The sequence below is a fragment of the Halorubrum sp. T3 genome, assembly GCF_000296615.1.
Classification (GTDB): Archaea; Halobacteriota; Halobacteria; order Halobacteriales; family Haloferacaceae; genus Halorubrum; species Halorubrum ruber.
Genome location: NZ_JH815330.1, coordinates 360,161 through 578,205, shown reverse-complemented (window position 1 = coordinate 578,205; position 218,045 = coordinate 360,161). Strand labels below are relative to the sequence as shown.

The 218,045-nt window shown below is 69.1% G+C and carries 232 protein-coding genes, 1 tRNA gene and 2 pseudogenes (1 of these 235 cut by a window edge); 90 read left to right on the top strand and 145 right to left on the bottom strand.

Annotation, left to right across the window (positions count from 1 at the left end; all coding sequences use genetic code 11):
* The 3 genes from B378_RS0111945 to B378_RS0111935 all read right to left on the bottom strand — a co-directional run.
* Nucleotides 1–155, bottom strand: partial view of an APC family permease gene (locus B378_RS0111945; protein WP_017344015.1) — the 5' end (the start) only. It extends 1,270 nt beyond the left edge of the window; the window shows 155 of its 1,425 coding nt (coding positions 1–155); it begins with the start codon at nt 153–155; its stop codon lies beyond the left edge, outside the window.
* 137 nt (nt 156–292) lie between these two features.
* Nucleotides 293–367: transfer RNA gene (locus tag B378_RS0111940), tRNA-Glu, on the bottom strand.
* Nucleotides 368–461: 94 nt separating this feature from the next.
* On the bottom strand, nt 462–1,538 hold the full coding sequence (locus B378_RS0111935) for a M20/M25/M40 family metallo-hydrolase (RefSeq protein WP_017344014.1): 1,077 nt from the start codon (nt 1,536–1,538) through the stop codon (nt 462–464).
* Between the two features lie 145 nt (nt 1,539–1,683).
* Here B378_RS0111935 and B378_RS0111930 point away from each other — a divergent pair, with 145 nt between their 5' ends.
* Nucleotides 1,684–2,775, top strand: a complete 1,092-nt coding sequence (locus tag B378_RS0111930) for a zinc-dependent metalloprotease (protein WP_017344013.1) — start codon at nt 1,684–1,686, stop codon at nt 2,773–2,775.
* Between the two features lie 22 nt (nt 2,776–2,797).
* Here the strand turns inward: B378_RS0111930 and B378_RS0111925 are convergent, their stop codons facing one another.
* A complete protein-coding gene (locus B378_RS0111925) occupies nt 2,798–3,211 on the bottom strand; it encodes an SHOCT domain-containing protein (RefSeq protein WP_017344012.1) in 414 nt (137 codons plus the stop codon).
* 108 nt (nt 3,212–3,319) lie between these two features.
* Between B378_RS0111925 and B378_RS0111920 the strand changes: the two genes are divergently transcribed.
* Nucleotides 3,320–3,970: a non-canonical purine NTP pyrophosphatase gene (locus B378_RS0111920; protein ID WP_017344011.1), complete on the top strand. Its 651-nt coding sequence runs from the start codon at nt 3,320–3,322 to the stop codon at nt 3,968–3,970.
* An 18-nt stretch (nt 3,971–3,988) separates the two neighbouring features.
* Here B378_RS0111920 and B378_RS0111915 read toward each other — a convergent pair whose 3' ends face one another.
* A complete protein-coding gene (locus B378_RS0111915; RefSeq protein ID WP_017344010.1) occupies nt 3,989–5,329 on the bottom strand; it encodes an aminotransferase class III-fold pyridoxal phosphate-dependent enzyme in 1,341 nt (446 codons plus the stop codon).
* A gap of 238 nt (nt 5,330–5,567) precedes the next feature.
* On the opposite strand from B378_RS0111915, the gene B378_RS0111910 reads away from it, so the two are divergent.
* The 4 genes from B378_RS0111910 to B378_RS0111895 all read left to right on the top strand — a co-directional run bounded on the left by B378_RS0111910 (nt 5,568) and on the right by B378_RS0111895 (nt 7,361).
* A complete protein-coding gene (locus B378_RS0111910; RefSeq protein WP_026046275.1) occupies nt 5,568–5,930 on the top strand; it encodes an Hsp20/alpha crystallin family protein in 363 nt (120 codons plus the stop codon).
* Between the two features lie 182 nt (nt 5,931–6,112).
* Nucleotides 6,113–6,751: a deoxyribose-phosphate aldolase gene (gene deoC, locus B378_RS0111905; RefSeq protein ID WP_017344008.1), complete on the top strand. Its 639-nt coding sequence runs from the start codon at nt 6,113–6,115 to the stop codon at nt 6,749–6,751.
* 128 nt (nt 6,752–6,879) lie between these two features.
* Complete coding sequence (locus tag B378_RS0111900; protein WP_017344007.1) at nt 6,880–7,107, top strand: hypothetical protein; 228 nt, start codon at nt 6,880–6,882, stop codon at nt 7,105–7,107.
* 71 nt (nt 7,108–7,178) lie between these two features.
* Nucleotides 7,179–7,361, top strand: a complete 183-nt coding sequence (locus tag B378_RS0111895; RefSeq protein WP_017344006.1) for a hypothetical protein — start codon at nt 7,179–7,181, stop codon at nt 7,359–7,361.
* Between the two features lie 9 nt (nt 7,362–7,370).
* Here B378_RS0111895 and B378_RS0111890 read toward each other — a convergent pair whose 3' ends face one another.
* The 4 genes from B378_RS0111890 to B378_RS0111875 all read right to left on the bottom strand — a co-directional run bounded on the left by B378_RS0111890 (nt 7,371) and on the right by B378_RS0111875 (nt 10,470).
* Nucleotides 7,371–8,165 (bottom strand): ABC transporter ATP-binding protein, encoded by a 795-nt coding sequence (locus B378_RS0111890; RefSeq protein ID WP_017344005.1) that lies wholly within the window; start codon nt 8,163–8,165, stop codon nt 7,371–7,373.
* Nucleotides 8,153–8,956 (bottom strand): ABC transporter permease, encoded by an 804-nt coding sequence (locus B378_RS0111885; RefSeq protein ID WP_017344004.1) that lies wholly within the window; start codon nt 8,954–8,956, stop codon nt 8,153–8,155. The genes B378_RS0111890 and B378_RS0111885 overlap by 13 nt, the downstream gene beginning before the upstream one ends.
* Nucleotides 8,956–9,984, bottom strand: a complete 1,029-nt coding sequence (locus B378_RS0111880) for an ABC transporter substrate-binding protein (RefSeq protein WP_017344003.1) — start codon at nt 9,982–9,984, stop codon at nt 8,956–8,958. Before B378_RS0111880 ends, B378_RS0111885 begins: the two co-directional genes overlap by 1 nt.
* A 264-nt stretch (nt 9,985–10,248) precedes the next feature.
* A complete protein-coding gene (locus B378_RS0111875; RefSeq protein WP_017344002.1) occupies nt 10,249–10,470 on the bottom strand; it encodes a hypothetical protein in 222 nt (73 codons plus the stop codon).
* 115 nt (nt 10,471–10,585) lie between these two features.
* On the opposite strand from B378_RS0111875, the gene B378_RS0111870 reads away from it, so the two are divergent.
* Nucleotides 10,586–11,434: an SDR family oxidoreductase gene (locus tag B378_RS0111870; RefSeq protein ID WP_017344001.1), complete on the top strand. Its 849-nt coding sequence runs from the start codon at nt 10,586–10,588 to the stop codon at nt 11,432–11,434.
* A gap of 34 nt (nt 11,435–11,468) precedes the next feature.
* On the opposite strand, the gene B378_RS0111865 is transcribed toward B378_RS0111870, so the two are convergent.
* The 3 genes from B378_RS0111865 to B378_RS0111855 form a co-directional block, all read right to left on the bottom strand.
* On the bottom strand, nt 11,469–12,125 hold the full coding sequence (locus tag B378_RS0111865) for a PadR family transcriptional regulator (RefSeq protein WP_017344000.1): 657 nt from the start codon (nt 12,123–12,125) through the stop codon (nt 11,469–11,471).
* A 105-nt stretch (nt 12,126–12,230) separates the two neighbouring features.
* Nucleotides 12,231–13,070 carry an ABC transporter permease subunit gene (locus tag B378_RS0111860; protein ID WP_017343999.1) on the bottom strand — a complete coding sequence of 280 codons (840 nt, stop codon included), beginning with the start codon at nt 13,068–13,070 and terminating at the stop codon, nt 12,231–12,233.
* The gene (locus B378_RS0111855) at nt 13,067–14,092 is read right to left on the bottom strand and encodes an ABC transporter ATP-binding protein (protein WP_017343998.1); all 1,026 of its coding nucleotides are present in this window, start codon (nt 14,090–14,092) and stop codon (nt 13,067–13,069) included. The genes B378_RS0111860 and B378_RS0111855 overlap by 4 nt, the downstream gene beginning before the upstream one ends.
* Before the next feature lie 160 nt (nt 14,093–14,252).
* On the opposite strand from B378_RS0111855, the gene B378_RS0111850 reads away from it, so the two are divergent.
* The 3 genes from B378_RS0111850 (at nt 14,253) to B378_RS0111840 (ending at nt 18,334) form a co-directional block, all read left to right on the top strand.
* Nucleotides 14,253–15,890: a heme-binding protein gene (locus B378_RS0111850; protein WP_017343997.1), complete on the top strand. Its 1,638-nt coding sequence runs from the start codon at nt 14,253–14,255 to the stop codon at nt 15,888–15,890.
* Nucleotides 15,891–16,488: 598 nt separating this feature from the next.
* On the top strand, nt 16,489–16,953 hold the full coding sequence (locus B378_RS0111845) for a universal stress protein (RefSeq protein ID WP_017343996.1): 465 nt from the start codon (nt 16,489–16,491) through the stop codon (nt 16,951–16,953).
* 91 nt (nt 16,954–17,044) lie between these two features.
* On the top strand, nt 17,045–18,334 hold the full coding sequence (locus B378_RS0111840; RefSeq protein WP_017343995.1) for a DHH family phosphoesterase: 1,290 nt from the start codon (nt 17,045–17,047) through the stop codon (nt 18,332–18,334).
* Nucleotides 18,335–18,368: 34 nt separating this feature from the next.
* Here the strand turns inward: B378_RS0111840 and B378_RS0111835 are convergent, their stop codons facing one another.
* The 4 genes from B378_RS0111835 to B378_RS0111820 form a co-directional block, all read right to left on the bottom strand.
* Nucleotides 18,369–19,277, bottom strand: a complete 909-nt coding sequence (locus tag B378_RS0111835; protein ID WP_017343994.1) for a DUF106 domain-containing protein — start codon at nt 19,275–19,277, stop codon at nt 18,369–18,371.
* A 101-nt stretch (nt 19,278–19,378) separates the two neighbouring features.
* Complete coding sequence (locus B378_RS0111830) at nt 19,379–20,002, bottom strand: adenylate kinase (RefSeq protein ID WP_017343993.1); 624 nt, start codon at nt 20,000–20,002, stop codon at nt 19,379–19,381.
* Between the two features lie 50 nt (nt 20,003–20,052).
* Nucleotides 20,053–20,631 (bottom strand): GNAT family N-acetyltransferase, encoded by a 579-nt coding sequence (locus B378_RS0111825; RefSeq protein ID WP_017343992.1) that lies wholly within the window; start codon nt 20,629–20,631, stop codon nt 20,053–20,055.
* The gene (locus B378_RS0111820; RefSeq protein ID WP_017343991.1) at nt 20,628–20,996 is read right to left on the bottom strand and encodes a universal stress protein; all 369 of its coding nucleotides are present in this window, start codon (nt 20,994–20,996) and stop codon (nt 20,628–20,630) included. The genes B378_RS0111825 and B378_RS0111820 overlap by 4 nt, the downstream gene beginning before the upstream one ends.
* A 106-nt stretch (nt 20,997–21,102) precedes the next feature.
* Between B378_RS0111820 and B378_RS0111815 the strand changes: the two genes are divergently transcribed.
* Both B378_RS0111815 and B378_RS0111810 read left to right on the top strand, forming a co-directional pair.
* Nucleotides 21,103–21,876, top strand: coding sequence for a DUF5806 family protein (locus B378_RS0111815; RefSeq protein ID WP_017343990.1), 774 nt, complete (start codon nt 21,103–21,105; stop codon nt 21,874–21,876).
* Between the two features lie 2 nt (nt 21,877–21,878).
* A complete protein-coding gene (locus B378_RS0111810; protein ID WP_017343989.1) occupies nt 21,879–23,525 on the top strand; it encodes an ATP-binding protein in 1,647 nt (548 codons plus the stop codon).
* Nucleotides 23,526–23,549: 24 nt separating this feature from the next.
* Here B378_RS0111810 and B378_RS0111805 read toward each other — a convergent pair whose 3' ends face one another.
* The 8 genes from B378_RS0111805 to glyA form a co-directional block, all read right to left on the bottom strand.
* The gene (locus tag B378_RS0111805; protein ID WP_017343988.1) at nt 23,550–25,271 is read right to left on the bottom strand and encodes an aldehyde ferredoxin oxidoreductase family protein; all 1,722 of its coding nucleotides are present in this window, start codon (nt 25,269–25,271) and stop codon (nt 23,550–23,552) included.
* A 511-nt stretch (nt 25,272–25,782) separates the two neighbouring features.
* The gene (locus tag B378_RS0111800; protein ID WP_017343987.1) at nt 25,783–26,211 is read right to left on the bottom strand and encodes a type II toxin-antitoxin system VapC family toxin; all 429 of its coding nucleotides are present in this window, start codon (nt 26,209–26,211) and stop codon (nt 25,783–25,785) included.
* Nucleotides 26,211–26,456 (bottom strand): AbrB/MazE/SpoVT family DNA-binding domain-containing protein, encoded by a 246-nt coding sequence (locus B378_RS0111795; protein WP_017343986.1) that lies wholly within the window; start codon nt 26,454–26,456, stop codon nt 26,211–26,213. The genes B378_RS0111800 and B378_RS0111795 overlap by 1 nt, the downstream gene beginning before the upstream one ends.
* A 92-nt stretch (nt 26,457–26,548) precedes the next feature.
* Nucleotides 26,549–27,076 carry a metallophosphoesterase gene (locus B378_RS0111790; RefSeq protein WP_017343985.1) on the bottom strand — a complete coding sequence of 176 codons (528 nt, stop codon included), beginning with the start codon at nt 27,074–27,076 and terminating at the stop codon, nt 26,549–26,551.
* A 36-nt stretch (nt 27,077–27,112) separates the two neighbouring features.
* Entirely contained in the window at nt 27,113–28,114 is a 1,002-nt protein-coding gene (locus B378_RS0111785; RefSeq protein WP_017343984.1) for an ornithine cyclodeaminase family protein, read from the bottom strand.
* Nucleotides 28,115–28,172: 58 nt separating this feature from the next.
* Nucleotides 28,173–28,412, bottom strand: coding sequence for a hypothetical protein (locus B378_RS0111780; RefSeq protein ID WP_017343983.1), 240 nt, complete (start codon nt 28,410–28,412; stop codon nt 28,173–28,175).
* Between the two features lie 183 nt (nt 28,413–28,595).
* The gene (locus B378_RS0111775) at nt 28,596–29,006 is read right to left on the bottom strand and encodes a DUF3054 domain-containing protein (protein ID WP_017343982.1); all 411 of its coding nucleotides are present in this window, start codon (nt 29,004–29,006) and stop codon (nt 28,596–28,598) included.
* A gap of 92 nt (nt 29,007–29,098) precedes the next feature.
* Entirely contained in the window at nt 29,099–30,346 is a 1,248-nt protein-coding gene (gene glyA / locus B378_RS0111770; protein ID WP_017343981.1) for a serine hydroxymethyltransferase, read from the bottom strand.
* Between the two features lie 290 nt (nt 30,347–30,636).
* Here glyA and tbsP point away from each other — a divergent pair, with 290 nt between their 5' ends.
* The 5 genes from tbsP (at nt 30,637) to B378_RS0111745 (ending at nt 35,958) form a co-directional block, all read left to right on the top strand.
* Entirely contained in the window at nt 30,637–31,458 is an 822-nt protein-coding gene (tbsP, locus tag B378_RS0111765) for a transcriptional regulator TbsP (protein ID WP_017343980.1), read from the top strand.
* A gap of 148 nt (nt 31,459–31,606) precedes the next feature.
* Nucleotides 31,607–33,298, top strand: coding sequence for a YcaO-like family protein (locus B378_RS0111760; protein ID WP_017343979.1), 1,692 nt, complete (start codon nt 31,607–31,609; stop codon nt 33,296–33,298).
* Between the two features lie 77 nt (nt 33,299–33,375).
* Nucleotides 33,376–33,714, top strand: coding sequence for a cupin domain-containing protein (locus B378_RS0111755; protein ID WP_017343978.1), 339 nt, complete (start codon nt 33,376–33,378; stop codon nt 33,712–33,714).
* A gap of 142 nt (nt 33,715–33,856) precedes the next feature.
* Nucleotides 33,857–35,134: an aminotransferase class V-fold PLP-dependent enzyme gene (locus B378_RS0111750; protein WP_017343977.1), complete on the top strand. Its 1,278-nt coding sequence runs from the start codon at nt 33,857–33,859 to the stop codon at nt 35,132–35,134.
* A gap of 233 nt (nt 35,135–35,367) precedes the next feature.
* A complete protein-coding gene (locus B378_RS0111745; RefSeq protein WP_017343976.1) occupies nt 35,368–35,958 on the top strand; it encodes a response regulator in 591 nt (196 codons plus the stop codon).
* A 58-nt stretch (nt 35,959–36,016) separates the two neighbouring features.
* On the opposite strand, the gene B378_RS17130 is transcribed toward B378_RS0111745, so the two are convergent.
* Nucleotides 36,017–36,184, bottom strand: coding sequence for a hypothetical protein (locus B378_RS17130; RefSeq protein ID WP_017343975.1), 168 nt, complete (start codon nt 36,182–36,184; stop codon nt 36,017–36,019).
* A gap of 113 nt (nt 36,185–36,297) precedes the next feature.
* Here B378_RS17130 and B378_RS0111735 point away from each other — a divergent pair, with 113 nt between their 5' ends.
* The 3 genes from B378_RS0111735 (at nt 36,298) to B378_RS0111725 (ending at nt 39,720) form a co-directional block, all read left to right on the top strand.
* Entirely contained in the window at nt 36,298–37,398 is a 1,101-nt protein-coding gene (locus tag B378_RS0111735; RefSeq protein ID WP_017343974.1) for an NADH:flavin oxidoreductase/NADH oxidase, read from the top strand.
* A gap of 89 nt (nt 37,399–37,487) precedes the next feature.
* Nucleotides 37,488–38,759: an enhanced intracellular survival protein Eis gene (eis, locus tag B378_RS0111730; RefSeq protein ID WP_017343973.1), complete on the top strand. Its 1,272-nt coding sequence runs from the start codon at nt 37,488–37,490 to the stop codon at nt 38,757–38,759.
* Nucleotides 38,760–38,808: 49 nt separating this feature from the next.
* Complete coding sequence (locus B378_RS0111725) at nt 38,809–39,720, top strand: hypothetical protein (RefSeq protein ID WP_017343972.1); 912 nt, start codon at nt 38,809–38,811, stop codon at nt 39,718–39,720.
* Between the two features lie 9 nt (nt 39,721–39,729).
* On the opposite strand, the gene B378_RS0111720 is transcribed toward B378_RS0111725, so the two are convergent.
* The 7 genes from B378_RS0111720 to B378_RS0111690 all read right to left on the bottom strand — a co-directional run bounded on the left by B378_RS0111720 (nt 39,730) and on the right by B378_RS0111690 (nt 46,739).
* Complete coding sequence (locus B378_RS0111720) at nt 39,730–40,479, bottom strand: sugar phosphate isomerase/epimerase (RefSeq protein WP_017343971.1); 750 nt, start codon at nt 40,477–40,479, stop codon at nt 39,730–39,732.
* 643 nt (nt 40,480–41,122) lie between these two features.
* Nucleotides 41,123–42,193, bottom strand: coding sequence for a methionine synthase (locus tag B378_RS0111715; RefSeq protein WP_017343970.1), 1,071 nt, complete (start codon nt 42,191–42,193; stop codon nt 41,123–41,125).
* Nucleotides 42,193–43,209 carry a 5-methyltetrahydropteroyltriglutamate--homocysteine S-methyltransferase gene (locus tag B378_RS0111710; RefSeq protein ID WP_017343969.1) on the bottom strand — a complete coding sequence of 339 codons (1,017 nt, stop codon included), beginning with the start codon at nt 43,207–43,209 and terminating at the stop codon, nt 42,193–42,195. The genes B378_RS0111715 and B378_RS0111710 overlap by 1 nt, the downstream gene beginning before the upstream one ends.
* A 78-nt stretch (nt 43,210–43,287) precedes the next feature.
* Nucleotides 43,288–43,908: a HemK2/MTQ2 family protein methyltransferase gene (locus B378_RS0111705; protein ID WP_017343968.1), complete on the bottom strand. Its 621-nt coding sequence runs from the start codon at nt 43,906–43,908 to the stop codon at nt 43,288–43,290.
* Nucleotides 43,905–45,116 carry a mechanosensitive ion channel domain-containing protein gene (locus B378_RS0111700; RefSeq protein ID WP_017343967.1) on the bottom strand — a complete coding sequence of 404 codons (1,212 nt, stop codon included), beginning with the start codon at nt 45,114–45,116 and terminating at the stop codon, nt 43,905–43,907. The genes B378_RS0111705 and B378_RS0111700 overlap by 4 nt, the downstream gene beginning before the upstream one ends.
* Entirely contained in the window at nt 45,113–46,039 is a 927-nt protein-coding gene (locus B378_RS0111695; protein ID WP_017343966.1) for a 16S ribosomal RNA methyltransferase A, read from the bottom strand. Before B378_RS0111695 ends, B378_RS0111700 begins: the two co-directional genes overlap by 4 nt.
* Nucleotides 46,040–46,115: 76 nt before the next feature.
* Complete coding sequence (locus tag B378_RS0111690; protein WP_017343965.1) at nt 46,116–46,739, bottom strand: DUF655 domain-containing protein; 624 nt, start codon at nt 46,737–46,739, stop codon at nt 46,116–46,118.
* A gap of 102 nt (nt 46,740–46,841) precedes the next feature.
* Between B378_RS0111690 and B378_RS0111685 the strand changes: the two genes are divergently transcribed.
* Nucleotides 46,842–47,645, top strand: a complete 804-nt coding sequence (locus tag B378_RS0111685) for a hypothetical protein (RefSeq protein WP_017343964.1) — start codon at nt 46,842–46,844, stop codon at nt 47,643–47,645.
* On the top strand, nt 47,603–48,346 hold the full coding sequence (locus B378_RS0111680; RefSeq protein WP_026046272.1) for a class I SAM-dependent methyltransferase: 744 nt from the start codon (nt 47,603–47,605) through the stop codon (nt 48,344–48,346). Before B378_RS0111685 ends, B378_RS0111680 begins: the two co-directional genes overlap by 43 nt.
* A 103-nt stretch (nt 48,347–48,449) precedes the next feature.
* Here B378_RS0111680 and B378_RS0111675 read toward each other — a convergent pair whose 3' ends face one another.
* Both B378_RS0111675 and B378_RS0111670 read right to left on the bottom strand, forming a co-directional pair.
* Nucleotides 48,450–48,806, bottom strand: coding sequence for an RNA polymerase Rpb4 family protein (locus B378_RS0111675; protein ID WP_017343962.1), 357 nt, complete (start codon nt 48,804–48,806; stop codon nt 48,450–48,452).
* Between the two features lies 1 nt (nt 48,807).
* Nucleotides 48,808–49,101: a 50S ribosomal protein L21e gene (locus B378_RS0111670; protein WP_017343961.1), complete on the bottom strand. Its 294-nt coding sequence runs from the start codon at nt 49,099–49,101 to the stop codon at nt 48,808–48,810.
* Nucleotides 49,102–49,295: 194 nt separating this feature from the next.
* Between B378_RS0111670 and mptA the strand changes: the two genes are divergently transcribed.
* Entirely contained in the window at nt 49,296–50,222 is a 927-nt protein-coding gene (mptA, locus tag B378_RS0111665; RefSeq protein ID WP_004597169.1) for a GTP cyclohydrolase MptA, read from the top strand.
* A 29-nt stretch (nt 50,223–50,251) separates the two neighbouring features.
* On the opposite strand, the gene B378_RS17125 is transcribed toward mptA, so the two are convergent.
* The 4 genes from B378_RS17125 to B378_RS0111650 form a co-directional block, all read right to left on the bottom strand.
* On the bottom strand, nt 50,252–50,428 hold the full coding sequence (locus B378_RS17125; protein WP_192812442.1) for a hypothetical protein: 177 nt from the start codon (nt 50,426–50,428) through the stop codon (nt 50,252–50,254).
* A gap of 232 nt (nt 50,429–50,660) precedes the next feature.
* A complete protein-coding gene (locus B378_RS0111660) occupies nt 50,661–51,467 on the bottom strand; it encodes a TrmB family transcriptional regulator (protein ID WP_017343960.1) in 807 nt (268 codons plus the stop codon).
* Nucleotides 51,468–51,611: 144 nt separating this feature from the next.
* Nucleotides 51,612–53,270: a DUF255 domain-containing protein gene (locus B378_RS0111655; RefSeq protein ID WP_017343959.1), complete on the bottom strand. Its 1,659-nt coding sequence runs from the start codon at nt 53,268–53,270 to the stop codon at nt 51,612–51,614.
* A gap of 267 nt (nt 53,271–53,537) precedes the next feature.
* Nucleotides 53,538–53,759 carry a hypothetical protein gene (locus tag B378_RS0111650; RefSeq protein ID WP_017343958.1) on the bottom strand — a complete coding sequence of 74 codons (222 nt, stop codon included), beginning with the start codon at nt 53,757–53,759 and terminating at the stop codon, nt 53,538–53,540.
* 313 nt (nt 53,760–54,072) lie between these two features.
* Between B378_RS0111650 and B378_RS0111645 the strand changes: the two genes are divergently transcribed.
* Together B378_RS0111645 and B378_RS0111640 are read left to right on the top strand one after the other, a co-directional pair.
* Complete coding sequence (locus tag B378_RS0111645; protein ID WP_017343957.1) at nt 54,073–55,134, top strand: asparaginase; 1,062 nt, start codon at nt 54,073–54,075, stop codon at nt 55,132–55,134.
* A gap of 99 nt (nt 55,135–55,233) precedes the next feature.
* Complete coding sequence (locus tag B378_RS0111640; protein WP_017343956.1) at nt 55,234–56,469, top strand: hypothetical protein; 1,236 nt, start codon at nt 55,234–55,236, stop codon at nt 56,467–56,469.
* Between the two features lie 27 nt (nt 56,470–56,496).
* On the opposite strand, the gene B378_RS0111635 is transcribed toward B378_RS0111640, so the two are convergent.
* From B378_RS0111635 to cheB, 9 genes are all read right to left on the bottom strand, one after another.
* Nucleotides 56,497–57,720 (bottom strand): carbohydrate kinase family protein, encoded by a 1,224-nt coding sequence (locus tag B378_RS0111635; RefSeq protein ID WP_017343955.1) that lies wholly within the window; start codon nt 57,718–57,720, stop codon nt 56,497–56,499.
* The gene (locus B378_RS0111630; RefSeq protein ID WP_017343954.1) at nt 57,717–58,688 is read right to left on the bottom strand and encodes a ribose 1,5-bisphosphate isomerase; all 972 of its coding nucleotides are present in this window, start codon (nt 58,686–58,688) and stop codon (nt 57,717–57,719) included. Before B378_RS0111630 ends, B378_RS0111635 begins: the two co-directional genes overlap by 4 nt.
* 60 nt (nt 58,689–58,748) lie before the next feature.
* Nucleotides 58,749–59,444, bottom strand: coding sequence for a class II aldolase/adducin family protein (locus B378_RS0111625; RefSeq protein ID WP_017343953.1), 696 nt, complete (start codon nt 59,442–59,444; stop codon nt 58,749–58,751).
* Nucleotides 59,441–60,154: an HAD family hydrolase gene (locus B378_RS0111620; RefSeq protein WP_017343952.1), complete on the bottom strand. Its 714-nt coding sequence runs from the start codon at nt 60,152–60,154 to the stop codon at nt 59,441–59,443. The genes B378_RS0111625 and B378_RS0111620 overlap by 4 nt, the downstream gene beginning before the upstream one ends.
* 84 nt (nt 60,155–60,238) lie before the next feature.
* A complete protein-coding gene (locus B378_RS0111615) occupies nt 60,239–61,111 on the bottom strand; it encodes a CheF family chemotaxis protein (RefSeq protein ID WP_017343951.1) in 873 nt (290 codons plus the stop codon).
* A complete protein-coding gene (locus tag B378_RS0111610; protein WP_017343950.1) occupies nt 61,112–62,326 on the bottom strand; it encodes a HEAT repeat domain-containing protein in 1,215 nt (404 codons plus the stop codon).
* Nucleotides 62,326–63,144 (bottom strand): protein-glutamate O-methyltransferase CheR, encoded by an 819-nt coding sequence (locus B378_RS0111605; protein WP_017343949.1) that lies wholly within the window; start codon nt 63,142–63,144, stop codon nt 62,326–62,328. The genes B378_RS0111610 and B378_RS0111605 overlap by 1 nt, the downstream gene beginning before the upstream one ends.
* Entirely contained in the window at nt 63,141–65,468 is a 2,328-nt protein-coding gene (locus B378_RS0111600; RefSeq protein WP_017343948.1) for a chemotaxis protein CheA, read from the bottom strand. The genes B378_RS0111605 and B378_RS0111600 overlap by 4 nt, the downstream gene beginning before the upstream one ends.
* Nucleotides 65,468–66,568, bottom strand: coding sequence for a chemotaxis-specific protein-glutamate methyltransferase CheB (gene cheB, locus B378_RS0111595; RefSeq protein ID WP_017343947.1), 1,101 nt, complete (start codon nt 66,566–66,568; stop codon nt 65,468–65,470). The genes B378_RS0111600 and cheB overlap by 1 nt, the downstream gene beginning before the upstream one ends.
* A 102-nt stretch (nt 66,569–66,670) precedes the next feature.
* On the opposite strand from cheB, the gene B378_RS0111590 reads away from it, so the two are divergent.
* The 4 genes from B378_RS0111590 (at nt 66,671) to B378_RS0111575 (ending at nt 68,997) form a co-directional block, all read left to right on the top strand.
* The gene (locus B378_RS0111590) at nt 66,671–67,144 is read left to right on the top strand and encodes a chemotaxis protein CheW (protein ID WP_017343946.1); all 474 of its coding nucleotides are present in this window, start codon (nt 66,671–66,673) and stop codon (nt 67,142–67,144) included.
* Nucleotides 67,145–67,257: 113 nt separating this feature from the next.
* Nucleotides 67,258–67,953: an RAD55 family ATPase gene (locus tag B378_RS0111585; RefSeq protein WP_017343945.1), complete on the top strand. Its 696-nt coding sequence runs from the start codon at nt 67,258–67,260 to the stop codon at nt 67,951–67,953.
* Nucleotides 67,953–68,345, top strand: a complete 393-nt coding sequence (locus B378_RS0111580) for a hypothetical protein (RefSeq protein WP_017343944.1) — start codon at nt 67,953–67,955, stop codon at nt 68,343–68,345. The genes B378_RS0111585 and B378_RS0111580 overlap by 1 nt, the downstream gene beginning before the upstream one ends.
* Before the next feature lie 43 nt (nt 68,346–68,388).
* Nucleotides 68,389–68,997: a hypothetical protein gene (locus tag B378_RS0111575; protein WP_017343943.1), complete on the top strand. Its 609-nt coding sequence runs from the start codon at nt 68,389–68,391 to the stop codon at nt 68,995–68,997.
* 34 nt (nt 68,998–69,031) lie between these two features.
* Here B378_RS0111575 and B378_RS0111570 read toward each other — a convergent pair whose 3' ends face one another.
* Nucleotides 69,032–69,622, bottom strand: coding sequence for a DUF6517 family protein (locus B378_RS0111570; protein WP_017343942.1), 591 nt, complete (start codon nt 69,620–69,622; stop codon nt 69,032–69,034).
* A 129-nt stretch (nt 69,623–69,751) separates the two neighbouring features.
* On the opposite strand from B378_RS0111570, the gene glmM reads away from it, so the two are divergent.
* Together glmM and B378_RS0111560 are read left to right on the top strand one after the other, a co-directional pair.
* A complete protein-coding gene (gene glmM, locus B378_RS0111565) occupies nt 69,752–71,116 on the top strand; it encodes a phosphoglucosamine mutase (protein ID WP_017343941.1) in 1,365 nt (454 codons plus the stop codon).
* Nucleotides 71,117–71,628: 512 nt separating this feature from the next.
* The gene (locus B378_RS0111560) at nt 71,629–71,916 is read left to right on the top strand and encodes a hypothetical protein (RefSeq protein WP_017343940.1); all 288 of its coding nucleotides are present in this window, start codon (nt 71,629–71,631) and stop codon (nt 71,914–71,916) included.
* 151 nt (nt 71,917–72,067) lie between these two features.
* Here the strand turns inward: B378_RS0111560 and B378_RS0111555 are convergent, their stop codons facing one another.
* From B378_RS0111555 to B378_RS17120, 10 genes are all read right to left on the bottom strand, one after another.
* Entirely contained in the window at nt 72,068–72,784 is a 717-nt protein-coding gene (locus B378_RS0111555) for an Sjogren's syndrome/scleroderma autoantigen 1 family protein (protein ID WP_017343939.1), read from the bottom strand.
* Nucleotides 72,785–72,894: 110 nt separating this feature from the next.
* Nucleotides 72,895–73,320 carry a Fe-S cluster assembly sulfur transfer protein SufU gene (sufU, locus tag B378_RS0111550; protein ID WP_017343938.1) on the bottom strand — a complete coding sequence of 142 codons (426 nt, stop codon included), beginning with the start codon at nt 73,318–73,320 and terminating at the stop codon, nt 72,895–72,897.
* Nucleotides 73,321–73,988: 668 nt separating this feature from the next.
* On the bottom strand, nt 73,989–74,603 hold the full coding sequence (locus tag B378_RS15915) for a hypothetical protein (protein ID WP_044965846.1): 615 nt from the start codon (nt 74,601–74,603) through the stop codon (nt 73,989–73,991).
* Nucleotides 74,593–74,919 (bottom strand): hypothetical protein, encoded by a 327-nt coding sequence (locus B378_RS0111540; protein WP_017343936.1) that lies wholly within the window; start codon nt 74,917–74,919, stop codon nt 74,593–74,595. Before B378_RS0111540 ends, B378_RS15915 begins: the two co-directional genes overlap by 11 nt.
* Nucleotides 74,920–75,132: 213 nt before the next feature.
* Nucleotides 75,133–75,546 carry a hypothetical protein gene (locus B378_RS0111535; RefSeq protein WP_017343935.1) on the bottom strand — a complete coding sequence of 138 codons (414 nt, stop codon included), beginning with the start codon at nt 75,544–75,546 and terminating at the stop codon, nt 75,133–75,135.
* A gap of 250 nt (nt 75,547–75,796) precedes the next feature.
* Nucleotides 75,797–76,183: a co-chaperone YbbN gene (locus tag B378_RS0111530; RefSeq protein WP_017343934.1), complete on the bottom strand. Its 387-nt coding sequence runs from the start codon at nt 76,181–76,183 to the stop codon at nt 75,797–75,799.
* 97 nt (nt 76,184–76,280) lie between these two features.
* Nucleotides 76,281–76,496 (bottom strand): hypothetical protein, encoded by a 216-nt coding sequence (locus tag B378_RS0111525; protein ID WP_017343933.1) that lies wholly within the window; start codon nt 76,494–76,496, stop codon nt 76,281–76,283.
* Nucleotides 76,493–78,283 carry a b(o/a)3-type cytochrome-c oxidase subunit 1 gene (locus B378_RS0111520; protein ID WP_017343932.1) on the bottom strand — a complete coding sequence of 597 codons (1,791 nt, stop codon included), beginning with the start codon at nt 78,281–78,283 and terminating at the stop codon, nt 76,493–76,495. Before B378_RS0111520 ends, B378_RS0111525 begins: the two co-directional genes overlap by 4 nt.
* Nucleotides 78,280–78,789, bottom strand: a complete 510-nt coding sequence (locus B378_RS0111515) for a cytochrome c oxidase subunit II (RefSeq protein ID WP_017343931.1) — start codon at nt 78,787–78,789, stop codon at nt 78,280–78,282. The genes B378_RS0111520 and B378_RS0111515 overlap by 4 nt, the downstream gene beginning before the upstream one ends.
* Nucleotides 78,790–78,795: 6 nt before the next feature.
* A complete protein-coding gene (locus B378_RS17120) occupies nt 78,796–78,972 on the bottom strand; it encodes a hypothetical protein (RefSeq protein WP_017343930.1) in 177 nt (58 codons plus the stop codon).
* Nucleotides 78,973–79,069: 97 nt separating this feature from the next.
* On the opposite strand from B378_RS17120, the gene B378_RS0111505 reads away from it, so the two are divergent.
* Both B378_RS0111505 and B378_RS0111500 read left to right on the top strand, forming a co-directional pair.
* Entirely contained in the window at nt 79,070–79,270 is a 201-nt protein-coding gene (locus tag B378_RS0111505) for a hypothetical protein (protein ID WP_017343929.1), read from the top strand.
* A 121-nt stretch (nt 79,271–79,391) separates the two neighbouring features.
* Nucleotides 79,392–81,824 (top strand): cation-translocating P-type ATPase, encoded by a 2,433-nt coding sequence (locus tag B378_RS0111500; RefSeq protein ID WP_017343928.1) that lies wholly within the window; start codon nt 79,392–79,394, stop codon nt 81,822–81,824.
* 72 nt (nt 81,825–81,896) lie between these two features.
* On the opposite strand, the gene B378_RS0111495 is transcribed toward B378_RS0111500, so the two are convergent.
* The 5 genes from B378_RS0111495 to B378_RS0111475 all read right to left on the bottom strand — a co-directional run bounded on the left by B378_RS0111495 (nt 81,897) and on the right by B378_RS0111475 (nt 85,425).
* Nucleotides 81,897–82,484 (bottom strand): hypothetical protein, encoded by a 588-nt coding sequence (locus B378_RS0111495; RefSeq protein ID WP_017343927.1) that lies wholly within the window; start codon nt 82,482–82,484, stop codon nt 81,897–81,899.
* 106 nt (nt 82,485–82,590) lie between these two features.
* Nucleotides 82,591–82,833, bottom strand: a complete 243-nt coding sequence (locus B378_RS0111490; RefSeq protein WP_017343926.1) for a SelT/SelW/SelH family protein — start codon at nt 82,831–82,833, stop codon at nt 82,591–82,593.
* 78 nt (nt 82,834–82,911) lie between these two features.
* The gene (locus tag B378_RS0111485) at nt 82,912–84,333 is read right to left on the bottom strand and encodes a heme o synthase (protein ID WP_017343925.1); all 1,422 of its coding nucleotides are present in this window, start codon (nt 84,331–84,333) and stop codon (nt 82,912–82,914) included.
* A 118-nt stretch (nt 84,334–84,451) separates the two neighbouring features.
* Nucleotides 84,452–84,913 (bottom strand): adenylyltransferase/cytidyltransferase family protein, encoded by a 462-nt coding sequence (locus B378_RS0111480; RefSeq protein ID WP_017343924.1) that lies wholly within the window; start codon nt 84,911–84,913, stop codon nt 84,452–84,454.
* Nucleotides 84,910–85,425 carry a Mov34/MPN/PAD-1 family protein gene (locus B378_RS0111475; RefSeq protein ID WP_017343923.1) on the bottom strand — a complete coding sequence of 172 codons (516 nt, stop codon included), beginning with the start codon at nt 85,423–85,425 and terminating at the stop codon, nt 84,910–84,912. The genes B378_RS0111480 and B378_RS0111475 overlap by 4 nt, the downstream gene beginning before the upstream one ends.
* Nucleotides 85,426–85,566: 141 nt before the next feature.
* Between B378_RS0111475 and B378_RS0111470 the strand changes: the two genes are divergently transcribed.
* The gene (locus tag B378_RS0111470; protein WP_017343922.1) at nt 85,567–87,561 is read left to right on the top strand and encodes a DHH family phosphoesterase; all 1,995 of its coding nucleotides are present in this window, start codon (nt 85,567–85,569) and stop codon (nt 87,559–87,561) included.
* Between the two features lie 70 nt (nt 87,562–87,631).
* Here B378_RS0111470 and B378_RS0111465 read toward each other — a convergent pair whose 3' ends face one another.
* Nucleotides 87,632–89,371 carry a phospholipase D-like domain-containing protein gene (locus B378_RS0111465; RefSeq protein WP_017343921.1) on the bottom strand — a complete coding sequence of 580 codons (1,740 nt, stop codon included), beginning with the start codon at nt 89,369–89,371 and terminating at the stop codon, nt 87,632–87,634.
* A 66-nt stretch (nt 89,372–89,437) separates the two neighbouring features.
* On the bottom strand, nt 89,438–90,886 hold the full coding sequence (locus B378_RS0111460) for a HEAT repeat domain-containing protein (RefSeq protein WP_017343920.1): 1,449 nt from the start codon (nt 90,884–90,886) through the stop codon (nt 89,438–89,440).
* 250 nt (nt 90,887–91,136) lie between these two features.
* Between B378_RS0111460 and B378_RS0111455 the strand changes: the two genes are divergently transcribed.
* Nucleotides 91,137–92,603, top strand: a complete 1,467-nt coding sequence (locus B378_RS0111455) for an MATE family efflux transporter (protein WP_017343919.1) — start codon at nt 91,137–91,139, stop codon at nt 92,601–92,603.
* A 25-nt stretch (nt 92,604–92,628) separates the two neighbouring features.
* On the opposite strand, the gene B378_RS0111450 is transcribed toward B378_RS0111455, so the two are convergent.
* The 4 genes from B378_RS0111450 to B378_RS0111435 all read right to left on the bottom strand — a co-directional run bounded on the left by B378_RS0111450 (nt 92,629) and on the right by B378_RS0111435 (nt 96,414).
* The gene (locus B378_RS0111450; protein ID WP_017343918.1) at nt 92,629–93,222 is read right to left on the bottom strand and encodes a cysteine hydrolase family protein; all 594 of its coding nucleotides are present in this window, start codon (nt 93,220–93,222) and stop codon (nt 92,629–92,631) included.
* Nucleotides 93,215–94,087 carry a YqcI/YcgG family protein gene (locus tag B378_RS0111445; protein ID WP_017343917.1) on the bottom strand — a complete coding sequence of 291 codons (873 nt, stop codon included), beginning with the start codon at nt 94,085–94,087 and terminating at the stop codon, nt 93,215–93,217. The genes B378_RS0111450 and B378_RS0111445 overlap by 8 nt, the downstream gene beginning before the upstream one ends.
* Before the next feature lie 579 nt (nt 94,088–94,666).
* Complete coding sequence (locus tag B378_RS0111440; RefSeq protein WP_017343916.1) at nt 94,667–96,151, bottom strand: sodium:solute symporter; 1,485 nt, start codon at nt 96,149–96,151, stop codon at nt 94,667–94,669.
* On the bottom strand, nt 96,148–96,414 hold the full coding sequence (locus B378_RS0111435) for a DUF3311 domain-containing protein (RefSeq protein WP_017343915.1): 267 nt from the start codon (nt 96,412–96,414) through the stop codon (nt 96,148–96,150). The genes B378_RS0111440 and B378_RS0111435 overlap by 4 nt, the downstream gene beginning before the upstream one ends.
* A gap of 177 nt (nt 96,415–96,591) precedes the next feature.
* Between B378_RS0111435 and dnaG the strand changes: the two genes are divergently transcribed.
* Nucleotides 96,592–98,190, top strand: coding sequence for a DNA primase DnaG (dnaG, locus tag B378_RS0111430; RefSeq protein ID WP_017343914.1), 1,599 nt, complete (start codon nt 96,592–96,594; stop codon nt 98,188–98,190).
* 408 nt (nt 98,191–98,598) lie between these two features.
* On the opposite strand, the gene B378_RS0111425 is transcribed toward dnaG, so the two are convergent.
* Nucleotides 98,599–99,618: an A24 family peptidase gene (locus B378_RS0111425; RefSeq protein ID WP_017343913.1), complete on the bottom strand. Its 1,020-nt coding sequence runs from the start codon at nt 99,616–99,618 to the stop codon at nt 98,599–98,601.
* A 151-nt stretch (nt 99,619–99,769) separates the two neighbouring features.
* On the opposite strand from B378_RS0111425, the gene B378_RS0111420 reads away from it, so the two are divergent.
* The gene (locus B378_RS0111420; protein ID WP_017343912.1) at nt 99,770–100,297 is read left to right on the top strand and encodes an HPP family protein; all 528 of its coding nucleotides are present in this window, start codon (nt 99,770–99,772) and stop codon (nt 100,295–100,297) included.
* Between the two features lie 11 nt (nt 100,298–100,308).
* Here the strand turns inward: B378_RS0111420 and B378_RS0111415 are convergent, their stop codons facing one another.
* From B378_RS0111415 to B378_RS0111385, 7 genes are all read right to left on the bottom strand, one after another.
* Nucleotides 100,309–101,580 (bottom strand): DUF6498-containing protein, encoded by a 1,272-nt coding sequence (locus B378_RS0111415; RefSeq protein WP_017343911.1) that lies wholly within the window; start codon nt 101,578–101,580, stop codon nt 100,309–100,311.
* A gap of 95 nt (nt 101,581–101,675) precedes the next feature.
* The gene (locus tag B378_RS0111410; RefSeq protein WP_017343910.1) at nt 101,676–101,888 is read right to left on the bottom strand and encodes a hypothetical protein; all 213 of its coding nucleotides are present in this window, start codon (nt 101,886–101,888) and stop codon (nt 101,676–101,678) included.
* On the bottom strand, nt 101,885–102,949 hold the full coding sequence (locus B378_RS0111405) for a GNAT family N-acetyltransferase (protein WP_017343909.1): 1,065 nt from the start codon (nt 102,947–102,949) through the stop codon (nt 101,885–101,887). Before B378_RS0111405 ends, B378_RS0111410 begins: the two co-directional genes overlap by 4 nt.
* Nucleotides 102,946–104,241: a Glu-tRNA(Gln) amidotransferase subunit GatD gene (gatD, locus tag B378_RS0111400; RefSeq protein WP_017343908.1), complete on the bottom strand. Its 1,296-nt coding sequence runs from the start codon at nt 104,239–104,241 to the stop codon at nt 102,946–102,948. The genes B378_RS0111405 and gatD overlap by 4 nt, the downstream gene beginning before the upstream one ends.
* A gap of 140 nt (nt 104,242–104,381) precedes the next feature.
* The gene (locus tag B378_RS0111395; protein WP_004597247.1) at nt 104,382–104,657 is read right to left on the bottom strand and encodes a PadR family transcriptional regulator; all 276 of its coding nucleotides are present in this window, start codon (nt 104,655–104,657) and stop codon (nt 104,382–104,384) included.
* Nucleotides 104,658–105,083: 426 nt separating this feature from the next.
* Complete coding sequence (locus B378_RS17115; protein ID WP_007345373.1) at nt 105,084–105,230, bottom strand: hypothetical protein; 147 nt, start codon at nt 105,228–105,230, stop codon at nt 105,084–105,086.
* Between the two features lie 62 nt (nt 105,231–105,292).
* Nucleotides 105,293–105,517 (bottom strand): hypothetical protein, encoded by a 225-nt coding sequence (locus tag B378_RS0111385; protein ID WP_017343907.1) that lies wholly within the window; start codon nt 105,515–105,517, stop codon nt 105,293–105,295.
* A 653-nt stretch (nt 105,518–106,170) separates the two neighbouring features.
* Here B378_RS0111385 and priS point away from each other — a divergent pair.
* The 4 genes from priS to B378_RS0111365 all read left to right on the top strand — a co-directional run bounded on the left by priS (nt 106,171) and on the right by B378_RS0111365 (nt 110,330).
* Complete coding sequence (gene priS, locus B378_RS0111380) at nt 106,171–107,334, top strand: DNA primase small subunit PriS (RefSeq protein ID WP_017343906.1); 1,164 nt, start codon at nt 106,171–106,173, stop codon at nt 107,332–107,334.
* Nucleotides 107,335–107,344: 10 nt separating this feature from the next.
* The gene (locus B378_RS0111375; protein WP_017343905.1) at nt 107,345–108,460 is read left to right on the top strand and encodes a hypothetical protein; all 1,116 of its coding nucleotides are present in this window, start codon (nt 107,345–107,347) and stop codon (nt 108,458–108,460) included.
* Between the two features lie 9 nt (nt 108,461–108,469).
* Entirely contained in the window at nt 108,470–109,129 is a 660-nt protein-coding gene (locus B378_RS0111370; protein WP_017343904.1) for a DUF998 domain-containing protein, read from the top strand.
* A 100-nt stretch (nt 109,130–109,229) separates the two neighbouring features.
* A complete protein-coding gene (locus tag B378_RS0111365; RefSeq protein WP_237738336.1) occupies nt 109,230–110,330 on the top strand; it encodes a LamG domain-containing protein in 1,101 nt (366 codons plus the stop codon).
* A 96-nt stretch (nt 110,331–110,426) separates the two neighbouring features.
* On the opposite strand, the gene B378_RS0111360 is transcribed toward B378_RS0111365, so the two are convergent.
* Nucleotides 110,427–110,684 (bottom strand): hypothetical protein, encoded by a 258-nt coding sequence (locus B378_RS0111360; protein WP_017343902.1) that lies wholly within the window; start codon nt 110,682–110,684, stop codon nt 110,427–110,429.
* A 117-nt stretch (nt 110,685–110,801) separates the two neighbouring features.
* On the opposite strand from B378_RS0111360, the gene B378_RS0111355 reads away from it, so the two are divergent.
* From B378_RS0111355 to B378_RS0111340, 4 genes are all read left to right on the top strand, one after another.
* Nucleotides 110,802–111,674: an inositol monophosphatase gene (locus B378_RS0111355; protein ID WP_017343901.1), complete on the top strand. Its 873-nt coding sequence runs from the start codon at nt 110,802–110,804 to the stop codon at nt 111,672–111,674.
* Between the two features lie 418 nt (nt 111,675–112,092).
* On the top strand, nt 112,093–112,623 hold the full coding sequence (locus tag B378_RS0111350; RefSeq protein ID WP_017343900.1) for a DUF5817 domain-containing protein: 531 nt from the start codon (nt 112,093–112,095) through the stop codon (nt 112,621–112,623).
* Nucleotides 112,624–112,692: 69 nt separating this feature from the next.
* Nucleotides 112,693–113,706, top strand: coding sequence for a PGF-CTERM sorting domain-containing protein (locus tag B378_RS0111345; protein WP_017343899.1), 1,014 nt, complete (start codon nt 112,693–112,695; stop codon nt 113,704–113,706).
* Complete coding sequence (locus B378_RS0111340; protein ID WP_017343898.1) at nt 113,703–114,137, top strand: hypothetical protein; 435 nt, start codon at nt 113,703–113,705, stop codon at nt 114,135–114,137. Before B378_RS0111345 ends, B378_RS0111340 begins: the two co-directional genes overlap by 4 nt.
* A 70-nt stretch (nt 114,138–114,207) precedes the next feature.
* Here the strand turns inward: B378_RS0111340 and B378_RS0111335 are convergent, their stop codons facing one another.
* Both B378_RS0111335 and B378_RS0111330 read right to left on the bottom strand, forming a co-directional pair.
* On the bottom strand, nt 114,208–114,600 hold the full coding sequence (locus B378_RS0111335) for a hypothetical protein (protein WP_017343897.1): 393 nt from the start codon (nt 114,598–114,600) through the stop codon (nt 114,208–114,210).
* A 91-nt stretch (nt 114,601–114,691) separates the two neighbouring features.
* Nucleotides 114,692–115,531: a cytochrome b gene (locus B378_RS0111330; RefSeq protein ID WP_017343896.1), complete on the bottom strand. Its 840-nt coding sequence runs from the start codon at nt 115,529–115,531 to the stop codon at nt 114,692–114,694.
* Nucleotides 115,532–115,755: 224 nt separating this feature from the next.
* Here B378_RS0111330 and ppc point away from each other — a divergent pair, with 224 nt between their 5' ends.
* Nucleotides 115,756–118,458 (top strand): phosphoenolpyruvate carboxylase, encoded by a 2,703-nt coding sequence (gene ppc / locus B378_RS0111325; RefSeq protein ID WP_017343895.1) that lies wholly within the window; start codon nt 115,756–115,758, stop codon nt 118,456–118,458.
* 29 nt (nt 118,459–118,487) lie between these two features.
* On the opposite strand, the gene B378_RS0111320 is transcribed toward ppc, so the two are convergent.
* The 5 genes from B378_RS0111320 to B378_RS0111305 form a co-directional block, all read right to left on the bottom strand.
* The gene (locus B378_RS0111320) at nt 118,488–119,012 is read right to left on the bottom strand and encodes an MOSC domain-containing protein (protein ID WP_017343894.1); all 525 of its coding nucleotides are present in this window, start codon (nt 119,010–119,012) and stop codon (nt 118,488–118,490) included.
* A gap of 305 nt (nt 119,013–119,317) precedes the next feature.
* Nucleotides 119,318–119,773, bottom strand: a complete 456-nt coding sequence (locus B378_RS0111315) for a 30S ribosomal protein S19e (RefSeq protein WP_017343893.1) — start codon at nt 119,771–119,773, stop codon at nt 119,318–119,320.
* Nucleotides 119,774–119,907: 134 nt separating this feature from the next.
* Nucleotides 119,908–121,251, bottom strand: a complete 1,344-nt coding sequence (gene hmgB / locus B378_RS0111310; protein WP_017343892.1) for a hydroxymethylglutaryl-CoA synthase — start codon at nt 121,249–121,251, stop codon at nt 119,908–119,910.
* Between the two features lie 184 nt (nt 121,252–121,435).
* Nucleotides 121,436–122,854: a hypothetical protein gene (locus B378_RS16820; RefSeq protein WP_155118213.1), complete on the bottom strand. Its 1,419-nt coding sequence runs from the start codon at nt 122,852–122,854 to the stop codon at nt 121,436–121,438.
* Between the two features lie 96 nt (nt 122,855–122,950).
* Nucleotides 122,951–123,145, bottom strand: coding sequence for a hypothetical protein (locus B378_RS0111305; RefSeq protein ID WP_017343891.1), 195 nt, complete (start codon nt 123,143–123,145; stop codon nt 122,951–122,953).
* A gap of 180 nt (nt 123,146–123,325) precedes the next feature.
* On the opposite strand from B378_RS0111305, the gene B378_RS0111300 reads away from it, so the two are divergent.
* Nucleotides 123,326–124,051: a nucleoside phosphorylase gene (locus B378_RS0111300; protein ID WP_017343890.1), complete on the top strand. Its 726-nt coding sequence runs from the start codon at nt 123,326–123,328 to the stop codon at nt 124,049–124,051.
* Nucleotides 124,052–124,075: 24 nt separating this feature from the next.
* Here B378_RS0111300 and B378_RS0111295 read toward each other — a convergent pair whose 3' ends face one another.
* Entirely contained in the window at nt 124,076–124,522 is a 447-nt protein-coding gene (locus B378_RS0111295) for a UPF0179 family protein (protein ID WP_017343889.1), read from the bottom strand.
* 131 nt (nt 124,523–124,653) lie between these two features.
* Between B378_RS0111295 and tmcA the strand changes: the two genes are divergently transcribed.
* Nucleotides 124,654–126,933 carry a tRNA(Met) cytidine acetyltransferase TmcA gene (tmcA, locus tag B378_RS0111290; protein WP_017343888.1) on the top strand — a complete coding sequence of 760 codons (2,280 nt, stop codon included), beginning with the start codon at nt 124,654–124,656 and terminating at the stop codon, nt 126,931–126,933.
* 583 nt (nt 126,934–127,516) lie between these two features.
* On the opposite strand, the gene B378_RS0111285 is transcribed toward tmcA, so the two are convergent.
* Both B378_RS0111285 and B378_RS0111280 read right to left on the bottom strand, forming a co-directional pair.
* Entirely contained in the window at nt 127,517–127,846 is a 330-nt protein-coding gene (locus tag B378_RS0111285) for a ferredoxin family protein (RefSeq protein ID WP_017343887.1), read from the bottom strand.
* A gap of 96 nt (nt 127,847–127,942) precedes the next feature.
* On the bottom strand, nt 127,943–129,715 hold the full coding sequence (locus B378_RS0111280) for a glutamate--tRNA ligase (protein ID WP_017343886.1): 1,773 nt from the start codon (nt 129,713–129,715) through the stop codon (nt 127,943–127,945).
* Nucleotides 129,716–130,216: 501 nt separating this feature from the next.
* On the opposite strand from B378_RS0111280, the gene B378_RS0111275 reads away from it, so the two are divergent.
* Nucleotides 130,217–130,456 carry a hypothetical protein gene (locus tag B378_RS0111275; RefSeq protein WP_017343885.1) on the top strand — a complete coding sequence of 80 codons (240 nt, stop codon included), beginning with the start codon at nt 130,217–130,219 and terminating at the stop codon, nt 130,454–130,456.
* A gap of 2 nt (nt 130,457–130,458) precedes the next feature.
* Here B378_RS0111275 and surE read toward each other — a convergent pair whose 3' ends face one another.
* Nucleotides 130,459–131,355 carry a 5'/3'-nucleotidase SurE gene (gene surE / locus B378_RS0111270; protein ID WP_017343884.1) on the bottom strand — a complete coding sequence of 299 codons (897 nt, stop codon included), beginning with the start codon at nt 131,353–131,355 and terminating at the stop codon, nt 130,459–130,461.
* A 180-nt stretch (nt 131,356–131,535) separates the two neighbouring features.
* Nucleotides 131,536–132,603 carry a glutamine-hydrolyzing carbamoyl-phosphate synthase small subunit gene (carA, locus tag B378_RS0111265; RefSeq protein ID WP_017343883.1) on the bottom strand — a complete coding sequence of 356 codons (1,068 nt, stop codon included), beginning with the start codon at nt 132,601–132,603 and terminating at the stop codon, nt 131,536–131,538.
* A gap of 97 nt (nt 132,604–132,700) precedes the next feature.
* Here carA and B378_RS0111260 point away from each other — a divergent pair, with 97 nt between their 5' ends.
* Entirely contained in the window at nt 132,701–133,114 is a 414-nt protein-coding gene (locus tag B378_RS0111260; RefSeq protein WP_017343882.1) for an Lrp/AsnC family transcriptional regulator, read from the top strand.
* Nucleotides 133,115–133,225: 111 nt separating this feature from the next.
* Here B378_RS0111260 and B378_RS0111255 read toward each other — a convergent pair whose 3' ends face one another.
* The 5 genes from B378_RS0111255 to B378_RS0111235 all read right to left on the bottom strand — a co-directional run bounded on the left by B378_RS0111255 (nt 133,226) and on the right by B378_RS0111235 (nt 140,260).
* On the bottom strand, nt 133,226–135,970 hold the full coding sequence (locus tag B378_RS0111255; RefSeq protein WP_017343881.1) for a TRAP transporter permease: 2,745 nt from the start codon (nt 135,968–135,970) through the stop codon (nt 133,226–133,228).
* A complete protein-coding gene (locus tag B378_RS0111250) occupies nt 135,967–136,431 on the bottom strand; it encodes a DUF1850 domain-containing protein (RefSeq protein WP_017343880.1) in 465 nt (154 codons plus the stop codon). Before B378_RS0111250 ends, B378_RS0111255 begins: the two co-directional genes overlap by 4 nt.
* Before the next feature lie 168 nt (nt 136,432–136,599).
* Nucleotides 136,600–137,595, bottom strand: coding sequence for a TAXI family TRAP transporter solute-binding subunit (locus tag B378_RS0111245; protein WP_026046266.1), 996 nt, complete (start codon nt 137,593–137,595; stop codon nt 136,600–136,602).
* 277 nt (nt 137,596–137,872) lie between these two features.
* The gene (gene icd / locus B378_RS0111240) at nt 137,873–139,135 is read right to left on the bottom strand and encodes an isocitrate dehydrogenase (NADP(+)) (protein ID WP_017343878.1); all 1,263 of its coding nucleotides are present in this window, start codon (nt 139,133–139,135) and stop codon (nt 137,873–137,875) included.
* A gap of 96 nt (nt 139,136–139,231) precedes the next feature.
* Nucleotides 139,232–140,260, bottom strand: a complete 1,029-nt coding sequence (locus B378_RS0111235; protein WP_017343877.1) for a glycosyltransferase family 2 protein — start codon at nt 140,258–140,260, stop codon at nt 139,232–139,234.
* Nucleotides 140,261–140,409: 149 nt separating this feature from the next.
* Between B378_RS0111235 and B378_RS0111230 the strand changes: the two genes are divergently transcribed.
* The 9 genes from B378_RS0111230 to B378_RS0111190 all read left to right on the top strand — a co-directional run bounded on the left by B378_RS0111230 (nt 140,410) and on the right by B378_RS0111190 (nt 147,154).
* Entirely contained in the window at nt 140,410–141,336 is a 927-nt protein-coding gene (locus B378_RS0111230; protein ID WP_017343876.1) for an isoaspartyl peptidase/L-asparaginase, read from the top strand.
* 79 nt (nt 141,337–141,415) lie between these two features.
* Nucleotides 141,416–142,453: a 2-phospho-L-lactate transferase gene (gene cofD / locus B378_RS0111225; protein ID WP_017343875.1), complete on the top strand. Its 1,038-nt coding sequence runs from the start codon at nt 141,416–141,418 to the stop codon at nt 142,451–142,453.
* Nucleotides 142,450–143,319, top strand: coding sequence for a tRNA-dihydrouridine synthase (locus B378_RS0111220; RefSeq protein ID WP_017343874.1), 870 nt, complete (start codon nt 142,450–142,452; stop codon nt 143,317–143,319). The genes cofD and B378_RS0111220 overlap by 4 nt, the downstream gene beginning before the upstream one ends.
* Nucleotides 143,316–144,323, top strand: a complete 1,008-nt coding sequence (locus B378_RS0111215; protein ID WP_017343873.1) for a triphosphoribosyl-dephospho-CoA synthase — start codon at nt 143,316–143,318, stop codon at nt 144,321–144,323. Before B378_RS0111220 ends, B378_RS0111215 begins: the two co-directional genes overlap by 4 nt.
* On the top strand, nt 144,320–144,967 hold the full coding sequence (locus B378_RS0111210; protein ID WP_017343872.1) for a DUF447 domain-containing protein: 648 nt from the start codon (nt 144,320–144,322) through the stop codon (nt 144,965–144,967). Before B378_RS0111215 ends, B378_RS0111210 begins: the two co-directional genes overlap by 4 nt.
* A gap of 91 nt (nt 144,968–145,058) precedes the next feature.
* Nucleotides 145,059–145,253: a 30S ribosomal protein S17e gene (locus B378_RS0111205; protein ID WP_007345406.1), complete on the top strand. Its 195-nt coding sequence runs from the start codon at nt 145,059–145,061 to the stop codon at nt 145,251–145,253.
* Nucleotides 145,254–145,337: 84 nt separating this feature from the next.
* The gene (locus B378_RS0111200; RefSeq protein ID WP_017343871.1) at nt 145,338–146,573 is read left to right on the top strand and encodes a tripartite tricarboxylate transporter permease; all 1,236 of its coding nucleotides are present in this window, start codon (nt 145,338–145,340) and stop codon (nt 146,571–146,573) included.
* A 133-nt stretch (nt 146,574–146,706) separates the two neighbouring features.
* Nucleotides 146,707–146,886: an HVO_2753 family zinc finger protein gene (locus B378_RS0111195; protein ID WP_017343870.1), complete on the top strand. Its 180-nt coding sequence runs from the start codon at nt 146,707–146,709 to the stop codon at nt 146,884–146,886.
* A 1-nt stretch (nt 146,887) separates the two neighbouring features.
* Nucleotides 146,888–147,154, top strand: a complete 267-nt coding sequence (locus B378_RS0111190) for an elongation factor 1-beta (protein WP_004597304.1) — start codon at nt 146,888–146,890, stop codon at nt 147,152–147,154.
* Nucleotides 147,155–147,224: 70 nt separating this feature from the next.
* On the opposite strand, the gene B378_RS0111185 is transcribed toward B378_RS0111190, so the two are convergent.
* On the bottom strand, nt 147,225–147,662 hold the full coding sequence (locus B378_RS0111185; RefSeq protein ID WP_017343869.1) for a DUF5809 family protein: 438 nt from the start codon (nt 147,660–147,662) through the stop codon (nt 147,225–147,227).
* A gap of 36 nt (nt 147,663–147,698) precedes the next feature.
* Nucleotides 147,699–148,190, bottom strand: a complete 492-nt coding sequence (locus B378_RS0111180; protein WP_017343868.1) for a DUF5810 domain-containing protein — start codon at nt 148,188–148,190, stop codon at nt 147,699–147,701.
* A gap of 704 nt (nt 148,191–148,894) precedes the next feature.
* On the opposite strand from B378_RS0111180, the gene B378_RS0111175 reads away from it, so the two are divergent.
* The 5 genes from B378_RS0111175 to B378_RS0111155 are packed head-to-tail and all read left to right on the top strand — an operon-like array spanning nt 148,895 to nt 152,069.
* Nucleotides 148,895–150,139 carry a translation initiation factor IF-2 subunit gamma gene (locus tag B378_RS0111175; RefSeq protein ID WP_026046265.1) on the top strand — a complete coding sequence of 415 codons (1,245 nt, stop codon included), beginning with the start codon at nt 148,895–148,897 and terminating at the stop codon, nt 150,137–150,139.
* Between the two features lies 1 nt (nt 150,140).
* A complete protein-coding gene (locus tag B378_RS0111170) occupies nt 150,141–150,611 on the top strand; it encodes a PIN domain-containing protein (protein ID WP_017343866.1) in 471 nt (156 codons plus the stop codon).
* 21 nt (nt 150,612–150,632) lie between these two features.
* Nucleotides 150,633–151,208 carry a DNA-directed RNA polymerase gene (locus B378_RS0111165; protein ID WP_017343865.1) on the top strand — a complete coding sequence of 192 codons (576 nt, stop codon included), beginning with the start codon at nt 150,633–150,635 and terminating at the stop codon, nt 151,206–151,208.
* On the top strand, nt 151,208–151,405 hold the full coding sequence (gene spt4, locus B378_RS0111160; protein WP_017343864.1) for a transcription elongation factor subunit Spt4: 198 nt from the start codon (nt 151,208–151,210) through the stop codon (nt 151,403–151,405). The genes B378_RS0111165 and spt4 overlap by 1 nt, the downstream gene beginning before the upstream one ends.
* A 28-nt stretch (nt 151,406–151,433) precedes the next feature.
* The gene (locus tag B378_RS0111155; protein ID WP_017343863.1) at nt 151,434–152,069 is read left to right on the top strand and encodes a GTP-dependent dephospho-CoA kinase family protein; all 636 of its coding nucleotides are present in this window, start codon (nt 151,434–151,436) and stop codon (nt 152,067–152,069) included.
* Nucleotides 152,070–152,090: 21 nt separating this feature from the next.
* Here B378_RS0111155 and B378_RS0111150 read toward each other — a convergent pair whose 3' ends face one another.
* Nucleotides 152,091–152,675, bottom strand: a complete 585-nt coding sequence (locus B378_RS0111150; RefSeq protein ID WP_017343862.1) for a hypothetical protein — start codon at nt 152,673–152,675, stop codon at nt 152,091–152,093.
* 149 nt (nt 152,676–152,824) lie between these two features.
* On the opposite strand from B378_RS0111150, the gene B378_RS0111145 reads away from it, so the two are divergent.
* From B378_RS0111145 to B378_RS17430, 4 genes are all read left to right on the top strand, one after another.
* Nucleotides 152,825–153,130, top strand: coding sequence for a 30S ribosomal protein S24e (locus tag B378_RS0111145; protein WP_017343861.1), 306 nt, complete (start codon nt 152,825–152,827; stop codon nt 153,128–153,130).
* A 9-nt stretch (nt 153,131–153,139) separates the two neighbouring features.
* Complete coding sequence (locus B378_RS0111140; protein WP_017343860.1) at nt 153,140–154,873, top strand: bifunctional N(6)-L-threonylcarbamoyladenine synthase/serine/threonine protein kinase; 1,734 nt, start codon at nt 153,140–153,142, stop codon at nt 154,871–154,873.
* A 106-nt stretch (nt 154,874–154,979) separates the two neighbouring features.
* Nucleotides 154,980–155,282 (top strand): DUF5808 domain-containing protein, encoded by a 303-nt coding sequence (locus B378_RS0111135; RefSeq protein ID WP_017343859.1) that lies wholly within the window; start codon nt 154,980–154,982, stop codon nt 155,280–155,282.
* Nucleotides 155,283–155,399: 117 nt separating this feature from the next.
* Entirely contained in the window at nt 155,400–155,534 is a 135-nt protein-coding gene (locus B378_RS17430; RefSeq protein WP_017343858.1) for a hypothetical protein, read from the top strand.
* Here the strand turns inward: B378_RS17430 and B378_RS0111125 are convergent.
* The 4 genes from B378_RS0111125 to pyrH all read right to left on the bottom strand — a co-directional run bounded on the left by B378_RS0111125 (nt 155,518) and on the right by pyrH (nt 159,253).
* Complete coding sequence (locus B378_RS0111125; protein ID WP_026046264.1) at nt 155,518–156,429, bottom strand: sensor histidine kinase KdpD; 912 nt, start codon at nt 156,427–156,429, stop codon at nt 155,518–155,520. The genes B378_RS17430 and B378_RS0111125 overlap by 17 nt on opposite strands.
* A 98-nt stretch (nt 156,430–156,527) precedes the next feature.
* Nucleotides 156,528–156,803 carry a hypothetical protein gene (locus tag B378_RS0111120; protein WP_017343857.1) on the bottom strand — a complete coding sequence of 92 codons (276 nt, stop codon included), beginning with the start codon at nt 156,801–156,803 and terminating at the stop codon, nt 156,528–156,530.
* Nucleotides 156,804–158,537, bottom strand: a complete 1,734-nt coding sequence (lysS, locus tag B378_RS0111115; protein ID WP_017343856.1) for a lysine--tRNA ligase — start codon at nt 158,535–158,537, stop codon at nt 156,804–156,806. It lies immediately after the preceding gene.
* Complete coding sequence (gene pyrH / locus B378_RS0111110) at nt 158,534–159,253, bottom strand: UMP kinase (protein WP_017343855.1); 720 nt, start codon at nt 159,251–159,253, stop codon at nt 158,534–158,536. Before pyrH ends, lysS begins: the two co-directional genes overlap by 4 nt.
* 132 nt (nt 159,254–159,385) lie before the next feature.
* On the opposite strand from pyrH, the gene B378_RS0111105 reads away from it, so the two are divergent.
* The 3 genes from B378_RS0111105 to B378_RS0111095 all read left to right on the top strand — a co-directional run bounded on the left by B378_RS0111105 (nt 159,386) and on the right by B378_RS0111095 (nt 162,226).
* Nucleotides 159,386–160,267, top strand: a complete 882-nt coding sequence (locus B378_RS0111105; protein WP_017343854.1) for a molybdopterin synthase — start codon at nt 159,386–159,388, stop codon at nt 160,265–160,267.
* A gap of 346 nt (nt 160,268–160,613) precedes the next feature.
* Nucleotides 160,614–160,874, top strand: a complete 261-nt coding sequence (locus B378_RS0111100) for a hypothetical protein (protein ID WP_004597322.1) — start codon at nt 160,614–160,616, stop codon at nt 160,872–160,874.
* 203 nt (nt 160,875–161,077) lie between these two features.
* The gene (locus B378_RS0111095; protein WP_017343853.1) at nt 161,078–162,226 is read left to right on the top strand and encodes a site-2 protease family protein; all 1,149 of its coding nucleotides are present in this window, start codon (nt 161,078–161,080) and stop codon (nt 162,224–162,226) included.
* A gap of 9 nt (nt 162,227–162,235) precedes the next feature.
* On the opposite strand, the gene B378_RS0111090 is transcribed toward B378_RS0111095, so the two are convergent.
* The 4 genes from B378_RS0111090 to B378_RS0111075 all read right to left on the bottom strand — a co-directional run bounded on the left by B378_RS0111090 (nt 162,236) and on the right by B378_RS0111075 (nt 165,975).
* A complete protein-coding gene (locus B378_RS0111090) occupies nt 162,236–163,909 on the bottom strand; it encodes an AarF/ABC1/UbiB kinase family protein (RefSeq protein WP_017343852.1) in 1,674 nt (557 codons plus the stop codon).
* Nucleotides 163,910–163,912: 3 nt separating this feature from the next.
* Nucleotides 163,913–164,287 (bottom strand): Hsp20/alpha crystallin family protein, encoded by a 375-nt coding sequence (locus B378_RS0111085; protein WP_004597325.1) that lies wholly within the window; start codon nt 164,285–164,287, stop codon nt 163,913–163,915.
* Between the two features lie 130 nt (nt 164,288–164,417).
* A complete protein-coding gene (locus tag B378_RS0111080; RefSeq protein WP_017343851.1) occupies nt 164,418–165,113 on the bottom strand; it encodes a DUF2391 family protein in 696 nt (231 codons plus the stop codon).
* Between the two features lie 91 nt (nt 165,114–165,204).
* Entirely contained in the window at nt 165,205–165,975 is a 771-nt protein-coding gene (locus tag B378_RS0111075; protein ID WP_017343850.1) for an alpha/beta fold hydrolase, read from the bottom strand.
* A 249-nt stretch (nt 165,976–166,224) separates the two neighbouring features.
* Here B378_RS0111075 and B378_RS0111070 point away from each other — a divergent pair, with 249 nt between their 5' ends.
* Both B378_RS0111070 and B378_RS0111065 read left to right on the top strand, forming a co-directional pair.
* Nucleotides 166,225–166,476, top strand: coding sequence for an Hsp20/alpha crystallin family protein (locus tag B378_RS0111070; RefSeq protein ID WP_017343849.1), 252 nt, complete (start codon nt 166,225–166,227; stop codon nt 166,474–166,476).
* On the top strand, nt 166,473–168,740 hold the full coding sequence (locus tag B378_RS0111065) for a CDC48 family AAA ATPase (protein ID WP_017343848.1): 2,268 nt from the start codon (nt 166,473–166,475) through the stop codon (nt 168,738–168,740). The genes B378_RS0111070 and B378_RS0111065 overlap by 4 nt, the downstream gene beginning before the upstream one ends.
* Nucleotides 168,741–168,782: 42 nt before the next feature.
* Here B378_RS0111065 and B378_RS0111060 read toward each other — a convergent pair whose 3' ends face one another.
* The gene (locus B378_RS0111060) at nt 168,783–169,025 is read right to left on the bottom strand and encodes a hypothetical protein (protein WP_017343847.1); all 243 of its coding nucleotides are present in this window, start codon (nt 169,023–169,025) and stop codon (nt 168,783–168,785) included.
* A 424-nt stretch (nt 169,026–169,449) separates the two neighbouring features.
* On the opposite strand from B378_RS0111060, the gene B378_RS0111055 reads away from it, so the two are divergent.
* Nucleotides 169,450–172,611, top strand: coding sequence for an adenosylcobalamin-dependent ribonucleoside-diphosphate reductase (locus B378_RS0111055; RefSeq protein WP_017343846.1), 3,162 nt, complete (start codon nt 169,450–169,452; stop codon nt 172,609–172,611).
* Nucleotides 172,612–173,299: 688 nt separating this feature from the next.
* Here the strand turns inward: B378_RS0111055 and glnA are convergent.
* Nucleotides 173,300–174,667 carry a type I glutamate--ammonia ligase gene (gene glnA, locus B378_RS0111050; RefSeq protein WP_017343845.1) on the bottom strand — a complete coding sequence of 456 codons (1,368 nt, stop codon included), beginning with the start codon at nt 174,665–174,667 and terminating at the stop codon, nt 173,300–173,302.
* A gap of 126 nt (nt 174,668–174,793) precedes the next feature.
* On the opposite strand from glnA, the gene lrp reads away from it, so the two are divergent.
* Nucleotides 174,794–175,252, top strand: a complete 459-nt coding sequence (lrp, locus tag B378_RS0111045) for an HTH-type transcriptional regulator Lrp (RefSeq protein ID WP_017343844.1) — start codon at nt 174,794–174,796, stop codon at nt 175,250–175,252.
* A gap of 66 nt (nt 175,253–175,318) precedes the next feature.
* On the opposite strand, the gene B378_RS0111040 is transcribed toward lrp, so the two are convergent.
* The 3 genes from B378_RS0111040 to gap all read right to left on the bottom strand — a co-directional run bounded on the left by B378_RS0111040 (nt 175,319) and on the right by gap (nt 179,177).
* Nucleotides 175,319–176,599, bottom strand: coding sequence for an RNA-guided endonuclease TnpB family protein (locus tag B378_RS0111040; RefSeq protein ID WP_017343843.1), 1,281 nt, complete (start codon nt 176,597–176,599; stop codon nt 175,319–175,321).
* A 205-nt stretch (nt 176,600–176,804) separates the two neighbouring features.
* Nucleotides 176,805–178,028, bottom strand: a complete 1,224-nt coding sequence (locus B378_RS0111035) for a phosphoglycerate kinase (protein WP_017343842.1) — start codon at nt 178,026–178,028, stop codon at nt 176,805–176,807.
* Between the two features lie 96 nt (nt 178,029–178,124).
* Nucleotides 178,125–179,177, bottom strand: coding sequence for a type I glyceraldehyde-3-phosphate dehydrogenase (gap, locus tag B378_RS0111030; RefSeq protein WP_017343841.1), 1,053 nt, complete (start codon nt 179,175–179,177; stop codon nt 178,125–178,127).
* Between the two features lie 248 nt (nt 179,178–179,425).
* On the opposite strand from gap, the gene B378_RS0111025 reads away from it, so the two are divergent.
* Nucleotides 179,426–179,806, top strand: a complete 381-nt coding sequence (locus B378_RS0111025) for an Hsp20/alpha crystallin family protein (RefSeq protein WP_004597365.1) — start codon at nt 179,426–179,428, stop codon at nt 179,804–179,806.
* 15 nt (nt 179,807–179,821) lie between these two features.
* Here the strand turns inward: B378_RS0111025 and B378_RS0111020 are convergent, their stop codons facing one another.
* Nucleotides 179,822–180,733 carry a RimK family alpha-L-glutamate ligase gene (locus tag B378_RS0111020; RefSeq protein ID WP_017343840.1) on the bottom strand — a complete coding sequence of 304 codons (912 nt, stop codon included), beginning with the start codon at nt 180,731–180,733 and terminating at the stop codon, nt 179,822–179,824.
* A gap of 281 nt (nt 180,734–181,014) precedes the next feature.
* Between B378_RS0111020 and B378_RS17335 the strand changes: the two genes are divergently transcribed.
* Complete coding sequence (locus tag B378_RS17335) at nt 181,015–181,452, top strand: hypothetical protein (protein WP_237738335.1); 438 nt, start codon at nt 181,015–181,017, stop codon at nt 181,450–181,452.
* Nucleotides 181,453–181,499: 47 nt separating this feature from the next.
* Here the strand turns inward: B378_RS17335 and eif1A are convergent, their stop codons facing one another.
* Entirely contained in the window at nt 181,500–181,790 is a 291-nt protein-coding gene (gene eif1A / locus B378_RS0111015) for a translation initiation factor eIF-1A (protein ID WP_017343839.1), read from the bottom strand.
* A 94-nt stretch (nt 181,791–181,884) separates the two neighbouring features.
* Here eif1A and B378_RS0111010 point away from each other — a divergent pair, with 94 nt between their 5' ends.
* Together B378_RS0111010 and B378_RS0111005 are read left to right on the top strand one after the other, a co-directional pair.
* Entirely contained in the window at nt 181,885–182,064 is a 180-nt protein-coding gene (locus tag B378_RS0111010; RefSeq protein WP_017343838.1) for a hypothetical protein, read from the top strand.
* 96 nt (nt 182,065–182,160) lie between these two features.
* On the top strand, nt 182,161–182,406 hold the full coding sequence (locus tag B378_RS0111005) for a hypothetical protein (protein WP_017343837.1): 246 nt from the start codon (nt 182,161–182,163) through the stop codon (nt 182,404–182,406).
* A 4-nt stretch (nt 182,407–182,410) separates the two neighbouring features.
* On the opposite strand, the gene B378_RS0111000 is transcribed toward B378_RS0111005, so the two are convergent.
* Nucleotides 182,411–184,123 (bottom strand): cryptochrome/photolyase family protein, encoded by a 1,713-nt coding sequence (locus B378_RS0111000; protein ID WP_026046263.1) that lies wholly within the window; start codon nt 184,121–184,123, stop codon nt 182,411–182,413.
* Between the two features lie 120 nt (nt 184,124–184,243).
* Here B378_RS0111000 and B378_RS0110995 point away from each other — a divergent pair, with 120 nt between their 5' ends.
* The 4 genes from B378_RS0110995 to B378_RS0110980 all read left to right on the top strand — a co-directional run bounded on the left by B378_RS0110995 (nt 184,244) and on the right by B378_RS0110980 (nt 186,378).
* Nucleotides 184,244–184,438 (top strand): hypothetical protein, encoded by a 195-nt coding sequence (locus B378_RS0110995; protein ID WP_004597383.1) that lies wholly within the window; start codon nt 184,244–184,246, stop codon nt 184,436–184,438.
* Between the two features lie 129 nt (nt 184,439–184,567).
* On the top strand, nt 184,568–185,545 hold the full coding sequence (locus B378_RS0110990; RefSeq protein ID WP_017343835.1) for an aldo/keto reductase: 978 nt from the start codon (nt 184,568–184,570) through the stop codon (nt 185,543–185,545).
* A 95-nt stretch (nt 185,546–185,640) separates the two neighbouring features.
* The gene (locus B378_RS17110; RefSeq protein ID WP_017343834.1) at nt 185,641–185,796 is read left to right on the top strand and encodes a hypothetical protein; all 156 of its coding nucleotides are present in this window, start codon (nt 185,641–185,643) and stop codon (nt 185,794–185,796) included.
* A 135-nt stretch (nt 185,797–185,931) separates the two neighbouring features.
* Entirely contained in the window at nt 185,932–186,378 is a 447-nt protein-coding gene (locus B378_RS0110980; protein ID WP_007345428.1) for a hypothetical protein, read from the top strand.
* A gap of 118 nt (nt 186,379–186,496) precedes the next feature.
* Here the strand turns inward: B378_RS0110980 and B378_RS0110975 are convergent, their stop codons facing one another.
* The 3 genes from B378_RS0110975 to B378_RS0110965 are packed head-to-tail and all read right to left on the bottom strand — an operon-like array spanning nt 186,497 to nt 190,028.
* A complete protein-coding gene (locus tag B378_RS0110975) occupies nt 186,497–187,483 on the bottom strand; it encodes a phosphatase PAP2 family protein (protein ID WP_017343833.1) in 987 nt (328 codons plus the stop codon).
* 45 nt (nt 187,484–187,528) lie between these two features.
* A complete protein-coding gene (locus B378_RS0110970; protein WP_017343832.1) occupies nt 187,529–188,839 on the bottom strand; it encodes a YihY/virulence factor BrkB family protein in 1,311 nt (436 codons plus the stop codon).
* Between the two features lie 58 nt (nt 188,840–188,897).
* Nucleotides 188,898–190,028, bottom strand: coding sequence for a tRNA (guanine(26)-N(2))-dimethyltransferase (locus B378_RS0110965; RefSeq protein WP_017343831.1), 1,131 nt, complete (start codon nt 190,026–190,028; stop codon nt 188,898–188,900).
* Between the two features lie 191 nt (nt 190,029–190,219).
* On the opposite strand from B378_RS0110965, the gene B378_RS0110960 reads away from it, so the two are divergent.
* Nucleotides 190,220–191,071: a hypothetical protein gene (locus B378_RS0110960; RefSeq protein WP_017343830.1), complete on the top strand. Its 852-nt coding sequence runs from the start codon at nt 190,220–190,222 to the stop codon at nt 191,069–191,071.
* A gap of 129 nt (nt 191,072–191,200) precedes the next feature.
* On the top strand, nt 191,201–192,583 hold the full coding sequence (locus tag B378_RS0110955; RefSeq protein ID WP_017343829.1) for an APC family permease: 1,383 nt from the start codon (nt 191,201–191,203) through the stop codon (nt 192,581–192,583).
* Between the two features lie 36 nt (nt 192,584–192,619).
* On the opposite strand, the gene B378_RS0110950 is transcribed toward B378_RS0110955, so the two are convergent.
* Nucleotides 192,620–193,327 carry a universal stress protein gene (locus B378_RS0110950; RefSeq protein WP_017343828.1) on the bottom strand — a complete coding sequence of 236 codons (708 nt, stop codon included), beginning with the start codon at nt 193,325–193,327 and terminating at the stop codon, nt 192,620–192,622.
* 266 nt (nt 193,328–193,593) lie between these two features.
* On the opposite strand from B378_RS0110950, the gene B378_RS0110945 reads away from it, so the two are divergent.
* Complete coding sequence (locus B378_RS0110945) at nt 193,594–197,199, top strand: Eco57I restriction-modification methylase domain-containing protein (RefSeq protein ID WP_017343827.1); 3,606 nt, start codon at nt 193,594–193,596, stop codon at nt 197,197–197,199.
* Nucleotides 197,200–197,209: 10 nt separating this feature from the next.
* Here B378_RS0110945 and B378_RS0110940 read toward each other — a convergent pair whose 3' ends face one another.
* Nucleotides 197,210–201,022: a helicase-related protein gene (locus tag B378_RS0110940; protein WP_026046262.1), complete on the bottom strand. Its 3,813-nt coding sequence runs from the start codon at nt 201,020–201,022 to the stop codon at nt 197,210–197,212.
* 89 nt (nt 201,023–201,111) lie between these two features.
* Between B378_RS0110940 and B378_RS17330 the strand changes: the two genes are divergently transcribed.
* A complete protein-coding gene (locus B378_RS17330; RefSeq protein WP_017343825.1) occupies nt 201,112–201,390 on the top strand; it encodes a hypothetical protein in 279 nt (92 codons plus the stop codon).
* A 556-nt stretch (nt 201,391–201,946) separates the two neighbouring features.
* Here B378_RS17330 and B378_RS16475 read toward each other — a convergent pair.
* Nucleotides 201,947–202,099 (bottom strand): annotated as a pseudogene (locus tag B378_RS16475) (ATP-binding protein); the annotation flags it as partial.
* Nucleotides 202,100–202,346: 247 nt separating this feature from the next.
* Here B378_RS16475 and B378_RS17535 point away from each other — a divergent pair.
* The 3 genes and pseudogenes from B378_RS17535 to B378_RS16465 all read left to right on the top strand — a co-directional run bounded on the left by B378_RS17535 (nt 202,347) and on the right by B378_RS16465 (nt 203,318).
* Nucleotides 202,347–202,636, top strand: a pseudogene (locus tag B378_RS17535) (DUF6516 family protein).
* A 66-nt stretch (nt 202,637–202,702) separates the two neighbouring features.
* The gene (locus B378_RS0110925) at nt 202,703–203,098 is read left to right on the top strand and encodes a transcriptional regulator (RefSeq protein ID WP_017343823.1); all 396 of its coding nucleotides are present in this window, start codon (nt 202,703–202,705) and stop codon (nt 203,096–203,098) included.
* Nucleotides 203,099–203,117: 19 nt separating this feature from the next.
* The gene (locus tag B378_RS16465) at nt 203,118–203,318 is read left to right on the top strand and encodes a hypothetical protein (protein WP_082224270.1); all 201 of its coding nucleotides are present in this window, start codon (nt 203,118–203,120) and stop codon (nt 203,316–203,318) included.
* A gap of 322 nt (nt 203,319–203,640) precedes the next feature.
* On the opposite strand, the gene secY is transcribed toward B378_RS16465, so the two are convergent.
* Genes secY through B378_RS0110800 form a run of 25 tightly spaced genes read right to left on the bottom strand, consistent with a single transcriptional unit; the run spans nt 203,641 to nt 217,998 of the window.
* The gene (secY, locus tag B378_RS0110920) at nt 203,641–205,122 is read right to left on the bottom strand and encodes a preprotein translocase subunit SecY (protein WP_017343822.1); all 1,482 of its coding nucleotides are present in this window, start codon (nt 205,120–205,122) and stop codon (nt 203,641–203,643) included.
* 1 nt (nt 205,123) lies between these two features.
* Complete coding sequence (locus tag B378_RS0110915; RefSeq protein ID WP_017343821.1) at nt 205,124–205,621, bottom strand: uL15m family ribosomal protein; 498 nt, start codon at nt 205,619–205,621, stop codon at nt 205,124–205,126.
* On the bottom strand, nt 205,618–206,082 hold the full coding sequence (locus B378_RS0110910) for a 50S ribosomal protein L30 (RefSeq protein ID WP_017343820.1): 465 nt from the start codon (nt 206,080–206,082) through the stop codon (nt 205,618–205,620). The genes B378_RS0110915 and B378_RS0110910 overlap by 4 nt, the downstream gene beginning before the upstream one ends.
* On the bottom strand, nt 206,082–206,729 hold the full coding sequence (locus B378_RS0110905) for a 30S ribosomal protein S5 (protein ID WP_004597408.1): 648 nt from the start codon (nt 206,727–206,729) through the stop codon (nt 206,082–206,084). Before B378_RS0110905 ends, B378_RS0110910 begins: the two co-directional genes overlap by 1 nt.
* Nucleotides 206,722–207,279 carry a 50S ribosomal protein L18 gene (locus B378_RS0110900; protein WP_017343819.1) on the bottom strand — a complete coding sequence of 186 codons (558 nt, stop codon included), beginning with the start codon at nt 207,277–207,279 and terminating at the stop codon, nt 206,722–206,724. The genes B378_RS0110905 and B378_RS0110900 overlap by 8 nt, the downstream gene beginning before the upstream one ends.
* Nucleotides 207,279–207,740, bottom strand: coding sequence for a 50S ribosomal protein L19e (locus B378_RS0110895; RefSeq protein WP_017343818.1), 462 nt, complete (start codon nt 207,738–207,740; stop codon nt 207,279–207,281). Before B378_RS0110895 ends, B378_RS0110900 begins: the two co-directional genes overlap by 1 nt.
* Nucleotides 207,733–208,440, bottom strand: a complete 708-nt coding sequence (locus tag B378_RS0110890; RefSeq protein ID WP_017343817.1) for a 50S ribosomal protein L32e — start codon at nt 208,438–208,440, stop codon at nt 207,733–207,735. Before B378_RS0110890 ends, B378_RS0110895 begins: the two co-directional genes overlap by 8 nt.
* Before the next feature lie 3 nt (nt 208,441–208,443).
* Nucleotides 208,444–208,977: a 50S ribosomal protein L6 gene (locus tag B378_RS0110885; RefSeq protein WP_017343816.1), complete on the bottom strand. Its 534-nt coding sequence runs from the start codon at nt 208,975–208,977 to the stop codon at nt 208,444–208,446.
* A 2-nt stretch (nt 208,978–208,979) separates the two neighbouring features.
* A complete protein-coding gene (locus B378_RS0110880; protein ID WP_004047215.1) occupies nt 208,980–209,372 on the bottom strand; it encodes a 30S ribosomal protein S8 in 393 nt (130 codons plus the stop codon).
* A gap of 2 nt (nt 209,373–209,374) precedes the next feature.
* Nucleotides 209,375–209,548 (bottom strand): 30S ribosomal protein S14, encoded by a 174-nt coding sequence (locus B378_RS0110875; protein ID WP_004597423.1) that lies wholly within the window; start codon nt 209,546–209,548, stop codon nt 209,375–209,377.
* Nucleotides 209,545–210,069 (bottom strand): 50S ribosomal protein L5, encoded by a 525-nt coding sequence (locus B378_RS0110870; protein WP_017343815.1) that lies wholly within the window; start codon nt 210,067–210,069, stop codon nt 209,545–209,547. Before B378_RS0110870 ends, B378_RS0110875 begins: the two co-directional genes overlap by 4 nt.
* Entirely contained in the window at nt 210,062–210,787 is a 726-nt protein-coding gene (locus B378_RS0110865; protein ID WP_017343814.1) for a 30S ribosomal protein S4e, read from the bottom strand. Before B378_RS0110865 ends, B378_RS0110870 begins: the two co-directional genes overlap by 8 nt.
* Entirely contained in the window at nt 210,784–211,140 is a 357-nt protein-coding gene (gene rplX / locus B378_RS0110860; RefSeq protein WP_004597427.1) for a 50S ribosomal protein L24, read from the bottom strand. The genes B378_RS0110865 and rplX overlap by 4 nt, the downstream gene beginning before the upstream one ends.
* Before the next feature lie 2 nt (nt 211,141–211,142).
* Nucleotides 211,143–211,541, bottom strand: a complete 399-nt coding sequence (locus B378_RS0110855) for a 50S ribosomal protein L14 (protein ID WP_004597429.1) — start codon at nt 211,539–211,541, stop codon at nt 211,143–211,145.
* Nucleotides 211,541–211,882: a 30S ribosomal protein S17 gene (locus B378_RS0110850; RefSeq protein ID WP_017343813.1), complete on the bottom strand. Its 342-nt coding sequence runs from the start codon at nt 211,880–211,882 to the stop codon at nt 211,541–211,543. The genes B378_RS0110855 and B378_RS0110850 overlap by 1 nt, the downstream gene beginning before the upstream one ends.
* Nucleotides 211,873–212,331 (bottom strand): ribonuclease P protein component 1, encoded by a 459-nt coding sequence (locus B378_RS0110845; protein ID WP_017343812.1) that lies wholly within the window; start codon nt 212,329–212,331, stop codon nt 211,873–211,875. Before B378_RS0110845 ends, B378_RS0110850 begins: the two co-directional genes overlap by 10 nt.
* A 1-nt stretch (nt 212,332) precedes the next feature.
* Nucleotides 212,333–212,548, bottom strand: a complete 216-nt coding sequence (rpmC, locus tag B378_RS0110840; RefSeq protein ID WP_004597441.1) for a 50S ribosomal protein L29 — start codon at nt 212,546–212,548, stop codon at nt 212,333–212,335.
* A complete protein-coding gene (locus B378_RS0110835; RefSeq protein ID WP_017343811.1) occupies nt 212,549–213,496 on the bottom strand; it encodes a 30S ribosomal protein S3 in 948 nt (315 codons plus the stop codon).
* Complete coding sequence (locus tag B378_RS0110830; RefSeq protein WP_017343810.1) at nt 213,496–213,960, bottom strand: 50S ribosomal protein L22; 465 nt, start codon at nt 213,958–213,960, stop codon at nt 213,496–213,498. The genes B378_RS0110835 and B378_RS0110830 overlap by 1 nt, the downstream gene beginning before the upstream one ends.
* Before the next feature lie 3 nt (nt 213,961–213,963).
* Entirely contained in the window at nt 213,964–214,389 is a 426-nt protein-coding gene (locus B378_RS0110825) for a 30S ribosomal protein S19 (protein WP_004599532.1), read from the bottom strand.
* The gene (locus B378_RS0110820) at nt 214,386–215,108 is read right to left on the bottom strand and encodes a 50S ribosomal protein L2 (RefSeq protein ID WP_026046261.1); all 723 of its coding nucleotides are present in this window, start codon (nt 215,106–215,108) and stop codon (nt 214,386–214,388) included. The genes B378_RS0110825 and B378_RS0110820 overlap by 4 nt, the downstream gene beginning before the upstream one ends.
* Before the next feature lies 1 nt (nt 215,109).
* Nucleotides 215,110–215,364 carry a 50S ribosomal protein L23 gene (locus B378_RS0110815; protein WP_004597450.1) on the bottom strand — a complete coding sequence of 85 codons (255 nt, stop codon included), beginning with the start codon at nt 215,362–215,364 and terminating at the stop codon, nt 215,110–215,112.
* Nucleotides 215,361–216,107, bottom strand: coding sequence for a 50S ribosomal protein L4 (gene rpl4p, locus B378_RS0110810; RefSeq protein ID WP_017343808.1), 747 nt, complete (start codon nt 216,105–216,107; stop codon nt 215,361–215,363). The genes B378_RS0110815 and rpl4p overlap by 4 nt, the downstream gene beginning before the upstream one ends.
* A 3-nt stretch (nt 216,108–216,110) precedes the next feature.
* Nucleotides 216,111–217,127, bottom strand: a complete 1,017-nt coding sequence (locus B378_RS0110805) for a 50S ribosomal protein L3 (RefSeq protein ID WP_026046260.1) — start codon at nt 217,125–217,127, stop codon at nt 216,111–216,113.
* A gap of 4 nt (nt 217,128–217,131) precedes the next feature.
* Complete coding sequence (locus tag B378_RS0110800) at nt 217,132–217,998, bottom strand: putative RNA uridine N3 methyltransferase (protein ID WP_026046259.1); 867 nt, start codon at nt 217,996–217,998, stop codon at nt 217,132–217,134.
* Between the last annotated feature and the right edge of the window lie 47 nt (nt 217,999–218,045).

The window sequence follows — 218,045 nt, the reverse complement described above, 5'->3', positions numbered from 1 at the left end:
ATCATCGTCCCGATCCCGATCGCGAGGCCGCCGGTCAGCCCGATGGTGCGTTCGAGCTCGGCGTCGCCGGTGATCGTCGCCGACTCGGTCTCGACGACCGACTCCGCGACCGGAGCGTCGCCGTCGAGGTTGCGGCCGCTCGGCTCGTCGGGCATGTGTGCCCGAAGAGGACGGGGCGCCCGATAAGTGTGGGGAGCCGTACCGACCCGACCGAAGCCGTGCGACGCGGTTCGGCGGGCGCGACCGGAAAGACGGAGCCGGCTCTCGTCGGTTGGTCGCGTCGTGAGAGAAATGCTCCGGCTGGGATTTGAACCCAGGTCATCACCGTGAGAGGGTGATATGATTGGCCGGACTACACCACCAGAGCACGTCCGTTCGTCGCAATCTACGGTAGGAAAGACGATAGTAAAACAGTTCCGTTTCGACGCCGCCGTGCCCCGGTTTGTCGTGGCGAGCCGCGCTCAGACGTCGACCCCGAACGGCGATTCCGCCGCGTCGAGATCGCCCGCCGCCGCGCCGATCGCGGCGAGGAGGTCGGCGACGGCGTCGAGGTCCCCGGTGTCGATCACCTCGACCGGCGTGTGCATGTACCGGTTCGGGATCGAGACGTTGAGCGCCGGCACGCCGCCCCGGGCGGTGTAGAACGCGTCCGCGTCGGTGCCGGTGCGAATGCCCGCCGCCTGGAGTTGGACCTCGAGGCCGGCGTCGTCCGCCGCGTCGCGCGCGAGGTCGACGAGGACCGGGTGGTTCGCGCTGCCGCGACCGATCACCGGACCGGCGCCGAGCTCGACCGGGCCGCGCCGCTCGCGGTCGACGTCCGGGTTGTCGGTGGCGTGGGTGACGTCGACCGCGACGAACGCGTCGACGTCGTCGAGGTCGACGCCGACCATCCGGGCGCCCTGGAGCCCGACCTCCTCCTGGACGGTCGAGACCGCGTAGACGGTGGCGTCGACGTCGGCCGCTGCGGCGCGGCGGAGCCCCTCAGCGGCCGCCCACGCGCCGGCCCGGTTGTCGATCCCGCGGGCGGCGATCCGGTCGCCGACGAGGTCGCGGCGGCCCGTCGAGAACGTGACGGGGTCGCCGACCTCGACGTGGTCGCGCGCCTCGTCGGCGTCCTCGGCGCCGATGTCGACGAACTGGGCCGCCACGTCCTCGTACTCGTCGTCGCCCTCGTCCCGCAGGTGGATCGCCGTCTGGCCGACGACGCCCTGGACCGGCTCGTCGGCGTGGACCGTGACGTGCTGGCCCTTCGAGACGGTGCGGTCGGAGCCGCCGATCCGCCCGATCCGGAGGAAGCCGTCGTCGAGCACGTCGCGGACGATGAACCCGATCTCGTCGGCGTGGCCGGTGACGGCGATCGCCGGCGCGTCGGGGTCGCCCTCGTGAACCGCGACGGCGTTGCCGTACGCGTCGGTGTCGACCCGGTCCGCGAACTCGCGGACGTAGTCGGTCCAGACCCGCTGGGCGGCCGTCTCGAACCCTGAGGGGCTCGGCGTCGCGAGGAGGTCGTCGAGGAACGCGCTGCGCTCGTCGTCCATGCTCCGAGGCTGTGGGGCGGCCGGCAAGAAAACGTCGGTGTCGGCGCTCGGCGCCGGGACCCTCGACGCCGGGACTCTCGGCGAGCCCGCAGGCTTGGAGAGCGGTCGACGCAAGCGCTTTGGGGCGGCCGCCCGTCGGATCCGTATGGACATCCTCCGAAGCGTCCGGACCGTCGCCGAGGCCGAGGGGCCGGGCGTCGTCGACTGGGACCGGGCCGCGGCGGCCGCGAAGGACGCCACGGCCCCCGGATCGATCGCGCTCTCCGACGCGGAGCGCGCGGGGTACGCCGCCGACGTCCGCGACGCGCGCTCGCGGCTGGCCGAGGTGGCCGGGATCGAGTTCGACGTTCCCGACACCGTCGAGGTGCAGAACCGCCACCACTGGATCGACGCGAGCGTGGGGACCTTCCGGCGCGTGATGGACCCGATCGAGGCGGCCGCGGCCGGCGACGGCGAGGAGGCCGGAGCGGTCGGGGATCCCGGAACCGACTCGCTCGACGTGATGCCGGACAGCGCGCCCGGACCGGTCGGACCCGCACCCGGCGCAGCCTTCGCGCAGGACCTCTCGCGGGTCGCCAACACGGGGTCGATGGCGTTCGCGCTGGGCTTCCTCGCGCGCAACGTCCTCGGCCAGTACGACCCGCTGCTCCTCGCCGACGAGCCGGACGCCGAGCACGGGCTCTACTTCGTCCACCCGAACATCGTCGCGGTCGCGGCCGCGCTCGACGTCGACTACCCCCGGTTCCGCCGGTGGATCGCGTTCCACGAGGTGACCCACGCCGCGGAGTTCGGCGCGGCGCCGTGGCTGCCGGAGTACCTCGAATCGCGCGTCGAGCGCGGCGTCGAGGGGATGGTCGGCGGCGCGGGCGGCGTCGAGGGGATGACCGGGCGCGGGCTCGATCCCGACGCATTCGCAGAGCTCCAGGCTGCGATGACCGCGGTGGAGGGGTACGCCGAGGTGCTGATGGACCGCGCGTTCGACGGCGAGTACGCGGACCTCCGACGGAAGCTCGACGAGCGCCGCGGCGGGGGCGGCCCCGTGCGCCGGCTCGCGCAGCGCCTGCTCGGCCTCGGGCTCAAGCGGCGGCAGTACGAGCGCGGCGCCGCCTTCTTCCGGCACGTCGCCGACGCGCGCGGCATCGAGGCCGCGGGCGCCGTCTGGGAGCGCGCCGAGAACCTCCCGACCGCCGGAGAGATCGACGACCCCGAGGCATGGCTCGTCCGCGTCGACCCCTGAGGCGGAACCGACGCGCGCCGATTCACTCCAGTTCGAGGTCGCGCTCCCGACTTCTCCCGCCGCGGTCGGCGTCGATCCGGTCGAACCGCTCGTCGAGGTCCTCGGTCGCCAGCAGGCGGTCGAGCCGCTGCTCGAACTCCGCCTCGTCTATTTCGCCGCTCGCGTAGCGCTCGCGCAGTTCCGCGACCGGTCGTTCGGCGGTCGTCGCGCTCTCAGTCGACGCGTCGGCGTCGGGATCGTCTGCCGCGACGAGCGGGAAGTCCTCGCCGAGCACCGCCACGAGCGGAATCAGGAGGAAGAATCCGGCGATGAACGTCGCCGGGATCAGCGCCTCCAGCGGGCCCGGGACGATGACCGCGAAGAGGGAGGTGAGGCCGAACGAAAGAACAGCGATGAGCCCGATGAGTCGCTTCTTCTCGAACGTGGGGAGGGACATACGCCACGGATTCCGTCGCGTCGACAAAAGCGTACTGCCGGGTCGGGCGGATTTTCACCGTCGCCCGCGACCGACGCCTATTCGTCGGGCGCGCGCCCACGGCGATCCGTGCTCAGGTACGTGACGACAAACCCGGGGAAGGTGCGCGAGGCGGAGCGGTACCTCCCGGACGGCTCGGTGGAGCGGCTCGACTTCGACTACGCGGAGGTCCAGGCCGACGAGCTCGGCCCGATCGCGGCTCGCGGGGCCCGCGAGGCGTACCGCCACGCGGACGGTCCGGTCCTCGTCGACGACGCGGGGCTGTTCGTCGAGGGGCTTGACGGCTTCCCGGGACCCTACTCCTCGTACGTCGAAGACACCCTCGGGGTCGAGCGCGTCCACGAGATCGCCGCCGACCTCGACGACCGCCGCGCAGCCTTCCGGTGCGTGCTCGGCTACTGCGACGGCGAGGGGTTCGCCGCGAGCCCCGATCCGGTCGACCGGGGCGACCGCGACGCGGCCGCGGCGGCGGGTCCGGACGAGGGCGAAGGTGACGGCGGTAGCGGCGACGCCGGCGCCGACCCGCTCCCGGTCAAGCTGTTCGAGGGGTACGTCCCGGGCCGGATCGTCGCGCCGCGGGGCGACGGCGGGTTCGGCTACGACCCGATCTTCGAACACGACGGCGAGACGTTCGCGGAGATGGACACCGACCGGAAGAACGCGGTGTCACACCGCGGCCGCGCCTTAGAGAAGTTCGCGGAGTGGTACGCGGACCGGTAGCGAGCGACGATAGCGGGCCTACGCCGCCGCTTCGATCGCGTCCGTGAGTAGGTCGGCGCCGAGGTCGATTTCGCGTTCGGTGACGTCGAGCGGCGGGAGAATTCGGAGGACCTTGTGACCGCACGCGAGCGTGAGGAGGCCGCGCGAGAACGCCTCGTCGACGACCGCGTCCCGGCGCTCCTTCGTGTCGAACTCGACGGCGAGCAACAGGCCCTTTCCGCGGACGTCCTCGACGGGGTCGAGGTCGGCGTCGCGCATCGTCTCTTTGAACTGTCGGCCGCGGACGACGGCGTTGTCGGTGAGGTCCGCCTCCTCGATGGCGTCGAGCGTGAGCGCGCCCTGCGCCGAGGCGATCAGGTCGCCGGCGCCCCACGTCGAGGAGAGCCGGCCGGTCTCCTCGGGGAACACGTCGCTCCGCGAGACGGTCGCGCCCACGCGGAGCCCCTTCCCGCTCGCGATCACGTCGGGGTCGTACGCGTAGTGGTCGGAGCCCCACATCTCGCCGGTGCGCCCGACGCCGGTCTGGATCTCGTCGGCGATCACCGTAATGTCGTGTTCCTCGGCGAGCGCCGCGATCTCGTCGGTGAACGCCTCCGAGGGGAACCGGTAGCCCCCCTCGCCCTGGATCGGTTCCATGATGAGGTAGGCCACGTCGTCGGGGTGGACGTTCCCGCGCTCCGGATCGAGCTTCTTCCGGAGCCGCGAGACGCCGTCCGCGAAGAAACCGCACGAGCAGGTCTCGGGCGAGCAGGTGCGGTCCTCGCAGAACGGCACCTCAGTCACGCCGCTGATCTCCGGAAAGTCGCGACGGTAGACGGACTTCGAGCGGTTGAGCGAGAGCGCGCCCAGCGTCCGGCCGTGGAACGCCCCGTCGAAGGTGATCGCGTACTTCGCGCCGTCGGAGGCGTCGTAGGCGATCTTGATGGCGTTCTCGACCGCCTCCGCCCCGGAGTTCGAGAGGAAGACGGTGTCCATGTCGTAGTGGCTCGTCAGGTCCGTCAGGCGGTCCATAAGCCCCGACGAGCCGGGGAGTCCGTCCCCGGGAGAGGGGCCGCCAGCGGCGTAGAAGTCCTGCCCGGCGATCTTCAGCGGGTCGACGAGGTCGAACTCTTCGAGTCGGTCCATTATGAGGGGGTTGTTGTACCCGAGCGGCGCGGCGGCGACGTGGCTGGTGAAGTCCATGAGGACGTTGCCGTCGACGTCGGTGCAGAACGGGCCCTCTGCGGGCGCGGTGCGGTCCCAGACGAACTCGTAAACGTAGGTGCTCGGCGCGGCCGACTCGTGGTGGTAGTCGACCCACTCGCGAGCGCGCTCGCCGGGGAGGTCGGCGACGGCGGGCGTTGCGGTGTCGCGATCCATGGGTGCTACTGGCACGCAGGTGAAATAAATCCGGGGCGGCAGCGCGAACGTTGGAGAAATCTCCAACCGGAATCGCCGCGCTGATTCACCGCGTTCACCGTGGGAGATTCGTCGAGACCGCTTCGTCGCGAACGGTCCGCGGCTCGCAGTGTGCCTGTTAATTCCTCCCAGAATTCGTTGGATTTTTATAGAACCGCCGCCATACTACCGACCGAGTTCGAGGTGGTCAGCAATGCCCATGCTCGAACCGGCGAACACGTGGACGCAGGGACTCGACTTCCCGAGCCGACTGCTCGAATCCGGTAGCAACGACTACGAACTGTACGAGGAGGACGGCGAGTTCGTCCTCTCGGTCGAGCTCCCCGGGTTCGATCCCGAGGAGATCACCGCCTCGTGGAACGACGGCGTGCTCAACGTGGCCGGGGAACACGAGGACGAGAACCGCGGGACTCGTCGGACGTACCACCGGCGGTTCCGCTTCCCAAAGGCGATCGACGAGGACGGCATCACGGCCGAATACCAGAACGGCATCCTGACGGTCCGGCTCCCCGTGACCGTCGAGAACGCCGTCAGCGGCACGGAGATCGAGATCGAGAGCTGACCGCGGCGCCGTCCGCCGCGACCGACCGGCCGCGCGCCGGTCGACCCCCGCTCTCACCCCGCGTTTTTCGGCCGTACGCTTCCGCTTTCGACCGCGAGAGCCCGTCTTTTCGACGTCGATCCGGTCGGATCCGCGCGCCACGACCCCGCACGCCTTTTGTACTCCGCCGCCACGAACGGAGCATGAACCGCGAGGAGTTCGCCGCCAGCATCGACCACACCGTTCTCGGCCCTGAGACGACCCCGGCCGACGTGCGGGCCGTTCTCGACGAGGCCGCCGCTCACGGGATGAACGCCTGTATCCCGCCCTGTTACCTCCCCGAGGCGGTCGCGTACGAGGCCGAGCCCGAGGCGATCGCGACCGTGGTCGGGTTCCCGCACGGCCAGCACGCCCCCGATGTCAAGCGCGACGAGGCGGTCGCGGCGTGGGAGGCTGGCGCCGACGAGATCGACCTCGTGATCAACGTCGGCCGGCTGAAGGCGGGGGACGACGGCGCGGTCGCCGACGAGATCGCGGACGTCGTCGCGGCCGTGCCGGTCCCGGTGAAGGTGATCATCGAGACCGCCCTGCTCGACGACGCCGAGAAGCGGCGCGCCTGCGAGGCCGCCGTCGCCGCCGACGCCGACATGGTGAAGACCTCGACCGGCTTCGCCGACGGCGGCGCGACGGTCTCGGACGTCGAACTGATGAGCGAGTACCTCCCCGTGAAGGCTTCCGGCGGCGTGGGGTCCTACGAGGAGGCGACGGAGATGCTCGACGCGGGCGCGGTCCGGATCGGCGCCTCCTCCGGCGTCGAGATCGTCGAGGGATTCCCGGAGTGAGTGCGCCGGTCGCCGTTCTCTCGGAACGAGTCCCCGCCGCCGTTCCCGGGGAGTTCCCGCGCCCTGCCGTTCCACGGCTCTGAGAATTCCGTCGGGTGGATTTATACGCGGAACGCCTATCGAGGAGTATGAGCCACCAATCCGGATCGCCCGGCTTCGACCTCGACGCGGCGTTCAAGGCGTTCGGCGCGGTCGGCATCGCCATCTCGCTCGCGCTCGTCGTGGGCGTGTTCGCGCTGACCGACCCGTTCGGCGACTACGTCACCGCATCGCCCGCGGTCTTCGGCACCCTCCTCTCCGCCGCGCTCGTCGTCGCCGTCGGCTACACGGCGTACGCGCTCCGCCGGCGACAGTAGCCGGGCACGCGTCGCCGGCGTTCGACCGCGCCGCCGGGAGACATAAACCGCTCGCGGGCGGACGGTTTCGCATGACCGACGAGCCGACCGACGAGGCGGTGGAACGGTTCCTGGACCGAGCGGCGGCCGCGCTCGACGACTACGACGAGGGGTACGCCGACGCGGACGCGACGCTGGCGACGCTCCGCACCCACGTCGACGAGCTGTCAGAGAGCGTCGAGGACAGCGGGGACGGCGGAGACCACGAAGCGTAACCCGATCGACTACGGCCCGGCCCCGATCAGCTCCCGGACGCGACCCACGTACTCCGCGAACGCGGCGTCGCCGCGCTCGCGCGGGCGCTCGACGTCGACGTCGACTATCTCGCGGACGCGTCCCGGGTCGGCGGCCATCACGACGATCCGGTCCGCGAGCGTCACCGCCTCCGCGACGTCGTGCGTGACGAAGAGGACGGTTTTCCCCGTCGAGGCCCACACGTCGAGCAGCTCCCGCTGGAGCATCTCGCGGGTCTGAGCGTCGACCGCGCCGAACGGCTCGTCCAGCAGCAGGAGGCTCGGATCGACGGCGAGCGACCGCGCGATGGCGACGCGCTGTTTCATCCCGCCGGACAGCGACTTCGGGTAGGCGTCGCGGAACTCCGTCAGCCCGACGAGATCGAGCATCTCGTCGACGCGCGCCTCCTGCTCGGCGGGCGAGCGGTCGCTCCGTTCGAGGCCGAACCCGACGTTCCCCGCGACGGTCAGCCACGGGAACAGGTGGTACTCCTGAAACACCACGCCCATGTCGGTCGTGGGGCCGGTGACCTCGGTGCCGTCGAGCAAGACGCGGCCGTCCGTCGCGTCGGTGAGCCCGGCCGCGATCCGGAACAGCGTCGTCTTGCCGCAGCCCGACGGCCCGACGAGACAGACGAACTCCCCGTCCGCGACCGAGAAGGAAACGTCGTCGAGCGCGCGCACCGAGCCGCCGTCGCCGTCGCCGGGGTACGTCTTGCCGACCCCGTCGAGCGCGACGCTGGCCTCCGCGGGAGTGAGGGAGGAGCCGCCGTTCACGCCCGCCACGCTAACGCCCTCCGTTCGACCGCGCGGAACGCCACGTCGACGAGCAGGTACATCAGGCTCAACACGAGGATGTACGCGATCGCCCGGTCGACGCGGAGGTTGTTGCTGGCGCGGATGATCTCGCGGCCGACCCCGGGGACGCCGAAGATCTCCGAGGCGACGACGAGCATCCAACACCGTCCCAGTCCCGTCCGGATCCCGGTGAGAATCCCCGGCATCGACGCCGGCAGCACGATCGACCGGACCGCGTCGAGGTCGCCGCGGACGCCGAGCGTCCGGCCCACGTCGAGGAGGTCCTCGCTCACGCCCTCGACGGCGCCGTACGCCGCGTAGAAGTTGATCCAGAACGCGCCGACCGCGATGATGAAGGCGGCGCCCCAGTCGTTGATCCCGAACCACGCGATCGCGAAGCCGATGAGCGCGAGCGGCGGCACCGGGCGCAGCGTTCTGACGAGCGGCGCCGTCAGGTCGTCGAGCAGTCGGCTCCAGCCGAACGCGACGCCGGCGGCCACGCCGAGCCCCGTTCCGGCGAGCGTGCCCGGAATCCAGTGCTGGACGCTCTGGAACAACGCCGCCGTCATGTCGCCCGAGGCGAGTTCGCTCGCGAACGCCCCCGCGACCGCGACCGGCGAGGGAAGGACGAACGGATCCTGCGTCAGCGAGACGGCGTGCCAGACGAGGAGGAACGCCGCGATCCCGACGGCCCCGCGAAGCAGCCGGCGGCCGTCGCCGAGCTCGACGCCCGCGAACGCGTCGCCCTCCCCGACGGGCGATGCGGTTTCGGTCGCCATCAGAGGGTGTCGTACACCTCCAGATCGAATATCTGGTCGTTCGACAGCTGCTCGTCGATCTGGCCGTTCCCGGCCGCGAACTCCGAGAACACCTGCGTCGCCTCGGTGATCTCGTTGGGGTCGGTGATGAAGTTCGACAGCGGCGAGTCGAGCGCATCCCGTGCGCGGTCGGTCGGCATCCCGATCCCCTCGTTGACGTGCGCGGCGGTCGCGTCCGGGTTCTCGCCGATGAACTCGGTCGCGCGGACGTGCTCTTCGAGGAACTGCGCCGCGAGCGGCGAGTCGCGCACCGCGTCGCTCATCAGGGTGACCGCGGCGGGCTGGCCGGGGAGGACCTCGGCCGCAGTCCGGAGCATCGTCACCGACGAGCCCTCCGCCTGCGCGATCGTCGGTACCGGCTCCATGATCGAGGTGCCGTCGATCTCGTCGTTGGCGATCGCCTGCCAGACCGAGCTCGCGCCGCTGATCTCGATGATCTCCACCGCGTCGTTCTCGGCGGGGTCGACGCCGACGTCGCGGAGCCAGTAGCGCAGGAGAACGTCGGGGACGCTCCCCTGCGGGAACGTGCCGAAGGTGAACGGCTCACCCTGCTCTTCCTCCCACGTCGCGAACGCGTCGGCGCCCTCGGCCTCGAACGTCTCGTGGAACGACTCCTCGGCCATGATACCCATCGGCTCCTCGATGTTCGCGGCGGTCACCTGCGCCGAGATGCCGCGGTCGATGGCGATCATCGCGGGAACGATCCCGAACATCGCAATGTCGATGTCGCCGCCGCCGAGCGCCTGAACGATGTCCGGGCCGTTGCCGAACTCCTGTCCGGTGACCTCGGCGTCTATCTCCGAGAAGTACCCCTCGCCCTCCATCACGTACCACTGAAGGTCCGGGTAGATCGGCATGTGCGCGACCGTTAGCTCGTCGAGTCCGCCGCCACCGCCGCCGCCGAGACAGCCGGCGAGGCCGACCGTCGCGGTTCCGCCCGCGGCCGCGAGGAACGACCGCCGCGACGCTGTCCGCGTTGGTTCGTACATACGCACGAAAGCGGCTCCGCGGGCAACACCCTCGCGTCACCAGCAACGGAAGCGCGTTCCGGTGACGCCGACGAATTCGAAATTCGGAGCCGCTCGGGATTGAAAACGGGTTTCAAGCGATATTCCGGAGCAGAGCTCGTCATCGAACGACGCAAATGTTGCTGGTGTGGTCCCCCGTCGGGAGCGCTCGTTCGCGGTCTCGCGGGGCGCACGCGGGAGTCTGTCGGCGGCGACCCGCTCGCGCGAATCAGACGGCGTACGGTCTCACGGCCGCTCGGTCGCATCCTCGTCGAACAGTCCGAGATCCTCGGCGACGAGGTCGGCGAGCCGGTCTTTGATCGCCGGGTCGACCTCGGCGACGGACTCGCCGTCGTGCTTCTGGGCGTTGTGTTTCTCGAGCGCGTCCGCGAGGTCGTCGAGCGGCACGCGGGTCTCCGTCTCGCACTCGTCGCACACGATCGGGACGGACGGCTCGTCGGTGGACATTACGCCGACAATCGCCCGTGGCGGGTATATGCCTTCGGGCGCGTCGTCAGTCGTCGGTATCGCGCCGACCCGCCGAACCGCCACCGTCTATTGACTCCGTCGCGAACGCCCGGCCATGTACGTTCTCGTGACGGGGGCGGCGGGCGGGATCGGTGGGGGCGTCGCGGGCTCGCTCGCGGCCGCCGGTCACGACGTCCTCGGGGTCGACCGCGACGCGGCGGGGCTCGCCGATCTGCCCGACGCGGTCGAGACCGCCGCGATCGACCTCCGCGACGAGGCGGCCGTCCGCGACCTGCTCGCGGACCGCCCCCTCGACGCGGTCGTCTCCTGTATCGGGGGCTACGAGATCGGGGCGGTCGAGGACACCTCGGCGGAGGCGTTCCGGCGACAGGTGGAGACGAACCTGACCGCGGTCCACGTGACGGTCTCCGCGGCACTCCCGGCGCTGCGCGAGCGCGGCGGCCGGGTCGTCGTCGTCGGGTCGATGGTCGGGTCGGTCGCGCTACCGTACCACGGCGCGTACAGCGCCGCGAAGGCGGGTCTCGACGGCTACGTCGACGCGCTCCGTCGCGAGGTCGCCCCCCGCGGGGTCGACGTCGCGCTGGTCGAGCCCGGACCGGTCCCGACCGGGTTCAACGAGCGGGCCGCGGCGGCGGTCGTGAGTGCGGACGGCGAGGACGCGAGCGGCGCGGGGGAGGGCGGCGAGGACGCGAGCGACGAGAGCCCCTACGCCGACGCCTACCGTGAGTTCGAGGGGTACTCGCCGGCCGCCACCGACGTCGAAACGGTCGTCGAGCGCGTGGTGACCGCGGTGACGGCGGAGCGGCCAGAAACGCGTTACCGGGTGAGCCGTCGGGCGCGGTGGCTGCCGCGACTCGCGCGCGTCCTCCCCGACCGGCTGTACGACCGACTCGTGCGCGCCGGACTCCCCGGCGGGCTCCTGTGGCGGCTGCTCCGCCGGTGACGAGCCCGTTCCGGCGCGGGGACCGCGTCGCGCGTCAGTCGTCGGCGGCGCCAGACGAGGACCCCTCGGCACCGGGCGCTCCCTCGGACCCCTCCGCGTCGGCGGCTTCCGAGCCGTCCGCGTCGGCGGCCTCCGAGCCGTCCGCGTCGGCAGCCTCCGAGTCGTCCGCGTCGGCAGCCTCCGAGCCGTCCGCCTCCGCGTAGAACTCCTCGGGCGAGGCGTCGATGCGCTCGAACTCGCCGAAGTCGCGCTCGTGGTGGCGGATCATCTGCTCGACGATCCACGCGCTGTACCGCTCCGAGAACCCCCAGTCGGCGTCCGCGTCGTCGACCTCGAAGCGGCCGTCGGTCGCGAGCGCGGCGTACAGGTGATAGAAGCCGAGGACGACGTCGCCGAACTCCCTCGCCTCGCCGCCGATCTCGCGGCGCTTCTCGGCCAGCTCCTCGCGGCCCGCGTCGGTGAGCGCGAAGTACTTGCGGTCGGGCTCGTCGTCGCGCTCGACGCGCTCGGCGACGCCCTCCTCCTCGAACTTGTAGAGGATCGGGTAGACGGAGCCGTAGGAGGGCTCCCAGTGCCCGCCGCTGATTTCGGTTATCTCGCCGAGCAGCTCGTACCCGTACCGGGGACGCTCGTCGAGCAGCTCCAACACGAGGTACGAGATCAGTCCTTTCGGCGGGCCGCTTTTCCGCATTGTCCCGACTTTTCGGGGTCGCGTCGAAAGGGTTTCGGTCACGGCGATCACGGCCGAACAACCGGTCTGAGAGCGCTTGACAGCCGATATCGACGGTTGCCCGGATCAGCTCAGGTCGGCGCGCCGGAAGCCGAGGTACCCGACGGCGAGCGGAACCGCGGCCCACGCGACCATGACCGCGAGGAACACGACGGGGCTGAGGAACGCCGGCGCGGGGGCGCCGGTCGCCGCCGCCACGCCGGCGTCGCCGAGCAGCGTCCGCTGGACGAGCGCGTTGTACGCGCCGGTCGGGCTGAGCCCGCGAACGAGCAGGAACCACGCGGGCACGCCGGCGCCGGGGAGTCGGCCGGTGACCAGCAGGTGGACGCCGTTCGGAGCGAGGTCCCAGAGGAGCGTCAGGCCGAGGTACGCCGTGATCGCGAGCGTCATCGCCCGGGCCCGCGTCGCCGTGACGGCCGAGATCCCGACCGCGATCCCGAGGAACGAGACCGCGAGCAGCACCGTCAGCGCCGTCGTCGCGAGGAACGCGGCGACCGGGAGTGTACCGTAGAGGGCGGCCGTGACCGCGCCCGAGATCGCGAAGCCCGCGGCGATCCCGCCGGCGACCGCGACGCCACGCCCGAGGAACTTGCCGGCGATCACCTCGCCGCGCGACGGCGGGAGCCCGAGCAACACCTTCAGGCTCCCCGACTCGCGCTCGCCCGCGACCGAGAGATACGCCGCGATCAGCGCCATGATCGGGACGAGCAGCCCGGCGAACTGCGACGCGCCGCCGATAGCCGCCTCGGGACCGGCGCCCACGTCCGCCTCGGGGACGAGCAGCGGGAGCGCCGCCGACAGCGACGACACCGCGGCGATGACCGCGACGATGGCCCAGACCACCCGCGAGCGGAGGGCGTCGCCGAACTCCTTGCGGGCGATCGTCAGCCGGACGCGCCGGGTCATCGCTCACCCTCCGCAGCGTCGGCGTCGGAAGCGGCGATGTCGGAAGCGTCACGGGTCGGCGCCGATCCACCGGTGTACGCGCTGAACAGGTCCTCCAGCGACGACTCGGCGATCGCCACGTCGAGGATCGCGGCCCCGTCCTCGCGGGCGCGGTCGATGACGTCGACCTTCGCGGCGGCCTCGCCGACGCGGACCCGGATCGTCCTGTCGTCGATCGCGACGTCGTCAACCCCGGCGAGCTCACCGAGGGTCAGTCGGTCCGGGACGGCGTCGACCGTGAGCGTCACCGTCGAGCCCGTGTCGAGCGCGTCGCGGAGCCCCTCGATGGTGTCGACGGCGACGAGTCGCCCCCGGTCGAGGATCGCGACGCGGTCGCAGACGGCCTCAACCTGACTGAGGATGTGGCTGGAGAAGAACACCGTCTTCCCTCGGTCGGCGTGGTCGCGGGCGATCTCCCGGACGAGGCGGACGCCGTTCGGGTCGAGCCCCGACGAGGGCTCGTCGAGGATCAGCACGTCGGGATCGCCGACGAGCGCGATCGCGAGCGCCAGCCGCTGGGTCATTCCCTTCGAGTAGCCGCCGACGGCGCGGTCGGCGGCCGCGCGATCGAGGCCGACGCGGTCGAGCAGGTCGTCGACGTCGTCGTCGGCGTCCTTCAACGCCACCGCGTACTCCAAGTTCTTGCGGCCGGTGAGGCGCTCGTAGAGCCCGTACCCGTCCGGGAGGATGCCGACCCGCTCGTGGACCGCGCGCGTCTCGGCCTGCGCGTCGCGGCCGAGGACGGTCGCGCTCCCCGCGGACGGGCGGACGTAGTCCATGATCACGTCGATCGTCGTCGACTTCCCGGCGCCGTTCGGCCCGAGGAAGCCGAATATCTCGCCGGCGTACACGGTCAGGTCGAGGTCGTCGACGGCGAGCACGTCGTCGCCGTAGCGTTTCGTCAGGCCGGTCGTTTGAACGGCGACCGGTCTGTCGTCGATCGACGCGGTCGGGTCGTCGGAGGGGTGCGTTTCAGCGGGCATACGACCCGCAACGTCAGTCTGACATAAAACGCTATGCGGGCGCCGCCGGCGTCTCGGTCGTGGTTCCGTTTCCGGTGCGCGGGACCCCGCGACCGTGGTTCCGTTTCCGGCCCGCGGGACGACCCGCAAACCCCTAAGTCGCGCGGCCCGAACCCGAAGTATGGTCGAGGCTCCACAGACCGCCGAAGGGTGGTTCTCGCTGCACGACTTCCGCTCGATCGACTGGGACGCGTGGCGCGAGGCGCCCGAGTCAGAGCGACGACGAGCGATCGAGGAGGGCGAGGCCTTCCTGAAACACCGCGAGCTGGTCGCCGACGCCGACGACGGCGAGTCCGCGCTGTTCTCCGTGCTCGGGCACAAGGCCGACCTCATGTTCCTCCACTTCCGGCCGTCGCTCGACGACCTGTCTTCGATCGAGCGCCGGTTCGAGGACACCGCGCTCGCGAAGTTCACCGAGCGTGAGACCTCCTACGTCTCCGTCACCGAGGTGTCCGGGTACGTCTCCGACGACTACTTCGAGGAGGGCGCCGACGCCGTCGACGAGGGGCTCCGCCGCTACATCGAGGGGAAGCTGAAGCCCGACATCCCCGACGAGGAGTACGTCAGCTTCTACCCGATGAGCAAGCGCCGCGGCGAGGAGCACAACTGGTACGACCTCGAGTTCGAGGAGCGCGCCGAGCTGATGGCCGGCCACGGCGAGGTCGGCAAGGAGTACGCCGGCAAGATCAAGCAGGTGATCGCCTCCTCGGTCGGCTTCGACGAGCACGAGTGGGGGGTCACGCTGTTCGGCGCGGACCCGACGGACATCAAGGACATCGTCTACGAGATGCGGTTCGACCCCGCCTCCTCGCGGTACGGCGAGTTCGGCGACTTCTACGTCGGCCGCCGGTTCCCGCCGAGCGACCTCGACGCCTTCCTCGCGGGCGAGACGGTCCCGACCGGACGCGCCCCCGAAGACGAGGGCGCCGGCCACCCGCACGGTGAGGGCGGCCACGGCGACGAGGGCGGTCATCACGGCGAGGGCGGCGGCCACGGCGACGACGCGCACGGTCGCGGCGAGGGCCACGACCACTCGGGCGCTGGCGGCGGCTCCGCGCACGGCGACCACCCGCACGGCGAGGACGGGGGCGGCGGCGAGGGCGACCATCCCCACGGCGAGGGCGATGGGCACGGCGACGAGAGCGGCCACGGCGGCGGAGACGACGAGACCACAGACGAGGACATCCGCGGCGAGCTCGCCGACCTCGACATCTACGCCGGGAAGCCCCACGGCGAGGACGTGTACGCCACGGTGCTGTACAGCGAGGCCGACGTCGACGAGCTGTTCGACGAGGTCGATGGGCTCCGCGGCAACTTCGACCACTACGGCACCCACGTGAAGACCGCGGTGTACGAGGGGCGCCACACCGACCGCGCCGCGGTCGTCTCCATCTGGGACACCGCGTCGGCGGCCGAGACCGCGGCCGGCTTCCTCTCGGAGCTGCCCGACATCGTCGCCCGCGCCGGCGAGGAGTCCGGCTTCGGCACGATGGGGATGTTCTACACCGTCAAGCCCGACTACCAGACGGAGTTCGTCGAGACGTTCGACGACGTCGGCGAGCTGCTGGGGGAGATGGACGGCCACGTCGAGACCGACCTGATGGTGAACGTCGAAGACGAGAACGACATGTTCATCGCCAGCCAGTGGAACGCGAAGGAGGACGCGATGGCGTTCTTCCGCTCCGACGAGTTCTCCGAGACCGTCCAGTGGGGCCGCGACGTGCTCGCCGACCGCCCGCGACACGTCTTCTTAGCGTAACGGGACTGGACGCGCGCAGTCTTTTATAAATACGGCGGGTCGGCAGAGAATTCCTCCAAATCCCCAGCCGCTTGCTTATAAATAATCGATAATAGATCGGCGGCGAACGCCTCCAAATCCCCAGCCGCTCGTTTATAAATAGTCGACTATGGATCAACGGTGGACACCGCCAAATCACCGACTGCTCGCTTATAAATCGCTGCCGCCGCAGCGGACACAGCCAAAGCCCCAGCCGGCGAGGCGGGCGCACGCTCGCTGCGCGCTTCAGTCGCTCGCGTTGCTCGCTCCTTTCAGTGCTTACGTCGCCTGCGCCCGCCTCGCCGGCTGCCCCTTTGAGTCCCGCCCCGCACCGCCCACCACCGCAACCGCACAGCGCCTCACACCTCCCCAGCCTCGTCAGTCGCCCTCGCTCCGCTTCGGGCGACTGACTCCCTCGCGCGTGCTCCTCGCGGCCGCCTTCGGCGGCCACTCGCAGGCACGCGCCACCGCCCTGTCCAGTCATTTATAAATAGAAACCTCGTCGCACTCGCGCCGCTTCGCACCGTCTCCCCTCCCCCGACCGCCGGGTTTTAGGTGCCGTTGCGGCGAACGGACGGCCATGTTCGACACCATCGTGGTCGCGACCGACGGCTCCGACAGCGTGCGGCGGGCCGTCTCGGTCGCGGTCGACGTGGCGGCGCGGTTCGACGCCGAGGTCCACGCGGTGTACGTCGTCGACGCCGGCGAGGTCGAGTCGTCGCCGGACCGGGTCCGCGAGGACCTCCGCGACGCGCTCGACGACGAGGGACGCGACGCGCTCGACCGCGTCGCGGACGCCGCGCACGACCGCGACGGCGACCTCGACGTGACGATCGAGGTCCGCGAGGGCCGCCCGGCCTCGGAGATCGACACGTACGCCCGGTCGGTCGACGCCGACCTCGTCGCGATGGGCACCCGCGGCCGGCACGGCGAGAACCGCTTCCTCATCGGCTCCGTCGCCGAGCGCGTCGTGCGTACCTGCCCGGTCCCCGTGTTGACCGTGCGACAGCTGACCGACGAGGACCCGCGGCGGACGACGATCTGAGCGGTCGCGGAGGTCGGCGGCCGCCGAACGCGACGCCGCGCGACCGCCCCGAGAGCGGCGGAGTTTTCCGGCTGCCGCCCGCCTCGACGGTATGGACGACGACCTCATCGAGACGGGGGACGCCCCCCGCTCGCGGTACACGAAGCTGCCGGGGAAGGGCTTTTTCTACCCCGACTCGCTGGATGACGAGCGCGCGGAGCGGCGAGCGAAGGAGACGATCGAGGGGAGCGAGGCGGTCGTGATCGCCGACGGCGACGCCGACGGCCTCGCCTGCGCGGCGATGATCCGGGAGGCGTACGACGCCGCGCTCGACGTCGAACCCTTCGAGGACGCCATCGCGGCGCGGCTGGCGGACGACGACGAGGAGTCGGGCGGCGCGGAGACCGACGACGCAGAGAGCGAGGAGTCCGACGACGACCCCCTCGCCGACGCCCACGCCGAGTCGCCGGTCGGGCTGCTCTCGGCGGGCCCGTACTCGATCGACACCGCGCTCGAACGCGTCGAGGCGTACGCCGACGACGACATCGACCTGTTCGTCTGCGACCTCTGCCCCGACGACTACGAGTGGATCGCGGAGCCGCTGGAATCGCTCGCGACGTCGACCGACTCGATCCGCTGGTTCGACCACCACCAGTGGGACGACGCGACCGCCGCCGCGGTCCGCGAGGCGGGCGTCGACCTCGTCGTCGGCGACTCCGACGAGGAGTGCACCGCCGACGTGACGCTCCGGTCGCTGGAGTACGCGTTCGACGACCGCTGGACCGAGCTCGCGGAAGTCACGCGCGACCACGACCTCTGGCTCAAGGAGGACCCGCGCTCCGACGACCTCGCCGACTACTCCTACTGGGCCGGCGCCGAGGAGTACGCGGCCGCGATCGGCGCGTACGGCGTCGACCTCCCCGAGACGGTGCGGTCGTTCGTCGAGGATCGCCGCGTCGAGAAGGAGGCCAGGATCGACCTCGCCGTCGACCGCGCGGTCACCCACGAGGTCGGCGACTGGCGCGTCGCGGTCACCTACGGCCGCTGCTCGCAGAACGAGGTCGCAGAGCGGCTCCGCGAGGCGGGCGCCGACGCCGCCGTGATCGTCAAGCCCGCGGGGTCCGCCTCCATCCGCGGCTCGGACGACTTCCGCCACGCCCACGAGGTCGCCGGACGGGTGAACGGCGGCGGCCACCCGCAGGCGGCGGGCTGCAAGCCCGACATCTACGACGACATGCTCGACTACGCCCACCACTGGAGCACCGAGGGGCAGGCGTGCAAGCGCGTCATCCTCGCGGCGTTCGAAGCGGTCGCCGAGGAGGTCTCGGCCGAGGAGAGCGCGGCCGAGGAGAGCGCGGCCGAGGAGAGCGACGGCGACGACGCGGGCGACGCCGACGAGTAGGGACCGCGAGGAACCGAGAGGGTTCGCTCGTCGCCTACGACGAAGACGGCGACATCTCGATGTTGAGGCTCTTCTGGACCAGCTGCGTGAACGCCATCGAGCAGAGGAAGTACCAGAGGATCCACATCTGGATCGGGCCGACGATCCCCGTGTCCCAGGTGACGGTGCCGGCGAGCGGCACGACGAGCTCTTGGGCGGCGACGGCCGGATACGCGGCGTCCGACCCGCGGTAGCCGATCACCCAGAACATCCAGAGGAACGCGGGGATGGTGAGGAACATGATCCACACCATCGGGCGGAACTGCTCTTTGAACATGCCGAGCTGGTCGCCCATCGCCTCCATCTGCTCTTCTTGGATCTCGTCGAGCGCCTCGTCGTCGTCGCGCTTCTCCGCCTCCTTCCGACGCTCCTGAATGTCTTTCATCCGGTCCTGGTACGCGCCCATCTTCTCCATGTCCATGAGCCCGGCGCGCAGCAGCGTCGAGTACAGCCCCGTGCCGAGCGCGATGACCATGATCACGACGTAGAACGGGACCACGTTCAGGAGGGGGCCGAGAACGACGTCGATGGCGCCGGCGATCGCGTTCCGGACCGGGGGGACCGCGTACCCGACGAACGCGCCGAGCGTCGCCACCCCGGCGAGCTTGTCCCACTTCGACCAGGTGGTCGTCTCGGGCGTCTCGACGTCGCTCCCGCCGGAGTCGTCGTCATCTTCCAAGCCGGCCTCGATCCCCTCGCGGTCGGCTAAGGCGAACCCCTCCTCGCCGTCGATGAGGATCTCCTTCTCGATGAGCCGGCCCCACTGCCCGCTCGAGATTTCGTCGCGAACGTCGACCCAACGCACCTCGCCGCCGCTGGCGTTGTCGAGGACGACTTGAATGGCGTCCCGCATCTCGCCGTCCTCGCGGACCAGCGAGCGGACTCGCCGTTCGACTTTGCTCATTAGCGGTCGGTTAGCAGTCGACGGTTAAGAACCTTGTAGGATCGTCGGCCGCGCGTCCGGCCCGTCACCGCGCGACGGACGGGGGCCGGCTCTCGATCGCGTCAGTTCTCGACGACGTCGCGGATCCGGGCGAAGACCTCGTCCGGGGTCGCCTCGCCGTCGACCTCGACGAGGACGCCCTCGTCGCGGAAGTGGTCGATCACGGGCTCGGTGTTCTCGTAGAAGACCTCGAGGCGCTCGCGGGCGGTCTCCTCGGTGTCGTCCTCGCGCTGGATCAGCTCGCCGCCGCACTCGTCGCAGACGCCCGGCTCCTCGGGCGGCTGGAAGTCGACGTGGTAGTTCGCACCGCAGTCGTCGCAGACGCGGCGGCCGGTGAGCCGGTCGACGAGCACCTCCTCGTCGACGTCGAGCAGGATGACGGCGTCGAGATCCGTAATCTCCGAGAGGTACTCCGCCTGCTCGACGTTGCGCGGGTAGCCGTCGAGGACGAACCCGTCGGCGTCGTCGAGCGCGGCCTCGACGATCTCGTTGACGACCGGGTCGGGAACGAGCTCGCCCGCGTCCATGAACGACTTGGGCGTGCCGTACTCCGTCTCCATCTCCTTGTTCGCGCGGAGCGCGTCGCCGGTCGTGACGTGCTCGACGCCGTACTCGTCGGCCAGCTTCGCGCTCTGCGTCCCCTTTCCGGCGCCGGGCGCCCCCAACAGCAGGATTCGATGGCTCATACCGGAGCGGTCGCGGGCCGCCCCTAAAGGCTTGAAGATTCCGGCCAACGCTACTCGTCGCCGTCGTCCGGATCGGGATCGGCGTCCTCGTCGTCGCCCGCGTGAAGCCGCAGCCCCATCTCCAGCTCGAAGCTCTCGGCGTCGGAGGTCTCGAAGCCGATCTTCTTGTACAGCGAGACCGCGGCGCGGTTCCACCGCTCGACGGTGAGCCACACCTTCTCGACGCCGTTCGCCTGCCCGTGCCCGAGCAGCCCGCGGATGAGGTGGGTGCCGATCCCGGCGCGCTGGTACTCCTGGTGGACGAAGATCGCCAGCTCGTAGGCGTCGCCGTCGGGGACGAGCGTCGCGTGGCCGGCCGCGTCGTCACCGCACCAGGCGATCACGTTGTAGCAGTCGTCACAGAGGATGGCGTCGAGCCACTCGCGGATGCGCTCCTCGCCGCCCGGCGGGATCCCCTGCGCGCGGTCGGCCGGGTCGAAGGCGTCGTACATCTCGACGAGCGCCTCGCGGACCGCCTCCTCGCCCTCGTACGGCCGGATCTCGATCTCGCGGTCCTCGCGGTCCGTGAACGCGGTCGGCGGCGGCGGGAACTCGTCCGCCACCGCGTTCGGGTAGCCTCGGTCGCTCATCTGACCAGCGTGACCGACGTCTTCGCGTTCAGCAGGACGAACTCCGCGATCGACCCGATCGTGATCTTCCCCATCGGACTCGTGTGGCCGCCGCCCAAGACGATCTCCTCGAACCCCTCGGTCTCGGCGATCTCCACCAGCCGGCTCCCCGGGTCGCCCTCGACCCGTCGGACCTCGGCGTCGATTTCGGCCTCGTCCGCCGCCGCCTCGGCACGTTCGACGACCTCGTCGGGCGACACAGAGGAGTCCTCGTTGTCGACCACGGCGATCGTCAGGTCGTCGTTCGCGACCGCCGCCCGTTCGACCGTCCGGTCGAGCGCGCGGAACGAGTCGTCGCTGCCGCCGATCCCGCAGAGCACCTTCATGCCCCATTCCTCCACGCGGCGGTACAAAAGTGGATCTCCGCAAAAGTGGATCCCCGAGCGGGCGACCACCGACAAGGCTTTTGCCCGCCCGCGGAGTTTCGGATGTATGACCGATCACACCGGTTCGGCGGCCGACTCGGCCGGCGAGACCGGCGACTCCGCCGCGGACCGGTCACCCTCCGAGGACCGGTCCCCCGCCGAGGGCGACGACGGGGAGCCCGACTCCCGAGCGGGTGACGGAACGGACGAAGAGACACCGGCCGCGGGGCCGGACGCGGCCGACGCTGACGAGCAGGATTCGACCGGTGGCGATCAGGATACGACCGCGACCGACGACGAGTCCGACGACGTGCCGCGGGATGTCCAGAAGTACGAGCGGTTCAAGAAGATGGACGGCGCGCGCTACGAGCGCGTCAACGAGTTCCTCCGCGACCGGACGTACATCACGGCCCGCGAGTGGGCGATAGCGCGGCTCTGCGCGGACTTCCGCACCGAGACGGGGGTCGAGATGACGAAGATCGGCGAGAACCTCCCCGAGCTCGTCCCCTTCATGACCGACACGTACACGCCGCAGGCGGTCAACCAGGCCCGTTACTCCTTCGAGGAGAAGGTGACGAAGGCGGGCGCAACGTTCCTCTACGGCGCGATGTCCGGCTTCTTCACCGCCGAGGACTTAGACGAGATGATGTACGAGGTGACGGAGGTCGCGAAGTTCCTCCTCGAAGTGGAGGGCGTCGACCTCGCGGTCGCCGACGAGTTAGAGGCCGAAGATAGGATTAGCGAGGTGATGCGCGAGGTGCGCGCCTCCTCGGCGGACCTCCGCGGCGAAGAGGTTCGCTGCCCCGAGTGCGGTCACGTTCACACGCCGGCGGACGAGTGACCATGGACCGCTTCCCCGAGGCGATCGACGCCACGCCGGACCCGACGCTGGTCGTCGACGGCGACGGCGTCGTCCACGCCGGGACGCCGAGCGTCGAAGCGGTGTTCGGGCTCGACCCGAATGACCTCTCGGGGCGGTCGATCGGCGACGTGTTCGAGGATCCGACCGAGCTGGACTGGGGCGGCGGCGGGTCGGCGCCGCCCTCCGGCGTCGACGACGACAGCACCGGAGCCAGTGGTTTCGGGAGCAACGAGCCGAGCGAGAGGGAGGCAGCGGACTCTCGCCACGACGTGCGGGCGCTCATCGAGACGACGCGCGCCGGCGAGGCGCGGTCGCTCGCCGACGGGTTCGAGCTGGCCGTCCGCCGCGGCGACGGCGTCCTCGTCCCGGTCCGGGTCAGCGTCGGCCCGTTCGAGATCGACGGCGACCCGTACGCGGTCGTCACCGCGATCGACGTCTCGAACGAGCGGACGCGGCGGCTGGCGCTCCAGCGCCGCACGGAGACGCTCGAATCCCTCCACGAAGCGACCCGAGAGCTGCTGAAGACGACCGACAGGGGGGCGGCCGCCGAGGCGGCGGTGTCGTACGTCGACGACGTGTTGGGTCATCCGATCGCCGCGATCTGGCTGTACGACGAGGGGGAAGAGGCCCTCGAACCGATCGCCTGGACCGACACGGCGGACGCCGTCGTCGGCGACCACCCGACGTTCGCGGCCGGCGAGCGGAGCATTACGTGGGACGTGTTCGAGAGCGGGGAGCCGACCTACGTGGCGGATGTCGGCGACGACCCGGACCGCTACGACGACGACGCGACGATCCGCAGCGAACTCGTCGTCCCGCTCGGTCGGTACGGCGTGTTGAACGTCGGCGCGACCGCTCCCGACGCCTTCGACGACTCCGATCTCGCGGTCGCGCGCATCTGGGCGGCGACGGTGACGATGGTGCTCGTCCGCATCGAACGGGAGCGGCAGCTCCGGCGCCGCGAGGAGGAGGTGGCGCGCGAGCGCGACCGCTTGGAGGAGTTCGCCAGCCTCGTCTCACACGACCTGCGGAGCCCGCTCAACGTCGCGGCCGGGAACCTCGAGATCGTCAGCGACCGGCTCGCGGACGAGTCGATCGACGTCGGGGAGCTCGGGGCGGTGAAGCGCTCGCTGGACCGGATGGACGCCCTCATCGAGGACCTGCTCGCGCTGGCGAGACAGGGGTCTGGGATCGACGAGACCGAGCCCGTCCCGCTGGCGGACCTCGCCGCCGAGTGCTGGGAGACCGCGGACACCGAGTCGGCGACGCTCGCGGTCGAGACGGACGCGGTCGTCGAGGCGGACCGCAGCCGCCTGCGGCAGGCCTTAGAGAACCTCTTCGGCAACGCGGTCGAACACGTCGGCGAGACGGTCACCGTCACGGTCGGCGCGCTCCCGGACGGCGACGGGTTCTACGTCGAGGACGACGGCCCCGGGATCGACCCGGCCGACCGCGAGGAGGTGTTCGAGGCGGGCGTGACGACCGACCCCGACGGCACCGGGTTCGGGCTGAAGATCGTCGCCGAGGTCGCGGACGCCCACGGCTGGACGGTCGAACTGGTCGACGGCGAACGCGGCGGCGCCCGGTTCGAGTTCCGCGGCGTCGACGTCGAGTCGGGCGGCGAGTAGGCGAGCAGCGGGAAAGACTCCGGCTCAGTCGTCGGCCGTCGCTCGGCTCCCGGCGTCGAGGCCGTCGCCGTGGCCCGGGACGGTGCCGTCGTCGTTCCAGCCGCGGAGCGCGTAGTACTCCGAGAGGGCGTCGTCGAACCCCTCGATCGCGTCGGCGTACGGGAGCGTGTCGTCGGCGCGGTCAAAGCCGCGGGCGTTGTTGAACGCGCGCTCCAACTCGACGATCCGCGCGCCCAGCGATTGGAGGGCGTCGTAGTCGGCGTCGAGCAGCGCGGCAAGCCGGTCGTCGGTGACGGTGCCCCGCGAGAACTTACAGATCACGGCGGAGTCTAGCACCGCGTTGCGGTTCTCCTTCGCGACGAGCTTGGGAGGTTTCCCGTCGAGTCCCTGCGGGTCGAGCGCGTCGTCGGGGTCGACGAGCGGGTACTCGTACGGGTAGAACTCCCCGTACATGTGGTCGGCGCCGCGGTTCGCGGTCGCGAACGCGAGCCCCTGCCCGTTGAGCGCGCGGCCGTCGTGGCCGGAGAACGCCATCCCCTTCACCGTCCAGTCCTCGGCGCCGAACTCCTCGCTGGCGCGGTGGACGCCCTCCGCGAGCTTGTCGCCGACCCCCTCGCGGTAAGCGATCTGCTCGACGAGCGAGCGGACGAGCTCCGCGTTGCCGAACTCGTCTTCGCTCTGCAGGAACATCGAGACGACGTCGCCACAGGAGATGGTGTCCATCCCGAGCTCGTCGCACAGCTCGTTCGCGGCCATCACGTCGACGACGTCGTCGACGCCCGCGTTCGAGCCGAACGCCATCACGGTCTCGAACTCGGGGCCCTCGGTCTCGACGCCGGTCTCCTCGTCACGCGTCGGGAGCTTACAGGCGAACGCGCACTGCGAGCAGGTCCCCTTCTTGTACTTCTTCTCCTCGACGCGGTCGCCGGAAATGTCCTCGACGCCCTCGAAGGAGGTCTCGGCGAAGTAGTAGGAGGGGAGCGCGTCCACCTCGTTGGCGAGCTCCGTCACGCTCGTCGTCCCCTGCCGCTTCATGATCGAGTCGGAGGTGGCCGCCTCGCGGTGGACTTCCCCCGCCTCGTCGGGCCAGTCGAGGTCGATCTCGGCCTCGCTATCCCCGTCGAACGTGAGCGCCTTCACGCCCTTCGAGCCGAGGACGGCCCCCAGCCCGCCGCGCCCGAACGCCCGCGTGTCCGAGGTCATCACCGACGCGAACCGCACCTCGTTCTCCCCTGCGGGGCCGACGCAGGCAACGTGTTCGGGCTCCAGGTCGCGCGTCTCCGCGAACCGGTCGGAGACCGCCGACACCTCCGCCTGCTCTAAGTCCGGGACCTCCTCGAACGTCACGTCCGGCTCGCCGTCCGGGCCGACCTCGCGGACGTGGACCGCGAGCAGGTCGTCGCTCGCGCCGACGATCTCGACGGCCGCGTACCCCGCGCCGGTGAAGTTCCGCGAGAGGAACCCGCCCGCGTTCGACGACAGCAGCCCGTTCGTGAGCGGCGAGAGGCCCGTGGCGGCCATCCGGCCGGTGTAGGAGGTCGTCGAGTACTGCATCGGACCGGTCGAAAAATACAGCCGGTTCTCCGGGCCGAGCGGGTCGGCGTCGAACGGGATCCGGTCGTACGCGAGCGACGTGTTGAGCCCGCGGCCGCCGACGAACGACGCGAGCCGATCGTCGATCGGCTCCGTCGACGCGGTCCGCTCGGTTAGGTCGATCGTGAGGAGCGGCCCCTGTGCGTGTCTCATGGACGAACAGAGCGAACGAGCGGCGATAAAACTCGGGGTGGGGATGCGGTTTAAATACTGGATCGCGGCAGTGCGATGGCTTATAAAAAGCGGTGCGGTGGCGTGCCTCCGAGCGGCCGCCAGCGGCGGCCGCGAGGAGCCCGCGAGGGAGTCAGCCGCCCTTCGCTTCGCTCCGGGCGGCTGACGAGGCTGGGGAGGCGTGAGGTGCTGTGCGGTGCGGGGCGGGATTCAAAGGGGCAGTCGCGAGGACGGCGCAGACGACGTAAGCACCGCAGGAACGAGCGTAGCGAGTGACGAGGAGCGCAACGAGTGTGCGCCGTCCTCGCGGCTGGGGCTTTGGTGGTGTTCGCCGTCGATCCGCGATCAGTCGTTTATAAGCGAGCGGCTGGGGCTTTGGAGGTGTTTGCCGTCTATCCGCTATCGGCGATAAATAGCCAGAGGACCGGGGATTTGGCGGTCCTACCCCAGAGATATTGAAGAGTTCGTGACAAAGTCACTCACTCCGAACCAGCTAACTGAAAGGGTTGTCAGCGGTCTCCAAGCGTGTGAAACCCTCGACCACGTCGAAGTCGTCGTCAAAGGAATAGAGATACTCAACTCCTTCCCGATTCAGGTACGCGGCGATGGTCGCGTCCACGAACGAGAGTTCGTTGTGTTGGCGGAAAAGCGGCTGTGCGGCGTTGAAATCCACCTGCGGGGAGTGAACAATCTCGAAATGTGCGCCCTCGATAAGCCGATCCAGCAGTCGGTTCGCGGCATCTGGGCCGAGTTTCTCGCGAGAGAGGTTCAGTAGCTCCGCGACGACGTAGTCCGTTATGACGGCGTTCGGTAGTTCCCCGTGGTCGATCCCACGGACGATCTCCAGAGCGCGGTCGTGGTATTCGTCGCGGGCACTAGCACTGGCGAAGAGGACGTTCGTGTCCAAGAGGGCGACTGCCATCACTCGCCTCCGAACTCGGCCTCCGCTTCGACGGCGTTCGTCTCGCCGGCGTCCACGGGTTCGAAGTCGTCGAACACGCCCTCTCGTTGATGGACGATTTCGACCGAGAGCGCACCGTCTTCGTCTGTGGTCCACCGGAGCTTGTCACCCGGCTCGATGTCAAGTCGCTGGCGGAGGTCTGCCGGGATCGTGACCATCCCCCGATCGCTGACCGTCGTTTCTTCGGACCTCTCCTCAGTCGCCATACCGGGATATTCCGGTTCGACTCTCATACATGTTTCTCCACATGTGGAAGAAGTAGGCAGTCGATGATGCGTCTTCACCGTCGCTTCCGGAGTTATCCGTCGAGGACGTGGTGCGTCACGGCGTCCGCCCCGGACTCCGCCGTGTCGAGCGTCGCGACCCGGAACGCGTCGTCCGCACCCTCGACCGGGATGGGAAGCCCGCCCGGGTTCACGCGGACGGTCCCGTCCCGCGCCTCGACGCCGTGCGCGTGGGTGTGCCCGTGGAACAGGTAGTCGTAGTCGCCGCAGTCGACGAGCGCGTCGACGACGAGGTCGCTGGTCCCGTGAGTGACCGCGACATCGACGCCGTCGGTTCCGCTCGCACCATCAAAGGAGAGCGCGGCGGCCTCACCGTGGTACGCGCCGAACGCCTCGACCGTCGACGCGACCGCCCACTCGCCGTCGTTGTTCCCGCGGACGGCGTGGAAGTCGAAATCCGCGTCGAACGGCGTCACTGAGAAGGGCGCGACGAAGTCACCGCAGTGGACGACCGCGTCGACCCCCTCGCGCTCGAACAGCGAGACGGCCGCCTCGACCGCGGTCAGGTCGTCGTGCGTGTCGGAGACGATGCCGATCAGCATACCGACCGGACGCCGCCGCGCTACTTCAACCTGCGCCTACTCCCCAGTCAGCGCCTCGCTCGCGGGCGCGAAGTCGATGGTCTGCCCGCGCCCCTTCTCGCTCGCCCGTTTATAAAGCATGTACGCGGCCGCGACCGTCTCGACCCCGCTCCCGCCGGAGTCGAAGACGGTCACCTCCTCGTCGCTCGTCCGGCCGGGGTGGTCGCCCGCGACGACCTCGCCGAGGTCGGCCGCGATCCCCTCGCCCTCCGCGATCAGGCCGGCCTCGACCGCGGCGAGGTACGAGCCGGCGTCCTGCGTCGCGCGCGCTCGGAGGTCGGGGACGTACGTCGCCCGCGCGACGAGCTCCGGCGGCAGCTCGTTCTTCTCCGGGTGGTACTGGCCCATCGCGGTGACGTGCGTCCCCGGCTCCACGTCGGCGTCGTCGATCACGGAGTCGCTCGCGGTCGTCGCGGTAACCACCACGTCGGCGCCCGCCAGCGCGTCGCTCGCGCTCCCGACCGCCGACACGTCGGCGTCGAGCCGGTCGTCGAAGTCGGCGGCGAACGCCTCCCGATGCTCCGGGGTCGGCGAGAAGACGCGCACCGCCTCGAACTCGCGGACCGTCGCGGTCGTCGCGACCTGCCCGCGCGCCTGTGCGCCGCTGCCGATCACGGCGAGCTCGGTCGCATCCTCGCGAGCGAGCGCGTCGACCGCGACCGCCCCGGCGGCGCCGGTCTTGAACGGGTTCATCGACGCGCCGTCGAGCAGCGCGAGCGGCGCGCCCGACTCGGCGTCGAACAGCGGGGTCATGAACCACGCGTCCTCCGCGCCGAAGCCGGCGGAGTACGTGTACCCGCCCATCGCGCCCGTCTCGGGGAGGAGGGCGGCGTAGGTGGTCAACATCCCCGGCGGCTCGCGGTTGAACAGCTTCGTCCGCGGCTCCGCGGGCGCTCCCTCGCCCACCTGTCGGTAGGCGTCGCGCACGGCGGCGACGTAGTCGGCCGGCTCGGCGAGGTCGTCTACCTCGGCGCTCGTGAGGAACAGGGCGTCCGTCATGCTCGCCCGGTCGGGGCGAGGGAACTAAACGGTACAGGACGCGGCGAACGGCGAGAGCTCACGCGGACGACCGCCCGCCCGAGCCGGCCCCTCCCCGACCGGAGCGCGACGCGTCCGCCGACGCGTCGGTGGCGACTGGAGCCCTGACGAAGATCGCGTGGGCCATGACGGTGGCGGCGGCCACCGCGCCCGCGGGCAGCGCCGAGATCAACGACAACCCGACCAGATTGAGGAGGGCGGTCACGCCGATCAGTGCTGCCGGAATAAGCCCGAGGACGTAGTCGTAGTATCCAGTCATGCTGTCGTTGAATACTAGTGGAAAATCCATATTAAATCTTTCCCGGTGTTCGGTGAGAGTTCGTTCGTGAACACGCAGATGTAACTCATAACTTATGAGCCGGAAGGAGGTGTCGTCGACGCGGGTCGAGATCGCCAAAAGGTGGAAGAAACAACTTTCGAGCCCAGAAATCGGCCGAGAACGCTACCGGAGCTTGAAGTACACCGCGCGCCAGCCGCCGAGTGCGACCGAGCCGAGCACCAGCATGACGACGACGAACGCGGGCGCGGCGCCGCCCCGGAAGACGAACGCGCGGAGCGCCAGCCCGACGACGGCGGCCGGGATCCACGACCGGATCACGAGCGGGACCGACGACTTCGCGGTCTCGACGGCGCCGGCGGAATAGGCCCCCACGAGCGGCGCGATCAGGGCCCACGCGATCAGGAACGGCGCGAACACTTCGAGCAGGTAGAGCGGGTTCGACGACAGGAACTCGACGCTGCTGTGGTTGATCGCACCGATCGTCAACAGGACGATCAGCGCGATCAGGTCGCCGACCGCGAGGGGGACGGCGGCGCGGTCGAGGCGTGTTGCGAGGAACGACGAGTCGGCCATACCGACCCGTCGGGCTCCCCCCTACTTTGTACGCACGGATTCGGTCGGGCAGTCGAGCACCGGCGACTGCGACGTCGCCAGCCGGTGTGCCGCTACTCGTACAGCGGGTGCGCCTCGCAGAGCTCGACGACGCGCTCGCCGACCTCGTAGATGACGTCCTCGCTGTCGACGTTGTCGACGACGCGGTAGATCAGGTCGCCGACCTCCTCGATCGCATCGGCGTCGAAGCCGCGCGTCGTCAGCCCGGCGGTGCCCGCGCGGATCCCCGAGGGGTCGAACGGCGAGCGCGTCTCGCCGGGGACCGTGTTCCCGTTGAGGACGATGTTCGCGGCCGCGAGCGCGTCCTCCGCGTCGCCGCCCGAGAGGTCGGGGTGCGAGTCGCGTAAGTCGGCGAGCACGAGGTGGTTGTCCGTCCCGCCGGAGACCAGCGAGAGGCCGTGCTCCTGAAGCGTCTCCGCGAGCACCTCGGCGTTGTCGACCACGTTTTGCGCGTACTCCTCGAACTCGGGCTCGAGGGCCTCCTTGAAGCCGACCGCCTTGCCGGCGACGTTGTGCATCAGCGGGCCGCCCTGCCCGCCGGGGAACACCGCCGAGTCGACGTCGTCCGCGAACTCCGCGTCGCACATCACGATCCCGCCGCGGCCGGCGCGGATCGTCTTGTGGGTCGAGCCCGTGACGAAGTCGGCGACGCCGACCGGCGAGGGGTGGACGCCGGCGGCGACGAGCCCGGTGATGTGCGCGATGTCCGCGAGGTGGTAGGCGTCGGCCGCGTCCGCGGCCGCCTGGATCTCCTCCCAGTCGACGGTGCGGGGGTACGCCGAGTAGCCCGAGACGATGATGTCCGGCTCGAACGACTCGGCCGCGGCGCGGAGCCCCTCGTAGTCGATGTACCCCGTCTCGGGGTCGACCTCGTACTGCTCGACGTCGTACAGCTGCCCCGTGAAGTTCGCTGGATGGCCGTGCGAGAGGTGGCCGCCGTGGTTGAGGTCCAAAGAGAGGATCTTGTCGCCCGGCTCGAGGACGGAGTAGTACACCGCCTGGTTCGCCTGCGTCCCGGAGTGGGGCTGGACGTTGACGTGGTCGGCGCCCCACAGCTCCTTCGCGCGCTCGATCGCCAGCTCCTCGACATCGTCGGCATACTCGCAGCCGGCGTAGTAGCGCGACCCGGGGTAGCCCTCGGCGTACTTGTTCGTGAGGACGCTCCCCTGCGCCTCCAGTACCGCCTCGCTCACGTGGTTCTCGCTCGCGATCATCGCGAGCGTCTGCTCCTGTCTGTCGCGCTCGCCCGCCAGCGCGTCGGCGACCGCCGGGTCGACCTCCCGGACGTGCTCGTGGTCCATGTGCGAACGCGGGCGCGACCGCGCATTAATCCTTCCGTCGCCGGCGGAACTGCCGGCGCGCCGCCCGCGGACGCGGCCCCGAACCGACGGCCGGCCCGAGAGCGACCTCCCGAGAGAAACCGCCGGCCCGAGAGAAGACTGTCGGCCCGGAAGCGCCCCCCGAGACGGGGCCCAATTTTCGACCGGGCGTATCGGCCGTTTTCGGTGGTTTGAGGCCTGCTGCGTGCGTTGTTCGTTACATAAACCCCGTTAATATTAAATACGCAACCGGCTTTTATACGAAGAGATAAATGGTGTCGAATTTACTGGCGGCCGACGTCGAGGCGGCGCTCGAAGCGGCGTTCGCCGGGGGCGACGACGAGCTGCTCGTCGTGGACCCCTCCGCAGAGACGATCGTATCGCTGGTCGAGACCGCGGTCGGGCGGGACGACCTCCCGGAGCTGTCGATGCTCGCCGACGAGCGCACGCTCAAGGACGTCATGGACGACTTCGTCGTCGCGTCCCGGGCGGCCGACCTCGTCGCCGACGGCGCCTTAGAGATCCGGGTGCTCGACGGGGAGGTCGACAACGCGCTGTTCGTCTCCCCGTCCCGGGTCGTCGCCCTGGTCACCGCGGGAGACGGCGTCGCCGCGCTCTCGACCGACGACGAGGAGTTCGTCGACGAGGTGTACGACTCCCACCGCGGCGCGTTCGACGATGCGGAGCCGTACACGCTCCGCACGCCGGCGATCAGCCGGGTCCGCGAGACGATGGAATCGGAGATCGGCGAGGCGGCCCGCGCCGACTTCGACGCCGTCCTCGACGCGACCGAGCGCGACGGCGGCGCCGACCTCGACGAGGTGACCGTCTCGCTGCTCGTCGCGGCGAAGAACGACGTGCTGCTCTACGACATCTCGAAGTGGGGCGAGGACGTCGGCATCGCCTCGAAGGCGACGTTCTCCCGGACGAAGACGCGCCTCGAGGACCTCGGCATCATCGACACCGAGAAGGTCCCGATCGACGTCGGCCGCCCCCGGCTCCGCCTGAAGCTCGGCGACGAGCGCCTCGAGGGCGTCGACGCCGCGGAGCTGGCCGACGAGGCCGCAGAGATGATGGCCGCGACGCCCGCCTGAAGGCCGTTCCTCGTTCCCGCCGCAGCAACACCCTTTCTCGTTCCCGCCGCAGCAACGCCGTTTCCCGTTCCCGCCGCAGTCTCGTCACGCGTCCGGGCGCCCGCCGCGGACCCCGCGCCTTTTTTTCGCCGCCTCGCGTCGACCGGGTATGGATATCGGACTTGTCGGCGACGGGCCCGCGGTCGAGGCGACCGAGGCCGCGCTCGGCGACGTCGACGTGAACGCGATGCCCGTCGAGGCCGACCTGCTCGACGGGTTCGACCTCGCGGTCGTCGTCGACACCGCCGGCTCGTCGGCGTTCGCGACCGCGAACGAGCTGCTCGACCGGTGGGTCGCCGTCGAGGTGGGCGGGCTCGGCGGCGTCCCCCTCGACGACCTCGACGCCGCGGTGACCGTCTTCGACGACGCCTGCTACGACTGCCTGCGCGTCCGCGTCGAGAGCGGCGGCCCGGAGCCGGCGGACGCGCCGGCCGGCCGTCGGTCCGCGGTGCGCTACGCCGGCGCGGTGGCCGGGCGACGGGCGATTCGACTCCTCGCCGGCGACCCGGTGGCCGACACCGTCGTCGAGGTGCCGGGCGCCGAGCGGACGCTGCTGCCCGCGCCGGGCTGCGGCTGCGGCGCGGACCCAGGCGACGCGCTCCCGCGCGACCACGCGGACCGGAGGCTCGACGACGCGATCGACCGCGCGGAGCGGGCCGTCGACCCCCGGATCGGCGCGCTGCGCGAGGTCGGCGAGCAGGAGTCGTTCCCGCTGCCGTACTACGTCGCGCGGGTGGCGGACACGACCCCCTTCTCCGACGCCGACGCGGCCGACTTCGGCGGCGGCGCGGCCGCCGACTGGGACGCCGCGTTCATGAAGGCGCTCGGCGAGGGGTTAGAGCGGTACGCGGCCGGCGTCTACCGCGAGGCCGAGTTCACGCGCGCGCCGGCCGCGAACGTCCCGAACCCGGTCACCCCGGACGCGTTCGTCCGCCCCGACGGCGCCGAGGCGTACGACCGCGACGACCGGCTCCCGTGGGTCCGCGGCGAGCGCCTCGGGACGGGTGACCCCGCGAGCCTCCCGGCGGAGTTCGTCGGCTTCCCGCCGCCGGAGAACCGGTATCGCCCGGCGATCACGACGGGGCTCGGGCTCGGTAGCTCCGGGCCCGACGCGGCGCTCTCCGGGCTGTACGAGGCGATCGAGCGCGACGCGACGATGACCAGCTGGTACTCCACGACGGAGCCGCTCGGGCTCGACCTCGACGACCCCGGCTTCGCCGAGCTGGAGAAGCGGGCCCGCGCGGAGTCGCTGTCGGTGACCCCGCTGCTCGTCACGACCGACGTCGACGTGCCGGTCGTCGCGGTCGGCGTGAGTCGAACGGGCGACTGGCCGCGGTTCGCCGCGGGGTCGGGCGCCGACCTCGACCCGGCCGCGGCGGCGCGGAGCGCGCTCGCGGAGGCGCTCCAGAACTGGACCGAGCTCCGCTCGATGGGGCGGGAGGCGGCCGACGAGCAGGGCGCCGCGATCGGTCACCACGCCGACCGCCCCGCGGAGACGGCCGCGTTCTTCGACCCGGACGCGACCGTCTCGGCCGAGGGGCTCGGCGAGCCGGAGCTGTCGGGGACCGAGGAGCTCGACGCCGCGATCGACCGCGTCGAGAGCGTCGGGCTCGACCCGTACGTCGCGCGGGTGACGACCCGCGACCTCGAAGCGCTGGGGTTCGAGGCCGTCCGCGTCCTAGTTCCCGGCGCGCAGCCGCTGTTCACCGGCGAGCCGTTCTTCGGCGACCGCGCGAGCGAGGTGCCGCGGTCGATGGGGTTCGAGCCCGCGCTCGACCGACCGTACCACCCGTTCCCGTGACGGGCGTCCCGTTCTCGTGACGAGGGGGAGCCTCTCGTTCCCGCGGATTTAGGTGCCTCCGGGTCGCGGGAGGTCGTATGGACGTCGTACCCGACGCGGACGTCGAGGCGGTCGAGGCGGTCGACGACGTGTTCCTCACGCAGGGCGCCGTCGGCGATGGAATGAGCATCCAGCGGTTCAAGATCGAACCGGGCGCGACGGTGCCCGAACACGACCACCCGCACGAGCAGATCGGCGTGATCACGGCCGGGCGGCTGACGTTCGTCGTCGACGGCGAGGAGCGCGTCGTCGGCCCCGACGACACCTACGTGATCCCCGGCGGCGAGCCGCACGCGGCCGAGAACCGTACCGACGAGCCGGTCGTGGGGTTCGACATCTTCTCGCCGCCGCGCGCGAACCCCGATTGGCAGGAGTAGGTGGGGGGCGGTCCGGGCCGGGTCGAGTGCGGGGCGAGTTCGGGCGCGAACCGCCGCGAAACGCGCGATTCCGCGCGTCAGCGATACCTGCAAGACGTACCGGACCGAAGGTGTGTTAGTCCTCGGGCCCCGATTAGGGGTAATGGGAGTTCAAGAACAGTACCCGTTCGACGTGGAGGCGCTCCGCGCCGATTTCCCGATCCTCGATCGGAAAGTCGGCGGGGACCCGGAGACGGCCGGGGAAGGCGAGGGCGACAACACTCCCCTCGTCTACCTCGACAACGCGGCGACCTCGCACACGCCCGACCCGGTCGTCGACGCCATCTCCGACTACTACCGGAGCTACAACGCCAACGTCCACCGCGGGATCCACCAGCTGAGCCAAGAGGCGTCGGTCGCCTACGAGGAGGCTCACGACGCTGTCGCCGACTTCATCGGCGCCGAAGGCCGCGAGGAGATCGTCTTCACGAAGAACACGACGGAGGCGATGAACCTCGTCGCCTACGCGTGGGGCCTCGAAGAGCTCGGTCCCGGGGACAACGTCGTCCTCTCCGAGATGGAGCACCACGCCTCGCTCGTCACCTGGCAGCAGATCGGTAAGCGGACCGGCGCCGACGTGCGCTTCATCGACGTCACCGACGAGGGGCGACTGGACATGGACCACGCGGCGGAACTCATCGACGACGACACCGAGATGGTGTCCGTCGTCCACGTGTCGAACACGCTCGGCACGGTGAACCCGATCCGCGAGCTGGCCGACATGGCCCACGATCACGACGCCTACATCTTCGCCGACGCCGCGCAGTCGGTGCCGACGCGCCCCGTCGACGTCGCGGAGTTAGACGTCGACTTCCTCGCCTTCTCCGGCCACAAGATGTGCGGCCCGACCGGGATCGGCGCCCTCTACGGCCGCGAGGAGATCTTAGAGGGGATGCAACCCTATCTCTACGGCGGCGACATGATCCGCCGCGTCTCCTTCGAGGACTCCACCTGGGAGGACCTCCCGTGGAAGTTCGAGGCCGGGACGCCCTCGATCGCGCAGGGGATCGGTCTCGCGGCCGCGATCGAGTACCTCGAAGAGGTCGGGATGGACCGGATCGAGGCCCACGAGGACCTGCTGGCCGAGTACGCCTACGACGAGCTGGAGGCGCTCGGCGGCGTCGAGATCTACGGCCCGCCCGGCGACGACCGCGGCGGCCTCGTCGCGTTCAACGTCGAGGGCGTCCACGCCCACGACCTCTCCAGCATCCTCAACGACTACGGCGTCGCGATCCGCGCCGGCGACCACTGCACCCAGCCGCTCCACGACGAGATGGGCGTCGCCGCCTCCGCGCGCGCCTCCTTCTACTTCTACAACACCGTCGAGGAGGTCGACGCCCTCGTCGACGCGGTCCGCGAGGCGCGCGACCTGTTCGCCTGAGCGGCCGTTCCCGCGGCTCGTCCCCGCGATCGGAGGGGCGGGCGCGCGATCGAGTACCCGTCCCGTTCTCGTCCGGTGTTTTCGTAGTAATACCACCGAATAGTCGGCGCTAAGCGGTGTGACAACGGTGATCGCGGTATTATTATTACGACCCCGCGGCGATTACGTACGAAGAAAGTAACTACCGACGTAGTAAGTCGCCCTCCGACGAGACGTCGCCCGCCACACAACGCATGACCGACCACACCACACCGCCGTCCGACACGTCCGCAGCCGCGAACGCAGCCGCCGATCGAACCGAGCCGCCCGAGGCCGACGCGGAAGACCGCGGAGCGCCGATCACCGTCCTCCAAGTCGAGCCCGACGCGCGCTCCGCCGAGCTGCTGGAGGTGTTCGCGGCGCGGCTCACCGACCGCGTGCGAGTTCGTTCCGTGGAGCGCCTCGCGGACGCGCTCGACGCTCTCGACGCCGGAGTCGAAATCGACGGGGAGCGGGTCGCGGTCGACTGCGTCGTGACCGAGCAGCTGCTGCCCGACGGCGACGGGATCGAGCTCACGGAGCGGCTCCGCGGGGCGGGCAGCGGACTGCCGGTCGTCTTCAACACCACGTGTCCGAGCGAGGAGCGCGAGGCCGCGGCGTTCGGCGCCGGTGCGGACGCCTACTTCGAGAAGGGGGCCGACCGCGGCCGGTTCGACGCAGTGTTGGACCGGGTCCGAGCGCTCGTCGACGAGCGTGGCGGCCGCGCGGGAGGCGCCGAGCCGCCGGTCGCGCAGACGCCGCGGACGCCCGGCTCGCCCGGGGAACGGCTCCGCTCCGAGGAGTGAGGGCGGCGGCGCCGCACGGCGCGGACGCTGCCGTCCGCGAGAGGCGCCGTGAAGCTCCCTATCGCTCGCGGTCGAGGTCGACCGTGAGGTCGGTCGCGATCCACGCGTCGGTGTTGCCCTGTTCGGCGAAGACGGTCCGCTCCTGAGAACAGCGGGTCGCGGCGACGGTCGGCCGCTCGTCGGCCGCCGCGTCGGCGTCCCGCTCGATCCGGTCTCCCGTTGTCATTACCGTCCGCTCAGGGACCGGTGGTGTTATAGATTTCGGTCGGCCTAAACCGGCGGCGGCGATCCGCGCGGGGGATCGGAGGGACTTACCTCGGGGCGGTCGTTCGTCCGTCCGTGACCGACACGCTGTTCACGCCGCTTACGCTTCGCGACACCGAGTTCCGAAACCGCGTGATGCTATCGCCGATGTGCCAGTACTCCGCCGACGAGGGGCTGGCGAACGACTGGCACCGGGTCCACCTCGGCGCCCGCGCCGCCGGCGGCGCGGGGGTTGTGATGACGGAGGCGACCGCCGTTGAGGACCGCGGCCGCATCACACCGAACTGCCTCGGGATCTGGTCCGACGAGCACGCCGAGGCGATCGAACCGATCGTCGAGTTCGTCCGCTCACAGGGCGCGACGCCGGGGATCCAGCTGGCTCACGCCGGCCGGAAGGCGTCGCACCGCCCGCCGGCCGAGGGGAGCGGTCCCATCTCCGTCGACGAGGCCGACGGCTGGGAGACCGTCTCCGCGACCGACGAGCCGTACCCGCACCCGGACGTCGACGAGGACGAACTGGCCGACACCCACGGGCTCGACGGGGAGGGGATCGACGAGGTGATCGACTCGTTCGCGGCCGCCGCGGAGCGCGCGCACGAGATCGGCTTCGAGGTCGCGGAGGTCCACGCCGCCCACGGCTACCTGCTCCACCAGTTCCTGTCGCCGGTCACCAACGACCGCGACGACGAGTACGGCGGGAGCTTCGAGGACCGGACCCGGCTCGTGCGCGAGGTCGTCGAGGCCGTGCGCGAGGTCTGGCCCGACGGGAAGCCCGTCTTCGTCCGCATCTCCGCGACGGACTGGCTCCCCGACCGCGACTCGTGGGACGTGGACGACTCGGTTCGGCTGGCGCCCCTCCTCGCCGAGGCCGGCGCCGACCTGATCGACGTCTCTGGCGGCGGGATCCACCCCGACCAGGAGATTCCGAGCGCGGGCCCGGGCTACCAGGTCCCGTACGCCGAGGCGATCCACGAGGGGACCGACGTGCCCGTCGCCGCGGTCGGCGGGATCACGGAGCCGACCCACGCCGACGCGCTCGTGCGGAACGAGCGGGCCGACCTCGTGGCGCTCGGCCGCGAGATGCTCCGGCACCCCTACTGGCCGCTGGAGGCCGCTCACGAGCTCGGCGAGGAGGCCGACTGGCCGGTCCAGTACCGCCGCGGGCGCTTCGACTGAGCGGGCCGACTGGTCCCCCTCGCAGCGAGGGGTGAGAACCACACGCAGGCGCCGGGAAGGCTTATGCGGCTCCCGGGCGCCGACGGCGTATGGGCGAGCTCGACTACCGGCCCTTCCCCGAGGAGCGCGACGACGAGTTCCGCGCGTTCATGCGCTACGCCTTCTCCCCCGAGGAGGGACCGTACGACCCCGAGGAAGACGACGACGACCGCGAGCACCTCGCCGACTACCGAGGACTGTTCGACGGCGATGAGCCGGTCGCGGTGTGCGGCCACCACGACTTCTCGCTCCGGATCCGGGGGCGCGACCGCGACGTTGCCGGGCTTTCCGCGGTCGCCTCGCCGCCCGAACACCGGCGACAGGGGCACATCGAGCGGCTCCTCCGCGAGTCGCTGACGGAGTACCGCGGCGACGGCGTCCGCTTCTCCGTGCTGTGGCCCTTCGAGCACCCGTTCTACCGCCGGTACGGCTGGGCGACGGTGAACCGCTACCGCTGGGTGAAAACCCCGCCGGAACAGTTAGCGTTCGCGGCCGAGAGGAGCGCCGACCCGGCGGGAGACGACGGCGATGGCGACGAGGCGGGCGAGTTCCGCCGGCTCGACGAGGACGACCACGACGCGGCCGCCGACCTCCTCGCCGCGACCGCGGAGCGCTACGACTTCACGATGGCGCGGACCGAGGCGTGGTGGCGCGAGCGCACCCTCCGCGGGTGGAAGACGGACCCCTACGTCTACGGCTTCGAGCGCGATAGCGACCTCCGCGCGCTGCTGTCGTACACGTTCGAGGAGCGCGACGACGGCGACGGGCGCGCGATGGTCGTCTCCGACGCCGCGGTCGCCGACCCCGCTGACTGGGACCGCGTCTTCCGGTTCTGCCGGGACCACGACTCGCAGGTCGAGCGCGTCCGGCTGCGGCTCCCGGTCGACGTGAGCGTCCTCGACCGCGTCGACGACCCCCGCGCGGTGACCGAGGAGGTCCGCGCCGGGCCGATGTTCCGCCTCGTCGACGTTCCCGACGCGCTGACCGCGCTCGCGCCCGACCCCGGCGTCGAGACCGCGTTCACGCTGGCGGTCGACGATCCCCTCGTCGACTGGCACAATCGGCCGCTCCGAGTCGCCGTCGCGGACGGCGAAGTCGACGCCGAGCGGGTCGACTCCGGGGAGGATAGTTCCGCTGCCGCTGCCCCCGACGTGACCGCCGGCATCGGCGCTCTCTCGCAGCTGTACGCCGGCTACCGCGACGTCGACGACCTCCGGGCGCACGCCGCGCTCGAAGTCGCCGACGGCGCGCCCGACGGGCTCGCGGCCGACCTCGCCGCCCTGTTCCCGCCGCGGCGGACCTTCCTGCGCGAGGGGTTCTGAATCGCCTGCGCTGCCGGGCTTTTTATTCGCGGACCGCCTACGACGCGGCATGAGTTCCCGCGACCCACGCGACGACGACCTCGAGGAGCGGCTCGACGAGCTCGAGGACGTGCTGGGCGAGCTCCGCGCCGACCTCCGGGAGACCGAGCGCGACCGCCGCGGGCCCCCGCGGCCGCCGCGGCTCTCGGAGCTCGTGCGGTTCACCGAACAGTACACCATCCCGACGCTCATCGCCCTGCTGGAGACGACGATCAAGTCCCTCGAACTGCTTCAGGGCACCCTCCGGCTCGCGGACCCCGGCCGGAGCGTCGCCGAGGGCGCGGAGGGGGCGGGCGACCGCCTCGCGGACGTCCGCGACGGCGCGACCGCCGGGCTCTCGCGGTCGCTCTCCGAGCTCCGGACCGCGCTCTCGGAGGCCGACCTCCCCGAGGACGCCGCCTCGCGCTCGATCATCGCCGACGCGCGCGACCTCACGGCGGAGATCGAGTCCCGGATCGACGAGGGGCGCCGCGAGGCGGACGCGGCGCGAGACCGGCGACTCGGGCGGGACCGCGACCGGCGCCGAGACGACGAGACGCGGGATCGAGACGACGGGCACCGGGACCGAGACCGGAGCGATCGGAGCCGAGATCGAGACGAGACGCGGTCCGACCGGGGCGACGACGCGAGCCCGGTTCAGATCGACGTGACCGATCCCGACGAAGGGGGAGAGGACGGCGCCGAGGGCGACGCGGCCGGCGACGACGACGACGACCCGCCGGAGGTCGACGTCGAGTCCGAGCTGGAGTCGATAAAGCGCCAGATCGACGGCGACGAGGTCGATTCGGACGCGGGCGAGAACGGTCTCGACGATGGCGACGACGCGGAGAGCGGTCCAGACGAAGAGAGCGGTGCGGACGCCAGCGCGGACGGCGCGGACGACGACGGGGGCGACGAAAACGCGGACAACCGGGCGAACTGAGTCACACTTTTAAAAGGAGACGCCGAGCCGGTCGGCGACGCGCGCGGCCGAATCGAGGAGGAGCGTCTCGTCGTCGGTGAACACCTCCAGCGCGACCGTCCCGTCGAAGCCCGCGAGCTCGGACTCGACGAGGTCGTAATCGACCTCGCCGGCGCCCACCGGGAGGTGCGTGTCGCCGCGGCGGCGGACGTCGTGACAGTGGAGGTGCGAGATCCGGTCGCCGTGGCTCCGGAGGAATCGCTTGATCGCCTTGTTGCCGCCCTCCATGTACGCGTGGCCGACGTCGAAGCAGATCGGCGTCCCGGTCTCGCGAACGAGGTCGCCGAGGACGGAGAGCTGGAGCCCCGCGTGCTGGTGGCCGACGTTCTCGACGACGACCTCGACGCCCGCCTTGCGACCGGCGTCGGCGACTCGCCGGAGCTGCTCGCCGGCGGTCTCGCGGAAGTCCACGTCGTCGCGATCGGCGGAGGTGGCGTGGAGGACCGCCTTCTCGGCGCCGAGGTCGCCGGCCGCATTTAAAAGCCGGCGCTGGTAGTCGACAATGGCGTCGTTGACCTCGGGGACGTACGTCGCCAGCCGCTGACTGTAGGGGAGGTGGACGAGCAGGTCGCGGCCGGCGAGTGCGTCCGCGAGTCGCTCCGGGTCGATCTCGCCCGGGACGAGCGTCGGCTCGCCGACGCCGAGTTCGCAGAAGTCGAACCGCGTGGGCGACGCCGCGAGGCGGTCAAGGTCGTCGCCGACGGTCACGCCGATCTCCATGTCGGCGGTGGGTGCGGCGGCTTTGTATAGATGGTGCCGGCGGGTCGGCGGCTCTGTTGCGATTCGGTGGCCCAGTTTCGATACTCCACTGGCTCAGTACAGACGTAGCGACGAGCGATAGCGGGAGTAGGTGTAGTGCGTCGTGAGTGTGGTCGTTTATAACTCGGAGCGCGGTGTTGCTGTCTGCTGTTTATAAGTGATCGACGCGGCCGCGGTGAATCCCTCCAAAGCCCCAGTCGCGAGGCGGCCGCACGCTCGCTGCGCTCCTCACTCGGTCGCTACCGCTCCCTCGTTGCGGTGCTTACGTCGCCTGCGCCCGCCTCGCGACTGCCCCTTTGAGTCCCGCCCCGCACAGCCCCGCAACCGCACCTCACACCTCCCCAGCCTCGCCGCTCACGCCCTGCGGGCGTTCGCGGCGTCCCTCGCGGACTGACTCGCGGCCTCCGCTTCGCTCCGGCCGCTCGCAGGCGCGCCACCGCCTGCCATTTATAAACGGCCGTCGGTGCCGTTGGCGACTGTTTAAATATCGAATCGTTGTAGCGATCTGCGATACCCACTCCCGCTGTCGAACAGGAAGCAATCGCGTTCTCCCGGCCGTCTCAGCGAGGACCGGACTGATAGAGAAACCCGAAACAGCGCCGATTCAGTCGTCGAGCGGGTTGTCGAGGTCGATCTCGCCGGAATCGATCTCGGCCTCGACCTCGCGGACCGCGGTGACCATGTTCTCGGTCTTGCCGTACGCGATGTCGCGCGGGAGGAGCTTCAGCCCGCAGTCGGGCGAAATGGTGAGCTTCTCCGGCGGGACGACGCGGAGGCCTTGGCGGATGTTCTGCTTGATCTCCTCGACCGACTCGATCTCGGCGGTGTGCGCGTCGACGACGCCGAGCGCGAGGTCGGGCTCGAACGATGGGTCGGTGAACGTCGGGATCTGCTCGAAGTCGCCGTTACACAGCTCCACGTCGAACTCGTCGATCGGGTAGTCGTTGATCTCGGGGTAGATCCGCGAGTAGTCGCCGTAACAGACGTGGAGGCCGATGCGGACCTCCTCGGGGATGCCCGCGGCGATGCGTTCGAGCGCCTCGCCGACGATGGCGTGGTCCTCCGGGGTCGTCGCCAAGGCGGGCTCGTCGATCTGGATGTAGCGCGCGCCGGCCTCGACGAGCTTCTCGACCTCCTCGTTGACGAGGTCCGCGAGGTCGTAGACGAGCTCCTCGGTGGAGGGGTACGCCTCGTTGAACGCCCAGAAGCCGAGGGTGTACGGGCCCGTGATCGGGACCTTGACGGGGCGCTCGGCGACGTTCGAGGTGAACTCGAACTCGTCGACGAGCCACGGCTCGTCGTACTCGACCGCCTCGACCACGCTGGGCTTGTCGAAGTAGTTGTGGCCCCACACCTTCACGGGGCCGTTGAACTCGTAGCCGTCGATGCGGTCGGCGAAGAACTCAACCATCTCGTTGCGGCGCATCTCGCCGTCGACGACGGTGTCGAGCCCGGCGCGCTCGTGCTCGTGGGTGATGAGCCGGCAGGCGTCGTCGTGGGCCTCGTGAAGGTCGTCGGCGTCGAACTTCGAGTCGGGGTCGTCGACCAGCTCGTCGGCCCGGTTGAGCCACTTCGGCTTCGGGTAGGAGCCGACGACGGTCGAGAGCAGGAACGTGTCGTTCGGGTGGTCGTGCGGGCGGAACTGGTCGCGGTTGGCGGCTGGGTTTCGGACCATTAGTCGAGCACCTCCGCGGCGGCGGCGAGCGCGTTCAGCTTCTCGCGGTACTTGTTCGTCGGCAGGTAGAACAGCTCGGTGTTCGGCGTCAGGTAGGTCCGGTCGAACCCCTCGAGCGGGATCTGTTCCTCGAACCACTCGACGCGCTCCGCGACCGTCTCCGGCTCCTCGACGAGCGTGTTCTGCCCGTCGACGAGCCCGAGCGCCAGCGAGTCGGTGGAGCCGAACTCCTGGACGTTGTAGACGGTGTCGTCGCGGTCGCCGGCGACGAGGTCGAGCCCGAGCGCGTCCGCGCCCGCCTCGTCGACGAGGTGGGCGTACAGCTTCTCGTCGAGCGCGCCGTAGAACGTCTGGACGACCACGTCGGCGTCGGTCTCGGCCGCGACCGTCGCGATCGCGTCGGTCGCGCGCTCCTCGTCGCCCTCGGCGGGCGGGTTCGTGACGAGCGACGGCTCGAGGAGGAACAGCGTCTCGTGGTCGGGGAACGCCGCGACCTCGCCCGCGAGGAACTCGGCGATCGCCGCCTGGAACTCCGCCTCGTCGCCGTAGTGCTCGTCCGTCGCGAGGTCCGCCAGCGAGTACGGCCCGGGGAGCGTCGCCGCGAGCGACGCGTCGGCGGCGCCGTCGGCGTCGTCGAGCAGGTCGGCGGCCTTCTCCAGTTCGCCCGCCACGTCGCCGGAGACGCCGAGGTCGTCGACGACGCGCGGGTCGCGGTAGAAGTTGTTGTTGTCGTAGTACCGCACGATCCCGCCGGTCTCGACGGCGTCGCTGACGGTCAGCGGGTGCGCGATCATGTCGTCCCAGCGGCCCTGCCCCTCGGATATCAGGTCGAGGCCGGCGTCCAGCTGGTCGTCGACGTACTCGGCGCGCACGTCGTCGTACTCCGCCACGATCGCCTCGCTCTCGTCGCCGCTCAGGAGGTCCCCCTTCTGGTGGCCCTTCAGGTCGGAGAGCGTCTCTTTCGCCCGGTCCGGGAGCGGGTACAGCCCCGGCGTCGCCGCGACACGTTCGGTCATCACCGTCCGTTAGATATACCGTCGTATAATATTTGCTAATGTATAATATGCTTTTGAGTTATTCTACGCGGTCGAGCGCTACGCTCGCCGCAGCGCCAACACCGTGAGCGTCTCGAAGGGGAACGACTCCTCGACGACGGCCTCGTGGTCGAACCCGGCCTCCTCGACCAGCGCGAGCACCTCGTCGTATCCGGTGAGCGAGGAGACCAAAAGGAGGACGACGCCGTCGGGCGCGAGCACGCGGCCCACGTCCGCGAGGAACGGCTCGATGAGTTCGCGGCCCGACTCGCCGCCCGAGAGCGCGTGTTCCATCCAGTCGTCCCACTCGTTGTCCGGGTCGGTCGGCAGGTACGGTGGGTTGAAACACACCGCGTCGAACGCGTCCTCGCGGAACGGCGAGAGGAGGTCGGCGACGACGGCCTCGACGCCGCGCTCCCGGGCCTGCCGCGCCGCGTGCGGGTTGCGGTCGCTGCCGACCACGTCGAGGTCGCGCTCGGTCGCGACCCGCTCAGCGACCCACCCCGAGCCCGTGCCGACCTCCAGCACCCGCCCGTGCGCCTCTTCGATCGCCGCCTCCGCGAGCAGCCCGGAGTCCTCGGCGGGCTGGTAGACCGTGGCGTCGTCGGCGCCGCGCAGCGCCGCGAGGTCGCCGCCGTCGTGGCCGTTCTCGCCGTCTCCCTCGTCCCCGCCGCCGGTCATCGGCCGTCGCCCTCCGAGCCGCCGTCGCTCGCGCTCGCAGAGCCGCCGTCGCCCGCGTCCGCGGATCCGTCGTTCTCGCCGTCCGCGGACCCGCCGCGCGTCGCCGCGCGGCCCTCGACGGACGCGTCCAACTGCGGCCCGCTCGCGCCCTCCGCACGGGCGGAGAGCGTCTGCTGCGGGAACGGGATGACGATCCCCTCGTCTTCGAGCGCCTCCTTCATCGCGTTCATCGCGGCGGTCCGCGTCCGCCAGCGCTTCCGCATGCTCGGGTTCCGGATCCAGTAGCGGAGCCCCAACACGACCGCCGAGTCGTCGAAGCGCTTCGTCACGGCGTTCGGCTCGGGCATCTCGGCGACGTCCTCGACGTCGGCGACCGCCTCCTCGACGACCGCGGCCGCGCGCTCGACGTCGGTGTCGTAGTCGACGCCGACCTCGACCTCGATCCGCAGCCGGTTCCGGCGCGAGCGGTCGACGATCGACCCCGAGCGGACATCGTCGTTCGGCATCGTGATCACCTCGCCGTCGAACGACCGGAGGCGGGTGCTCATGATCGAGATCTCCGTCACCGTCCCCTCGTGGTCGCCGATCTCCACCCAGTCGCCGACCTCGAACGGTCGCGAGAACATCAGCACGAAGCCCGCGAGGATCGCGCCGAGCGTCTGCCGGGCCGCCATCCCGATCACGATCCCTAAGAATCCCGCGCCGACGAGGAGGCTGCCGACGTTCTCGGTGAACAGCCCGACGACCGCGAGGATCGCCGACGTGTAGACGGTCAGCTGCGTGATCCGGAGGATGACCTCCTGCTGGTGTTTGGAGATCGACGCGCTCTCGGCGCCGACCTCGCGGACGACGCCCCCGAGGAAGTCCGTGAGCGCGTACGCGATCGCGAGGAGGATCACGGCGAGGACGACGTTCGACAGCTGGTTCGCGCTCAGCGCCGACCGCGCGGTCTCGAAGAGGGCGCCGCTCCGGTCCCACACCGCGATCAGCGTGAGCGCGCCGACCGCGGTCGCGACGCCGACCGTCGCCGACAGCAGGAGCCGCTGCGTGGAGCTGAGGTCCCGGTCCCCGTGCTTCAGTCGCCCCGTCAGGAACCGGACCGTCACCACCGCGGCGACGATCCCGACCGAGGCGGCGAACCGCTCGAAGTTGCCCGCGAGCGCGCGCTGAAGCTCCGTCACGACGCCGATCCAGCTCGTCATCGTCACGCCTCCGTCGGGGACCCATGCTCCCGGGCAAGCTCCGCCAGCGCGGCGAACGCCGCCGGTTCCAGCGTGCCGGGGCGGCTGCTCATGAGTTCCTCGTCCGCGGCGTCGACGACCGCGTCCGGGTCGTCGAGCCCCGAGATGTGCGCCGTGTTCCGCACCGCGTTCCGCACCGTCTTTCGCCGCTGGGTGAACAGCGCCTTCACGAACCGGAGGAAGAACGCCTCGTCGCCGACGACGTAGTCCGGGTCGCGCGGGGTACAGCGCACGACGGCGCTCTCGACGGCCGGCTGGGGGTCGAACGCCTCCTTCGGGACGCGCTCGACGATCTCCACGTCGGCGTAGTGCTGCGCCGACACCGAGAGCCGGCCGTACTCGGACTCGCCGGCCGAGGCGACCATCCGGTCGGCGAACTCCGCCTGGAACATCAACACGAGCGGCTTCTTCTCGGGGAGCAGCCGGAAGGCGATCTCCGAGGAGACGCCGTACGGGAGGTTGGCGACGCAGGCGGTGAACGGCGGGAGATCGACGTCGAGCGCGTCGCCCTCGACCACGTCGAGCAGCCCGTCGGCGACCGCGGCCGCGAACTCCTCGCGAAGGAACTCGGCGAAGGCGCCGTCGCGCTCGATCACCGTCAGGCGCCCGAGGTCGGGGTCGGCGGCGCCCCGGTCGGCGGTCGCGTCCGCGGTCGCCGTCGCCGTCGCCAGCAGCCGGTCGGTGAGCGCGCCCGCGCCGCCGCCGATCTCGAGGACGTGACTGGTGTCGGCGTCCTCGGGGAGGTAGCCGGGAATCCGGTCGAGGACCCGGTCGTCGACGAGGAAGTGCTGGTCGCGGTCGGGGTCGGCGCGCGCGCCGGCCCGCCTCGCGAGCGCGTCGGGATCGCGGCTCCCGTACGCGGCGCCCTCACCCGTCGATGAGTCGGTCATAGCCGGGGTACACGCGGTGTTCGGGTAAAAGCCTCGTTTCGGGGTCACCGGAGCGGCCGCCGAGGGAGGGCGCGGCTCACTCCTCTCGGCCGACGAACGTCCGATACTTCAGGTCGTCCTCGCGGATCTCCTCGACGATCCGTTCGAGGATCACCTCCCGCGGGCGGTGGAGCCCGGAGATGCGCTCCTCGACGTCCGCGAAGCTCTCGAACGGGCCGCGCTTCCGCTCGTCTAAGAGGTCGTTCCGCAGCTTCTTGCCGATCCCGGGCAGCAGGTTCAGCTGGTGGAGCCGGAGGGTGATCGGCCCCGCCTCGTTGTAGAAGTCGACGAAGCGCTCCTCGTCGGCCTCGACGATCGCCTCCGCGGCGTACTCGATCTCCGCGGCCGCGTTCCGGGTGAGGTCGTCGAACGACACCTCGCGGTAGCGGCCGACGGCCGGCCCGTCCAGCGCGATCCGGTCGCCCACCGAGACGTCCGCGCCGTCGGCGAGCGTCAGCTCGTACAGCGCGAACGAACCGACGCCGAGCCCGTACGCCACCGGCGACTTACTGGACTGCGGGCGGTCGTCGTCGGGACGCCCGTTCGGCAGCACGTCGAGCAGGACGGCGGTCGGGCCGTCGTCCGCGGCGGCGTCGTCCGCGGCGGCGTTGCCCCCGCTCCGATCGTCGGCCGGCGTCCCGTCGCCGTCGGCGTTGTTCATGTATCGTTTATCGCTCCGAGCGGTGAAAAAACCGCTGGGGAGGCGGAGGCGTCCGCGTCAGCCGACGGCCGGATTCAAGAGCGTCGAGTGCCACGTAGTACCATGGCAAAACCGGAGCCGGCGGAGGTGATGCGGCTCGTCGAGGTGTTCCCGGGCCCCTCGCCGGAGGCGGGCGACTCGGACGGCGGCGAGACGACTGAGGCGGCGGAGGCCGCGCGGATCGACAACCTGCTCGACGGCGCGTACGGCGCCCTGACGCGGGACTGGTACCCGGAGCTCAGGCGGCGCGCCGCGGCCCACGCCGACGGCGACTGCCTCCGCGAGCGGGTGCTCGAACACGTCGAGGCGGTGCCCTCGTTCCGGCTCTCGGACGGGCCGACGCCCCTGAAAGAGCGCCGCGAGGCCCTCGCGGAGGCGGCCGCGCTGCGCGACGAGGTCCGCGAGATAGCGGAGTGGTACGGTACCCTACGGTCGCGGCTGGGGGGTGACCGCGCGTCGCTGACGCGGGGCGAGCGGCTGCTCCACGACCTCGGGTACGCGCTCGCGCACGTCCTCTTCCTCGGCGCGTCGTCGCCGAGCGCGGTCGTCCGACGGCTTCGGCTGGCGTACCGGACCGTCGGCGTGCGGATCGACGAGACCGCGTCGGCGGGCGGGATCGAGGAGACGCGGTTCACCTGTCCGTACCGGAACGTCGCGGCCGGGACCTGCGGGAAGCGGTGGGTGTGCCACGAGAAGTTAGACCGCGTCGACGACGGGTACGTGACCTACCTCGCGGAGCGCGGGATAGCCTACCAGCGGCCGCGGGGCTGCGAGGGCTCGGAGCGGTGTCAGTCGACCGTCGCCCGAGACGGGCCCGAGAGATGGTGGCCGAAGACCCCGCCGGCGGCGGTCGGCGCCGACCCGTGACCCGCGGCGACGGGGCGGGCGACCGGGCGCGCTCGGGGCCCGCCGAGCGGGAGCCCGACCGCCTGCGCCGGATCCGGCGCGGCTACGACGCCTGGGCGCGCGCCTACGACTGGTTCGCGCGGGCCACGGCGTCCGTCGGCGGCGTCCGCGCGGCCTGCGTCGACGCGCTGGACCTCTCGCCGGGCGACACCGTCGTCGAGTTCGGCTGCGGCCCCGGCGTGAACCTCCCCGCGCTCCGCGACGTCGTCGGGCCGAACGGCCGCGTCGTCGGCGTCGACGTCTCGCCCCGGATGCTCGACCGGGCAGCGGGGCTGGTCGAGCGGCGCGGCTGGGAGAACGTCTCGCTCGTCGAGGCCGACGCCGAGCGCCCGCCCGTCGCGGCCGCGGACGGCGTCCTCGCGACGTTCGTCACGTCGCTGTTCTCCGACCCGTACCCGGTCTTGCGCCGCTGGTGCGAGCTGAGCGACGCCGTCGTCGTCGCGGCGTTCGTCCCGGAGGGGAACCGGGCGGCGAACGCCGCGCTGCGAGCGTTTGTGGCGCTGAACGGGCGCCTCTTCGACGCGACGACCGACGACCCCCTCGGGCGGCTCGCCGAGCGGACCGCCGCGGCGCGGCGCGCGCTCGACGACGGCGCGACCGTCCGCGAGCGCGACCGACGCCTCTTCGGAACGATCGTGGTCGAAGCGGGACGGAGCGGCTGAGAACGGCGGTCGCGCCTCGGGGTCGAGACAGGGCCGCCTCTGTCCAGTCGAAGGCGAGAGAAAACGCGCGGGTCCGTCTCGACCGTCAACGGGAGGGGCGCGATCAGGCGTACTTCGCGACGACGTTGAGGATCTCGTCGAGCTCCTCGCCGTCGAGCGAGTAGCGCTCCTGGGCGAACACCGAGCGGAGCTCGGTGCGATCCTCGGGGAGCAGGTCGGTGATCTTCACCGCGGTCGGCACGTCGATCTGGTCGAGCTCGGCCAGCTCCTCGACGAGCTCGCGGGACTCGTCGGCGTCGAGGTCCGCGAACCGGTTGACGTGCTCGATCGCGCGAGCCAGCTCGTAGCGGAGGTCGCGGTCCTCGTCTTCCGCGCGCTCGTCTTCGATCTCCACGAGGATCTCCTTCGCCTCGGAGGTGGTGACGTACTCCTCGTCGAGTTTTTCCTTGAAAATTGTCATCTCAGTTCTGCTGCGCGCTCATGTGGGCGGCGGTGACGATGAGCGTCTTCGTCTTGCCGCCGTCCGGGATCTCGACTTTGAACGCGGAGCCCTGCTTGCCGACGACGGTCCCGGTCCGGCCGTCGAACCGCGGGTGGAAGCGCCCCTTGGGGACGCTCGGGTCGATCTTGAGGTGGACCTGCGACCCCTCCTCGAACTCCTGGATCGCTCGCTGCGGCGGGGAGGGGCCGCGGTTGCGGGGTTTGTTCGAGAGCTTGTCGCGAGTCGCCTTCTGCGGCCCATTGGAACTCGGCATGGTCTTGGGATACCTTCCGCTGCCGCCGTTATAAATCGTGCGTTACGATCCTCGGGACGTGGGCGTCTCACACGCGCGAGTCGACGGCGAGCGCCGCGCCGCCCGTTCGCGCGGTCGGGTCGCACGCGCGCGACTACCAGACGCACCTCCCCCTTCCGAAAGGGCTAATCCCGGCAGTCCCTATCATATTCGTAATGAGTCATCAGCTGCCGGACGTACAGGCCTCGGCCCCCGACGTCACCGTCGGGCTCTCGCAGGTCGGCGTCACCGGCGTGGAGAAGCTCGTCAAGCTGGCGCGCGGCGACAAACGGCCCATCGTCCTCATGGCGGAGTTCGAGGTGTTCGTCGACCTCCCGAGCGGCCGGAAGGGGATCGACATGTCGCGGAACCTCGCGACGGTTGACGAAATCTTAGAGGACATCACCCGCGAGGAGGCGTACCGCGTCGAGGACGTCTGCGGCGACGCCGCGGAGCGACTCCTCGAGAAACACGACTACACCACCACCGCCGAGGTGTCGATGTCGGCGGAGCTGGTCACCCGCGAGGACACGCCGGCGTCCGGCATCGAGACGCAGAGCACGGCGACGATCGTCGCCAGCGCCGAGGCGACGGAGGACGGCACGCGCGAGGAGATCGGTGCCGAGGTGACGGGGATGACCGTCTGCCCCTGCTCGCAGGGGATGAGCGAGTCGCGGGCCCGCGACAAGCTCGCCGAGCTGGGCGTCGACGAGGAGACGACCGAGGAGTTCTTAGACGCCGTCCCGCAGCCGGGCCACTCCCAGCGCGGCCACGCGACGCTGACGATCACGACCGACGGCCACCCCGACGTGGACCTCCGGGACGTGATCGACGTCGCCCGCGACTCTATGAGCGCGCGCATCTACAACATGGCGAAGCGGCCCGACGAGGACCACATGACCTACGAGGCCCACGCCGACGCGAAGTTCGTCGAGGACTGCGTCCGCGCGCTCGCCGAGGGGACCGTCGAGGAGTTCCCGCACCTCTCCGACGACGCCGTGATCCACATGAAACAGTCGAACGACGAGTCGATCCACCAGCACAACGCCCACGCCGAGCGAGAGGTCCGCTTAGGCGACCTGCGGGACGAACTCGACCGATAAGAGCGTGTAGACGTGGTCTCCAGGCCTTTTTAAATAAGTCCGGGCGTTGCTGTCGATTGTTTATAAATAGTTAGCGGCGCGGCAGCGAACTCCTCCAAAGCCCCAGCCGCTCGCTTATAAATTGCTGATTGCAGATCGACTGCGAACACTTCCAAAGCCCCAGCCGCGAGGCCACCGTACGCTCGCTGCGCTCCTCGCTCAGTCACTCCGTTCCTTCGCTGCGGTGCTTGGGTCGCCTACGGTGGCCTCGCGACTGCCCCTTTGAGTCCCGCCCCGCACAGCACCGCAACCGCACCTCACGCCTCCCCAGCCTCGTCGGTCGCCGTCGCTCCGCTCGGCGACCGACTCCCTCGCGCGTGCTCCTCGCGGCCGCCGGGGGCGGCCGCTCGCAGGCACGCGCCGCCGCACCGCCATTTATAAACTGTCGTCGCTAGCCACCTATCCGAACGTCAGCGGCTCCGCCTCCGCCCAGCGCGGCTCGAACTGGTCTTTCACGCTCGTCGCGAACTCGATGTCTTTCACGTCGATCATCGCGAACGGCTCGTCCGCCGACAGCGGGTGCGGCACCTCGATGCACACCTCGATCTCGTCGAACACGTTGAACGTCCCGTCGACGCCCGGGATCGTCCGGACCTCGAACCCCTCCATGTCGGCCAGCTCCGACGTGTACCGCCGGCCGACGCTCCGTGGGAGCTCGTCGACCGTCGCCGGCGACAGCAGCACCCGGATCTCCACGCCGCGGTCGAGCGCGGCTTCCAGCTCGGCGGTCACGCGCTCACCGATCGTGCCGAGGTCGAAGCCGGTCGCGGGCGCGCCCGCAACCACGACCACCCGGCGCTCCGAGGCGGCGATCCGCTCTAAGAGGAGGTCCGTCGCCTCCTCGGCGCCGACCGCCGCGGTCCAGAACTGGCCGTCGACCGGCTCGCCGGCGTCGAGCTCGGTCGAGAGGTCGTCGACGACCGACTCGTACTGCTCCGCCTGCGTCCGGAGCTCCTCTTTCTTCTCGTCGAGCAGGCGGTCGAGCGCGGCGTCCGGCTCGACCGCGACGTACTTCTTCGGCCGGCTCGCCGCCTGACTGCGGACGAGGTTGTGCTGCTCTAAGCTGTTGAGCACGTCGTAGATCCGCCCCATCGGGACCTCGCTGGCCCGCGAGAGGTCCTTCGCCGTCGTCGGCCCGGTCCGAAGGAGCGCGCGGTACGCCCGGGCCTCGTACTCGGAGAGGCCCAAGTCGCGAAGAGATGCCATACTCGGGGATGCCCCGGCGCCCGTATAAACGCATCGTCCGTTTACGATCCGCGGCCGAGCTCACGGACGACCGTCGACGCCGAGTCCATACCGCCGACGCCAGAGCGACGCCGCCGACGCGTCGATCCGGCGCGGTCCAGACCCTCAGCCCAGAACGTCGCCGACCCGATCCATCAACTGGTCCGGCGTTTCCGCCGGCTCCGAGGCGCCGTCGCCCGCGAGGACGACCGCCGTCCCCTCCGAAACCGTCCGCGGCGCGGGCGCGTCGGCCTCGTGGGCGTTCGGCGCGATCACCTTCTCGTGGTCGGCGACCCGCCACGCGGCGCGGTGGAGGTCGCTCCCGGGCTCGGTCCCGACGGCGATGACGGTCGTCCCGCGCCGGAGCCGCCCCGCGAGGCTCCCGTAGTCGGCGACCTGTACGCTCAGCCGCTCGGTGGCGCCGGCGAACGCCTCGGCGGTCTCGCGGGCGACCTCACGGTAGCGCTCTTCGCCAGTGAGCGCCGCCAGGTCGAGCAGGGACGACGCCATCTCGACGTTGGCGTCGAGCGGGCGGAACGACCGGTCGAGCAGCCCCGGCCCCGAGCGCGGCCCGTCGACGAACGACCCGTCGACGTGGAGCCGGTCGATCGCCCGGTCCGCGACCGTGCGGGCGACGTCGGCGCCCTCGCCGCGCACGCCGGCGGCGCGGACGTACGCCCCGACGACGCGGGCGGCGTCCTCCAGCAGGTCGGTCTCGCCGGCCTCGTCGCTGCCGCGGTAGTGGGTCACTACGCCGCTCTCGGCGTCGATCAGGTCGCGTTCGAGCCCGTCGAGGATCCGGTCGGCGTACTCGCGGGCGTGCTCGTCGTCGGTGTAGGCGGCCACCGCGAGCAGCGCGTCCGCCGCGAGCGCGTTGCCGCCGGCGAAGACGGTGAGGTCGCGGCGGGGTTCGTCGAGGTCCGCGCGGTCCGCGGCCGGCGCGGCGTAGTAGGCGCGGCCGAGCCCGGGACCGAGGCTGCCGCCGACGCCGTAGCCGGTCCAGAGCTCGTCGGTGAGGAAGGAGACGGCGTCGACGGCGGGCTCCAAGTACGCCTCGTCGCCGGTGTAGAGGAAGGCGTTCGCGAACGCGCGGGTCACCGCGGCGTTCGTGTCCAGCGGCTTCTCGTAGGCGACGTCGCCCCAGTCGCGGGTGCCCGCGTAGCGGAAGAACCCGCCGTCGACGTCGTCGGTGAGGTGGTCGCGGACCGCGTCGAGCGTCCGGAGCGCGCGGCTCCGGTCGCGCTTCAGCGCGAACTCGACGGTCCGCGGGAGCGGGAACTTCGCGTCCGTCCCCCAGCCGGCGTTCTCAGCGTCGTACTTCGCCTCTAACTGGCCCGCAAGGTGGCTCTCGATCCCGTCCGTCACCTCGCCGCGGGGCGGCAGGTCGGCGTCGAGCGCGCGGGGCACGCGCCCGGCCTCGCGGCCCTTGTCGGCCCACATCTCGCGGACCGATTCGAGCACCTGCCGCATCCCGTCGACGTCGAGGTAGCCCGCGCCCGTCAGCAGCGTCCCCTCGGGCGTGAGGAAGGCGGTCGTCGGGAACCCGCCCATGTTGTACCGCTCGCGCACCCGCGGGTGGCGGTCGACGTCGACGCGGACGGGGACGAACTCCTCGTTGACGTTGGCCGCGATCCGCGGCTCCGCGTAGGTGATCGCGTCCATCTCGTGACAGCCCTCACACCAGGTGGCCGACAGCGAGAGCAGCACCGGGCGGTCGCGCTCGTCGGCCTCGGCGAACGCCTCGGGGCCCCAGTCGCGCCACTCGACGCGGGTCTCGTCGCTCATACGCCCAGTCGGATCGGGGCGGGGGTAAGCGCTTCGAGAGCGGATGCTGGCGCAGGAACCGAGGTGCGGCGGAAGGAGGGCGGAGAGAACGAAAGCGGGGAAAGGGCGGAGGGCAGGAGGGGAAAGGCGGAGGGCGGGAGGGAAAGGGCGGAAGGCAGGAGGGGAAGGGCGGAAGGAGGGAGGGCGAAGCGCCGGTGTCCACGCGGCGCGTCGGACGTTCGGAGGGCGGTTCGACTCGGCTCTCGGTGAGCGGTCAGGCGTCGACGGTCACCGCTTGTAGTCGTGACCGAGCGCGAGCGCGAGCGCGTTCGCGAACAGCAGCACGACGAACAGCTGCCCGGTGCCGCCGTCGAGCCCCGAGTACAGCAGGGCGGGGTACGTCGCCGGGATGGCGATGGCCGCCCAGAAGGCGGCGGCCTTGACGGTGCCGGTCATCAGCCCGGCGAGCCGTTCGCCGGAGGCGATCTGGGTGGGAGCGGGGGTTGACATGGACACTTCTCCGTACGACGGGGGACCACATATACCCCGCCGAGGGTTCGACGAATTTCACCACATTTCTCGACCGATCGCGTCGTTTTAAAACGGCCGCAAAGACATTTTAACTGTTTATCGAGCCAGCTAATCCTTTGTTTCGGGATCAGCGGCGATCCGCCGGCCGCGGGGCGAGTCGACCCATCCGGAGCGACCAGACCGCTGCGGACCGCCGACGATGGGGGCGGGCGACAGTCGGAGACCGACGGGCGCGGCGCGGAACGACTGCCGCGGCACCAACCGCTTTGTCCGTCGGGGAGCGAGGTGGGGTATGACCGAGACCGATCGCCGTGACGGACGCGAGGACCGGAGGGATCCAGACGACGCAGCCGCGCGCGCCGACGGCGGCCGCCCGCGGGTAGCGGTCGTCGCCTGCGGCGGCACCATCGCCTCGGAGCCGGGCGACGACGGCGCGGCGCCCGAGAAGACCGGCGACGACCTCGTCGAGGCGGTGCCGGCCGTGAGCGACCACGCGCGGGTGACGACCAGAGAGGTGTGCTCACAGCCCGGGTTCGACGTGCGGTGGCGGGACGTGCTCGCGACGGCGACGGCCGCGCGCAACGCGGTCGCAGAGGGGGCCGACGGCGTCGTCGTCACCCACGGGACGGACACGCTCGCGGACACCGCGTTCGCGCTCGACCTCCTCACCGACCTCGACGCGCCGGTCGTCGTCACCGGGGCGCAGCGCCGGCTCGACGAGCCCTCCAGCGACGTGCCCGCGAACCTCGCGCTCGCCGTCCGGGCGGCCGCGGACGACCGCTTCGCGCCGGGCGTCCACGTCGCGTTCGACGACGAGCTCCACGCCGCCCGCGACGTGGTGAAGGGCCACAGCAACGCGCTGTCGACGATGACCTCGCCGGGGACGGGACCGGTCGCGACGTTCACCCGCGCCGCCTCGCGGCTGGTCCGGGCCCCCGAGCGCGGCGTCGCGGTCGACCCCCTCGCAGACGCGATAGGGGGCGCCGCGGACGTGCCCGAGGTCCCGGTGATCCACTCCGGGACCGGCGTCGGCGCGGGCGCGCTCGAACGCGCGCTCGACGCTGGCGTCGGCGGGATCGTCGTGGAGGGGACCGGTCTCGGCAACGTCACCGGGGCGCTCGGCGACGCGATCGGCGAGGCGGTCGAGTCCGTGCCGGTCGTCGTCGCCGGCCGCCCGCCCGCCGGGCCGACGGAGCCGGTGTACGGGACGCCGGGCGGCGCCGTCACGCTCGCGGACCGCGGGGTGACGTTCGCCGGCGACCTCCCGGCCGCGAAGGCGCGCGTCGCGCTCGCGCTCGGCCTCGCGGCCGAACTCGACTCCGAGGGGATCGAGGCGCTGTTCGCGCCGGCGTAAGCCGACCGCGACGGGCGGACGAAACCGCTCGCCGCGATGGGTCAGACGGGCGTTTGAGCTTACAGGAAGCCCTTATGTACCGGCCGCGTACCGAGAGGTATGACTCAGTTCACGCGACGACGGACCCTCTACGGCGTCGCCGCCGCCGGCAGCGTCGCGCTCGCGGGGTGTACGGAGGCCAGCGTCCCGGCGGACGGCAGCGACGGGAGCGGAGGCGACGGAGACGGCAGCGACGGGAGCGGAGGCGACGGAGACGACGGGCCCGACGGCGACGGCGGCGACGCCGAGGAGGTAACGACGGTCGTCCAGCAGGTCGGCGCCGCCCTCTCGGGCCCGGCGTGGCGCCGGACCGAGCGGCGCGGGTTCTGTACGCTGATCGCCGAGGAGGGAGACGGCTCGTGGCTCCTCGACGACGCACCCGAAGAGGTCCGCGCGTTCGTCGAGGAGACCGACTTCGCGGAGTCGGTCCTCTGTTACGTCGAGTCCGTCGGTCCCGACACCTGTCACGACGAGATCGCGTTCGAGAACGTGGGCGTCGAGGACGGGACGCTCGTCGCGGACGCGACGGTCCGCGGGGCGGAAAGCGACGACGTCGCCTGCGGCCAGGCGATCACGTACCCGGCCGCGCTGCTCCGGGTCACCGCCGACCCGCTCCCCGACGCGGTCCGGCTCTCCGTCACCGACGGCTGGGGCGAGACGGGGACGGTGCGCGACGGCGACTGGCTCCGCGACCCGGACGGGCTCGCCGGGGGGATCCGGCCCGACCACGAGCCCTCGACCGTCCCCGCCGCCTTCGACTGCGACGCCGACGGCTTCGAGCGACACCCGAAGATGTACGACGGCGGGGTCAACTGGGGCGGCGGGGGCGGCGCCGGCAGCGACGCCAGCGGCGACGGGCCGCTCGCGCTTCGCGTCGTGACCCCCGGCGACGACGACGCCGGGTCCGATCCGCTCGCGATCGGCCGCGGCACCCGGTTCCGGATCGAACTGACGAACGTCTCCGCGCGCGAGGCGTCCGTCGGCAATCAGGGGAAGTACAACCTGGAGATCCGCACCGAGGACGGGTGGACCGAGCTCCGCGGGACCGACGGCGACGCCACGTTCGCGTACACCGACGAGGCGATCATCGTCCCGCCGGGCGAGAGTCTGGAGTGGGAGTTCGAGATGACCGAGTCCGGGCTCGTCGAGGGCGGGCCCGTCAGGGACGGGACGTCGGTCGAGGGTGGCCCGCACGCCGACGCGCTCCGGGTCTGCCCGGACCTGGTCCCCGGTCGGTACCGGTTCGTGTTCTGGGGCGCCGCCGACCTCGCGGTCGCGTTCGATTACGAGGGGTGACCGCCCCGGCGGTGACCCCGCTGTGCGTCAAGCGCGCACTTCGATCAGCAGGTCCGTCTCGGGCGACTCGCCCATCGTCTCGCGGACGCGGTCCCACGAGAGGTCGGTGCGCGCGGTCACCGACTCGGTCGCGACGGCGCCGCAGGCGTTGCCGACCAGGATCGGCACCTGGTAGTCGCGCGGGTCGTGCGAGAACCCGTCGCCGGTGATTTCCGGCTCCCGGAGCGCGGCCGCGAGGAACCCGGCCGCGAAGGCGTCGCCCGCCCCGGCCGTGTCGACCGGATCGACGTCGAACCCCGGGTGCGAGACGCTGCCGTGCGGCGTCCGCACCGTCGCGCCCTCGTCGCCGAGCTTGATCGCGACGACGCGGTCGTCCGGCTCCCACGGGTCGACGTCGGTCGCCGCTTCGAGCGCGTCGGCCTCGCGGTCGTTTAAGAAGAGCACGTCGCTCGCGTGGAGCGCGGCCTCGAACTCGCGGTCCGCGACGCGGCGCCCGGGGTCGAAGCTCCGGGTCGCGCCCGCCTCCGCGGCCGCGGTCGCGAGCGCCGCCGCGGTCTCGGGCTGCTGGCCGGTGAGGTGGAGGTGGTCGGCGGCCGCGAGCGTGTCGCGGTCCAGCCCGGCCGCCGAGAACGACTCGTTGGCGCCGTCGTTCGCGAGCATGAGCAGTTCGCCGCCGCCGTCGACGATGACGTACTTCACCGAGGTGGGCTCGTCGGCGTCGACCAGCACCTGCCCGGGGTCGACGCCGGCGCTCGCGAGCTCGCGCAGCGCGAGCGCGCCCGACTCGTCGCCGCCGACGCTGCCGTAGACGACCGACTGGCCGCCGAGGTCGACGAGCCCGACCGCGACGTTCGCGGCGCTGCCGCCGCCGGACTGTTCGAGCCGCTCGATCCGCGTCTCGCCGTCCGGCTCGGGGAGGCTGTCGACGTGGATCGTCACGTCCCAGTTGATGTGGCCCGCCGAGACGACCTTCGGCACGTGGTCGGCCTCGTCGGGGGTCAGGTCGGGGTCGCGGTCGACCGCGGGATCGACGTCGTCGCCGGCGCGGTCGGCGGTTCCGTCGGCGGCCTCGTCGCCGCCGACCGGCCCTTCGGTGCCGCCGTCCGGGGCCTCCTCCCACTCGTCGACCTCGCGGTCCCACGCCGCGACGGTCTCGTCCCAGTCGTCGACGCCCTCGTCTCCGGGGTCGCCGTCGACCGAGGCGCCGTCGCCCGACGCGCTGTCCTCCGGAGCGCCGTCGCGCCCGCTCATGGCTCCGCCCACGGCTCGGCGGCGCCCTCGCCGAACAGCTCGCGCATCAGCGTCACGATGCTCTCCGGGGGGAACTGCCCCTGCTCGGTGACGATCGCGTCCATGTACCGCGGCGGCGTCACGTCGAACGCGGGGTTCTCGACCGCGATGTCGCCGATCTCCTCGCGGGCCTCGGGCTCGATCACCTCGCCCTCGTCGCGCATCTCGATCTCGACGGTGTGGCCCGTCAGCGTCTCGGGATGGAGCTTGATCGTCTGGGCCGCGGTCATGATCGGGACGCCGCGCTCGCGGGCGTTGACCGCGAGCCCCGAGGTGCCGATCTTGTTGATCACGCCGCCGTCGGCGGCGATCGAGTCGGCGCCGACGACGACGTGGTCGACCTCGTCGAGGTAGCGCCGCGCCGCGGAGTCGACGATCAGGGTGACCGGCACCCCTGCGTCGCGGAGCTGTTCGGCGGTGATGTGCCCCTGCTGGCGCGGGCGCGTCTCCTTGACGACCGCCGAGATCGACTTCCCCTGCTCGACGGCCGCCTCGATGCACGCGAGGGCGTCGGTGGAGTGGCAGTGGGTCATCACCGTGTCGCCGTCCGCGAGGCGGTTCGCGCCCACCTGCCCGAGGTCCTCCTGCGCGCGGTCGAGCTGTTCGACGAACGCCTCGCTCGCGTCGACGACGCTCCGGCGGAGCCGATCGACGGAGTCGCCCTCCATCCGCTGGAGGACGTAGCGGAGGGCGTTCGGCAGCGACACCGCGGTCGGGCGCGTCTCGCGGAGGGTTCGCGCCGCGGCGCGCATCGACGCGCGGAACGCCTCGGGGTCGCTCGCGGTCGCGTCCGCCTCGGCCGCCGCCTCCGCCTGCTCGGCGAGCGCCTCGGCGGCCGCGGAGGCGATGGTGGCCGCGCCGCGGATCTCCATGGTCGCGATCGACTCGGCGGTCTCGCGGACCGCCGGCGCCGGCTCGGTGTCTGTCATACCGATCCGGTAGCCGCCCGTGTATTTATAAAACCGGCCGACTGTCGGCGATTCCCCTCCTCACTCCGCGTCGGGCTGCTGGCCGTAGCTCTCGAACCGCTCCTCCACCGTCGCCATCTGCTCGTCGGTGAGGACGTGCGGCTCGCCGACGGCGGACGCGCGCAGGTAGAGGCGGCAGATGTCCTCGACGTGGCGGGTGTTCTCCACCGCCGTCTCGATATCGGGGCCGGTCACCACGAGCCCGTGGTTCGCGAGGATCGCGGCGTCGGAGCCCGCCTCGGCCATCGCGGCCACGACGTTCGCCGCCAGCTCCTCGGTGCCGTACGGCGCGTAGTCCGCTAAGGGGACCTCCCGCCCCACGGCGGCGATCATGTAGTGGATCGGGGGAAGCTTCTGATGAAGCGTCGCCATCGTCGTCGCCCACGGCGAGTGGGTGTGGACGATCGCGCCCGGCCGGTCGTGTTGATAAATGCCCGTGTGCATCGGCACCTCGCTCGACGGCGCCATCCGCCCCGCGAGCCGCTCGCCCTCCAGCGACACCACGGGCACGTCGGCGGCGTCGAAGGAGTCGTAGGGGACGCCGGTGGGCGTGACCGCGACCGCGTCGCCGTCGCGGACGCTCAGGTTCCCGGTCCGGGCGGGCGTCAGGTCCGCGAGCGCGGGGGCGTACTCGACGACCGCCTCGCGCGCCTCCCGGAGGAGGTCGGGGTTCGCGTCGCTGCCAGTTCCGTCGCCCAGTGCGTCGTCGCGGGTCACGCCGCCACCTCCGTCAGGTCGGCGAGCGCGTCGAGCCGGCGGTCCGGCCGCTGCTCCTCGGAGAGCTCCGCGTCGCCGGGCGCCTCTCCGTCGGCCACGAACAGCGCGGAGTCGAGCCCGACGGCGTTCGCGCCGGCGACGTCCGTCTCGGCGTTGTCGCCGACCGCCAGCGCCTCGCTCGGCCGGCGGTCAAGCTCGGCGAGCGCGCTCGTGAACGGGAGCGCGCTCGGCTTCTCGCGGCCCACCTCCTCGGAGGTGACGAGCAGGTCGATCCGGTCGTCGATCCCGAGGCGCACGAGCTTCCGCAGCTGGACCCGCGTCGTGAGGTTCGTCACGACCGCGACGTCGGTGCCGGCCGCGTCGAGGGCGTCGAGGACCGCCTCGACGCCGTCGCAGAGCGACATCTCCGCGAGGTAGCCGTTCCAGTAGGCGTCGCCAGCCGCCAGCGCGCCCGCGGGGTCGGGCTCGCCCGCGTGCCGAGACAGCCCGCGCTTGAAGTAGACGTGGCGGGAGTGCGAGGCCGCGGTGCCGCCGGTTTCGCGCTTCGTTTCCCGCCGGCCGGTCGCGTACAGGTCGTCGAACGCCGCGCGGTCGAGTTCGTACCCGCGCTCGCGGAGGGCGTCGAGCGCGGCCCGCTTGCCCGCCTCGTTACACGGGGCGTACGGGTACAGCGTGTTGTCGAGGTCGAAAAGCACTGCCTCGTAGCTCATGCCCGTACTGCGCCGGGCGGCGACTTAAGCGTGATTCGACGCGCCGACCCGGCGCGGGGTTGCTTTCGGGGGAGCGAGGCCGCCCTACTGCTCGTTCATCGCTTCGCTGGCGATGTTGCGGCCGCGGGAGTTGAGCGCGACCTCGCGGCGGACCCGGACCTCCTCGACCACTTCGAGCTCGACGAGCCGCTCGAACGTCTCCTCGACGTCGTCGACGTCCATCCCGAGGAACGAGGGGATCTCGAACGGCGAGACGCCGGAGTACAGCGCCATCAGCACCTCCCGGTCGCGGTTAGAGAGGTCGACGTTCGTCGAGGAGCGCTCCTCGCCCTTCCGGAGCCACGACTCGACGAACCGCATGCGGCTGGGGTCGCCGGCGACGTGGGTCTCGATGCTCGTCCCCTCGTCGTCGGTGTGCGACACCTCGATGACGGGCTTTTTGTCGCCGTTGACGGTGCGCTTCGCCGCGTCGAGCCCGCTGATGTCGTCGAGGTCGAACTTCACGAACGCGCCGCGCTCCAAGGCCGCGTTGAGCCCGTTCTCGTCGATCTTCACGCGGGCCTGCTCCCACTCGGTGTCCTGAACGACGCCGCCCTCGATCGCGGGGTGTTTCGCCATCACGGTCTTCTGGTCTAAGAGCGCGCGGTAGACGTCGCGCTCGAACGGCTCGTGGTCCTTGGCGGCGACGAGCATCACCTGCTCGCCGAGGTCGAAGCTCACGTAGTTGGAGACGCGCGCGACCGACTGGTTCGCGTCGTGGCGGCCGCCGAGCCGCTCTAACTTCGACAGCGGGATCGTCCGCTTCCCGTCGTTGCCGGCGAGGATGAGCCGCCGGTTCGACAGCAGAACGCGGCCGGGCGTCCACGAGACGTCGCTCACCTTCCGGCCCTCGCGGACCGCGACCGCGAACTTCGCCTGCGTGTCGGTGATCTTGTACTCGCCCTCCTCTTGCGCCATTTACGGACCCCCCGCGCGCAGCTTCGAGACGGCCGAGAACACGCGCTTTCTGACGGCCTGGCTGTCGTCGTCCGCGTACTCTTCGAGGCGGTTGAGCGTCTCCTGCCCGCCGATCTGCCCGAGGACGAACACCGCCTTCGCGCGGGCGTCCTCCGGGTGTTCGGGCCCCAGCTTGTCGAGCAGGCGGTCCTCGACGACCGGGCCGCCGAGGCTCTTGAGGCTCGTGGCCGCGAACTGCGCGGTCTGCGGGTCGTCGTCCGCGAGCGCGTCCGCGAGCGCCTCCACCGCAGTCGCCGTATCCGGGTCCGCCACTCGGCCGAGGATCCACGCCGCGTTCCGGCGCTGGCGGGACTGCTGGCCGTCGGTGAGGATCTCGACGAGCGGCTCGACGACGGTCGCGTCGTCGGCCGCTTTCAGCTCCGAGACCACCTGGTCGCGGACCGCGTGGCTCTGCTGGGTCGGCACGTTCGAGAGCAGCTCGATCACCGAGTACACCGCCGCGTTGCGGACGACGGCGCTCTCGTCGCCGAGCGCCCGCGCGAGCGGCTCGACCGGCTCCGGCGTGCTCGCCTTGCCGAGCGCCCCGGCCGCGATCCGCCGGATCGACTCGTCGCCGTCGTCGAGCAGGTCGAGCAGCGGCGACAGCGCCTCGTCCGTGCCGATCGTCCCCAGCGCGTTCGCCGCGGCGCGGCGCACCCGCGGCTCCTCGTCGTCGAGCCGCTCGCGGAGGCCGGGGACCGCCCTGGCGTCCGCGAAGGTCCCGCAGGCCTGCGCCGCGCGAAGCCGGACGCGGGGGTCTTCGTCGTCGAGCGCGCCGACCAGGGGTTGGAGGCCGCTCGCGTCGTCGAGGCGTCCGAGCGCGTTCGCCGCCGCCATCCGGAGCTCCGGTCGGTCGGCCTTCAGCGCGCGGGCAAACTTACGCGCGGTGACCCACTCCGCCTCCGAGTCGCCCCCGCCGCCGGTGAGCTCCTCGAGGAGCTGTTCGAGCGCCGCCTCGCCGATCTCGTCGAGCGCGTCGACCGCCGCACCGCGGACCTCGGGGTCGTCGTCCGTCGTCGCCGCGCGGAGCAGCCCGTCGATCGTCGGCTGGTCGCCCTCCTCGCCGACCTCGCCGAGGAACTCGGCGGCGCGCCGCCGGACGGCCGCGCTGTCGCTACCGAGCGCGTCTCGAAGGCGCTCCGCGTTCCCGTCCCGAGCGTGCTGGTACAGCGACATCAGCGCCTCCCGAACACCCGCCGTCGCTTGTCGATCGGTTCGTAGCGATCGCTGCGGTCCGGCGGGACGCTCTCGGTCATCCCCAACACGAGGACGCCGTCCTCCGCGAGCGACGCCTCCAGCGTGTCGAAGAGGGCGGCCTTGTGGTCGACGTCGATGTAGATCAGCAGGTTCCGGCACAACACCACGTCGAAGGGGTCGCGGGCGCCGTCGCGGATCAGGTCGTGCGTCTCGAACTCGACGAGTCGGCGCGGGGCCTCCCGGACGCGGAACGTGTCCTCGTCGCGCTCGACGTAGCGGTCCGGGTCCGAGAGGGGTTCGAGCTCCTCGGCGATGTCGGTCGTCCGCGTCGTGTGATAGACGCCCTCGCGGGCGTTGTCGAGCGCCTCCTCGCTGATGTCGGAACCGAGCACCTCCACGCGCGACTCGTCGATCTCGGGGTCGTCGCAGGCCAACATCGCGACGGAGTACGGCTCGCGGCCGTCCGCCGACGGCGCGGACCAGACGCGGACCCGCCGCTGGTCCGCGGTCCGCTCGCGTAGCACGTCCCGGAGGACGTCCCACATCTCCGGGTTGCGGAAGAACTCCGTCACGTTGATCGTGAGCGCGTCCATCAGCGCCTGCCGCTCGTCGGCGTCCTCGCGGAGGATGCGCTCGTACTCGGCGTGCGACTCCGTGTCTCGCCGGCGCATCCGCGCCGTGATCCGGCGGTCGAGGTACGACTCGTTGTAGTAGCCCGGCTCGAACGGCACCGTGTCGTCGATCTGCCGGAGGACGCCCTCGAACGCCGTCTCGCCGTCGTCCGCTGACCCGCTCATAGGCTCACCACGTCGAGCACGGCCACGACGTCCCCGTCGCCGAGGACGGCCGTGCCGCTGAGGCCGGGCGTCCCCGAGAGCGGGCCGTCGAGGGGTTTGACCACCACTTCCTCTTGGTCGAGCACAGCGTCACAGTGGAGCGCGACCTGCCGCGTCTCCTCGCGGATCCGGACGAGCATGCCGTCGTCGTCGGGCCCGCCAGCGCCGTCGGGCTCGGAGCCGGGCGCCGTGGGATCGGCCGGGACAAACCCGTCGTCGCCCGGCTCGTCGGTCGCGACGCCGCCGTCGGCGGCGGGAGTCTCGTCGGCGGCCGCCTCGGCAGCGGCCGCCTCGGTAGCGGACGCCTCGGCCGCGTCAGCGTCCACCTCGCCGAGCCGCTCGTTCAGGCGGATCACCGGGTAGAGGTCGTCCTCGTGTCTGACGACCTCGTCGCCGTGGACCTCCTCGACGTCGTCGGCGCGGGCGACCTCCGCGATCGACTTGATCGGGATCCCGTACTCCGTGCCGCCGACGTCGACGAACATCACCTTCACGATGGCGACGGTGACGGGGAGCCGGAAGCGGACCGTGGTCCCCTCGCCGGGCTCGCTCTCGACGGAGACGGAGCCGTCGAGGTCGCGCGCGGTCGTCCGGACCACGTCCATCCCGACGCCGCGGCCGGAGACGTCGGTCACCTCCTCCGCGGTGGAGAAGCCGGGGTGGAAGACGAGGTCGTACACCTCGTCGTCCTCCATCGCGTCGACCGCCTCGCGGCTCTTGACGCCCTCGTCGACCGCCTTCTCGCGGAGCTGGTCGGGGTCGAGTCCGCCGCCGTCGTCCGCGACCTCGATGATCACGTGGTCGCGCTCGCGCTCGGCCGAGAGCTTGACGTGACCGGTCGGGTCCTTCCCAGCGGCCTCGCGCTCCTCGGGCGGCTCGATCCCGTGGTCGACCGCGTTCCGCAGAACGTGTACGAGCGGGTCGCGCATCTCCGTGAGGATGGTGCGGTCGAGCTCGACGTCGTCGCCCTCGATCTCGAAGTCGATCCGCTTGTCGAGGTCCCGCGAGATGTCGCGGACGAGCCGCGGGAACGAGTCGGACACCTGCGAGAACGGGATGAGCCGCATGTCCATCGCCGTGTCCTGCAGACTGGAGGCGAGCTTGTCGAGCTCGTCTAACGTGTCCGACTCGGCGTCGGCGGCTTCCAGCTCCCGCCGGAGCTTGATCCGGCTCGTCACTAACTGCTCGACGAGCCCGTACAGCTCGTCGACCTGGTCGACGTCGACGCGGATCGACTTGATCTCGTCGCCGGACTTCGACTCCGACTTCGAACCGGAATCGTCCGACTTCGAACCGGAATCGTCGCCGCCGTCGTCGGCCCGTTCGGTCTCACCGCCGATTTCCTCGTCTACGCTCTCCTCGGCCGGCTCCGCGGCCTCCGAACCGGCGCCGGCCGGCTCGTCGTCGATCGCCGCGTCGGCGGGTTCGGCGTCGTCCGACTCGGCGTCCGCGTCGCTCGACTCCGCCTCCGCACCGTCCGCGCCGTCGCCGACAGCGACCGCGGTGACCGCCTCGACCTGCGTGAGCGCCCGGAGCCCCTCGGCGACGACCTCGGGGTCGGCGCCGCCGACGAAGGCGTCGAACGACTCGTCGTACTCGCCGTCCTCTAAGGCCTCCGGCGCGGGGTCTGTCGCGTGCCCGTCGAACTGCTCGTCGAGCGCCTGGAGGACGAGCGCCGCGTCGACGCCCGGCATCTGCGCGTCGCCGATCGTCACGTCCGCGTACGCGACCGGGTCGGGGAGGTCGGCCGCGGCCGCCGGCGGCTCGGGGACCGAGACGTCGGTCGCGTCGTCCGCGTCGCCTTCGGCGTCATCTCCGGACTCGCCCGAATCGCCTTCGGCACCGCCGGCGTCTCTCTGGTCGTCCCCGTCGTCGCCGCCGTCGTCGTCTCCGTCCCCACCCCCGACGGTGCCGTGCTCCTCCATCTCGCGCAGGCGCGATTCGAGGTCGGAGGGGTCGGTCGACACCTCGCCGGTGTCGGCGATCTCCTCGACCATCGCCTCGACCGTGTCGACCCCCTCGAAGAGGAGGTCCATCAGCTCGGGCGTCACCTCCCGGTCGCCCTGCCGGACCGCGTCCAGCAGGTCCTCGAGCGCGTGCCCGAAGTCGGAGACGTCCTCGTACCCCATCGCCGCGGCGTTCCCTTTCAGGGTGTGGGCGACGCGGAACACGTCGTCCATCGCCTCGGTGTCCTCGGGGTCGGCCTCGAGGGCGAGTAAGGCGTTGTTGAGGTCGGTGATCCCGTCTTCGGCCTCGGCGACGAACGCGGCGCGGTGGGAGTCCATCAGGCCTCACCCCCCACTATCGCGCCGGCGACGTCGTCGAGGTCGTAGACGGCGTCGACCCCGCCCGTCTCGACCGCGCGCTTCGGCATCCCGTAGATGACGCAGGTGTCCTCGCTCTGCGCCAGCGTGCGCGCCCCGGCGTCGGCCATCGCGCGGATCCCCTCGGCGGCGTCCGAGCCCATCCCGGTCAACACGACGCCGACGAGCGGGTCGTCGATCACCTCGGCCGCCGAGCGCATCGTCACGTCGGCCGCGGGGGTCACCGTGTGCGAGTCGTCGTCCTCGTCGAGCCTGATCCGGAGCCGTCCCGCACGGTAGCTGTCGATGCGGGTGTGGCTGCCGCCGCGGGCGACGATCGCCTCCCCGGCGCCGATCCGCGCGCCGTCGCTGGCCTCGCGCACGTCGTACGCGGAGGCGGCGTCGAGCCGGTCCGCGAACCGCGAGGTGAACGCCTCCGGCATGTGCTGGACGACCACCACGCGACAGTCAGCCATCGGCAGCGCCGACAGCACGCGCTCGACCGCGTTCGGGCCGCCGGTCGACGCGGCGATAACGACCGTCAGCGGCCCGTCGACGTCCGCCGCGCCGGCGCCGGCGTCGCCGCCGGACTCGCTCGACCGCGACGCCGCGGCGCTCGGGTCGTCCCGCTCGCGGGTCGCGGCGTCGAGGTCGGCGTCCGCGACCGAGCGCACCGCCTCGACGAGTCGCTCCGACTCCCGCGAGACGCCGGTCGACACCTCGCCGCCGGGCTTCGCGAAGAAGTCGACCGCCCCGCGGTCCAGCGCCTCGAAGGTGACCTCCGCGCCCTCGTCGGTGTGGGCAGACAGCATCAACACCGGCGTCGGCGTCTCCTCCATCAGCCGCTCGACGGCTTCGAGCCCGCCCATCCCGGGCATCTCGACGTCCATCGTCACGACGTCGGGGCGCGTCTCGGCGACCACCGAGAGCGCCTCCTCCCCGTCCCCCGCCTCGCCGACGACCGCGACCCCGGCGTCGCTCAGGAGGTCGCCTATCAGTCCCCGCATGAACGGCGAGTCGTCGACGACCACCACCCGCGGCGACCCGTCCCGACCGCCGCGCCGATCCGTCGTCCTGCTCATGTTTCAGGGCGGGCGCAGAATCAGCATAAATCCACGGACCCAGTAATCACCCCTGATAATTCAGGGGACACGATTATTTGTCGGTTCGCCGCAGCTACGGGCATGGCAGCAACAGAGGCGGAGGCCGAACCGACCAAGGTGCTGGAGTTCGGCCTCGGCGACGGGACGTACTGTTTGGACATCGGCGTCATCGACGAGATCGTCGACGCCGGCGAGCTCACGCGGATCCCCAACTCGCCGGACCACGTCGAGGGCGTGATGGACCTCCGCGGCCGGACGACGACGATCGTCGACCCGAAGACGCTGTTCGACATCGACGAGGACGGCCCGCGCGAGCGGATCGTCGTCTTCGACGACGCCGAGATCGACGAGGGCGGGACGGTCGGCTGGATGGTCGACGAGGTGTTCCAGGTCCGCGACGTCTCGCCCGAGGACGTCGACCAGGGCACGACGGTCGAGGACGAAGGCGTCCGCGGCATCGTCAAGTCCGACGACCGGTTCGTCGTCTGGGTCTCGCCGGACGTCGACGACGCGCTCGCCGCCGAACTCGACGACGTCGAGGCCGCGGAGGCGTAGGCGGGAGGAGAAGCCGACCCCGGTTCGGCGCGAGACGCTCGCTGACCGCGTCGGTTCTCACCCGTGAGAACCGGGTGCCAACGCTTATCAGCCGTCCGACGGGTTTCCCACGTATGCGCGTCTCAAGCGGCGTCCCGGGGTTCGACGGCCTCGTCGACGGCGGGTTCCCCGAGAACCGCCTCTACGTGGTCAGCGGTCCGCCCGGGAGCGGCAAAACGACCTTCTGTTCGCAGTTCGCGGCCCAGGGCGCCCGGAACGGCGAGGACGTCCTCTACATCAGCATGCACGAGACGAAGGAGGGGATCCGCGAGGACATGAGCGGCTACGACTTCGGGTTCGACCGCGCGCTCGACTCCGACCGCGTCACCTTCCTCGACTCCTTCTCGTCGGACGGTCGGCGCTTCTTCGGCCTCCCCGGCGACCGGCGCGACCGCTCGGGCGTCACCAACCGCCTCACCGGGTTCATCAACTCCCGCGACATCGACCGCGTCGTCTTCGACTCGACGATGCTGTTGCGGTTCCTCCTCGACGACGACGAGGACACGATGATCCAGCTGCTCTCCTCGCTGAAGCGGACCGACGCCACGACGCTGCTGATATCGGAGATGACCGACCCGAGCGCCTACTCGGAGGAGCACTACCTCGCGCACGGCGTCGTCTTCATGCACAACTACCTCGAAGACGAGGGGATGCAGCGCGGGGTTCAGGTGCTGAAGATGCGGGGGACGAACGTCGACACCGACATCCAAGACGTGGAGTTCACCGACGGCGGGCTCCGCGTCGGTTCGGCCGCGACGGTGACGCACTGATGTACGACCGCACGTTCGGCACGGAGTGGGACGACCTCACCCGCGAGGAGGCCGTCGAGCGCGCCTTCGCGCTGGGCGTCGCGGCCGGCGTCGACAGCGAGCGCCCGGATGAGCTCGGCCGGGTGCTGGAGGCGTTCCCGGGGAGCTACGACCGGAGCATCGTGGAGCTGGCGTACGACGAGGGGCGGACGAAGGCGCTGGAGGCGAAGGCGGAGCGAGACGACCCCGACGACGAGGCGGTCTGGCGCTCGCTCGTCGACGGCGCCGGCGAGCCGCGCGAGTCGCCGGTCCCCGCCGCGCTCCCCGGTGCGATACGCGAGCTGACACTCACCGACGGGCCGCGGGAGGGGCCGCCGTCGTCGCTCGACCTCCCTTCCATGCTCCGAAAGTGATCCCTCGGAAGGGTTTTACCCGACACTCTCTCACGTTTTCACCATGACCGCGCTTCCCGACGCTGTCCGCGGTGCCGACAGCGTCCTCATCAGCGGTCCCCCGATGAGCGGGAAGTACGACCTGTTCAACCGGCTGCTCGCGGCGTGGTCCGACGGCCCGGTCGTCATCTCGACGGGCCGGACCGCGGAGAAGGTCCGCGCCGACTACGAGGAGTTGACGGGCGGCGACGGCGACGACGTCGTCGTCATCGACTGCGTCACCCACGAGCAGGGCGACAAGCGCGAGGACACGCCGACGACGAAGTACGTCGCCAGCGCGGGCAACCTCACCGACATCGGGATCAAGTTCACCGACGTCGTCGAGTCCTCCGCCGGGCGCGACCGCGCGGTCGGCGTCTACTCGCTCTCGCAGCTGCTGATGTACTGGGATCCCGAGCGCATCTACCGGTTCACCCGCGTGATGACCTCCCAGACCTCCGGCGAGGGGTGGCCGTTCGTCGGCGTCGTCGGCTCGACCGCCCACGACGAGCAGGTCGTCCACACCCTCCACGAGCCGTTCGAGCTCGTCGTCGAGACGCGCGTCGACGACGACGACAGGGAGTTCCGGGTCCGCGGCCGCGTCGGCCAGCCCTCCGACTGGCAGTCGTTCTGAGTCGATTTCGGCGGCGACGCGGGAGCCGAACCCCTCACCCGACTAATTCGAACTCCGCGCCGATCGGCGGCGCGTCGACGAGCCCCCAGTAGACGAACCGGTAGGTCCCGGGACCGAGCGGCGGGCAGACCGACAGGTCGACGCTGTCGACGGCGTCGGCGACCCCCGACTCGGTCAGCGTGATATCCCAGGAGTACGCCGAGCTCGTGTCCAGCGACGACTCGCTCCGCGGTAGCTCGACCGCCTCGCCCGTCGTCGAGCCGCGGACGTCGAGCCACCCCTCGCCCGTCTCGCGCTGGAGCGAGTACGCGGCCTCGCCGAGCGTGGGGGTCGGGGCGTCGCCGGTGTTGCGGAGGACGAGCCGGAGCGACTGGCCGTACGTCTCGGTCGTCCCCTCGGTGGAGAGCTCCACGGTCGTCTCCGCCGTCTCGACGAGGGTCTCGGTGACCGACGCCTCGAACGGCCGATCGAGGCGGACGAACTCCTCGTCCTCGCAGGTCAGCGTCGCCGGCGTCCCCTCGGGGCCCTGCGGCCCGTCGCCCGCGGCGAAGTCGAGGCAGCCCGCCGTCGCGACCGAGAGGGCGAGCGCGCCCCCGGCGAGCGCGTCGCGTCGCGTGTGGTCCATACGGGGCGAACGGGCGCCACCGGCATGAACCGCACGCGTCGTCGCGGGCCCGGCGCGAGCGTGTCCCTCCGCCGACACGTCGCCAAGCGGTTCGGAACCGCTTTCCCCTCGGCGGGCGGATGGTCTCCCATGGAGCTGTTCGGATCGAGCGGCATCCGTGGGGTCGCGCTGCGGTACCTCACGCCCGCGCTCGTCCTCGACATCGCGAAGGCGGCGGGGACGGTGTGGGACGCCGACCGCGTCGCCGTCGCGCGCGACACGCGGACCACCGGCGAGCTGTTCGCCAACGCGGCCGCGAGCGGGCTCGCCGCGGTCGGCTGCGACGTCGACCGGCTCGGCGTCGTCCCCACGCCCGCGGTCGGCAACTACTGCGAGTCGGCGGGCGTGCCCGCCGTCCTCGTCACCGCCTCGCACAACCCGCCGGAGTTCAACGGGATCAAGCTCGTCGGCGACGACGGCGTCGAGCTCTCTGTCGACGTGTTAGAGCGGATCGAGCGGCGCGTCCTCGACGACGAGTACGACCACGCTGACTGGCGGGCGGCGGGCGCGACGACGCCGGTCGAGGGCGCCGTCGACGACTACGTCGACCAGCTGATCGACGCGGTCGACCGCGAGGCGATCGCCGACGCCGACCTCACGGTCGCGGTCGACCCCGGTCACGGCGCGGCCTCGGTCGCGTCGCCTCGGATCTACCGCGAGCTCGGCTGCGAGGTGCTGACCGTCAACGCGACGCCCGACGGCCACTTCCCGGGCCGCGACTCCGAGCCGGTCCCGGAGAACCTCGGGGACCTCTCGCGGCTGGTCGCGACCTCCGACGCCGACGTGGGAATCGCGCACGACGGCGACGCGGACCGCGCGGTCTTCGTCGACGAGGACGGCGAGTTCGTCGACGGCGACACCTCCTTCGCGGCGCTGGCGGACGCCTGTCTCGAACCGGGCGACGCGGTCGTCAGCGCGGTCAACGTCTCCCAGCGGCTCGTCGACGTCTGCGCCGACAACGACGCCGACCTCGAACTGACGCCCATCGGCGCGACGAACATCATCACCCGCACCCGCGAGCTCCACGAGGAGGGGGTCAACGTCCCGGTCGCGGGCGAGGGCAACGGCGGCGTCTTCTTCCCGCCGTACCGGCTCTCGCGGGACGGCGCATACATCGGCGCGCGGTTCCTCGAACTGCTCGCCGACGCCGACGGCGCGCCCGTCAGCGAGGTCGTCGCGCCGTACAGCGACTACCACTTCGTGCGGGCGAACGTGGAGTACGAGGGCGACGACGAGCGCGACGAGCTGCTCTCGGCCGCCCGCGCGTACGTCGAGACCGCCGACGCGGAGCCGAACACGACCGACGGCTACCGCCTCGACTACGGCGACGCGTGGGTGCTCGTCCGCCCCTCCGGCACCGAGCCGAAGATCCGGATCTACGCCGAGTCCGCCGACGCCGAGCGCGCCGAGCGGCTCGCCCAAGACATGCGCGTCGCCGTCGAGAGCGGGCGATAGCGGCGACCCATTTATAAATAAACGCAGTGGCGCGTGCCTCGGAGCGCCCCGCGGGCGCGAGGAGCACGCGCGAGGGAGTCGGTCGCCGAGCGAAGCGACGGCGACCGACGAGGTTGGGGAGGTGAGAGGTGCGGTGCTGTGCGGTGTGGGGTGGGACTCAAAGGGGCAGCCGGGAGGCGGGCGCAGGCGACGCAAGCACCGCAGGGAGCGAACGAAGTGAGCGACCGAGGAGCGCAGCGAGCGTGCGCCCGCCTCCCGGCTGGGGCTTTGGCGGTGTTCTCTGTCGATCCACAGTTAGCCGTTTATAAGCGAATGGCTGTGGCTTTGGCGGCGTTCACCGGCGATCCGACTCAGTCATTTATAAACAAACAGCGAATTCGACGATGCTCTCGGCGTGTCCGGTTCGAATGCCGGCGCATCAACTCGACTCGCTCGGCGGGCAGCACAAAACTGACAGAAACCCGACCAGTACCGGTGCTAATATATTAACTCGCTGTGTAGTAACTATCAGAATGACCACCGCAAAGGCTAACACCTCGTCGTCCCTCGCCCAGACCGACCCGGACCCGTCGCCCGAACTGCTGAACGCGCTCGAAAGCGACACGGAGACGGTCACCGGCGCTATCGCCGCCGGAACCGTGACCCTAGAGGAAGTCGCTCAGTTCGTCCGGCGCGCGGAGCGCGGCGAGATCGACATCGAGGCGAACCTCGACGCGGTCGTCCGGATCGTCCACGCGCTGTTGTGCGACGAGCCGAGCTGGGCGAACATGGAGCCGGCCGGCTCGCCGGTTCGGGCCTGACGCCGCCGCGACCGAAGCGAGTCTGCCGTCTCTCCGTTCTCTCTCACCCTTCCCGTCTTTTCCGGCCCTCTCTTTTCCGTCTCCTCGCTCTCCGTTCTTCGCGGTCTCCCCGACTCTCGTTCGAGCCGGCGCCGCGTCGCCCCGCCGCCGATTACCGATTCAGCGCCGCGAGCGCCTCGGCCGCCTCGCGGGCCGCTTCGAGGTGGTCTCGGGCGCGCCGCGGGTCATCGGTCTCCTCGGCCGCCCGAGCGAACCGCGTCAGCGTCCGCGTCAGTGACGCGCGGGCGGCGTCAACGCCCTCGGCGTCGGCGGCCGACCGCGACGGGACCGACTGCTGCGGCGCGGACCGCTGCGGCGACGACGTCCGTGGCGACGCCGAGTCCTCCGAGCGCGCCGACTCCTGCGAGGGCGCCGGCTCCTGCGACGGTGTCGATCCCTGCGGGGCCGCGGTTGACGGGGGCGACTGCGACCGGACCGGTTCGTTCGCGCCGGCGTCGACCGCGCCGTTGTCGGCCGCGGCGTCGACGCTCTCGGCGTCCGCGTCAGCCGATGTTCCGGACTCGACGGCGGGAGCGTCGCCCACGTCGGCCGAAGTCCCGTCCGCCTCGGCCGAATTCCCACTTACCTCGGCCGGAGCCTCGTCCGCCTCGGCCGCGCCCCCGGCCTCGTTCCCGCAGGTGGGACAGAACTCGCGGCCGTCGTACCGGAAGATGGGGTCGCCGCACTCCCCGCAGTGGCGGTTCGTCATCGTCGCGCCCTTCAGGAGGAGTTCAGACATCTGTTGGGTGTGCTCGCGCTTCTTCTCGTCGTCCGCGAACTTCTCGCGGAGCTTCTCTCGTTCCGCCTCCTTGTCGAAGCCGTCGCTCATGGACGGACGAACGTGGTTCGCGGGCAAAAGTCCGGTGGGCTCGGGACGGGCGCGTCCGCGGTGCGAGCCGGCCGCGGCGCGGGAGCGCGGCCGCAACGAGAGCCGAGCGGCTACTCCTCGGTGACCGTGCGGTCCTCGTCCGGGTCGAGCTCGCCGCGGTGGATCTTCGCGCCGTCCTGCGCGACCTGTCGCCCCAACACCGCGCACTTGACGCGCATCGGCGAGATGTCGACGCCGAGCATTTCGGTGACGTCGTCGGTGTCGAGCGCGTCGAGCTCGTCGACGGGCATCCCGTGGAGCCGCTCGGAGAGCATGCTCGCGGAGGCCATCGAGATGGCGCAGCCGTCCCCGGTGAACCGCACCGCCTCGACCGTCTCCTCGTCGTCGTCGAGTTGGACGTCCATCCGGATCGTGTCGCCGCAGGAGGGGTTCTCGCCGACGTGCGTGAAGTCCGGATCCTCGAGTTCCCCGTAGTTGCGCGGGTTTTTGTAGTGGTCGAGGATCTGCTGTCGGTACATGTCCGAGCCCAGTCCCATATCGGACACAGATACGCCGGTCCGGCTCAAAAGGGTTCCGTCGAGGGGGGATCGTTTATAAATCAGACCACAGGATGCGGCGGCGCGTGCCTGCGAGCGGTCGCCCTCGGCGACCGCGAGGAGCACGCGCGAGGGAGGCGGCGGTCCGGCGCGGCTCCGCCCGCGCCGGGCCGTCCGCCGAGGCTGGGGAGGCGCGAGGCGCTGTGCGGTGCTATCGGGCGGGACTCGAAGGGGCAGTCCGCGTGGCTTAGGGGTTTATAATAGGGTGTCATAGAAGATTTACCACGACATTCATTTCGTGGATTCACAGCTGAATCAGCCGATAGAATGCGCTTGCGTATTGACCGAAAGGGTATAATCGTAGAGACTAAACAAAAAGTATGAAGCGGTCATTTAGACGCGACACGATTATTTTCATCAGTTTATCTGTGACGGGTCTCATAGCTGTCGGGACTCTTGGGGCAGTTTTGTTCGGACGTACGCCCTCTGTGTTTCTTCTTGGCAAATTTACTGACCCTGTCTGGCTATTCAGCTGTGTGTTTCTGATGGCGATATGGATTTGGATGTACCCAAGATTACAAAGGAACCAAGATAGACAAACAAACTAATTCACCGCTGGTTTGTTACCTACTCAACCTTTACTGATCAGATTGGCAGTATAAGCCAGACTATTTCGGTGGAAGGGCGTCATCATATTCGTCGTCAAGGATTTCGGAACAATCAACGGGAATACTGGTCCACGCGTTCTTCACAACCTCGTACCCAGTCCACCCTTCCGTTTGAATCATCCTCACGGTTGCCTCGCAGAATTCAGGCTTTTCGATGAGGTCGTTGTCAAGCAGGATGTAGAGGAGATACGGTGGCCCCACAACGTCAATGTCGTACCCGTTGTTATCGATGAGACGCCGAATTGACCGTCTCGCAGCTGAGTCAAGAATCGATACGATCTGATACGATGAACCGTATTCAGAAAGTTCCTGCTTGAGCGATTGCTCGCCTGCATCTGGTCCATGCGGGCGGGGAACGACAGTGACGCACGACCACGGCGACGAATCCTCGTCTAGATGTTCAAGAACACGTTGGCTCCCTCGTTTCAAGTAGTACTCACGGCTGCCCTCAGGCGGGTATTTGTTCGAGTTGACGTGGTTTTGAAGTTCGTGCTTGCAGACGTTTGTCGTTGTAAGGTGAATCGCGTCTTTCAGTCGTTTCCACTGAGTGGTGTTCGCAACTGCGATCAAGGAACTCGTATCAGCCAGTATCGGATAGCGAGCCTCACTCGCCATCGCTGCCCGTCAAGAATTCAGACGTGTCTCGTTCCATAGCTGACTCGAACGACTCTTTCTCCTCTTCCATCCTATCGAGTTTCTCACCGAGAAGGACATGGGCCACGTCCTCGCCGATCTCATCACGACTGTATCGTTCGTACACCGCAATCTTGTCCTGTTCATCCAATGACTGTCGGAGCATTTCGACCAGGCCGACGCGGGCGAGTTCGCTCACGTTGACGCCACCGATGTGGATCTCATCGAGGAGCTCCGCGGCCTCTTTTTCGGCTCCGGCACGGAACTGAATCGTCTTGTCGTAGCTTGATCCGCTCATACATTGATGTTCGACGTGGAGAGGCATATATGTTATGACGCGTACTTACTTGTCATTACAAGTGGCCAAGAACGTAGCACTACCAGACAGGTCACCCTCTCTCAAGGGGGTACGATATGAGTTAGGAACCGTGCAGATGGGTTTAATCGGCTCTGTTGAAATCCTATTCTTCAGACATATTCTCGTCTGAAACGGGCAGTCGCTGAAGAGTGCCTATCTAGCATCATCGTCTTCGTCAACCCATGCTCCGATGAGTGTCTCCTCACCCTCCTGCCGCCATAGGATTTCCACAACGTTCGTTTCCCACAAGAGTTGGAGCCGTATTTCATCGCCATCAATCGTGTCGCTTGGCTCCATCTCATCATCTAACTCAGACCATGCGATGGTGTCTGTCTCTCGGGACTCCCAATCAACAACAACCTCGCGGAAGTACACATCACCCGCTTGCAGGCTCTCCTGGCCACCCGTATGCTGAACATCTAATCTATCAGCCACATGGTCAGCACCCTGAAACTCAAAAGAAAAACAGGCGACCTCGTCGCACCTCGTTATCTCATAGTAACCAAGAGCCCCGAATCCGACCGTTGCCGCACCGCCCAAGAGAATGGCTCGCCGCTTCAACGACATACCCGAAACCACATAGTAGTGATAATAGGCTTTTTGACTATTTGTCCTTGTTCCGGTGATTCACTTGAGCTGGGCGTCGTTGGTAATTGCACCACCTGTACTAAGCGATTCCTGTGTAGGTGTGAGAAGACTTCTATGACACCATCGTTTATAAATAGAATCGTCGTACGGCCGAGTGGCCGGGACTTCGGTGGTCGTCGTCGCCACACCGAACTCTCGAGACGATCTCGAACCGACGAATCGCTCTCGCTCAGGCCGCGTGTTCGTCGATCCACGCCGTCAGCTCGTCGCCCGGGATGAACCCCTCGGCGCGGCGCGCGACCGGCTCACCGTCGACGAAGAGGACGAACAGCGGGACGCTCCGCACGTCGAACCGCTCGACCAACGGCGGGTCGTCGCGGGGGTTCACGGTGCCGACCGCCAGATCGGCGTCGGCGCCGCGGGCCACGTTTCCGATCACCGGCTCCATGCTCGCGCAGATGCCGCAGCCGTCCGTGTAGAACTCCACGAGCGCGACGTCCGCGTCGGCGACGAAGGCGTCGAGGTCGTCCTCGTCCGACAGCGAGACCGGGCGGTTCGCGCCGGACGATCCGCCGTCTGCCGTCTCGGCCTCGCTCGATACAGTATTGGAATTCATACGCATTATTGTCGCCGAAGGGTAATAACTGCTTCTGTCGGGAACCGTGTTCCGGGAGAAAGACGAGGAGCGGTCCGTGAGACCGCGTTTCGATCCGCTACGCCGGCTCGTCGCCCTCGGGCTCAGTGCGCCACCCGCCCTTCAGCGTGACGAACCAGATCGAGAGGCCGGCGAGGACGAAGACGGCCGCCATGTACGGGATGATCGGCAGTTCGACCCCGACGAAGTCGAGGACGGTCCGCATCTCGTAGACGATCACGCCGAAGATGGCGAGCGTCACGAGTAGCCCGCCGCGGCTCACGTCGACGGTCATCCGACCACCTCGGCGAGCGAGGCCGACGTGTCGGCGATGCCCCCGAGCAGCGTCGCCGCCGCGTTCGCGAGCGCGTCGAGCAGCGGCGCGAGCCACACCGGATAGGTACCGACGCCCGGTCCGAGCAGCCCGCCGCGGCTGATGATCGCCGCGATCGGGAGTGCGTACGCGAGGACGACGAGGACGAGCGCGATGCTCACCCACAGGCGGAGGTTATCGAGCACCTGCGGGGCGTCCTCCGCGCCGGAGACCGGGCTCGGAAGCGGCTCCGCGAGCCCGGCGACCTTCGGGTTCCCCATCGTCAACGCGAGGTTCCCGAGGAACAGGATCGTCGAGACGAAAAGCAGCGTCCCGCCGATCGCGATCTGGATGTTCAGCTCCTCGAAGCCGCCGAACATCGTCGGGTAGTCGAAGCCGGAGTACTCCGGTTCGGCGGTCCGCCGCGGCACGCCGAGCAGGCCCTGCGCGTGCATCGCGTTCGACATCAGCGCCATGCCGATGAACCAGAGCACGACCTGGAACAGCCCGATCTGACTGCTGTAGATCGGCTTGTTGCTGATCTGCGGCCAGAGCCAGTAGATTCCGGCCATCATCGTCAGCGCCACCGCGGTCCCGACGGTGAGGTGGAAGTGCCCGGGCACCCACAGCGTGTTGTGGATGAGGTAGTTGATGTTCATCCCCGCGTTGACCATCCCGGAGAAGCCGCCGGCCGCGAACATCAGCCCGGCGAGCATCATGCCGGTGAACTCCGGCTTCCGCCACGGGAGGTGCGTGAGCCAGCCGAGCAGTCCGCTGCCGCCGTTCTTCCGAGCGCCGTACTCGACGCTCGCGACGACGGTGAACGCGGTGAGCAGGCTGGGCAACAGCAGGAACATCGTGTTCGTCATGGAGATGAACTTGAACCCCTCCGCGATGCCGGGGTCGAGGTACTGGTGGTGGATCCCGACCGGCGTCGAGAGGAGGACGAACAGCACGAACACGACCCGGGCCAGCGGGTCGCTGAACAGCCGTCCGCCGGCGATCTTCGGGAGGACGGTGTACCAGAGCAGGTACGCCGGCATCAGCCAGAAGTAGACGACCGGGTGGCCGAAGAACCAGAACAGCGTCCGGGTGAGCGTCGGGTTCACCTGCTCGATGAAGCCGAGCGACCACGGCAGGAGGAACAGCAGCACGGAGGCCGCAACGGCGGACGAGGCGATGTACCACATCGTCATCGTCGTCAACACCATGAACGTCTGGAGCGGGATCCGCTCGTCCGGGTGGTCGCGCCGCCACGCGAGGAACGTCCGGAACCAGTCCGCGCCCGCGATCCACGTACCGACGATGAACACCGCGAGTCCGGCGTAGAACAGCGGGTGGGCCTGAAGCGGCGCGTAGAAGGTGTACAGTACGTCCGCGCTCATGTCGATGGAGTCGACGAACCCGGCGAGAATCGAGATGCCGGTGAGCGTCATGCCGGTCGCCATCAGCCCGTACCACGTCCACGTGATCTTGATGTTCAACAGCGGCCGGTCAAGGCTCCGCGTCACCGCCCAGGTGAACAGCCCGACGAGGAAGAAGATCGTGAAGCTGATCACCATGAAGACGCCGTGAGCCGTGAGGACGGTGTAGTAGTCCGTCGAAGGGATGATCCGCGCGACGTCGGTCCGGTGGAGCGTCTGGATGATCCCGAACACCGCGCCGAGGAACAGGGCGAAAAAGGAGCTCAGGAAGGCCGCGCGGACGACGCGCGCCTCGTCCGGGAACTTGTCGACGAACGTCTGCTCGGACTCGAGGGCAGTGCTCACTCCGAGTCACCTCCTCGGTTCTCGAACTCCGACTGGCTGACGACGTGGAGCTTCCCTTCCATGACGTGGTGGCCCGCGCCGCAGTACTCGTTACAGACGATCCCGTACTCGGTGGGCTCGTCGGTCTCGACCGTGATCTCCGAGACCTCGCCCGGAACGACCATCGTGTTCGCGCCCGTGCCGACCACCTCGAAGCCGTGGATCACGTCCCGGGAAGTCACTTGTAACGTCACGGTGCTGTTCGCCGGCACGACGATCGGGGTCGGTTCGAAGCCGAACTGGTAGGCGACGACGTACGCCTCGTACTCGTTTTCACCGACCCGCTCGACCCGGGGTTCCGAGAACCGCTCGTCCTCGTCGATCCCCCCGGCATCGATCGTTGACTGCGAGTCGGCGACCATCGCCACGCCCGGACCGACGGCGCCGTACGTCACGGTCCCGATAAGGGCGAGGATCAACACGATCGAAAGCGCGAGCCAGAGTTTTTCGTACGCGTGGATGTGCATGTCTGATCACCCCACGATGACGAGGTCTCGTCCGAGGAACTCTACGAAGTATATAGACACCCATGCGAGCACCAATATCACGAAGTAGATCCCGATCAGCGTGAGCGTGCCGATCGGGTCGAACTCCTCGGCGTCGCCGCCCCCGTCTTCCGTGCCGGCGTGTACGGCCTCATTTTGGCCCATAGGTCCGGTTATGGTCAGGGGAACATATAACACCTACCCGTTCTCGAACCGTGAAAACACGGGCATTATATATGCTCAGGGAAGCCTTGTGTCGGGTATGAACTTCTCGATCCAACAGGCCGTACTCCTCGTCCTCGGCGGGCTCGTCCCCGCGGTGGTGTTCATCGCCGACCGGGCGGAGTTCGTCGTGGCGGTGACGCTGGTGAACGTCCTGCTCATCTGGGCGAGCCTCCGGATCGCGACCGGCGGGAGCCTACCGGGATTCACCGGTGACGCAGACGAGCCGGAACACGCGTAACCGGCCCGAACGCACCGCTGGACCGCCAGATGCGGCCGACTGATCGCCCGGAGGGAGCCCGAACTGACCGCCCGGAGGGAGCCCGAACTGACCGCCCGGAGAGAATCCGAACTGACCACGCATGACAGGCTGTACACTCTGTGACCTCCCGACCGGGGACGACCCGCACACGGCCCCCGACGTCGACGGCGAGTTCTGCTGTCGGGGCTGTCTGACCGTCGCGCGCTCGCTCGACGACGTCGAGGACCTCGACGACCTCGACGCGCGGCGCCCGGACGCGACGCCGGGCGAGGAGTTCGACGGCGAGACGACGTTCCTCCACGTCGACGGGATGCACTGCGCGACCTGCGAGTCGTTCCTCGAGATGACGGCCGGCGAGCAGGACGGGGTTGCGGCCGCCGAGGCGAGCTACGCTACCGACACGATCCGGGTCGACTACGACCCGGACGCGGTGGACGCGGACGAGCTGCCCGACCGGCTCTCGGTCGCGGGGTACTCGGCGAGCGACCGCGCGGACCCGGACGCGGAGGACGACGACGCCGTTGTGCGGTTCCTCATCGGCGGCGGCTTCTTCGGGATGATGGCGATGCTGTGGTACGTCCTCTTCTTATATCCGACCTACTTCGGGTACGAGCCGATAGTCGACCTCGGCGGCGTCTCCGGGACCTACCTCTTCGCGCAGATCTGGCTGTTCGCCTCGATCGTGCTGTTTTACACCGGCTACCCAATCTTGCGCGGCGCGTACGTGAGCCTCCGGGCGCGACAGCCGAACATGGACCTGCTCGTGTCGCTCGCGGCGACGAGCTCGTACGCGTACAGCACCCTCGCGCTGCTCGTCGGCCGGACCGATCTCTACTTCGACGTGACCATCGCGGTCATCCTCGTCGTCACCGCTGGCAACCACTACGAGTCGATAATCAAGCGGCGGGCGACCGGGATGCTGGCCGACCTGACGACGGCCGACGACCGCACTGTGCGGACCGAGGCGGGCGAGACCGTCGCGGCCGACGCGGTCGATCCCGGCGACCGCCTCCTCGTCCGTCCGGGCGAGCGCGTGCCGTTCGACGGGACCGTCGCGGAGGGGACCGCCGCGGTCGACGAGGCCTTGGTCACCGGCGAGTCGCTGCCGGCGACGAAACGCGAGGGCGACCCGGTCCGCGGGGGCACCGTCGTCACCGACTCGCCCGTCGTGATCGAGGTCGGCGAGGACGCGGCGAACACCCTCGACACCCTCGTGCGACTGCTCTGGGAGATCCAGAGCTCGCGGTCCGGGATCCAGCGGCTCGTCGACCGGCTGGCGACGGTGTTCGTCCCCCTCGTCGTGGCGGTCGCGACCGTCGGCGCCGCCGCCACCCTCGCCCTCGGCTCGGCGCCGATCGACGCCGCGCTCGTCGGGCTGACGGTGCTGATCGTCTCGTGTCCGTGCGCGCTCGGGCTCGCCACCCCGCTCGCGGTCGCCGCCGGGATCCGCGACGCGGCGAAGCGCGGCATCGTCGTCGTCTCGGACGCCGTCTTCGAGGCGGCCGCCGACGTCGACACGGTCGTCTTCGACAAGACCGGGACGCTCACCGACGGCGAGATGCGGCTGCTCGACGCGACCGCCGAGGACGGGACCTCGGTCGACCGCGTCCGCGAACGGGCGGCAGCCGTCGAGCGCGCCTCGATCCACCCGGTCGCCGAGGCGATCGTCGCGGGTGTGCTGGGAGATGCCGGAGAGACGTCGGGCGAGCGACCGGCCACCGACGGCGGCGCCGCGGCCGCCGCGGACCCGAGCGACGGCCCGCCGGCCGAGGTCGACGCGCTCGACGCCCCCGCCGCGACCGACGTCGACGTCTTCGACCGCGGGGTTGCGGGGCGCGTCGACGACGACGAGGTCGTCGTCGGCCACCCCGACCTGTTCGCCGAGCGCGGGTGGGCGGTCTCGGACCGGCTCCGCGAGGCGGGAGCGGCCGCCCGCGACCGCGGGAACGTTCCCGTCTACGTCGGCTGGGACGGCCGCGTGCGCGGGGTCCTGACCGTCGGCGACGAGGTGCGCGACGGGTGGGAGGCGGTCGTCGGCGACCTCGACGCGGACGGGCGGCGCGTGGTCGTGCTCACCGGCGACGCGCCCGCGGCCGCGACGCGGTTCGCGGAGCACCCCGCGATCGACGAGGTGTTCGCCGAGGTGCCGCCGGAGGCGAAGGCCGAGACGGTCCGGCGGCTCGGCGCCGACCGGTCGGTCGCGATGGTGGGCGACGGGAGCAACGACGCGCCCGCGCTCGCCGCGGCCGACCTGGGTATCTCGATCGCCTCCGGGACGGACCTCGCGGCGGACGCCGCGGACGCGGTCCTCCTCGAGGACCGGCTCTCGGCGGTCCCGGAGCTGTTCGCGGTCACGCGCGGGACGAACCGGCGGCTGAAGCAGAACCTCGGCTGGGCGTTCGTCTACAACGCGGTCGCGATCCCGTTGGCCCTGTCCGGCCTCCTCAACCCCCTGTTAGCCGCGCTCGCGATGGCGTCGAGCAGCATCCTCGTGGTGACGAACTCCGCGCGCGCGGTGTTCGACCCCGACTGACGCTCACGCGGGCGACTGACGCTCACGCGGGCGACTGACGCTCATGCGGGCGACCGACGCTCACGCGCTCCGTCAGTTCCCGCCGCGTCCCGAGCGGCCCTCGCTCCCGCCGCGGCCCGGGGGGAGGAGCCGGCGCGCCAGCGCGCCGAGGCGCTTGTACGCGAGGTTCACGTACAGCCCCGAGAGGAAGACGGTCCCGACGACGAGCGGCACCTCGTCGACGCCCTGCCCGAGGACGAGGTCCGAGAGCAGGTAGACCCCGACCCCGAGCGGGAGCGCGGCCGGCAGCCGGAGGTTGTACCGGACCAGCGTGCCGACCGACGCGTCGAAGCGCTCGACTAAGGCCGTGAACACGAACCCCAGCGCGCCGAGCAGGCTGAACAGCGGAACGAACGGCGGGACGATCCCCGGAGCGAGACCGGCGATCCCGGCGAACGGCGCGTCGATCGCCACGGACGCCGCGGCCGCGAGGACGGCGGTGAGGAGGACGTCGACGGCGACGACGGCGGTCCCGAGCCGGGACCGATACCAGGTCCGCGCGAGCTGCGGCCGGTCGTCAGCGGCGGGCGCGGCGTCGCCGCCGAGCGTCGGATCGTCCGACTCACGCGTCGGATCGTCGGCCGGAGGCCCGCCTCGCGCCCGTTTCGATGAGTCCGACATCGTCGGGGCGGTTCGCGGCCGAGGGACAATTAGCTTGTGGCGTGTGAACGAGAGTCAGGAATCGCGGGGCGTTCGCCGAGGAAGGGGGCGACGCCGGAGCCGGCGGCTACGCCGTCGCGCCGACGTGCGGCCTGACCGCGCGGACGATGGCGTCGACGTCGTACTCGTCTTCGGTCTTGTCGAAGACGACCTCGTCGCCGACCCGGACGACGAACACGCCGTCGTCACCGGTTACCAGCGCGACCTCGTCAATTCCCTCGCCGAACTGTTTGAGGATCGCCTCCGAGACGTCCTGCGCGCGGTTCAACATGCCACAGGGAACGCAGTACTCGACTTCGACGCGTGTCATGCCGCGAGGTAGGACGCGAACCGGATTAAAAGGGCGGGTCGCGGACGGTTGCGACGAACCGCGACGACGCCGACCGCCTCACACCACCAACGCGTCGAAGACGACGGCGAACAGCAGCAGGCCGAGGTAGGCGTTCGAGGCGTGGAACGCGCGGAACGCCGCGCTCTCCGTCTGCTCGTAGTGGAGCCGGACGACCGCCCAGAGGAAGACGGCGCCGACGCCGACGCCGACGACGGCGTACAGCGCGCCGAGCGGGTCGGCGGCCGCCGCGAGCGCGACCGCGGCGACCAGCGTCGCGCCGAGGTACCAGAGGATGTGGCGGCGGGTCGTCGTCTCGCCGCGCACGACGGGCATCATCGGGAAGCCGCCGCGCTCGTAGTCGTCTTTGTACGCTAACGCGAGGTTATAGAAGTGCGCGGGCGTCCACAGGAAGATCACGGCCGCGAGCAGCAGCCCGCCGCCGCCGACCTCGCCCGTCACCGCGGCCCAGCCGATGAGCGCCGGGAGCGCGCCGGCCGCGCCGCCGATAACGGTGTTTTGGACCGTGTTCGGCTTGAGGACGAGCGTGTACACGACGCTGTAAAACAGGATCGCCACCAGCCCGAGCGCGGCCGTCAGCGGGTTCACCGTCCAGAACAGCGCGAGCGAGACGAGCGTCAGGGCGCCGCCGAACGCGAGCGCGTGCGGGACGGGGACGAGGTCGGTCGCGAGCGGGCGGTCGCTGGTGCGTTGCATCCGCTTGTCGACGTCGCGCTCGAGGACGTGGTTGAACGTGCCGGAGGCGCCGATGGAGAGCGCGCCGCCGGCCAGCGTGGCGGCCACGACCGGGGGCGTGAACCCGGGCGCGCCGGCGGTCGCCACCGGCTGCGCGAGCGCCATCGCGGCGGCGGCGACGAGACAGAGCAGCCACATCAGCCGCGGCTTCATCAGCCGGAAGTACGCCGTCGCGGTCGCCTTCAGCCGTGGGAGCGTCGCAGACGGGATCGACGGCTCCGGCGCTTCCTCGACCGGCGGGAGGTGGTCGGTGCCGGGCTCGAAGTCGTCGGGGGCGTCGTCCGGGTGCCCGGTCTCGGCCTCCAGCCACCACGCGAGCGCCGCGAGGACGGCGCCGAAGATGCCGATCCCGAGGAGGAGGTGGGCGGAGCCGAGCGCGTCGGGCAGGTCGCCGACCGCGACGAGCGCGCCGACCCCGGCTTGGGCCGGATAAACGACGAGCGCGACCGTGAGCGCGGCTCTGACCCGGCGGTCCGCCCTCTCCCGCCACGCGAGCGCCGCGGAGAGGGCGACGAGGATCCCGACGACGACGGCGAGGGCTCGATGGCCGAGGGCGATCCACCCCGCGGTCGCCGTCGGCAGGGCGGCGCCGGTCCCGCAGGCGGGCCAGCCGCCGCAGGCGGTCGCCGCTTCCGTCAGGGAGGTGGTCGCGCCGACGACGACGAGCAGGTACACGCCCATCGCGGCCGCGGCCAACACCGCGGGGAACTTGTCGGGAATCTTCACTCACCTCGGTTTGGGAGTCAGTCCATTTAGACCCCGCGCTTCCGCACCCGTCGGGGTCCTCACGTTTCCCCGCGGTCGGATGGCTCCGCGGCCGTGACCTACGAGGGCGTCGCGTTGTCTACGGAGATGTCGCGTCGCCGTCTTCGCCGCGCTCGCCGCGCTCGCGCAGGATGCGGTCGACGATGTCGCCGCTGGAGAGCAGCTCGTCCTCGTACTTCGGCTCCCGCCCCGACGCGCGCTCGACGCGGCAGTCGATCCCACGCGAGTCGAGCGCGTCGGCGATGTCGGCCTCGTCGTGGTGCTGGTCGAACCCCAACACGATCACGTCGGGGTCGAGCCGCTCGATCGGGACGAACACGTCCTCGGGGTCGCCGAGGTGGGCCTCGTCGACCGCGTCGAGCGCCTCGACCATGTCGCGCCGCTGGCGGGCACAGAGGATCGGTTCCGGCTTGTGCGTGACGTTGGTGCGGCGGGCGACGATGGCGTGGAGCTCGTCGCCGTACGTCGCCGCGTCCTCTAAGTAGTGAACGTGGCCGGGATGGAGCAGGTCGAACGTCCCCTGCGCGACGACCCGCGTCATCTGAACCACGAGAGGAAGCCGCCGGAGTCGCGCTCGTCCAGCTCGCGATCGATGTCCGCCTGTGTGAAATCGAAGAAGTGCTCGTCGGGCACCTCCACGTCGAGCACGTCGAGGGTGGTCTGGGTCCCGTCGTTGTCGAACGCCTTCCAGTCGCCCCAGCCGTAGGGGGCGCCGACGATGATGTGGACCTTCCCCTGTCCGAACGTGGCGAGGTCGGCGTCGCTCGGGCGCAGCGCGCCGTTCGGGTGCGAGTGGACCGAGCCGACCGACCGCATGTCGTTCGGCTTCATGTTGGTGCGGACGGTAGCGCTCGTCGGGCTCGACTCCGTCCCCGGGATGACGAGCACGTCGGTGATCACCTGGCCCTCCCGGTCGAGGTCCAGCTTCCGGGCGTCGTCCGCGCGGAGGAACCCCATGTACTCGTTGGGGTGCGTCTCCTCGCTCGCCTCGAGCACGAACTCCAGGGTCTCTCGGGCGATCCCGAGGAGCTCGTCCGAGCGGAACAGTCGCATGAGCGAGACAAGTCGCCGTCGCCTCATAGGGGTTCCGGACCGCGGGACGCGGGGGCGGTCTCTCGGCCACCGACGAGCGGAGCCCGGAGCCGTGAGCCCCGAGAGAACAGGCTTAACACCGGCCGTTCCCGAGACGTGTCCATGAGCGAAAACACCGCCGGGGATTCCGGCACGCGGGGCGATTCGAGCCCCGAACCCGACGCCGACGCCGCGGAGGGGACGGCCGACGACCGGCCGGATCACGCGACCGACGACCGATCGCAGAACGCAACCGACGACCGGCCGACCGTCTACGACCTGGCGCCCGACTGTACCCTCGAAGACGCGGAGGCCGACGCCTTGTATCACGCGGAGGTCAACGGCGTCGTCGACTACGGCGTGTTCGTCGACCTCTCCGACGCCGTGAGCGGACTCGTCCACGAGTCGAACCTCGACGGCGAGTACGCGGTCGGCGACCGGCTGATCGTCCGGCTCACCGAGGTGAAGGAGAACGGCGACATCGCGTTCGACGACGTCGACCCCGACGATTACCGCACCGAGGCCGTCGCCCACGAGCCGACGGTCTCACGAGTCCGCGGCCTGACCCCGGGCGACGAGGTGACCGTCGAGGGCGAGGTCGTCCAGGCGAAACAGACGGGCGGTCCCACCATATTCGCCGTCGCGGACGCCTCCGGCGTCCTCTCCTGTGCCGCCTTCGAGTCCGCCGGCGTCCGGGCGTACCCCGAGGTCGAGGTCGGCGACATGGTCCACGTCGCGGGCACGATAGAGAGCCGCGAGGACGCGCTCCAGCTGGAGGTCGACTCGCTGAAGCGACTGCCCGACGAGCGCGCCGCCGAGGCCCGCGAGCGCTTCGAGGCGGCCCTCGAGGAGCGCGCCGAGCCCGCCGACGTCGACCCCCTCGTCGACTGGGAGGCGTTCGAACCGATCCACGAGGACCTCCGCGAACTCGCCCGGCTCCTCCGCCGGACCGTGCTCGCCGGCCGCCCGATCCGCGTCCGCCACCACGCCGACGGCGACGGGATGTGCGCCGCGATCCCGGTCCAGCTCGCCTTGGAGAACCTGATCGAGGAGGTCCACGGTGACCCCGACTCGCCGCGCCACCTCTTCAAGCGGCTCCCGAGCAAGGCGCCCTACTACGAGATGGAAGACGTCACCCGCGACCTCAACTTCGCCTTGGAGGGTCGCGCCCGCCACGGCCAGAAGCTCCCCTTCCTCCTAATGCTCGACAACGGGTCGACCGAGGAGGACGTGCCGGCCTACGAGAACCTCGCGCACTACGACATCCCCATCGCAGCGGTCGACCACCACCACCCCGACCCCGAAGCGGTCGAGCCGCTGCTCGACGCCCACGTCAACCCGTACCTCCACGGCGAGGACTACCGGGTCACGACGGGGATGATGTGCGTCGAGCTCGCCCGCCTGATCGACCCGTCGCTCACCGAGGAGCTCGAACACGTGCCGGCGGTCGCCGGCCTCTCCGACCGCTCGAAGGCGGAGGCGATGGACGACTACGTCGCGCTCGCCGAGGAGGCGGGGTACGACGAGTCCGACCTCCTCGACATCGGGGAGGCGCTCGACTACGCGGCCCACTGGCTCCGCTACTCCGAAGGGAAGACGCTCGTCAACGACGCCCTGAATGTGGGCTGTGACGACGAGGAGCGGCACGAGGAGCTCGTCGAGTTCCTCTCGGAGCGCGCCGAACGGGACGTGGAGCGCCAGCTCGACGCCGTCGACGACCACGTCGAACACGAGCGGCTCGCCTCCGGCGCGCACCTCTACCGGATCGACCTCGACGAGTACGCCCACCGGTTCACCTACCCCGCACCGGGCAAGACCACCGGTGAACTCCACGACGCGAAGGTGAAAGAGACCGGCGACCCCGTCATCACCATCGGCTACGGCCCCGACTTCTGCGTCCTCCGCTCGGACGGCGTCCGGCTCGACATCCCGAACATGGTGACCGAGCTGAACGAGGAGCTGCCCGAGGCCGGCGTCTCCGGCGGCGGGCACCTCGTCGTCGGCTCCATCAAGTTCGTGAAGGGCCGCCGGAGCGAGGTGATCGAGACGCTCGTCGAGAAGATGGCGGGCGCGGAGATCGACGAGGCGCTCTCGTCGACGATCGCGCTCGACGACTGACCGCAATCGGTCCGGCCCTCGACACTGCCAACGGGCGGCTCGCTGCGGCCGTTCGCACCGAGCCCGTTTCTCAGCCGAACGTGACCTCCCGCCGAACCACCGCGCCGGCCCCCGCAAGCGCGGCGCCGAAGCCGCCGAGGAAGGCGATCGGAAGCTGAATCCCGCCACCGCGCCAGTCCGCCGCGTAGGCGCGAGCGTAGAAGTCCGCCACCGACTCGTTTTCCACCGCGAGCAACACCTCGCGGTTGTTCGTCTCCGCGCTCGGGTTCCAGTTGAGGCTCCCGACGACCGCGGCGTCGTCGACGACGAGCCCCTTCGCGTGGACCTTCCCGAACCGGCCGCGCGGCTCCGCGAGGTCGACCGCGATCGGTTCGTCCGCGAGCCGCTTCGAGAGGTTCCGGTTCGCCTCGCGGTCGTACCACGCGTCCGAGAGCAGCAGGTGGACGTCGACCCCGCGGTCGGCCGCGCGCCGGAGCGCGCGGACGATCCGGTCGTTCGGCCCGCCCACGCGCGGCACGACCGCGAGCACCCGCTCGTCGGCGGCGTCGATCCGCGCGACGATCCGGTCGGCGGCGTTGCCCGGGGCGGTGAGGACGGTCACGTTCGCCGCCGCCGGCTGCGCGGGCGCGTCGAACCGCGTCGGGTATGAGCCGTTCGCTCGCCCGCCCCCGTGGAACTCCGTATCGGCGCGAAAGGCGCGCCACGACCGCGCGTCGTGGGCCCGGAAGTCGGCAAGGAACAGGGCGGCTAGGTCGTCCGCGACCGCCGCGCTCCGGTCGGCTCCGGTGCCGTCCGCCGTCTCGTCGTCCCCCGTCTCGCCGTCGCCGCCCACGACGACGCCCCACCCGCGGTTGCTGTGTCCGCCCGTGCCGGACGGCTTCCAGTTCTCCGTGAGCACGACGGCGCGGTCGTCCGCGACCGCGTACTTCGGGTGGTGAAAGCGGAACCGCTCGACCTCGCCGTCGAGGATCCGGACCTCGACGCCGGCGGCCGTCAGCCGGTCGATCAGCGGTGCGCTCCGCGCTGGGAACCCGCCGACCGGCGACCCCTCGAGCAGCACGCGAACGCGCACCCCGCGGTCGGCGGCCGCGACGAGCGTCCCGACGATTCGCTCCGAGGTCAGCGTGTAGCCGGCGACGAACAGGCGCTCGTCTGCGCTCCGGAGCGGCTCGACCGGAATTCCCGGGCTGTCGGGGAGGACGAAGGGCGTCACGGCCGCGTCCGCGGTCGACTCCGGGGAGCGGGGATCGTAGCCGCGGGGGCGCCACTCGCCCCACGAGGCGCGCCAGCGGTGCCCCTCGCTGGCGCGGTCGTAGGCGACGACGTCGACCGCGCGCCCGTTACGGCGGAGTTCGATCCGGTCGCCCGACGCCGACAGCGGGAAGTAGTCGGTCAGGCGGCGAATCTGACGCCGGTCCGCGACCGCGGCGGCCGTCCCCGAATCGCCGGCGAGGATCGACGCGGTCCGGTTCGGGGCCATCGACAGCGTCACCCGGCCGCTCGCGTTCGCCGGAATTTCGGTGTCGTAGTAGCCGTCCGAGAGCGACCAGTTCCCGCGCTCGGGCAGCGAGACGACGAGGTACTCGCCGCGGTTCTCCGCCGTGGTCGGGTTCGGGTACAGCTCGACGATTCGCGGCTCGCCGCGGGCGTCGGCGGAGGCGTTGGCTGAGGTGGGCTCGACCTCGTCGACCGGGGCGGCGGCGCCGACGGGGGCGGCCGCGGCCGGAAGCGAGCAGGCGACAGTCGCCGCGGCGACGAGCAAGAGGAGCGCGGCGACGCGGGACCGGCGGCTCGGGCGGCGGGGTGACACGGCGAGCGTGGCGTCGGTATCGGCTAAAAGGGTTCGCGACCGCTGCGGGAGAGAGGAGTGCGCCCCTCAGGCCGTCGGCGCGGGCTCGGCCTCGTCGTCGAGTGCGCGCTCGGCCTTCTCACCCTCCGTCGAGACGACGAACGAGTGTTCGTCGGCGTACTCGGCGACCGCTTCGAGCGCCTCGCGGGTCCCGATCTGCCGGAGCGCCCAGCCGGCGGCCGCGCGGACGTCGTCGGACGGGTCGTCTTCGAGCGCGTCGGCGAGCGGGTCGACGGCGCGCGCGTCGCCGATCAGTCCCAGCGCGCGGGCGGCGTGGGGGCGGACGAGGTCGTCGGTGTCGCCGTCGGGGTCGAGCTGGTCCGCGAGCGGCTGGACGGCCTCCGGGGCGCCGATCTCGCCGAGCGCCTTGAACACGGTCTTCTGGAGCTGCGGGTTCGAGTCCTCGGGGACGTACTCGACGAGGGTGTCGGTCGCCTCCGCGGCCGCCATCTTCCCGAGGATCCGGATCGCGGGCTGGTCGCGCTTCTCGGCGCGGCCGAGGATCTCCTGAACGGAGTCTTCGGTCTTGCCGCGCTTGCCCATCCGCTCGAACGCCTCCAGGCAGTGGCGCTCCATGAACTCGGACTGCAGCGAGTCGAGCGCGAGCAGGATCATGTCGACGTTCCCCTGCGCCTCGTGCTCCTTCAGCGCGGCCCACTCGACCGGGAAGTCCTTGTAGTGGCCGAGCACGTCGTAGTACCCCTGCGCGCGGAGCTGCTCGTGGGTCTCGAGGTCGTCCCACTCCTCGGCGTCGTCGAGGCCGGCCTCTAGGTCGTCGGTGGCCTCCAGCAGCGCGGCGATCGCGTCCGCGTCCTCGTCGGCGTCGAAGCCGGCCTCGGCGACCGCCGCGGCGACGGCGTCGAGCGCCGCGGTGAGCTGGTCGACGGGGATCGGCCCCGCGGCGGCGGTCTCCTCGTCGTCCGCGGCCTCGCCGAGCAGCGCCTCGGGGTCCTCGTCGGCCTCGTCGATCGCATCGGCGGCCGCCTCGTCGATCGCGTCCGCGGCCTCGTCGACGAACGACGCGACGGCGGCCGCGACGTCCTCGTGGCCGTCCTCGGTCCACTCGGTGTCCGCGACCGTCCCGGACGCGGCCTCGATCGCGTCGATGACGTCCTCGCCGTAGGGGCCGCGGGCCTCCTCGACGCCGTCGCGGAGCTCCGCGACGCGGTCCTCGAGGTCGCCGCGGGGGTCGTCGGCGTCCTCGTCGTCCTCGTCCGGCTCGGGGAGATCGGCCCCCTCGATACCGGTCTCCGCGTCGTCTAAGAGCGCTTCGACGTCGTCGAGGTCGGCCTCCGTTTCGGCGGCCTCGAGCCGCTCGGCGATCTCGTCGAGGTACTCATTCAGGGACTCCTCGGTCGCGTCATCGGGGAGCGTCGGGGCGGCGGCTGTGCCCATCGACTCGTCGGCGTCCCCGCCGTCGTCCGCGGCGTCGGCCTCCTCGGAGGCGTCGGCCGGGTCGTCGTCGCCGTTGCTCATATACCACGAACTCCGCGCGTAGTCCATTAAGAGGTTTCCCTTCGCGGGCGCCGGGCGGCCGCGTGGGAGGAGCGGGACGGCCGCGCGCGAGGACACAGAGCGATCGCACCGGGCGAGAAGCGGTCGACAAGCGCCGGGCGCGAGAGGGTGCGAAATTCCCCGACTGGAGAAGAGTAGTGACCCCCGATACGAGAGTCGTGTTCACTACCATCACACTTTTATTATCACTGACTAATACTGGAACGATTAGATGCTGGACGTCGACCGCGAGGAGATAACCGACGGGCCGGTCGGACGGGTGCTGCTCGTCCTCGCCGCGCCGCTCGTCGCGCAGAACGTCGTGTACGTCGCCAACGCGCTGGTCGACACGTTCTGGCTCGGCCGGGTCGGCGAGGACGCGGTCGCCGCCGTCGGGCTCAGCCTCCCGATCCAGTCGCTGCTCGGCGCGACGGTCGTGGTCGGCGCGGTCGGCACCCAGATCCTCGTCTCGCAGCGGACCGGCGACGGCGACGAGGCGGGCGCGCGCCGCGTCGCGGTCAACGGCGCGCTCGTCGCGCTCGCGGTCACCGCGGCGGTCGCGCTCCCGGTGGTCGTCTACGCCGAGGAAGTGGTGGCGCTGCTCGGCGCCGACCCCGCGCTCGCCGGGACGACCGCCACGTACCTCGCGATCGTGATCGCCGTCCTCCCGGTCGGCGCGGTCGGCGACACCGTCGAGAACTGCTTCACTGCGTACGGGGACACGCGGGCGGTGTTCCACGTGAGCCTCGTGGGCGTCCTCGTCAACCTGATCGCCGCGCCGGTGCTCATCTTCGGGGTCGGCCCAGTGCCGGAGCTCGGCGTCGCCGGCGCCGCGCTCGGCACCGCGCTCGCGGGCGTCGCCGGCCTCCTGTGGATCCTCGGGTACGCCGCGGGGATCGGCCGCGACACGTTCCGGCTCACCCGAGAGGCGTTCGCGTTCGACCCCGCGACCGCCCGCGAGGTCGTCTCGGTCGGCCTCCCGCTCGGCGGCCAGCGCGGCGTAAGCGAGTTAGTCCGGGTGTTCGTCGTCGCCCTCGTCGCGGTCGCCGGCGGCGCGGCGGGCGTCGCGGCGTACACGGTCGGCGCCCGGGTCGCGACGCTCGCGGTCGTGCCGGCTCTCGGGATACAGCAGGCCGCCCAGTCGATGATCGGACAGAACCTCGGCGCGGACGCCCCCGAGCGCGCCCGCCGGACGACCACGGTCGGCACCGGGATGGTCGTCGCCGGGTTCCTCGCGCTCGGCGCGGTCCAGTTCCTCTTCGCCGGCGGGATCGCGGACCTGCTCGCGCCCGACCTCACCGCGACCGGCCGATCCCTGTCGGTCCTCTACCTCCGGATCCTCGGCGCCTCCTACTGGGCGCTCGGCGGCACGTACACCCTTCTGGCGGGATTCAACGGCGCCTCCCGCACCCGCACCTCCTTCCTCGCCGACCTGGTCAAGTACTGGGCGGTCCGGTTCCCGATCGCGGTCGCGGCCGTCCCGGTCGCGACGACGTTCGGCGCGTTCGGCGTCACCGTGACGCCGGGATTAGGCTGGGGCGTCGAGGCCGTCTTCTGGGCGGTGGCGGCCTCGAACGTCGTCGGCTTCCTCGGACTGGGCGGCTACTTCCTGTACACGACGCGGCGCGGGATGTTCACGAACGCCGCCGAGCGCGCGAGCGGCGGGGACGCGGAGGCCGCGGACGCCGCCGACGACTGAGCGCGGGCGGCGGCGGGGTCTCTCGTCACTCCGCGAGCAGGTCGCCGCTGTCGACGACGGTCGCGAACTCGCCGTTCAGGTGCGCAAGCGCGACGCGGTGGGAGGTCTCCGGGTCGATCCGTTCGCCGTCCGGCGCCTCGCGAGCGTGGGTCGCGGTCGCGTCGGCGACCACGCGCACGTCGTAGCCGCGGTTCTCGGCCTCGCGCGTCGTGGTCGAGACGCAGTGGTCGGTGGTGAGCCCGCAGACGACGAGCGATTCGTATCCTTCCTCGCGGAGCCACTCGTCGAGGCCGGAGTCGAGGAACGCGCCGTTGACCGACTTCTCGAACGTCGGCTCGCCGTCGGCGGGCGCCGTCTCCGGCTTCCACGCGAAGCCGGGGGCGTCCGGGCGCAGCGGCGAGTCCGACTCCGTCGAGGCGTGGCGGACGTGCGCGACGGGGCGGTCGGCAGCGCGCCAGCGGTCGAGGAGCGCGGCCGCGGCCGCCTCGGCGTCGGGGTTGTTGCGCTCGCCCCAGCCCGGCTCGTCGAAGCCGGTCTGGAAGTCGACGAGGAGGAGGACCGCGCCGTCGGGGATGGTCGCGGTGCGCGCCGCGTCGGCGGCCGCCGGGTCGTCAGTCATCGCCTAGCCCCGCGGTGACGGAGGCGTCGTGATCGTTCGCGTCGGCGTCGTCCGCGAACCGCCGCCACGCGCCGCGTTCGAGCAGAGGCTCGGGCGCTTTCGGGTGCTCTCGCGTCGGCGAGAGCGGGCAGGCGTCGGGGCTCGCGTCGTCGTCCACGCGGAAGAGGTACTGCGTCCACTCGCGGTCGCCCTCGGCGCCCCAGTCGCCGAGGTCGGCGTGGGGGCAGACGCCGTCGTAGTCGCCCATGCGGTCGCGGATGGTCTCGCGGGCGCGCTCGCCCGCCTCGGTGTCGGCCGTGATCCCCTCGAAGACGGCGCGGGGCTGGAAGGTGACCTCTAAGCCGACCGGCGAGTACCGGCTCTTCCGGTCGTCGTAGAACGGGGCCCGCGACGTGGGGAACAGCGGCTCGCCGCCGAAGCAGAACTCCCAGCGCGGGGTGTCCGGGTCGGTCGGGATGTCGTCGGGCCACGGCTCGGGGTCGTGGACGTGGAGGAACTCCAGCACGTTCCAGAGCCGCTCGTGGTAGTGCGCCTCGCCGCGGTCGTCGTCGGGCGGATTAAAAAAGACGGCGAGCGGCGCGCGGTCGGCGTGGTCCGGGTACGTTTCGAGGTACTCCAAGAGGACGTCACGGAACCGCAACAGCGCGGCCGGGTCCGTGGTCGACTCGCAGGCCGCGTACAGGAGGTCGCCCTCGCGCTCGACCTCGATGCCGAAGTAGCAGGGGAACGGCGACCCGTCGCGCTCGCCGAGCATCGACTCGCGGAAGGTTCGGTAGTGTTCCCGGAGCCACGCCGGCGCGTCGTCGAGCCGACCGCGGAGCGTCTCCTGGTCCAGCAGCACGCCCTCGGTACCGGGCTCGTTCATACGCGTTGTCGGGGCGAAGCGGTCTTTTGGCTTTCGCCGGCTTCGGCGCGGCGGGAACGGTTCGGTGGCGCTATTTCAACCCGAAGGTCGCGGTGGCGCGTGCCTGCGAGTGGCCGCCGAAGGCGGCCGCGAGGAGCGCGCGCGAGGGAGTCGGCCGACCGGAGCGAAGCGGAGGGAGGCCGACGAGGCTGGGGAGGCGTGAGGTGCTGTGCGGTCGCGGTGGGGTGGGACTCAAAGGGGCAGTCGTGAGGGCGGCGCAGGCGACGTAAGCACCGCAGCGAGCAGCGCGAGCGAGGAGCACAGCGAGCGTGCGCCGCCCTCACGACTGGGGCTTTGGAGGCCTTCGTCGTCGATCCGTGATCAACCATTTATAAGCGAGCGACTGGGGCTTTGGAGGCCTTCGTCGTCGATCCGTGATCAACCATTTATAAGCGAGCGACTGGGGCTTTGGAGGCCTTCGTCGTCGATCCGTGATCAACCATTTATAAGCGAGCGACTGGGGCTTTGGCGGCGTTCATCCCTGACTCGGTGGCAGAGGAACGCAAAACGCCGGCCCAGAACGAACCGTTTTACAAATTGTCAATCACTTACCACCGCGAATCGCGAGGCGTCGCTCTCCTCGGTCGGCGCGGTCACGAGCGACACGCCGACCGTGAGCGCGCCGGACAGCACCATCAGCCCGAGCGCCACGTCCCAGCCGCCGGCGACGGTCCGGGGCAGCGTCGGGACGGCGCCGACGACCGCCGACAGCACCACCGCGAGGTAGATCGCCTGCGGGACCGCGACGCCGACTATCATCCCCGTACGCGTCGTGCGCGACCAGTAGAGCGCGCAGATCACGGGGAGCGCGAGCAGCGCGAACCCGGAGAAGGCGGTGTCACCCACCTCGATCAGCGTCCCCGGGCGGAAGAGGCTCGCGACGAACGCGAGCGCCGCGAACGCCCCGACGCCGATCCGCGCGATCCACGCCTCGCGGCGCTCAGAGGCGTCCGCGTCGATCAGCGGGCGGTAGAGGTCCCGCGTGAAGTACGACGACCCCGACAGCAGCATCGAGTCCGACGAGGACATCATCGCGGCCATCGCGCCGGCGACGACGACCGCGGCGAGCCAAGCCGGCGCGTACTCGTTTAACACGACGGGGAGCACGTTCGCGTTCTCCGGGACGGTCACCGGGGTGCCCGCCGCCCACGCGCCGAGCATGAACGCGGGGACGAAGAGGAGCAGCACCAGCACGGGCCACAGCGCGAACGACCGCTTCAGCGTCGCGGCCGACTTCGCGACGAAGAACCGCTGGTTGATCTGCGGGAACATCGTCACCCCGAACGCGATGGTGATCGCGGTCGAGACGATGAACCCGACCGAGTACGTCCCGCCGCCGAAGGACCCGAACTCGGGCCGGGCTGCCAGCATCCCCTCGGTCGCGGCGCCGACGCCGCCGAGCGCCGAGACGACCCACGCCGCCGCGAGCCAGACGACGGAGAGCATGAACAGCCCCTGGAGCGTGTCGGTCCACGCCACGCCGCGGAGCCCCGCGACGGCGACGTAGAGGATCATGAACCCGGTGATGAGCGCCGCGCCGCCCCAGTAGGGGACCGCGCCGTTCGTGAGCCCGACGAGCGCCTCGCCGGCGCCCATCTGCTGGAGCATCACGTAGGGGAACAGCCACAGGAGGCTCACGCCCGCGACCAGCGCGCGCAGCCCGGTCGAGCCGAACCGGTCGCCGAGCATCTCGCCAAGCGTCACGTAGCCGTTGCGGGCGCCGATCAGCCACTGCTTGTAGCCGATGACGTACCACAGCACGGCAAAGAGGACGCCGTCGAGCGTCCCCATCACGATCAGCCACTCGGGGCCCGCCGCGTACGCGAGGTTCGGGCCGCCGAAGAAGGTGAACGCGGAGAGCAGGGTGGCGAACGTCGTGAAAAGCAGCACGAGCGTCCCGATCGACCGGCTCGCGAGGTAGTAGTCCTCGGCGGTCGTCTCCGAGACGCGGTACGCGACGAGGCCGAGCGCGAGCGCGACGACCAAGTAGCCGACGACGATCCCGAGCGAGAGGCCGAGCGTCACCGGCGGTCACCCCCCAGCGCGGGGCCTCCGGTGCGACCGTCGCTCGATTCCGGTCGCCGTCCCATCCCGCGCTCCCACGCGCCGCTCCGGACGAACAGCGCGAACAGGGCCGCGCACAGCCCGAGCCAGCCCACGTGCCACCAGATCCACACCGGGAGGCCCGCGACGACGCGGTCGACGCCCCACAGCGGCCACGGCACTGCGAACGCCACGAGTATCGCGAACGTCGGTATCCACACGAGATCGCTCCGTGAGCGCGTCATGTGGGATAATACTACATCTATAGACACTAAGAACTATTGAATCAGTTCGGATCTACGTGTTGGAGAAAAATTCTCTTCAATAACCTCCGCCGGAGGAGCGTGGCGATAACTACTTTCCGCGAGGAACGCAACCATACACGGACGGGCGCTACCGCCCGCCATCACCATTCACCCATCATGAAAGACACAGAGAAATACCTGATTCACGCCACCATCGCGGCCGACGGCGTCGTCGAGCGGAGCGACGTCGTCGGCGCGGTGTTCGGCCAGACCGAAGGGCTTCTCGGCGACGAGTTAGACCTCCGGGACCTCCAAGAGTCCTCGCGCGTCGGTCGGATCGACGTCTCCGTCGAGTCCGAGAACGGCCAGTCGTTCGGCGAGGTCACCGTCGCGTCGAGCTTAGACAAGGTCGAGACCGCCATCTTAGCGGCCGCGCTGGAGACGATCGACCGCATCGGCCCCTGCCACGCCTCCGTGGAGGTGACGAGCATCGAGGACGTGCGGGCCGCCAAGCGCCGCGAGGTCGTCGAGCGCGCCAAGGAGCTGATCGCCGGCGGCTTCGAGGAGACGAGCCTCGCGAGCAGCGACGTGTTAGACGAGGTCCGCGACGCCGCGCGCGTCGAGGGCATCGTCGACTACGAGGGGCTCCCGGCGGGCCCGCGCGTCGGCGACTCCGACGCCGTCATCGTCGTCGAGGGGCGTGCGGACGTGCTCACGCTGCTCGACTGCGGGATCAAAAACGCCGTGGCGGTCGAGGGGACGAACGTCCCGGAGGCGGTCGCCGACCTGACCGCCGACCGGACGGTCACCGCGTTCCTCGACGGCGACCGCGGCGGGGAGCTCATCCTTCGCGAGCTCGCGCAGGTGGGCGAGGTCGACTACGTCGCGTTCGCGCCGCCCGGCGAGTCCGTCGAGGACCTCGACCGGGACGCCGTCTTCGAGGCGCTCCGCGGGAAGGTGCCGTACGCGAGCCTCGCAGACGCCGCCGACCTCCGAGCCGCCGCCAGCGACGAGGAGATCGCCGACGGCGATACAGCTGACGACGACCCGTCGGTCGCCCGCGTCGGCGACGGCGGTGCGGTCCCGAGCGACTCCTCGGGCGGCGATTCGGCCGGACCGTCGGCCCAAACGAACGCGTCGCCCGAGATCGAGTCAGAAGAAGAATCGTCGGAACCGGACGACAGCGACGCGGCGGCCGAGACCGGTGACCCGTCCTCGGCCGACGAAGCGAGCGAGTATCCCGAGCCCAAGTCGACGCCGACCGACAACGCCGATCCCGGCTCGACGCTCGACGCCGACGCGGCCTCTGCCGTTGAGCCCGACGCTGGGTCGTCCGAGGAACCGGATCCCGAGGCGGTCGAGGACCCGGACACCGAGCCGGCCGAGAAGCCAAACGCTGACTCGGCCGCGGAGACGGAGCCCGACGAGAGTGACGACGAACGACGCGACGCGACCGGTGACGAGCCCGACGAACCGCAGACGATGGCGGCGCACGTCGGCGAGGTCGTCGACGGGGAGACCGGCCGCGCGCGGCTCCTCGGCGACGAGTTCGAGGTCTTAAGCGAGGTCGACGCCGCGGAGGCGTTCGACGCGGTCGAGGGCGCAGAGCCCGCGCCGCACGCCGTCGTCGTCGACGGGACGGTCGACCAGCGGCTACTCGACGTGGCCGCCCAGCGCGGCGTCGGTGACCTCGTCGGCCGCGACCTCGGCGAGTTCGTGAAGCGCCCGGTCGGGACGCGCGTCCTCGCGGCCGACGACGTCTGGGCCGGGAACTGACGATACGGCGCGTTCGTCGCCTTCTATTTATAAATAGTTGCTTGCGGATCGGCGGCGAACACCGCCAAAGCTCCAGTCGTTTATTTATAAATAGCTGCTCGCGGATCGGCGGCGAACACCGCCAAAGCCCCAGCCGTGCGGTGGCCGCACGCTCGCTGTGCTCCTCGTCGCTCGTTTCACTCGCTCCTGCGGTGCTTGCGTCGCCTGCGGCCACCGCACGGCTGCCCCTTTGAGTCCCACCCCGCACCGCACAGCCCGGCACCTCACACCTCCCCAGCCTCGTCGGTCGCCGTCGCTTCGCTCGGCGACCGACTCCCTCGCGCGTGCTGCTCGCGGCCTGACGGCCGCTCGCAGGCACGCGCCACCGCACCGCATCGCTCATTTATAAATGGCGGCGTCGGTGCCGGCTCAGACCAAGCCGACCGCGCCGAGCACGGCGAACAGCGCGTCACCGTACGTCAGCGAGACGAGGAGGCCGACCGCCATCGGGACGACGAACGGCATCCCGGGCGAGACCAGCACGCGGTCCTCGCGGGCGACGACGTCGAGGCCGTCGCGGAGCGTCGCCGCGTCGGTGCCGTAGGCCCCGTGGTCGATGTCGTCGAGGAAGCGCTCGGCCGCCCAGGGGTCGTCGAAGTTGCGGTCGGTTTTAGCCTCGGCATCGACCGCGCGCCCTCCGTCGGTGGGCACGTCGTCAACTGCGCGCCCCCCGTCGGTCCGCGGGCCGACGTGGGCCCCCCCGTCGGTCGGGTTGAACGTCTCGCCGACCGAGCCGGGGTCGCGGAGCCCCTCCGGGTCCGCCCGCAGGTCAGCGAGCGTGAGCCCCCGCCAGCGGAGGTACATCCGAAGCGCGTCCAGGTCGAGCCCGCCTCGGGTCGGCCCGTCCGGGTCCTCGAACAGCCGGCCGTGACGGTCGGGCAGCGAGTCGGTCGCGACCGGGCGCGCGAAGAACATGCTCGGCGAGGCCTCGCCGCGGACGAGGTTGAGCGCGGCGAGCCCGACCGGGTACGCGAGACCGAGCAGGACGGTGTTCGTGAGGATCGTCAGCGAGAACACGCCGAGCTGGGTGTCGACGAGCGGGACGGTGAGCCCGGCGAGCTCGTAGGCCGGGAACGTCGGGAATATCACCGCGAGCGCGATCATCGCCTTGGCGTCGGCGCCGCCGAACGCCCCGAGGTACCAGAAGGCGTAGCCGAGCGGCGCGACGAACAGCAGGCTGATCGCGGCCCGCACGAGGAAGATCCGCCCGTCGAACCCCGCGAACGGCCACAGCGAGACGGCCTCCCAGATCAACAGCAGCGCGCCGAACAGGTACAGCGGCGGCCACAGCCGGTTCGGGAGGCGCCGGGTCCGGACGTCCCGGATCGCCGCCCACCCGAAGACGGGGACGACGAGCAGTCGGAGGAGGTCCGGCAGCGTCGCGAACATGTCTCCACGGGCGCGGTCGGACCAATTAGGCGTTCGGGTTCGGCTATCGCGATCGATAGCGCCGCCCCGAATCCGCGTCGCCGAGGGGGCTCGGCGCCTCGGTGCCGGCGATCCGCCGGGCCTATGTGAGTCGCTCGCCGACCGGGTCGCAATGCGTCGCCGTCTGGGAACCAGTCTGTACGCCGGCCTGCTGTTCACGGTCCTCGGTACCGTCGCGTGGGCGACCGGCCAGCCGTTCGTCTTCCCGAGCCTCGGCCCGTCCGCGTTCGTCCTCGCGTTCGACCGGCGGAGCGAGCGCGAACGCGCCGTCCGCGTGGTCGCGAGTCACCTGATCGGCGGCGTCGCCGGGCTGGCGGCGTGGACAGTGATCGCCGACGGCGCCGCGCTCACGGCCACGCCGCCCGCCTTCTCGCCCGAGGGGTTCCGGCTGACCGCGAGCGCGGTCGCCTCGCTCGTGGCGACCAGCTGGGCGATGATCGCGACCGACTGGGTCCACCCGCCGGCGTGCGCGACGACGCTCATCGTCTCGCTCGGCCTCCTCTCGACGCCGACGGAGGTTGCGATCATCGTCGCGAGCGTGACCGTCCTCGTCGCCTTCCACGCGGCCGTCATCCTGCTCTTCAAGCGCCTCGTCGGGGACGCGCACCCGCTGTACGGCCGGGACGAGCCGGACGGGTAGGTCGGCGCGACTCACTCGTCCGGACGGTCCGGCCGCCTATCGAACACGTCGAGGATCGGCTCGGGGTCGTCGAGCCCCGGGATCCGGTACTCGTCGTCGCGGAGTTCGATCGCGACGGTCTCGGTCCCGAGCCGGCGGTCGAGTCCGCTCCGCTCCACGCGCAGGTCGGTCTCGTCCCACGGCTCGACGCGCCACAGGGGAACGTCGAACAGCCGGTCGCGGGCGACGAGCGCGTCGTCGCCGGCGCGGTACTCGACGAGTCCGTACCGGAGTTCGTGGTCGAGCGCGGCGATCGCCAGCGGGACCGCCACGGCAAGCGCGCCGAGGGTTCCGGCGGTCAGCCAGTTCCCGCCGATCGCGAACAGCAGACCGACGAACCCGAAGGCCCCGGCGATGTACCACAGTCCCGGATGGCCGAGGGGAGTCGTCAGCGCGCCCGCGAGCCGCGACCGGAAGGGCTGGCGGACCGTCTCGACCGGTTCCGCGAGCGACCCGTCCGCCGGTTCCGGGTCGGGAGGGTCGTAGGAGAACCCCAGATCGAGCGACGACGACTCGTCGAACGCCGCCAGCCGGTCGCCGTACAACCCGCCGAGGTCGAACGCGGCCTTCACCGCCACGATCCCGAGCAGGAGCGGGAGTCCGACCGCGTCGGCGTCGAGCGCGGAGATCGGCGTGTCGTCCTCTAAGGTCCCCGCGGCGACGACCGTGACGGTGAACAGCGCACCGAGGAAGATGGCCGCGCCGCGGGCGAACACGCCCGTGAACGCCGTCTGGGCGCTGTGGTCGCGGTACTCGCCGCGGCCGAAGTACTCGACGAGCGTCGTCGCGCCCTCGCCGACGAAGACGGCGAGGACCGCGAGCGTCACGGTGTCGAGCGCCTCCGCGCCCAGCCCGCCGCCGACGACGCCGACCGTGAGCGTGCCGACGACCGCCCAGACGACGACGAGGATCGGTGCGGCGATCGGGAGCACGAGCAGCGACGAGAGCCGGATCTCGACGCCGGTCCACGGGATCGACAGCCCGCCGCGTCGCTGCGCGAGCGGGCCGACGATCAGCCCGTCGCGCTCGATTTCGGACGGGCGCCCAGCGAACAGCGCGCGGACGAGCGCCCAGCCGGAGGCGATCCCGAGTTCGAACCAGTACAGCGTCATCAGCGCGGCCGCGTTCCAGCCGAGCGCGACGACGCCGACAAGCGGGAGCAGGTTGGCGGCTGCCACCGAGAGCGCGCGGGGCCGGCGACCGCGACCGAGCGCGCGCAACCGATCGGTGAGGGAGGAGGGCATCCGTCGGTCGTTCCGCGTCGTCGCACATAAGCGGCCGGGAGCGGACGAGAGCCCCCGGCGCGACGGCCGACCGGGTCGGCCGAGACGCGGCCGGTTCAGCGCGCCGGACCGGCCTCCCGGTGGAGATACAGGTACGCCAACACCGGGACGATGGTGAAGACGAGCGTCGAGAGCGCCCAGAGTACCGCGTAGCGGCTCCCGCGGGCTCTCGCATCGCGGTAGATCCAGACCGCGGCGGCGACGACCACCCCGTAGATGACGAGCGTGAGCGGGAGCGACCACGGGAGATCGACGCCGAAGAGGGTCATTTCCCACCGGTGAGGTCCGCGCACATCACGAAGTCGGGCTCGGCCGCGACCGACACGCGGTTCGCGGCGGCGTCGCTCACGTGCTCAACCGTCTCCGGGATCAGGGCGCGGGCGCCGTCCGCGTCGGCCGCGGCGGCGTCGGCGGCGATCGCGTCGAACAGCGCGCCGGCCGCGTCGACGTCGCGCCACGCAGCGACGCCGTACGTCGCGGTTCTGGTGGTCTCGCCGTCGACCTCGCGCTCCGTCACGCGGGTTCGGACCGCAAAGCCGGCGAAGGCGTCGGTGTCGGCGTCGGCGACCGCGATCAGCCGGTCCTCGGCCGCGGCGGCCGCGAGCCGCTCCCGGGTGAGCTGCGAGCAGGCCCACGACTCGTCGGGGTCGAGCGCGAGGCCGCGCAGGCGGTCGCGGGCGTCGCTGTCGCTCCAGAACGCCCACGCCGCGTCGGGGTCGGGGTCGTCGAGGGCGCCGTAATCGGTCGGCGCGCCCCCGTCGCCGTCGAGCGCGTCCGGGTCGGGCTCCGGCTCCGCGAACCGGAACTCCGTCTCGGGCTCGAAGCCGACCGCGCGCGACTGGCCGAGCCCCATGACGTTCCACGAGAACACCATGTTCCGGCAGACGGTCGCGCCGCGCTCGCGTGCCCAGTCGAGCGCGGCCTCCGAGAGCGCGGTGCCGACGCCGTGGCCGCGGGCGGCGGGGTCGACGCGGATCCCCTGCCCCCACGCCTCCCACTCGGAGAGCAGGACACCTTGGATACAGCCGACGACCGCCTCAGGGTCGCCCGCGTCGGCGACGCCGTCGCCGTCGCCCGCGACGTGCGTGTCGCCCGCCTCCCGGCCGTCGAGGTTGCCGGCCTCGGCCGCTTCCGGAGGGAGCGTCGCGACGAACGTGCCGCGGTCGGAGTCGTCGGAGGCGGCCCAGTCGGGGAACACCCGCGGGATGTAGTCCTCGTGGCGCTCGCCCCAGGTGTCCCGCGTGAACGCCGCGACCGCGTCGGCGTCGGCGGGGCGCGCCTCGCGGACGACGACCGTTGGGCCGCCGCCCTCTGCCCCGCGGCCGCTCATCGCCAGGGCCGCGACTCCTCGGTCAGTTCGCCGGCGAGGTCGCGGCCCATCGCCTCGGCGGGGTCGGACGCGTTCGCGAGCGCCCACATCAGCTTCACCTTCGCGGTGCCGGGGAGGGTGTCGCCGGCCTCGACGACGCCCGCGTCGAGCAGGTCGCGGCCGGTGTCGTACACGCGGTCGCAGACCCGGCCGGCGAGACACTGGCTCGTCATCGCGACGACGGTTCCGCCCTCGACGAGCGCCTCGATCCGCGGGATGAGGTCGGTGTGGACGTGGCCGAGTCCGGTCCCCTCCACCACGACGCCGTCCTTCTCGTCGAGGTAGTCCCACGCCGCTGGGTCCATCCCGGGCGTGAACTTGACGAGCTCGACGTCGCCGTTGAGGTCGGGCGCGAGGTCGACCGATTGCTCCGCGCTCCCGCGTGCGGTGGGCTCGCGGTGCCACTCGATCGCGGCGTCGGCCGCGTCGCCCTCTGCGCCCGCCTCGGCGGCGGCCTCGTAGTCGATCAGCCCGAGCGGCGCGGCCCCGACGGTCTCGAACGCGTCCCGGCGGGAGGTGTGGTTCTTGCGGACGCGCGTGCCGCGGTGGAGCGCGCAGGCGTCGTCGGAGGGGCTCGCGTGCATACAGACGAGCGTCTCGGCGTGGTCGGCCTTCGCGGCCTCGACGGCGCAGACCGCGTTCATCACGTTGTCGGAGGAGGGGCGGTCGGCGGAGCGCTGGCTCCCCGTGAACACGACCGGCACGGGAGAATCGAGCATGAAGGAGAGCGCGGAGGCGGAGTACTGCATCGTGTCGGTGCCGTGCATCACGACGACGCCGTCGGCGCCCGCCTCGATCTCCTCGGCGACCGCGTCGGCGAGGTCGCGCCAGATGGACGGCTCCATGTTCTCCGAGAGGATGTTCGCGACGACCCGGCCGCGGTAGTTCGCGCGGCCGGCGAGCTCGGGGACGGCCCGGAGCACGTCCTCGGCGTCGAACTGGGCCGTGACGGCGCCGGTCCGGTAGTCGACGGTAGAGGCGATGGTCCCGCCGGTGGAGATGAGCGAGACGGTGGGCAGGTCCTCGTCGAAGGTGATCTCCGAGGCGGCGTCGCCGCCGCCGTCGTCGGCCGCGGGGTCGACCTCGCGGACGCCGGACTCAAGCACCTCGACGTCGGCCTCCTCGCGGTCGATACCGACGTTGTAGCCGCCGTCGAGCTTGACGACGAGGTGGTCGCGCGTCGTGGAGGGGAGCAGTACGCCCTCGTTGGTGACGCCCCCGCGCTCGACGCGGACGCGATCTCCCGGGTTCATAGGACCGAATTCCCCCGGGGCGGACTTGAATCCAACCGTTCGCGGCGGCGCGGCGACGGCCGGAAAACGAGCAGAACGGAGCGAGAAAGAACGGAACGGGCAGAGCTATCGACCGGGTGCGGGAGCGGCGGGCGGCCGGGTCAGTGTTCGATGTACTCGGCTTCCCAGTCGGTCCGGGCCTCGATCTCGCGGCGGCCGCGGCGGGTCAGCGTGTAGTAGTTGGTGCGGCGGTCGCGCTGGCCCTTCTCGACGAGCCCCTTCTCGACGAGCGTGTCGAGGTTCGGGTAGAGCCGGCCGTGGTGGATCTCCTTCTCGTAGTACTCTTCGAGCTCCTCTTTGATGGCCAGCCCGTGCGGCTCGTCGAGGCCCGCGATCACGTAGAGCAGGTCTCGCTGAAAACCTGTGAGGTCGTACATACAACTGTCTGTACATACCTGTCGAGAATAAATAAATATACCGTTATATTAGTCCTCGTACGACCACGAATCGTCTCCTACGTCCCCGTAACAGACGCCTCCGTTCTGTCAGTTCCGTAACTCGCACGCGAAGCGGATTCGGGTCTCCGCGGCTGGACGTCGTTTTCGGCGTCTGATACGTATGCGGACGCGAGGACAGCGGCTCGTCGGTCGGGATTGCGGGAATCGAGATCGCGGGAAGCGCGTTCGCTCGGGCGCGAAACGATGAGCGGAGCGCTACGCGGTCGAGTGTCGGAAGAAGGCACGCCCGACGCGGAAAAAAGCCGCGTCGGGCCTGCCGATTGGTCCCCGCTGACGCTTCGGCCCTCCAGACGAAGCGTCACTTCATCGTACACCGTAGAGAGTGATAAACGTGTCGTACGTCGCTCACATATGTTCTTCTTCTAACACCCACCCGAGCGCGCGCTTGTAGTGAGTGAACAGCTCCTCGACGCCGCGGTGGTTCATCTCCTCGTCGTCTAACTGTTCGCGGAGGAACTCGTACTGCTCTCTGACCTCCTCTTCGGAGCGCATGCGAAGGGGTACGGAGCCGTCTCGGATAGTGTTGTGGCCGAGGGGATCCGGGCAGTCGAGGGTTATCGGTACCACGCGACGAACGGGCCGGCGATTAACAGCACGCCGACGGCGGTCAGTACGCCGCCGAGACGCATCGATCCGTTGAGCGTCGTCATGTCGAGTATCATCGTCACGCCGAGCATCGTCGTCAGGGCGCCGGTCACCAGGAATACGGCGCCCCACACGACGTCGGGGACCAGTTTGGCGACCTCATCGATGAGCACGTCGAGTATCTCGTCGAGCATGGGGACCAGCCGTGTGCGGTCGACGAATCTGCCCATCAAAATACTGTCGACGATCGGCGTCGATACGTGACCCTGGTAACGAGTCGCGTCGAAATCTCAGTCGGTTATTTATAAATAGATGTTGGCTGATCGACGGCGAACACCGCCAAATCTCCCAGCCGCCCAGTTATAAATAGTTGATCGCGGATCGGCGGCGAACACCGCCAAAGCCCCAGCCGCTCGGCGATACGCTGCTCCCTGAAAACCAGCGGTGAACACCGCCAAAGCCCCAGCCGGGAGGCCGCAGTACGCTCGTTGCGCTCCTCGGTCGCTCGTTACACTCGCTCCCTGCGGTGCTTACGTCGTCATCAGAACGCGGAGCGTTCTGATTGGCTCACGAGAGCTCCGCTCTCGTGAACGCCTACTGCGGCCTCCCGGCTGCCCCTTTGAGTCCCGCCCCGCACGGCACCGCAGCCTCACGCCTCCCCAGCCTCGTCGGTGGTCCTCCGCTTCGCTCCGGACCACCGACTCCCTCGCGCGTGCTGCCTCGCGGCCGCCGAGGGCGGCCGCTCGCAGGCACGCGCCGACTGCTTGATTTATTTATAAACGGTTGCTGTCGCGGTCGCCCGCGAACGGTAACGTTGATACGTCGACCGCGGGTACGAGAGGAGACGATGGACGACCGGACCCGCGAGTACCTCCGGGGGCGGTTCGGCGACTACTACCGGTCGGTCTCGCTGTCGCTCCCGCCCGACGCGAACCTCCGCGAGTGGGGTCACATCCCGTGGACCCCCGGGTCGGGCACGACGATGGTCCGCCACCAGTCGCTGTTCGACCTCGGCGACGTCGACACGTTCTTCGCGGACAACGCCCCCCGACACGCCTACTTCTCGGCCGCACGCTACGACAACCCGGGCGCGGCGACGATGGGACAGAAGGGGTGGCGCAACGCCGACCTCGTCTTCGACCTCGACGCCGACCACCTCCCCGGCGTCGACCCGGAGACCACCTCGTACCCGGAGATGCTGGCGGCGTGTAAGGACGCCCTCCTGCGGCTTTTGGACTTCCTCGACGACGACTTCGCGTTCGAGGACGTGACCGTCGTCTTCTCGGGCGGCCGCGGCTACCACGTCCACGTCCGCGACGAGGACGTCCGGGAGTTAGACAGCGAGGCGCGCCGCGAGATCGTCGACTACGTGCGCGCCATCGACCTCGACACCGACGGCCTGATCCGCACCGTCTCCGACCGCGGCACGACGAAGCGCGTCCTCCGGACCGAGGGCGGGTGGGGCGCGCGCGTCCACGAGGCCCTGATCGAGTACGCCGACGACCTCCGCGAGATGGACGACGAGGCCGCCCGCGAGCGCCTGATGGAGCTCGACGGGATCGGCGAGGGGCGCGCGAAGACGATTCTCGGCGCGTTCGACCGGAACCCGACCGCGGTCCGCGAGGGCAACGTGGAGGCCGGCGGGCCGGGCGTGCGTCGGCTCGTCTCCGCGCTGGCGTCGCGCGTCGCCGCCACCGACGCCGCGCCGATCGACGAGCCGGTGACCACCGACACGCGGCGGCTCATCCGGCTCCCGGGGACGCTCCACGGCGGCTCCGCGCTGGTCGTCACGCCGCTCGACCGCGACGAGCTCGCCGACTTCGACCCCCTTCGGGACGCCGTCCCGGACCGGTTCGTCGGCCGCGAGATCCGGATCGAGACGGACGCGGATCGGACGGTAGAATTAAACGGCGAGCGCGTCAGAGTTGAATCCGGTAGAAACACCGTGCCCGAGTTCGCGGGAGCCTTCCTAATGGCCCGCGGCGAGGCGCGGAAAGCCCCCGAACGATGACCGAATATAAATGAACCTCGACGAACTCCGGTCCGCGCAGGCGAAGGAGCGCCGCAAGGACAGCCTCCAGCACCTGCGGGACTCGTTTTACGACGACGTGGGCGCGTACGTCGCGGACCTCCGCGCCGCGCGCGACCGCCGCGCCGAGCAGGTCGAGAACCCGTTCGAGGACGACGACGTCCGCCGGCTCTCCGACGAGGTGGAGACCGCCGAGGAGGTCGCCGAGGCGCTGTACGAGCGCCGCGTCGGCAAGGTCGTCAAGCTCGCCTCCTTCGCCGCGGCCGACATGTCGGTCGACGAGGAGGGGATGACGACCGAGGAACGCCGGCTGTTCGACGACCTTGTCGAGCGCATCACCGCGAACAAGTCCGAGGTCCTCGACGTGCTCGCCGGCGAGTCGCCGGTGCCGGACGAGGCCCAGACCGCCGACGAGACCCCGGTCTCCACCGACGCCGCGGAGTCGCGCAATCCGGTACCGAGCGATTCGACCCCCGAAACCGGCGCGTCCCAGACGGACGCTGAGCCGGCGGAAACGGATCCGACGGGCGTGGATCCGACGGGTCCGAGTTCCGAGGAGGCGGACGCCGGCGACGGCCCCGCCGCCTCGGACGCGCTCGCCGGAGCGATGGGCGGCGGCGAGGCGGAATCGCCGCCGAACGCACCACCCGAACCGACCGAGGGCGCCGCGGCCGACGGCGAGGTCGCTTCTCCCGATACGGAGCCGACCGACGGCGCCGCGACCGACGGCGACGACGAGCCGACGCCGGTGCCGCCGGAGCCGGCGCCGCCGGGAGCGGTCGGCGTCGACGCGGGCGACGGCGCGAGCGACGAGCCCGACGGCGTTGCCACCGACCCCTCTGCGGGCGAATCGGACGACGCGGCTGACCCCGGAGCGACGACGGACGGCGGACCGGTCCCCGAAGCGACGGCGGGCGGCGAGCCGGGCGCCGGTCCGGAATCGGATCAGGGCACCGATCGGGCCACGGTCCGGATCACCCGCGACGTCGGGGCCATCTTCGGCGTCGACGAGCGGGAGTACGAGCTCGCGAGCGAGGACGTGGTCTCCCTCCCGGTCGAGAACGCCGACCCGCTGGTCCAGCGCGACGCCGCCGAGCGGATCGACTAACGGGCGTCGATGGCGCCCTCCGCCCCCTCTGCGCCCTCCTCGGCCGGCAATCAGGGCGGCACCGACGCGGAATCCCGTTCTCCCGAAGTCGGGCGTGTCGCGGCCGCGTGCGGCGCCGTCGCGACGCTCTCGGCGCTCGGCGGAATCGCGCTCGCGGTACTCCTCGATCCGACCTTCTCGTGGACGGCCGACGCGCTCTCCGACTTAGGCGTCCGCGACGAGAGCGCCGTCGCGTTCAACTGGGGGCTGATCGCCGGGGGGGCGGCGGGCGTCTGCTACGCCGTCCGCCTCGGACGAACCGGTCGCCCGTTCCGGGCGCTCCTCCTCGCGCTCGCGATGGTCGCGATGGCCGGCGTCGGCCTCTTCGACCTCACCGAGCCGCTCCACGGACCGGCGGCGATCGGGTTCTACGGACTGATCACGCTGGTGTTCGCCGTCGACGGATGGGGCAGGCGAGGAGAGCTGACCGGCCGCGTCGCGCTCGCGTTCGCCCCGGTCCACGTCGCGGTCTGGGCGACGTTCGCCGCCGGGTGGTGGCCCGTGACCGGACTCGCGCTGCCGGAGCTGCCGGGGGCGCTCATGCTCGCCGCGTGGGTGTGGGTCGTCGGGCCGGCGCCGGTCGCCGGGGCGGTCCGGTCTCCCCCCGGCGGCCCGACCGACGGACACTAACGCCGCGGGCGGCTACGGCGCACCGATGGAGCTGGAGTTCCTCGGCGGCGCCCGCGACGTCTCCGTCTCGGTCGCGGACGACGCCAACGCCTACCTCGCGATGGAACCGCTGGACTCCCCCAACGGGAACCAGTTCGCTTCCACCGACGGCGACGTCCTCGCGCTGGACTTCTCCGAGAACGGCAACGACGGATCCGGACTCGGCACAGACTCGGTTTACAACTTCGACAAAGTGTTCCAGATCGTCAACCAGGGCACCCAGGGGGTGTACGTCTGGGCGACGTTCAGCGGTTCGACGGACGGCTTCGACACAGGCGGCGTGGACACCGACGTCTGGCTCTATCCGAACGGTGACCCCAGCGACAAGCTCCGCGACAGCGAAGACGACGTGCTCTACCTCCCGACCGGCTCGTCGGCGGACATCGGCGTCTACGTGGACACGCACGACCTCGACGTCGACGACGATCAAGAGCTGACGATGACCGTTCGAGCCGACGTGAACAATCCGGCGTCCGGAGACGTCGTCGGTGGAGGTGGGACCACGGTGGACGGACCGGCCGACGGGCTCGTGAGCTACTGGCCGCTCGATGACGTCGAGAGCGGGACTGCCGTCGACGAGATCGGTACCAACGATGGAACGGTCGAGGGCGTCACTTCTGTCGACGGAAAGGTAGGGGAGGCGGGGTCGTTCGACGGTAGCGACGATTACGTGGGAATTCCCGACGATCCGAGCCTCGACCTCACGGAGTCACTGAGTCTCGCCGCCTGGGTGAAACCCGCCAGCGGTCAGGATGGCTACGAACGGATCATCTCTCGTGAAAAGCCCGGTGTCGGAAATCGACAGTACAATATTGGACTGGATCATAGCGCGACGGAGCCGCGGACGGTCGTCGACACCGCCGATGAAGACGGGCTCGAAGTTTCCGGGACGATTTCGGTTGCGGGCGATGCGTGGCATCACGTCGTGATGACGTTCGAGAGCGGTGACGCAGTTCGTCTCTACTTAGACGGGAATGAAGTGGACGAAACGACGGTCGCAGCCGGTGACACGCTGGTGAGTCGTTCCTCACAGGTTGCTCTAGGAGCTCCGGCACATCTGAATGGGCTCTTCTTCGAGGGCCGCATCGACGACGCTCGTATCTACAATCGTGCGCTCTCGGAAAGCGAAGTTACTGAGCTGTTCAACGAGACGGATTCGTAACTACTCAGATAACTCGAAACAGGACCTACCGATTGGATTTCGGACGGGAATCGACTGGGAGCGTCGGACAGTGCTAATAACTACTTCTGATTTCTCTTACTCCCCGCCGTCGGTGTACGCCCAGTCGTCGAGCACGCGCTCGGCGACCGCGTTCGCCTCCGCCGGCGACGGACAGGAGCCGGCGACGACGTCCTGGCAGAGCTCGCCCGCGAGGTCGTACACCGCGCTCCCGTCCGCGCGCTCGGCCACGCGCTCGAAGGTGGGTCGGTAGCCGGCGGCGGCGCGCTGACCGATCTCGTCGAGCGAGGCGTCGATGGTGTACTCCAGCTGACGGACCGCTTCCTCTGGTTCCATGTCCGATCCACCGGCCGCGACCCACTTAAAGGTACTCGGATTCGGAACTGAGTTAATTCCATCAGGTCGGCGGCGTCGAACCGACGTTTATACGCCGCCGGAGCGGCGACTGGCGCCATGACCGACGCAGACGAGCGCAACGCCGACGCGACCGGACGCGGCGACGAGTCCGTGCCCCCCGTCGCGGAGCGCGCCGACGACGTCGCCGAGCGCGCCGCGGTCGCGAAGCGCGCCGCGGAGGCGGGCGCTGCGGTCGCGCACGAGCACTTCCGGAGCGACATCGCGGTGGAAACGAAGGGCGAGGACGACGTGGTGACCGAGGCGGACCGCGCGGCCCAGCGCGCCGTTATCGAGTCGATCCGCGAGTCGTACCCGGACGACGCGGTCGTCGGCGAGGAGGAAGACGAGCGCAAGACCGTCCCCGAGGAGGGGCCCGCGTGGGTGATCGACCCCATCGACGGGACGAACAACTACGTCCGCGACGTGCGCGTGTGGGCCACCGCGGTCGCGGCCGTCGTCGACGGCGAACCCGTCGCGGCCGCGATCGTCGCGCCCGCGCTCGGCGACACCTACACCGCCGACGCCACGGGCGCGTACCGCAACGGCGAGCCGATCGCGGTGAGCGACGTGAGCGAGCCCCGCAAGGCCGCCGTCGACCCGACGATCTGGTGGGCCTACGACGCCCGCGACGAGTACGCCCGCGCCTGCGAGGCGATCGTGACGCGCTTCGGCGACATGCGTCGGTTCGGCGCCGCGCAGGTGGTGCTCCCGACGGTCGCGGCCGGCGGGCTGGAGGGAACGATCACGAACGTCGCGGCGAACCCCTGGGACACGGTTGCGGGGGTCTTCGTGATCCGACAGGCCGGGGGGCGCGTGACGGACTTGGACGGAGAGCGGTGGCGCCACGACTCGACGGGGCTGGTCGCCTCGAACGGCGCCCTCCACGACGAGGTGCTTGCGGCCGCCCGAGCGATCGAGGACCCCGATTGAGCGCGGCTATTTATATGAAATATTGGCGGCGCGCCGCCGAGCGGCCGCCCTCGGCGGCCGCGAGGTGCCCGCGAGGGAGGCGGCGGCCCGGCGCGGCTCCGCCTGCGCCGGGCCGTCCGCCGAGGCTGGGGAGGTGAGAGGTGCGGGGCTGTGCGGGCGGGCGGGACTCGAAGGGGCAGTCGCGAGGCGGTCAGAGGCGACGCAAGCACTGGAAGGAGCGAACGCAGTGAGCGACTGAAGCGCACAGCGAGCGTCTGACCGCCTCGCGGCTGGGGCTTCGATGGCGTTCGTGTCGCTTCGCTACTTATAAGCAGTATCGTCGTATGGCCGAGCGGCTGGGGCTTCGATGGTGACCACCGTCACAGCGAGTACAACGTACAGCCGAGGGTTCAAATTCGGGGCCGGCGAATCCCCTCGTATGTATGCGGTCGTCGGCTGCAACGAGTGCGCCAACATGTGGCTGGTGACGGACCCGGAGACGAGCGAGACGGCGCAGTGCTCGCGGTGCGGCAAGACCCACCGCACCGCGAAGCTCAAGCGCTTCTTCGAGTCCGAGGACCGCGCGGCGGCGCGGGAGGCGCGGTCCGCCCTGCTCGCGAAGAAGCGCGGCGACAGCGCCGCGTTCGCGGAGGTCGACCACGTCGCCGACCTCGAAGCGGCCGTCGAGGACGCCGGCATCGACGACCGCGAGTACCTCGAAGCGTCGGGGCTCGACGCAGATGCGGTCGACGAGGCCGGCGAGCGCGCGGAGGGCGGCGGAGGCGGCTCCCGGAGCCGAACCGAGGTCGTTCGCGACGCGGTCGACGCGGTCGACGACCCCACAGAGGCGGCGGTCGTGGAGCGCGCCGCGGCAGAGGGGGTTCCCGCCGACGCGGCCCGCGAGATCCTGACCCGCCTCTCGCGCCGCGGCGAAGTCACCGAGTCGAACGGGCGGTATCGCGTCCTCTGAGGCCGATTCCGGACGCCTCGGAGCGAATCCCGGACAAAGCACTTATATTACGCTCGTGACGGGTCCCACATGGACACCCGTACGGCCCTCCTGGCGGCCGCCGCCGCCCTCCTCGTCGCGAGCGCGGTCGGCGCCGTCGCCGCGCCCGGCGCCATCAGCGACCCGCGAGCGACGGACGAACCGCCCGGGGACATCCGCGTCGCCGGCGCGACCGTCGCGCCCGGCGACGTGCGCGGCGAGACCGCCGAGCTCCGGCTCGGCACCGACCTCCGCCACCGCGGCTCGCCGGTCGAGAACGTCACGGTCCGCCACCGCGCTATCGGCGCCGAGTCCGGCCTCCTCGTCGACGAGACCACCGTCGACGTCGGCGACGTCGACTTCGACGGCGAACGCACCGTCAACGGCACCGTGACCGTCGAGCGCGAGGGCGGCTACCGCATCGAGACGGTCGTCTTCGCGGACGGCCAGCGCCGCGAGCAACAGACCACGCGCGTCGCCGGCGTCGCGGCGCTCACGCCGGACTACGCGGACACGCAGGTCGGCTTCACCGACGGGTCCGTCTGGCCGACCGTCGCCGTGAGCGTCGTCGAGGCCGACAACGAGACCGCGACGCTGTCGGCGTCGGTCTCGGTGACGAACCGCGGCGACGAGGCCAGCGAGGACGTCGACCTCCGCCTCTACCTCCGGCAGGCGGAGTCGAACGTGATCGCCGCGGACGCGACGGAGACGGTCGGCACCGTCCGCCCCGGCCGTACCGACACCGTGACGACGACCGTCGAGGTGCCGGCCGGTTACAACTACTACGTCGACGCCGCGCTGTTCGACGACGACGTGCTCGTCGACGAGACGCAAGGCGTCGCGAACCTGAACCCGCGGGAGACGATCACCGCCAACGAGACCGTCCGCGACGTGGAGTTCTCCGTCGAGGACTTCCAGCGCGACGACGTCGGCGGCGAGGGCGGTGACGGCGCCGATCGCGCGCCAACGGACGGCGCCACCGGCGGCTCGACGCCCGGCTTCGGCCCGCTCGTCGCGCTCGTCGCGCTCGTCGTCGCGGCGCTGACCGCGCGGAGGCGGCGATGACCGACAAACAGCCGCGCGACGGCCCGAGAGACGACGAATCGACCCGCGACAGCGATCACGCCCGCGACTCACCACAGCCCATGACAGACGACACCGACGCGACCCACCACACGGAGACGGACGCCGACCGTACCGACGCAGACGAGGAGACCGGGGGGAGCGACCCCTCCGGCTTCGACCGCCTCTCGACCGACGACCTCCGCGGCCTGCTCGACCGGGTCGGGCTGGCCGCGCTGTCGCTGCTCGCGGTGATCGCCGGCTGGGGGTTCTACAGCCAGTCCGGGAACGCGATCCGCACGTGGTTCGACCCGGCCTACCAGTCCGTCGCGCTCGCCGTGTTCAACCTCGCGGTCCTGCTCGTCGCGCTCGCGGGCGTGACCCACCAGCTCCGCCGGATCCGCGCGACGGAGTCCGACGGCGCCGACCGGTAATCGCGCCGGGAACGGACCGAGCGGTGACCGCGCGGGAACGGACCGAGCGGTGACCGGCGCGACGGGGCCGTTACTCGTCGGGGATCTGGTCGGTGCTGGCCGGGATCTGTTCGACCTGTCCCGCGAGCGTCGCGGCGTCGCCGGCGACGGTAGAGGGCTCGACGCCCGCCTCGCCCGCGACCAGCCTGACGTGCGCGGCGAGCAGCGCGAGCGCCCGGAGCCCGGCGCCGTCGGCGTCGTCGTCGGTGCGCTGGGCGAACGTGGTGTCGACCTCGCCGTCGCGGACGACGCCGACGTGGACCGCGTCGACGCCGTCGCCGTCGAGGAGGTCGCGGGCGCGGGCGAGTTCCGTCTCGAACTCGTCGCCGGAAGGCGCGTCGGCGGCGTCCGTCGAGCCGTCGGCGGTCTCGGAGCGATCCGCTCCGTCGGGCGCGTCGGCGTCTGCGGGGTCGTCCTCGCTCATGTCAGTCCCTCGGGCGAGCGGCGTGAAAAGCGCGGCGACGGCTGTGCGGGACGCCGATCGGGAGGAGAAAGACGGGTCTGCGACGGACGCGTTACTCTTCCGGGCGGGGCCGCGCGATGAACAGCGCCTCTTCGATGGTGAACGGGTCGTACGTCGACTGGTGGCAGACGCAGTAGGTCCCGTTGGCGGCGTCGTAGCGGGCGGACTCCTCTAACACCTTGTAGCCCGGGATACAACAGAAGTGGGTACAGACGTTGAGATACGCCATGAACCCCTGGTCGGTCGACGCCTGTAGCCACTCGTCGTTCTGGGCCGCCTCCTCGATCTGGGGCGAGCGGATGACGATCGCGCCGAGGTTCGTCTCGGCGTCCTCGGAGCGCCACGTGACCGACGCCGGCTTGCCGACGCCGTCGCTGCCGATCCCGTTGCCCCACTCGGTGTAGTCCGAGAAGTCGTCGATATGGATCCGGTCGCCGCCCGAGTAGGTGTTCGACTGCCAGTCGTACGGCGGGGCGCTCGCGGACCGGAACAGGTTGTCCGACTCGAAGTTCGGCTGGACGTTCTCCTGGGACTCGACGCCGCAGTACTGGAACCACGCGCCGGCGTAGGTGAATCCGCCGAGCTCCTCTTGGGCGACCTCGATCTCCTGACCCTCCTGGGTGACGGTGGTCGTCTCGGGCCAGATCCCCTCGACGTAGCCGTCGTCGGTGACCTGGACCGGAATCTGCGGGAGCCCGCGGGGCGCCGGACCGCCGGTCTGCGCGATCGTCTTCGCGATCGTCGACCCGCCGCCGACCCCGCCGGCGGTCGTCAGGGTGTTCACGGTCGCCGACCCCATCGCGCCGACCCCAGCGAGGGCCGCGCCGCCGACGACGCCCTTCACGAAGCGTCGCCGCCCGGACTCAGACGGATACTTGTCGGACGCACTCATACCCGCTTCTGGGGTTGGATCGGTAAAAAGGGTGACGAACCCTCCACCGAGGCGAGAATCGGAGCCCTCGTCGGTCGACACCGACGCCTCGAGTCGGGGCACCGACGACCGCGGCGTCTCGGCGCCGGTTACACAGGAACGTTCGTGACTGAATTAACTCGGAACCGAGGCAAACATTCGTTCAGACCGCGGTTTTAACCGATCGCGACCGCAGTGTGCGTGGTATGGAGTTGCACAATCGGGACGTGCGGACGGACGTTCGGGAACTCGGGGCGCTGGTGGGAGACGTATTGGCCGCGCAGGCCTCGACCGAGGCGTACGAGACGGTCGAGACGCTTCGGAACGCGGCGATCGACTATCGACGGGGAGACGCCCCGAACCGCGACGCCCTCCACGAGGCGGTCGACGACCTCTCGACGACCCGCGAGGAGGTCGTCGCCCGGGCGTTCACGACCTACTTCGAGCTGATCAACCTCGCCGAGGAGCGCGAGCGCGTCCGCGCGGTCCGGAACGCCGACGACGGGACCGCCCTCCACGACTCCTTCGACGCGACGATCGCCGAGTTCGCCGAGGCCGGCGTCGACGCCGACGAGTTAGAGGAGCTGCTCGCCGACGTGCTCATCGAGCCGACGTTCACCGCCCATCCCACGGAGGCCCGGCGTTCGACGGTGAAGTCCAAGCTCCGCTCCATCGCGAACCACCTCGGGGAGCTCGACGAGCGCAACCTCACCGACCGCGAGCGGCGCGCCGTCTGGCGCGACGTCACCGCCGAGGTGACCAGCCTCTGGGGCACCCGGCAGGTCCGCCAGCGGGCGCCCGAGCCGGAAGACGAGGCGCGAAACGTCCAGTGGTACCTCGAGAACACCCTCTTCGACGTCGTCGGCGACGCCTACGAGGAGTTCGAGGAGACCATCTCGAAGGAGTACGACGACGTCGACTGCCCGAAGCTCTTCGAGTTCCGCTCGTGGGCCGGCTCCGACCGCGACGGCAACCCGTTCGTCACCCCCGAGGTGACCGACGAGACGCTCGAACGCCAGCGCGAGGTCGCCGTCGAGAAGTACCGCGACCGGTGTAAGCGGCTCTCGGCCGTGCTGAGCCAGGACGGCGACCGGTACGCCGCCGGCGACGCGCTCGCGCGCTCGCTCGCGGCCGACGCCGAGCGGTTCCCGACGGTCGTCGAGGAGGCGCGCGAGCGCTACCCCGACGAGCCGTACCGGCAGAAGCTCCGGCTGATGCGCGAGCGCCTCGACCGCGTCAACGACGTCCGCCCGGGCGAGTACCCCGACGGCGACGCCTTCCTCGACGACCTCGACGTCATCGCCGAGTCGCTGCGCGAGGACGGCCAGGAGTCGGTCCTCGAATCCTTCGTCGAGCCGTTCCGCCGGCAGGTGGACACGTTCGGGCTCACGCTGGCGTCGCTCGACTTACGCGACCACCGTGAGAACCACACTGAGGCCGTCGCCGAGGCGGTCGCGGTCGAGGGCGTCGACTACGAGGGGATGGACGAGGACGAGCGCGTCGACTTCCTCACCGAGGCGATCCTTCAAGAGGAGCCGGTCGTCGACATCGACGAGCCCGGCGACGTCTCGGAGACGACCGAGCGCGTCCTCGAACGGTTCGAGTCGTTCGCGGAGTGGCAGGAGGAGTACGGCCAGCAGGCGATCGACACCTACTGCATCTCGATGACGGAGGAGCCCAGCCACGTGCTGGAGGTGCTCTTCTTGTCCGATCAGGTCGGCGTCGTCTCCCTGCCCGACCACTGCGCGGTCGACGTGGTCCCGCTCCTCGAAACCGAGTCCGCGCTTAACGGCGCCGAGCGCATCCTCGGAACCCTCTTCGAGAACGAGGCGTACGCGACCGCGCTGGAGGCGCGCGGCGAGGTTCAGGAGGTGATGCTCGGCTACTCCGACTCCAACAAGGAGAACGGGTTCCTCGCGGCGAACTGGGATCTCTACGAGAACCAGCGCCGGATCGCCCGGTTCTGCCGCGAGGAGGACGTGACGCTCCGGCTGTTCCACGGCCGCGGCGGCTCCATCTCGCGCGGCGGCGGCCCGATGAACGAGGCGCTGCTCGCGCTGCCGAATGAGACCGTCACCGGCCAGGTGAAGTTCACCGAGCAGGGCGAGGCGATCGCCGAGAAGTACGCCAACCCGCGGATCGCCGAGCGCGAGCTCGAACAGATGCTCGACGCGCAGATCCGCGCCCGGAAGGAGGCGAACGAGGAGCCGGTCGAGGACGTGCCCGACCGCTGGGTCGAGGCGATGGAGATCATGGCGCCCGCGGCGCGGGAGACGTACCGCGACCTCCTGAACACGGACGGGTTCGTCTCCTACTTCGAGCAGGCGACGCCGATCAGCGTCGTCGAGGACCTCAACCTCGGCTCCCGGCCCGCCTCGCGCTCGGGCGAGCGCAGCGTCGAGGACCTGCGGGCGATCCCGTGGGTGTTCTCGTGGACCCAGACCCGGCTCATCCTCCCCGGGTGGTACGCGATCGCCTCCGGCATCGACGCCTACCTCGACGAGGTCGGCGAGGAGGAGGGGTTAGAGACGCTCCGCGAGATGTTCGACGAGTGGCCGTTCTTCCAGACGACCCTCGACAACGCGTCGCTGGCGCTCGCGCGCACCGAGCCGGAGATCGCCGCGGAGTACGCCGACCTCGCGGACGACGACCTCCGCGAGCGCTTCTTCCCCGAACTCGTCGGCGAGTACGAGCGCGGGCGAGAACTGGTCTTAGAGATTAGCGGCCGCGACCAGCTGCTCCGGCGCGAGTGGCTCGAAGAGAGCCTCGACCGCCGGAACCCCTACGTCGACCCGCTGAACCTCCTCCAGGCGAACCTCCTCGGGCGTACCCACCGCACCGACGAGGAGGAGCGCACCCTTCGACTCACCGTCAACGGCATCGCCGCCGGGATGAAGAACACGGGATAGTCAGCGCGTCTCCCGCCCGGCGTCCTCCTTCACCTGTCCGCGTCGCCGGCGGGCTCCCCGTCTGCGTCGCCGGCGGGCGACCAAACCACGTCGTCCCCGACCGCGATCGTTCCCGACTCGACGATCCGAGCGTCGAGTCCGCCGCGGCCATCGAGCGCGGCCGCCGCGTCCGCCTCCTCCGCGAGGTCCGCCATGTACCCGCAGGGCTCGCAGTGACCGAGCCCCTCGAACACCGCCTCACCCACCCGGAACCGTTCGCCGACGAGGTCGTCGAGGGCGACGCCGCGCGTGGTGAGGTTGCGTCGATGGGCGCCCGCGGTCAGGTCGACGCCGAACTCCTCGGCCGCGACCGCGAGCGCCTCGCCCGCGATCAGCGTCACGTCGCTCGGCTCCAAGTCCGCCTGCTCGTTGTAGATCCCGTCGCCGTCGAAGTAGCGGTCGCCGCGAAGCCCCCGGTCGGCGACCGCCTCGACGGCCGCTCGCGGCTCCGGGTCGCCCCCCGTTCCCGAGGCGACGTGGATCCGTTCGACCGCGCCGGCCTGCGAGTCGGTCATCCGCGAATCACGCTCGGAGTCACGGCCGGATTCGGCGCCGAGGGAGCAAGAGGCTGGCGGCGAGGGCGGCGGGACGACGTCGGCCAAGGAGGCGAGGACCGGGACGGAGGCGAAAGTCGGCGACCCCACAATTTCGTATAGCGATATGAAATACATCGGCTGAGTGCGGTCGAAACGTCCGAGATACGAAACCCTCCGGCGAGTGGCCGTCTAACGCGGAATAGCGGTCGCTAACGGATCCAGAGGCCGGCCCGGCAGGGCTGCCGCTAACGGATTCGTACGGTCGAAAACGAGAAAACAGCTATCTACGCGTAGCGTTCGAGTTCCGGGCGGTCGAGATCTTCGAAGACCTCGGTCGCGACCTCAGAGAGGAACGCCTCGCCCTCGTCGGAGACGCGGCGCCCCTCGCCGCTCGCGGTCGTGACGAGTCCGTCCTCTTCGAGCGCCTGGAGCGCCGAACGGATGAGCTTGCGGGAGCCGCCCTCGTGCTCGCCAGGGCGAACGACGTAGCGGTTCGAGCCGCGCTTCTTCGAGCCGTACTCGGTCGCGAGCCGCTCGATGCCGATCGGCTCGTTCTGGGCGACCTTCCGCAGGAGGCTCGCGGAGCGGACGTACCAGAAGTCGTCCTGCTCCGGCGGGAGCTCCTTGCCGGCGCCGGTCTTGGCGAACTCGACCCAGTCGGGCTCGTCGATGCGGTCCTCGAGTCGCGCCGCGACGGCCTCGATGAGGTCGTCGGCCGGCACGTCGTAGATGGTTACCATTGGGTGTCGATTCACGCCAGCGTCGTTTAAAACCATCGTATCGCGTACGGCCCGTGTGAGCCGTTTTCACGGGGTTGCGGGCCGCTGCGGGCGACTCGCGGATCGGAGCGAGGCCGAGCGCGGGGGCCGCGCCGCTACTCGACGTACTCGTACTTCCGCTCGTTCATCCGCCCCCAGCCGGTGAAGACGAACTCCCCGTCCGGCTGGGTGAACTCCTCGATCTCGCGTTCGACGTCCATGTCGTACTCGTGGACGTCGTGGACGTCCTCGTACTCGTCCCACGTGAGGTCGTAGCGGGCGTCGAGCTGGGCGTCGATGTCGAGCCCCTCGATCTCCGCGCGCCACCCCTCGCGGATCGTCTCGGCGTGGATCTCGGCCTGCGCGCCGGAGCCGTAGGAGGCGACGAGCAGCGTCTCGCCGACGAACTCGCGGTCGCGCTTCAGGGCGTCGCGCAGGGCGCTCACGCGGGCGATGTGGACGGAGCTGGTGTACCAGTTACCGACCTCGCGAGAGAGCCCGAGCGTCGGCTCGACGGCCGTGTCGTACCACGTCTGGTACTGCTCGGTCGTCTTCAGCTCGTCCATGTACCCGCGGATCGCCTCCTCGTACGCCTCGCGGTCCTCGTACTCGTCCTCGCGGGGCTGGCGGCCGATCTCGTCGGCGAGCGCGTCCTCGTGGGGCGTGTCGCGGATGACGTGCCGGTAGGCTAAGAGTGCCGCCTTCCGGACCATCCCCGGGAACGGCGTGTGGAACGGTGCGTACGCGAAGTCCTCCAGTTCGATGTCGTCGGTAACGGACTCGTAGTCCTCCAGGGCCTCTCGCATCCGGGAGAGGTACACCTGGACCGAGCGCTTCCCGTCGACGCTGGGGAACTGCTGGTTCGGCTTGAGGAAGTCCGTCTCGTCTTTCGACCCGTACCCCTGATCGGTCGAGAGCTCGACGAGCGAGGGGTCCTCGTCGATCAGCATCGCGACGGCGCCGGCGCCCTGCGTCGCCTCGCCCGGGTCGCCGCGGGCGTACAGCGCCGTGTCCGTCGTGATGACGATCGCGGGACGGTCGCGGTTCCGGCCCGCTCGGATCCAGTTGTACGCGTCGTCTATCGCCTGCGTACCGGCGAGGCAGGCGAACTTGCGCTCGCCCTTGTTGGCGTGGGTGAAGTCGCCGTCGTACACCTGTTCGAGGCAGCCCGCGATGTACGTCGACACGGGCTTCGAGTGGTCGAACGCCGACTCCGTGGCGACGTCGATCCGGCCGACGTCCTCGGGTTCGAGCCCCTTGCGGTCCATCAGCCCCTTGGCGGCGTTCGCCCCCATCGTGACGATGTCCTCGTACACGTCCGGGAACGAGGAGTTGTTGAGCCCGAGCCCCTTCGTGTACTTCTCGGGGTCGTCGCCCTTCTCCGGCGCGAACGTGCCCGGCAGGTCGAGTTTGAGCTTCCCGGTCCAGATCTCGATGCCGTCGATCCCGACTGCGGTCATACACGGTCGTTCACGAGACTGGCATATGGCTTTGTCGATGAGTATTACGTCGATCGTGGAACCTAGTAGTAGAGTACTTAATTGATACGAGGGACGGCTTTTCTAAGAGTCAGGTATATGTGATTCATCGAATCTACTGAGTCAGAGCCTGGAAGATTGTAATAATATTATGTTCTATGACGTGTCAGGAAGTAGTACAGGTAAAGTCAGGCTTTATCAATTCTCCGTCATTACCGATGGTAGCGGTACAGGTTTCGGATCCGCCAGGTCCCTCTACGATAGCTGTTATATCACGGTTGCCAGGGCTTTTTCCAATAGAAACTGTACCCGAACGATCAGTACTCGTCGCGCTACCTGAATCAGTTTCAAACGTGACTGAGTCAAACTGACCGTCAATATTCCAGTCAAACGAAACAGACCGCTGGCTCCCACTGGCAGTTAGGGAACCAAATATTGGCGGGCTCGGGTTTACCGGAGCAATAACTTCGACAGAGATGTTATCGACATCATCACCAGACGCGGCGAATAATGTGACATTGCCTTCCTGTTTAGCGGTAATATTCGCGGTGAAGTTACCATCGACGCTCGTGGTAGTGGTGTTCTCTTGATTGAAAGATGCTACCGCGGGATTCGTAGTCGAAAAGTCGATAATAGCATTATCCAAGGGTTCGTCATTAGCGCTTATACTCCCGTTTAGTTGTACATCGCCTATTGGAACAGAATTTCGATCGTACCACTCAATATCAAATATTCGATTCTCGACAGCTTGATTATTCTCGTCATCACTGCTGCCATTCTTCGCGATTGAATCTGTTGGCTTCTCCTGAATTCCGACCGTGTCCACTACCAGTTCTTCGTGGGTCGTGTTCAGTGTTAAGTTGTGAACCCCATTACCGCCGGCGTCCGAGACACCGCCGTAGACCTTGTCCGGGATGTCAGCATTGTCCCAGTATTCCTCGCCGCTTAATCGTGTTGGAATCTTAATAGTGAGCTCACCTTCGGGAATCCTATCAGTGGAGTTTCGACTCGGACGAAGCTCAAGAGTCGTCTGTTGGGTTCCACTTCGCCGGAACTCGTTTTGGAGGGCAGTGATTCGAACCTCACCGTCATCATTTACAAGGTTTTGATCTTCGATAATCACGACTCTACCTCCCTCTTCGTTAGCATCAAGATACAGCACAGAGGCGTCGTACCACGTCGGCGGATGGTCAATTTCGTTGTACCTCGGTTGGTACTGGATGAATCGGGTCGTGATGTTGACGGTGTCGCCTGATTCGCTGTGAATACTGATGTTGTATGGACCCCTCGTCTGTATCGTCCCCGACGGTGCCGGCGGGTTAATCGCAAACAGCCGGGGAGGATAATCAGTTCCCAGTCGAACTGTCTCGTACTGTACCCGGTCAGTAGTGCCTGCCCGCAATATCCCTGCCCTGAGGTCAACGAGATCGTTGCGAACCTCTTCGAAATGCTGGAACTCTACCTCCGCGTTCTCTTGCGGGACGATCTGTACCTGATACAGCGAGAGCGCTAAGATTAGGAACCCGAACAGGATCACCGTCCCGACCACGACCGACTGGCCCCGACGGTCGCGACTGAATCGCATTGTACGGTGTCGACGCCGAGCGGATATAAAAGCCTCCGTCCGACCTCTCAGTCGCGATACTCGGGCAGGTCCGATCGGGACCGAAACCGAACAAGGTCAGTCGCCGCCAGCTCGTCGCTCCGTCAGCCACGCCGACGCGACGGCCACAGCGCCCGCGAAGCCACCGAGCAGCACCGCCTGCGTCCAGTTAAAATCGAGCAGCGCCCCAGCGACGAGCGTGACGAAGAGGAAGGCGACCGTGAGGGCGGCGATCGTCGAGCCAAGGTCGGCCGAGGCGTTCGCGTCGGACATACCCGAACCTTGCGCGTCCGGGCGATAAAACCGGCCGATCGGCAGAGCCACACGGACGAATTGGGACGCAGCCGCCGGGACGGTAAGCCCTTGATAAATCACATATCGCGATATTAAATTGCGCCGTCACCCCGCCCGCCGACCGGTCGGTTTTTGCGCGCGGCGACTGTCCCGGCTCGTATGGCGAAACAGCCGCACCTGCTGGTCGAGGAGGGCGACGTTCACGAGATCGCGGTCATCCCTGGCGACCCGGGGCGCGTCGACCGGATCGCGGACCTCTGTGACGACAGCGAGGTCGTCGCGCAGAACCGCGAGTACAAGATCGTGAACGCGAGCTACGAGGGAACCGACCTCACGATCTGCTCGACAGGAATCGGCTGCCCGTCCGCCGCGATCGCCGTCGAGGAGCTCTCGCGCGTCGGCGTCGAGACGTTCGTCCGCTGCGGCACCTGCGGGGCGCTCCAGCCCGACATGGAGGTCGGCGACATGGTCGTCGCGACGGGCGCGGCCAAGGAAGAGGGGACGAGCAAGCGGTACGAAGATGAAGTGTACCCCGCGGTCCCGGACTACGACGTGCTCACCGGGCTCGTCGGGGCGGCCGAGGACAACGACGAGGAGATCCACGTCGGCCCCATCGTCTCCGACGACGCGTTCTACAACGAGGACGACGAGTACGTCGCCGACTGGAACGACGCGAACCTGCTCGCGATCGAGATGGAGGCGGCGACGGTCTTCTCGCTCGCGCGACGCAAGGGGCTCGCGGCGGGCGCCATCTGCACCGTCGACGGCAACCTCGTCGCGGGCTCACAGAAGGGCGCGGACTCCGACGACGAGCTGCCGGAGAAGGCGAAGGACAACGTCGAGCGTGCGATCCGGATCACGCTGAACGCGATCACGTCGCTGTAGGCGGACGATCGATACGTCGAGTTCTCAGTCCTCCGCGCGGAACTCCACGAGCGTCAGGTCGCGGTCGAGCGCGCACGTCTCGTGGGGCGGCTCGCCGAGCACCTGATCGATGACACGCTCCTCGTCGAAGTCGGCGCCGTCGGGCACGCAGTAGCCGTGGCTCGGGCACTCGGTGTGCGGGCAGGGACCCGCGAGCGACGCCTTGCTCCCGGCGTACGCGCGCTTCGAGGGGACGTTCGCGGGGACCGACGCGGGCTCGACCTCGACCGCGCGGACGCCGGCGTCGTGGACGGCGCAGTCGAGCGTCTGCGCGTTCTCGCGGATCCCGGTCACCCGGTAGCGGGTGCCCTCGGAGAGGTTGAGGCACTGGCCGCGGTAGGGGCATCCCTCGCAGTCGGCCGATTCCCCCTCGTAGACGAACTCGCGACCCACGTCCGCGAGCCGGGTCCCGATGAGCGTGACCGTGGTCATGCCCGGAGTGACGCGCCGAGTGTCCGTAAGCCTCCCGCCTTCGCGGGCGCCACCGAGGCGACCCGGGAACGAGGACGACGGCGGCCCGGAGGGCAAGACACATGTCCGCGCCTCGGCAACGACGGGCGAAGATGATCGCGGGAGTCGCGCGCGACCTGCGCGCCGAGGCCGAGCGGGCGAACGAGCGACGCGTCCTCGTGCTCGCCGGCGACCGCGACCACGCGCTCGACGCCGCCTACGACGCGATCGAGTCGCTCGGGGTCGGCGACAGAGACGTGACGATGGTCTCGACACGCGAGGGGTTCCGATTCGATGAAACGCGCCCGCGGAACGCCGACGGGCTACTGGGGCGCACCCGCGAAGCGGTCGTCCTCGACTGCCACGAGCGGTTCGTCCCGAACGCGCTCGGCCGCGCGGTCGGCGCGGTCGACGGCGGCGGGCTGTTGATCCTTCTGACGCCCGCGCTCGACGAGTGGCCGGCAGTCCGCGACCGCTTCGACGACTCGCTGGCGGTGCCGCCCTTCGGCATCGACGACGTGACGGGCCGGTTCCGGAAGCGCCTCGTTTCGACGCTCCAGACGCACCCCGGAATCGCGGTCGTCGCGCTTGGGGACGAGGCGGGCGACCGCCTAGAGCGCGACGGACTCACCGGGGAGCGGACCGACCAGCGCGACGGGCCGGGCGAATCCGTCGACCCGCCGAGCGCACCGCCCGGCGCGACGTTTCCCGCGGCCGCGTACGGCGCCTGTCTCACGGCCGATCAGTCGCGGGCGCTGCGGGCGTTCGAGGGGCTCGCCGACCCCGGCTCGGCCGTCGTGGTCGAATCGGACCGCGGGCGCGGGAAATCGAGCGCGGCGGGGCTCGCGGCGGGGTCGCTCGCGCTCGGGGGACGCGACGTACTCGTCACCGCGCCCGCGTTCCGGAACGCGGCGGAGGTGTTCGCTCGGACGCGGGAGCTGATCGAAGCGGAAACGGACGGCGACGACGAGAGCGAGCACGACGACGGCGAGGTCGACGAGCGCGACCTCCGGACGCCGGCCGGCGGTCGCGTCCGCTTCCTGCCGCCCGCGGCCGCGGCGGAAGTCGCGGCCGAGGCGGACGCGGTCGTCGTCGACGAGGCGGCGGCACTCCCGGTGCGGCTGCTGGAGGGGTTCCTCGACGCGCCCGCGGTCGCGTTCTGTACGACGGTCCACGGCTACGAGGGGGCGGGCCGCGGGTTCGCGGTGCGCTTCCGCGAGCGACTGCTCGACTCGCACTTTTCGGTTCGCGACATCCGACTCGACGAGCCGATCCGATACGCGCGGAACGACCCCGTCGAGGCGTGGGCGTCGCGTGCGCTCCTGCTCGACGCCCGGCCCGCGGTCGACACGGCCGTTTCCGGCGCGTCCGTCGAGGACGCGACCTACCGCGCGCTCGACCCGGCCGACCTGCTCGCGGACGAGACGCTGCTCGGGGAGGCGTTCGGGCTGCTCATCGCCGCGCACTACCGGACCGAGCCGAACGACCTCGCGCGCTTGCTCGACGCGCCGAACCTCGTCGCGCGGGCACTCGTCGCGGACGGCCGCGTGGTCGCGGTCGCGCTCCTCGCGCGCGAGGGGGGACTCGACGCCGAGACGCGGCGCGGGATGTACGAGGGCGAGCGCGTCCGCGGCAACATGGTGCCGGACGTGCTCACGAGCCAGCTGCGCGATGAGGCCGCGGCTGAGCCGCGCGGGCTACGGACGGTCCGGATCGCGACCCACCACGCGCTCCGGGACGCGGGGTTCGGCTCGCGGCTGCTCGACGAGGTCCACGCGGAGTTCGGCGACGAGATGGACTACTTCTCGGTCGGCTACGGCGCGACGCCGCGCCTGCTCCGGTTCTGGCGCCGGGCGGGCTACCGCACCGTCCACCTCTCGACGAGCCGGAACGACGCGTCGGGCGAGTACTCCGCGATCATGCTCCGGCCGGAGACCGAGGCCGGTCAGGAGCTGCTCGACCGCCACGCGGTCGCCTTCCGGGACCGCGAGCGCGACGGGCTCTCGGACGCCCACCGCGACGTCGACCCGGACGTGGTCCGGGGCGCGCTCCGCGCCTGCTCCGCCCCGGTCCCGGTCGACCTCACCGAGATCGAGTGGCGCTCGGTCGTGGGCGCGTCGGTCGGCCCGGGGATGTACGACACCGCGCCGGGCGCGTTCCGCGACCTCGCGCTCGCGGCGCTGATCGAGGGGAGCGACCTCGACGACCGCGCGGAGCGCCTGCTCGTCCGGAAAGTGCTTCAGGGCCGGCCGTGGGAGGAGGTCGCCGAAGAGTTGGATTTCGTCTCGACGAGCGCGTGTATGCGCGCGCTCGGCGACGCCTTCGTCCCGATCGTGGAGCGGTACGGTACCGAGTTCGCGCGAAAGGAGCGGGAGCGGTTTATAAACGAGTGAACGAACCGGCGGCGACTATTTATAAATAGATCTGCGGCGGCGCGTGCCGGCGAGCGGCCGGAGCGAAGCGACGGCCGCGAGTCGCACGCGCGAGGGAGTCGGGCGCTCCGAGGGCGACCGAAGGGAGCCCGAAGGATGCGCCCGACGAGGCTGGGGAGGCGTGAGGTGCCGTGCGGAGCCGTGGGCGGGACGGGACTCAAAGGGGCAGCCGTGAGGCCGCCGTAGGCGACGTAAGCACTGGAGCGAGGGAGCGAACGGAGTGAGCGACCGAGTGAAGCGCGCAGCGAGCGTACGGCGGCCTCACGGCTGGGGCTTTGGAGGTGTTCACCGCCGATCCACAGCCAGCTGTTTATAAACGAGCGGCTGGGGCTTTGGAGGTGTTCACCGCCGATCCACAGCCAGCTGTTTATAAACGAGCGGCTGGGGCTTTGGAGGTGTTCACCGCCGATTCACAGTCAGCGGCTTATAACCGAGCGACTGGGGCTTTGAAGATGTTCACCGCCGATCCGCTGTCAACTATTTATAAAAGAACAACTCGGACGACGCAATCCGTCACCACACGACCAACAGCGACACCAACTATTTATAAGCGATTTTCGCGCCCGGGGTCGACGTCGATAGCATCGACCGGGCAGACGTCGACGCAGAGCATACAGTCGATACACTGGTCCTCGTCGGCCGGGTTCGCCTTGCGCTCGGACTCCGGGTGCCCCGGCGTCTCGACCCACTCGAACACGTCGACCGGGCAGTCCTCCAGACACGCGCCGTCCGCGAGACAGATGTCGAAGTCGACCGCGACGTGGGTGCCGCGGATCCCCTGTTTCTCCGGCGGTTCGACGGGGCCCCAGACGGCGACGCCGTCCTCCTCGCCGACCCGCTCGCGGTTCACTTCGAAGTTCGAGTCGATGGCCATCGTTGCCCTCGCTTCGCCGGTCGCGGGTTTAAACTCCCCGACGAACGGATTCGGTCGGTCGGCCGGAACGGACCCGGCCGGACCGAAGACGCAGAGCTACGGGTGCGCGTAGTACGCCAACAGGTCCTCGGCGCCGTCCGGGCCGTCCTCCTCGTCGGTCGCCTCGGGGTCGAGCGCGTCGATCCGGGCGAAGCCGACGCGCACGAACTGGACGACCGTGTCGGGGTCGACGTCCGCGAGCGCCGGCTCGGCGATCCCGCGCACGTCGCCGTCGACCGTCCGCAGGAGGGTTTCGAGCCCCTCGTCGGCGGGCGCCCAGTGGATCACGTCCACGTCGCCCTCGCGGACGATCTCGATGTCGGCGTCGAGGAAGGCCAGTTCGTCGCCCTCGTAGCGGACGGGGCCGTACCCCTTCAGCCAGACGCGCTCGCCCTCAGGCGGGAGGTCGCCGTACTCGACGACGACGCGGCCGGCGGGCACCTCGCGCTCGCCGCGGTCCGGGTGTTCGGGGTGGAATCGCGGGTGGCCCGCCTCGGGCGCGGCCGCGTCGCCGTCGACGACCGGCAGCTCGACGGCGGGGTCGTCCTCGCGGTCGCGGACGAAGAAGTAGCGGTTCGCCTCGTCGTCGACTAAGTCGCGGTTGTTGGCGTAGACGGACGACATCGCGAGGTCGACGTCGGAGGTGGACATCCCGAGTTCGGTCATCGAGTCGACGAGGGCCTGCCCCTGGATTCCGCGGCGGCGCATCGACCGGATCGTCGGCGCGCGCGGGTCGTCCCAGCCCGTCAGCTCGCCGTCCGCGATGAGGCCCTTGATCGTCGACGTCGACAGCTTCACGTCGTACTCGTCGACCTGAACGTGGCCCCAGTGGAGCACCTCGGGGTACTCCCAGTCGAAGTAGTCGTAGACGAACCGCTGGCGCTTCGCGGAGTCCTGGAGGTCGATGCCGCGGATGATGTGCGTGACGCCCGTGAGGTGGTCGTCGACGCCGGACTGGAAGTCGAGCATGGGCCAGCAGCGGTACTCTGCGGCCTCCTCGCGCGGGTGCGGCGTGTCGATCATCCGGAAGGCGACCCAGTCGCGCAGGGCGGGGTTCTTGTGTTCGATGTCGGTCTTCACCCGCAAGACCATCTCGCCGGAGCCGTACTCGCCGTCGACCATCGCCGCGAACTCCTCGCGGACCGTCTCGACGTCCTTCTCGCGGTGCGGGCAGGCCTCGCCCGCGTTCTTCAGCTCGGAGAACTCGTCGCCGGAACAGGAGCAGGTGTACGCGCCCCCGAGGTCGATCAGCTCGCGGGCGTGGTCGTAGTACGTCTCTAAGCGGTCCGACGCGCGGAGGACGCGGTCGGGCTCGAAGCCGAGGTACTCGATGTCCTCGAGGATGGCGTCGTACGCGTCGAGGTCGGGCCGCTTCGTCTCCGGGTCGGTGTCGTCGAACCGGCAGATGAACTCCCCGTCGTAGCGCTCCTTGTACGTCCCGATGACGGCGGGCATGCGCGCGTGGCCGACGTGCCACGGGCCGTTCGGGTTCGGCGCGGCGCGCATCACGACCTCGCCGTCCTCGGCGTTCGGGAGGTCGGGGAGGACCCGGTCGTCCGCCGCGTCGTCGGCCTCGAGCTCCGCGAGCCGCTCGGGCGCGAGTTCGCCGAGCCGCTCCCGGCGTTCGGCCTCGTCCATCTCGCCGACCTCGTTCACGACCGGCGCGAGGACGCCCGGAATCTCGTCGCCGTGCGGGCGGAACTCGGGGTTCTCGCCCATGATCGGGCCCATGATCGCGCCCACGTCCGGGTCGCTGCCGTGCTTGAGCGCGTTGTAAAGCGCCGCGGCCTCGCCGGCCGCCGCGACGCGCTCGCGGAGTTCGTCGTCCATACCGCCGACTTGTCGGGGTCGGGTCAAAAACGCCGCGAAACGGTGGGGAGGGGCGAGTCCCGGCCTCGCCGCGTCGGCGAGGCGCCGCGGGCGACGCGAGCGGCAGCCGGTGAAACCGCGGCGCGCGACCACGGCCGCCGCGACGCGCCGCGGCGACGTTCGGGACGGCGGGTAGGGGCATCCGACACGAGCGCTCGGATCGGCTTAAACGACCCAGACCGTTCACGGCGGTAACGGTCCGCTACCGGCGTGAACTGTCGAGACGCTTTTCAAAGAGCGGAACCCAGTGGGCCGATTGGTCGTCGCGCGCCGACCTCTCGCGCCGGCCTCGTCGCGCGCCGGCCTCGTCGCGCGCCGGCCTCGTCGCGCGCCAGCCGTCACCGCGTGTCGGGGCGAAGAGCGCCGGAGACCCGAACGGGTTCGTCGCCTTGATAGTCGCCGGGCGCGTGGTGAGCGCATGAGCGTCGCGTCGGTGCCCGTCGGAACGCGAGGGGGAGCGCGGTGGTAGGACCCATCTCTGAGGCGGAGCGAGACGCCGGGAACCGGAAGATCAAGCTCGTGCTGCTCGCGATCGTCACGGCCTCGCCGCCGCTTATCGCCCTCCAGTTGGACCCGTCGCCGATACAGCTCCTGGCCGCGACCGGGGCCGGATTCGGCCTCGGCCTCGTCGTCGTGTGGTACCTCGGGCGGCTCGCGGCGGAGTTCGCCGGCAGCGGCCCCCGGCGTCGGCGACGGCGCTGAGGTCAGTCGGCGCCAGTCTCCGCGCCCCGGGCCGGCTCGACGAGGTCGCCCGCCTTCTCGCCCGCGACGGACCGAGAGCTCGACAGCGGGGAGATGCTCACCTCGCCCTCGACGGCCGCGCGGCGGTCGGAGCCGGGGTCGTCTTGGACGTTTCCGCGCAGGAATTCCCGCCAGAAGCGGTCGCGCAGCTCCATCCCCATCTCGCCGCGCCGCTCGCCGAACTCCCAGCCCTCGGGGACGTTCTCGTCCTCGGGCCCCTCCTCGCCCGGACGGAACTCGATCACGTCGAAGCCGCGCGCGGGCTCGGTCAGCCGGTAGGTGGGGTCCGCCGCCGCCTCGTCGTCCGCGGCCGGGACGTTGACGTTCAGCACGTCGGCGCCGAAGGGAAGTGCGAGCGGGCCGTCGCTCCTGTCCCGCTCCCCTCTCTCGGCGCGGTCGAGCAGGTCGGCGACGACTTCGCCGGCGACCGCGAAGTCGCCGTTGTCCAGCGTCGGCGGCACGGGGAGGTTGCCGCGGTCGTACAGCGAGACCGCGATCGCGGGCGTGCCGAGGAAGGAGGCCTCCATCGCGGCGCCGACCGTGCCGGACTGCCCGAGGATGTGCGCGCCGATGTTCGGCCCGTGGTTGCAGCCGGAGACGACGACGTCGGGGTCGAGCCCGAGCGCCACGTCCGCGACCGCGACGCAGTCCGCGGGGGTGCCCTCGACCGCGTAGCCGCGGTCCGTCTCGGTGTAGTCGACCGTCGTGTCCCACCACGAGCGCGCGCCGCCGACGCCGGACTGGTTCGTCGCGGGCGCGACGACCGTCACGTCGTAGTCGCGCGAGAGCGCGTCCGCGAGCGCCCGGATCCCGACGGCGTCGATCCCGTCGTCGTTGGTGAGCAGGATCTCGGTTGGCATGTGTCACCCTGCGGGGGGACGGGAGAAAACGTCGCCGGTCCGCGGCGAACGCGGAACGGACCCGAAGGGCGAAGGAGAAATGCAGCGGGAGGAACGTCGCGGGCGTCGACCGAGTGGTACTCCGTGTGGTCAGCGGAGGGTGCCGGAACCGGAAAAGCGGGAACTCGGTGCGCCGAGCGGTCAGTCAGCCGCGACTCGACGCGACGAGGTCGCCAGGTCGAGCACCTCGTCGAAGAAGCCGAGCGAGTCGTGCGGGCCGGGGTTCGCCTCGGGGTGGTACTGGCGGGTGATGACGTCCAGCTCCTCGCTGTCGAGGCCCTCGACGGTGTCGTCGTTGACGTTCACCTGCGTCACTTCGAGCGGGCCGGTGTCGGCGACCGTGTAGCCGTGGTTCTGGGTGGTCATCACGACCTTGTCGGTGCGGAGGTCCTTGACCGGCTGGTTGACGCCGCGGTGGCCGAACGCCATCTTCTCCGTCGAGCCGCCGAGCGCGCTCGTGATCACCTGTTGGCCGAGGCAGATCCCCGCGAGGGGGAGCTCGCCCGCGAACTCGTCGACGACTTCCTGGGCGGCGACGAAGTTCTCCGGGTCGCCCGGGCCGTTCGAGACGAACAGCACGTCGGGGTCGATGGCCGCCACGTCCTCTGGGGTCGCGTCGTACGGGAGAACGTGGACGTCCGCGCCGCGCTCGGTGAGCGAGGAGACGATCGAGCCCTTCGCGCCGCAGTCGAGCATCGCGACGTCGACGCCGACGCCGTCGGCGCTCTCGTGGACGGTCGGCTCGGCGACCGAGACCTGCGCGCCGATGTCGACGTGGTCGCTCATCGGCTTGCACGCCTCCATCTCTTCGACCGCATCCTCGGGGGTCGCGTCCGGGCCGGCGGCGATCCCGCAGGCCATCGCGCCCTCCTCGCGGACGGTGGTGACGATCTCGCGGGTGTCGACGTGGTCGACGGCCGGCACGCCCTCGCCGGCGAGCCAGTCGGCGACGTCGTCGGTCAGCTCGCGGGCGATCGCCGCGCGGGGCTGGACCGACTCGGACTCGAACCGCTCGCTTCGGACGCCGTAGTTCCCGATCAGGGGGTACGAGAAGGTGAGGATCTGTTCGGCGTAGGAGGGGTCAGTGAGCGACTCCTCGTAGCCGGTGTACGCGGTCGTGAACACCAGTTCGCCGCGGGTCCGCCCCGGCGAACGGGCGCGCGCTTCGAGCACGCGTCCGTCGGCCAGCGCGATGTAGGCGTCCGACATTACGAGAAACGTACGCGCAAAGGATAATAAATGCGTCGTTCGAAGGTTCGTTACGATATTCGTAACGGGTAAGGCGACGGGCGAGAGACGGACCGGTATGGACGACCTCGACCGACGGATCCTCTCGATCCTGCGACGGGACGCGCGGACCCCGTACACGGAGATCGCGGACCGGGTTGGGACCTCCGAGGGGACCGTGCGCAACCGCGTCGACCGGATGACCGACGAGGGCGTGATCGAGCGGTTCACGGTGACGACCCGCACCGGTAACGTGAAGGCGATGATCGAGATCTCGGTGGAGATGAACGTCAACACGGACGAAGTCGGCCAGCGGATGGTGGAGTGGGAAGAGGTGGACTTCGTCTGGCAGGTGTCGGGCGAGGAGGACATCGTCCTCGTCGTCGACGCGGTCGACACGCGCGCGGTCAACGAACTGATCACGCAGGCCCGAGAGATGGACGAGGTCAAGTCGACGAAGACGCGGCTCATCCTCGACGAGCGGCTGGGGTGAGTTCAGCGGAAGTCCCCGGCTCCGTTCGCACGGAGACGCTGACGGTGCTGGCTCGCCGTCGAAGCGGCCGAACCGGCCGTCCGAAAGTCCGGGGCAGACCGAGAGCGCCGCTCAGGTCGACTCGGACCCGGCGGCGGCTTCGGCCGATCTCGTCGTCCTGTCGGTTCCCGGCGGTTCGTCGCCCTCGCTGTCGAACGCTCGCCGGTTCCGAAGCGTGAACAGCACGAACAACACGAGCCCGACACCGCGCAGCGTCACGTCAAGCAGGAGCGCGTTGACGGAGACGGTCACGTCGACGAGCGCGAGCATGTCGAAGACGGACGTAGAGAGCATCCCCGGCGCCATCAACAGGAGGGAGCTGAGCGCGAACGCGATTCGACCGAACCGGTCGACCCGAGTGTACAGCGTTCCGATGATGGTGGCGCCGAGGGCGACCACGCCGAGGAAGACGCCGACGACGGGGACGAGGATCTCGGGCACCGAGTACGACAGCTCCGCGAGGTCGGAGAAGTTGACCACACGGTATCGGTCGCGGAGCGGCAGATCGGCGGCGTTCGCCTTCTCACGTAGCAGGACGATCCCCGGCGCGAGCACGAACGCGAAGGGAACGATCGCCTTGTTCAGCGACAGCGAGAACGCCTTCACTCCGGTCTCGAACGGGTCCGACTTTGCGACGCCGCTCGCGGCGTACGCCGCCACGGCCACCGGCGGCGTGATGTCGGCGATGACGCCGAAGTAGAGGATGAACAGGTGTGCGGCCAGCTCCGGGATGCCGAACTCGACGAGCGGCGTCGCCAGCATCGAGATGAGGATGATGTAGGTGACCGTCGTCGGCATCCCCATTCCGAGGATGATGCTCGCGACGGCCGTCACGAGCAGCATGACGACGATCGACCCGCCGGAGAGCGCCAAGAGGAGGGAGGTGAGGTTCGGGCCGAGCCCGGAGACGCTGATGACGCCGGGGATGATCCCGGCGGCCGCGACCGCGATGACGACCGGAACGGCCGTTCGAGCGCCCTCCTCCATCGACTTGACGACGAACGTCCCGACCCGGAACAGCTGGTTGTCACCGAGGTCTCGGCCGGCTCGATCGCCGGCCGATTCGGCCGCGTTCTGGACGGTGGGATTGAGGTCGAGCACCTTGGACTGGACGTCCGAGTACACGAGCATCGTCACCGTGCCGGCGAGCATCGCGTACCAACCGATCCGCGGGCCGACTATCGAGAACGCCTCCGCGATCGGGATCCCCGCGCCGGCGTTACCACCCACCAGACCGCTCACCGGAACGCCCGCCACGACGTAGCTCGCTAGCTCGACGCCGAAGAGGACCGCGATCGAACTGAGGAGGAACGCGCGGGTCTCCTCGCTGTACGCCGCGAGAAACGTGATAAGTGACACCAGCGCCACGAGCGTGAACCACGCGGAGCGAGACACCGAGAGTCGCGCACCGATGAGGTAGTAGAGGAGGAGCACGATCGGCACGAGGTAGAACCACCCGCGCGCCAGGTGTGTCCCGAGTGACTCGGACTCCGCGTCTTCGATCCCCCCGATACCTTCCTGAACCGCCTTGAGGTGGACCATCACCCAGACGCCGAAGAAGAAGACGATAGCGGGGATGGTCGCGAGGATGATGATCTCCCGGAACGGCGTGGCGGTGTACTGGACCATGAGGAACGCCGCCGCCCCCATCACCGGCGGGAGGATCTGTCCGCCGGAGGACGCCGAGGCCTCGACCGCGCCGGAGAACTCGGGCGAGTATCCCGATCGCTTCATGAGCGGTATCGTGAACGCGCCCGTGGTGACTGTGTTCGCGATCGACGAGCCCGAGATGGTCCCCATGAAGCCGCTCGCGAGGATGCTCGCCTTCGCGGGGCCACCCTTTCGGTGACCGGTGACGGCATACGCGAGGTCGATGAACCACTGGCCCGCACCGCTCATCTCCAGGAACGACCCGAACAGGATGAAGATGTAGATGAAGCTAACGGAGACGGTTACCGGAATACCGAACACCCCGTTTTCGGTGTTGTACCAGAGGTTCTGAACGATGTCCGGCCAGGTGAGCTCCGGGATCGCGAGCAGTCCGAGGAACGGCGTGCTACTGCTTATCAGGTACCCCCACCGGGCGTAGACGATGAAGCTGGCGACGATGAGCATGAGCGGGAGCCCGAGCGTCCGTCGAGTGGCTTCGAGCACCAGAAGGACGCCGAGAACACCCAGAATCATCGCGTACGAGTACTCGCTGATGAACGGGATCCCGCCCAGAATCGGCTCGAGGAACGGGTAGACACCGGTGACCGGTCGGCCGCCTTCGAGGCCGAAAAAGCGCATGTCCTGAATCTCCGCGAACTCCGTCAGGAAGTAGAACGCGGAGAGCCCGGACGCGATCATACAGAGCACGTCGAAGGGGGTGACGCGGCTCCGATTGGGATCCAAAAACGCCCAGCGGAACGCTCCTCGAATCCGATTGACCGCTGTCGCGAGCGGGCCGTCGGAACCGAACGCGTCCTCGACGCCGTCGGCAAGGCGTCCCAAATTCTGCGAGACGAACCCGTCGCCCATGCTCGCGGGGAACATCAGGAACGTGAGCACGAGCGCGAACGCGACGTGGATCGCGTTAGCCTGTAGCAGCTGTAACGAGACCTGAAAGTCCTCGACGAACGGGAGGGGAACCACGAACGTGAAGCTCCGCGCCGCGAGCACCAGCTGGAACAGGGAAAAAGAGATTCCGATCACGGCGACGGCGAGGGCGGCGAGCCCGTGTAACGACCGCCGGCGCTCGATCTCGTCGATGATCTCGTCGGCCTCCTCTCTGGAAATCTCCTCGCCTTCGCCGGGTTGTGTGGTATTCGTGCTCATTGGAATACGTCCGTTAGCGTCCGGTGCTCGACGCGAATGCGAACGTCGGTGGCGTTCGTCTCCGCAACCAAGTCATACTGCTGATCCTCGACGATCAGGGAGTGGTTCGCGATCCGGCCGGGTGAGACCGAAAGCGTTTCGAGCGTCATGATCGGTCCCGGCGGATCGTATACGAAGGTACCGTTAACGTTCGTTACGTTTACGCCCGACGGGAGCCCCCAGCCGTACGATTGGAACTCCATACGTGTGTTCACGAGGGAGTCCCCCTCGACACGATACTCGTCGTACACGGGGGTCTTCTCGACGCTGTGGGTGTACTCCAGCGCGACCGTACTTCCGTTGTCGACGGGCTGTGTGATGTAGTGTTCTCCCGTGTCGATGTCCTCGACGACGAGCACCTGGCCAGTCGGAGCAGCGAGGGCGACGCCGGCGAGCGCCACGACCAGCGCGAGCGCTACCACCGCCAGCGCCGGAGCCAGCCGGGATCGTGAGGGTATGTGACGCGTTACCACGTGTGGTTGTTGAGTGTGGAGTGAGTGTTGTGGTATCGAGCAGGGTGTGGGTGCGCCGCGTCTCGATCACGAGACGCGAGCGCGAACGGTGTGTCAGTGTGCGTCGATCGGCGCCGATCAGGCGTCGAAGTACGCCGCCGCACCCTCGTGGAGTTCGATCGACATCCCGTCCTGTGCGCTGTCGACGGTGATGAACTCCGTCTTGATCGACAGTTCGTCGAGGTTGTCGAAGATGGCCGCAGTCACCGATTCGACGGTGTCGGCGGGCACGCCCGAGTTCGTAGCGATCATCGCCTGCACCGCGACGGTCTCAACGGCCTCGTCGACGCCGGTGTACGTCCCGGCTGGGATCGTGTCGTCGGCGAACCACGAGGCGGCGTCCTTGACGGCCGCACGGTTCTCGCCCGTGATGGGAACGATGTTGACGTCGTTCGTGTTCGCGAGGTCTTCAATCGCGCCGACCGGCCAGCCGCCAACGACGAATGCCGCGTCGATGTCGCCGTTTGCGAGCTGTTCGGACGCCTGCGAGAAGCCGGCGTTTTGTTCGTTGTAGTCGGTGATCCCGACGGCTTCGAGAATCTGATTCGCGTTGACCTGTGTCCCGGAGCCGAGGTCCCCAGTATTGATCGTCGCGCCGCTGAGGTCGCCCAGAGTCTCGATTCCAGAGTCTGCCAGGGTGACGACCGTGATCGTTTCGGGGTACAGCGTCGCGACGCCCTGGAGGTTCTCGATCGCGTTGTCTTGGAACGTATCGATGCCGGTCCCGTTCTTCGCGAAGTACGCGATGTCGTTCTGGATGAGCGCGAAGTCCGCGGACTCGTCCGCGAGACTCCCGACGTTCTCGACACTCGCGCCCGTCGACTGGACGTTCAGCGAGAAGTCCGTGTTCGCCTCGACGATAGTCTTGATCTCGTTCGAGAGCGGGTAGTACGTGCCACCGGTACCGCCGGCGTGCCAGCTCAGGCGCGTCTCGGTGTCGCCACCGTCGCTTCCGTCGCCGCCGTCTCCACCGTCGCTTCCGTCGCCGCCGTTTCCGCTACAGCCGGCCAGTGCGACCACGCCAGCGAGACCGGTCGCTTCGAGGAATCTACGTCGTGTTCGGTGTGAAGTCATACAGCATCCGGTTCTGGATCCGACTATATATAACTAAGGATGTCATAGGTACACGGTTGTGAATACATGAATCTGTAGCGGTGTCTTCTACGCAGTTCGGTTTGTAATTTGTGGCTATTGTGACTGCGAATTTTCGAAGATAGCGCAGCCGATCGAAACTCGGGCCGCCCAAGCGGCCCGTTCGCTATCTTAGATAACGCCCGAGACTGGAGCGGCGCTCGACGGGAGCGTTTCGATGCCGATAAAACCGAAAATTCCGCGCGGTTCGAACCCTCGCTTACGCCAGCTCGTCGATCTTCTCGACGACGGCGTCCGCGAACTCGCTGGTCGCGAGCTTCTCGCCGCCCTCGATCTGCCGGTGGAGGTCGTAGGTGACCTTCCCGGAGGCGATCGTCTCCTCGACGGCGTCGCGCACGAGGTCCGCGGCGTCGTCCCAGCCGAGGTAATCGAGCATCTCGCGGCCCGAGAGGATCATCGCGGTGGGGTTCACCTTGTCCTCGCCGGCGTACTTGGGCGCGGAGCCGTGGACCGGCTCGGCGAGACAGCGGCCGTGGCCGCGGTTGATGCCGGGCGCGATGCCGAGGCCGCCGATCTGCGCGCCGGCGGCGTCGGACATGTAGTCGCCGTTGAGGTTCATCGTCGCGATGACGGAGTACTCGTCGGTGCGGGTCAGTAGCTGCTGGAGCATGTTGTCCGCGATGCGGTCGTTGACGACGACGGTGCCCTCGGGCTGTTCGCCGTCGTGTTCGTCCCACAGCTCGTCTTCGGTGATCACGTCCTCGCCGTACTCCTCCTCGGCGACCTCGTAGCCCCAGTCACGGAACGCGCCCTCAGTGAACTTCATGATGTTCCCCTTGTGGACGAGGGTGACCGAGTCGCGGTCGTTGGCGAGCGCGTAGTCGATCGCCTCGCGGACGAGCCGCTTCGAGCCGAACTCAGAGATGGGCTTGACGCCGAGCCCGACCGGACCGTCGTGGATGACGTCGGCGATCTCCATGTCGTCTTCGAGGAAGTCGCGTACCTTCTCGGCGCCCTCGGTGCCGGCCTCCCACTCGACGCCGGCGTAGACGTCCTCCGTGTTCTCACGGAAGGTGATCATGTCCATCTTCTCGGGACTTTTCACGGGTGACGGAACGCCCTCGATGTAGTAGGTCGGGCGGACGTTCGCGTAGAGGTCGAGCGTCTTCCGGAGCGCGACGTTCAGCGAGCGGAAGCCGGCGCCGACCGGCGTCGTCAGCGGGCCCTTGATCGCGACGCGGTGGTCGCGGATGGCCGAAACGGTGTCGTCGGGGAGGTTCTCGTCGTACTTCTCGCGGGCGGACGAGCCGGCGTAGACGCGCATCCACGCGATGGATCGGCCCGTCGCCTCGGCGGCGGCGTCGAGTACCTGCTGCGCGGCCGGCCCGACGTCGGTGCCGATCCCGTCGCCGTGGATGATCGGGATGATCGGATTCGAAGGAACGTTCAGCTCGCCGGTCTCCTCGTCGGCGAGCGTGATAGCTTCGCCGTCGTCGGGGACGTCGACCTTATCGTAGCTCATGAACGTTCGTGGATTCAGTTGGGCCCCTAAAGTGCCTGCCGTTTTCGGCGTGAGCGTCGCGCTCGCAGCGTTTGCCGGTTCTACCTCCGGTCTGCGTCAGACCGGTTCGACCTCGACGTCGAACATCGACCGCCAGCGGTAGCGCCGCCCGCCCCAGACGAACGTCCGACGCGCGAGCGCGTACGCCATCAGCGGCGGGGCGATCAGCACCCCGGGCGCCGCGAGCAGGAACGTCGCGCGGTCGATTCCGAACCGGGCGTACGCGGCCCCCGCGAGCGCCGTGACGAGTGCCACGCCCGCGACCGGCGCGAGCAGACAGAGCGCGGCCATGACGACGCCGAAGACGGCGTTGAACGCGGTCGCGGTCGGGGCGTGGTACCGGGTGATCGTGAAGAATCGGACGAACCGCTCCAGCGACCCCCGGAGCGAGCCGCCGGCCTCGACGTACCGCGTGCGGTCCGCCGCCGAGACGTCGAGGTGTTCGGTGAGCGTCCCGTCGTCGCTGACGGTCCGCCGGAGGTCCCGCCGGAACGCCGCCTCCCCGTCGCGGAGGTCGTCGCGCTCGAAGATCACCGCGCCGCCCCACGCGACGCCGGCGGCGAACACCGCGAGCGTCCCGCCGATGACGTACGCCGGCTCGAACAGCCGGGCGAGCGGGTCGAGCCCGACGAACACCGGGACCTCCGTGGTCGGTCCCTGTCGCTCGTAGTCGGCGGAGAGGGTCGCCAGCCAGTCGGACGGGTGATGAAAGTCGTCGTCCGTCCAGGCGATCCGGTCGTTTTCGGCCGCCTCCATCCCGGCCGCGATGGCGTTCGCCTTCCCGGAGCAGCCCTCCGGCTCTCCCGCGACCACGATCCGGACCCGCTCCGGCAGGTCGCCGTGTCGGTCCGCGACGGGGTCGTCCGCGGAGTCGCAGATCACGAGGAGTTCGTCGGCCGCGGGGTCGGCGCCGTCGGCGTCGCGGTCACCGTCGCCCTCACCGCCCTCCCCAGCGCCGCCGAACGCCTCGGGACCGCGGAGCTGCGCCGCCACCTCGTCGCAGGCGTCGGTCCAGCGGACGGTCGGGAGCAGGACCGACACCGGCGTCGGGCCCGTCGACGCCGAGCTCGGTTCCGAATCGGTCACGCCGTGCGGTTCGGGCGGCCGATTGATAAACGGGGGCGGTCGAACCGCGGGCCCGTTCGTCGCCTCCCCGGCGTCGTCGGTCGTCACGATGCCCCCGACTCTCCCGCCGCCTTCCGGGCGCTTATGTGGCCGCCGCGGGAGCCTCCGGTATGCGAGTCATCGTCCACGGCGGCGCCGGCGGCGCGCCGGACGACCCGGAGCCCAGACAGGCGGTCCTCGACGACGCGGCAGCGCGCGGCGCCGACGCCACGTCACCGCTTGACGCGGTCGAGTCCGCGGTCGGCGTCCTCGAGTCGGACCCCCGGTTCAACGCGGGCGTCGGCGGCGCGGTCCAGTCGGACGGCGTCGTCCGCACCGACGCCGGCGTGATGACCTCCGACCGCGAGGTCGGCGCGGCCTGCTCGATGCCGGGCGTTGAGCACGCGGCGCGCGTCGCCCGCGTGGTTCACTCCGAGACGCCGCACGTCTTCGTCTCCGGCGAACACGCGGTCGATCTCGCCGCCGATTTCGGCGTCGAGACCGGCGTCGACCTGCTCACCGACGAGAAACACGAGCGCTACGAGGCCGAGGACCCGCCGCGGGGGTCGCCCCGCGAACACCTCGACTGGCTCGAATCGCGGTTCGGCTCGGGCGACGACCAGGCGGGGGAGACGTCCGACGACGGTGCCGAGGAGGGCGACGGCGGGAAAAACGGCGCCCCCGACCACGACACGGTCGGCGCGGTGGCGACCGACGGGGAGTCGTTCGCGGCGGTCACCTCGACGGGCGGCCGGTCGTTCGCACTTGCCGGGCGCGTCGGCGACGTGCCGCAGGTCGGGTCGGGGTTCTTCTGTACCGAGGCCGGCGGCGCGAGCGCGACGGGCGCCGGCGAGGACATCGCGCGCGTCACGCTCTCGCGGCGCGCCGTCGACTTCCTCGACGAGGGGCTCGACGCCCAGGGCGCGGCGGACCGGGCGATCGAGGAGTTCGAGGCGATCACGGGGTCCGGCGCCGGCGTGATCGTCCTCGGCGACGAGGGCGCCGGGAGCGCGTTCAACACCGAGGGGATGCAGACGAGCGTGGCGCTCGCCGAGTGAGGCGGGCCGTCGGGCGCGGCCCGGCCGGTCGCCGTCCGCGGAGGCGAGGATACAAATCCGGGGGTCGCCTTGCGCCGGTATGGTAACCTTCCTCGCCGGGGGGACGGGCACGCCGAAGCTCCTCGACGGCGCGGCCCGGGTGTTCGAGCCGGCCGAGACCGCGGTCGTCGCCAACACCGGCGACGACGTCGAGCTCGGCGGGCACCTCGTCTGCCCCGACGTCGACACGGTGCTGTTCGCGGGCGGCGGCGTCCTCGACCACGAGACGTGGTGGGGGATCGACGGCGACACGACCGCGACCCACGAGGAACTGCGGCGGCTCGCCGACGAGGTCGGACTCGGAACGGCCCCGCGCTACCTCGACGACGCTGCGCAGACCGCGGGCCGTGAGATCGCCCGGTGGCGGCGGTTCTCGGCGGTCGGCGAGTTCATGGAGATCGGCGACCGCGACCGCGCCGTCCACCTCACGCGCACGAGCCTGCTCGACGAGGGGAAGTCGCTCACCGAAGCGGTCGGGGTCCTCGCGGACGCCTTCGACCTCGACGTCGACCTCCTCCCGATGTCCGACGACCCGGTCGCAACCCTGGTCCACACCGAGGGCGGCGAGACGCTCCACTTCCAGGAGTACTGGGTCGCTCGGCGGGCCGAGCCCGCGGTCGCCGACGTGGAGTTTCGGGGCGCGGCGGACGCCGAACCCACCGACGCGGTGCTGGACGCCCTCGCGGAGCCGGTCGTGATCGGCCCCTCGAACCCCGTGACGAGCCTCGGGCCGATGCTCGCGCTCCCCGGCTTCGAGCGCGCGCTCCGGGAGACGCCCGTGGTCGCCGTCTCGCCGTTCGTCGGCGACGAGGTGTTCTCGGGTCCAGCGGCGGACCTGATGCGCGGCGTGGGCCGTAAGCCCTCGACGGCGGGCGTGGCCGACGCTTACCCCTTCGCGGACGCGTTCGTCCTCGACGACGACGATCCGACCGAGCTCGACCGACACGTCGAACGTACCGACACGCGGATCGCCGACGCGGACGACGCCGAGCGCGTCGCCCGCGCCTGCGAGCGCGCGCTGGCGGCGGTCACCGACGAGCCGGCGGGCGCGCGCCCGCCGGGGGAGGGCGCGGAGTGAGCCGGCGCGTCGCCGACGGGAGCCGCGGGCCCGACGGCACCGACCCGTTCCTCGTCGCCGCGAGCCTCAGCGGCGCCGCCGACGCCGCATGGGCCCGCGCCGCGGCCGAGCACGTCGACGTCGCGCTCCTCGGCGGCGTCGCGCTCGATTCGGCCAGCCGAGCGGCTGCCCGCGACCTCGTCGCGCGCGGGCGGTCCGAGTTCCTCCCGGCCGACCCGCTCGCCTTCGTCGCCGACCAGCTCGACGGGCTCGCGGACGCGCCGGTCCGTCCCGGGGTCAACGTCCGGAGTGCGACGCCGGAACCCGTTCGCGAGGCGGCGCAAATCTGCGCCGATCGCGGCGCGGTCTGCGAGGTGAACGCCCACTGCCGGCAGCCGGAGCTGCGCGCGGTCGGCTGCGGCGAGTCGCTGCTCCGCGAGCCGGACCGGCTCGCCCGGTACGTCGCCGCGGCGGCCGAGACGGGCGCGACAACGAGCGTGAAGGTCCGCGCCGAGGTGCCCGGCGTCGACCTCGTCGCCGTCGCGGAGCGCGTCGCCGCGGCCGGCGCGGACTGGCTCCACGTCGACGCGATGGACTCAGAGGCGGTCGTCGGCGAGGTCGCGTCCGCGATCGACGCGGCGCCCGCGAGCGGGGAGGAGACCGCACTCGGGGATCTGATTCTCGTCGCCAACAACGGTGTTCGGGGCCGCAAGACGGTCGCCGAGTACGCGGCGCACGGCGCCGACGCGGTGAGCGTCGGCCGCCCGACGGAGGACCCGCCCGTCCTCGCGCGCGTCGCGGACGCGGTGGAGGCGTGGCGTCGCGGGTCGCTTCCGCGCGAGGCCCGCGAGCCGGAGCCGGAACCCGAACCGGAGGCGTCGCCGTGACCCGGGACGTGTCCGCCGAGACGGACGCGACTGACCCCGTCGACGACGCGACGCTCGCGCTCCTCGTAGAGGTCGCCGGGACGCCGAAACCCGGGAACGTCGACCGGCGCCGCGACCTCGACGACCTGCGGTTCGAGGCGTTCCTCGGCGGCGCCGTCGGCGCGCGGTCCGGGCTCGAACTGGCGGCGGAGACGGGGCCGACCACGGGCGAGCCTCCCGTCGTCGGCGACGCGTTCGATCGCGCCGTGGCGGGAATGGCCGACCGCGCCGGGACCAACACGCAGTTCGGCTGTCTGCTGCTCTTGGTCCCGCTAGTGCGTGCGGCCGCCGATCCCGACCGCGAACTCTCTCCCGAGGGCCTCGACGCCGTCTGCCGGTCGACGACCGTCGAGGACGCGATCGCCTTCTACCGCGCGTTCGAGCGCGTCGACGTCGCGGTCGACGATCCGCCGCCGGGCGCGGACGACCTCGACGTGCGCCGCGGGAGCGATGCCGAGCCCGCGCTCCGGGAACGCGAGATGACCTTGCTGGATGTCCTGGCGCTGTCGGCCGACCCCGGCGACCCGGAGACCCCCGAGGACCCGGAGCGCGTCCCCGACCGCAACGCCGCCGAGTGGACCGAGGGATTCCCCCGAACGTTTCGCGCGGCCGAGTGGATCCTCTCCGACGAGGGGCCGCTCGCGGACCGGGCCGCGCGGGCGTTCCTCGGGCTGCTCGCCGCGGAGCCGGACACCCTCGTCGCGTCGACGCAAGGGGCAGAAACGGCGCGTGAGGCGAGCGCGTGGGCGAGGGAGATTCTGGAACCGGACGAGAGAGATCCGAAGGCTCCGGTCGGCGACGTTTCTGCGGTCGACGCCGACGCCGTCCACGGCGCCGACCTCGACGCCGCGGAGTCGCTGGCGGAGGAGTTCGTCGCCGAGGGGATCAACCCGGGCACGACGGCCGACCTCACCTGCGCGGCGCTGTTCGTCGCGCTCCGCGGCGGGGCGGAGGTGGCGCCGTGAGCGACGAGCGGGAGGAACACCTCGGCGTCGTCCCCGACGGCTGGCCGGTCCCGCTCCGCGGCGTCACCGAGTCGGTCGTGACGACGCTGGGGCCGAACGACCGGTGGAACGTCGCGGCGCTCGGACTCCACGCGCCCGAGACCGACGCGGACGGCGACCCCGAGGGTCCCGTCACCGCGCGCACCTACGGGCGCACCCGCACGTGGCGGAACTTCGCCGAGCGCGGGGGCGGCGTGGTCCAGTTCACCGCCGACCCGCGGACGTTCGTCGACGCGGCGCTGACGGTCACCGAGGTCGACGACCCGGTGCTTCCGAGCGCGGACGCGTGGGTCGAGGTCGACGCCGAGGAGGTCGCGGCCGAGACGGAGGGCGACACGACGGTCCGGACGTGGGAGCTGTCGCCGGTCGACTCGGCGGTGGTGAGCGAGCGCGTGCCGACGGTGAACCGGGGGTTCGGCGCGGTCGTCGACGCCACGGTGGCCGCCTCGCGGCTGGACGTGCCGGCGTTCGACACCGGAGAGCTGCTCGACCGGCTCCGGTACTTCGCCGACGTGGTCGAGCGCTGCGGCGGCCCGGCCGAGCGCGAGGCGTTCGCGCGCATCGACGAGGCGACCGGGTGGCGGGAGCGCGCGGACGAGGCGTGACGGAGAGGAAACGAACCCCGCCGCGCCTCCGGCTCGCGGCCGCTCGCGGCGGAACGAACCCTTTTAGTTCGGGCCGCCGGTACCGCTCGGTATGGCCATCAAACCCAAGTACATCAAACAGCTCGGGAACGTCCTGCTGGAGCGGTATCCCGACTCGTTCAACACGGACTTCGAGACGAACAAGGAGAGTGTCACGGCGCTGACGACCGTCGAGTCGAAAGGCGTCCGCAACCGGATCGCCGGCTACGTCACCCAGAAGAAGGCGCAGGCGGCAAAGCACGCGTAACCGTTCGGTTCGAATCGCACTGATTCTGCGGCCCGTCGCGACCGCCCGACACGTTAAGTCCGGAGCCGCGGCCATTCCGGCTCGATGGACGCGCTCGTGCGGCCGGTGGTCGATCCGACGTTCGCTGCGGGCGCCCTCGCGTTCCTGCTCGGCGGGGTCGCGCTCGGGACCGCGAGCGGGCTGGTCCCCGGGCTCCACGCGAACAACTTCGCGCTGCTCTTAGCCGGCTTCGCCCCGTCAGTGCCGGCCGACCCGCTGTTCGTCGGCGTCGCGATGCTCGGCGCCGGCGTCGTCCACTCCTTTCTCGATATCGTCCCCGCGCTCGCGCTCGGCGTGCCCGACGCCGCGACCGCGGTCGCCGCGCTGCCCGGCCACCGGTTGGTGATCGCGGGCCGGGGTCGCGAGGCACTCCGCCTCTCCGCGGTCGGCTCCGGGCTGGCGGTCGCGCTCGCCGTACCGCTCGCGGTCCCGATCACGTGGCTGATGACGCGGTGGTACCCGACGCTGCGCGCGCACCTGCCGCTGCTGCTCGGGGGCGTCGTCGCGCTGCTCGTCCTCACCGAGTCGTCGCGCCGGGCCGCGGTCGGCGGGCTGCTTGCCTTCCTCGCGAGCGCTACGCTCGGCTTCGCGACGCTCGACGCCGACCCCGCGGCGCCGCTGTCGACCGGGGGCGTCCTCGCGCCGCTGTTCGCCGGGCTGTTCGGCGTCCCGGTCCTCGTCGACGCGCTCGGCGGCGAGGGGGTCCCGCCGCAGGCGGACGCCCGGATCGCGATGCGGGCGCGCGACCTCGGAACGAGCGCGGGGGCCGGCTCGCTCGCCGGCGCGGTGGTCGGGTACGTTCCGGGCGTGTCGGCGGCCATCGCCGCCGTCGCCGCGATGCCCGCGGTGCCGCGCGCGTCGGCCGACCGCGGGTTCGTCGTGGCGACGAGCGGCGCCAGCACGGCCAACACGATCTTCGCGCTGTTCGCGCTGGTGGCGCTCGGGACGCCGCGGACCGGCGTGACCGTCGCGATCGACCGGGCCGGCGTGCCGTTCGCGCTGCCGATACTGCTCATCGCCGCCGCGACCGCCGCGTGCTTCGGGTTCGCCCTCGTCGTGCTCGTCGGCGACCCGTACCTCCGGATCGTCGGGAACGCCGACTACACCCGGCTCTCGGTCGGCGTGTTGGGACTGCTCGTGGCCGTCTCGTACGCGTTCGCCGGGGGGTTCGGCGTCGGCGTCCTCCTCGTCGCGGGCGCGCTGGGGCTCGTTCCGCCGCGGGTCGACGCACGGCGCGTCCACCTGATGGGCGTGCTCATCGGCCCGCTGATCGTCGGATGACGGGCGACAGCGGCGGCGGAACGGTGAGAGCGGGCCGCCGGGACCGCGTCCATCGAGTGGCACGGTACCGGGGCGCACGGCGCGTTCCGGCGAAAAGAACAACGGTTAAAAGTCGCCGCCGGTAGGTACGTGTATGAGCCAGAGCGACTCCCAAGCCACTCCGCAGTGCGTCTCCTGCGGGATTCAGGTGTCCGGCATGAACGCCGCGCGGTTCTCCTGTCCGGACTGCGGCGCCACCATCTACCGGTGCGCGAAGTGCCGGAAGCAGAGCAACCTCTACGAGTGCCACGACTGCGGCTTCCGGGGGCCGTAAGATGGGCGACGTCGCCGCCAAGATCAAGGTCATGCCGAACAGCCCCGACGTCGACCTCGACGACCTCCAGGACCGCCTTGAGGAGGTCCTCCCCGAGGGCGCGAAGATCCGCGGCTTCGAGCGCGACGACGTCGCGTTCGGGCTCGTCGCGCTCCTGCCGACCGTCATCGTCCCCGACGGCGCGGGCGGCACGGAGGCCGTCGAAGAGGCGTTCTCGCAGGTCGAGGAGGTCGAGTCCGTCGCGGTCGAAAACGTCGGTCGCCTGTAAGGCAGACAACTCGTCGACTGCGACTCCCGTTTTTTCGTTCGTTCGTCTCGAACAGCGACTGCCGTATCCCTTACCGGCCCGACTCGTAGAACTCCTCGCGGTAGACGCGCCCGAAGGCGTTGCGTCGGAGGGTGCTCGCCGCCGCGTCCGGTTCCTCCTGATACGTCGCCGCGATCACGGTGTCTGCGAACGGGACCGGATGCCAGACGACGTTGTCGACGTTCTCGGAGCCGATCCGCACGACGTCCTCGTCGTCGAACTCGCTGTCCGCGAGCCACGCGTCGAACTCGTCGCCCGTGCCGACGTGAACGGCGAGCAGCTCGGCGAACGTCGCGTCGCGGGCGGTCCGGATCACCTCCGGCGTGACGCGCTCGTCGTACTCGTCGGCGTCGAACGACATCGCCTTCGTCGCCTCGCGGACGACCACCTGCGCGACGGGGCCGACCTCCTCGTACCGTTCGAGCGCGTCGGCGCGGGTCTCCGGGGCGAACGTGCCTCTGGTCTCCATACGCGGGGTTGAGCGCGGGCCGAAAAGGGCGTTCCGTTACGAGTCGCGGTCGTCGTCCGCGGAGTCGGGGTCGTCGGCGTCGGCGTCGGTGTCGTTCTCCTGTTCCTGCGCTTTCCGGGTCATCTCGCGCGCCTCGCGCAGCGCCTCGGCGACCTCGGGGTCGTCGACGGATTCGGGGTCCGGGACGCCGGCTCCGGAGGCGGGGTCGGGGTCGGCGCCGTGCCCGTGGTCGGCGTGGTCGTGACCAGCGTGTTCGTGCCCGGCCGCGCCTCCGCCCGATCCCATCCCCACATCAGGGCGGCCGCGCGGGACGGTGTCCTCGAACACCTCGTCGTACTCGGCGTCGTCGGCGTGCGGGGTCACCTCGGCCGCGAGCTGGGCGGGCTCTCGCTCGCTCCAGTCGTCGACGCGCTCGTCGAGCCAGTCGGCGTGGTCGCCGCCGTGGAGCATCGCCGTGAACGCGAGGTGGTGCGCGAGGTGTTCGCCGTCGCGCTGCGGGGTGTCACAGACCGGGCACGCGTATCCCATTATGAATTCGCGTTGACCCGTGAGGCGTAAATCGGCGTCGAACGTTGTCGGAGTCGATGGGAGTTATTTATAAATCATACCGGCCGTGACGCGAACAACATCGCCGAAGTCCCAGCCGCTCGCTTATAAATGGCTAATACCGGATCGACGGCAAACACCGCCAAAGCCCCAGCCGCGAGGGCGGCGCACGCTCGTTGTCGTTCGAGACGCCGAAGGCGTCTCGTGATGACGAGAGAGCTTCGCTCTCTCGAACCACGCTCCCCAGTCGCTCGCGCTGCTCGCTCCTTGCGGTGTCGCCGGCGGCTTCGCCGCCGGCTTTCCGTGGCGCGTAGCGCCACGCTACTTACGTCGCCTGCGCCGCCCTCGCGGCTGCCCCTTTGAGTCCCGCCCCGCACCGCCCCGCACAGCACCTCACGCCTCCCCAGCCTCGCGGTTCGCTCGGGCCCCCTCCGGTCGCCCTCGCTCACCGCGTCCCTCGCGCGTGCTGCTCGGCCGCAACGCGGCCTCGCAGGCACGCGCCACCGCACCGCGGCACTATTTATAAACGGCCACGCCACCCGGGTTCGTTTATTTATATACCACTTCGCCGTCGAGGTCGGCCCTCCGCCGGAAGCCGTCGCGCGGGCTGACGCCGCTATAACAGCAACTTTATCACTCGCACGGGGCGAAATTCGGGTAAGACTACTCCGTTAGGAGGTCCAACAGTGACTGAAGCCAACACACAACCGGAGGTGAACATCGGTCTCGTCGGTCACGTCGACCACGGGAAGACCACGCTGGTACAGGCGTTGTCCGGCTCGTGGACCGACCAGCACAGCGAGGAAATGAAGCGCGGCATCTCGATCCGGCTGGGGTACGCGGACGCGACGTTCCGACGCTGCCCCGGCGTCGACGCGCCCGAGTGTTACACCGTCGACGAGGAGTGCGAGGACGGCTCCGAGAGCGAGCCGATCCGGACCGTGTCGTTCGTCGACGCGCCCGGCCACGAGACGCTGATGGCGACGATGCTCTCGGGCGCCTCGATCATGGACGGCGCGGTCCTGGTCGTCAGCGCGACGGAAGACGTCCCGCAGGCCCAGACGGAAGAGCACCTGATGGCGCTCGATCTCATCGGGATCGAGAACATCGTCATCGCCCAGAACAAGGTCGACCTCGTGAGCCGCGACCGCGCCGTCGACAACTACGAGCAGATCCAGGAGTTCGTCGAGGGCACCGTCGCGGAGGACGCGCCGATCGTCCCCGTCTCGGCCCAACAGGAGGTCAACCTCGACCTCCTCATCGACGCCATCGAGACGGAGATCCCGACGCCGGACCGCGACCCGGGCGAGAGCGCCCGGATGTACGCGGCCCGCTCGTTCGACATCAACCGACCGGGCGCGAGCGCCGAGGACCTCAAGGGCGGCGTCGTCGGCGGCTCGCTCGTCAGCGGCGAGCTGTCGGTCGGCGACGGCTTAGAGATCCGCCCGGGCCGCGAGGTCGACGAGGAGGGCCAGACCGAGTGGCGCCCCCTGGAGACGACCGTCCGGTCGCTCCAGGCCGGCGACCGCGACGTCGAGACCGCCCACCCCGGCGGCCTGCTCGGCGTCGGCACCGGGCTCGACCCGAGCCTGACGAAAGGCGACGCCCTCGCCGGGCAGGTCGCCGGCGAGCCCGGCACCCTCCCGCCGACGCGCGAGGAGTTCGAGATGAAAGTCGACCTCCTCGACCGCGTCGTCGGGAAGGAGGACGACGAGAGCGGCGAGAGCGACATCGAGGAGATCAGCACCGGCGAGCCGCTGATGCTCACGGTCGGCACGGCGACGACGGTCGGCGCCGTGACGAGCGCGCGCGACGGCGAGTGCGAGGTGAGCCTCAAGCGGCCCGTCTGCGCCGAGGAGGGCGCCCAGATCGCGATCAATCGGCGCGTCGGCGCGCGCTGGCGGCTCATCGGCGTCGGGACCCTGACGTAACGTGGCCGACGACGCCCGCGCGGACGGCTCCGAGTCGACCCCCGCGGGCGACGCCCGCAGCGAGGATCTCGCGGAAGACGGCCCCGGCGGCGCCCCTGTCGTCGCGCTCGACACGAGCGCGCTGATGGCGCCGGTCGAGGCCGACCTGCGGCTGTTCGAGGAGCTGGACCGGCTCCTCGGCGGCTACGAGGCCGTGGTGCCGGAGGCGGTGCTCGCGGAGCTCGACGGGCTCCAGGGCGGCAACGGCGCCGAGGCGACCGCCGCGAGCGTCGGGGCGGATCTCGCCGAGCGGGCGGAGGCGGTGGAGACGGACGAATCGTACGCCGACGACGCGCTCGTCGCCCTGGCCGCGGCCGGCCGGGTCGACGCCGTCGTCACGGTCGACGGACCCCTCGCGAACCGGGTGCTGGCCGCGGACGCACCAGTAATCGGTTTAAGGGGTCGGAACACACTGGCGATAACGGAACCCTAGCGGCCGCGGACAACCAACAACATGTACAAACGAGTTCGACTCAAGGACACGGTCGAGGTCCCGCCGAAGCACCTGGCGGACGTCACCGACGAGCGGGTGAAGGCCCTGCTCCAAGACAAGCTGGAAGGACGGATGGACGAAGAGGTCGGCAGCGTCGTGAGCGTCATCGAGGTTCACGACATCGGGGAGGGCGCGGTGTTACACAACCGCCCCGGCGTCTACTACGAGGCGGAGTTCGACGCACTCACCTACGACCCCGACATGCAGGAGGTCGCCGACGGCACCGTCGTCGAGACGGTCGAGTTCGGCGCCTTCGTCGGGATCGGGCCGGTGGACGGGCTGCTCCACGTCTCGCAGATCACCGACGAGTACCTCACGTTCGACGGCGCGAACCAGCAGCTCGCCTCGTCGGACTCCGACAAGACGCTCGGCGTCGACGACGCGGTGCGCGTCCGCGTCGTCACCAAGAGCATCGACGAGCGCAACCCGCGCGACTCGAAGATCGGGCTCACGGCCAAACAGCCCGGCCTCGGCAAACACGAGTGGCTGGAGGGCCAGCGGAAACACCGCGAGCAGACCGGTGAGGAGGCCGACTGATGGCCGAGGACCGCCTGGCGTGCCGGGAGTGCCACCACGTCAACGACCCGGACGCCCAGACCTGCGCGCTCTGCGGGTCCTCGTCGCTGACGGAGGACTGGGCGGGCTACGTCATCATCACCGATCCCGAGGACAGCCAGATCGCCGAGGAGATGAACGTCTCCGAGGCGGGCGCATACGCGCTCAAGGTCCGCTAACCGGCCGCACTGAGGCCGAACGAAACCGATGATCGACTCACCCGACGACCCGTCCGACCCGCTTCTCACGCTGCCCGAATCGCTGCGCGACGCGTTCAAGGAGCCGCTGGGGCCGGTGACCACTGATGCCGCCGCGCTCTTAGAGGCCGCCGACGAGACCCGCGAGCGACACGGCTCCCCGGACGAGGGGCCCCCGCGGCTGATCGCGGTCGGCGACGTGGTCACGTATCACCTCCGGGGTGCCGGCCGCGTCCCGGACGCGGCGTTAGTCGACGGGAAGACGGAGCGCGAGGCGGTCCGCGAGGAGATAGCGACCGCGCTCGACGCCGCCGAAGAGCGGCGCATTCCCGTCGAAAACCCCGCCGCAGCGCTGTCGGCGGCGCTGCTCGACGCGCTCGCCGAGGCGCTCGCGGCCACCGAGCCGGTGACGATCGAGGTGACCGGCGAGGAGGACTTAGCGGCGCTGCCGGCGATGCTCGCGGCGCCGCTGGGGTCGACCGTCGTCTACGGCCAGCCGGGCGAGGGAATGGTCCGCGTCGCGGTCACGCCCGAGACCCGGCGGCGGGCGCGAGAGCTGTTCGAGGGGCTGACCGGCGACACCGCGGCCGCGTACGAGATTCTCGGCGTCGACCCGGACGAGTTCGACGACGCCGGCGGAGAGTAGGTGACAGCCGGTCCGTCGGCGTCACTCGCGGTCGACGGCGACGACGGTCACCGCGAGGACGGCGAGGCCGGCCACCAGCCCGACCGCGCTCGTCAGCCGCGGCGTCACCGGGACCGTCGAAACCGAGAGGTACGGCTCGACGCCGTTGCGCCGGAGGGCGTCGAGCGCGTCGACGCCCCAGTGACCGCTCGCCAGTAGCGAGAGGCCGACGCCGACGCCGAGGCCGCCGGTGACGAACCCGATCCCCGTGAGCGCGTCCTCGATGGCGAGGAACGACCAGACCGCGTCGTCCGTCGGTTCGGGACCGCGCGCGAGGCGGCGGTGGAGCGCGACGAGCCCGAGACCGGCGAGGCCGGCGGCGACGGTGCCGGCCAGCACGACCGCCGCGACGCCGAGCGGGGTTGCGAGCGGCGGCCCCGAGAACGCTGCGTCGCGGACGGCCGCGGGCAGGGTCGCGACGACCGGCGCCGCGAGCGCACCGAGGAGTGCCAGCGCGCCGCAGACCCGGGCCTTCCGGAGCGGCGACAGCGGGACGATGACGTTCGCCGCCCGGACGAGGTCGTACTCCGAGCGGTCGGTCGGCTCGAATCGAGTGTCGTCGGACATCCGCGCGGTAACGATACACACGCTCCGGAGAAGTGAAACTCTGACGCCGAACGGGGCACTCGGTCGACGGTCGGCGAGCGGTTCGGCGGCGTCACCCCCGCTTCGAAATCCTTTTACAGCTTTCGAGGGGATATACGCCCAACTGAACCATGGACGTCGATATCATCTCCGAGGAGGAGAACCCGATGTTGCACCGCACGGACATCCGTTTCGAGACGACCCACGAGGAAGCCACCCCTTCGCGGCTGTCGGTCCGCGACTCGCTGGCTGCCAAGCTCGACAAGGACTCCGAGGAGGTCGTCGTCCACGAGCTCGACACGAAGTTCGGCATGCGCAAGACGATCGGCTACGCGAAGGTGTACGACTCCGCGGCTGACGCCTTGGAGGTCGAACAGGACCACATGCTCGAACGCAACAAGATCGGCGGCGAAGAGGCGGACGCCGAGGAAGCGTAACCCCGCCGGATGCGAGTCCTCGGCATCGAGGGTACCGCGTGGTGCGCCAGCGCCGCGCTGTACGACGCCGAGACCGACTCAGTTCTCATCGAATCCGACGCCTACGAGCCGGACAGCGGCGGCATTCACCCGCGCGAGGCCGCCGAACACATGTCGGAGGCGATCCCCGAGGTCGTCGACCGGGTACTGAGCGCGGCCGAGGCGGAACACGGCCCGGACGCGGTCGACGCGATCGCCTTCTCCCGGGGCCCCGGGCTCGGCCCCTGCCTCCGGATCGTCGGGACCGCGGCGCGGTCGCTGGCCGGGACGCTCGACGTCCCCCTCGTCGGCGTCAACCACATGGTGGCGCACTTAGAGATCGGTCGCCATCAATCCGGCTTCGACAACCCGGTCTGTCTGAACGCCTCGGGCGCAAACGCGCACCTGCTCGGCTACCACGACGGGCGCTACCGCGTTCTCGGCGAGACGATGGACGCCGGCGTCGGCAACGCGATCGACAAGTTCACGCGCCACGTCGGCTGGAGCCACCCCGGCGGGCCGAAGGTGGAGGCGGCGGCCGCGGAGTTCGCGGCGGCCGCGGGCGGTTCCGGCGACGACAGTAAAGGTGACGGGGGGACCGCCGACGCCAACCTCCTCGACCTCCCGTACGTCGTCAAGGGGATGGACTTCTCTTTTTCCGGGATCAGCTCGGCCGCCAACGACGCGGCGGACAATGGGGTCCCCGTCGAGGAGATCTGCTTTTCGCTTCAGGAGCACGTCTTCGCGATGCTCGCGGAGGTGTCGGAGCGCGCGCTGTCGCTGACCGGCGCCGACGAGCTCGTGTTGGGCGGCGGCGTCGCACAGAACGACCGGCTGCGCGAGATGCTGGCCGCGATGTGCGAGGCCCGCGGCGCCGACTTCCACGCCCCGGAGCCGCGCTTCCTCCGTGACAACGCGGGGATGATCGCCGTGTTGGGCGCGAAGATGGCCGCCGCGGGCGACACGATTCCGATCGCGGAGTCCGCGGTCGACCCGAACTTCCGACCGGACCAGGTGCCGGTGACGTGGCGCGACGGCGAGTCGGTCGCTCGGGGAGGCCCGGGTAGTGGGTCGGGCGGCGCGGCGCGCGACCCGGACGCGGACCGCCGCGGCGCGGAGGCGACCGTGACGGTCGAGGGGAGGGGCGGCGACCGTCGCGTGATCAAGCGGCGCGTGGAGAAGTCGTATCGCCACCCCGAGCTCGACCGGACGCTCAGGCGCGACCGCACCGTCGCGGAGGCGCGGCTGACGAGCGAGGCGCGGCGCGCGGGTGTGCCGACGCCGCTCGTGTCCGACGTCGACCTCGCGAACGCGACGCTGACGCTCCAGTACGTCGGCGACCGCGACCTCGCGGCCGCCCTCGACGAGCGGTGGACGGAGGCCGTCGGCCGCCACCTCGCGCGGCTTCACGGCGCGGGGATCGTCCACGGCGACCCGACGACCCGGAACGTACGCGTGTCGCCCGACGACGTCGAGGCGGGGGCGGAGAGCGGCAACGCCGACCCCGCGCCGGAGACGTACCTCATCGACTTCGGGCTCGGCTACCACACCGGCCACGTCGAGGACCACGCGATGGACCTCCACGTGTTCGAGGGATCGATCCGGGCGACCGCGACAGACCCGGACCCGCTGATCGCGGCGTTCGAATCGGGGTACGGGGCCGTCGGAGACGGCGAGGTCCTCGAACGGCTTCGCGACGTGGCGGACCGCGGCCGGTATCGCTGAGGACTTCCGGCGCCGCCGACCGCGGCGTCGGCGCGGCTGCGCTCCCCACGGCGATCGGCGTCCGATGGCGCCACGATTTATGGTGCCAGCGGATAGAGTACCGGGCATGGGAGATAAACCGTCGTCGGGAGAGATTCTCGGAATCCCGTACAACTTCGAGCGCCCGAGCCTCGGACGCCTGCTTTCGTCGTACTGGCAGCCCGGCAAGGGGATGCTCGTCGAGAAGCCGTTCGGCATCGGCTACACGCTGAACCTCGCCAACTGGCGGTCGTGGCTCGTCCTCGCCGTCGCCGGTGGGCTCTACTACCAGCAGCAGCAGTCCGGCGGCCCCGACGCGTCGGGCGGACACGACGAGGACGCCGCGGACGACGGGGACGGCCCCGTCGAAGTGATCGTCGACGACGACTGACGCCGAGCGCGACCTCTGACCGAGGGAACGGCGTGCGGGGTGGTACCGCGATCGCCGTTTTTCGCCGTTGATTCCGCATCGGTTTCTTTTAAATACCAGCAGCGCGCAGAACGGATAATGAAAGTCCAGTTCGAGTGCTCCTGTTCGGAGGAGATCTCCGAGTTCACCCGCGGCGAGGCGAGCCGCGGCGTCCACGTCGAATGCGGGAACTGCGGCGCGGTGTACGCCGTGACGATCACCGAGCTTGAGTAGCGGGCGGCGGAGCGGACTCGAACCGGAGCCGGACCGTCGTGCCGTCGTCCGTCGCCTCGAAGCGGACGGTCCCCCCCTGCGTCTCGCACATCCACTTGACGAGCCACAGCCCGATGCTGCTCGCGTGCGAGAGCGGCGTCTCCTCTTCCGCCTGTAACACCGCGCGCTCGTCCGGCGGGATCCCCGGCCCGTTGTCGGTGACCTCCAGACAGGTGGTGGTCCCGTTCTCGCGGATCGTCGCCGCCACGCGCCGCGTCGCGCCGTCGTTGTGGGTGACCGCGTTCTCGAACACCTCGCGGATCGGGAACTCGACGGAGTCGTCCGCGCGGATCCACGCCTCGGACGGGGTTTCGACCGTGACCGCGGTTCCGTCGTCGTCGAGGACCCCGATCGCCTCGTGAACGGCGTCGACGAGGTTAACGCGGCCGTCCGGCCGCTCGGGCGACGCGTCCTCGATCACCCGGAGCTTCTCGCTGATCGCGATGACGTCGTCGGTCGTCTGCCGGATCGTCTCCAGGCACTCCTGGCCCCGCTCGTCGTCGACTCGGTCGGCCAACAGGTCGGTGTACCCCTGAATCACGTTGAGGTCGTTTCGGACGTTGTGTCTGAACACCCGGCTCAGAACCTGTAGCTGCTGGTTGGAGGTTTCGAGGTCCCGTCTGGCGGTCTCTGCCCGCCGCCGGTGGTGCGTGACCGCGCCGTAGAGGAGTCCGCCGGACCCGGCGACGAGCAGGAAGTCCCCGACGAGTCGCGTCGGCGCCCACCCCGCCGCGGTCCCGTTCGCCGACGCGACCGCGAGGTGAACCGCGACCGCGAACAGCGCTCCGAGACAGAGGTACGCCGCCGTGAGAGCGGCCGCAGACCGCCCGTAGATCAGTTCCGAATTAAACTTCATTTATATTTAACTTTTACTCGCCGAATTTTCTTCGCGAGCAACTCCTCGACGGCCGTCGGCTTAAATTTTGACCGTCGCATCCGATCGCAGAAAGACAGTCACCACGACGCGCAGTCGGCGCAGACGAAGTCGTCCTCGTCGCGCCAGCGGCGCTCGACCCGCTCGCCACAGCGGTCGCACGCCGCGCCGTCCGTATGCCACGTCGAGGTGGCGACCGCGGGGTCGACGGCGGCCGGGTCAGCGGCGTCGTTCGGATCGCTCGGGGCGTCCGGGTCCCCGTCGTCCGAGGCAGAATCGTCGGCGGCTTCCGCCGCGTCGGAATCGGTGTCCTCATCACCGAGGGCGAAGTCGTCGAGCGAGCGGTCCTCGGGCATCTACGCCTCCCGTCGGAGCCGGTCGACGACGTAGTCGCGCTCCAGTTCGCCCAGGAACTCCCCGAGCCGCGGCCCCTGCGTGTCGTCGAAGAAGAGGCGGTAGCCGGCCGCGAAGAAGTCGCTCACCTCGACGTCGTGGTCGCGGGCGGTCTCATACATCGCCCCCTGGATCTCCTCGCCGTCGTGGCCGGCCGCGACGAAGTCGGCGAGGTCGTCGAGCGCGGCCGCGACGTCCTCGTCGAACTCGACCGCGGGGAGGTCGGTCTGGAGGCGGTAGTCGTACTCGTTTTCGGTCCGCTCGGCCCAGTTCCGGGCCTGCTCCACGCGGGCGAGCGCGGCGTCGACCGCGTCCTCGTCGGCCTCGGCGGGGATGTGCCCCTCGTCGCGGGCGAGGCGCTCGCGGAAGTCGGGGTCGTCGACCATTCCAAGGACCGCCGCGAACGTGTACGGGAGCCGGATCGGCCGCTCCGTCGGCGGGTCGTCCGGTCTCCCGACGACGAACGGGTAGGCGCGCTCGGCGAACGCGGTGAGGTCCGGGTCGTCGACCTCGCCGAAGTAGGCGCGCTCGAACCGGTCGAACCGGTCGACGAGCTGGTCGAGCCGTTCGACGTCGAGGTCGCGGGCCTTCTTCGGGTGGAGCGCGAAGAAGTAGCGTAGCACCTCGGGCTCGATGAGCTCAAGCAGCTCCTGGACCGTGACGACGTTGCCCTCGGAGGAGGAGAACGCCTCGCCGTTGAGCGTGAACCACTCGTACACCATCGGCACGGGCGGCTCCTCGCCGAAGACGTTCCGCGCGACGTCGACCCCGGAGGGCCACGACCCCTCGGCGTGGTCCTTCCCGAACGGCTCGAAGTCGACGCCGAGGACCTCCCACTGTGCGGGCCACTCAAGCCGCCACGGGAGCTTCCCCTCGCGGAACGTCGCGGTCCCCTCGTGGCCGCATCCCTCGATGGTGTTGCCGCCGGCGTCCATGTCGGTACAGACGTAGTCGACGGTCTCCGCGTCAAGGTCGATCGCCGTCACCGTCTCGGTGACCTTGCCGCACGACTCGCAGACCGGGTTGAAGGGGACGTACTCGTCGTCGACCTTGTCCTGATACGGCGAGAGCACCTCGCGGACGCGCTCGACGTCCGAGAGGACCGTCCGGACCGCGTCGTCGAACGCGCCGTCGGCGTACAGCTCGGTGTTCGAGAGCATCTCGACGGGGACGTTCAGCCGGTCGGCGTCGGCCTTCAGCAGGCCCGCGAAGTGGGCCGCGTACGAGTCGGCCTCGCCGAACGGGTCCGGAATTGCCGTGTACGGCTTCCCGAGGTTGCGGCCGAGCGCGCCGGCGTCGACCTCGCCGAGGCCGACGATCTCGCCGTCCGCGTTCGCTAACTTCCGCGGGACCTTCCGCAGCGGGTCCCTGTCGTCGGAGGTGAACACCTGCCGGACCTCGTGACCGCGGTCGCGGAGCACCTCGGCGACGAAGTAGCCGCGCATGATCTCGTTGAAGTTGCCGAGGTGCGCGACCCCGGAGGGGGAGACGCCGCCCTTGATCACGATCGGCTCGTCGGGGTCGCGCGTCTCGATTTTGTCCGCGACGACGTCGGCCCAGAAGGCGTGGAACGTCTCCGCAGATTCGTCGCTCGCGCCCTCGCCGTCGTCGACCGCTTCCGCGCTCTCGTCTGCCGCTCCCTCGTCGAGCGCGGTCTGCTCGGAGAGGATGTGCGGGGAGTCGTCGTCCGCGCTCATCGGTCCTCCGTCCAGCGGCTCGGTTCGGCGCCGTCGACAGGGACCACGTCGGTCCCCGTGTGGTCGCCGCGCAACACAGCGTCGACGACGGCGCTCGGGTCGGTACCGTCTAAGACGATCGACCGGATGCCGGCCCGGTCGATCAGCTTCGCGGCGAGCAGGTCGACGGGCGCGGACGCGCCCGCGTCGCGGCTCATCGGGAGCACGATGTCGACGAGCTCGGCCGGCGACAGCTCCGCGAACTGGGTCGCGTCGGGGTCGGCGTTGGGGTCGGCGTCGTACACCCCGTCGGCGCTCGTGGCGTACACGAGCAGGTCGGCGTCGACCGACTCGGCGAACGCGGCGGCGACCGCGTCGGTCGTCTGTCCCGGCGTCACCCCACCCATCACCGACACCTCGTCGCGGCGGAGCGCCGCCGCCGCCTCCTCCGTGTCGGGCGCGGGCGCGAGGCTCGCGCGGTCGCCGAGCGCGGCGATCAGGAGGCGGGCGTTGAGCCGTGTCGTCCCGATGCCGAGCCGGTCGAGCTCGACCTCGTTGGCCCCGATTTCGCGGGCCGTCTCGATGTACTCGCGGGCGACGCCGCCGCCGCCGACGACGACCCCGACCTCGCAGCCGTCGGCGACCAGTCGTTCGATCGCCTCGGCGTAGGCGGCCACGCGCGCGGGGTCGAGGTCCGGCGCGAGCACGCTCCCGCCGACAGAAACGACGACTCTCATTGGCGACGAGTACCCCTGTCGCGGTCTTAAGGATTGTCAAGCCCGGACGCGGCGGAGCCGGTCCGGGACACCGGATCCGGACCGACGGGACGACCGGGAAACGCCTAAGCCGGTCGCGGCCCGCTCTCGGGTATGCGACCGATATCGATCGTCGGCGACGGGGGCTCGGCGCTGGCGCGGCGGCTCGCGGCGCGGCTGGACGGGCGGGTCGCCGTCGTGGAACGCGGCGCCGACCCGGACGGCGGGAGGCGGAGCGAGGCGGACTCGGTCGGTCCGACCGATCCGGCCACCGACGGCGGGGTGGTCGACGGCGAGGGGACCGACCCCGCTCGACGCCCCGACGCCGACACCGAGATCGCGTTCGACGCGGACGGGAACTGGACCGGGCGGGGAAGCGTCGAGGGGTTCGACGACCTGCTCGACGGGCTCGCCCCCGACCACGACTACCTGCTGGCGGTCGGCGAGTCGCGCCTGCGCGTCCCCGCGGTCCTCCTCGGCCCGAACCCGGACCCCGAGAGCGTGCCGGGCACGGTCCTCGCGACCGCGGGCGCCCCCGACGAGGTCGACCTCGACGCGCTCGTCGCCGACCTCGACGACGCGGAGCCGTGGATCACCCGCGAGACGCTCGTGCGGCGCGTCGAGGCGTCGGCGGACGCCGACCGGTCAGGGGCGATCGCCACGTTCACCGGCCGCGTGCGCGCCCGCGACGACCCGGACGACGACCGGACGACGCACCTCGCGTTCGAGAAGTACGAGGGGGTCGCCGAGGCGCGGATGGGGGACATCGCCGACGAGCTCGAAGACCGCGACGGCGTCTTCGACGTGCGGATGCACCACCGCACCGGCGTGATCGAGGCGGGCGAGGACATCGTGTTCGTGGTCGTGCTCGCCGGCCACCGCCGGGAGGCGTTCCGGACGGTCGAGGACGGGATCGACCGGCTGAAAGACGAGGTACCGATATTCAAAAAGGAGGCGACAGAATCGGAGACGTTCTGGGTCCATCGGCGCGACTGAACGGTGGTCGGAGGCGGCGTCGAGGCCTTCCCCACAACGTCGGACGGCCGGTGAGCGGGCCGCGCGAGGGGCGCGCGGTCGCTCCGAGACGGTGTTACGCGGCCCATTTTGCCGGTAGTTGTCGGGCGAACGCGGCGGCGACGAGTGGCTCGTTCCCCGAGTAGTTATCGAGAGAAACGAGCGTAAAACGGATTATAAAACGTCTGCGCCGCTTTGGAACCGTTGTAAAGAGTCCGTCAGACACGTTTTAGCCCGTCGAGTTCGGTGAAACGCCCTGAAACCCCCTGAACGTCGCCCAACGGTGTTGCCTTTATAACACCCTCCGGCGGCAAGCGTGGGGTGTACCATGAGCGCGACAGCGAACCCCTCCACGAACGCGAGCGCGAACGACGACCGCAGCAAGGAAGAGCGGCTGAAGCAGTACCTGCTCGACCGCGCGCAGGACGGCGAGATGTACTTCAAAGGGAAGTTCATCTCCGAGGACGTCGACCTCTCGCCGAAGGAGATCGGCGCCCTGATGGTGAAGCTCCGCGATTCCGCGACGGAGCTCACCGTCGAGAAGTGGTCGTACACGGGCGCGACGACCTGGCGCGTCGAGCCCGCCTGACGTCCCGCTCCGCCGACCGACGCCCGTAGCACCGCCCCCGACGCGCAGCACCGCACTGACGCCCGCGGTTCGGTCCCCGGCTCGCGCTTTCTGACCGCGCACGCGTCCGCTTCATGAACCGAGCGGACGACCGGTCCCCCCGTTTCCGGTTCGCTCACCCGCCGACGCGGGGTTTATACTCGCCGACCAGTTACGACGAGGCGATGCCAGAACACGAGGACGCGGCGGCGGCCGGCGACGGCGCGCCGCGTCCGGAGCCCCTCCGGACGTTCTTCCGGATCGACGAGGTCCGCCGCGAGGACGGCCGCGTGCGATACCGCGGCGAGTCGTACGTCCCGGAGCGGACGCTGCTGCGAAAGCTGACCCCGCACTTCCGAGAGGCGGGCTACGAGGTCGACGTCGAGGTCGTCGACGACGGCCACGTCGTCGTCGCGACGCCGTTCGACCGCGGCCGCGACGGGATCCCGTGGGTGAACGTCGCCATGTTCGCGGCCACGATACTGTCGACGCTGTTCGTCGGCGCGTACGGCTGGTACTACGTTCCGCTCGCGGAGATCCAGTCGAACCCCCTCTCGCTGCTTCAGGCGTGGCCGTTCACCGCCGCCGTCCTCGGCGTTCTGATGACCCACGAGCTCGGCCACTACGCCGCCGGGCGCTACCACGGCGTCCCCGTCTCGCTCCCGTACGTCATCCCCTTCATCTTCCCGTTCGGCACGCTCGGCGCGGTGATCCGGATCCGGGGGCGGATGCCCTCGCGGAAGGTCCTCTTCGACATCGGCGCCGCCGGCCCGATCGCGGGGTTGGTCGCGACGGTCGTCGTGACTGCCGTCGGCCTCTCCTTAGACCCGATTGGGGTGCCCGCGGAGCTCGCGAGCTCGTCGAGCTCGGTGATCCGGTTCAACAACCCGCCACTCTTAGACCTCATCGCCGGCGTCCTCGGGCAGCCGACGAGCTACGGCGACCCGCGGCTCACCGCCCACCCGGTGGTGATCGGCGGCTGGGTCGGGATGTTCTTCACCCTCCTGAACCTCCTCCCGGTCGGCCAGCTGGACGGCGGTCACATGGTCCGGGCGATGCTCGGGCCGCGACAGGAGACGGTGGCGGCGCTCGTCCCTGGCGCGCTGTTCGGGATCGCCGCGTACCTCCACTTCTGGCGGGGGCTCGGGCTGAACGAGTCCGTCGGGCTGTGGGCGTTCTGGGGCGTGTTCGCGACGGTGATCGCGTTCAACGGCCCGGCCGACCCGACCGACGAGGAGGGTGTGGGGCTCCCGCGGCTCGCGGTCGGCCTCGCCACGTTCGCCGTCGGCGCGCTCTGTTTCCTCCTCGTGCCGATTCAGGTCGTCGGCGCGTGACGCCGCGACTCAGTCGTCGCGCTGGTTCTTCATCCCCTGCCTGGTGAACTGGGGCGTGGTCCGGAGCCCGCGCTTCTTCCGGAACGACCGGTACAGGGCGATCGCGAGCGGCGCGGCCAACGCGAGGACGACGAGCGCGAGCCGCCAGTTGTCCGCGAACGAGTAGAGGATCGTCGCCGAGAGGACGCCGACGGCGAGCAGCACGGAGTAGGCGATCCGCATCGCCAGCTTCTCTAAGACGTTCGTGTCGTCCTCCAACACGACGTTGACGGTGAGGTCGTCGCGGTTGGCGCGGTCGAGGAACTCGTCGGCCTTCGGCGGGACGGTGAACAGCGCCTCGGTGGTCTTTTGTACCTGCCGGCCGGCGTCCTCGGCGAGATCCCGGGCGGTCTGCTCGTAGTACCCCTCCTCGCGGAGGTAGTCGGTCGCCGTCGAGATGAAGTCGAACTCGGGGTCCAAGGTGACACAGACCCCCTCGACGACGGTAGCGACGCGGAGGACCAAGGCGAGGTTCGGCGGGAGCCGCAGCGGGAACTCGTAGATGGTCGACTCCACCTGCTCGATGATCTGGTTCACCTGGTACTGCTCGATGTCCTCGCCGCTGGCGTCCGCGATGGCCAGCTCCATCACGTTTCCCATCACCTCGCGGTCAGCCTCCGGCGAGAGCGTCCCCATCGAGATCAGCGTGTCGAGGATGGCGTCGATGTCCTGCCGCGCGACCGCGACGTAGAACTCGACGATCTTCTCCTGGACGAACGGGTCGACCCGGCCCGCCATCCCGAAGTCGTAGAAGATCACGGCGCCGTCGTCCGCGACCGCGAGGTTCCCCGGGTGGGGGTCGGCGTGGAACACGCCGTCCTCGATTATCATCTGGAGGTACACCTCCTGGAGCGTCTCCGCGATCTGCGTCCGGTCGTGTCCCGCCTCGTCGAGCGCGTCGATGTCGCTGATCTTCGTGCCCGGGACGTACTCCATCGTGAGTACGCGCGGGCCGGAGACGGACTCGTACGTCTCCGGGATCCGGATCCGGTCCTCGTCGCCGAAGTTGCCGCGGATCTCCTCGAGCATCGTCCGCTCGCGCTCGTAGTCCATCTCCTCGCGGATCGTCTTGGCGAACTCGTCGGCGAGGTTCTCTAAGGAGAACGACCGGCCCGCCCCGGTGAACCGCTTGACGAGGGGGATCGACCAGCGGATCGTCCGGAGGTCGGCCTCGACGAGCGATTCGATTCCCGGGCGGCGCACCTTCACCGCAACCGGGTTCCCCTCGTACTCCGCGGTGTACACCTGTCCGAGGCTCGCGCCGCTTATCGGGTCGCGGTCGAAGTCGTCGAACGTGTCGTCGACCGGCCCGAACTCGTCTTCGAGGACGACCTTCGACTCCTCCCACGGCGCGGGGGGCACGTCGTCTTGGAGCCCCTCCAGCACCTCGATGTACGCCGGCGGGAGGATGTCCGGGCGTGTCGAGAGGATCTGCCCGAGCTTGATGAACGTCGGGCCGAGGGTGAGCAGGATGTCGAGCAGTACCGCCGCGCGCTCGCGCTGCGTCTCGGCGTCGACCTCGCGGCTCCCGCCGAACAGGAAGTAGCGGCGGCTGTCACGCCAGTACGCGACGATGAGCGGCGAGAACTGCCGCAGGACGACGACGAACCGCCAGTAGGCGCGAAGGTTGACCAGCGTGACCACCCGTCAGGCGTCGCCCTCGTCGTCCGCGTCGTCGACGGGGATGGTCCGGGAGACCTCGCGCTCCCGCTTCGGCAGCGAGATCTCGAGGACGCCGCGGTCGATCTCGGCGTCTGCGCCCGCGCCGTCGGCGTCGCTCGGGAGGGGGAGCTCCGCGTCGAGGAACAGCGGGCGGTCCTCGCGGACGTACTCGAACCCCTCGGGGACGGCCTTCTCGCGGCGCCCCTCGATGTCGATGCGCCCGTCTTCGACGAGCACCTCGGTGGTCTCGGCGGTCGCGCCCGGGAGGTCGACGACGAGGACGTACCCCTCGTCCGACTCGAGTAGGTCCGCAAACACCGCGTCCGGGAGGTCCCGGAGCGCGTCGCGTAGCGCTGACATGGACACAGGTAGGGTCGCCGCAGCGAAAAAGCTGTGGAAAAACGGGGTCCGCTCGCGGGAACCGAGGCGGGCAAACGCGGTCGCGGGCGGACGTCGAGTCGGCTTGCCGTTCGCGGTCGCCGGCCGCGGCTCAGTCGTCGTCGCCGATGTCGAGGTCGAACTTCCCGAGGTCCTCGCCCTGCGACTCGCCCGGGAGGATGTCACCCAGTCCCGCGCCGAACGCGGCCGCGGCCCAGACGACCGCGATCCGACCGACCCGTTCGAGCGCGGTCGGGTCCCCCTCGTGGAGCCGGCCCCAGAACAGCAGCATGGTCGACGACGTGACCAGCGATACGAGGAGGACCCCGGCGTACCGGCGGGGGATGAGCCCGAAGATCGGGTGTCGGATCGTGATCTGCCGGAAGTCGGCAAAGTAGAGGAGCCCGGCGGTCGCGATGAAGATGAACCCGACGTGGCCGATCAACAGGACCGGGACGCCGGCGACGGTCGTCGCGGCGAACCAGGCGGCTATCTCGAAGACGCCGCCCTCGACGAGCAGCGGGAGCGCGAACAGCACCGCCCCGACGAACGACTCGGCCAAGTCCCGGGAGGTGTACTTGGTGATCCGCTCGGCGAGCGCGCCGGTCCCGGGCATCCGCTCGACGAGCGAGATGGTCTGTCTGACCTTCTCGCGCTCGTGGTCCTCGTCGACGGTGTCGCTCAAGGCGTCGAGCTTCGCGAGCAGGTCCTCGATGTCGGGGTTGCCGGGCGCGTTCGCCGCGGCGGCCCGCTCCTCCGAGTCGCCGGTCCGACCCGCGTCCGCGTCTCGTTCGTCGCTGTCGACCATGTGCCCCCGCGACGCGCGAGCGACCTAAAAGGGTACCTGCGCGGTCGCCGCGGCTCGACCGGCTTCGGGGCCGGTCGCCGCGGTCGACGCCCTACAGTCGGTCGAGGAACCCGGAAAGCGCCTCGTTGAACGCGGCCGGCCGTTCGAGCATCGCGAGGTGCGCGGCGTCCGGGAGCTCGGTCCACTCCCCGTCCGGGATCTCCTCGGCGAGGTACTCGTGGTACGCCGGCGGCGTGAGCCCGTCGTGCGCGCCGACGAGCGCGAGCGCCGGGACGTCGACCGCGTCGAGGCGGTCCCGGACGTCGAAGCGGTGGCACGTCAGGAAGTCGCGTTCGGTGACTTCCCGGCCGCACGCGCGCATCGCCGCCTCCGAGAGCTCGACGTACTCGGCGGGCGCGTCGTGGAACAGCCGGTCCGGCTCGTGGAGCAGCGAGACCGCCCGGTCGAAGTCGCCGGCGAGCGCGTCGCGGAGGGGCTCGGCCACCGCGAGCTTCGCGCCCGTGCCCGCGAGGACGAGGCCGTCGAGCGCGAGGTCGCGCTCTAAGGCGATCCACAGCGCGACCGCGCCGCCGAGCGAGTTCCCGCAGAGGACGGTCGCGTCCGTCGCCTCCGCGACCGCGACGACGTCGTCGGCGTACGCGTCGAGCGTCTCGCGGCCCGCGGGCGTCGAGACGTCGTCGCTGTCGCCGTGCCCGGAGAGGTCGACGGCGACGCCGGGGAACCGGTCGGCGATGCGCGCCTGCGACTTCCAGACGTCCTTCGTGCCGCCGCTGCCGTGGACGAAACAGACCGTCGGCCCGTCGCCGCCGCGGTCGAAGCGGCGGGACGCCGTCGCCCGGCCGTCGTGGGTGACCCGTTCCATGGCCGGCGGTTCGGCGCCGAGCGGTATAAACGCCCGAGGGGTCGGACGCCACGCTACTTACGTCGCCTCGAACGGGAGACGGGCCCGCGATCCGAACGGGAGACACGACGCGGCGCCGACCGCCGGACGGCGACCGATCGGGGGCAATGGGATCCGAACCGCTACACTACCGATAGAACAGAGAAACACTCACGTCGTGCGATTTTGAGCGTCAAGTTTAAATAGCTACGCGACTAACTCGTAGTTAGGATGAATCACATACAGACCCGATCGACCGGCGACGGCGCGCTGCTGCGTCGGTACGAGTACGACGACGAGTGGGTCGTCGCCGCCGATCTCGGCGTCGACGACGAGACCGTCACCGTCGACACCGTCGGCGAGACGGCGATCGTTGTCGTGGAGGGACCGGACGGGCCGGTCGAATCGGAGTTCGAGCTGCCCGGAACGGCCGCGGACGCGGCCGTGAACAACGGCGTGCTCACCGTGGAGGGCGAGCGATGAAGCTCACCGTCAAGCCGCTGAAACAGAAGGACGCCGGCCGCCGCCTCGCGGCGATCGACCGCGTCGCGGCCGACGAGCTCGGGCTCTCCGGCGGGGACATCGTCCGCGTCGAGGGCGCCGACGGGGCCGCGATCGCCCGGGTCTGGCCCGGCTACCCCGAGGACGACGGCACCGGCGTGATCCGCATCGACGGCCGCCTCCGGCAGGAGGCCGACGTGGGGATCGACGACCGCGTGACCGTCGAGGACGTCGACGTCTCCCGCGCAGACGCGGTGACGATCGCCTTCCCGAGCCAGCTGCGGGTGCGGGGCCAGATCGCCCCGTTCATCCGCGACAAGCTCTCCGGCCAGCCCGTGACCGAGGGACAGACGATCCGAACCTCCCTCGGCTTCGGGCTGATGGGCGGTCAGTCGCAGGCCGTCCCGATGAAGATCGCCGAGACGAGCCCGAGCGGCACGGTCGTCATCACCGACGAGACGGAGATCAGCATCTCCGAGATCTCCGCCGAGGAGATCGCCGACCGCGGCGACGCCCCGGGCGGCACCGGCGAGGGGCCCGACGTCACCTATGAGGACATCGGCGGGCTCGACGACGAGCTCGAGCAGGTCCGCGAGATGATCGAGCTCCCGATGCGGCACCCGGAGCTGTTCAAGCGCCTCGGCATCGACCCGCCGAAGGGCGTCCTGCTCCACGGCCCGCCGGGCACGGGGAAGACGCTGATCGCGAAGGCGGTCGCCAACGAGATCGACGCGAACTTCCACACGATCTCCGGCCCGGAGATCATGTCGAAGTACTATGGCGAGAGCGAAGAGCAGCTCCGCGAGGTGTTCGAGGAGGCGGCCGAGGAGTCGCCGTCGATCATCTTCATGGACGAGCTGGACTCCATCGCGCCCAAGCGCGAGGAGGCCGGCGGCGACGTGGAGCGCCGCGTCGTGGCCCAGCTCCTCTCGCTGATGGACGGGCTCGAGGAGCGCGGCGAGGTCGTCGTCATCGGGGCGACGAACCGCGTCGACGCAATCGACCAGGCGCTCCGACGGGGCGGCCGCTTCGACCGCGAGATCGAGGTCGGCGTCCCCGACCGCGACGGCCGCAAGGAGATCCTGCAGGTCCACACGCGGAACATGCCGCTGACCGACGGGGTCGACCTCGACGAGTACGCCGAGAACACCCACGGCTTCGTCGGGGCCGACCTCGAGTCGCTGGCGAAGGAGTCCGCGATGCACGCGCTGCGCCGCATTCGCCCCGAGATCGACCTCGAAAGCGACGAGATCGACGCCGACGTGCTGAACAGCATTCAGGTGACCGAGGCGGACTTCAAGGAGGCGATCAAGGGGATCGAACCCTCCGCGCTGCGGGAGGTGTTCGTGGAGGTCCCCGACGTCACCTGGGACGACGTGGGCGGCCTCGAGGGCACCAAAGAGCGGCTCCGCGAGACGATCCAGTGGCCCTTAGAGTACCCCGAGGTGTTCGAGGAGCTCGACATGCAGGCCGCGAAGGGCGTCCTGATGTACGGCCCGCCGGGCACGGGGAAGACCCTGCTCGCGAAGGCCGTCGCCAACGAGAGCGAGTCGAACTTCATCTCGATCAAGGGGCCCGAGCTGCTGAACAAGTACGTGGGCGAGTCCGAGAAGGGCGTCCGCGAGGTGTTCAGCAAGGCCCGCGAGAACGCGCCGACGATCGTGTTCTTCGACGAGATCGACTCGATCGCGACCGAGCGCGGGAAGAACTCCGGCGACTCCGGCGTCGGCGAGCGCGTCGTCTCCCAGCTGCTGACGGAGCTCGACGGGCTCGAATCGCTGGAGGACGTGGTCGTCATCGCGACGACGAACCGCCCGGACCTCATCGACTCGGCGCTGCTGCGTCCCGGCCGCTTAGACCGGCACGTCCACGTGCCCGTCCCCGACGAGACGGCCCGCCGCCGGATCTTCGAGGTCCACACGCGGAACAAGCCGCTGGCCGACGACGTCGACCTCGACGCGCTGGCCCGCAAGACCGAGGGCTACGTGGGCGCCGACATCGAGGCGGTCGCCCGCGAGGCGTCGATGAACGCCTCCCGTGAGTTCATCGGCAGCGTCACGCGGGAGGAGGTCGGCGAGTCCGTCGGCAACGTCCGCGTGACGATGGCGCACTTCGAGGACGCGCTGAACGAGGTGAACCCCAGCGTCACCCCCGAAACGCGCGAGCGCTACGAGGAGATAGAAAAGCAGTTCCAGCGGTCGGAGGTCAACCGCGACGAGGCCGAACCGGGCGCGGCGTTCCAGTAAGGCGCACTCCCGGCTTCGCGGCCGCGTTTTTTCGATCAGTCCTTAGATCAGTCCGATCGCCGACAGCAAGTAGAACGCGGCGACGACGACGATGCCGATCGTGACGAGCCGCCACGCGAGCTTCAGCACGAACTTGCCGACGACGATGATCAGCGCGACGGCGACGAGGGCGACCAGCAGCTGGCCGACCTGACTGCCGAGCAGCGCGGCCTGTGCCGGCGCGACGAGCCCCGCGAGCGCGAGCGATGATGCGGTCATGTCCGGCCCCACGGCGACGCCGGGCATAAGCTTGTGGGACGAGGGCGGATCCAGTTATCGAATTTTGATATATCCGCGGCAAGAACTGCGCGGAGTCCGGACGCGCACGCGGCGAGGCGACGAGCGCGGGGAGGCCAGCGCCGGATATCGACGGAGGAATCACCGCCCAGCAACCCCCCTTCTGTTCCGGTGGGAGACCGCTCTCGTACAGCGGTTTGGCCGGTTGGAGATCAGTTTCACTCCGGTCTACCTACGCTTATGTGTCCGGAGCCCTTTTTGTACCGACGTACCGGATTCAGCGTCAGACGCGCCTGACCGACGTTACATACCGAATCGGACACGTAGATGCCGGGCGGGTCCGAACATCCGAACCTACAAGGGCCCGCCTCGCCAGTACACCAACACTACAGATGATCCATATCCCACGCCAAACCAGCGGGGTGGCCGCCGAATGAGCAGCGACGGCGTCTCCGCCGACGGAGTCGAACTGCCGATCAAACGAACCACGGGCGACACCATGGAGGAGCGCCTCACGGGCAACGCCTACCACAACATCCTGCCTGCGCGCTACCTCCGGAAGAACGCGGACGGCGAGCCGGACGAAGATCAGGAGGAGCTGTTCGACCGCGTCGCGCGCAACGTCGCGCTCGCGGAGGCCGTCTTCGAGGCCGAAAAGCAGGGCGTCGAGGTCACGGTCACGCCCGACCAGCTGAAGCCCGACCACCCCCGGCGCGACGAGCTCGCCGAGGAGGTCTTCGGCGCGGGCACGACCGCGCAGGACGACGCGGAGACGACGCTCACCGCCCACAACGTCAACAAGTTCGCGTACGAGACCGTCGTTCCCGAGCTTCCCGAGAGCGTGCGCGACCACGTCGAGGCGACCGCCGAGACGTTCCAGCAGGGGATGGAGTCGCTCTCCTTCATGCCGAACTCCCCCACCCTGATGAACGCGGGCGACGAGCTCCAACAGCTCTCCGCCTGCTTCGTCGACTCGCCGGGCGACGACATCACCGACATCCACCAGACCGCCAAGGAGGCGGCCGAGGTGTTCCAGTCCGGCGGCGGCATGGGGTACGCGTTCTGGAAGCTCCGCCCCTACGGCGACTCCGTCGGCTCCACCGGCGGCATCGCTTCCGGGCCGATCACGTTCATGCGGACGTTCGACCAGATGTGCGAGACGATCGCGCAGGGCGGCGCGCGCCGCGGCGCCCAGATGGGCGTCATGCGCATCTCGCACCCGGACGTCATCCAGTTCATCCACGCGAAGAACAAGGACGTCTCCTTAGCCCACTCGCTACGCCTGAACGACCCCGACGACTTCACGCACAACTCTTTCGCGGACGCCTTGGAGGAGGCCCGCGAGCTCATCGACGAGGACGGGAAGGTGCCGGAACACCTCCGGAACGCGGTGGAGGGCCACCTCTCGAACTTCAACATCAGCGTCGGCGTCACGGACGACTTCATGGATGCGTTGGAGAACGACGAGGAGTTCACCTTCACCAACCCCCGCACCGAGGAGCCCCACGTCGCCACCCCGGAGACGAAGGAGCTCTACGACATGTTCGGCCTCGGCGACCACGTCGAGGTGGGCGAGGAGCTCTCCGTCCCCGCGGCCGAGATCTGGGACCACATGATCGAGGGCGCCCACGAGAACGGGGAGCCGGGCGTCGTCTACCTCGAACGGATCAACAAAGAACATTCCTTCGATGTGGAGGAAAATCCAAGCCACAGAATCCTCGCAACAAATCCCTGCGGTGAGCAGCCGTTGGAGGAGTACGAGGCCTGTAACCTCGGCCACATCAACCTCTCGACGCTCGCGGACCTCGACGCCCCCGACTGGCGCGTCTGGTCCGACGAGCACGCCGACGAGTACGACTCCGAGGCCGCCGCGGTCGAGGCGTTCCTCGAGGAGGCGATCGACTTCGAGGAGTTCGAAGAGCGGATCGCGTACGGCACCCGCTTCCTCGAGAACGTCGTCACGATGTCCGACTTCCCGGTCGACGAGATCGAAGAGAAGGTCCGCGACATGCGGAAGATCGGGCTCGGGATCATGGGGCTCGCGCAGCTGTACGTCCAGCTCGGCGTCCGCTACGGCTCCGAGTCGGGCAACGAGATCGCCCGGCAACTGATGACCCACATCAACCACCAGTCGAAGCTCGCCTCCCACGAGCTCGCCGAGGAGCGCGGCACCTTCAACGACTGGGCGGACTCGAAGTACGCGAACCCGACCGAACACCGCGACTGGTTCGAGCACTACACCGGGCTCGACGCCGACGAGTGGGCGGACGGCTTCCCGATCCGCAACCACAACACGACGACGATCGCCCCCACGGGCACGACGTCGATGATCGGCAACACGACCGGGGGCTGTGAGCCCATCTACAACGTCGCCTACTACAAGAACGTCTCCGACGACGTTCAGGGCGACGAGATGCTCGTCGAGTTCGACGACTACTTCCTGCGTACCTTGGAGGCCAACGACGTCGACGTCGACGCCGTCAAGGAGGAGGCCCAAGAGCAGATGGCGACCAACGAGTTCGACGGCGTCGAGGGGCTCGACACCGTTCCGGACGCGATCGGTGAGCTGTTCGTCGTCACCGGCGACCTCTCCGCGAAGGACCACGCCGGCGTCCAGGTCGCCTGTCAGAAGGGCGTCGACTCCGCCATCTCGAAGACCGTGAACGCGCCCAACGACTCCACGCTGGGCGACGCCAAGGAGGTCTTCGAGTACATCTACGAGAACGGCGGGAAGGGCGTCACCTACTACCGCGACGGCACCCGCTCGAAGCAGGTGCTCACGACGCGCGCGCAGAACGCGGAGTTCGCCGACGAGAGCGAGGCCGCCGAGACGATCGTCGAACAGATCAACGAGGTGTTCGGCGGTGTCGACGCGTTCCTCGACAACGAGGACGTTCAGGCCGCGATCGACGCGGAGATCTCGGACCTGCTCGAAACGACGGAGCAGCCCCGGATCGACTACAGCGAGCGCAGCCCGCGCCCCGACTCCCTGAACGGGGTCACCCAGCGCGTCGAGACGGGCTACGGCAAGCTGTACGTCACCATCAACGAGGACGAGAACGGGCTGCCGTTCGAGCTGTTCGCGAACATCGGCCACTCCGGCGGCTACACCAACTCCTTCACGGAGGCGCTCGCGAAGGTCATCTCGACGGCGCTCCGCTCGGGCGTCGACCCCGAGGAGATCGTCGACGAGCTCCAGGGCACCCGGAGCCCGAAGGTCGCCTGGGACAAAGGCGAGCAGATCCAGTCGATCCCGGACGCCATCGGCACCGCGCTCCGGCGCTACCTCGACGACGACGTCGACAAGGGGATTCCCCAACAGCAGAGCCTCGACGACGTCGAGGAGTCCGCGGCGGGCGCGAGCCCCCCGAGCCAGACCGACGGCGGCGCGGTCGACGCCGGCACGGCGACCGACGCCCCGAGCGCGGACGCCCCCGGCCCGGCAGCGGAAGACGACGCCGCCGGCGCCGACGACTCGACCCAGGAGCTCATCGCGGCGGGCGAGTCGCCCGAGTGCCCCGAGTGCGGCGGCATGAACCTCTACTACTCCGAGGGCTGCAAGACGTGCGAGTCGTGCGGCTGGTCGGAGTGTTAGACGGACCGAACTGACGGTAAAAGCGCTTGCGGCGCGATTTTTCGCAGTTCGTACGAACGCGATCGATACCGGGAGTGAGTATCACAGATCGGTAGCAGCGATTCGGTATTTAAATAGTCGCCAGCGGCGACGACGGTCGTTTATAAATGGCAGGCGGTGGCGCGCCTGCGAGCGGCCGCCATCGGCGGCCGCGAGCCAGCCCGCGAGGTCGCCGGCGCTACGCGCCGGCTGCCAGAGAATCTTCGATTCTCGCTGGACGCGGTGAGCGCTCGGAGAGCGCGAACCGCGAGGCTGGGGAGGTGTGAGGTTGCGGTGCTGAGCGGTGTGGGGTGGGACTCAAAGGGGCAGTCGCGAGGGCGAAGCACGCCGCAGCAAGCACCGCAGCGAGGGAGCAACAGCGACCGAGCGAGGAGCGCAGCAAGGCGCGCGAGCCGTCGCGACTGGGGCTTTGAAGATCGCCATCCCAGCAGCGTCGATCGCTTATAAAAAGCCGACAGCAACACCGCACTCTGATTTATAAATGGTTTCACTCACGACGTATTACACGCACTCCCGCAATCGATCGGTCGCGAGTTCACACGCTCTCTGGGAGACGAAGCGCTCTCACTCGAAAAACGCGCAACAGGGCGAAACCGGACGGCACGATAGAAGACCGAAAGAAATCGAAACGTCGGGCCGCGCGGTCGCCTCAGAAGGTCTCCAGGTAGCGGTCCTCCTCCCACTGCGACACCTGGGTGAGGTACTCGCTGAACTCCTGGGACTTCGCCTCGGCGAACTTCTCGGAGGTGTGGGGGCCGAGCGCCTCCTGCAGCACCTCGTCTTCCTCTAACTCCTCGACGGCCTTGCCGAGGTTCGGCGGGAGCGTCTCGATGCCGTACTCCTGACGCTTCGCGTCGTCGAACTCGTAGATGTCCTCGCGGACCGGGTCGCCGGGGTCGGCGCCGGTCTTGATCCCGTCGAGGCCGGCGGCGATGAGCGACGCCATGCCGAGGTAGGGGTTACAGGACGGGTCGGGGCTGCGGACCTCGAAGCGCGCGGAGACGCCCGCGGCGTCCGGCACGCGGACGAGCGCCGAGCGGTTCGTGTCGGACCACGCGACGTAGATGGGCGCCTCGTAGCCGGGCACCAGGCGCTTGTAGGAGTTCACGGTCGGGTTCGTCACGGCCGTGAACGCGGGCGCGTGGTTCAGGATGCCGCCCATGAACTCGTAGGCCGTCTCGCTGAGGTTGAACTCGTCCGAGTCGTCGGCGAACGCGTTGCCGTCCTCGTCGAACAGCGAGATGTGGCTGTGCATGCCCGAGCCGTTGATGTCGGCGATGGGCTTGGGCATGAACGTCGCGTGGAGGTCGTGTTGCGCGGCGACCGCGCGGACGACGGCGCGGAACGTCGCGATGTTGTCCGCGGTGGTGAGCGCGTCGTCGTACTTGAAGTTGATCTCGTGTTGGCCCTCGGCGACCTCGTGGTGGGAGGCCTCGATCTCGAAGCCCATCTCCTCTAAGGTGAAGATGATCTCCTTGCGCACGTCGGACGCGAGGTCCTTCGGGGCGAGGTCGAAGTAGCCGCCGTTGTCGTGGGGAGTCGTCGTCGCGTTCCCCTCGTCGTCGGTCTTGAAGAGGAAGAATTCGGGCTCGGGACCGATCGAGACGGAGTACCCCATCTCCTCGGCCTCTTCGAGGACGCTCTTCAACACCTGGCGCGGCCCGCCGACGAACGGTTCGCCGTCGGTGTCGACGATGTCACAGATGAGGCGCGCGGCCGCGGAGCCGTCCTCGCCGCTGCGCCACGGGAGCACCGCGAACGTGTCGGGGTCGGGGACGAGCCGCATGTCCGACTCCTGGATGCGCACGAACCCCTCGATGGAGGAGCCGTCGAAGTAGATACCCTCGGTGAACGCCTTCTCCGCCTGATGGGCGGGGACGGAGACGTTCTTCACGACGCCGAGAATGTCGGTGAACTGGAGCCGCAGGAAGTCGACGTTCTCTTCCTCGATCTCGTCGAGTACCGCCTGTTCCTCGGCCGTGAGGCCGCCGTCCGGTTTCGCGTGTTCGTCCGTCATGTTCTGGACGCTTCATTCCTTATCTGCCAGTATAAAGGCCTTATCGCTTGGCGCATGAACCGCCGGACAGGCAAAACTGCTGGACGTTCGTAAAATTCTAAACCCCCGAAAGCGTGGTTGGGTGTGATGACGTACGAAAACCTCGACGCGAAGCTTATCAACTCGCTGCTCAGCAACGGCCGCGCGAGCCTCCGAAGCCTGGGCGACGAGCTCGACGTCTCGGTGACGACCGTCTCGAACCACCTCCGCGACCTCGAAGAGGAGGGCGTGATCCGGGGGTACACCCCCGTCGTCGACTACGACAAGCTCGGCTACGACGTGACGGCCGTGCTCCAGCTCAAAGTGGAGGGGAGCGCGCTGCCGGACGTCACCGAGAAGCTGCGCCAAGAGAAACAGATGGTGAGCGTCTACGAGGTCACCGGCGACTACGACGTGATCGCCATCGGGAAGTTCACCGACACGGACGGGATGAACGACCAGATCAAATCGATCCTCACGGACGCGGACATCCGCGAGTCGAACACGAGCGTCGTCCTCAACGCGGTCACGGAAAACGAGCAGTTCGACCTCGACGTCAAGGATTGACATCCTCCCCGCGCTGAAGCGCGAGGATTCCCACGGCACCGCACCGCTGGGTTGGGATATTGTGGTTTACGACGTGACCTGTTCTTGAGGTACAAACGCACCAGTTTCCTTGTCAAACAAGAACGTCGATGGCTGTGCCAACCAGCCGTTACTCCTATCACCGCCATCCGTGGCGGGACTTGGAGATACTTTCTGCCGAATGTTCTCAGCACCGTTCACGTCCGCGTTCGCCACTGTCCCGCACTCATCGCAGACATACAGTCCACGTTCAACACGGTTCGCGTCACACTTCCGGCCACAGCACGAACACGACTTCGAGGTATCCCGCTCAGACACTTGTTCAACCGTGACACCTTCCATTTCGGCTTTGTATTCGAGAAGGTCTGTGAAACGGTCGAATGCCCACGAGTGCAGATCAAGATTCCCGTGCATGCCCCAGTCCTTTGACTCGGCGTTCTCCTCATCCTCACGGATGCCGGAGAGATCTCCCACCACGATAGTTCCAACTTCCTCGTCAACACACCGCTGGACAATATGTTTCGAGAGGGTGTGGAAGTAGTAGGTGCGGCGGGCCGACTTCTTCTGGTTCAGCCGGGTGGCCTGATCGGAATTCGAGTCGTCACACCGAGCAATTCGCTTGCTGAAGTAGTAGTCGTCCTGTTTCAAGCAGTTCAGCGGGTACAGCTCGCTGTGACCGTCTTCATACGCGAGCGCGGCAAAGTTGTTAATACCGAGATCAACACCCACCGTCTTCTCACCGGGGGCTTCATCCACGTCGATCTCGACCTTACAGACGAAGTGTAGTTCCCATTCGTCGCCCGTCCACACAATCTTGGCTTGTTGGACGTTCTCCACGGCGGAGAGGTCAACGTCGGGGCGAGTTTGGTACTTACACAGGACAAAATCCGACCAGTACTCTTTCAGGTTCGATCCTTTTGAGAGTCGGACGCGGTTGTACTGGGTGTCGAGTTTGAAGCCAGCGGCTTTGAACGTGACTGTGGAACGCGGGTGTTCGTCGCCGTGTTTACGGTAGCCGGGCGGGTTCGCTCTCGTGTCTCCGTTACGTCGTTTGCCGTACCAGCCGTTGAACGCCTCAGCGAGTTCTTGAAGGACTCGCTGACTTGACTGCGAATGCAGGTCATCATAGCGTTCGTGGGTTTTGAGGTACGTGGTGAGTTCGTTGTGGTTCGGGATGTGATCGATTTCATCCCAGATCCGACTACACGTCCACCGTCCGACGTTCCAGAGCTTACTGGCTGCGAACCCGAGCGAATCAAGGTCGTCTTGTACCCGCGACTGGTTCCGTATGGAAGCGGTGTAGGTGCGGGTAACGACCTGTTTCGCCATACGTAACCTATGTAGACAAACTTACTTGAAGCTGTGTATTTGCTCAGCGTGGAATATCCAGCCGTGCCATCGAACGGCGGACTGTGAAGGGTAGTGTCGGATTCATCCCCGCGCTAAAGCGCGAGGCTTTCTCCTCGATTCTCCGTAACCCGATCGCCCGGATCGAATCGAACGCCCGCCCCGCTCTGAGATCGATTCCGCCCTTCTACTGCCGCTTCGCCGCCGCCTCCAGCACCTCCACCGCCGGGAGCGGCTCGCCCGTCAACGCCCGGATGTACGCCCCGCCCGCGATGGAGACGTGCGAGAAGTCCTCCTCGCTGAGGCCGTACATCTCGATCGCCCGCGAGGTGTCGCCGCCGCCGACGACCGAGAAGCAGTCGGTCTCGGCGATGGCTTCGAGGACGCCGACGGTGCCGTCGGCGAACCGCTCGTCCTCGAAGACGCCGAGCGCGCCCTTCACGAAGACGGCGTCGGACTCGCGGATCGCGGGCTCGTAGTCCGCGACCGTCGCGGCGCCCACGTCGAGGTAGCCCGTCGCCTTCTCGTCGATGTCGCCGACGGCGACCTCGGCTCGCTCGCCGTCGTCGCCCTCGTACGCGAGGTCGCTCGCGAGGCGGATCGCGTCGCCCCGCTCGTCGAGAACCGACTCGATCAGCTCCTGATTCTTCTTCCACTGCTCGTCGAACAGGTCCATCTCGCCGACATCGTGTCCGACCGGGTGGCCCGCGGCGCGGAGGAAGAGCTCGCCCGCGACGCCGCCGAGGAGGAAGCGGTCGACCGTCTCGTCTAAGGCGTCCATCACGCCGATCACGTCGGTCGCCTTCGTTCCGCCGACGACCATCGTGACGGGGCCGTCGAACTCGCGGGTCGCGATGGCGGTGTTCGCCTCGTACTCCGTCTCCATCACGCGGCCCGCGTACGCGGGGAGCGCGAGCGGGAAGCCGACCAGCGAGGCGTGCTTCCGATGCGCCGCCGAGTAGGCGTCGTTGACGTACGCGTCGAAGTGGGGGGCCAAGGTCTCGACGAACGCCGTCTCCGCCTTCTCCTCGGGCGACGCCTCGGGGAGCTCGTCCTCGCACATCCGGGTGTTCTCCAAGAGGAGGATCTCGCCCGCGGCGAGCGCGTCGATCGCCGCCAGCGCCTCGTCGCCGTACGTGTCGGCAACGAACCCCACGTCGCGGCCGACGTGGTCGGCGAGGATCTCCGCGTGGCCGGCGAGCGAGGTGAAGTCGTCGCGGCCGGGGCGACCCTGGTGGGCCATGAGCACGACGCGGTGGCCGGCGTCGGCCAGCTCGCGGACCGTCTCCGCGTGGCGCTCGAACCGGCGGTTGTCCTGCGGTTCGCCGTCCTCGATCGGGGAGTTGAGGTCGAGCCGAACGAGGACGCGTTTGTCTGCCGGGAGGTCGTCGATGGTGTCGAAGGTGGGCATGGGTGAGTGGTCGTCGATGAGATAGTTAAGCGGTTGTCCTCCGGGGGAGCGTTGCCGCCCGGGTGTCGGGGCTGGTCGTCGCCAGCGGTCTCGCGTTCAGGCCTCGTCGTGAACGTACGCGGCCATGTCGAGCATCCGGTTCGAGAAGCCGTATTCGTTGTCGTACCAGGTGAGGATCTTCAGCAGCTTCCCGCCCGCGATGACGTTCGTCGACTGGAGGTCGACGTAGCTGGAGAAGGGGAGGCCGACGATGTCCGAGGAGACGACCTCGTCGTCGGTGTAGCCGAGGACGCCCGCGAGCGGGCCGGAGTCCGCGGCGTCGCGGAAGGCGGCGTTGACCTCGTCCGCGGTGACCGTCTCGTCGAGGCTGACGACGAACTCGGTGAGCGAGCCGGTCGGGACCGGGACGCGCATCGCCATCCCGTCGATCTTCCCTTCGAGCTGCGGGAGGACCTCCTGGGCGGCGCCCGCGGCGCCGGTCGAGGTGGGGACGATGTTCTCGGCGGCCGCGCGGCCGCGGCGGCGCTTGCTCATCGGGCCGTCGATGAGGGCCTGCGAGCCGGTGTACGCGTGGACGGTGGTGAGGGTGCCGGCGTCGATGCCGAACTCGTCGTCCAGTACCTTCGCGACCGGCGTGATGGAGTTCGTGGTGCAGGAGGCGTTCGAGACCACGTCGTCGCCCTCGTACTCGTCGTGGTTGACGCCGTAGACGAGCTGTTTGACCGGCTTGTCGCCCTTCGGGGGCGCCGAGATGATCACGGTGTCGGCGCCGCCGTCGAGGTGCGCGCTCGCGTCGTCGCGGGTGCGGAAGATGCCCGTACACTCCAAGGCGACGTCGACGTCGAGCTCGTCCCACGGGAGGTCGGCGGGGTCCTGGACGTTGAACAGCGGGACCGACGTGCCGCCGATCGTCAGCTCGTCGCCGTCGCGCTCGACGTCGTCGAGCCGGCCCATGACGGTGTCGTACTTCGCGAGGTACCCCATGTCGTCGAAGTCCATCACGTCGTTGATCCCGGCGAGCTCGATCCGCGGGCTCTCTAACACCGCGCGGAACACGTTGCGCCCGATGCGACCGAAGCCGTTGAGCCCCACCCGCACGACCTCGTCGTCGCTCACGTCCTCGCCCGCGTCCAGATACGATTTACTCATGCTCGAAAAAGCCGCGGCCCAACTATTTAAATCCGGCTCAGTCGCTCCGAGACCGTCATAATCGTTCGAATTTGTTACGGTTGGTGTCGACGATCATCGTCGCTCTCGGTCGGCTCGCGTCGCTCGCCACCGCTTGACGTCGCTCGCGCCCGCTCGACGTCGCTCGTCGCCCCCTCGGCGCGGAGCGGATAGCGGCCGAAACGGCGACCGACAGAAGGCTTATCGGGGTCACCGACTTCACGGGAGATATGGACAGAGACGACCGCGACGATCCGTTCGGAGACTTCTTCGAGGAGATCGAGCGGATGATGAACGAGATGGCCAGCGGCGACGCCCCGTCGGCCGACGACGCGGGGTTCGGCTCCGACACCCACGTCGACGCGTACACCACCGAGGAGTCGGTGCGTCTCGTCGCCGACCTCCCCGCCGTCTCGAAGGACGACCTCTCGCTGCGCTGCGACGGCGACGCGCTCACCATCTCGGCCGTCTCCGACCGGCGCGAGTACGACGAGACGGTCGAGCTCCCCGCGCCCGTCGACGAACACTCCGCGGACGCGACGTTCAACAACGGCGTCCTCGAGGTCTCGTTCGACCGCGACGACGACAGCGCGTCGATCGATCTCGTCTGAAGCGGTCGCCCGTTTTTAAGCTGTTTCTGCCGTCCGCCGGATCAGCGCCGCGAACCGGTCGTAGAAGTCGTCCGCGTACTTCGTCGCGGCGTCGACCGTCGGCCGCGCGTTCGTCTCGTTGACGACGAGCCGGTCGTCCGTCGCGAGCAGGTCGACGCCGAGGTAGTCGATCCCGAGCGTCTCGGCCGCGCGCTCCGCGAGGTCGCGCGCCTCGGGGTCGAGGGCGATCCCCTCGGCCGTCGCGCCGCGGTGGACGTTGTGCTTCCACCGCCCCGCCGCGAGCGCGTCGTCGTCGAGGACGCGCTCCACCGCCCCCGCGGACGCGCCGTCGACGACCATCGCGCGGTAGTCGCGCGCGTCCGGCAGGTACTCCTGAATCAGGAACGACTTGTCGCCGGTGGCGCGGTAGTCGTGAATCAGGTTCAGGTAGTCGACGACGCCCAAGAGGGAGTCGAGGTCGGTTGCGGTCGCGACGCCCACCCCGCGGGTCGCGGAGTTCGGCTTCACGACGACCGGGTAGGAGAACCCGTCTACGGCGTCGACGACGACCGACTCGTCGACGGGGTTCGACACGAGCGTCGTCTTCGGCGTCGGGAGCCCGGCGGCCGACAGCCGCGCCAGCACGCCCGCCTTGTTGCGCGAGGCGACGACCGCGTCGCGGCCGTTCACCCACGGGACGCCGAGGCGCTCGTCGACGACCGCGCCCTCCATCAGGCGGGTGGGGTAGACGAGGCCGACGTCGAACCCCGCGAACTCCTCGGGGTCGGCCGCGACGTCGCCCGCGTCGCCCGCGTCCGACTCCCCGCCCGACACCCGGAGCGCCCGCTCTTTCGCCCGGACGTGGCTGACCTCGATGCCGCGGTCCGCGAGCGGCTCGCGCACGCGCTCGAACGTCTCCGCGTCGGTGGTCATCGCGAGCCGGAGCATAGCATTACTGGGCGCCGTTCGGACTTAAAAACCGCGCGAACGGTGCGTGGCGGCGATACGAACGCGTTGCGAAACGCGGTGGCGCGTGCCTGCGAGCGGCCGCCTTCGGCGGTCGCGAGGAGCACGCGCGAGGGAGTCGCTGGCTCCCGGAGCGAAGCGGAGGGTGCCAGCGACGAGGCTGGGGAGGTGTGAGGTGCGGGGCGGTGCCGTGCGGGGCGGGACTCAAAGGGGCAGCCGCGAGGCCGCAGTAGGCGACGTAAGCACCGCAGGGAGCGAACGTAGTGAGCGACCGAGGAGCACAACGAGCGTACTGCGGCCTCGCGGCTGGGGCTTTGGAGGAGTTCGCCGCCGATCCACGATCGGTTATTTATAAGCGAGCGGCTGGGGCTTTGGAGGAGTTCGCCGCCGATCCACGATCGGTTATTTATAAGCGAGCGGCTGGGGCTTTGGAGGAGTTCGCCGCCGATCCACGATCGGTTATTTATAAGCGAGCGGCTGGGGCTTTGGAGGAGTTCGCCGCCGATCCACGATCGGTTATTTATAAGCGAGCGGCTGGGGCTTTGGAGGAGTTCGCCGCCGATCCACGATCGGTTATTTATAAGCGAGCGGCTGGGGCTTTGGAGGCGTTCGCCGCCAATCCACGATCGGTTATTTATAAGCGAGCGGCTGGGGCTTTGGAGGCGTCCGATGTCGTTCTGGGCTCAGCTATTTATAAATGATCGGCTGAGGATCCGGCGGTGTTAACTGCCGATCCGCGCTCGCTGACTCACTGTAAGTGGCCTTCCTCGCGGAGCTGTTCCGCCTCGCTCTTCTCGTAGCGCCACGAGATGTCGGCCTTTTCGTCCTGCCAGTCCCACGGCTCGACGAGGACGATGTCGTCTTCGCGGATCCACACCCGCTTTTGCATCCGGCCGGGGATGCGTGCGGTTCGCTGTTTCCCGTCCGCACAGCGCACCTTGACGCGGTTCGCGCCGAGCATCTCGACGACCTCCGCGAACACCTCGTCGTCGTCGGGCATCCGGAGGTCATTCCGACCGTCTCCGTCTCCGTTGCTCATGCGTACGCGGTGATACGCGCTCCCGGAAATAAAAGGGCCGCTCTCCGTTGCGAAATCATCTCCTTTTAAGCACGACCGAGAACCACCCGACGACATGCGCGACACTCTGGGTCTCGAAGGCATCGCCGGGGTTCTCGTCGTCTTCGTCGCGGTCGGCATCATCGCCGTCCGCGATCCCGTCATCGCCGGCGCCGTACTGCTCCTCATCGCCGGCCTCGCCCTGATCGCGAAGGGGCTCGTCGACACCGCCATGCGCTCGTTCGGGCTGAAGTGACCGCACGCGACCCGAGCGCCTCGGCCGTCGTCGACGCCCGCTCGGCGTTCACCGTTCTCTCGAAAGACTCATAATCACCGGCCGTCCCCCTCGGGTATGGTCGAAGTACCTGCCGTCGCGGTCGAACTCGTCGAACTCCTCGCCGTCACCCTCGGTGCCGGCGCGGCCGCCGCGGTCGGCGTCGTCCTCGAACGCTTCGGGCTCTCGGCGGTCTCGGGCGGTGAGCTCGTTCTCGGCGCCTGGGCCGTCGGGATGGGGCTGCTCGCGCTGTACGTCGGCGTCGTCGCGCTCGGCTACGAGCAGGCGCTCCCGCGGCTGCGTCGGCTCGCGAGCGGCGAGTAGCAGACTACAACTCCCCGTCGGCCGCCAGCTCGCGAACCTGATCCGCGCGCTCGCGGATCGACTCCCACTCCGCGTCGTCTTTCCCGTCGACGTGCGAGTACATCAGCCCCATCCGCCCGGTGCCCCGCAGCGTCTCCTCGTTTTCCTTCAGGAAGTCCCAGTAGAGCGCGTTGAACGGGCAGGCGCCCTCGCCCGTGGTCCGCGAGACGGCGTACCGGCAGTCGGCGCAGTGGTCGCTCATCCGGTTGACGTAGCTCCCCGAGGAGGCGTACGGCTTCGAGGAGAGCACGTCCGTGCCGAACGACCCCATCGCGACGACGTTCGGCGTCGTCACCCAGTGGTAGGCGTCGACGAAGCCGAGGTGGAACCACTCGTTCAGTTCCGCGGGGTCGACGCCGTAGACGAGCGCGAAGTTCGACAGCACCATCAGCCGCTCGATGTGGTGGGCGTAGCCGAACTCGCGGACGTGGCCGACCGCCTCGGAGAGACACCGCATGTCGGTGTCGCCGTCCCAGTAGGCAGGCGGGAGCTCCCGCGACTGCTCCAACTGATTCGCGTCGGCCAGCTCCGGCATCGCCTCGCGGTACACGTGGCGCACGAACTCCCGCCAGCCGATCACCTGCCTGACGAACCCCTCCGCGGCGTTGAGCGGGACGGGTGCGGGCTCCTCGTCCGCCGCCGCTCCGGCCTCACCCGCCTCGTCTTCACTGTCCGCCTCGCCGCCGTCGAAGTCGTCGAGCGACGTCGCCGCCACGTTCGCTTCCCCGCGTTCCTCGGGATCGTACGCGCCCGGCTCGACGCCCCGCTCCGCGTAGGCGCGCTCGACCGCCCGGACCGGCTCGCGCGGGTCGAGCAGCCCGAGGTTGATCGCGGGCGAGAGCAGCGAGTGCGACAGGAAGGGCTCGCCGCCGACCATCGCGTCCTCGTAGCGGCCGAACGCGGGCAGCCCGTCGCGGACGAACCGGTCGAGCGCCTCGCGCGCCGCCTCGCGGGTGACCGGCCACGCGAACCCGTCGAGCGAGTCGGTCCCCCACGTGTCGAACCGCTCGCACACCCACGCGTGGGTCTCGCGAGTCAGCGCGTCCGGCTCGAACGTCGGCCGCGCGGGCGGCTCCCAGTCGTCGGGCGGCGTCTCCTGGTTCAGGTCGTCGTAGTTCCACTCGCCGCCGACGGGCTCCTCGCCGTCCATCAACACCCCGGTCTCGCGGCGGACGTGCCGGTACCAGTTCTCCTGTCGGTAGGTGCGGTCGGCGGCGCCGTCGGCATCGATCTCGGTCCCCTCCTCGCCGGCCCACTCGCGCCAGTCGCTCGGCGTCGTCCAGAACAGCTCGTTGTCGACGAGGTCGAGGGCCCCACCGCGCTCGGCGACCAGCTCGCGGAGCCGCTCGCCGGCGCCGTGACTGGCGGGTCGCATGAGCCGCAGGTGCGGGCGGTCGTCGTCGCCCGGAGAACTCGTCTCCCGATCCGCGAAGAACTCGTCGAGCCCCTCGCCGAACGACTCGGCCCGCACGTACGTCACGTCGCGGCCGCGCTCGCGGAGCTCGTCGCGGAAGTGCCGCATCGCCGAAAACACGAGCGTCAGCTTGTGGGCGTGGTACGGCTTCCGGTCGGCGAACCCGTGCGCCTCGATCAGCAGCACGTCGTCGGCCGCGTCGAGGACATCGAGGTCGGGGTTGAGCTGGTCGCCGAGCAGCCAGCAGGTCGTCCGGTCGCTCACGACGGGATTCAGGGACGCCAGCGGCATAGCTCCGACGCCGCGCGCGGCGACCGTCGTCTCCGATCTCCCCACCGCCGCCGCATCCGCGGCTTTTTGTCGACCCCGCGTGACGGGCGAGCCATGGACGAGATCCTCACGAACTGGCTGCTCGGCCTGATCGCCGCCCTCCTCGCGGTCTTAGTGCTCGACTCGACCGGCGAGCCCTTCCTCGCCTCGCTCGCGCCGGTCGCGAACGTGCTCGCGCTCGTCACCTTCCTCGCGTTCGTCATCCTCACCGGCGCGTTCCTCGTGTACACCGCGTCGTTCCGGGATTAGCGGTTCGACGCCTCCGCGCCTTCGACCCGACCGACCGCGCGACGAACGCCGCCGCTTTCGACCCGACCGACTCCCCGCGATCCCCGCCGCCGCGCGTAGCTTTTTGTCTCGCCTCGAACTGATCGGCGTATGGAGTACACGACACTCGGGAACACCGGCACCACCGTCTCGAAGATCTGTCTCGGCTGCATGAGCTTCGGCGACCCCGACTGGCGCGAGTGGGTCCTCGACGAAGAGGAAGGCAAGGAGCTCGTCGAGCGCGCGATCGACCTCGGGGTGAACTTCTTCGACACCGCCAACATGTACTCGGACGGCGAGAGCGAGCGCGTCCTCGGCGAGGCGCTCGACGGGTACGACCGCGACGAGTTCGTCGTCGCGACGAAGGGGTACTTCCAGATGGACGAGTCGAATCCGAACTCCGGCGGGCTCTCGCGGAAGGCGATCGAACAGGAGCTTCAGAACTCGCTCGACCGCCTGGGCACCGACACGATCGACCTGTATCAGATCCATCGCTGGGACTACGAGACGCCGATCGAGGAGACCCTCGCCGCGCTCGACGACGCGGTGCGGCGCGGCGACGTCCGGTATATCGGCGCCTCCTCGATGTGGGCCCACCAGTTCGCGGAGTCGCTCCACGCGAGCGAGCGCGAGGGGTACGAGCGGTTCGCGACGATGCAGAACCACTACAACCTCGCGTACCGCGAGGAGGAGCGCGAGATGCTCCCGCTGTGTGAGAAGGAAAACGTCGGCGTGATGCCGTGGAGCCCGCTCGCGCGCGGCTACCTGACGCGCCCGCACGAGGACGTGGACGCGACGCTCCGGGGGCAGACCGAGGACCACCTCTACGCGCACCCCTACCGCGAGGGCGGCGGTCCGACCGTCAACGAGCGCGTCGAGGAGCTCGCCGCCGAGAGGGGCGTGAAGATGGCCCAGATCGCGTTGGCGTGGCTGTTCCACAAGGAGTCGGTCGACACGCCGATCGTCGGCACGACGAGCGTCGAACACCTCGAAGACGCGGTCGAAGCGCTCGACGTCGACCTCTCGGACTCCGATCTGGAGTGGCTGGAGGAGCCGTACGAGCCGGTCCGCGTCTCCGGCCACGAGTAGGCGGCGCGAACGCGGGTTCGGCCCGTTCGCGGCCTAAATGGTGTTTTAGGAATACACGGGTAAGCTATTTGTATGGTATTCGTTGACAATGGTGTATGACGGACGACACCGACCGATCCGGCGTCCGGTCGCGCACCGAGTACGCGCGCACCCGGACGCGCTGTCCGAACTGCGGCGACCGCGTCCCGGTGGCCGGCGGCGACGGGGAGCCCGCGGAGTGTCCGAACTGCCACCGCCTCGTGCGCGCGTGACGGCGGGGCCGACCGCTGCCCGGTCGCGAAGCGGATACGGCTCCGTCCGGTCGCCGCCGCCCGCCCCTGACTTATAAACGCACCGTCGCGGACGCCACGACAACCCTTTTCGGCGGCGCCGCCGAAGCGTGGCACATGGCAGACGACGACGCCACCGACCCCGAGAACGGCGAGGCCGGCGAACAGGACGCGTCCGCCGAGGGCGACGACGGCGAGGAGAAGTCCTTCCGCGAGCGCGTCGAGGAGATCCGTGAGCGACGCGAAGAGGAGCGCGAGGAGGGCGACCGGCCCGACCCCGAAGAGATGATGGGCGGCGGCGGCCCGCCGGGGATGGGCGGTGGCGGCGGCGGTAACCCCTTCGCACAGATGATGTCCGGCATGATGGGCGGCGGCGGCGGTCCCGGCGGCGCGGGCGGCCCGCCCGGGATGGGCGGCGGCCCCGGCGCGCAGGGCGAGCAGGGCGCTCGCGGCGACGACGGCGGCAACGAGGAGCTCGTCCGCGAGGTGCGCCAGCTCCGCGACGAGGTCCGCGACGCGACCCGGCAGCTCCAGCGCATCGCGCAGGCGCTCGAAGACGACTGACTCGGCGGCGTTCTCTCTCCGTTTTCCGCAGCCCGGTAGCGCCCCGCTCGTCGGTCGACGAGGATGCGCGGTCGGGCGGGAACCGCGACTGTGTCGCGACGACTGCTTAAAAAACGACTCAGTTCCGGGCGCCGCTCATCGCCCCGATCCGCTCCGGCAGCGCGGGCAGCGCGACCACGGCGACCACGGCGGCGGTCGTGGCGACGAGCGTCACCGGAAGCGTTCCCGCGAGCGAGTACGCGCCGACCCAGAGCCCGCCGGTGACCGCGAGCGCGGGGACCGCGACGCGGACCGGGACCGCGGGCTCGTCCCCCTCGACGAGCCGCCAGCCGACCGCGCCGCCGGCGCCGGTGGCGATCCCGATTCCCGCCTCGACCACCTCGCCGGTGTGCCCGCCCGCGACGGCGACGGCCAGCGCGCCGGCCGAGACGACGGCCGCGAGCAGGAACGCCGGGGCGGGGTTCAGCGCGGCGGTCGGGCCGGCCGCCGCTGCCGGGTCCGTCGAGCGCCGGACACGCGGGTCGCCGGCGAGCCGCAGCGCGACGGCGACCGTCCCCGCGCCGACGGCTAACCCCGCGAGCACGTCGACGAGGTAGTGGACCTCGATGATCACCCGCGAGGCCGCGACGGCGACGGCGACCGCCCCGGCCGCGAGGTAGCGGCCTCGGTCCGTCCAGAACCGGTCGTAAAGCAGGGCCACGGCGAGGTACGCGGCCGCGCCGCCGGTGGCGTGGCCGCTCGGGAAGCCGAACCCGTCCGAGAGCACCTGCGCCTCGTACCAGCCGGACAGGAGCGCGGGGAGCCACGTCGGGACGTCGGCGGGGGGCATCGCGCCGGGCGGTCGGGGGACCGCGAACCACGCCTTCCCGAGCGCCGTCGCGGCGTACGCGCAGGTGACGGCCGCGATGGCGGTCGCGCCGGCGCGGCGGGGCGACCCCGCGACCCCCTCGGTCGCGAACCAGTAGCCGACCGCGAGCAGCGCGAAGAGGAACCACGGGTCCGCGAGGTGGGTGACGGCCGCGAAGGCGACGACGACGAACTCCGGGAGCGCGTCGACGACGACGAACTCGCCCAGCCCGCGCTCGGCGGCGACGAGTCCGGTCACGCCTCGGCCACCCCCGGGGTCGTCGCCGGTGCGGGCGCCACCGCGTCAGTCATCGCCGCGGCGCCGGGCGTAGTCGAGCGCCTTGCCGGGCGTCTCGATCAGGTTGAGGCCGATGCCGACGACGACGAATATCGTGTAGAGGCCGAGCGTCGACAGTCCGAGGACGACGATGGCGCCGACCGCGTAGATCCCCTGAAGCGAGGTCAGCGCCGCGAGCGTCAGCACGGTGCCGTACAGCAACACGAGGTACGGTCCCCAGCCGCGGGCGTGGCCGCGCCGCATCCGCGAGCGCACGTACCGCTTCAGCTCCGACTCGACCTCCGGTTTGTCGACCGTGCGGCGTTCCACGTCGTCCTCGAACTCGTCGAGCTGCGACCGCAGCTCCCGGACCTCCGCTTCGAGGGCGGCGACGTCCGGCGCGCCGCGCGGCCGTTCGCCGTCGTCCCCATCGGGATCCGACTCGCCGTTCATACCCGTGGGTCGGTCGCGGTCCTGTTGTAACTGCCGGTCCGCGGCGTGGTCGGTCGGCGCCGCCCCGCCGCCGAGACCGGCGCCGCTCGCGGGGACGACCCCGTCGCGGCCGGCCAGCACCACGTTGACGACGCCTCCGGTCACGACGACGACCGCCGCGAGGTAGAGCCACGTGACGAGCAGGAGGATTCCGCCGATGACGCCGTACACCTGAAACTGGCCGGCGCTCGCCGCGTACACCTGAAATCCGGCCTGAAGCAGCGTCCACCCGAGGGCGGCGACGGCCGCGCCGGGTAACGCCTCGCGGAACGCGATGTCGGGCTCGGGGAGCAGGTAGTACATCGGGAGGAAGACGACCGCGAGGAACCCCGGTAAGACGAGGATGCTCGCGGCCTCCACCGCCGGGATCGCGTCCGCGGCCGCGACGAACGCCCCGACGACGACCATCACGGCGATCCCGACGCCCACGGCGAGGATAACCGAACCGGCGTCGGTGAGCTGTTTCAGCAGGTCCGGCGGCTCCTTGACGCCGTACAGCTCGGCGAACGCCGTGTCGAGTCCGCGGAACACCTTCAGCGTCGACCAGAGCAGCACCGCGACGCCGAGCAGGCTCGCGCCGGTCCGACCGCCGGCGGATGAGATCGCCGCAGTCACCGCCTCCTCGCCCGCCGGCGTGAGGAGGTCGCCCGCCCCAGCCACCAGCTCGCCGGCGATCGTCTCCCCGAAGACGGCGGTGGCGACGACGACGAGCAGCAGTAGCGCGGGGACGAGCGAGACGAACGCGTAGTAGGCAATGGCGGCGGCGAGGAACGTCACCTGCCGGTCAACCGCGACGTCGACGACGCGCCGAGCCGTGCCGAACGCGGTGCGCGAGTGTCTGGACACGCCCGGCCCTTCGACCGACCGCGACAAAAACGAGAGGGTGCCGACGGCGAGAGGCGGTTCAGTCCCCGTCGCCGCCGAGGACCGCCTCGCGCATCTCGGGAATCGACGCCGTACTCTTCACCGCGGTGCCGCGGTAGTGCGCGCGGCTCGCCTCGTGGCCGGCGCCGCGGAGGCGCTCGACGAACTCGTCCATGCCGATCGCCGGCTCGCCCCACTCCTTGTACAGGCGGTGTTGGTCGTAGTGCGTAGGGGTGTCGAGCTCGCGCGCGACGGTGCCGAGCAGCTTGCGCGCGCGCTTCGCCTCGCCCATGTCGTCCGTCACCTCGCGGCGGACGGCGCGCGCGAAGTCGGCGTCGGCGACCGGCCCGAGCCAGATCGGGCCCGCCGTGAGGACGCGGTCGCTCCCGCACTCGGGACAGGCGTCGACGGGGTCGGCGATGTGGCCCGGCGTCGCCTCGCGCCAGAGGCAGTCCTCGCAGCCGTCCACGTGCCCCACGCCGTCGAGGCAGTCGTCGGCCGCGCGGGCGCCCGACTCCAGTTCGAGGTAGGTGCGCGCGTAGTGGCGGGAGACGTGCGAGAGGATCGGCGTCGCCGCCTTGTCGTAGCGCGCGGCGGTCCGGACCAAGGCAGAGATCAGCGTTCGGAGCCCCATCTCCGGGTGGTAGTCGGTGTTGCGCGGCACCGCGCCGTACTTCCGGATCCCGCTGTTGAGGTGGGCGCCGCACAGCGGCGCGGTGTCGGTCGCGGTGACGCAGACTAAGTTGCGGCCGTTCGCGAACGCCGCGTCCGCGAAGGGGATCGGCGTGCCGTAGGGGTCCAGATCGACCACGTCGAACGGGCCCTCGTCGTACAGGAGGGCGTTGACGTCGCGGTGGACCGCCTCGCCGTCGAGGCCGTTGGCGTCGAGGTTGGCGGCCGCGAGCTCGACCGCCTCGTCGTCGACGTCGGCGCAGGTCACGTCGTACCCCTCGGCCGCGGCGCGGACGCCCCGGACCCCCGAGGCGGCCATCGCGTCGAGGTAGGAGGCCGCGCGCGGCTCGCGGTCGCGGTAGGCGCGCAGCGTCGCGACCGTCACGTCGCGGTTCAGCTCCTGGGTCGGGTTGAAGAAGACGCCGCCGCCGGTGCCCTCGCTGGCGCCGTCGCGGGCCTCCGGGACGGAGACGGTGAGTCCGCCCTCTTCGATATCCATACCGTCGGTTCGGCCATCCGGGCTAAAAGGACCGCGCTCCGGGGCCGGCGAGCCTCGGGAGCGTCGGACGCGGCGGTCGGCGCGGCGACAATGGGAGGCTTTTACGCCGTCGGCTCGGAACGTAGACGTATGAACGGAGACGCGACGCGACGGCGGAACGACGCGGCCGGCGACGAAACGGAGGGCCGAGGATGGTGAGTCCGGCGCGGGTGGACGCGATAACCGACATCGCGTACGGCGCGCTGATCGCCGCGTCGATCGTCCTCATCGCGACCACCCAGCAGAACGACGTGGCCATCGCGTTCGGGATCGGGGTGTTCGCCTCGTACGTGATCCACGTCGTCTGGAAGATGGCGCGGTTCGACCCGGACTGGATGACCCGCGAGGTGGCGGACCAGGTCGGCAAGCAGGTCGAGGAGAGCGTCGGCGAGACCGTCGACAAGGAGGTCGAGAAGACCGTGGGCGAAACCGTCAACAAGGAGGTCGAGAAGACGGTCGGCGAGACGGTGAGCAAGGAAGTGGAGAAGACCGTCGAGGAGACCGTCGGCGAGAAGGTCGAGGAGACGGTGAGCAAGGAGGTCGAAAAGAGCGTCGGCGAGACCGTCAACAAGGAGGTCAGCGAAGTCGCCGACGACGTCAGCAACACCGTCAGCGAGGAGGTCACGGGGAAAGTCGAAGACACCGTCGGCGAAACCGTCGAAAAGACCGTCGAGGAGAAAGTCGGCGAAACCGTCGAGGAGAAGGTCGGCGAAACGGTCGAGGAGAAAGTCGGCGAAACCGTCGAGGAGAAAGTCGGCGAAACCGTCGAGGAAACGGTCGAGAAGACCGTGGAAGAAACCGTCGGCGAAAAGGTCGAGGAAACGGTCGAGAAGACCGTCGAGGAGACCGTCGGCGAAAAGGTCGAAGAAACGGTGGAGGAGACCGTGGAAGAAACCGTCGGCGAAAAGGTGGAGGAAACGGTCGAGAAAACCGTCGAGGAAACCGTCGGCGACGGGGACGAAGACGAGGACGACGAGGCGGCCGGGCGACGCGACGACTCGTAGTCGGATCGGTCGCGATCGGCGACGCCGTCCGCCGCCGAGACATTGTGGTCGGGTGGGCGCTCCCGAGAGCCCATATCCGCCGATTCCGACGGTGATAAACCGTGAGGGCGAATAATCGTACATAGTCGAATGGGCAACCACGACCTCGATCGGAGTCTCGGGCTGTACCCGACGATGATGATCAGTATGGGTGCGATGATCGGGAGCGGGATCTTCGTCCTGCCGGCGTTGGGATACAAGAAGGCCGGGCCGGCGGTGGTCCTCGCGTACGTGTTAGCCGCGCTCGTCGTCTTACCGGCCGCGCTGTCGAAAGCCGAGATGGCGACGGCGATGCCCGAGTCCGGGGGGACGTACCTCTACATCGACCGGGCGCTCGGCCCGCTGTTCGGAACGATCGCCGGGATCGGGGCGTGGTTCTCGCTCGTGTTCAAAAGCTCGTTCGCGCTCGTCGGGCTCGGGGCGTACCTGCTGCTCTTCGCGCCGCTCTCGCAGGGCGCGGTGGTGTACGTCGCGCTGGCGCTCGGCGCCTTGGTCGTGGCCCTGAACATCTCCGGAACGAAGATGAGCGGACAGATCCAGGCGGTCATCGTCACGGTCGTCGTCGCCGGCCTGCTCGCCTACGTCGTCAACGCGGGCGTCGTCGTCGACACCGCCCGCTACACACCCTTCGCGACGAACGGGAACGGTGGGATCGTCACGGCCGCCGCCTTCGTCTTCGTCTCGTACGCGGGGGTGACCAAGATCGCGAGCGTCGCGGAGGAAGTGAAAGACCCCGGGACGAACCTCCCTCGCGCGATGTTGGGATCGATGGCCGTCATGACGGTCCTGTACATCGGGGTAGTCGGCGCGATCGTGGGACTGAGCGATCCGGAGGTGCTGAAAACGGGCGGTCCGGGCGGGACGGCGTCGCTCACGCCGATGGCAGACGGAGCGGGGGCGTTGTTCGGCGGCGTCGGGGTGGCGCTCATCTCCGTGATCGCCGTCGTCGCCCTGACGAGCATGGCGAACGCCGGCGTCCTCTCCTCGTCGCGGTTCCCCCTCGCGATGAGCCGGGACGACCTCCTGCCGCCGACGCTGCGGACGATCGACGAGCGGTTCAAGACGCCGCGGAACGCCGTCCTGCTCACCGGCGTCGTGTTGCTGCTGCTCATCGCGTTCGTGCCGGTGATCGAGCTCGCGAAGCTGGCGAGCGCGTTCCAGATCCTCGTCTTCTCGTTCGAGAACATGGCGCTCGTCGCCTTCCGCGTCGCGGACATGCCCGCCTACGATCCCGAGTTCACCGCGCCGGGCTACCCGTACGTTCAGGTGTTCGGGTTCGTCGCCGGGCTGGCCCTGCTGACGCAGATGGGGACGTTTCCGATCCTCGGCGCGTTGGGGATCATCGTCGGCAGTGCGCTCGTCTACTTCGCGTACGGCCGGCCGCGGACGGACCGAACCGGAGCGCTCGGAGCGATCGTCCGCGCTCGCCGCGGGGAGGAGGACGACGGCGTCGCGCCGACGAAGCAGGACTGACCGCCGCGGCGGCGCGACCGTCGCGTCGAGGCGCGGTCAGTAGTCGCGGTCGACGACGACGACCGGGTCGCCGGTCTCGTTCGCGATGCGGTCCGGGAGCGTGCCGAAGAGGCGGTCGCCGAGGCTCGACTCCGGCTCGTACATCACGACCGCGTCGTAGTCGGCCGCGACGCGGAGGATCTCCGCGTCGTGTTCGTCGCCCTCGACGACCAGCGTGTCGACCGCGTCGGGGTCGAACCCGTCTTCGACTAAGCGCTCGCGCGTCTCCGAGACCACCGCCTCGCCGCTCTCTCGGGTCTCCTCGCCCTCGACGACGTGGAAGAGGGTGATGCGCTGCGTCGAGTCCTCGCTCAGGACGCGGATGAACGTCGGGAGCCGGTCGAACCCGGCGACGTCCGGGACCGGGACGAGGATGCGCTCGATCCCCTCCGTGGGGGCGGGGTCGAGCTCGGCGGCGCAGTCCTCCTCGACCGCGACCTGTCGGATCGCGGCGGCGCGGTCCTTCCCGAACACTAACCGCGTCCGGACGGACGCCCCCGCGTCGGCGAACGACTCCGCGATCTCGTCGAGCGTCGCCTGCGCCGACTCGCCGAACTGCTCGCGGGCGGAGCTGGCCGGCGTCTGTTCCGGCAGGTCGTAGTGCCCGAGCACCACGACGTCGAGCGACGAGAGGTCCTCGATCAGCAGCTGCGACAGCGGCTCGGGGTCCGGGAGTTCGAGCGGCACGAGGATCGTGTCGGCCATGGCGCACGCTTGGGCGGCCGGACCAATAAACGGGGAGATCCGGCGGCGATCGGTGGGATTCGTGGAATCGGACGAGGGAGGGACAAGAGAACTTGTGAACGTTTCTCAACTGTGTCGGCCACCGATAAGCCGGCAGCGCAGCGTCGCGCTCGTGAAAAATCGCCTAATCTCACCGTTCGTGGTGAACTGGTGGTCCATGACGGTGGCCCGGAGCGGTAGTGGCGGATTCCCATACTTTCATACGAGTAACGAGAGTCTCAATATCTATGTCAGTCCAGCAGATTACTAAGAAGGATATCGCGGGCTGGGATTCCCTCCAGGATATCGCCGACTCCTTCGAGAAACGCGGCCTGAAGCCGCGTCCGAAGCTCGGAGCGGACAACGAGCTTGTCCTTCAGCTCGCCGACGACGAGTTCGTCGTGTTGGTCAAGGCGGGCCCCGGTGAGACGGCGACCGATTTCAAGCCGGACAACCGCTCTCGGCACACGAACCTCGTCGCCACGAACGACTTCGAGGAGTTCACCTTCCTCACGCGGATGCGGAGTTGGGAAGGACAGCAGCACGGGCGCATCAAACACCAGAAGATCTCGTTTACCAAAGCGCAGTTCACGAGCGAGAGCGGCGAGAAGAACACCGTGCTGAAGAAGCTGAACTCGATCGAGTACGGCTCCTCCGCCGCGATCTACGACACGCTGTACGACACCCAGCAGGTCGTCAAGGAGTTCTACGAGGAGTTCGAAGAGCTCCGGACGAACCTCGTTCAGGAGGTGTCCGGGATCCCCGACGATCGCGGCGACGCGAAGCAGCGGTACGTTCAGGTCATCCTCGACCGGATGATCTTCCTCTATTTCATTCAGGAGAAGCGCCTGCTAGACCGGAATCCGAACTACCTCCACGAACAGCCCGGCGACGTCGTCGACGACGGAGAAGATCGGTACGTGAACTTCTACCGGCCGCTGTTCTTCGATTACCTCGCGGAGGACAAACAGAACCCCGACTTCGGGAGCCTCCCCTATCTGAACGGCGGGCTATTCGCGAAGAACCCTGTTGAGGAGGAGTTCCCTGACGCGAAGCTCGGCGCGTCCGCCGACGAGACGAACGAGCTGTTCGACGACGTCTTGGAGTTCCTGTCGGGGTGGAACTGGAACGTGGACGAGCGGCTCGACATCGTCGACCCGAAGAACCTCTCGCCCGCCATCCTCGGTCACATCTTCGAGCAGACGGTCAACCAGAAGGAGATGGGTGCGTACTACACGCCCGAAGAGATCACCGGCTTCATGTCTCGCCGGACGATCCATCCGTACCTTCTCGACCAACTCAACGACGCCGTCGACGCCGAGTACGACGAGATCGACGACGTGTTCGGGTTCCCCGAAGTCGAAACCGCCGAGGGCGAGGCAGCGGTCGCGGACGGCGGAACGATGACTCAGCAGGCCGCGACCGAGAACGTGGAGACGAAGCACGTGGAGACGCTGTACCACGACATCCTGAAGGAGGCGCACGTCCTCGACCCCGCTGTCGGGAGCGGCGCGTTCCTGCTCGCCGCGCAGGACGTGCTCGTGGACATCTACATCCAGTGTATCGAGTACTTCCAGCAGCTCGAAGCGGAGGGGAAAGGCTGGGAGTTAGAATCCCGGACCCGCGACGAGTTAGAGACGATCAACGAAGGACAGGGCGGCGCGTCGCTGTACGCGAAGCGGACGGTCATCCTGAACAACCTGTACGGGGTCGACATCGACGAGGGCGCGGTCGAGATCTGTAAGCTCCGCCTCTGGCTCTCGATGGTCGCGGACATCGAAGACGAACCCAGCGAGGTGGAGCCGCTGCCGAACATCGATTTCAACATCCGGCAAGGGAACTCGCTTATCGGGTTTACTGAGCTTGTAGAAACAGCAAACGACGGAGATGCGCAGTTATCTAATTATGGTGGCGGTGTAGGTGAGAGCGTACGTTCACTGTATGATGGTGTTATCGAAGCTGTCAAAAAACACCAACACGCTGACTCCGGGAAGGAAGCAGCAAAATGGCGTAATGCCGCAGAAGAAAAAATTGAGAGGCACAGTAAAGAACTGGATAAGAAGATACTGGAGCAGTTCGAGGAAGCAGATATAGACGGGTTGAATCTCGATTATATTCAGAAATACCACCCATTTCACTGGGTACTAGAATTTGCCACGGTTTACGAGGAGGGTGGATTTGATGTCATTATCGGTAACCCTCCTTGGGACCAAGTTCAGGCAAATCCAGATGAATTCTTCGTTGATTATGAGCCGACCTTCTCATCTTTGCCCAGCAAACAGAAAGAAGCGAAACAGGAAGAGCTGCTAAATGATACATCTGTACGTGAAAACTGGGAAAAATATGAACAGCGAATTCAAAATAAGGCACAATATTATAAGAAGAGCGGAGAATACAGCCTCCAGCAACCAGTTGTAGGTGGTACAAAACAGCCGATTCCAAATGACCTGTCTGCTCTCTTTTTTGAGAGAGTGTTCAACCTTACCAGAGAGGGTTCTTTTGTCTCATTAATTCTCCCGAACGTTGTTTTCAGCGGAGCGATGGGAAAGGATCTACGCATGAATCTTCTTAAGGACAATACCGTCCAGTCAATAGTCGGATTTGAGAACAAAGGAATATTCTCTCAAGTACACAATCAATTCAAGTTTAATATAACTGTATTCAAGTCAGGGGGAACAACTGAGAGCGTAAGAGGAATTGGTCTACAGAATGATGTAAACATTCTGCGTGATATCTCAGAACACGCGATAGATATCTCTAAGGAAATTTTATTCAAATACTCTCCTGAAGCACGCAGTTTCCCGAATATTCGGTCCAAAGACGAACTAGATGTCATTGAGAAGATTGTCCAATGGCCTCCTATCGGAGAAGAGCGTGGAGGTGACTGGTATGCGGATGTCTATTATGAACTGAGGAAGGGATATGATAATGATCGCTACACTGAAGATACTGAAATCGGAGATTACCCTATCTTCGAGGGAAAGAACATCTACCAATTCTCATACGATAACGAGTTCCTTGATGATATTGAAGAGCAGAAACTGTGGGGCGTTGAAAAAGAGACGGACGGCGTGAAGAGCGCAAAGGAGCGGGTGAGAGAACGGAATATTAGAAAACTGAAACGAGCAGTTTATGATGCGTTTGATGGCTCAGGATCGCAGAAGCAATTTGTAAATGACTTACTTCAGAAAAATAGGGGGAGGGAATTAGAGAATGCCGACGTCAAGCTGGATGGATCTGAGTACCGGCTTGTATTTAGAAAAATATCAAACCCCACTAACGAAAGAACCGTCATTTCTGCTGTACTCCCGACCGGTGGTGTGACCGTGGATTCTGTTTATACTCTTCGTCCATTTGAGCTGAATGTTCAAAAAGAAGATACTGTAGAAGGTAACTTACATTCGGCATATGATCGGATATTTACTGATAAAGAGCTATTCGCTGCCTTAGGGCTCTGTAATAGCATTCCGTTTGATTTCCTGATGAGAACAAAAGACGCCCAAAACTTGCTAGCATTCCGATTTGAAGAATCGCAGATGCCTCGTCTCACCGCAGGTGATGAGTGGTTCGAATACATTAGCAAACGAGCTGCTCGTTTGAACTGCTATGGAGATGAATTTGAAGGAATGCGTGAGCGGTTAGGAGGGATAGAACCGGCAACAGATAACCAAGAGCGTCGTGAAATCCAATCCGAAATTGATGCTGCCGCCTTCCATGCGTATGGCTTAGATCAGTCCGAAGTAAAGTTCGTTCTTAATGACTTCCACCAAGTAGAGAATCCGCGTATGATGGATGATGACTACTTTGATCTTGTGAATTCAAAATACACTGAATTAACAGAAGAACACTCGTAGAATTGGTCTATTATGAACTGACCACTCCCCAACACATCAGTCGAGCCTGAACCTCACTTTCACCCACGAGCGTATCCTGATACTCCGTCGACTCCTCTACGTTCTTTTCTAAGAACGCTTCTAACTCCTCTAAGAACTCTATTGGCGGCCAATCTGGGAAAGAGTCGTACTCCGTCGTGTCTCGGAACGTCTCTCGAAGGATTCGATCTTCGTCGGTATTGGCTAACTTCACATCTTGAAGCCGTTCACAGAGATTCTCGGCCCACTCGTCGAGCGTGTCGTACTCGTCAGTCGGGACCGACTCCTCCCCGTAGTTCGGTTGTAGATGGTACGCGATGAAGTCCAGTATCGTCTCCTGCTCCTTCGAGAACGAGTCTCCCTGCTTGAACGCGCCCTCCACCTGGCCTTCCCGAATCGCCTCCAGCCGCTCGTCGAGGACCTCCTGAATTTCCTCTCGGTTGGACAGGACGTTGTCGGCGTCGCCCGTGATCGGTTCACCCCTCACCTCGGGGTCGATTTTGAGCGTGCCGACGGGACGTTCCTTCACCTCGTCCGCGAACGGCTTGTAGTAGAATGCCCGCCGAACGCGACCCAGAGGCGGGTCGCTGTCCTCGTCGTCGAACCAGAGGTGCGCGAGCCCGAACACGCCCGGACGCGGCCCGGAGTCGTGATCGGTGACGTTCGTGTACAGACGCTCGCGCTCCTCCGGCGACTCCTCGAAGTAGTCCGCGGCGTACTCGAAGTCATCCCCGGAGAGGCCGAACTCCTCGTTCAGCTCCTTCTTGAGTAGGAACCGCTCGTAGGCGGCGTGTTCGTTGCTCCCCGCGTTGCGGAGGAGCGGGTTCTTGCTCGTGTCGTCGAGCTCGTTCACGTCGTCGACCTCCCGGGACTTCTGGAGCGAGTCCTCGATCTCGTCCACCTGTAGCTCGCCGATGGTCTTCTCCGTCTCCACGCCGGTCTGTTCGAGAATCTGGTCCTCGTTCGGGTCGAGGATGTTGTTCTCCTTGCCGACGATCAGCGCGATGTCGTTGATCTTCGCCTGAAGCCGTTTCAGCAGCTTGATCGCCGCCTCGATGTCGCCGTCGGGGTAGAAGTTGTGGACGTACTTCTGGGCGGTACTCCCGATCCGGTCGATACGCCCCACGCGCTGAACGATCCGCATCGGGTTCCACGGCAGGTCGAAGGAGATCTGGACCGACACGTCCTGGAGGTTAACCCCCTCTGAGAGCGTGTCGGTCGCGATGACGTACTGGAGTTCGTCCTCGCCGGACTCGGCCAGCGTCTGCTGGTACCCCGACGCCTCCGGCGCGAACCGCTGAATGACGTCCTGCTTGTTGTCGTCGCCGCCCTTGACGACCGCGCTGTTCGCCTCCGTGAGCGGCGAGTCGGGGTCGTCGAGCAGCGTCCGATGGACGTAGTCCGCGGTCGCGCGGTACTGCGTGAAGACGAGGACCTTCTCGTCGTCGTAGCCGTTGAGGACATCCACGAGTCGCTCGACCTTCGGATCGCGGAACTCCCTGAGCGAGAACACCGCCTCGTAGAACTCCCGGGTCGCTCCGTCGACGTCGCTCAGGTCACTTCGGGGGTAGAGGATCGGGTTCAGTTCGTCCTCCGGAACGTCCGGAAGGACGCCGGCGTTGTGCTCGTGGAGCCACTGTCTCGTGGCAACGGCCTGGTCGCTCACGTCGCCCGAGTCCTGTGCGATATCGCCGATGAACTGCGACAGGAAATACGCGAGCAGCGTCAGGTCCTCTCGGATGTACGTCTTCACTTCGCCGATCGTCGCGTCCGCCAGCTCGTCCGGGGTGTCGGTCTCCGTGTCTTCGTCCGCACGGACCGCGGTCGTGTCGAACCCGAACTCTTCGAGCGTCTGTTCGAGGTCTTCGGCGGCGTCGCCCCCCTCCACGAAGTCGTCGAGTGTCTCCGCCTGCTCGTCGTCCTGCGCTGCGCGCAACAGGTCGATCTTCTTCTCCTCGGGAAGGCCGTCGAGGAGCCCGAGCAGCCGCCGTTCGCTCTGGTGTAGCGTCTGGATCGATTGAACGAACGCGTACGTCGACGACTCCAGCCGCTTGAGCAGGTTCAGCTTGTACAGCGCTTTCAGTGTCCCGCCCGCCTTCGGGTTCTTCACCGTGATGTGCGGGAGGTGGAGCGCGTCCATCACGTCCGGCAACATCTGATACACCGGCTGGTACGCCGCGGGGAGCGAGTACTGCTCCTTGTTGAGCGTCGGCGGCTTGAAACTCATCTCGAAGTCCTCCTCCTCTTGGATCTGGTCTTTGACGTGTTTCCGCGTCCGCAGCACCATCACCTCGTTCAGGATCTTCGAGATCTCCTCCGAATGGCGCTGAAGCTGCTCGGTGATGCTCTGTAGCTTTTCGTCACTGGTCTCCTCTTTCCCGGCGGCGATCTTCTTTCGCGTCTCCGAGAGTTCGATATACTCTTCGAAGGCACCGAAGTCCAGCGACGCCTTGTTCCGTAGCTCCTCGGAACTGGTGAACAGACTGATGAGGTTCTCCAAGTCGGTCGCGGAGTTGTTGATCGGCGTCGCCGTCAGCATTATCATCGTCTTCCCGCGGAGCTGGCGGAGGTTCGCGTGGCGGCGGGTCCCCTTGTAGTCGTCATCGTGGTCCGGCTCGGGTCGCCATTTTCCGTGATTCCGGAACCGGTGAGCTTCGTCGATAAGTACGACGTCGAACGCGTCTTTGAGGTCTTGAACCTCCTCGTACGCGAGGTTCTGGAACTTACTAATACTCATTACGTCCAAGTGAGTGCCGTCGACCTCAAGTCCGAAGTACGGGTTCCCGTCTTCGTCGGTGTCGTCTTGGAGCAGGTCCTCCCACTGTTCGGTAAGGTTCGCCGGCACGATCAGCAGACAGCGATCCCCGCGTTGGCGGTAGTCGTGGAGGAGTTCGCCGCCGATGAACGACTTCCCGAGACCGACCGAGTCGGAGATGATACAGCCGTTGAACTGGGAGAGTTTCTCCTTCGCGCTTTCGTATCCGAGCGTCTGGAAGTAGTACAGCGGACTGTCGCGGATGTTGACGTTCCCGCTGAGTTCGTCGTACGCGAGGAGCTTGTACAGCTCGAACGGTTCGATGTACGTCCCTAAGTCGTCGGGCGTCTCGTCGTCGTCAGGCTCGTCCTCCTGCTGTTCCTGCCAGTCCTGATACTTGTCGCTGTTCTCGATGATCCGGATGATCTCCTCGCTGAAGTCCTCGGCGTTCGCCCACTGGTTGTCGTACCAGTCTTCGAACGCTTCCGCCTCGCGTCTGTCCTGACTCGTGAGGTTCAGTTCGATGTTGTTCCGGTGCCCACTGGCGGTGAAGTTCGACGACCCGACGACAGTGGCACACGGACGCGTGTCTGTATCATCGTCAATCTCCCAGTCGTCATCGTCGCGTGGCGCTCTGAACGAGGCCCCTTTCGCGTGGAAGTATCCGTTTTCTGGATTTCGCACGCGGACGCTAACTTTGTCTTCCGCTATGAAATCTCGCAGGCGGTCCAACCGGTCCAACTGCGCGTTGTTCAGCTCCTCGATGCTCTGTTCGACCTCGTCTTTGAGATCGTCGCGCAGGTTCTGTCCCTCGCCGATTTCGTCTGCGGTACTCCGGTTCGTCTGTCGACCCATCAGGATACGAATCGGAGCGTGACCGAGCTCGTCGGGATCGGCAAGCTGTTCGAGATCCTCGCGGTACAGATTAAACCCGGAGAGATAGAAATAGCCGGTTGCGATACGTGCTTCTTCAGTTTGTGGAATTATCTTTTTGTAGACGTCCTCGACCGTCCTGTCGGCATTGTCGACGAGCGGAGGGAGAGAGATCATTTAGTAAGAGAGTCAAACGGAGGCAACTTAGTGTTTAGCAGGGCCAAATGCTGTTGGCGTAAGAAGTCTTCCGAGCGGGAGACCCGCCGATGGTATCAAGCAGATCCACCGTCGACGACGAGATCGCGGGCTTCCGCGACAACGCCACCAAGACGAACTCGCTCGTCGACCGCCTGAAGGCGATCGCGCTGCCCGACCCCGACGACGTGGCCGACGACCTCGACCGCTACGTCGAGACGAAGACACGCGCCGACGAACTCGACGCGAAGATCGCGGAGACCGACCGGCTCATCGACGAGATCGTCTACGACCTCTACGATCTGACCGGGGAGGAGATCGAAATCGTCGAGGAGGCGGTCGCGGAGTAACGAGGAGGACGCGACCGAGCGGAGCGAGGTCGTGCTTCTATAAGTGACCGGCGTTGCCGCGGTGAACTCCTCCAAAGCCCCAGTCGCTCGCTTATAAATGGCGGATCGCGGAGCGACGACGAACACCGCCAAAGCCCCAGCCGCGAGGACTCGCGCGGCTTGCTGCGCTCCTCGCTCACTCCGTTCGCTGCGGTGCTTACTGCGCCGTGCTTCGTCCTCGCGACTGCCCCTTTGAATCCCACCCCCACGCACAGCCCCGCACCTCACGCCTCCCCAGCCTCGTCGGCCTCCCTCCGGTCGGCCGACTCCCTCGCGTGGTGCTGTCTCGCGGCCGCCGAGGGCGGCCGCTCGCAGGCACGCGCCACCGTGATAGCTGGCGCTTATTGATTCGTCCGTACTGAGCGATGGGATCGCTCGAACGCGACCGAGCGAAGCGAGGTCGCGCTTTTTGATCGAGCTTTTTCCGTGAGCGGTCGCGAGCGAAGCGAGCGACCCGACTCGGAAAACAATCGGAGTGAGGCCGTCGCGGGGGAGCTGGGCACGCGGAGAGAGATTACACCGCGTCGTCGCGGTCTTCGATGGATTTGACGACGAGCGCCGTCTTTCCCATCCGCCGACGTCCGTAGACGACGCCCAACTCCGCAGAGTCACTGTCGTATAATTCGTGGAGCCTGTCGAGTTCTCGTTCTCGGTTCACGAACGCAGGCATGTCTCCGCCTTTGAACCACCAGCATATAAAACGCACATATAGCGTAGCTCAGACTATCGTAGTTCAAACTACGGTAGTTGTGGTAACGAAATATCAGAGCATGTGAATACGGGGGTAAGAGAGACACGTACAAGATCCCGATCGCGAGGTCGTGCCTTTTCGTCAGGAGTTCGGAAGGGTACTGCCCGTTCTTTGTTAGGTTTTTCCCTAACACTCATCGGAGTAGGGTGCGTCGACACACGTATCGATGAGCGATGACGTCACCGTACTCGAAGATGAGATCGAGGCCTATGCCGACGGCACTGTTGCGCGGGTTCGCGTGCTCTCGGTCCCGACCGGTTCGAGGACGGGATCAAGTACGCCTACCACTACGGCGAAGCCGGCGCGGACGAGCCGATCATCCGGTTCGACAACCACCACGGCGTCCACGAGCTCCACCTCGGGGGCGAGACCTTCGAAATCGACTACCCCGGCCTTGCGGAGATCTTCCGCGCGTGGCGGGCGGCGCTCCCGGAGGAGAAGCGCGACGACTGGTAGCGCGTTCGAGCACGGTGACCGACGTACTGGCCGCGACCGACTCCAACCGACGACCCCACACCACCCATGACTCAGACACTCCACGTTCGGATCGAGTCCGCCGACCGTAGCGACCTCGAAGAGCGCCTCGAAGCGATCGACGCCGGCGAGGACGTCGAACCCAGCGAGCCGACGCTCTCGATCGAGAACCTCGAAACGTTCGGCCGCGTCTTCCGCTCGACCAATCTCAAGCTCTTGGAAGCGATCGTCGAACACGAGCCAGGGAGCATCCGCGAGCTCGCGCGCCTCGTTGACCGGAACCCCCCGGAAGTCCTCGAAAACGTGAACGAGCTGGCCGACTACGGACTCCTCGAACTCGAAGAGGACGGCCGGGCGAAGCGGCCGGTCGTCTGGTACGACGAGATCGACGCCGACATCCCGCTCACGACCGGGTCGGGACAGGGGCGCAAGGCGAACGCCTGACCCAGCGAGGAGACCACGGATGGGCGGCGACATCGATCCCGAGGATCCGCGTCCTACTGCTCACTACCACGTCGACCGCAACGCAGAGTGGTACTACGTCGACGGCGACCTCGCGGGGACGATCGCCCTCGGGCCAGCGACCGACGCCAGGCAAGGTGACGACTGGGTACTTTCGCTCTCGGCCGCGATGCGGGGTCGCGTTGAGTTAGTGTCAACATAGCTTCCGTCATGCGATTTTACAGAAGTGTTTTCAAATGTAGTAGCAGGTCGTGTTCTGTGGATCAACGGAAAGGAGAACTGAGAGGGCAGATCCGGTTCTTCGCGGAGTTACTACCTATTTTGAGTTTATAACTCAGCTATTCCGAGCCCGACGAATACGCTCGCCGTCTTGCGTTTCTGCGTAACGTAACGCGACCCGCATCTTTCCACGCCTCTTTTTTACGGGAGGAACGCGGACGTTTCGCTCGATTTTGTTATGTGACCCGCTGGGCATACCAGCGGCTACGCAGAATTAATAAATAACGCGTGGGACCCCGATGGGGTTACTCGTTGCCGAACATCTGGCGCATCATCGGATGCATCTCCATCAGCTGCTCTTCGGCGATCTCCTCGTACAGCTTGTACGTGATCGAGACCGCCAGCAGCAGTCCGGTTCCGGAGACCTGGCCGATGGTGCCGAGCAGGTTCGCCATCACGGCGAGCAGCCCGACGAGGGCGCCGCCGATGACCGTGACCTGCGGGATGTACCGCTCCATCACCTTCTCGACGACCTGCGGATTCCGGCGGAACCCGGGGATCTGCATCCCGGAGTTCTGGATCTGCTTCGCGGTCGCCTCCGGCCCCATGCCGGTGGTCTCGACCCAGAAGATCGCGAAGATGGCACCGCCGACGATCATGAACGTGAGGTCGACGGCGAGCCGGACCGCGATCATCCACGGTTCGACCGACGCCGGGATCTCGCCTAAGAACCACATCCACTGGCTGCGGCTCTGGATGGGGTTCAGGTAGTAGAACAGCCCGGAGATCGGCTGGCCCTGCTCGCTGTACTGGCCGAGGAACGCCGGCATCCCCGCCCACTGCGAGGAGAGGATCTGACCGAGGAACTGGATGTTCGCCTGCAGCGCGCGAACGAGGATCATCGGCAGGACGGACGCGTAGATGAGCTTCACCGGGAAGCGTCCGCGAGCGCCTTTCACGCGGGCGTGCGACAGAGGGATCTCGACGCGGACCGACTCCGCGTACACGACGATCCCGAAGATGAACACCGTGGTGAAAAGCGCCAGAATGCTGCCCGGATCGAACAGCAGGTTCTGGAGCCCCTCCGCCGTGAACGGCGACAGCGAGGCCGGCACGTCGCCGACGATGACGCCGTACCAGCTCGCGAAGAAGCCGGACGCGCCGAGCGCGGAGAAGCTGAAGAAGCCGCCGACGATCTGCTGGCTCACCGACGCGATGATGAACAGCCCGACGCCGGAGCCGACCCCCCACTTGCTCACGATCTCGTCCATGAACAGGATGAGGATGCCGCCGACGAAGATCTGCGCGAAGATCAGCACCTGTACGCCGAACGTGCCGATGCCGAGCGCGTCACCGACGGCGGGGTCGGCCGGAAGGAAGCTCCCGGTGAACACCATCGGCGCCGCCGTGAGGGCGGCGACGATGATCACCAGCAGCTTCTGGAGGCCCTGATAGAGGACCTGGTCACGCGGGTCGTTCTCCGTGTCGAGCCCGAGGAGGTTCGCACCGCCCAACAGCTGGAGGACGATGGACGCCGTGACGATCGGTCCGATACCGACCTGTAACAGCGACCCGGACGAGCCGGCGAGCACCGACCGGAACTGCCCGAAGAAGTCCGACCCCTGCCCGACCGCCAACCCGAACGGGTTGATGTTGGTCAGGAAGAAGTAGACGATCAGGATGCCGGCCGTCCACGTGAGCTTCCGTTTGAACGGGACGTGTCCCGCGGGCCGCTCTACGACGGGCATCCGCGAGAGCACCGGTTCGGCGGCCTCCTTCCAGCTCATGTTACGCCTCGTCGTTCTCGTCGTCGGAAGTGTTTTCCGGTTCGTCAGCGGCTTCCTCGGCGCGCTCGGAGAGCGTCGCCTCGCCGCCGGCGTCCTCGATGAGCTCGACCGCACCGGCCGTGAACGCGTCGGCCGTGACGCGGAGCTCGTGGCGGACCTGCCCGCCGCCGAGCACCTTCACCACGTCGGCCTCGTGGCCGTCCTCGACGACGTCGCGCGCGTCGAAGACGTACGCGTCGCCGTCCTCGTCGGCGAGGCCCTCGGCGGCGTACAGCGCCGCGTCCTCGTCGAGCTTCTGGACCTTCACTTCGAGGACCTCCGTCTGGGCGTCCTCGGGCCGCTTGAACCCGTGTTTGCCGAGCGGGCCGTAGTTGTGATACTCGTGTTTCGAGCGGCCGGCCGCGCCGCGGCCGCCGCGGTGTCCGGCGCCGCGCCGGTTCTTGTGCGTGCCGCCGCCGTGCGTCCGAGAGCCGCGCTGTCGTCGTTTCTTGCTCGTCATCGCATCGCCTCCAGGAGACTGTCGATCTCCTCGGTGGTGTGTTTCCCGAGCTCGCCGCCCTCGATCACGGGGTGTTTGATGCCCTCGTGACCGCCGCGGGGGGCGTGGAGCCGCAGCGTCGGCGAGAGGCCCTGATCGCGCAGGGTCGTCTCCTCGTCGACGAGCGCCTCGGCCAGCGCCTCCAAGTCGGCGTAGTCGGTGTTGTCGTCGATCCATTCGTCGTCGACGTCGGCCGAGCCCTCGATCGGCTCGCCGCGCCGCGCGATCGTTCGCGCGACGGCCTCGACGCTCGGTTCCCCGAACGCGACGACGTCGTTGACCTTCGCGATCATGCCGCGGTACGAGTCCGTCTCGGGGACGAACGTCGCGTGGTTGACGCGCCCGACGTTCAGCATGTCGAGCGTGTCCTCGACGCCGTAGTCGAGGTTGACGTCGCCGCGGAGCTGCACGATCGCCTGCATCACTCGCTCACCTCGTCGTAGTGGACTTCACGCGCGTGCTGCGGAGTGCGGGACTGCGCCGCGTTCTCCAAGGCGTTGAACGTCGCCTTCGCGAGGTTCACCGTGGTGCGCGTGTTGCCGTCGGAGTTCGTCCAGGCGTCCTCGACGCCGGCGAGCTCCAGGATGTTGCGGACCGTCTCCGCGGCCGCGAGGCCCAGCCCCTGCGGGGCGGGCTTGATCTCGACCGTGACGGAGCCGGCCTTCCCCTTCGCCGTGCGGGTCAGGGAGTTGGTGCCGCCGGGCTGGTCCTCCCAGGAGCCGGAGCCGCGGTCGACCGAGATGATGTTCAGCTTCGCGACGTCGATCGCCTTCTGGATCGCGCCGCCGACCTGGTCGTCGCGGGCCTGCGCGTAGCCGAGGTAGCCGTCGCGGTTGCCCACGGCGACCACGCAGCGGAACTTCACGCGCCGGCCGGAGTCGGTCATGCGCTGGACCATGTTGATGTCCAGCACCTCGTCTTCGAGCCCCGGGAGGAGCTGGTCGACGATCTCCGCCTCCTTCAGCGGGAGGCCGGAGTTGAGCGCCTGTTCCATCGACGAGATCTCCCCGTCCTGTACCTTGCGGCCGAGTCGCGTCCGCGGCTCCCAGCCGTCGTTGTGTCTACTCATGGTCCTCCTGGATTGTCTCGAGCACGGAATCGAAGTGCTCGGGTAGCTCGCTGGCGTCGAACGAACCGCTGTACAGCGGCTCGTCGAGCTGCTCGGCGTAGTCGGCGATATGCTCGCCGCGCGTGCGCGACCAGTCCGCCAGCACGTCGTCGTTGTGCGGGATCTCGAGGCCCGCGTCGATCGCTCCTTCCTGTACCGCGAACGTCTTGTTGCCGGGCGTCGCCGTGTTGAGCCCGATGTCGAGGACGGCCTCGTCGAGGCCGGCGTCGACTGCGCGGGCGCCCGCGAGGAAGCCGGTGAGGTACGCGCTGGGGAGGTTGCCCGTGGGGGCGTCCCAGCCGTACTCGCCGAGCTCCTCGCTGGAGGCGGCCGCGTGGGTCTCGTCGCCGTCGGATCCGGGGGTCACCAGCTGCGCCCTGACGTGAGCGTTGCTCACCCGAGCGACCAGGCGAGGCTTGCCCGATTTCAGCAGGCGCAACCTCTGATGGTAATCCGTCCGGACCTCGCGGCGGCGCCGCATCGGCACCTTGTATCGTGGTCCTGTCGCCATTAGTCCGTCACCTCGTAACCGTACTGCGTCTCGATGAACGCCTCGAGACGGGCGACGTCCTCGAAGTCTCCCCCGCTCGCCTTGTTGTAGAGCGTGCGGTACTCGGAGGCGTCGAGCACGTCTTCCTCGTCGCGAAGCTCCTTCAGGCGGGCCCGCTGTGCGCGGATGCGCGCCTTCCAGTCGTCTTTCGTGTCCTGCCGCGCGCCGGAGCGGCCCTTCCGGGTACCGGCGCCCGACTGGTGCCCGTACGAGCGCTTTTCGGCGCGCTCTCGGGCGCGACCGCGCGAGTTCGTCTTCTCGTCTTTCGCGCGGATCGTTCCCTGTTCGATGAGTTCGCGGACGTCCTCTCGCGTGATGGCGTCCTCGATCTCCTCCTGTGCGTCGGGGTCGAGCCAGACGCGGCGCTTGCCGACGTCGAGCTCGTCCGCTGCGAGCCGTTTCTGCGCCTTCAGATCACTCATCGTCGACCTCCACTTCGACGTAGGTCGGGTTCAGCACGCGAATGCCCCGCTCCTCCGCCTCGTCTTCGATCAGTTCGCGCTTGCGACCGCCGACCTTCGAGGCGATACGCACCGCCTGCGTGTCGCCGTCGACGCCCTCGAGGTCGTCCGTGTTGTGCACGCGGACCTCCTCGAAGCCGCTCGGGTGCAGGTCGCGCGACGCCGTCGGCGAGCGGAAGCCGGCCTCGACGACCGGGCCCTTCGACTTCATGCGGCGGCGCTGCTTGGAGAGCCCGCCGCGCGGCTTGCGCCACGACGTCGGGATCCGCTTTTTCTTGTGGTAATCCTGCCGGTTGAACTGCGGTTTCCCCTCGCGGTGCTTCTGTGCGAGCGCGCGAGCGGTCTCGTCGTCCAGCTCCGGCGTCTTGTCGGCGTGGCCGCGGGGGCGAAGCTCCGTCTCGACGGTCTCGTCGGCGTCGGCCTCGTCGGCCTCCTCCTCGTCCGTCTCGTCTTCGATCTCCGCGTCCGCCTCCTCGTCGACCTCCAGTCCGCCGACGTCGGCCTTGATACGCGCGGCGAGCGCGTTGCCGACGCCGTCGACCTCGGAGAGCTCCGACTGGGAGGCGGCCTTCACGTCCTCGACCGTCTCGTAGCCGGCCTCGCGAAGCGCGTCCGCCTTCGAGGGACCGACACCGCTGATGTCTTCCAGTTCGTCTGCCATTGATTAGGCACCTCCGGTGGGCTTCTCGACGATGTACACGCCGTCCTGGAAGACGCGCGTGTCCTTGTCGGTCACCTTCGTCAGCTGTTCGATGTCGGCGGCGGTCTGCCCGACGGCCTCCTTGTCGGAGCCCGTCAGCGTGACCGTCTCGCCGTCGACCTGTACGTCCGTGTCTCCGCGGATCGGGGTGCGCCGCGCAGCGCTCTCTCCGAGGAAGTTCTCGATGACGACCTCGTCGCCCTCCACGTTCACCTGCATCGGGAAGTGGGCGTAGTACACTTCCATCGCGTACTCCCAGCCCTCGGTGACGCCGTGGATCATGTTGGCGACGTGGCTCTCGAAGGTGCCGACCGTGGCGTTGGTCTTCGCGTCCTCGTTTTCGGCCGCGATGACCACCGCGCCGTCCTCGATCGAAACGTCGACGTCGGGGTACCAGAGGCGTCGCGTGACGCTCCCGTTGGGCCCCTCGACGGTGAGTTCGAGGTGATCGGTCTCGGCGGAGACATCGTCCGGAATCTCGATTTCGACTCTGTTCATTGTTAGTAGACGTATGCGATCACTTGGCCGCCGATGCCCTCTTCGCGGGCCTCGTAGTGGCTCATGACGCCGTGGCTCGTCGTGACGATGAGCGTCCCGTAGTCACGGGCGGGGAGGTATCGCTTCTCCCACTTCTCGAACTCGTCCGCGCCCGCCGAGTAGCGGGGCTTGACGGCGCCACACTCGTTGATCGCGCCTTTCAGTTCGACCTCGAACTTCCCGGCCTTCCCGTCGTCGACGTACTCGAAGCCGTCGACGTACCCGCGGTCGTAGAGGACCTCGAGGACGGAGCCGATGATGTTCGAAGCGGGCTCTACCGTGTACGACAGGTGGCCAACGCTCTCGGCGTTGTCCATGCCGGCGAGCGCGTTGGTGAATGGATCGTTTCCCGTCATGATCAGCTGTACTTCTCGAATCCCATGTCTCGGGCGACCTCGCGGAAGCACTGCCGGCAGAGGTTGATGTCGTACTTGCCGACGAGTCCCTGCTCGCGGTCGCACCGCCGGCACGTGTGCCGGGAGTCGGTGCGCTTCGCGGCGTGCTCGCCCGTGTCGTTGTTCGCTTCGCTCATTCGGTTACCTCGACGTCGAAGTTCGTTTCGAGGAACGCGGCCGCGTCCTCGGCTGTCATCCGGTGGCGAGCGGGGATGGTCCCCGTCGCCTTGTCGCGTTTCGAGACGCGGTAGCCGGGACGGACGATCGTCGTCGTCACGTCGAGGCCGTAGATCCCGGTGTTGGGATCGTACTCCTGGCTCGGGAAGTCGGTGTGGTCCTCGACCCCGAAGCTGAGGTTACCCGTGTCGTCGAACTGGCTCCGGCCGATCTCGACCAGCTCCAGCGCGGTCGCGAGGAACGCGTGCGCGTCCTCGCCCCGCAGCGTCACCTTCACGCCGATCGGGTCGCCCTTGCGGATCCCGAACTCGGCGATGGTGCGCTTCGAGGTGGTCCGGACCGACTGCTGGCCCGTGATCTCCTCGATGATCTCCTCGGCGTCGGCGAGGGGTTCACCGCCCTGCCCGACGCCCATGTGCACGACGACCTTCTCGAGGTACGGCTCGCGCATCTCGTGGTCGGCGCTCTCGGCTTCACTCATCCGAATCACCCGCCTCGTCGGCGTCGTCGTCGGTGAAGTTCTCGTCGATCACGACGACGTACTCCTCGACGGTCTCGTAGCCGCCGTCGTCGCTGGCGACGGTCACGGTGTTGTCGCCGGAGCCGAGCGTCACGTCGATGTCGTCGATCTCGCCGATCTGGCCGGCGTGCTGGCCGGCGACGGCGGTGACGAGGGCGCCCTCCTCGTACTCGAAGTGGGCGACGATCTCCTTCGTCTCGTTGTCGACGACGATCGAGTCGTTCGTGTCGTAGTCCGCGTCGTCGTCGACGCGGACGTTCGTCCCGTCGTGGAGCGTCAGCTGGACGACCCCGCCGGGGACGACGGACTTGTTCGTGATCTTCCCGAGCCGGCTGCCCGCGGCCTCCTCGTCGACGGAGGTCAGCGCGAGCCGACCGCCCTCGTCGGGGAAGACGCGGAAGAACTCCCCGCGCTCGGGGAACGCCAGGATGTCGAACATCCCGATCGGACGCTGCTCGTCCGAGACCGCGTCCCCGTTGACGAGGATCGAGTCGTTGTTCAGCGCGTAGCGCGCCTCCTTCGTCGAGTCGACGTAGCCGAGCACGTCCCGCAGCAGGACGACGAGCGGAACGCCCGCCTCGCCGTGCGGGCCCGCGCCCGCCTTCACGGTGAACGTGTTCGTCTTGCGCTCGACCGGCCAGGAGTTCGGTACTGACAGTCGCTTCTGGTGTCGCGTCATTCGTTGTCCTCCTGGAGCCGCGCCTCCCGGCGCTCGTCTTCCAGGTCCAGTTCGGTCACCCGGACGTTGCTCGCCGGGATGGGGCGGGGAACCTCCTCCCCGTCCGCCTTCTCGACGGTGACGTCCTCGACCGTGATCCGCTCGGCGGACAGGTCGACGGAGACGACCTCCGCCTCCGTGCCGGCCGCGTCGCCGCGAAGCACCTCGACGGTGTCGCCGGCGTTGACGCGGACGTTCCGCTGTCCGTACTCCTCGCGGAGATCCTCGGTGAGGGTGGCCCGGACCTGATTCTGCCGCTCGTGGAGCGGCGCGGTCTCCGACCGTTTTCGCTGTTTGCGTGGCTGTTTCGTCATAGTTAGACGATCATCGTCGCGGTCGAGGCGATGCTCCCGAATCGTTCGGCGACCTCGCGGGCGACGGGGCCTTTGATCTCCGTGCCCCGCGGCTCCTCGAGGTCGTCGATGATGACGGCCGCGTTGTCCTCGAACTTCACGCGCGTGCCGTCCGGACGGCGGATCGGCTTGCGCTGGCGGACGACGACCGCCTCCAGCACCTGCCGCCGCATCTCCGGCGTCCCTTTGGTGACCGAGACGGTCACCTTGTCGCCGATTCCTGCCTTCGGGTGTCGGTTCTTCGTGCCGGAGTAGCCCGACACGGAGATGACCTTCAGCTCACGGGCGCCGGTGTTGTCGGCGCACGTGATCAGCGAGCCCTTCGAGAGCCCCTGCGTGACGTCGGCCTTGAGCGCCTCCATCACTGATCACCCAGGATCTCGACGACGACGTGGGACTTCGTCTTCGAGAGTGGTCGCGTCTCCGCGATTTTCACTTCGTCACCGACTTCGAGCGAGTCGAGCACGCCCGGCACGTGGGCCGGGATGCGCGAGCGACGCTTCATGTACCGGTCGTATTTCGGTACGAACACGTCGTACTCTCGCTCGACGATGACGGTCTTTGCCATATCCGTCGACACGACCGTTCCCTCGCGAGTCTGGCCGCGGACGGAGAGCTGCCCGTAGAACGGGCACTTCTCGTAGTCGTAATCCTCCGGGTTGTCTGGCTCCGGAGGCGTGGGTACGTCGATTCCTATCGCCATTGTGTGGCACCTCGTTCGGTGCGTTCGGCGGGCCGATGCCGCAACCGATCGCCATCCACCGTCGCGTAGACCGCGTCTTTGCACTCGCCTCGTCGGCTCGCCGGACCCGCGCCGTCACCGGTGACGACGCTTTCGGACCCGGACGGGCCAGACTGACGGGGGCGGACCCCCGTAGTATCCGACCCGAGTTGGGACGCGGACCCCGGCGACGCTCCGTCGCCGGCGGCTTCATCTGTGCGAGCGGTCGGCGTCTCGACGACGCCGAACTCGAACGTCGCGCCCGACTTGGGCACGCGCTTGTCCCCCGACCCCGTCCGGACCACGAGGGTGCCGAACGTCTCGTCGAGCACGCGACCGGCGACGCCCACGTGGGCGTCGCTGTCGGCGTCGACCACCTGAACGGGGAGGCCGACGAGCTCGTGTCGAACGAGGGTGTCGGGGGAGATCATCTTACTGTTCGTCGTCGAAGTCGCCTTCTTCCGCCTGGATCGTCTTGATCCGCGCGATGGTCTTCTTCAGCTCGTTGACGCGGCCCGGGCTCTCCGGCATGCCGCCGGCCGCCCGCTGCGCCTTCGAGTTGAGCAGCTCGGTCTCGAGCTCCTCGAGTTCGACCTCCCGCTCCGCCGCGGTCATGTCGCGGATCTCGTCGGTGTAGAGGATCGCCATTTATTCGTCCTCCTCGTCTTCCTCGTCGGCCGCTTCCATCTCGGCGACCAGGTCGGCCGCCTCGGACTCGATCTCCTCGTCGAGCTCGTCGAGCTCGTCGGCCTCGACGTCCTCGTCGACCGGTTCCTCCGCGGCGACGTCCGTCGCCTCGTCGGCCGTCTCCTGCGTCTCCTCGACGACTTCCTCGACGACCTCCTCGTCGATGACGTCCGTGGGGTCTTCGTCGGGCACCTCGACGTCCTCGTCGTCGTCGCCCACGTCCGGAACCTCGTCGGGCTCCTCCTCGAGGAGCGACTCGACGCCCTCGTCGGCGTCGGCGTCGACCGCCGCCTGCTCGACCTCCGGGACCTCGGCGTCCTCGCGGACGTCGAAGTCGTCCGGGAGCGTCGCGCCCGGCGGGATGATCTTCACGTTGACGCCGATCGTCCCGAGCTTCATCACGGCGACGCCCTGGCCGTGGTCGACGACCTCCTCGGCGGGCTCGCCGTTGTGCTTGATGTAGCCGCGGTTGAACTTCTCGACGCGCGAGCGCGCGCCGGTGACCTTGCCGGACAGGACGATCTCGGCGCCCAGCGCGCCCGCGTCCATGATCCGGTCGATCGTCGTGTGACCGGCCTTCCGGAAGTACCAGCCGCGTTCGAGGGCGTTCGCGAGACGGTCCGCGACGATCTGGGCGTTCAGGTCGGGCTCGTCGACCTCCTGAACGTCGATCTGCGGGTCGTCCATGTCGAAGCGCTCCTCGAGCTCGGTGGTGATCTTGCGGATGTTCTTCCCGCCCTTCCCGATCACCATGCCGGGCTTTTCGGCCTTCAGGACGATCTGCGTGCCCATCGGCGTCTGGGCGACGTCCATCCCGCCGTAGCCGGCGCGGCCGAGCTCGTCCGCGAAGAACTCGTTGATCTGGGAACGGCGCAGGCCGTCCTCGATGAATTGGTGTTCGTCAGCCATTAGTTGTCAGCCTCCGGCTCCTCGATGATCAGTTCGACGTCCGCGAGGGTGGTGTTCCACTCCGTCGCGCCCGCGGCGCGGGGGTTCCGGCCGGGTCGCTCGCCGACCTTGTGGGGAGCGACGTGTTTGATCACCATCTCCTCGCCGTCGAACCCCTGTTCGTCGGCGTTGTTCTTGACGTTCTCCAAGAGCTTGAGGAAGTCCTTGGCGGCCTTCTCGGGGTACCGTCCCGCGTCCCAGCCGTCGATGTCGGAGCGGTGGCCCGCGCCGGCGTTGTGCTGGCGCATCGGCACCGAGGTCTCCTCGTCGATCACTTCGTGGAGGTACTCCTCCGCGTCGGCGACCGTCTCGCCTTTGATCTCTCGGGAGATCTCCTTGCTGTCCTTCACGCTGATGGGCCGGTCGCGGAGCATCCCCTTGGCGGTGGTCTCCGGGTCGGCCTCGACGCTGTAGTTGATTCCCATGGGTTACTTGAGGGGCACGAACTTCGAGGACCGGGTCGCGCCGATGCCGGCCTGACCGTGTTCGACGGTGCTTCGCGTGAGGTGGAACTCGCCGAGGTAGTGCCCGATCATCTCGGGCTCGACCTGAACGCGCTCGAAGCTGTGGCCGTTGTACACGGCGAAGGTGACGCCGACGAACTCCGGGAGCACCGGCATGTCGCGCAGGTGCGTCCGGATCGGGTCGTCCGCCGTCGTCTCCTTGTCGCGGCTTCGGACCGTCTCCAGCAGCTTCTGCTGTTCGGTGCCGAGTCCGCGAACGATGCTTCGCCGCTGGCGTGCGGGGAGCAGTTCCGCGACCTCGTCTACGTCCATCTCCTGCAGCTCGTCGAGCGAGTGACCGCGGTAGGCGAACTCCTTGCCCTCGCGGCCGGTTCGGTAATCTGAACTCATTTGTTGCCACCTCGTCCGGTGCGCTTGGATGCGATGTCACCGACCTTGCGTCCCGGCGGAGCGTTCCGCGAGACGGACTTCGGCTGGCCGGGGTGTTGGCGACCACCGCCACCGAAGGGGTGGTCGACGGCGTTCATCGCGACGCCGCGCACGCGCGGGTATTTGGTGCCGCGCGCTTTCATCTTGTGGTGCTTGTTACCGGCCTTGACGAAGGGTTTCTCCGTCCGGCCACCGCCCGCGACCACGCCGATCGTGGCGCGGCACTGGGGGTCGAGCCGCTTCACTTCGCCGCTGGGGAGCTGGACGACCGCGACGTCGCGGTCGTGGGTGAGAAGCGTCGCCGACACGCCGGAGGCGCGCGCGAACTTCCCGCCGTCCCCGCGGTTGCTCTCGACGTTACACACCGGGACGCCCTCGGGGATCTCCGCCAGCGGGAGCGTGTTGCCCGGCTTGATCTCGGCCGAGACGCCGACCTGGATCGTCTCGCCCACGCGCACGCCTTCCGGCGCGAGCACGAGCCGACGGTCGTCGTCCTCGAACTCGACCTCCGCGAGGGGGGCCGAGCGGGCCGGGTCGTGTTCGATCCCGACGATCTCGCCGGTGATCGTGTCCACGTCTTCGAGCTTCTTGTGCGACAGTTCCGCCTTGTAACGGTGGGAGGGGGCCCGGAACGTCGGGCCGCCGCGTCCGCGCCGTTGTCCTTGAATTCGTCGTCCCATCTCAGAACACCCCGATGCGCGAGGCGATTTCGGTCGCGTCGTCGTCCGCGGACAGGGTGACGATCGCCTTCTTCTCGCCCTGCGGCGTCACCTGCGTGTTCACGTTGACGACGCCCACGTCGTAGCGCTCGGCGACCTCGGATTCGATCTCCGGTTTGGTCGCGTCCACGTCGACGAGGAACAGCAGCTTGTTGTTGAAGTCCATCTCGTTCATCGCCTGCTCGGTGACGATCGGATGCTCGATGATCGAGTTCATCGGTCCGCCACCTCCGCGACGGCGCTTTCGGTCCACAGCGTGAGGCGGCCCGGGTGCGCGCCGGGCGCGAGGTCCTCAGCGTTGACTTCTCGCGCGGTCGCGACGTCGACGCCCGCGAGGTTGCGGGCGGCGCGCGACGGCTCCTCGCTGGTAACCACGAGGACGGACTTGGGCTGGCGGTACTTCCGACCGCGGGCCTTCCCCTGTCCGGCGCGGACGGAGCGGCCCTCCTCGGCGCGCGCGATGTCGGCGTCGACGCCGACCGCTTCGAGCACGCCCAGGGCCTCCTGAGTCTTCTTCAGGTCCTCGAACTCGTCGCTCACGACGAGCGGGAGGTCGAGGTCCTCGTCGAACGCGTGGCCGCGCTCGGCGACGAGCTCGGCGTCGGTCGTGGCCGCGATGGCCGACCGGATCGCGAACTGTCGCTCCTTGTCGTTGAGGCTCTTCGTCTGGTCCTTCTCGGCCTTCGGCGGGTGCGCGGCGCGGCCCGACACGGCGTGCGGGACGCGACGGGCGACGTTCTCGGAACGTGGCACGTGCGCGAGCCCGCGGCCGGAGCCGAACGACTCGGCGGGCGTCCGCAGCCCGGCGAACTCGTCGGCCCCGTAGGCCTGCTTCCGGTTTGCCTGAGCGGCGCCGACCGCGCGACCGATGAGGTCCGGTCGGAACGCGGTGTCGAAGACGGCCGGCAGCTCGATGCTGCCCGCCTCGTCGCCGTCCAGGTCGTGTACTGTTGCGTTCATTGGTTATCCCTGGTTGGATTCGGTGGAAACGTACCGGACCTCGGGGTCGAGGCGCGGCTGGTCGTTCGGCCGGATGGCCGGGCGAAGTCGAAGCAGGCGCTGGTCCGGTCCGGGCAGCGAGCCCTTGATGAGCGCGTACTCGCCGTCGACCTCGCCGTAGTTGACGAAGCCGCCGTCGACGGAGGCGTCGTCGCCCTCGCCGAAGTCGATGAGGCGCTTGTTGAGCTCGGTGCGCTGGTGGTAGCCGGTCTGGCCCTGCTGGGGCACGGTGGAGCGGACGCGGGAGGGGTTCCACGGACCGAGGTTACCGATCCGGCGCCGCCATCCCTGGCGGGCGTGTTTGCCCTTCCGCTTTTGAACGCCCCAGCGCTTGACGGGACCCTGCGTCCCCTTCCCCTTCGTGATGCCGGAGACGTCGGTGTACTGGCCGGCGCGGAAGACGTCGCCGAACTCGTGGGCGCCGCCCTCGGCGACCAGGTCCAGCGCGAAGTCGGCGCGCTCCTCTAAGGAGCCGCCGCCGACGCGCGTCTCCATGACGTCGGGCTTCTTCTTGGGGACGTTCGAGAGGTCCGAGGGGGCCGTGTGCGTGATGACGCGCACGTCGTCGACGACGTCGTCGTCGAGCAGCGCGCGCAGCTCGTCGGCGTCCTCCTCGAATGTTTCCTCGGCCGGCAGGTCGAGCGCGCGGTCGAGCTCCTCGTGGAACTCGGTCGCCCAGACCTCTTCGACCGGCTTCTGTCCGTACGGCGTATCCTCGTAGGCTCGGACGGCGACGGCGTACATCTGCGGCGTCTCGACGACGGTGACGGGGACGGCCTCTTCCATCCCTTCACGCGGCGAGTTCGCCTCGTCGTTGACCATCATGACGTGGGTCATCCCGGCCTTGTAGCCGGCGAATCCCTGCAGCGCAGGGGCCCCATCGTCTTCTGGCCACGAACGGATGCGCGGCACCTCGCTGTCTGCGCGGGTGCGCGGGCCGTAGCCCAGCGAGCCTTTTCGTGGTCGGCTTGGTTGTGGCATGTGTTTACTCCGTGAGTGTGAGCGAGCCGAGGGTCGCGAACAGAGCCTCCTCCGTCCGGACGACCTCGCTCGCCTGTGCCGGGATCGTGTTCAGCCAGAGGTCGAACCCCGGATCGGGTTCGACCGAGCGGCCGTCGGCGACGGCCGCCCGAATGCGGTCGGGCGAAAGCCCGAGCATCTCCGGAAGCCCCCGCTCGGGCGCCCCGAAGGCGACGGTGTAACCGCCGGCCTCGCGGGCGTCCGAGACGAGGTCGCCGAGCCGCGAGACGGAGAGTGCTTCTCCGTGTCGCGACGTCGCGACGGCCACTCCGTCGCCGGCGAGCGCTTCCGACAGGTCCGCGGCCACGACCTGGAAGCCCTCCTCGGGCTTCCCGGCGATGCGGGCGCGGACCGGTTCTCTCGAAGAGACCCTGATGGTGACGCGCTCCCCCTGCTCGACCTCCATTCCGGAGGGAACGAGCAGGGAGATCGGGTGTTCCCGCAGCGGGGAATTGACCCGGACGCGGCCTTCAGGTCCGACCTCGGTCACGAGTCCCTGTGTTTTCGACTCTCCCCCGCTAGGGGTCGAGCCGGTCCGCCACGGCACGCGGAGCGGGGGGAGTACGCCGACGTACCGGAGCTCGTCGCGTTGCCCCCAGAGATCCTTCCGGAGCTCCGGCGGCGTCGCGGCGTACCCCAGCACGGTACGGACGTACTCCCCGCCCCGTCGACCGTCGCCTTCCGCGTCGGGGAAGACGACGAGCCGATCCGCCCGGAACACCGCCGCCGCACGGGCGACGTAGCCGAGTTTGCGAGTCGCCTCGCGGTCGTCCTCGGCTTCCCGGACGAGCGAAGACGGAACACATATCGTGAGTCCGTCTTCGGTACGCATCGTGGCGAGACTGTACACCTCGATTCCGGACGCCACCGTAAAAGGAT

What these genes read in the sequence shown, in the direction of transcription:
- B378_RS0111650 (WP_017343958.1), bottom strand. Translation starts at nt 53,759, where the DNA reads ATGTCAACCCCCGCTCCCACCCAGATCGCCTCCGGCGAACGGCTCGCC.
- B378_RS0111490 (WP_017343926.1), bottom strand. Translation starts at nt 82,833, where the DNA reads ATGACACGCGTCGAAGTCGAGTACTGCGTTCCCTGTGGCATGTTGAAC.
- B378_RS16820 (WP_155118213.1), bottom strand. Translation starts at nt 122,854, where the DNA reads ATGCGATTCAGTCGCGACCGTCGGGGCCAGTCGGTCGTGGTCGGGACG.
- B378_RS0111885 (WP_017344004.1), bottom strand. Translation starts at nt 8,956, where the DNA reads ATGGCGACCGAAACCGCATCGCCCGTCGGGGAGGGCGACGCGTTCGCG.
- B378_RS0111540 (WP_017343936.1), bottom strand. Translation starts at nt 74,919, where the DNA reads ATGAGCGGATCAAGCTACGACAAGACGATTCAGTTCCGTGCCGGAGCC.
- B378_RS0111860 (WP_017343999.1), bottom strand. Translation starts at nt 13,070, where the DNA reads ATGACCCGGCGCGTCCGGCTGACGATCGCCCGCAAGGAGTTCGGCGAC.
- B378_RS0111645 (WP_017343957.1), top strand. Translation starts at nt 54,073, where the DNA reads ATGACCGAGACCGATCGCCGTGACGGACGCGAGGACCGGAGGGATCCA.
- B378_RS0111095 (WP_017343853.1), top strand. Translation starts at nt 161,078, where the DNA reads ATGCCAGAACACGAGGACGCGGCGGCGGCCGGCGACGGCGCGCCGCGT.
- B378_RS0111120 (WP_017343857.1), bottom strand. Translation starts at nt 156,803, where the DNA reads ATGCCCGAGGACCGCTCGCTCGACGACTTCGCCCTCGGTGATGAGGAC.
- B378_RS0111385 (WP_017343907.1), bottom strand. Translation starts at nt 105,517, where the DNA reads ATGCTCGACGAGATACTCGACGTGCTCATCGATGAGGTCGCCAAACTG.
- B378_RS0111500 (WP_017343928.1), top strand. Translation starts at nt 79,392, where the DNA reads ATGACAGGCTGTACACTCTGTGACCTCCCGACCGGGGACGACCCGCAC.
- B378_RS0110885 (WP_017343816.1), bottom strand. Translation starts at nt 208,977, where the DNA reads ATGAACAGAGTCGAAATCGAGATTCCGGACGATGTCTCCGCCGAGACC.
- surE (WP_017343884.1), bottom strand. Translation starts at nt 131,355, where the DNA reads ATGCCAACCGAGATCCTGCTCACCAACGACGACGGGATCGACGCCGTC.
- priS (WP_017343906.1), top strand. Translation starts at nt 106,171, where the DNA reads ATGGACGACCGGACCCGCGAGTACCTCCGGGGGCGGTTCGGCGACTAC.
- B378_RS17430 (WP_017343858.1), top strand. Translation starts at nt 155,400, where the DNA reads ATGAAAGTCCAGTTCGAGTGCTCCTGTTCGGAGGAGATCTCCGAGTTC.
- B378_RS0111455 (WP_017343919.1), top strand. Translation starts at nt 91,137, where the DNA reads ATGCTGGACGTCGACCGCGAGGAGATAACCGACGGGCCGGTCGGACGG.
- B378_RS0111835 (WP_017343994.1), bottom strand. Translation starts at nt 19,277, where the DNA reads ATGAGCAAAGTCGAACGGCGAGTCCGCTCGCTGGTCCGCGAGGACGGC.
- B378_RS0111655 (WP_017343959.1), bottom strand. Translation starts at nt 53,270, where the DNA reads ATGAGCGACGAGACCCGCGTCGAGTGGCGCGACTGGGGCCCCGAGGCG.
- B378_RS0111830 (WP_017343993.1), bottom strand. Translation starts at nt 20,002, where the DNA reads ATGAGCCATCGAATCCTGCTGTTGGGGGCGCCCGGCGCCGGAAAGGGG.
- B378_RS0111775 (WP_017343982.1), bottom strand. Translation starts at nt 29,006, where the DNA reads ATGGCCGACTCGTCGTTCCTCGCAACACGCCTCGACCGCGCCGCCGTC.
- B378_RS0111530 (WP_017343934.1), bottom strand. Translation starts at nt 76,183, where the DNA reads ATGAATTCCAATACTGTATCGAGCGAGGCCGAGACGGCAGACGGCGGA.
- B378_RS0111690 (WP_017343965.1), bottom strand. Translation starts at nt 46,739, where the DNA reads ATGAACAACGCCGACGGCGACGGGACGCCGGCCGACGATCGGAGCGGG.
- B378_RS0111865 (WP_017344000.1), bottom strand. Translation starts at nt 12,125, where the DNA reads ATGCGGAAAAGCGGCCCGCCGAAAGGACTGATCTCGTACCTCGTGTTG.
- B378_RS0111180 (WP_017343868.1), bottom strand. Translation starts at nt 148,190, where the DNA reads ATGGGATACGCGTGCCCGGTCTGTGACACCCCGCAGCGCGACGGCGAA.
- B378_RS0110915 (WP_017343821.1), bottom strand. Translation starts at nt 205,621, where the DNA reads ATGACGAGCAAGAAACGACGACAGCGCGGCTCTCGGACGCACGGCGGC.
- B378_RS0111080 (WP_017343851.1), bottom strand. Translation starts at nt 165,113, where the DNA reads ATGGTCGACAGCGACGAACGAGACGCGGACGCGGGTCGGACCGGCGAC.
- B378_RS0111025 (WP_004597365.1), top strand. Translation starts at nt 179,426, where the DNA reads ATGGACAGAGACGACCGCGACGATCCGTTCGGAGACTTCTTCGAGGAG.
- B378_RS17120 (WP_017343930.1), bottom strand. Translation starts at nt 78,972, where the DNA reads ATGGGCCAAAATGAGGCCGTACACGCCGGCACGGAAGACGGGGGCGGC.
- B378_RS0111405 (WP_017343909.1), bottom strand. Translation starts at nt 102,949, where the DNA reads ATGAGCGGCCGCGGGGCAGAGGGCGGCGGCCCAACGGTCGTCGTCCGC.
- B378_RS0111140 (WP_017343860.1), top strand. Translation starts at nt 153,140, where the DNA reads ATGCGAGTCCTCGGCATCGAGGGTACCGCGTGGTGCGCCAGCGCCGCG.
- cheB (WP_017343947.1), bottom strand. Translation starts at nt 66,568, where the DNA reads ATGAGCAGGACGACGGATCGGCGCGGCGGTCGGGACGGGTCGCCGCGG.
- B378_RS0110820 (WP_026046261.1), bottom strand. Translation starts at nt 215,108, where the DNA reads ATGGGACGACGAATTCAAGGACAACGGCGCGGACGCGGCGGCCCGACG.
- B378_RS0110895 (WP_017343818.1), bottom strand. Translation starts at nt 207,740, where the DNA reads ATGAGTGATCTGAAGGCGCAGAAACGGCTCGCAGCGGACGAGCTCGAC.
- B378_RS0111425 (WP_017343913.1), bottom strand. Translation starts at nt 99,618, where the DNA reads ATGTTCGCGACGCTGCCGGACCTCCTCCGACTGCTCGTCGTCCCCGTC.
- B378_RS0111785 (WP_017343984.1), bottom strand. Translation starts at nt 28,114, where the DNA reads ATGACGGACGCCCTGTTCCTCACGAGCGCCGAGGTAGACGACCTCGCC.
- B378_RS0110960 (WP_017343830.1), top strand. Translation starts at nt 190,220, where the DNA reads ATGGTGAGTCCGGCGCGGGTGGACGCGATAACCGACATCGCGTACGGC.
- B378_RS0111260 (WP_017343882.1), top strand. Translation starts at nt 132,701, where the DNA reads ATGGACGACCTCGACCGACGGATCCTCTCGATCCTGCGACGGGACGCG.
- B378_RS0111880 (WP_017344003.1), bottom strand. Translation starts at nt 9,984, where the DNA reads ATGTACGAACCAACGCGGACAGCGTCGCGGCGGTCGTTCCTCGCGGCC.
- B378_RS0111670 (WP_017343961.1), bottom strand. Translation starts at nt 49,101, where the DNA reads ATGCCGAGTTCCAATGGGCCGCAGAAGGCGACTCGCGACAAGCTCTCG.
- B378_RS0111800 (WP_017343987.1), bottom strand. Translation starts at nt 26,211, where the DNA reads ATGGCAGTCGCCCTCTTGGACACGAACGTCCTCTTCGCCAGTGCTAGT.
- deoC (WP_017344008.1), top strand. Translation starts at nt 6,113, where the DNA reads ATGAACCGCGAGGAGTTCGCCGCCAGCATCGACCACACCGTTCTCGGC.
- B378_RS0110875 (WP_004597423.1), bottom strand. Translation starts at nt 209,548, where the DNA reads ATGAGCGAAGCGAACAACGACACGGGCGAGCACGCCGCGAAGCGCACC.
- B378_RS16465 (WP_082224270.1), top strand. Translation starts at nt 203,118, where the DNA reads ATGGGCGGCGACATCGATCCCGAGGATCCGCGTCCTACTGCTCACTAC.
- B378_RS0111805 (WP_017343988.1), bottom strand. Translation starts at nt 25,271, where the DNA reads ATGAGACACGCACAGGGGCCGCTCCTCACGATCGACCTAACCGAGCGG.
- B378_RS0111085 (WP_004597325.1), bottom strand. Translation starts at nt 164,287, where the DNA reads ATGTCAGCGCTACGCGACGCGCTCCGGGACCTCCCGGACGCGGTGTTT.
- B378_RS0111810 (WP_017343989.1), top strand. Translation starts at nt 21,879, where the DNA reads ATGGACCGCTTCCCCGAGGCGATCGACGCCACGCCGGACCCGACGCTG.
- B378_RS0111935 (WP_017344014.1), bottom strand. Translation starts at nt 1,538, where the DNA reads ATGGACGACGAGCGCAGCGCGTTCCTCGACGACCTCCTCGCGACGCCG.
- B378_RS17115 (WP_007345373.1), bottom strand. Translation starts at nt 105,230, where the DNA reads ATGCGCTCCGAAGAGGAGGTCAGAGAGCAGTACGAGTTCCTCCGCGAA.
- B378_RS0110845 (WP_017343812.1), bottom strand. Translation starts at nt 212,331, where the DNA reads ATGATCTCCCCCGACACCCTCGTTCGACACGAGCTCGTCGGCCTCCCC.
- B378_RS0111375 (WP_017343905.1), top strand. Translation starts at nt 107,345, where the DNA reads ATGAACCTCGACGAACTCCGGTCCGCGCAGGCGAAGGAGCGCCGCAAG.
- B378_RS0111790 (WP_017343985.1), bottom strand. Translation starts at nt 27,076, where the DNA reads ATGCTGATCGGCATCGTCTCCGACACGCACGACGACCTGACCGCGGTC.
- B378_RS0111205 (WP_007345406.1), top strand. Translation starts at nt 145,059, where the DNA reads ATGGCCATCAAACCCAAGTACATCAAACAGCTCGGGAACGTCCTGCTG.
- B378_RS0111580 (WP_017343944.1), top strand. Translation starts at nt 67,953, where the DNA reads ATGTACGACCGCACGTTCGGCACGGAGTGGGACGACCTCACCCGCGAG.
- B378_RS0111395 (WP_004597247.1), bottom strand. Translation starts at nt 104,657, where the DNA reads ATGTACGACCTCACAGGTTTTCAGCGAGACCTGCTCTACGTGATCGCG.
- B378_RS0111035 (WP_017343842.1), bottom strand. Translation starts at nt 178,028, where the DNA reads ATGCCCACCTTCGACACCATCGACGACCTCCCGGCAGACAAACGCGTC.
- B378_RS0111075 (WP_017343850.1), bottom strand. Translation starts at nt 165,975, where the DNA reads ATGGAACGGGTCACCCACGACGGCCGGGCGACGGCGTCCCGCCGCTTC.
- B378_RS0111555 (WP_017343939.1), bottom strand. Translation starts at nt 72,784, where the DNA reads ATGAGCGACGGCTTCGACAAGGAGGCGGAACGAGAGAAGCTCCGCGAG.
- B378_RS0110905 (WP_004597408.1), bottom strand. Translation starts at nt 206,729, where the DNA reads ATGAGTAGACACAACGACGGCTGGGAGCCGCGGACGCGACTCGGCCGC.
- B378_RS0110910 (WP_017343820.1), bottom strand. Translation starts at nt 206,082, where the DNA reads ATGCAGGCGATCGTGCAGCTCCGCGGCGACGTCAACCTCGACTACGGC.
- B378_RS0111525 (WP_017343933.1), bottom strand. Translation starts at nt 76,496, where the DNA reads ATGACCGTCGACGTGAGCCGCGGCGGGCTACTCGTGACGCTCGCCATC.
- B378_RS0111285 (WP_017343887.1), bottom strand. Translation starts at nt 127,846, where the DNA reads ATGGCCATCGACTCGAACTTCGAAGTGAACCGCGAGCGGGTCGGCGAG.
- B378_RS0111450 (WP_017343918.1), bottom strand. Translation starts at nt 93,222, where the DNA reads ATGACTGACGACCCGGCGGCCGCCGACGCGGCGCGCACCGCGACCATC.
- tmcA (WP_017343888.1), top strand. Translation starts at nt 124,654, where the DNA reads ATGATCGCGGGAGTCGCGCGCGACCTGCGCGCCGAGGCCGAGCGGGCG.
- B378_RS0111040 (WP_017343843.1), bottom strand. Translation starts at nt 176,599, where the DNA reads ATGGCGAAACAGGTCGTTACCCGCACCTACACCGCTTCCATACGGAAC.
- B378_RS0111795 (WP_017343986.1), bottom strand. Translation starts at nt 26,456, where the DNA reads ATGGCGACTGAGGAGAGGTCCGAAGAAACGACGGTCAGCGATCGGGGG.
- B378_RS0111445 (WP_017343917.1), bottom strand. Translation starts at nt 94,087, where the DNA reads ATGAACGAGCCCGGTACCGAGGGCGTGCTGCTGGACCAGGAGACGCTC.
- B378_RS0111910 (WP_026046275.1), top strand. Translation starts at nt 5,568, where the DNA reads ATGCTCGAACCGGCGAACACGTGGACGCAGGGACTCGACTTCCCGAGC.
- B378_RS0111105 (WP_017343854.1), top strand. Translation starts at nt 159,386, where the DNA reads ATGCGACCGATATCGATCGTCGGCGACGGGGGCTCGGCGCTGGCGCGG.
- B378_RS0110830 (WP_017343810.1), bottom strand. Translation starts at nt 213,960, where the DNA reads ATGGGAATCAACTACAGCGTCGAGGCCGACCCGGAGACCACCGCCAAG.
- B378_RS0111195 (WP_017343870.1), top strand. Translation starts at nt 146,707, where the DNA reads ATGAGCCAGAGCGACTCCCAAGCCACTCCGCAGTGCGTCTCCTGCGGG.
- rplX (WP_004597427.1), bottom strand. Translation starts at nt 211,140, where the DNA reads ATGACGAAACAGCCACGCAAACAGCGAAAACGGTCGGAGACCGCGCCG.
- B378_RS0110825 (WP_004599532.1), bottom strand. Translation starts at nt 214,389, where the DNA reads ATGAGTTCAGATTACCGAACCGGCCGCGAGGGCAAGGAGTTCGCCTAC.
- B378_RS0111600 (WP_017343948.1), bottom strand. Translation starts at nt 65,468, where the DNA reads ATGGACTCCCACCGCGCCGCGTTCGTCGCCGAGGCCGAAGACGGGATC.
- glmM (WP_017343941.1), top strand. Translation starts at nt 69,752, where the DNA reads ATGGAGCTGTTCGGATCGAGCGGCATCCGTGGGGTCGCGCTGCGGTAC.
- B378_RS0110890 (WP_017343817.1), bottom strand. Translation starts at nt 208,440, where the DNA reads ATGGCAGACGAACTGGAAGACATCAGCGGTGTCGGTCCCTCGAAGGCG.
- B378_RS0110900 (WP_017343819.1), bottom strand. Translation starts at nt 207,279, where the DNA reads ATGGCGACAGGACCACGATACAAGGTGCCGATGCGGCGCCGCCGCGAG.
- B378_RS0111010 (WP_017343838.1), top strand. Translation starts at nt 181,885, where the DNA reads ATGCGCGACACTCTGGGTCTCGAAGGCATCGCCGGGGTTCTCGTCGTC.
- B378_RS0111605 (WP_017343949.1), bottom strand. Translation starts at nt 63,144, where the DNA reads ATGAGCGGGTCAGCGGACGACGGCGAGACGGCGTTCGAGGGCGTCCTC.
- icd (WP_017343878.1), bottom strand. Translation starts at nt 139,135, where the DNA reads ATGAGCTACGATAAGGTCGACGTCCCCGACGACGGCGAAGCTATCACG.
- B378_RS0111200 (WP_017343871.1), top strand. Translation starts at nt 145,338, where the DNA reads ATGGACGCGCTCGTGCGGCCGGTGGTCGATCCGACGTTCGCTGCGGGC.
- B378_RS0111435 (WP_017343915.1), bottom strand. Translation starts at nt 96,414, where the DNA reads ATGACGCGCTCACGGAGCGATCTCGTGTGGATACCGACGTTCGCGATA.
- lysS (WP_017343856.1), bottom strand. Translation starts at nt 158,537, where the DNA reads ATGAGCGCGGACGACGACTCCCCGCACATCCTCTCCGAGCAGACCGCG.
- B378_RS0111695 (WP_017343966.1), bottom strand. Translation starts at nt 46,039, where the DNA reads ATGACCGACTCATCGACGGGTGAGGGCGCCGCGTACGGGAGCCGCGAT.
- B378_RS0111870 (WP_017344001.1), top strand. Translation starts at nt 10,586, where the DNA reads ATGTACGTTCTCGTGACGGGGGCGGCGGGCGGGATCGGTGGGGGCGTC.
- B378_RS0110990 (WP_017343835.1), top strand. Translation starts at nt 184,568, where the DNA reads ATGGAGTACACGACACTCGGGAACACCGGCACCACCGTCTCGAAGATC.
- B378_RS0111460 (WP_017343920.1), bottom strand. Translation starts at nt 90,886, where the DNA reads ATGAGCAACGGCGACGACGACCCGGCCGACGCCTCCGAGGAGGCCGAC.
- B378_RS17330 (WP_017343825.1), top strand. Translation starts at nt 201,112, where the DNA reads ATGGTATCAAGCAGATCCACCGTCGACGACGAGATCGCGGGCTTCCGC.
- B378_RS15915 (WP_044965846.1), bottom strand. Translation starts at nt 74,603, where the DNA reads ATGGCGAGTGAGGCTCGCTATCCGATACTGGCTGATACGAGTTCCTTG.
- B378_RS0111320 (WP_017343894.1), bottom strand. Translation starts at nt 119,012, where the DNA reads ATGACCGACTCGCAGGCCGGCGCGGTCGAACGGATCCACGTCGCCTCG.
- B378_RS0111815 (WP_017343990.1), top strand. Translation starts at nt 21,103, where the DNA reads ATGACCGATCACACCGGTTCGGCGGCCGACTCGGCCGGCGAGACCGGC.
- B378_RS0111900 (WP_017344007.1), top strand. Translation starts at nt 6,880, where the DNA reads ATGAGCCACCAATCCGGATCGCCCGGCTTCGACCTCGACGCGGCGTTC.
- B378_RS0111005 (WP_017343837.1), top strand. Translation starts at nt 182,161, where the DNA reads ATGGTCGAAGTACCTGCCGTCGCGGTCGAACTCGTCGAACTCCTCGCC.
- B378_RS0111780 (WP_017343983.1), bottom strand. Translation starts at nt 28,412, where the DNA reads ATGACTGGATACTACGACTACGTCCTCGGGCTTATTCCGGCAGCACTG.
- B378_RS0111060 (WP_017343847.1), bottom strand. Translation starts at nt 169,025, where the DNA reads ATGCCCGGCGTCGCCGTGGGGCCGGACATGACCGCATCATCGCTCGCG.
- B378_RS0111055 (WP_017343846.1), top strand. Translation starts at nt 169,450, where the DNA reads ATGAGCAGCGACGGCGTCTCCGCCGACGGAGTCGAACTGCCGATCAAA.
- B378_RS0111300 (WP_017343890.1), top strand. Translation starts at nt 123,326, where the DNA reads ATGGCGAAACAGCCGCACCTGCTGGTCGAGGAGGGCGACGTTCACGAG.
- B378_RS0110850 (WP_017343813.1), bottom strand. Translation starts at nt 211,882, where the DNA reads ATGGCGATAGGAATCGACGTACCCACGCCTCCGGAGCCAGACAACCCG.
- glyA (WP_017343981.1), bottom strand. Translation starts at nt 30,346, where the DNA reads ATGGACCACGAGCACGTCCGGGAGGTCGACCCGGCGGTCGCCGACGCG.
- B378_RS17130 (WP_017343975.1), bottom strand. Translation starts at nt 36,184, where the DNA reads ATGACAACGGGAGACCGGATCGAGCGGGACGCCGACGCGGCGGCCGAC.
- B378_RS0111355 (WP_017343901.1), top strand. Translation starts at nt 110,802, where the DNA reads ATGACCGACGCAGACGAGCGCAACGCCGACGCGACCGGACGCGGCGAC.
- B378_RS0111165 (WP_017343865.1), top strand. Translation starts at nt 150,633, where the DNA reads ATGTACAAACGAGTTCGACTCAAGGACACGGTCGAGGTCCCGCCGAAG.
- B378_RS0111715 (WP_017343970.1), bottom strand. Translation starts at nt 42,193, where the DNA reads ATGGTCCGAAACCCAGCCGCCAACCGCGACCAGTTCCGCCCGCACGAC.
- B378_RS0111365 (WP_237738336.1), top strand. Translation starts at nt 109,230, where the DNA reads ATGGAACCGCTGGACTCCCCCAACGGGAACCAGTTCGCTTCCACCGAC.
- B378_RS0110980 (WP_007345428.1), top strand. Translation starts at nt 185,932, where the DNA reads ATGGCAGACGACGACGCCACCGACCCCGAGAACGGCGAGGCCGGCGAA.
- B378_RS0111855 (WP_017343998.1), bottom strand. Translation starts at nt 14,092, where the DNA reads ATGCCCGCTGAAACGCACCCCTCCGACGACCCGACCGCGTCGATCGAC.
- B378_RS0111825 (WP_017343992.1), bottom strand. Translation starts at nt 20,631, where the DNA reads ATGAGCGACCGAGGCTACCCGAACGCGGTGGCGGACGAGTTCCCGCCG.
- B378_RS0111750 (WP_017343977.1), top strand. Translation starts at nt 33,857, where the DNA reads ATGGGAGTTCAAGAACAGTACCCGTTCGACGTGGAGGCGCTCCGCGCC.
- spt4 (WP_017343864.1), top strand. Translation starts at nt 151,208, where the DNA reads ATGGCCGAGGACCGCCTGGCGTGCCGGGAGTGCCACCACGTCAACGAC.
- B378_RS0111305 (WP_017343891.1), bottom strand. Translation starts at nt 123,145, where the DNA reads ATGTCCGACGCGAACGCCTCGGCCGACCTTGGCTCGACGATCGCCGCC.
- B378_RS0110955 (WP_017343829.1), top strand. Translation starts at nt 191,201, where the DNA reads ATGGGCAACCACGACCTCGATCGGAGTCTCGGGCTGTACCCGACGATG.
- B378_RS0111020 (WP_017343840.1), bottom strand. Translation starts at nt 180,733, where the DNA reads ATGCTCCGGCTCGCGATGACCACCGACGCGGAGACGTTCGAGCGCGTG.
- B378_RS0111590 (WP_017343946.1), top strand. Translation starts at nt 66,671, where the DNA reads ATGGCAGCAACAGAGGCGGAGGCCGAACCGACCAAGGTGCTGGAGTTC.
- tbsP (WP_017343980.1), top strand. Translation starts at nt 30,637, where the DNA reads ATGGTGTCGAATTTACTGGCGGCCGACGTCGAGGCGGCGCTCGAAGCG.
- B378_RS0111145 (WP_017343861.1), top strand. Translation starts at nt 152,825, where the DNA reads ATGGACGTCGATATCATCTCCGAGGAGGAGAACCCGATGTTGCACCGC.
- B378_RS0111480 (WP_017343924.1), bottom strand. Translation starts at nt 84,913, where the DNA reads ATGACGCGGGTCGTCGCGCAGGGGACGTTCGACCTGCTCCATCCCGGC.
- dnaG (WP_017343914.1), top strand. Translation starts at nt 96,592, where the DNA reads ATGAAAGACACAGAGAAATACCTGATTCACGCCACCATCGCGGCCGAC.
- B378_RS0111100 (WP_004597322.1), top strand. Translation starts at nt 160,614, where the DNA reads ATGAGCGCGACAGCGAACCCCTCCACGAACGCGAGCGCGAACGACGAC.
- B378_RS0110945 (WP_017343827.1), top strand. Translation starts at nt 193,594, where the DNA reads ATGTCAGTCCAGCAGATTACTAAGAAGGATATCGCGGGCTGGGATTCC.
- B378_RS0111125 (WP_026046264.1), bottom strand. Translation starts at nt 156,429, where the DNA reads ATGAAGTTTAATTCGGAACTGATCTACGGGCGGTCTGCGGCCGCTCTC.
- B378_RS0111610 (WP_017343950.1), bottom strand. Translation starts at nt 62,326, where the DNA reads ATGTCGCTGTACCAGCACGCTCGGGACGGGAACGCGGAGCGCCTTCGA.
- B378_RS0111280 (WP_017343886.1), bottom strand. Translation starts at nt 129,715, where the DNA reads ATGGACGACGAACTCCGCGAGCGCGTCGCGGCGGCCGGCGAGGCCGCG.
- B378_RS0111660 (WP_017343960.1), bottom strand. Translation starts at nt 51,467, where the DNA reads ATGGCATCTCTTCGCGACTTGGGCCTCTCCGAGTACGAGGCCCGGGCG.
- B378_RS0111840 (WP_017343995.1), top strand. Translation starts at nt 17,045, where the DNA reads ATGGACGACGACCTCATCGAGACGGGGGACGCCCCCCGCTCGCGGTAC.
- secY (WP_017343822.1), bottom strand. Translation starts at nt 205,122, where the DNA reads ATGAGCTGGAAGGAGGCCGCCGAACCGGTGCTCTCGCGGATGCCCGTC.
- B378_RS0111575 (WP_017343943.1), top strand. Translation starts at nt 68,389, where the DNA reads ATGACCGCGCTTCCCGACGCTGTCCGCGGTGCCGACAGCGTCCTCATC.
- B378_RS0111675 (WP_017343962.1), bottom strand. Translation starts at nt 48,806, where the DNA reads ATGACAATTTTCAAGGAAAAACTCGACGAGGAGTACGTCACCACCTCC.
- B378_RS0110800 (WP_026046259.1), bottom strand. Translation starts at nt 217,998, where the DNA reads ATGCGTACCGAAGACGGACTCACGATATGTGTTCCGTCTTCGCTCGTC.
- B378_RS0111340 (WP_017343898.1), top strand. Translation starts at nt 113,703, where the DNA reads ATGACCGACAAACAGCCGCGCGACGGCCCGAGAGACGACGAATCGACC.
- B378_RS0111245 (WP_026046266.1), bottom strand. Translation starts at nt 137,595, where the DNA reads ATGACTTCACACCGAACACGACGTAGATTCCTCGAAGCGACCGGTCTC.
- B378_RS0111615 (WP_017343951.1), bottom strand. Translation starts at nt 61,111, where the DNA reads ATGGCGCAAGAGGAGGGCGAGTACAAGATCACCGACACGCAGGCGAAG.
- gap (WP_017343841.1), bottom strand. Translation starts at nt 179,177, where the DNA reads ATGAGTAAATCGTATCTGGACGCGGGCGAGGACGTGAGCGACGACGAG.
- B378_RS0111420 (WP_017343912.1), top strand. Translation starts at nt 99,770, where the DNA reads ATGCGTCGCCGTCTGGGAACCAGTCTGTACGCCGGCCTGCTGTTCACG.
- B378_RS0111560 (WP_017343940.1), top strand. Translation starts at nt 71,629, where the DNA reads ATGACCACCGCAAAGGCTAACACCTCGTCGTCCCTCGCCCAGACCGAC.
- B378_RS0111850 (WP_017343997.1), top strand. Translation starts at nt 14,253, where the DNA reads ATGGTCGAGGCTCCACAGACCGCCGAAGGGTGGTTCTCGCTGCACGAC.
- sufU (WP_017343938.1), bottom strand. Translation starts at nt 73,320, where the DNA reads ATGGGACTGGGCTCGGACATGTACCGACAGCAGATCCTCGACCACTAC.
- B378_RS0111185 (WP_017343869.1), bottom strand. Translation starts at nt 147,662, where the DNA reads ATGGAGACCAGAGGCACGTTCGCCCCGGAGACCCGCGCCGACGCGCTC.
- B378_RS0111915 (WP_017344010.1), bottom strand. Translation starts at nt 5,329, where the DNA reads ATGGATCGCGACACCGCAACGCCCGCCGTCGCCGACCTCCCCGGCGAG.
- B378_RS0110925 (WP_017343823.1), top strand. Translation starts at nt 202,703, where the DNA reads ATGACTCAGACACTCCACGTTCGGATCGAGTCCGCCGACCGTAGCGAC.
- rpl4p (WP_017343808.1), bottom strand. Translation starts at nt 216,107, where the DNA reads ATGAACGCAACAGTACACGACCTGGACGGCGACGAGGCGGGCAGCATC.
- B378_RS0111475 (WP_017343923.1), bottom strand. Translation starts at nt 85,425, where the DNA reads ATGCGACTGTTCCGCTCGGACGAGCTCCTCGGGATCGCCCGAGAGACC.
- B378_RS0110805 (WP_026046260.1), bottom strand. Translation starts at nt 217,127, where the DNA reads ATGCCACAACCAAGCCGACCACGAAAAGGCTCGCTGGGCTACGGCCCG.
- B378_RS0111230 (WP_017343876.1), top strand. Translation starts at nt 140,410, where the DNA reads ATGCGAGTCATCGTCCACGGCGGCGCCGGCGGCGCGCCGGACGACCCG.
- B378_RS0111070 (WP_017343849.1), top strand. Translation starts at nt 166,225, where the DNA reads ATGAATCACATACAGACCCGATCGACCGGCGACGGCGCGCTGCTGCGT.
- B378_RS0111315 (WP_017343893.1), bottom strand. Translation starts at nt 119,773, where the DNA reads ATGGTAACCATCTACGACGTGCCGGCCGACGACCTCATCGAGGCCGTC.
- B378_RS0111470 (WP_017343922.1), top strand. Translation starts at nt 85,567, where the DNA reads ATGAGCGAAAACACCGCCGGGGATTCCGGCACGCGGGGCGATTCGAGC.
- B378_RS0111845 (WP_017343996.1), top strand. Translation starts at nt 16,489, where the DNA reads ATGTTCGACACCATCGTGGTCGCGACCGACGGCTCCGACAGCGTGCGG.
- B378_RS0110965 (WP_017343831.1), bottom strand. Translation starts at nt 190,028, where the DNA reads ATGGATATCGAAGAGGGCGGACTCACCGTCTCCGTCCCGGAGGCCCGC.
- B378_RS0111295 (WP_017343889.1), bottom strand. Translation starts at nt 124,522, where the DNA reads ATGACCACGGTCACGCTCATCGGGACCCGGCTCGCGGACGTGGGTCGC.
- B378_RS0111335 (WP_017343897.1), bottom strand. Translation starts at nt 114,600, where the DNA reads ATGAGCGAGGACGACCCCGCAGACGCCGACGCGCCCGACGGAGCGGAT.
- B378_RS0110865 (WP_017343814.1), bottom strand. Translation starts at nt 210,787, where the DNA reads ATGACGCGACACCAGAAGCGACTGTCAGTACCGAACTCCTGGCCGGTC.
- B378_RS0111415 (WP_017343911.1), bottom strand. Translation starts at nt 101,580, where the DNA reads ATGCCCTCCTCCCTCACCGATCGGTTGCGCGCGCTCGGTCGCGGTCGC.
- B378_RS0111760 (WP_017343979.1), top strand. Translation starts at nt 31,607, where the DNA reads ATGGATATCGGACTTGTCGGCGACGGGCCCGCGGTCGAGGCGACCGAG.
- B378_RS17110 (WP_017343834.1), top strand. Translation starts at nt 185,641, where the DNA reads ATGACGGACGACACCGACCGATCCGGCGTCCGGTCGCGCACCGAGTAC.
- B378_RS0111570 (WP_017343942.1), bottom strand. Translation starts at nt 69,622, where the DNA reads ATGGACCACACGCGACGCGACGCGCTCGCCGGGGGCGCGCTCGCCCTC.
- B378_RS0110995 (WP_004597383.1), top strand. Translation starts at nt 184,244, where the DNA reads ATGGACGAGATCCTCACGAACTGGCTGCTCGGCCTGATCGCCGCCCTC.
- B378_RS0111930 (WP_017344013.1), top strand. Translation starts at nt 1,684, where the DNA reads ATGGACATCCTCCGAAGCGTCCGGACCGTCGCCGAGGCCGAGGGGCCG.
- ppc (WP_017343895.1), top strand. Translation starts at nt 115,756, where the DNA reads ATGGAGTTGCACAATCGGGACGTGCGGACGGACGTTCGGGAACTCGGG.
- B378_RS0111635 (WP_017343955.1), bottom strand. Translation starts at nt 57,720, where the DNA reads ATGAGCGGGCGCGACGGCGCTCCGGAGGACAGCGCGTCGGGCGACGGC.
- carA (WP_017343883.1), bottom strand. Translation starts at nt 132,603, where the DNA reads ATGTCGGACGCCTACATCGCGCTGGCCGACGGACGCGTGCTCGAAGCG.
- B378_RS0110940 (WP_026046262.1), bottom strand. Translation starts at nt 201,022, where the DNA reads ATGATCTCTCTCCCTCCGCTCGTCGACAATGCCGACAGGACGGTCGAG.
- B378_RS0111620 (WP_017343952.1), bottom strand. Translation starts at nt 60,154, where the DNA reads ATGAGCTACGAGGCAGTGCTTTTCGACCTCGACAACACGCTGTACCCG.
- B378_RS0111255 (WP_017343881.1), bottom strand. Translation starts at nt 135,970, where the DNA reads ATGAGCACGAATACCACACAACCCGGCGAAGGCGAGGAGATTTCCAGA.
- B378_RS0111585 (WP_017343945.1), top strand. Translation starts at nt 67,258, where the DNA reads ATGCGCGTCTCAAGCGGCGTCCCGGGGTTCGACGGCCTCGTCGACGGC.
- hmgB (WP_017343892.1), bottom strand. Translation starts at nt 121,251, where the DNA reads ATGACCGCAGTCGGGATCGACGGCATCGAGATCTGGACCGGGAAGCTC.
- B378_RS0111135 (WP_017343859.1), top strand. Translation starts at nt 154,980, where the DNA reads ATGGGAGATAAACCGTCGTCGGGAGAGATTCTCGGAATCCCGTACAAC.
- mptA (WP_004597169.1), top strand. Translation starts at nt 49,296, where the DNA reads ATGAGTCATCAGCTGCCGGACGTACAGGCCTCGGCCCCCGACGTCACC.
- B378_RS0111705 (WP_017343968.1), bottom strand. Translation starts at nt 43,908, where the DNA reads ATGACCGGCGGCGGGGACGAGGGAGACGGCGAGAACGGCCACGACGGC.
- B378_RS0111360 (WP_017343902.1), bottom strand. Translation starts at nt 110,684, where the DNA reads ATGGAACCAGAGGAAGCGGTCCGTCAGCTGGAGTACACCATCGACGCC.
- gatD (WP_017343908.1), bottom strand. Translation starts at nt 104,241, where the DNA reads ATGAACCCGGGAGATCGCGTCCGCGTCGAGCGCGGGGGCGTCACCAAC.
- B378_RS0111350 (WP_017343900.1), top strand. Translation starts at nt 112,093, where the DNA reads ATGTATGCGGTCGTCGGCTGCAACGAGTGCGCCAACATGTGGCTGGTG.
- B378_RS0111895 (WP_017344006.1), top strand. Translation starts at nt 7,179, where the DNA reads ATGACCGACGAGCCGACCGACGAGGCGGTGGAACGGTTCCTGGACCGA.
- B378_RS0111535 (WP_017343935.1), bottom strand. Translation starts at nt 75,546, where the DNA reads ATGTCGTTGAAGCGGCGAGCCATTCTCTTGGGCGGTGCGGCAACGGTC.
- eif1A (WP_017343839.1), bottom strand. Translation starts at nt 181,790, where the DNA reads ATGAGCAACGGAGACGGAGACGGTCGGAATGACCTCCGGATGCCCGAC.
- B378_RS0111515 (WP_017343931.1), bottom strand. Translation starts at nt 78,789, where the DNA reads ATGCACATCCACGCGTACGAAAAACTCTGGCTCGCGCTTTCGATCGTG.
- B378_RS0111410 (WP_017343910.1), bottom strand. Translation starts at nt 101,888, where the DNA reads ATGACCCTCTTCGGCGTCGATCTCCCGTGGTCGCTCCCGCTCACGCTC.
- B378_RS0111065 (WP_017343848.1), top strand. Translation starts at nt 166,473, where the DNA reads ATGAAGCTCACCGTCAAGCCGCTGAAACAGAAGGACGCCGGCCGCCGC.
- B378_RS0111685 (WP_017343964.1), top strand. Translation starts at nt 46,842, where the DNA reads ATGGCAAAACCGGAGCCGGCGGAGGTGATGCGGCTCGTCGAGGTGTTC.
- B378_RS0111640 (WP_017343956.1), top strand. Translation starts at nt 55,234, where the DNA reads ATGACTCAGTTCACGCGACGACGGACCCTCTACGGCGTCGCCGCCGCC.
- B378_RS0111925 (WP_017344012.1), bottom strand. Translation starts at nt 3,211, where the DNA reads ATGTCCCTCCCCACGTTCGAGAAGAAGCGACTCATCGGGCTCATCGCT.
- B378_RS0111755 (WP_017343978.1), top strand. Translation starts at nt 33,376, where the DNA reads ATGGACGTCGTACCCGACGCGGACGTCGAGGCGGTCGAGGCGGTCGAC.
- B378_RS0111710 (WP_017343969.1), bottom strand. Translation starts at nt 43,209, where the DNA reads ATGACCGAACGTGTCGCGGCGACGCCGGGGCTGTACCCGCTCCCGGAC.
- B378_RS0111495 (WP_017343927.1), bottom strand. Translation starts at nt 82,484, where the DNA reads ATGTCGGACTCATCGAAACGGGCGCGAGGCGGGCCTCCGGCCGACGAT.
- B378_RS0110855 (WP_004597429.1), bottom strand. Translation starts at nt 211,541, where the DNA reads ATGGAGGCGCTCAAGGCCGACGTCACGCAGGGGCTCTCGAAGGGCTCG.
- B378_RS0111725 (WP_017343972.1), top strand. Translation starts at nt 38,809, where the DNA reads ATGAGTTCCCGCGACCCACGCGACGACGACCTCGAGGAGCGGCTCGAC.
- rpmC (WP_004597441.1), bottom strand. Translation starts at nt 212,548, where the DNA reads ATGGCGATCCTCTACACCGACGAGATCCGCGACATGACCGCGGCGGAG.
- B378_RS0111155 (WP_017343863.1), top strand. Translation starts at nt 151,434, where the DNA reads ATGATCGACTCACCCGACGACCCGTCCGACCCGCTTCTCACGCTGCCC.
- glnA (WP_017343845.1), bottom strand. Translation starts at nt 174,667, where the DNA reads ATGACGGACGAACACGCGAAACCGGACGGCGGCCTCACGGCCGAGGAA.
- B378_RS0111330 (WP_017343896.1), bottom strand. Translation starts at nt 115,531, where the DNA reads ATGAGTGCGTCCGACAAGTATCCGTCTGAGTCCGGGCGGCGACGCTTC.
- B378_RS0110870 (WP_017343815.1), bottom strand. Translation starts at nt 210,069, where the DNA reads ATGAGTGAAGCCGAGAGCGCCGACCACGAGATGCGCGAGCCGTACCTC.
- B378_RS0111820 (WP_017343991.1), bottom strand. Translation starts at nt 20,996, where the DNA reads ATGAAGGTGCTCTGCGGGATCGGCGGCAGCGACGACTCGTTCCGCGCG.
- B378_RS0110835 (WP_017343811.1), bottom strand. Translation starts at nt 213,496, where the DNA reads ATGGCTGACGAACACCAATTCATCGAGGACGGCCTGCGCCGTTCCCAG.
- eis (WP_017343973.1), top strand. Translation starts at nt 37,488, where the DNA reads ATGGGCGAGCTCGACTACCGGCCCTTCCCCGAGGAGCGCGACGACGAG.
- B378_RS0111630 (WP_017343954.1), bottom strand. Translation starts at nt 58,688, where the DNA reads ATGACAGACACCGAGCCGGCGCCGGCGGTCCGCGAGACCGCCGAGTCG.
- B378_RS0111875 (WP_017344002.1), bottom strand. Translation starts at nt 10,470, where the DNA reads ATGTCCACCGACGAGCCGTCCGTCCCGATCGTGTGCGACGAGTGCGAG.
- B378_RS0111190 (WP_004597304.1), top strand. Translation starts at nt 146,888, where the DNA reads ATGGGCGACGTCGCCGCCAAGATCAAGGTCATGCCGAACAGCCCCGAC.
- B378_RS0111150 (WP_017343862.1), bottom strand. Translation starts at nt 152,675, where the DNA reads ATGTCCGACGACACTCGATTCGAGCCGACCGACCGCTCGGAGTACGAC.
- pyrH (WP_017343855.1), bottom strand. Translation starts at nt 159,253, where the DNA reads ATGAGAGTCGTCGTTTCTGTCGGCGGGAGCGTGCTCGCGCCGGACCTC.
- cofD (WP_017343875.1), top strand. Translation starts at nt 141,416, where the DNA reads ATGGTAACCTTCCTCGCCGGGGGGACGGGCACGCCGAAGCTCCTCGAC.
- B378_RS0111720 (WP_017343971.1), bottom strand. Translation starts at nt 40,479, where the DNA reads ATGGAGATCGGCGTGACCGTCGGCGACGACCTTGACCGCCTCGCGGCG.
- B378_RS0110815 (WP_004597450.1), bottom strand. Translation starts at nt 215,364, where the DNA reads ATGAACTCGATCATCGAGCATCCGATCGTCACCGAGCAGGCGATGAAC.
- lrp (WP_017343844.1), top strand. Translation starts at nt 174,794, where the DNA reads ATGACGTACGAAAACCTCGACGCGAAGCTTATCAACTCGCTGCTCAGC.
- B378_RS0111370 (WP_017343904.1), top strand. Translation starts at nt 108,470, where the DNA reads ATGGCGCCCTCCGCCCCCTCTGCGCCCTCCTCGGCCGGCAATCAGGGC.
- B378_RS0111505 (WP_017343929.1), top strand. Translation starts at nt 79,070, where the DNA reads ATGAACTTCTCGATCCAACAGGCCGTACTCCTCGTCCTCGGCGGGCTC.
- B378_RS0111745 (WP_017343976.1), top strand. Translation starts at nt 35,368, where the DNA reads ATGACCGACCACACCACACCGCCGTCCGACACGTCCGCAGCCGCGAAC.
- B378_RS0110880 (WP_004047215.1), bottom strand. Translation starts at nt 209,372, where the DNA reads ATGACGGGAAACGATCCATTCACCAACGCGCTCGCCGGCATGGACAAC.
- B378_RS0111345 (WP_017343899.1), top strand. Translation starts at nt 112,693, where the DNA reads ATGGACACCCGTACGGCCCTCCTGGCGGCCGCCGCCGCCCTCCTCGTC.
- B378_RS0110950 (WP_017343828.1), bottom strand. Translation starts at nt 193,327, where the DNA reads ATGGCCGACACGATCCTCGTGCCGCTCGAACTCCCGGACCCCGAGCCG.